213 protein-coding genes, 3 tRNA genes, 1 other RNA gene, 2 pseudogenes and 2 riboswitches (1 of these 221 running past the window's edge) are annotated in these 223,241 nt (G+C 66.2%); of the genes and pseudogenes, 122 read left to right on the top strand and 97 right to left on the bottom strand.

The features are described 5' to 3' along the window. Positions 1-562 carry the 5' portion of an alpha/beta fold hydrolase gene (locus ACSSV8_RS07330; RefSeq protein WP_454281993.1) on the bottom strand. Its footprint begins 272 nt before the window's first position, so only the first 562 of its 834 coding nucleotides appear in the window; its start codon is at positions 560-562; the stop codon falls past the left edge of the window. Beyond that, positions 562-1,248: a haloacid dehalogenase type II gene (locus ACSSV8_RS07325; protein ID WP_454281992.1), complete on the bottom strand. Its 687-nt coding sequence runs from the start codon at positions 1,246-1,248 to the stop codon at positions 562-564. Before ACSSV8_RS07325 ends, ACSSV8_RS07330 begins: the two co-directional genes overlap by 1 nt. Positions 1,249-1,496: 248 nt before the next feature. On the opposite strand from ACSSV8_RS07325, the gene ACSSV8_RS07320 reads away from it, so the two are divergent. Beyond that, positions 1,497-1,925 (top strand): FKBP-type peptidyl-prolyl cis-trans isomerase, encoded by a 429-nt coding sequence (locus tag ACSSV8_RS07320; protein ID WP_454281991.1) that lies wholly within the window; start codon positions 1,497-1,499, stop codon positions 1,923-1,925. Between the two features lie 55 nt (positions 1,926-1,980). Here ACSSV8_RS07320 and ACSSV8_RS07315 read toward each other — a convergent pair whose 3' ends face one another. Then, on the bottom strand, positions 1,981-2,634 hold the full coding sequence (locus ACSSV8_RS07315; protein WP_454281990.1) for a hypothetical protein: 654 nt from the start codon (positions 2,632-2,634) through the stop codon (positions 1,981-1,983). 188 nt (positions 2,635-2,822) lie between these two features. Then, the gene (irrA, locus tag ACSSV8_RS07310) at positions 2,823-3,266 is read right to left on the bottom strand and encodes an iron response transcriptional regulator IrrA (protein WP_454281989.1); all 444 of its coding nucleotides are present in this window, start codon (positions 3,264-3,266) and stop codon (positions 2,823-2,825) included. A 179-nt stretch (positions 3,267-3,445) separates the two neighbouring features. On the opposite strand from irrA, the gene fabA reads away from it, so the two are divergent. The 4 genes from fabA (at position 3,446) to ACSSV8_RS07290 (ending at position 6,378) form a co-directional block, all read left to right on the top strand. Beyond that, the gene (fabA, locus tag ACSSV8_RS07305; protein WP_354539657.1) at positions 3,446-3,955 is read left to right on the top strand and encodes a bifunctional 3-hydroxydecanoyl-ACP dehydratase/trans-2-decenoyl-ACP isomerase; all 510 of its coding nucleotides are present in this window, start codon (positions 3,446-3,448) and stop codon (positions 3,953-3,955) included. Positions 3,956-3,982: 27 nt separating this feature from the next. Then, on the top strand, positions 3,983-5,212 hold the full coding sequence (gene fabB, locus ACSSV8_RS07300; RefSeq protein WP_354539656.1) for a beta-ketoacyl-ACP synthase I: 1,230 nt from the start codon (positions 3,983-3,985) through the stop codon (positions 5,210-5,212). A 7-nt stretch (positions 5,213-5,219) separates the two neighbouring features. Next, positions 5,220-6,011 (top strand): enoyl-ACP reductase FabI, encoded by a 792-nt coding sequence (locus ACSSV8_RS07295; protein ID WP_454281988.1) that lies wholly within the window; start codon positions 5,220-5,222, stop codon positions 6,009-6,011. Positions 6,012-6,078: 67 nt separating this feature from the next. Further along, a complete protein-coding gene (locus ACSSV8_RS07290; RefSeq protein ID WP_454281987.1) occupies positions 6,079-6,378 on the top strand; it encodes a hypothetical protein in 300 nt (99 codons plus the stop codon). Between the two features lie 45 nt (positions 6,379-6,423). Here the strand turns inward: ACSSV8_RS07290 and ACSSV8_RS07285 are convergent, their stop codons facing one another. Both ACSSV8_RS07285 and ACSSV8_RS07280 read right to left on the bottom strand, forming a co-directional pair. Then, the gene (locus ACSSV8_RS07285) at positions 6,424-6,978 is read right to left on the bottom strand and encodes a YceI family protein (RefSeq protein ID WP_354539653.1); all 555 of its coding nucleotides are present in this window, start codon (positions 6,976-6,978) and stop codon (positions 6,424-6,426) included. 37 nt (positions 6,979-7,015) lie between these two features. Next, the gene (locus ACSSV8_RS07280) at positions 7,016-7,603 is read right to left on the bottom strand and encodes an ImuA family protein (protein WP_454281986.1); all 588 of its coding nucleotides are present in this window, start codon (positions 7,601-7,603) and stop codon (positions 7,016-7,018) included. Between the two features lie 116 nt (positions 7,604-7,719). On the opposite strand from ACSSV8_RS07280, the gene ACSSV8_RS07275 reads away from it, so the two are divergent. Beyond that, positions 7,720-8,322 carry a LolA family protein gene (locus ACSSV8_RS07275; protein ID WP_354539651.1) on the top strand — a complete coding sequence of 201 codons (603 nt, stop codon included), beginning with the start codon at positions 7,720-7,722 and terminating at the stop codon, positions 8,320-8,322. Here ACSSV8_RS07275 and ACSSV8_RS07270 read toward each other — a convergent pair whose 3' ends face one another. Continuing rightward, the gene (locus ACSSV8_RS07270) at positions 8,323-8,925 is read right to left on the bottom strand and encodes a transglycosylase SLT domain-containing protein (protein ID WP_354539650.1); all 603 of its coding nucleotides are present in this window, start codon (positions 8,923-8,925) and stop codon (positions 8,323-8,325) included. Between the two features lie 190 nt (positions 8,926-9,115). Between ACSSV8_RS07270 and hspQ the strand changes: the two genes are divergently transcribed. Further along, entirely contained in the window at positions 9,116-9,442 is a 327-nt protein-coding gene (gene hspQ / locus ACSSV8_RS07265; RefSeq protein WP_354539649.1) for a heat shock protein HspQ, read from the top strand. 25 nt (positions 9,443-9,467) lie between these two features. Here hspQ and ACSSV8_RS07260 read toward each other — a convergent pair whose 3' ends face one another. From ACSSV8_RS07260 to ACSSV8_RS07250, 3 genes are all read right to left on the bottom strand, one after another. Further along, the gene (locus ACSSV8_RS07260; RefSeq protein ID WP_354539648.1) at positions 9,468-11,045 is read right to left on the bottom strand and encodes a gamma-glutamyltransferase family protein; all 1,578 of its coding nucleotides are present in this window, start codon (positions 11,043-11,045) and stop codon (positions 9,468-9,470) included. A 252-nt stretch (positions 11,046-11,297) separates the two neighbouring features. Further along, on the bottom strand, positions 11,298-11,741 hold the full coding sequence (locus tag ACSSV8_RS07255) for an ATP-binding protein (RefSeq protein WP_454281985.1): 444 nt from the start codon (positions 11,739-11,741) through the stop codon (positions 11,298-11,300). Between the two features lie 31 nt (positions 11,742-11,772). Further along, positions 11,773-12,111, bottom strand: coding sequence for an STAS domain-containing protein (locus ACSSV8_RS07250; protein ID WP_354539646.1), 339 nt, complete (start codon positions 12,109-12,111; stop codon positions 11,773-11,775). A 93-nt stretch (positions 12,112-12,204) separates the two neighbouring features. Here ACSSV8_RS07250 and ACSSV8_RS07245 point away from each other — a divergent pair, with 93 nt between their 5' ends. The 7 genes from ACSSV8_RS07245 to ACSSV8_RS07215 all read left to right on the top strand — a co-directional run bounded on the left by ACSSV8_RS07245 (position 12,205) and on the right by ACSSV8_RS07215 (position 17,699). Next, the gene (locus ACSSV8_RS07245; protein ID WP_454281984.1) at positions 12,205-13,377 is read left to right on the top strand and encodes a thiolase family protein; all 1,173 of its coding nucleotides are present in this window, start codon (positions 12,205-12,207) and stop codon (positions 13,375-13,377) included. Between the two features lie 222 nt (positions 13,378-13,599). Next, on the top strand, positions 13,600-14,124 hold the full coding sequence (locus ACSSV8_RS07240) for a GAF domain-containing protein (RefSeq protein WP_354539644.1): 525 nt from the start codon (positions 13,600-13,602) through the stop codon (positions 14,122-14,124). 377 nt (positions 14,125-14,501) lie between these two features. Then, positions 14,502-15,689: a TonB family protein gene (locus ACSSV8_RS07235; protein WP_354539643.1), complete on the top strand. Its 1,188-nt coding sequence runs from the start codon at positions 14,502-14,504 to the stop codon at positions 15,687-15,689. A 166-nt stretch (positions 15,690-15,855) separates the two neighbouring features. Continuing rightward, positions 15,856-16,290 carry a hypothetical protein gene (locus tag ACSSV8_RS07230; RefSeq protein WP_354539642.1) on the top strand — a complete coding sequence of 145 codons (435 nt, stop codon included), beginning with the start codon at positions 15,856-15,858 and terminating at the stop codon, positions 16,288-16,290. Beyond that, positions 16,287-16,940 (top strand): MotA/TolQ/ExbB proton channel family protein, encoded by a 654-nt coding sequence (locus ACSSV8_RS07225; RefSeq protein ID WP_454281983.1) that lies wholly within the window; start codon positions 16,287-16,289, stop codon positions 16,938-16,940. The genes ACSSV8_RS07230 and ACSSV8_RS07225 overlap by 4 nt, the downstream gene beginning before the upstream one ends. Next, on the top strand, positions 16,933-17,313 hold the full coding sequence (locus tag ACSSV8_RS07220) for a biopolymer transporter ExbD (protein ID WP_454281982.1): 381 nt from the start codon (positions 16,933-16,935) through the stop codon (positions 17,311-17,313). Before ACSSV8_RS07225 ends, ACSSV8_RS07220 begins: the two co-directional genes overlap by 8 nt. Then, the gene (locus ACSSV8_RS07215; RefSeq protein ID WP_354539639.1) at positions 17,313-17,699 is read left to right on the top strand and encodes an ExbD/TolR family protein; all 387 of its coding nucleotides are present in this window, start codon (positions 17,313-17,315) and stop codon (positions 17,697-17,699) included. Before ACSSV8_RS07220 ends, ACSSV8_RS07215 begins: the two co-directional genes overlap by 1 nt. Positions 17,700-17,749: 50 nt before the next feature. On the opposite strand, the gene ACSSV8_RS07210 is transcribed toward ACSSV8_RS07215, so the two are convergent. Next, on the bottom strand, positions 17,750-18,625 hold the full coding sequence (locus tag ACSSV8_RS07210; protein ID WP_454281981.1) for a glycosyltransferase family 2 protein: 876 nt from the start codon (positions 18,623-18,625) through the stop codon (positions 17,750-17,752). A 112-nt stretch (positions 18,626-18,737) separates the two neighbouring features. Between ACSSV8_RS07210 and miaB the strand changes: the two genes are divergently transcribed. The 9 genes from miaB (at position 18,738) to trmB (ending at position 27,192) form a co-directional block, all read left to right on the top strand. After that, positions 18,738-20,063 (top strand): tRNA (N6-isopentenyl adenosine(37)-C2)-methylthiotransferase MiaB, encoded by a 1,326-nt coding sequence (miaB, locus tag ACSSV8_RS07205; protein WP_454281980.1) that lies wholly within the window; start codon positions 18,738-18,740, stop codon positions 20,061-20,063. Between the two features lie 169 nt (positions 20,064-20,232). Next, entirely contained in the window at positions 20,233-20,814 is a 582-nt protein-coding gene (locus ACSSV8_RS07200) for an OmpA family protein (protein ID WP_454281979.1), read from the top strand. A gap of 12 nt (positions 20,815-20,826) precedes the next feature. After that, entirely contained in the window at positions 20,827-21,138 is a 312-nt protein-coding gene (locus tag ACSSV8_RS07195; RefSeq protein WP_354539636.1) for a hypothetical protein, read from the top strand. Between the two features lie 159 nt (positions 21,139-21,297). Next, positions 21,298-22,269 (top strand): PhoH family protein, encoded by a 972-nt coding sequence (locus ACSSV8_RS07190; RefSeq protein WP_354539635.1) that lies wholly within the window; start codon positions 21,298-21,300, stop codon positions 22,267-22,269. 3 nt (positions 22,270-22,272) lie between these two features. Beyond that, positions 22,273-22,761 carry an rRNA maturation RNase YbeY gene (gene ybeY / locus ACSSV8_RS07185; protein WP_454281978.1) on the top strand — a complete coding sequence of 163 codons (489 nt, stop codon included), beginning with the start codon at positions 22,273-22,275 and terminating at the stop codon, positions 22,759-22,761. Positions 22,762-22,801: 40 nt separating this feature from the next. Then, positions 22,802-23,680: a hemolysin family protein gene (locus ACSSV8_RS07180; RefSeq protein ID WP_354539633.1), complete on the top strand. Its 879-nt coding sequence runs from the start codon at positions 22,802-22,804 to the stop codon at positions 23,678-23,680. Next, the gene (lnt, locus tag ACSSV8_RS07175) at positions 23,673-25,184 is read left to right on the top strand and encodes an apolipoprotein N-acyltransferase (RefSeq protein ID WP_454281977.1); all 1,512 of its coding nucleotides are present in this window, start codon (positions 23,673-23,675) and stop codon (positions 25,182-25,184) included. The genes ACSSV8_RS07180 and lnt overlap by 8 nt, the downstream gene beginning before the upstream one ends. Before the next feature lie 31 nt (positions 25,185-25,215). Further along, positions 25,216-25,263, top strand: a riboswitch (SAM-SAH riboswitch). A gap of 5 nt (positions 25,264-25,268) precedes the next feature. Beyond that, positions 25,269-26,435, top strand: a complete 1,167-nt coding sequence (gene metK / locus ACSSV8_RS07170) for a methionine adenosyltransferase (protein WP_454281976.1) — start codon at positions 25,269-25,271, stop codon at positions 26,433-26,435. A 43-nt stretch (positions 26,436-26,478) separates the two neighbouring features. Beyond that, positions 26,479-27,192, top strand: coding sequence for a tRNA (guanine(46)-N(7))-methyltransferase TrmB (gene trmB, locus ACSSV8_RS07165; RefSeq protein WP_454281975.1), 714 nt, complete (start codon positions 26,479-26,481; stop codon positions 27,190-27,192). Between the two features lie 14 nt (positions 27,193-27,206). Here the strand turns inward: trmB and argE are convergent, their stop codons facing one another. After that, complete coding sequence (gene argE, locus ACSSV8_RS07160; RefSeq protein WP_354539629.1) at positions 27,207-28,370, bottom strand: acetylornithine deacetylase; 1,164 nt, start codon at positions 28,368-28,370, stop codon at positions 27,207-27,209. Between the two features lie 257 nt (positions 28,371-28,627). Here argE and ACSSV8_RS07155 point away from each other — a divergent pair, with 257 nt between their 5' ends. The 7 genes from ACSSV8_RS07155 (at position 28,628) to ssrA (ending at position 40,135) form a co-directional block, all read left to right on the top strand. Further along, positions 28,628-32,404: an Ig-like domain-containing protein gene (locus tag ACSSV8_RS07155; RefSeq protein WP_454281974.1), complete on the top strand. Its 3,777-nt coding sequence runs from the start codon at positions 28,628-28,630 to the stop codon at positions 32,402-32,404. Between the two features lie 75 nt (positions 32,405-32,479). Then, positions 32,480-33,772 carry a TolC family protein gene (locus ACSSV8_RS07150; RefSeq protein ID WP_454281973.1) on the top strand — a complete coding sequence of 431 codons (1,293 nt, stop codon included), beginning with the start codon at positions 32,480-32,482 and terminating at the stop codon, positions 33,770-33,772. Positions 33,773-33,798: 26 nt separating this feature from the next. Continuing rightward, positions 33,799-35,928 (top strand): ATP-binding cassette domain-containing protein, encoded by a 2,130-nt coding sequence (locus ACSSV8_RS07145; RefSeq protein ID WP_454282009.1) that lies wholly within the window; start codon positions 33,799-33,801, stop codon positions 35,926-35,928. Beyond that, positions 35,925-37,130, top strand: a complete 1,206-nt coding sequence (locus ACSSV8_RS07140; RefSeq protein ID WP_454281972.1) for an HlyD family type I secretion periplasmic adaptor subunit — start codon at positions 35,925-35,927, stop codon at positions 37,128-37,130. The genes ACSSV8_RS07145 and ACSSV8_RS07140 overlap by 4 nt, the downstream gene beginning before the upstream one ends. Positions 37,131-37,227: 97 nt before the next feature. Beyond that, positions 37,228-38,421: a hypothetical protein gene (locus ACSSV8_RS07135; protein WP_354539625.1), complete on the top strand. Its 1,194-nt coding sequence runs from the start codon at positions 37,228-37,230 to the stop codon at positions 38,419-38,421. After that, positions 38,418-39,779 carry a cytochrome P450 gene (locus ACSSV8_RS07130; RefSeq protein WP_454281971.1) on the top strand — a complete coding sequence of 454 codons (1,362 nt, stop codon included), beginning with the start codon at positions 38,418-38,420 and terminating at the stop codon, positions 39,777-39,779. The genes ACSSV8_RS07135 and ACSSV8_RS07130 overlap by 4 nt, the downstream gene beginning before the upstream one ends. Next, positions 39,780-40,135, top strand: a transfer-messenger RNA (tmRNA) gene (ssrA, locus tag ACSSV8_RS07125). Between the two features lie 155 nt (positions 40,136-40,290). Here ssrA and ACSSV8_RS07120 read toward each other — a convergent pair. Further along, positions 40,291-40,705, bottom strand: a pseudogene (locus ACSSV8_RS07120) (UDP binding domain-containing protein); the annotation flags it as partial. Here ACSSV8_RS07120 and ACSSV8_RS07115 point away from each other — a divergent pair. Further along, complete coding sequence (locus tag ACSSV8_RS07115) at positions 40,667-40,933, top strand: heparinase II/III domain-containing protein (RefSeq protein WP_354539623.1); 267 nt, start codon at positions 40,667-40,669, stop codon at positions 40,931-40,933. The pseudogene ACSSV8_RS07120 and the gene ACSSV8_RS07115 overlap by 39 nt on opposite strands. 311 nt (positions 40,934-41,244) lie before the next feature. Next, on the top strand, positions 41,245-42,234 hold the full coding sequence (dusA, locus tag ACSSV8_RS07110; protein ID WP_354539622.1) for a tRNA dihydrouridine(20/20a) synthase DusA: 990 nt from the start codon (positions 41,245-41,247) through the stop codon (positions 42,232-42,234). Between the two features lie 2 nt (positions 42,235-42,236). On the opposite strand, the gene mnmH is transcribed toward dusA, so the two are convergent. After that, a complete protein-coding gene (gene mnmH, locus ACSSV8_RS07105) occupies positions 42,237-43,274 on the bottom strand; it encodes a tRNA 2-selenouridine(34) synthase MnmH (RefSeq protein WP_454281970.1) in 1,038 nt (345 codons plus the stop codon). Positions 43,275-43,491: 217 nt separating this feature from the next. Here mnmH and ACSSV8_RS07100 point away from each other — a divergent pair, with 217 nt between their 5' ends. Both ACSSV8_RS07100 and ACSSV8_RS07095 read left to right on the top strand, forming a co-directional pair. Further along, entirely contained in the window at positions 43,492-43,965 is a 474-nt protein-coding gene (locus ACSSV8_RS07100) for a twin-arginine translocation pathway signal (protein ID WP_454282008.1), read from the top strand. A 5-nt stretch (positions 43,966-43,970) separates the two neighbouring features. Then, positions 43,971-44,576, top strand: a complete 606-nt coding sequence (locus ACSSV8_RS07095; RefSeq protein WP_454281969.1) for a ferric reductase-like transmembrane domain-containing protein — start codon at positions 43,971-43,973, stop codon at positions 44,574-44,576. Between the two features lie 30 nt (positions 44,577-44,606). On the opposite strand, the gene ACSSV8_RS07090 is transcribed toward ACSSV8_RS07095, so the two are convergent. Genes ACSSV8_RS07090 through ACSSV8_RS07080 form a run of 3 tightly spaced genes read right to left on the bottom strand, consistent with a single transcriptional unit; the run spans position 44,607 to position 46,922 of the window. Next, a complete protein-coding gene (locus ACSSV8_RS07090) occupies positions 44,607-45,665 on the bottom strand; it encodes a methyltetrahydrofolate cobalamin methyltransferase (RefSeq protein ID WP_354539619.1) in 1,059 nt (352 codons plus the stop codon). A 3-nt stretch (positions 45,666-45,668) separates the two neighbouring features. Beyond that, positions 45,669-46,595, bottom strand: coding sequence for a methylenetetrahydrofolate reductase (locus ACSSV8_RS07085; RefSeq protein ID WP_354539618.1), 927 nt, complete (start codon positions 46,593-46,595; stop codon positions 45,669-45,671). A 30-nt stretch (positions 46,596-46,625) separates the two neighbouring features. Then, positions 46,626-46,922: a virulence factor gene (locus ACSSV8_RS07080; RefSeq protein WP_454281968.1), complete on the bottom strand. Its 297-nt coding sequence runs from the start codon at positions 46,920-46,922 to the stop codon at positions 46,626-46,628. On the opposite strand from ACSSV8_RS07080, the gene ACSSV8_RS07075 reads away from it, so the two are divergent. Further along, the gene (locus ACSSV8_RS07075; RefSeq protein WP_454281967.1) at positions 46,921-47,109 is read left to right on the top strand and encodes a hypothetical protein; all 189 of its coding nucleotides are present in this window, start codon (positions 46,921-46,923) and stop codon (positions 47,107-47,109) included. The genes ACSSV8_RS07080 and ACSSV8_RS07075 overlap by 2 nt on opposite strands. A 54-nt stretch (positions 47,110-47,163) precedes the next feature. On the opposite strand, the gene ACSSV8_RS07070 is transcribed toward ACSSV8_RS07075, so the two are convergent. The 7 genes from ACSSV8_RS07070 to ACSSV8_RS07040 form a co-directional block, all read right to left on the bottom strand. Next, positions 47,164-47,790 (bottom strand): 50S ribosomal protein L25/general stress protein Ctc, encoded by a 627-nt coding sequence (locus ACSSV8_RS07070; protein ID WP_454281966.1) that lies wholly within the window; start codon positions 47,788-47,790, stop codon positions 47,164-47,166. A gap of 155 nt (positions 47,791-47,945) precedes the next feature. Continuing rightward, complete coding sequence (locus tag ACSSV8_RS07065; protein WP_354539615.1) at positions 47,946-49,109, bottom strand: alpha-hydroxy acid oxidase; 1,164 nt, start codon at positions 49,107-49,109, stop codon at positions 47,946-47,948. Positions 49,110-49,199: 90 nt separating this feature from the next. Continuing rightward, positions 49,200-49,859, bottom strand: a complete 660-nt coding sequence (locus ACSSV8_RS07060) for a hypothetical protein (protein ID WP_354539614.1) — start codon at positions 49,857-49,859, stop codon at positions 49,200-49,202. Positions 49,860-49,956: 97 nt separating this feature from the next. Beyond that, the gene (locus ACSSV8_RS07055) at positions 49,957-50,772 is read right to left on the bottom strand and encodes a lytic murein transglycosylase (protein WP_354539613.1); all 816 of its coding nucleotides are present in this window, start codon (positions 50,770-50,772) and stop codon (positions 49,957-49,959) included. A 106-nt stretch (positions 50,773-50,878) separates the two neighbouring features. Beyond that, entirely contained in the window at positions 50,879-51,733 is an 855-nt protein-coding gene (locus ACSSV8_RS07050) for a hypothetical protein (protein WP_454281965.1), read from the bottom strand. 219 nt (positions 51,734-51,952) lie between these two features. Further along, positions 51,953-53,359: a type I glutamate--ammonia ligase gene (gene glnA, locus ACSSV8_RS07045; RefSeq protein WP_454281964.1), complete on the bottom strand. Its 1,407-nt coding sequence runs from the start codon at positions 53,357-53,359 to the stop codon at positions 51,953-51,955. Between the two features lie 30 nt (positions 53,360-53,389). Then, positions 53,390-53,728: a P-II family nitrogen regulator gene (locus ACSSV8_RS07040; RefSeq protein ID WP_354539610.1), complete on the bottom strand. Its 339-nt coding sequence runs from the start codon at positions 53,726-53,728 to the stop codon at positions 53,390-53,392. A gap of 171 nt (positions 53,729-53,899) precedes the next feature. Here ACSSV8_RS07040 and ACSSV8_RS07035 point away from each other — a divergent pair, with 171 nt between their 5' ends. Continuing rightward, on the top strand, positions 53,900-55,453 hold the full coding sequence (locus ACSSV8_RS07035; protein WP_454281963.1) for an NAD(P)H-hydrate dehydratase: 1,554 nt from the start codon (positions 53,900-53,902) through the stop codon (positions 55,451-55,453). Here ACSSV8_RS07035 and bmt read toward each other — a convergent pair. Both bmt and ACSSV8_RS07025 read right to left on the bottom strand, forming a co-directional pair. Beyond that, entirely contained in the window at positions 55,450-56,460 is a 1,011-nt protein-coding gene (gene bmt / locus ACSSV8_RS07030; RefSeq protein ID WP_454281962.1) for a betaine--homocysteine S-methyltransferase, read from the bottom strand. The two genes, ACSSV8_RS07035 and bmt, sit on opposite strands and share 4 nt — an antisense overlap. A 117-nt stretch (positions 56,461-56,577) precedes the next feature. Further along, positions 56,578-56,892 carry a DUF1476 domain-containing protein gene (locus tag ACSSV8_RS07025; protein ID WP_354539607.1) on the bottom strand — a complete coding sequence of 105 codons (315 nt, stop codon included), beginning with the start codon at positions 56,890-56,892 and terminating at the stop codon, positions 56,578-56,580. A 169-nt stretch (positions 56,893-57,061) separates the two neighbouring features. Here ACSSV8_RS07025 and purC point away from each other — a divergent pair, with 169 nt between their 5' ends. Together purC and purS are read left to right on the top strand one after the other, a co-directional pair. Then, positions 57,062-57,823 carry a phosphoribosylaminoimidazolesuccinocarboxamide synthase gene (gene purC, locus ACSSV8_RS07020; protein ID WP_354539606.1) on the top strand — a complete coding sequence of 254 codons (762 nt, stop codon included), beginning with the start codon at positions 57,062-57,064 and terminating at the stop codon, positions 57,821-57,823. Between the two features lie 13 nt (positions 57,824-57,836). Then, positions 57,837-58,076 carry a phosphoribosylformylglycinamidine synthase subunit PurS gene (gene purS, locus ACSSV8_RS07015; RefSeq protein ID WP_454281961.1) on the top strand — a complete coding sequence of 80 codons (240 nt, stop codon included), beginning with the start codon at positions 57,837-57,839 and terminating at the stop codon, positions 58,074-58,076. A 361-nt stretch (positions 58,077-58,437) separates the two neighbouring features. Here purS and recN read toward each other — a convergent pair whose 3' ends face one another. The 8 genes from recN to ACSSV8_RS06975 form a co-directional block, all read right to left on the bottom strand. Then, on the bottom strand, positions 58,438-60,087 hold the full coding sequence (recN, locus tag ACSSV8_RS07010) for a DNA repair protein RecN (RefSeq protein WP_454281960.1): 1,650 nt from the start codon (positions 60,085-60,087) through the stop codon (positions 58,438-58,440). A 39-nt stretch (positions 60,088-60,126) separates the two neighbouring features. After that, on the bottom strand, positions 60,127-60,975 hold the full coding sequence (locus ACSSV8_RS07005) for an outer membrane protein assembly factor BamD (protein WP_354539603.1): 849 nt from the start codon (positions 60,973-60,975) through the stop codon (positions 60,127-60,129). 199 nt (positions 60,976-61,174) lie between these two features. Further along, the gene (gene ftsZ, locus ACSSV8_RS07000; RefSeq protein WP_354539602.1) at positions 61,175-62,758 is read right to left on the bottom strand and encodes a cell division protein FtsZ; all 1,584 of its coding nucleotides are present in this window, start codon (positions 62,756-62,758) and stop codon (positions 61,175-61,177) included. A 174-nt stretch (positions 62,759-62,932) separates the two neighbouring features. After that, entirely contained in the window at positions 62,933-64,267 is a 1,335-nt protein-coding gene (gene ftsA / locus ACSSV8_RS06995; protein WP_354539601.1) for a cell division protein FtsA, read from the bottom strand. Continuing rightward, positions 64,264-65,157, bottom strand: a complete 894-nt coding sequence (locus tag ACSSV8_RS06990) for a cell division protein FtsQ/DivIB (RefSeq protein WP_354539600.1) — start codon at positions 65,155-65,157, stop codon at positions 64,264-64,266. Before ACSSV8_RS06990 ends, ftsA begins: the two co-directional genes overlap by 4 nt. Beyond that, the gene (locus ACSSV8_RS06985) at positions 65,145-66,023 is read right to left on the bottom strand and encodes a D-alanine--D-alanine ligase (RefSeq protein WP_454281959.1); all 879 of its coding nucleotides are present in this window, start codon (positions 66,021-66,023) and stop codon (positions 65,145-65,147) included. Before ACSSV8_RS06985 ends, ACSSV8_RS06990 begins: the two co-directional genes overlap by 13 nt. A gap of 114 nt (positions 66,024-66,137) precedes the next feature. Further along, positions 66,138-67,073 (bottom strand): UDP-N-acetylmuramate dehydrogenase, encoded by a 936-nt coding sequence (gene murB / locus ACSSV8_RS06980; protein ID WP_454281958.1) that lies wholly within the window; start codon positions 67,071-67,073, stop codon positions 66,138-66,140. Positions 67,074-67,114: 41 nt separating this feature from the next. Continuing rightward, on the bottom strand, positions 67,115-68,491 hold the full coding sequence (locus ACSSV8_RS06975) for an FAD-binding oxidoreductase (protein ID WP_454281957.1): 1,377 nt from the start codon (positions 68,489-68,491) through the stop codon (positions 67,115-67,117). 172 nt (positions 68,492-68,663) lie between these two features. Here ACSSV8_RS06975 and ACSSV8_RS06970 point away from each other — a divergent pair, with 172 nt between their 5' ends. Then, the gene (locus ACSSV8_RS06970; RefSeq protein WP_454282007.1) at positions 68,664-70,274 is read left to right on the top strand and encodes a chloride channel protein; all 1,611 of its coding nucleotides are present in this window, start codon (positions 68,664-68,666) and stop codon (positions 70,272-70,274) included. Positions 70,275-70,279: 5 nt separating this feature from the next. Here ACSSV8_RS06970 and ACSSV8_RS06965 read toward each other — a convergent pair. The 3 genes from ACSSV8_RS06965 to ACSSV8_RS06955 form a co-directional block, all read right to left on the bottom strand. Further along, positions 70,280-70,355, bottom strand: a tRNA-Val gene (locus ACSSV8_RS06965). A gap of 56 nt (positions 70,356-70,411) precedes the next feature. Continuing rightward, entirely contained in the window at positions 70,412-70,753 is a 342-nt protein-coding gene (locus ACSSV8_RS06960) for a DUF427 domain-containing protein (RefSeq protein WP_354539597.1), read from the bottom strand. A 63-nt stretch (positions 70,754-70,816) separates the two neighbouring features. Then, complete coding sequence (locus ACSSV8_RS06955) at positions 70,817-72,616, bottom strand: aminopeptidase P family protein (RefSeq protein ID WP_454281956.1); 1,800 nt, start codon at positions 72,614-72,616, stop codon at positions 70,817-70,819. Between the two features lie 79 nt (positions 72,617-72,695). Between ACSSV8_RS06955 and tsaA the strand changes: the two genes are divergently transcribed. From tsaA to ACSSV8_RS06935, 4 genes are all read left to right on the top strand, one after another. Then, positions 72,696-73,166, top strand: a complete 471-nt coding sequence (tsaA, locus tag ACSSV8_RS06950) for a tRNA (N6-threonylcarbamoyladenosine(37)-N6)-methyltransferase TrmO (protein WP_454281954.1) — start codon at positions 72,696-72,698, stop codon at positions 73,164-73,166. Between the two features lie 67 nt (positions 73,167-73,233). Further along, positions 73,234-74,673: a cysteine--tRNA ligase gene (cysS, locus tag ACSSV8_RS06945; RefSeq protein ID WP_454281953.1), complete on the top strand. Its 1,440-nt coding sequence runs from the start codon at positions 73,234-73,236 to the stop codon at positions 74,671-74,673. A 220-nt stretch (positions 74,674-74,893) separates the two neighbouring features. Beyond that, positions 74,894-76,501, top strand: a complete 1,608-nt coding sequence (cimA, locus tag ACSSV8_RS06940) for a citramalate synthase (protein WP_454281952.1) — start codon at positions 74,894-74,896, stop codon at positions 76,499-76,501. Continuing rightward, entirely contained in the window at positions 76,494-77,267 is a 774-nt protein-coding gene (locus ACSSV8_RS06935) for a squalene/phytoene synthase family protein (RefSeq protein ID WP_454281951.1), read from the top strand. The genes cimA and ACSSV8_RS06935 overlap by 8 nt, the downstream gene beginning before the upstream one ends. Positions 77,268-77,475: 208 nt before the next feature. Here the strand turns inward: ACSSV8_RS06935 and ACSSV8_RS06930 are convergent, their stop codons facing one another. The 3 genes from ACSSV8_RS06930 to ACSSV8_RS06920 form a co-directional block, all read right to left on the bottom strand. Continuing rightward, the gene (locus ACSSV8_RS06930; protein ID WP_454281950.1) at positions 77,476-78,390 is read right to left on the bottom strand and encodes a sterol desaturase family protein; all 915 of its coding nucleotides are present in this window, start codon (positions 78,388-78,390) and stop codon (positions 77,476-77,478) included. After that, positions 78,387-78,776 carry a hypothetical protein gene (locus ACSSV8_RS06925; RefSeq protein ID WP_454281949.1) on the bottom strand — a complete coding sequence of 130 codons (390 nt, stop codon included), beginning with the start codon at positions 78,774-78,776 and terminating at the stop codon, positions 78,387-78,389. Before ACSSV8_RS06925 ends, ACSSV8_RS06930 begins: the two co-directional genes overlap by 4 nt. A gap of 81 nt (positions 78,777-78,857) precedes the next feature. Then, positions 78,858-80,072, bottom strand: a complete 1,215-nt coding sequence (locus ACSSV8_RS06920; protein WP_354539589.1) for a cytochrome b/b6 domain-containing protein — start codon at positions 80,070-80,072, stop codon at positions 78,858-78,860. Between the two features lie 157 nt (positions 80,073-80,229). Here ACSSV8_RS06920 and fabD point away from each other — a divergent pair, with 157 nt between their 5' ends. The 15 genes from fabD (at position 80,230) to ACSSV8_RS06845 (ending at position 96,610) form a co-directional block, all read left to right on the top strand. After that, positions 80,230-81,168 carry an ACP S-malonyltransferase gene (fabD, locus tag ACSSV8_RS06915; RefSeq protein WP_354539588.1) on the top strand — a complete coding sequence of 313 codons (939 nt, stop codon included), beginning with the start codon at positions 80,230-80,232 and terminating at the stop codon, positions 81,166-81,168. Between the two features lie 28 nt (positions 81,169-81,196). Beyond that, the gene (fabG, locus tag ACSSV8_RS06910; protein WP_354539587.1) at positions 81,197-81,934 is read left to right on the top strand and encodes a 3-oxoacyl-[acyl-carrier-protein] reductase; all 738 of its coding nucleotides are present in this window, start codon (positions 81,197-81,199) and stop codon (positions 81,932-81,934) included. Between the two features lie 228 nt (positions 81,935-82,162). Next, positions 82,163-82,396 carry an acyl carrier protein gene (locus ACSSV8_RS06905; protein ID WP_104017639.1) on the top strand — a complete coding sequence of 78 codons (234 nt, stop codon included), beginning with the start codon at positions 82,163-82,165 and terminating at the stop codon, positions 82,394-82,396. 254 nt (positions 82,397-82,650) lie between these two features. After that, complete coding sequence (locus ACSSV8_RS06900) at positions 82,651-83,394, top strand: 1-(5-phosphoribosyl)-5-[(5-phosphoribosylamino)methylideneamino]imidazole-4-carboxamide isomerase (protein WP_354539586.1); 744 nt, start codon at positions 82,651-82,653, stop codon at positions 83,392-83,394. Between the two features lie 79 nt (positions 83,395-83,473). After that, positions 83,474-84,733: a beta-ketoacyl-ACP synthase II gene (gene fabF, locus ACSSV8_RS06895; RefSeq protein WP_354539677.1), complete on the top strand. Its 1,260-nt coding sequence runs from the start codon at positions 83,474-83,476 to the stop codon at positions 84,731-84,733. Continuing rightward, positions 84,733-85,890 carry an endolytic transglycosylase MltG gene (gene mltG, locus ACSSV8_RS06890; protein ID WP_454281948.1) on the top strand — a complete coding sequence of 386 codons (1,158 nt, stop codon included), beginning with the start codon at positions 84,733-84,735 and terminating at the stop codon, positions 85,888-85,890. Before fabF ends, mltG begins: the two co-directional genes overlap by 1 nt. 63 nt (positions 85,891-85,953) lie before the next feature. Continuing rightward, entirely contained in the window at positions 85,954-86,214 is a 261-nt protein-coding gene (locus ACSSV8_RS06885) for a sarcosine oxidase subunit delta (protein WP_454281947.1), read from the top strand. Then, positions 86,211-89,135, top strand: a complete 2,925-nt coding sequence (locus ACSSV8_RS06880; RefSeq protein ID WP_454281946.1) for a sarcosine oxidase subunit alpha family protein — start codon at positions 86,211-86,213, stop codon at positions 89,133-89,135. The genes ACSSV8_RS06885 and ACSSV8_RS06880 overlap by 4 nt, the downstream gene beginning before the upstream one ends. Beyond that, positions 89,128-89,691 carry a sarcosine oxidase subunit gamma gene (locus ACSSV8_RS06875; RefSeq protein ID WP_454281945.1) on the top strand — a complete coding sequence of 188 codons (564 nt, stop codon included), beginning with the start codon at positions 89,128-89,130 and terminating at the stop codon, positions 89,689-89,691. Before ACSSV8_RS06880 ends, ACSSV8_RS06875 begins: the two co-directional genes overlap by 8 nt. A gap of 53 nt (positions 89,692-89,744) precedes the next feature. Then, entirely contained in the window at positions 89,745-90,032 is a 288-nt protein-coding gene (locus ACSSV8_RS06870) for a DNA primase (protein ID WP_454281944.1), read from the top strand. 40 nt (positions 90,033-90,072) lie between these two features. After that, a complete protein-coding gene (dnaG, locus tag ACSSV8_RS06865) occupies positions 90,073-92,025 on the top strand; it encodes a DNA primase (protein WP_454281943.1) in 1,953 nt (650 codons plus the stop codon). 117 nt (positions 92,026-92,142) lie between these two features. Continuing rightward, positions 92,143-94,128, top strand: coding sequence for an RNA polymerase sigma factor RpoD (gene rpoD, locus ACSSV8_RS06860; protein WP_354539579.1), 1,986 nt, complete (start codon positions 92,143-92,145; stop codon positions 94,126-94,128). Positions 94,129-94,309: 181 nt separating this feature from the next. Beyond that, complete coding sequence (gene folE2, locus ACSSV8_RS06855) at positions 94,310-95,410, top strand: GTP cyclohydrolase FolE2 (protein ID WP_454281942.1); 1,101 nt, start codon at positions 94,310-94,312, stop codon at positions 95,408-95,410. 178 nt (positions 95,411-95,588) lie between these two features. Next, on the top strand, positions 95,589-96,275 hold the full coding sequence (locus ACSSV8_RS06850) for a hypothetical protein (protein WP_454281941.1): 687 nt from the start codon (positions 95,589-95,591) through the stop codon (positions 96,273-96,275). Between the two features lie 125 nt (positions 96,276-96,400). Further along, positions 96,401-96,610 carry a hypothetical protein gene (locus tag ACSSV8_RS06845; protein ID WP_354539576.1) on the top strand — a complete coding sequence of 70 codons (210 nt, stop codon included), beginning with the start codon at positions 96,401-96,403 and terminating at the stop codon, positions 96,608-96,610. Between the two features lie 36 nt (positions 96,611-96,646). On the opposite strand, the gene ACSSV8_RS06840 is transcribed toward ACSSV8_RS06845, so the two are convergent. The 3 genes from ACSSV8_RS06840 to ACSSV8_RS06830 are packed head-to-tail and all read right to left on the bottom strand — an operon-like array spanning position 96,647 to position 98,726. Continuing rightward, the gene (locus tag ACSSV8_RS06840) at positions 96,647-97,435 is read right to left on the bottom strand and encodes a metal ABC transporter permease (RefSeq protein ID WP_454282006.1); all 789 of its coding nucleotides are present in this window, start codon (positions 97,433-97,435) and stop codon (positions 96,647-96,649) included. Continuing rightward, positions 97,435-98,211, bottom strand: coding sequence for a metal ABC transporter ATP-binding protein (locus ACSSV8_RS06835; RefSeq protein ID WP_354539575.1), 777 nt, complete (start codon positions 98,209-98,211; stop codon positions 97,435-97,437). Before ACSSV8_RS06835 ends, ACSSV8_RS06840 begins: the two co-directional genes overlap by 1 nt. Next, positions 98,208-98,726, bottom strand: a complete 519-nt coding sequence (locus ACSSV8_RS06830) for a transcriptional repressor (protein WP_454281940.1) — start codon at positions 98,724-98,726, stop codon at positions 98,208-98,210. The genes ACSSV8_RS06835 and ACSSV8_RS06830 overlap by 4 nt, the downstream gene beginning before the upstream one ends. A 56-nt stretch (positions 98,727-98,782) precedes the next feature. Here ACSSV8_RS06830 and ACSSV8_RS06825 point away from each other — a divergent pair, with 56 nt between their 5' ends. From ACSSV8_RS06825 to ACSSV8_RS06815, 3 genes are all read left to right on the top strand, one after another. Beyond that, positions 98,783-99,811 (top strand): zinc ABC transporter substrate-binding protein, encoded by a 1,029-nt coding sequence (locus ACSSV8_RS06825; RefSeq protein WP_454281939.1) that lies wholly within the window; start codon positions 98,783-98,785, stop codon positions 99,809-99,811. Positions 99,812-100,010: 199 nt separating this feature from the next. Then, positions 100,011-100,244, top strand: a complete 234-nt coding sequence (locus tag ACSSV8_RS06820) for a DUF1127 domain-containing protein (RefSeq protein WP_354539572.1) — start codon at positions 100,011-100,013, stop codon at positions 100,242-100,244. Positions 100,245-100,299: 55 nt separating this feature from the next. After that, complete coding sequence (locus ACSSV8_RS06815) at positions 100,300-101,748, top strand: TrkH family potassium uptake protein (protein ID WP_354539571.1); 1,449 nt, start codon at positions 100,300-100,302, stop codon at positions 101,746-101,748. A 4-nt stretch (positions 101,749-101,752) separates the two neighbouring features. Here the strand turns inward: ACSSV8_RS06815 and ACSSV8_RS06810 are convergent, their stop codons facing one another. Both ACSSV8_RS06810 and ACSSV8_RS06805 read right to left on the bottom strand, forming a co-directional pair. Next, positions 101,753-102,046 carry a hypothetical protein gene (locus ACSSV8_RS06810; RefSeq protein WP_354539570.1) on the bottom strand — a complete coding sequence of 98 codons (294 nt, stop codon included), beginning with the start codon at positions 102,044-102,046 and terminating at the stop codon, positions 101,753-101,755. A gap of 136 nt (positions 102,047-102,182) precedes the next feature. Beyond that, positions 102,183-103,967, bottom strand: a complete 1,785-nt coding sequence (locus ACSSV8_RS06805; RefSeq protein ID WP_454282005.1) for a serine protease — start codon at positions 103,965-103,967, stop codon at positions 102,183-102,185. Positions 103,968-104,131: 164 nt separating this feature from the next. Here ACSSV8_RS06805 and ACSSV8_RS06800 point away from each other — a divergent pair, with 164 nt between their 5' ends. The 4 genes from ACSSV8_RS06800 (at position 104,132) to glyS (ending at position 108,739) form a co-directional block, all read left to right on the top strand. Beyond that, positions 104,132-105,061: a glycine--tRNA ligase subunit alpha gene (locus tag ACSSV8_RS06800; protein ID WP_454281938.1), complete on the top strand. Its 930-nt coding sequence runs from the start codon at positions 104,132-104,134 to the stop codon at positions 105,059-105,061. A 106-nt stretch (positions 105,062-105,167) separates the two neighbouring features. Beyond that, on the top strand, positions 105,168-105,920 hold the full coding sequence (locus ACSSV8_RS06795; protein ID WP_454281937.1) for a DUF3800 domain-containing protein: 753 nt from the start codon (positions 105,168-105,170) through the stop codon (positions 105,918-105,920). Then, entirely contained in the window at positions 105,920-106,441 is a 522-nt protein-coding gene (locus ACSSV8_RS06790; RefSeq protein WP_354539566.1) for a DUF6446 family protein, read from the top strand. The genes ACSSV8_RS06795 and ACSSV8_RS06790 overlap by 1 nt, the downstream gene beginning before the upstream one ends. 3 nt (positions 106,442-106,444) lie before the next feature. Then, positions 106,445-108,739 (top strand): glycine--tRNA ligase subunit beta, encoded by a 2,295-nt coding sequence (gene glyS, locus ACSSV8_RS06785; protein WP_454281936.1) that lies wholly within the window; start codon positions 106,445-106,447, stop codon positions 108,737-108,739. A 101-nt stretch (positions 108,740-108,840) separates the two neighbouring features. On the opposite strand, the gene ACSSV8_RS06780 is transcribed toward glyS, so the two are convergent. After that, positions 108,841-109,314 carry a Hint domain-containing protein gene (locus ACSSV8_RS06780; protein ID WP_454281935.1) on the bottom strand — a complete coding sequence of 158 codons (474 nt, stop codon included), beginning with the start codon at positions 109,312-109,314 and terminating at the stop codon, positions 108,841-108,843. A gap of 170 nt (positions 109,315-109,484) precedes the next feature. Here ACSSV8_RS06780 and ACSSV8_RS06775 point away from each other — a divergent pair. Next, a tRNA-Leu gene (locus ACSSV8_RS06775) sits at positions 109,485-109,569 on the top strand. Here the strand turns inward: ACSSV8_RS06775 and ACSSV8_RS06770 are convergent. From ACSSV8_RS06770 to ACSSV8_RS06755, 4 genes are all read right to left on the bottom strand, one after another. Then, positions 109,548-109,853: a hypothetical protein gene (locus tag ACSSV8_RS06770; protein ID WP_354539563.1), complete on the bottom strand. Its 306-nt coding sequence runs from the start codon at positions 109,851-109,853 to the stop codon at positions 109,548-109,550. The two genes, ACSSV8_RS06775 and ACSSV8_RS06770, sit on opposite strands and share 22 nt — an antisense overlap. Then, the gene (locus ACSSV8_RS06765) at positions 109,850-112,015 is read right to left on the bottom strand and encodes a hypothetical protein (RefSeq protein ID WP_454281934.1); all 2,166 of its coding nucleotides are present in this window, start codon (positions 112,013-112,015) and stop codon (positions 109,850-109,852) included. The genes ACSSV8_RS06770 and ACSSV8_RS06765 overlap by 4 nt, the downstream gene beginning before the upstream one ends. Positions 112,016-112,190: 175 nt before the next feature. Next, positions 112,191-112,265 (bottom strand) — tRNA-Asn (locus tag ACSSV8_RS06760). A gap of 59 nt (positions 112,266-112,324) precedes the next feature. Next, entirely contained in the window at positions 112,325-113,257 is a 933-nt protein-coding gene (locus ACSSV8_RS06755) for an MBL fold metallo-hydrolase (protein WP_354538456.1), read from the bottom strand. A gap of 39 nt (positions 113,258-113,296) precedes the next feature. Between ACSSV8_RS06755 and ACSSV8_RS06750 the strand changes: the two genes are divergently transcribed. Then, positions 113,297-114,580 (top strand): ATP-binding protein, encoded by a 1,284-nt coding sequence (locus ACSSV8_RS06750; RefSeq protein ID WP_454281933.1) that lies wholly within the window; start codon positions 113,297-113,299, stop codon positions 114,578-114,580. A gap of 6 nt (positions 114,581-114,586) precedes the next feature. On the opposite strand, the gene ACSSV8_RS06745 is transcribed toward ACSSV8_RS06750, so the two are convergent. The 7 genes and pseudogenes from ACSSV8_RS06745 to ACSSV8_RS06715 form a co-directional block, all read right to left on the bottom strand. Beyond that, positions 114,587-116,104: a DEAD/DEAH box helicase gene (locus ACSSV8_RS06745; RefSeq protein ID WP_454281932.1), complete on the bottom strand. Its 1,518-nt coding sequence runs from the start codon at positions 116,102-116,104 to the stop codon at positions 114,587-114,589. Positions 116,105-116,230: 126 nt separating this feature from the next. Continuing rightward, entirely contained in the window at positions 116,231-117,205 is a 975-nt protein-coding gene (locus ACSSV8_RS06740) for a glycosyltransferase family 2 protein (protein WP_454281931.1), read from the bottom strand. A gap of 183 nt (positions 117,206-117,388) precedes the next feature. Further along, positions 117,389-118,357: an NAD(P)H-quinone oxidoreductase gene (locus ACSSV8_RS06735; protein WP_354538480.1), complete on the bottom strand. Its 969-nt coding sequence runs from the start codon at positions 118,355-118,357 to the stop codon at positions 117,389-117,391. 17 nt (positions 118,358-118,374) lie between these two features. After that, positions 118,375-119,274: a succinate--CoA ligase subunit alpha gene (locus tag ACSSV8_RS06730; protein ID WP_454281930.1), complete on the bottom strand. Its 900-nt coding sequence runs from the start codon at positions 119,272-119,274 to the stop codon at positions 118,375-118,377. Continuing rightward, positions 119,274-120,449, bottom strand: coding sequence for a succinate--CoA ligase subunit beta (locus tag ACSSV8_RS06725; protein ID WP_454281929.1), 1,176 nt, complete (start codon positions 120,447-120,449; stop codon positions 119,274-119,276). The genes ACSSV8_RS06730 and ACSSV8_RS06725 overlap by 1 nt, the downstream gene beginning before the upstream one ends. Before the next feature lie 134 nt (positions 120,450-120,583). Beyond that, positions 120,584-120,718: pseudogene (locus ACSSV8_RS06720) on the bottom strand (succinate--CoA ligase subunit alpha); the annotation flags it as partial. 124 nt (positions 120,719-120,842) lie between these two features. After that, on the bottom strand, positions 120,843-121,382 hold the full coding sequence (locus ACSSV8_RS06715) for a hydrolase (protein WP_354538450.1): 540 nt from the start codon (positions 121,380-121,382) through the stop codon (positions 120,843-120,845). Positions 121,383-121,861: 479 nt separating this feature from the next. Here ACSSV8_RS06715 and ACSSV8_RS06710 point away from each other — a divergent pair, with 479 nt between their 5' ends. The 9 genes from ACSSV8_RS06710 (at position 121,862) to ACSSV8_RS06670 (ending at position 132,481) form a co-directional block, all read left to right on the top strand. After that, a complete protein-coding gene (locus tag ACSSV8_RS06710) occupies positions 121,862-122,581 on the top strand; it encodes a GntR family transcriptional regulator (protein ID WP_354538449.1) in 720 nt (239 codons plus the stop codon). A gap of 56 nt (positions 122,582-122,637) precedes the next feature. Further along, positions 122,638-124,398, top strand: a complete 1,761-nt coding sequence (gene oxc / locus ACSSV8_RS06705; protein WP_454281928.1) for an oxalyl-CoA decarboxylase — start codon at positions 122,638-122,640, stop codon at positions 124,396-124,398. Between the two features lie 57 nt (positions 124,399-124,455). Further along, a complete protein-coding gene (gene frc, locus ACSSV8_RS06700; RefSeq protein ID WP_454281927.1) occupies positions 124,456-125,727 on the top strand; it encodes a formyl-CoA transferase in 1,272 nt (423 codons plus the stop codon). Between the two features lie 59 nt (positions 125,728-125,786). Continuing rightward, positions 125,787-126,704: a methionyl-tRNA formyltransferase gene (locus ACSSV8_RS06695; RefSeq protein ID WP_454281926.1), complete on the top strand. Its 918-nt coding sequence runs from the start codon at positions 125,787-125,789 to the stop codon at positions 126,702-126,704. Between the two features lie 29 nt (positions 126,705-126,733). After that, a complete protein-coding gene (locus ACSSV8_RS06690) occupies positions 126,734-128,401 on the top strand; it encodes a formate--tetrahydrofolate ligase (RefSeq protein ID WP_354538445.1) in 1,668 nt (555 codons plus the stop codon). A 2-nt stretch (positions 128,402-128,403) separates the two neighbouring features. Continuing rightward, positions 128,404-129,267 carry a universal stress protein gene (locus tag ACSSV8_RS06685; RefSeq protein ID WP_454281925.1) on the top strand — a complete coding sequence of 288 codons (864 nt, stop codon included), beginning with the start codon at positions 128,404-128,406 and terminating at the stop codon, positions 129,265-129,267. A gap of 161 nt (positions 129,268-129,428) precedes the next feature. Continuing rightward, positions 129,429-130,385: a Bug family tripartite tricarboxylate transporter substrate binding protein gene (locus ACSSV8_RS06680; RefSeq protein ID WP_354538442.1), complete on the top strand. Its 957-nt coding sequence runs from the start codon at positions 129,429-129,431 to the stop codon at positions 130,383-130,385. Positions 130,386-130,424: 39 nt separating this feature from the next. Then, positions 130,425-130,928 carry a tripartite tricarboxylate transporter TctB family protein gene (locus tag ACSSV8_RS06675; RefSeq protein ID WP_354538441.1) on the top strand — a complete coding sequence of 168 codons (504 nt, stop codon included), beginning with the start codon at positions 130,425-130,427 and terminating at the stop codon, positions 130,926-130,928. 41 nt (positions 130,929-130,969) lie between these two features. Next, complete coding sequence (locus tag ACSSV8_RS06670) at positions 130,970-132,481, top strand: tripartite tricarboxylate transporter permease (protein WP_454281924.1); 1,512 nt, start codon at positions 130,970-130,972, stop codon at positions 132,479-132,481. A 38-nt stretch (positions 132,482-132,519) separates the two neighbouring features. Here ACSSV8_RS06670 and ACSSV8_RS06665 read toward each other — a convergent pair whose 3' ends face one another. Continuing rightward, the gene (locus ACSSV8_RS06665) at positions 132,520-133,926 is read right to left on the bottom strand and encodes a helix-turn-helix domain-containing protein (RefSeq protein ID WP_354538439.1); all 1,407 of its coding nucleotides are present in this window, start codon (positions 133,924-133,926) and stop codon (positions 132,520-132,522) included. 144 nt (positions 133,927-134,070) lie between these two features. On the opposite strand from ACSSV8_RS06665, the gene ACSSV8_RS06660 reads away from it, so the two are divergent. Continuing rightward, a complete protein-coding gene (locus tag ACSSV8_RS06660) occupies positions 134,071-135,123 on the top strand; it encodes a ketopantoate reductase family protein (protein WP_454281923.1) in 1,053 nt (350 codons plus the stop codon). A 44-nt stretch (positions 135,124-135,167) separates the two neighbouring features. Here the strand turns inward: ACSSV8_RS06660 and ACSSV8_RS06655 are convergent, their stop codons facing one another. The 6 genes from ACSSV8_RS06655 to ACSSV8_RS06630 form a co-directional block, all read right to left on the bottom strand. Next, complete coding sequence (locus ACSSV8_RS06655; protein WP_454281922.1) at positions 135,168-135,410, bottom strand: DUF1127 domain-containing protein; 243 nt, start codon at positions 135,408-135,410, stop codon at positions 135,168-135,170. 141 nt (positions 135,411-135,551) lie between these two features. Beyond that, the gene (locus ACSSV8_RS06650) at positions 135,552-136,721 is read right to left on the bottom strand and encodes a molybdopterin molybdotransferase MoeA (protein WP_454281921.1); all 1,170 of its coding nucleotides are present in this window, start codon (positions 136,719-136,721) and stop codon (positions 135,552-135,554) included. Then, positions 136,718-137,194, bottom strand: a complete 477-nt coding sequence (moaC, locus tag ACSSV8_RS06645; protein ID WP_454281920.1) for a cyclic pyranopterin monophosphate synthase MoaC — start codon at positions 137,192-137,194, stop codon at positions 136,718-136,720. Before moaC ends, ACSSV8_RS06650 begins: the two co-directional genes overlap by 4 nt. Beyond that, on the bottom strand, positions 137,195-138,010 hold the full coding sequence (gene trpC, locus ACSSV8_RS06640) for an indole-3-glycerol phosphate synthase TrpC (RefSeq protein ID WP_454281919.1): 816 nt from the start codon (positions 138,008-138,010) through the stop codon (positions 137,195-137,197). It lies immediately after the preceding gene. After that, positions 138,007-139,026: an anthranilate phosphoribosyltransferase gene (trpD, locus tag ACSSV8_RS06635; protein ID WP_354538433.1), complete on the bottom strand. Its 1,020-nt coding sequence runs from the start codon at positions 139,024-139,026 to the stop codon at positions 138,007-138,009. Before trpD ends, trpC begins: the two co-directional genes overlap by 4 nt. Beyond that, positions 139,023-139,604 (bottom strand): anthranilate synthase component II, encoded by a 582-nt coding sequence (locus ACSSV8_RS06630; RefSeq protein WP_354538432.1) that lies wholly within the window; start codon positions 139,602-139,604, stop codon positions 139,023-139,025. The genes trpD and ACSSV8_RS06630 overlap by 4 nt, the downstream gene beginning before the upstream one ends. Before the next feature lie 136 nt (positions 139,605-139,740). Between ACSSV8_RS06630 and ACSSV8_RS06625 the strand changes: the two genes are divergently transcribed. Both ACSSV8_RS06625 and ACSSV8_RS06620 read left to right on the top strand, forming a co-directional pair. After that, positions 139,741-141,318, top strand: a complete 1,578-nt coding sequence (locus ACSSV8_RS06625) for a divergent polysaccharide deacetylase family protein (RefSeq protein WP_454281918.1) — start codon at positions 139,741-139,743, stop codon at positions 141,316-141,318. A gap of 56 nt (positions 141,319-141,374) precedes the next feature. Next, entirely contained in the window at positions 141,375-142,733 is a 1,359-nt protein-coding gene (locus ACSSV8_RS06620; RefSeq protein ID WP_354538431.1) for a GntP family permease, read from the top strand. A gap of 1 nt (position 142,734) precedes the next feature. On the opposite strand, the gene ACSSV8_RS06615 is transcribed toward ACSSV8_RS06620, so the two are convergent. Continuing rightward, on the bottom strand, positions 142,735-143,145 hold the full coding sequence (locus ACSSV8_RS06615) for a group III truncated hemoglobin (RefSeq protein ID WP_454281917.1): 411 nt from the start codon (positions 143,143-143,145) through the stop codon (positions 142,735-142,737). A gap of 297 nt (positions 143,146-143,442) precedes the next feature. On the opposite strand from ACSSV8_RS06615, the gene ileS reads away from it, so the two are divergent. After that, entirely contained in the window at positions 143,443-146,493 is a 3,051-nt protein-coding gene (gene ileS, locus ACSSV8_RS06610; protein WP_454281916.1) for an isoleucine--tRNA ligase, read from the top strand. Positions 146,494-146,523: 30 nt separating this feature from the next. Here the strand turns inward: ileS and ACSSV8_RS06605 are convergent, their stop codons facing one another. Then, positions 146,524-147,429, bottom strand: a complete 906-nt coding sequence (locus tag ACSSV8_RS06605) for a pirin family protein (protein WP_454281915.1) — start codon at positions 147,427-147,429, stop codon at positions 146,524-146,526. Between the two features lie 123 nt (positions 147,430-147,552). Between ACSSV8_RS06605 and ACSSV8_RS06600 the strand changes: the two genes are divergently transcribed. After that, entirely contained in the window at positions 147,553-148,029 is a 477-nt protein-coding gene (locus ACSSV8_RS06600; RefSeq protein WP_454281914.1) for a hypothetical protein, read from the top strand. Between the two features lie 5 nt (positions 148,030-148,034). On the opposite strand, the gene ACSSV8_RS06595 is transcribed toward ACSSV8_RS06600, so the two are convergent. From ACSSV8_RS06595 to ACSSV8_RS06585, 3 genes are read right to left on the bottom strand one after another with little or no spacing between them, the layout of a single operon-like run. After that, the gene (locus ACSSV8_RS06595) at positions 148,035-148,640 is read right to left on the bottom strand and encodes a TadE/TadG family type IV pilus assembly protein (protein WP_454281913.1); all 606 of its coding nucleotides are present in this window, start codon (positions 148,638-148,640) and stop codon (positions 148,035-148,037) included. Beyond that, positions 148,640-149,176 carry a TadE/TadG family type IV pilus assembly protein gene (locus ACSSV8_RS06590; RefSeq protein ID WP_354538425.1) on the bottom strand — a complete coding sequence of 179 codons (537 nt, stop codon included), beginning with the start codon at positions 149,174-149,176 and terminating at the stop codon, positions 148,640-148,642. The genes ACSSV8_RS06595 and ACSSV8_RS06590 overlap by 1 nt, the downstream gene beginning before the upstream one ends. After that, on the bottom strand, positions 149,173-150,945 hold the full coding sequence (locus ACSSV8_RS06585; RefSeq protein WP_454281912.1) for a pilus assembly protein TadG-related protein: 1,773 nt from the start codon (positions 150,943-150,945) through the stop codon (positions 149,173-149,175). The genes ACSSV8_RS06590 and ACSSV8_RS06585 overlap by 4 nt, the downstream gene beginning before the upstream one ends. 336 nt (positions 150,946-151,281) lie before the next feature. Between ACSSV8_RS06585 and ACSSV8_RS06580 the strand changes: the two genes are divergently transcribed. Both ACSSV8_RS06580 and ACSSV8_RS06575 read left to right on the top strand, forming a co-directional pair. Then, positions 151,282-152,712 (top strand): Glu/Leu/Phe/Val family dehydrogenase, encoded by a 1,431-nt coding sequence (locus tag ACSSV8_RS06580; RefSeq protein WP_454281911.1) that lies wholly within the window; start codon positions 151,282-151,284, stop codon positions 152,710-152,712. Between the two features lie 105 nt (positions 152,713-152,817). After that, entirely contained in the window at positions 152,818-154,071 is a 1,254-nt protein-coding gene (locus ACSSV8_RS06575; protein ID WP_354538422.1) for a sarcosine oxidase subunit beta family protein, read from the top strand. A gap of 50 nt (positions 154,072-154,121) precedes the next feature. Here the strand turns inward: ACSSV8_RS06575 and ACSSV8_RS06570 are convergent, their stop codons facing one another. The 3 genes from ACSSV8_RS06570 to ACSSV8_RS06560 form a co-directional block, all read right to left on the bottom strand. After that, entirely contained in the window at positions 154,122-156,125 is a 2,004-nt protein-coding gene (locus ACSSV8_RS06570) for a capsular polysaccharide biosynthesis protein (RefSeq protein ID WP_454281910.1), read from the bottom strand. Positions 156,126-156,130: 5 nt separating this feature from the next. Beyond that, positions 156,131-157,234 carry a polysaccharide biosynthesis/export family protein gene (locus ACSSV8_RS06565; RefSeq protein ID WP_354538478.1) on the bottom strand — a complete coding sequence of 368 codons (1,104 nt, stop codon included), beginning with the start codon at positions 157,232-157,234 and terminating at the stop codon, positions 156,131-156,133. Between the two features lie 141 nt (positions 157,235-157,375). Next, positions 157,376-158,659: a capsule biosynthesis protein gene (locus ACSSV8_RS06560; protein WP_354538420.1), complete on the bottom strand. Its 1,284-nt coding sequence runs from the start codon at positions 158,657-158,659 to the stop codon at positions 157,376-157,378. Positions 158,660-158,798: 139 nt separating this feature from the next. Between ACSSV8_RS06560 and ACSSV8_RS06555 the strand changes: the two genes are divergently transcribed. Further along, positions 158,799-159,386 (top strand): riboflavin synthase, encoded by a 588-nt coding sequence (locus ACSSV8_RS06555; protein WP_454281909.1) that lies wholly within the window; start codon positions 158,799-158,801, stop codon positions 159,384-159,386. Positions 159,387-159,401: 15 nt separating this feature from the next. On the opposite strand, the gene ACSSV8_RS06550 is transcribed toward ACSSV8_RS06555, so the two are convergent. Next, a complete protein-coding gene (locus ACSSV8_RS06550) occupies positions 159,402-160,262 on the bottom strand; it encodes a DUF2189 domain-containing protein (RefSeq protein WP_454281908.1) in 861 nt (286 codons plus the stop codon). Positions 160,263-160,398: 136 nt separating this feature from the next. On the opposite strand from ACSSV8_RS06550, the gene ACSSV8_RS06545 reads away from it, so the two are divergent. The 8 genes from ACSSV8_RS06545 to ACSSV8_RS06510 all read left to right on the top strand — a co-directional run bounded on the left by ACSSV8_RS06545 (position 160,399) and on the right by ACSSV8_RS06510 (position 169,602). Beyond that, positions 160,399-161,583: a pyridoxal phosphate-dependent aminotransferase gene (locus tag ACSSV8_RS06545; protein WP_454281907.1), complete on the top strand. Its 1,185-nt coding sequence runs from the start codon at positions 160,399-160,401 to the stop codon at positions 161,581-161,583. Positions 161,584-161,724: 141 nt separating this feature from the next. Next, a complete protein-coding gene (locus ACSSV8_RS06540) occupies positions 161,725-162,921 on the top strand; it encodes a porin (protein ID WP_454281906.1) in 1,197 nt (398 codons plus the stop codon). A gap of 267 nt (positions 162,922-163,188) precedes the next feature. After that, positions 163,189-164,385 carry a porin gene (locus tag ACSSV8_RS06535; protein WP_454281905.1) on the top strand — a complete coding sequence of 399 codons (1,197 nt, stop codon included), beginning with the start codon at positions 163,189-163,191 and terminating at the stop codon, positions 164,383-164,385. 236 nt (positions 164,386-164,621) lie between these two features. Beyond that, positions 164,622-165,806: a porin gene (locus ACSSV8_RS06530; RefSeq protein WP_354538414.1), complete on the top strand. Its 1,185-nt coding sequence runs from the start codon at positions 164,622-164,624 to the stop codon at positions 165,804-165,806. Between the two features lie 284 nt (positions 165,807-166,090). Continuing rightward, entirely contained in the window at positions 166,091-167,236 is a 1,146-nt protein-coding gene (locus ACSSV8_RS06525; RefSeq protein ID WP_454281904.1) for a porin, read from the top strand. A 98-nt stretch (positions 167,237-167,334) separates the two neighbouring features. Continuing rightward, positions 167,335-168,165, top strand: coding sequence for a sulfotransferase domain-containing protein (locus ACSSV8_RS06520; protein ID WP_354538412.1), 831 nt, complete (start codon positions 167,335-167,337; stop codon positions 168,163-168,165). After that, complete coding sequence (locus tag ACSSV8_RS06515; RefSeq protein ID WP_354538411.1) at positions 168,162-169,031, top strand: sulfotransferase domain-containing protein; 870 nt, start codon at positions 168,162-168,164, stop codon at positions 169,029-169,031. Before ACSSV8_RS06520 ends, ACSSV8_RS06515 begins: the two co-directional genes overlap by 4 nt. A gap of 70 nt (positions 169,032-169,101) precedes the next feature. Beyond that, positions 169,102-169,602, top strand: coding sequence for a hypothetical protein (locus ACSSV8_RS06510; RefSeq protein ID WP_454281903.1), 501 nt, complete (start codon positions 169,102-169,104; stop codon positions 169,600-169,602). Positions 169,603-169,664: 62 nt separating this feature from the next. Here ACSSV8_RS06510 and ACSSV8_RS06505 read toward each other — a convergent pair whose 3' ends face one another. From ACSSV8_RS06505 to ACSSV8_RS06495, 3 genes are all read right to left on the bottom strand, one after another. Continuing rightward, a complete protein-coding gene (locus tag ACSSV8_RS06505; protein ID WP_354538409.1) occupies positions 169,665-170,165 on the bottom strand; it encodes a MarR family winged helix-turn-helix transcriptional regulator in 501 nt (166 codons plus the stop codon). Positions 170,166-170,256: 91 nt separating this feature from the next. Further along, complete coding sequence (locus ACSSV8_RS06500) at positions 170,257-170,481, bottom strand: succinate dehydrogenase assembly factor 2 (RefSeq protein ID WP_454282004.1); 225 nt, start codon at positions 170,479-170,481, stop codon at positions 170,257-170,259. A 34-nt stretch (positions 170,482-170,515) separates the two neighbouring features. Beyond that, positions 170,516-170,914 (bottom strand): helix-turn-helix domain-containing protein, encoded by a 399-nt coding sequence (locus ACSSV8_RS06495; RefSeq protein ID WP_354538408.1) that lies wholly within the window; start codon positions 170,912-170,914, stop codon positions 170,516-170,518. An 86-nt stretch (positions 170,915-171,000) separates the two neighbouring features. Here ACSSV8_RS06495 and ACSSV8_RS06490 point away from each other — a divergent pair, with 86 nt between their 5' ends. Next, positions 171,001-172,203, top strand: coding sequence for a pyridoxal phosphate-dependent aminotransferase (locus ACSSV8_RS06490; protein ID WP_454281902.1), 1,203 nt, complete (start codon positions 171,001-171,003; stop codon positions 172,201-172,203). A 9-nt stretch (positions 172,204-172,212) separates the two neighbouring features. Beyond that, the gene (locus tag ACSSV8_RS06485; RefSeq protein WP_354538406.1) at positions 172,213-172,617 is read left to right on the top strand and encodes a hypothetical protein; all 405 of its coding nucleotides are present in this window, start codon (positions 172,213-172,215) and stop codon (positions 172,615-172,617) included. Here ACSSV8_RS06485 and ACSSV8_RS06480 read toward each other — a convergent pair. The 5 genes from ACSSV8_RS06480 to ACSSV8_RS06460 form a co-directional block, all read right to left on the bottom strand. Beyond that, positions 172,604-173,812, bottom strand: coding sequence for a pyridoxal-phosphate-dependent aminotransferase family protein (locus ACSSV8_RS06480; RefSeq protein WP_354538405.1), 1,209 nt, complete (start codon positions 173,810-173,812; stop codon positions 172,604-172,606). The two genes, ACSSV8_RS06485 and ACSSV8_RS06480, sit on opposite strands and share 14 nt — an antisense overlap. Positions 173,813-173,886: 74 nt before the next feature. Next, on the bottom strand, positions 173,887-174,603 hold the full coding sequence (locus ACSSV8_RS06475; RefSeq protein WP_354538404.1) for an RlmE family RNA methyltransferase: 717 nt from the start codon (positions 174,601-174,603) through the stop codon (positions 173,887-173,889). Then, the gene (locus ACSSV8_RS06470) at positions 174,603-175,712 is read right to left on the bottom strand and encodes a Ppx/GppA phosphatase family protein (RefSeq protein WP_354538403.1); all 1,110 of its coding nucleotides are present in this window, start codon (positions 175,710-175,712) and stop codon (positions 174,603-174,605) included. Before ACSSV8_RS06470 ends, ACSSV8_RS06475 begins: the two co-directional genes overlap by 1 nt. A 76-nt stretch (positions 175,713-175,788) precedes the next feature. Continuing rightward, positions 175,789-176,451: a glutathione S-transferase N-terminal domain-containing protein gene (locus ACSSV8_RS06465; RefSeq protein ID WP_354538402.1), complete on the bottom strand. Its 663-nt coding sequence runs from the start codon at positions 176,449-176,451 to the stop codon at positions 175,789-175,791. Positions 176,452-176,478: 27 nt separating this feature from the next. Beyond that, positions 176,479-177,372, bottom strand: a complete 894-nt coding sequence (locus ACSSV8_RS06460) for an alpha/beta hydrolase (RefSeq protein WP_454281901.1) — start codon at positions 177,370-177,372, stop codon at positions 176,479-176,481. A gap of 116 nt (positions 177,373-177,488) precedes the next feature. Next, positions 177,489-177,566: riboswitch (SAM riboswitch) on the top strand. Positions 177,567-177,624: 58 nt separating this feature from the next. Between ACSSV8_RS06460 and metZ the strand changes: the two genes are divergently transcribed. Next, positions 177,625-178,797, top strand: a complete 1,173-nt coding sequence (gene metZ, locus ACSSV8_RS06455) for an O-succinylhomoserine sulfhydrylase (RefSeq protein WP_354538400.1) — start codon at positions 177,625-177,627, stop codon at positions 178,795-178,797. Positions 178,798-178,811: 14 nt separating this feature from the next. On the opposite strand, the gene choV is transcribed toward metZ, so the two are convergent. The 4 genes from choV to ACSSV8_RS06435 all read right to left on the bottom strand — a co-directional run bounded on the left by choV (position 178,812) and on the right by ACSSV8_RS06435 (position 183,310). Further along, the gene (choV, locus tag ACSSV8_RS06450) at positions 178,812-179,852 is read right to left on the bottom strand and encodes a choline ABC transporter ATP-binding protein (protein ID WP_354538399.1); all 1,041 of its coding nucleotides are present in this window, start codon (positions 179,850-179,852) and stop codon (positions 178,812-178,814) included. Continuing rightward, on the bottom strand, positions 179,849-180,685 hold the full coding sequence (gene choW, locus ACSSV8_RS06445; RefSeq protein ID WP_454281900.1) for a choline ABC transporter permease subunit: 837 nt from the start codon (positions 180,683-180,685) through the stop codon (positions 179,849-179,851). Before choW ends, choV begins: the two co-directional genes overlap by 4 nt. Positions 180,686-180,740: 55 nt before the next feature. After that, positions 180,741-181,667, bottom strand: a complete 927-nt coding sequence (choX, locus tag ACSSV8_RS06440; protein WP_354538476.1) for a choline ABC transporter substrate-binding protein — start codon at positions 181,665-181,667, stop codon at positions 180,741-180,743. Between the two features lie 89 nt (positions 181,668-181,756). Then, entirely contained in the window at positions 181,757-183,310 is a 1,554-nt protein-coding gene (locus ACSSV8_RS06435) for an ABC transporter substrate-binding protein (protein ID WP_454281899.1), read from the bottom strand. Positions 183,311-183,513: 203 nt separating this feature from the next. Between ACSSV8_RS06435 and betI the strand changes: the two genes are divergently transcribed. The 5 genes from betI (at position 183,514) to ACSSV8_RS06410 (ending at position 188,412) form a co-directional block, all read left to right on the top strand. Next, a complete protein-coding gene (betI, locus tag ACSSV8_RS06430; protein ID WP_454281898.1) occupies positions 183,514-184,098 on the top strand; it encodes a transcriptional regulator BetI in 585 nt (194 codons plus the stop codon). Beyond that, positions 184,095-185,603: a choline-sulfatase gene (gene betC, locus ACSSV8_RS06425; protein WP_454281897.1), complete on the top strand. Its 1,509-nt coding sequence runs from the start codon at positions 184,095-184,097 to the stop codon at positions 185,601-185,603. The genes betI and betC overlap by 4 nt, the downstream gene beginning before the upstream one ends. Before the next feature lie 58 nt (positions 185,604-185,661). Then, positions 185,662-187,317 (top strand): choline dehydrogenase, encoded by a 1,656-nt coding sequence (gene betA / locus ACSSV8_RS06420; protein ID WP_454281896.1) that lies wholly within the window; start codon positions 185,662-185,664, stop codon positions 187,315-187,317. Between the two features lie 54 nt (positions 187,318-187,371). After that, positions 187,372-188,067 carry a thermonuclease family protein gene (locus tag ACSSV8_RS06415; RefSeq protein WP_454281895.1) on the top strand — a complete coding sequence of 232 codons (696 nt, stop codon included), beginning with the start codon at positions 187,372-187,374 and terminating at the stop codon, positions 188,065-188,067. 108 nt (positions 188,068-188,175) lie between these two features. Beyond that, positions 188,176-188,412, top strand: a complete 237-nt coding sequence (locus ACSSV8_RS06410) for a YdcH family protein (RefSeq protein WP_454281894.1) — start codon at positions 188,176-188,178, stop codon at positions 188,410-188,412. Positions 188,413-188,463: 51 nt separating this feature from the next. Here ACSSV8_RS06410 and bchO read toward each other — a convergent pair whose 3' ends face one another. From bchO to crtA, 4 genes are read right to left on the bottom strand one after another with little or no spacing between them, the layout of a single operon-like run. Then, complete coding sequence (bchO, locus tag ACSSV8_RS06405; RefSeq protein ID WP_454281893.1) at positions 188,464-189,324, bottom strand: alpha/beta fold hydrolase BchO; 861 nt, start codon at positions 189,322-189,324, stop codon at positions 188,464-188,466. A gap of 2 nt (positions 189,325-189,326) precedes the next feature. Beyond that, positions 189,327-190,991 carry a magnesium chelatase subunit D gene (locus tag ACSSV8_RS06400; protein ID WP_454281892.1) on the bottom strand — a complete coding sequence of 555 codons (1,665 nt, stop codon included), beginning with the start codon at positions 190,989-190,991 and terminating at the stop codon, positions 189,327-189,329. Further along, positions 190,988-191,992 (bottom strand): magnesium chelatase ATPase subunit I, encoded by a 1,005-nt coding sequence (bchI, locus tag ACSSV8_RS06395; protein ID WP_454281891.1) that lies wholly within the window; start codon positions 191,990-191,992, stop codon positions 190,988-190,990. Before bchI ends, ACSSV8_RS06400 begins: the two co-directional genes overlap by 4 nt. Beyond that, complete coding sequence (crtA, locus tag ACSSV8_RS06390; protein WP_454281890.1) at positions 191,989-192,738, bottom strand: spheroidene monooxygenase; 750 nt, start codon at positions 192,736-192,738, stop codon at positions 191,989-191,991. Before crtA ends, bchI begins: the two co-directional genes overlap by 4 nt. A 70-nt stretch (positions 192,739-192,808) precedes the next feature. Between crtA and ACSSV8_RS06385 the strand changes: the two genes are divergently transcribed. The 3 genes from ACSSV8_RS06385 to tspO are packed head-to-tail and all read left to right on the top strand — an operon-like array spanning position 192,809 to position 195,860. Beyond that, positions 192,809-194,356 (top strand): phytoene desaturase, encoded by a 1,548-nt coding sequence (locus ACSSV8_RS06385; protein WP_454281889.1) that lies wholly within the window; start codon positions 192,809-192,811, stop codon positions 194,354-194,356. Continuing rightward, positions 194,353-195,402 carry a 15-cis-phytoene synthase gene (crtB, locus tag ACSSV8_RS06380; RefSeq protein WP_454281888.1) on the top strand — a complete coding sequence of 350 codons (1,050 nt, stop codon included), beginning with the start codon at positions 194,353-194,355 and terminating at the stop codon, positions 195,400-195,402. The genes ACSSV8_RS06385 and crtB overlap by 4 nt, the downstream gene beginning before the upstream one ends. Further along, positions 195,399-195,860: a tryptophan-rich sensory protein TspO gene (gene tspO, locus ACSSV8_RS06375; protein ID WP_454281887.1), complete on the top strand. Its 462-nt coding sequence runs from the start codon at positions 195,399-195,401 to the stop codon at positions 195,858-195,860. Before crtB ends, tspO begins: the two co-directional genes overlap by 4 nt. 9 nt (positions 195,861-195,869) lie before the next feature. On the opposite strand, the gene ACSSV8_RS06370 is transcribed toward tspO, so the two are convergent. From ACSSV8_RS06370 to ACSSV8_RS06355, 4 genes are read right to left on the bottom strand one after another with little or no spacing between them, the layout of a single operon-like run. After that, positions 195,870-196,349, bottom strand: a complete 480-nt coding sequence (locus ACSSV8_RS06370) for a DUF6505 family protein (RefSeq protein ID WP_454281886.1) — start codon at positions 196,347-196,349, stop codon at positions 195,870-195,872. Next, a complete protein-coding gene (locus ACSSV8_RS06365) occupies positions 196,346-197,065 on the bottom strand; it encodes a DUF4444 domain-containing protein (RefSeq protein ID WP_454281885.1) in 720 nt (239 codons plus the stop codon). The genes ACSSV8_RS06370 and ACSSV8_RS06365 overlap by 4 nt, the downstream gene beginning before the upstream one ends. Continuing rightward, positions 197,062-198,123: an iron-sulfur cluster carrier protein ApbC gene (gene apbC / locus ACSSV8_RS06360; protein WP_454281884.1), complete on the bottom strand. Its 1,062-nt coding sequence runs from the start codon at positions 198,121-198,123 to the stop codon at positions 197,062-197,064. Before apbC ends, ACSSV8_RS06365 begins: the two co-directional genes overlap by 4 nt. A 1-nt stretch (position 198,124) precedes the next feature. Then, positions 198,125-198,319 (bottom strand): DUF6494 family protein, encoded by a 195-nt coding sequence (locus tag ACSSV8_RS06355; RefSeq protein WP_354538381.1) that lies wholly within the window; start codon positions 198,317-198,319, stop codon positions 198,125-198,127. 63 nt (positions 198,320-198,382) lie between these two features. Here ACSSV8_RS06355 and ACSSV8_RS06350 point away from each other — a divergent pair, with 63 nt between their 5' ends. After that, a complete protein-coding gene (locus ACSSV8_RS06350; protein ID WP_454281883.1) occupies positions 198,383-199,150 on the top strand; it encodes a c-type cytochrome in 768 nt (255 codons plus the stop codon). Here the strand turns inward: ACSSV8_RS06350 and ACSSV8_RS06345 are convergent. Further along, on the bottom strand, positions 199,144-201,099 hold the full coding sequence (locus ACSSV8_RS06345; protein ID WP_454281882.1) for a 4Fe-4S binding protein: 1,956 nt from the start codon (positions 201,097-201,099) through the stop codon (positions 199,144-199,146). The two genes, ACSSV8_RS06350 and ACSSV8_RS06345, sit on opposite strands and share 7 nt — an antisense overlap. A 372-nt stretch (positions 201,100-201,471) precedes the next feature. Here ACSSV8_RS06345 and ACSSV8_RS06340 point away from each other — a divergent pair, with 372 nt between their 5' ends. The 10 genes from ACSSV8_RS06340 to ACSSV8_RS06295 all read left to right on the top strand — a co-directional run bounded on the left by ACSSV8_RS06340 (position 201,472) and on the right by ACSSV8_RS06295 (position 211,331). Then, a complete protein-coding gene (locus ACSSV8_RS06340; RefSeq protein WP_454282003.1) occupies positions 201,472-202,053 on the top strand; it encodes a DUF3305 domain-containing protein in 582 nt (193 codons plus the stop codon). After that, entirely contained in the window at positions 202,050-202,706 is a 657-nt protein-coding gene (locus tag ACSSV8_RS06335; protein WP_454281881.1) for a DUF3306 domain-containing protein, read from the top strand. The genes ACSSV8_RS06340 and ACSSV8_RS06335 overlap by 4 nt, the downstream gene beginning before the upstream one ends. After that, positions 202,703-203,392 (top strand): TorD/DmsD family molecular chaperone, encoded by a 690-nt coding sequence (locus ACSSV8_RS06330; protein ID WP_454281880.1) that lies wholly within the window; start codon positions 202,703-202,705, stop codon positions 203,390-203,392. The genes ACSSV8_RS06335 and ACSSV8_RS06330 overlap by 4 nt, the downstream gene beginning before the upstream one ends. After that, positions 203,389-203,580, top strand: a complete 192-nt coding sequence (locus tag ACSSV8_RS06325; protein WP_354538375.1) for a twin-arginine translocation signal domain-containing protein — start codon at positions 203,389-203,391, stop codon at positions 203,578-203,580. The genes ACSSV8_RS06330 and ACSSV8_RS06325 overlap by 4 nt, the downstream gene beginning before the upstream one ends. 105 nt (positions 203,581-203,685) lie before the next feature. Beyond that, positions 203,686-206,571 carry a formate dehydrogenase subunit alpha gene (locus tag ACSSV8_RS06320; protein ID WP_454281879.1) on the top strand — a complete coding sequence of 962 codons (2,886 nt, stop codon included), beginning with the start codon at positions 203,686-203,688 and terminating at the stop codon, positions 206,569-206,571. 12 nt (positions 206,572-206,583) lie between these two features. Then, complete coding sequence (gene fdh3B, locus ACSSV8_RS06315) at positions 206,584-207,180, top strand: formate dehydrogenase FDH3 subunit beta (RefSeq protein WP_210878764.1); 597 nt, start codon at positions 206,584-206,586, stop codon at positions 207,178-207,180. Positions 207,181-207,311: 131 nt separating this feature from the next. Further along, positions 207,312-208,520, top strand: coding sequence for a formate dehydrogenase subunit gamma (locus ACSSV8_RS06310; RefSeq protein WP_354538373.1), 1,209 nt, complete (start codon positions 207,312-207,314; stop codon positions 208,518-208,520). 4 nt (positions 208,521-208,524) lie between these two features. Further along, on the top strand, positions 208,525-209,811 hold the full coding sequence (locus tag ACSSV8_RS06305; RefSeq protein ID WP_454281878.1) for a c-type cytochrome: 1,287 nt from the start codon (positions 208,525-208,527) through the stop codon (positions 209,809-209,811). An 18-nt stretch (positions 209,812-209,829) separates the two neighbouring features. Beyond that, positions 209,830-209,964: a hypothetical protein gene (locus tag ACSSV8_RS06300; protein WP_354538371.1), complete on the top strand. Its 135-nt coding sequence runs from the start codon at positions 209,830-209,832 to the stop codon at positions 209,962-209,964. Next, a complete protein-coding gene (locus ACSSV8_RS06295; protein ID WP_454281877.1) occupies positions 209,964-211,331 on the top strand; it encodes a sigma-54-dependent transcriptional regulator in 1,368 nt (455 codons plus the stop codon). Before ACSSV8_RS06300 ends, ACSSV8_RS06295 begins: the two co-directional genes overlap by 1 nt. A gap of 63 nt (positions 211,332-211,394) precedes the next feature. On the opposite strand, the gene ACSSV8_RS06290 is transcribed toward ACSSV8_RS06295, so the two are convergent. Then, positions 211,395-212,000 carry a TIGR04282 family arsenosugar biosynthesis glycosyltransferase gene (locus ACSSV8_RS06290; protein ID WP_454281876.1) on the bottom strand — a complete coding sequence of 202 codons (606 nt, stop codon included), beginning with the start codon at positions 211,998-212,000 and terminating at the stop codon, positions 211,395-211,397. Then, positions 211,997-213,148, bottom strand: a complete 1,152-nt coding sequence (dapE, locus tag ACSSV8_RS06285) for a succinyl-diaminopimelate desuccinylase (protein ID WP_454282002.1) — start codon at positions 213,146-213,148, stop codon at positions 211,997-211,999. The genes ACSSV8_RS06290 and dapE overlap by 4 nt, the downstream gene beginning before the upstream one ends. 296 nt (positions 213,149-213,444) lie before the next feature. Here dapE and ACSSV8_RS06280 point away from each other — a divergent pair, with 296 nt between their 5' ends. The 8 genes from ACSSV8_RS06280 (at position 213,445) to ACSSV8_RS06245 (ending at position 222,177) form a co-directional block, all read left to right on the top strand. Next, positions 213,445-215,019: a Hint domain-containing protein gene (locus ACSSV8_RS06280; protein WP_454281875.1), complete on the top strand. Its 1,575-nt coding sequence runs from the start codon at positions 213,445-213,447 to the stop codon at positions 215,017-215,019. Then, positions 215,020-216,105, top strand: coding sequence for a Hint domain-containing protein (locus tag ACSSV8_RS06275; protein ID WP_454281874.1), 1,086 nt, complete (start codon positions 215,020-215,022; stop codon positions 216,103-216,105). A gap of 145 nt (positions 216,106-216,250) precedes the next feature. After that, a complete protein-coding gene (locus tag ACSSV8_RS06270; protein WP_454282001.1) occupies positions 216,251-219,115 on the top strand; it encodes a monovalent cation/H+ antiporter subunit A in 2,865 nt (954 codons plus the stop codon). 1 nt (position 219,116) lies between these two features. Beyond that, the gene (locus ACSSV8_RS06265) at positions 219,117-219,470 is read left to right on the top strand and encodes a Na+/H+ antiporter subunit C (protein ID WP_454281873.1); all 354 of its coding nucleotides are present in this window, start codon (positions 219,117-219,119) and stop codon (positions 219,468-219,470) included. Next, positions 219,467-220,987, top strand: coding sequence for a monovalent cation/H+ antiporter subunit D (locus tag ACSSV8_RS06260; RefSeq protein ID WP_454281872.1), 1,521 nt, complete (start codon positions 219,467-219,469; stop codon positions 220,985-220,987). Before ACSSV8_RS06265 ends, ACSSV8_RS06260 begins: the two co-directional genes overlap by 4 nt. A 12-nt stretch (positions 220,988-220,999) precedes the next feature. Next, a complete protein-coding gene (locus tag ACSSV8_RS06255) occupies positions 221,000-221,491 on the top strand; it encodes a Na+/H+ antiporter subunit E (RefSeq protein ID WP_454281871.1) in 492 nt (163 codons plus the stop codon). Beyond that, positions 221,488-221,757 (top strand): K+/H+ antiporter subunit F, encoded by a 270-nt coding sequence (locus tag ACSSV8_RS06250; RefSeq protein WP_454281870.1) that lies wholly within the window; start codon positions 221,488-221,490, stop codon positions 221,755-221,757. The genes ACSSV8_RS06255 and ACSSV8_RS06250 overlap by 4 nt, the downstream gene beginning before the upstream one ends. A 9-nt stretch (positions 221,758-221,766) precedes the next feature. Then, a complete protein-coding gene (locus ACSSV8_RS06245) occupies positions 221,767-222,177 on the top strand; it encodes a Na+/H+ antiporter subunit G (RefSeq protein ID WP_354538361.1) in 411 nt (136 codons plus the stop codon). 7 nt (positions 222,178-222,184) lie between these two features. On the opposite strand, the gene pdeM is transcribed toward ACSSV8_RS06245, so the two are convergent. Then, positions 222,185-222,853, bottom strand: coding sequence for a ligase-associated DNA damage response endonuclease PdeM (gene pdeM / locus ACSSV8_RS06240; protein WP_454281869.1), 669 nt, complete (start codon positions 222,851-222,853; stop codon positions 222,185-222,187). Between the last annotated feature and the right edge of the window lie 388 nt (positions 222,854-223,241).

Genomic DNA, 223,241 nt, shown 5'->3' with positions numbered 1-223,241 from the left:
AGCGCAGCGCCAGCCCGCCGCCGGGGGTTTCGGCAAACATCGCCTCGGCCTGCGCGCGCCAGCGGGAAAGCGGCACGCCTGGAAAGCCGGTGGCGTGGACATGGGCCAGCGCGGCGGCGCAGGTGTCGAGATCGGGCAGGTCGGGCGCGCGGCCCACGTAATCCATGATCCGCTCCAGCCCCTCGGCGGCCACTTCGGGGCCGATGTCGTTGAGCACGACGCCCGAGAGCCGATCAGGCGTCAGATAGGCCAGCGCCATCGCGATCAGCCCGCCGCGCGAGGTGCCGATGAGGGTGACGCGGCTCAAACCCAGATGGTCGAGCAATTCCACCGCGTCGCGGGCCTCGGTCAGGATGTTGTAGGTCATGAAATCGGGCGCGTGGTCCGACTGCCCGCGCCCGCGATAATCGAGCCGGATCACGCGGTGTTCGCCGAGATGCGGCAGCAGGAACTGGAAATCGGCGCTGTTGCGGGTGAGGCCCGCAAGGCAGAGGACGGGCGCGCCGGTGCCCTCATCCTCGAAATGCAGCGAGAGGCCATCGGAGGTGGTAAAGCGTGCCATCATGCGTCCGCCAGCGCCGGGATGCCGCTGAGGTCCGCAAGCTGCCGGTCGGGGGTGGCGGGCAGGCGGTCCACCGGGTCGCCCGCGCGGTTGACCCAGGCGGTCTGAAACCCGTAACCGGCGGCGGCGCAGGCGTCCCAGCCGTTTGACGAGACGAAAAGCACCTCGTCGGGCGCGCAGCCGAAACGCTGGCCGACAAGGTCATAGACCACGCGGGCGGGCTTGTAGATGCCGATGCTCTCGACCGAGAGCACATCGTCCAGAAGGTCGCCGATCCCCGCCGAGCGTACTGCACCGTCAAGCATGTCGGGGGCACCGTTCGAGAGGATCGCGGTCTGTTTGCCCGCACCCTTGAGCGCGGCGAGCATGGCGGGCACCTCGGGGTAGGCGGCAAGCTCCCAGTAGAGTTGCAAAAGCCGCGCGCGCAACTCGGTATCGTCCTGCAACCCTTCCGATTCGAGCGCCCAGTCAAGTCCGTCCTGCGTCACCTGCCAAAAGCCGATATGCGCCCCCATCACCGCGCGCAGCCAGGTGTATTGAAGCTGCTTGAGGCGCCACTTCTCGGCGATGGCGGGCCAGTGGCGGGCGAAGCCCTCACGCCCCGGCTCGGTCGCGGCATTGCGCGCGGCGGCGGCCACGTCGAAGAGCGTGCCGTAGGCGTCGAAGATGCAGGTGGTGATCGGCATGGCGTATCCCCTTGTCGCGTTTCGCGCGGAGACTTGCACGGATGCGGGGGAGGGGGAAGGGGGTGGGCGCCGTGGCGCGCCCAAAGACAGTGTCGCGGCGATTGCCCCGCTTGTCGCAGGTTTTTGACAGCGGCGGCGAGGGGTTTGCGAATCCGTTTCGGCTCGGGTAGGCTGCGATATCGCACAAGCACCCGCGCAGCGACGCGCGGCCTTGCAAACCCACCCCCCCTCAAAGCATTGGATAGCACATGACGCAGGTCAAAGCGGGCGATACCGTCCGTATTCACTACACCGGCACGCTCTCGGACGGGGAGACCTTCGATTCCTCCCAAGGGCGTGATCCGCTCGAATTCACTGTCGGCTCGGGGCAGATCATCCCCGGCCTCGACGCCGCCATTCCGGGCATGAGCGTGGGCGAGAAAAAGATCGTGGAGGTGCCCGCCGACGATGCCTATGGTCAGGCCGACCCGAGCGCGCGTCAGGCGGTGCCGCGCGCCGATATTCCCGCCGAGATCCCGCTTGATCTGGGCACGCAGTTGCAGGTGCAGACGCCGCAGGGGCAGGTGATGCCGGTGACGGTGGTCGAGGTGACCGACGAACAGGTGGTGCTTGATGCCAATCACCCGCTGGCGGGGCGCGACCTGACCTTCGCCATCGAACTGGTCGAAATCGGCTGAGCGCCGCGCCCCGCCCGAGGGGGGGTCGCCCTCTCACGGGCGGGGTGCGTGCCTGTCATTTCATCAGGTTCTTGACATCCACGAGACCGAGGCCGGGACTGTAGACATAGCGCAGTTGCGCCGTCTTGGTTCCCGAGGCTTCCCTTTGGGTCCAGATATATTCCATCGAACCGGGGTGCCCCTTGTGGGTAAAGGAGGACCGGGTCACCTGGATCGAGACCGTGTAGCGCCGTGCCTTGCCGCGGGAATGCTCGGTCATGCGGTAGCTTTTCGTCATGCCGCTGCGCCACGGGCCGACGGGCATGAAGGCGTCATCGGTGAAATATCTGTCGGGCTTGCCGGGGCGTTTGTCGAAAACGCGCGCAAGTGCTGTGCCGTCGGCGCGCAGGGTGTAATAGCTGGTCTTGGTGCCTGTGCGCTCCCATTTCGTGCGGACATAGATGGTCAGGCGCTTGCCGGTGATCGGGTGCGTCCATTGACGCGGCCCGCGGATGCGGCGGGGGCCAACGGCGCGGTTGACGGCTTGTCCGAAGCGCGCGCCCGGCACCCCGGCCCAGAGGCCGAATTCGAGATTGGCCGCGCTACCTGGCGAGAGCGACACCGGCATGTCGGGGACGCAGCCGGCAAGGGCCGTGACCGCGCCTGCGGCGGCTGTGGTCAGGACGAAACGCCGTGTGAGATGCGGGGGTGAGAAACGCTCGGTTGTCATGATCGGGTCCTTTTCGCTGCGCGGGAGTGTCGTGGCGTGATCGCTGGCCTGACAACGCACCGGCCCCGGAGAAAATTCCCCGGGTTCAAGGATTTCAAGACAAAGCTATGATAAGTAACGATAATATTTTTTGGGATAAGACCCACGCGCCGCGTGGTCAGGCCGGGGCGATCGGCGGAGCCGCTCTCTCAGCGCTTGCGGCGCAGGCGGATTACAACGTCGACGCTGGCGATTTCGGCGCCTTCGGGGGCGCGGGGCAGGCGGGCGATCTCCAGATCCTCCGCGGGCGCGTCGGTCAGCCGGTTCTCGTCTTCCCAGTAGAAATGCGGGTGGTCGTGGGTGTTGGTGTCGAAATGGCTCTTGGTGCCGTCGACCGTGATCTCCTGCAAGAGACCCGCGTCGCAGAACGCCTTGAGCGTGTTGTAGACCGTGGCGAGCGACACGCTTTCGCCGGACGCGCGGGCGCGGGCGAAAAGGCTCTCTGCGGTGACATGGCGGTGTTGTCCGTCGCCCACCAGAAGCCGCGCCAGCGCCACGCGTTGCCGGGTAGGGCGCAGCCCGACCGAGCCGAGCCAGTCCGAGGCGATCTCAGATGCGATCTTGGTGGAACGCGATGCGCTGTGCACGGTCATGACAGATCCTTCCGTCTCATTGACTGCATATTAAGGCGGCAGGGCACCGGATTTCAAACAAAAACCTCTGTCGCGAAAGATGCGCGCAGATGCGGCGCAGGGTTGCAACGGGGAATTGCCCGGTGTTACAGGGTTTGAAATATTAGCCCTCTGACCTTGACCATGAAAGGGTCGCCCGAATGGCCGAATATCCGAGCAGTTTCGACCGCGATGCCCTGTTGAAATGCGCGCGCGGAGAGCTTTTCGGGCCGGGCAACGCGCAACTGCCCGAACCGCCGATGCTGATGATGGACCGGATCACCGAAATTTCCGGCGATGGTGGCGCGCATGGCAAGGGGCACGTGGTGGCCGAGTTCGACATCCGCCCTGACCTTTGGTTCTTTGGGTGTCATTTTCCCGGCAATCCGATCATGCCGGGCTGTCTGGGCCTTGATGGGCTGTGGCAGCTCACCGGCTTCAACCTTGGCTGGCGCGGCTGGCAGGGGCGGGGCTATGCGCTGGGCGTGGGCGAGGTCAAGCTGACCGGCATGGTGCGCCCCGACCGCACCATGCTGACCTATCACGTGGATTTCACAAAGGCGGTGCAGACAAGGCGTCTGACCATGGGCGTGGCCGATGGCCGCGTCGAAGCCGATGGCGAAGTGATCTATCAGGTCAAGGACATGAAGGTGGCGCTCAGCGAGAACTGAGCCACCATGGCAATGAAGGAGGGGGCGATGCGTCGAGTCGTGGTGACCGGGCTGGGGATCGTGTCCAGCATCGGCAATAATGCCGCTGAGGTTCTGGCCTCGCTCAAGGCGGGCAAATCCGGGATCCGGTTCAACGAGGACATGGCCGAGCACGGGTTTCGCAGCCGTGTCTCGGGGATGATCGACCTCGATATCGCCGAGCATGTGGACAAGCGCGCGCTGCGCTTCATGGGCGGGGGGGCTGCCTATGCCCATATCGCCATGGGTCAGGCCATCGCCGATGCGGGCCTTGAGGAGAGTGACGTGGTCAACCCGCGCACGGGCGTGGTGGCCGGCTCGGGCGGGCCGTCGACCAGCGCGATGCTGGCGGCGCATCAGACGGCCTTGCAGACCGGATCGACCAAGCGGATCGGGCCCTTTGCCGTGCCCAAGACGATGTGTTCCACGATCTCGGCCAATCTGGCCACCGCCTACAAGATCAAGGGACTGAACTATTCGATCACCTCGGCCTGCACCACCTCGCTGCATTGCATCGGCCACGCCGCCGAGCAGATCATGTTCGGCAAGCAGGACGTGATGTTCGCGGGCGGCGGCGAGGAACTGGACTGGTCGCTGTCGTGCCTCTTTGACGCCATGGGCGCGATGTCGTCGAAATACAACGACACGCCCGAGACCGCGAGCCGCGCGTTTGACGCGGGGCGCGACGGGTTCGTGATCTCGGCCGGTGGCGGGATCGTCGTGCTGGAAGAACTGGAGCGCGCGAAGGCGCGGGGCGCGAAGATCTATGCCGAGGTGACGGGTTACGGTGCCACCTCGGACGGGGCGGACATGGTGGCACCTTCGGGCGAGGGCGGCGAGCGGGCGATGCGCCTTGCACTCGAGACCCTGCCGGAGGGGCGAAAGGTCAGCTATATCAATGCGCATGGCACCTCGACGCCCGTCGGCGACGTGGGCGAGGTGGAGGCGGTGCGGCGCATCTTCGGGCGTGGCACCACCCCGCCGATCAGTTCCACCAAGTCTATGGCGGGTCATAGTCAGGGGGCCACCGGCGCGCAGGAGGTGATTTATTGCCTTCTGATGTTGCAGGACGATTTCATCGCGCCCTCCATCAATGTCGGAACGCTCGATCCGGCGCTCGATCCGGCCGAGATTGCCACTGCCCGTGTGGATAATGCGGGGCTTGATGTGGTGATGACCAACAGTTTCGGGTTCGGCGGCACCAACGGCTCGATGCTGCTGAGCAAATATCGGGGATGAAACGCAAATGACACTCTCGATGCAGGGCAAGCGCGGGCTGATCATGGGCGTGGCCAATGACCGCTCGATCGCATGGGGCATTGCCCGCGCGATGCGCGCGGCGGGGGCCGATCTGGCCTTCACCTATCAGGGCGAGGCCTTTGGCAAGCGCGTGGCACCGCTGGCCGAGAGCCTCGGTTCGGATCTTCTGATCGATGCGGATGTGACCGACGATGCCTCGCTCGACGCAGGATTTGCCGCGCTGGCGCAGCGCTGGCCGACGATCGATTTCGTCGTCCATGCCATCGCCTATTCGGACAAGTCCGAACTGACGGGTCGGTTCCTCAACACCAGCCGCGCAAATTTCAAACATTCGCTGGATATATCGGCCTATTCCCTGATCGAGGTGGCGCGCCGCGCCTATCCGATGATGAAGGCGGAGGGCGGCACGCTTCTGACGCTGACCTATCAGGGATCGAACAAGGTGGTGCCGAATTACAACGTGATGGGCGTGGCCAAGGCGGCGCTCGAATCGGTGACCCGCTATCTGGCCAATGACCTTGGTCCCGACGGGATCCGCGTCAACGCGATCAGCCCCGGCCCGATGAAGACGCTGGCGGGCGCGGCCATCGGCGGCGCGCGCAAGACCTTTCGCCACACCGAGTTGAACGCGCCGCTGCGCGCCAACGCGACGCTCGAGGCCATCGGCGGCACCGCCGTCTGGCTGGCCTCGGATGCCGGGGCCTGCACCAGCGGCGAGGTGATCCATGTGGATGGCGGGTATCACATCCTCGGGATGCCGCAGGCCGAAAACCTCTGACGCCGCAACGCGGCCCGGATTGCGCCGCATTTCCGCCATGTGCGGGCAATAGCCTGCCGCAATGTCCATGATCCACGCCCCCCGCACTCCGCGAGAGGAGATTTATGCCGCCCGCGCGCGCAAGGCGCGGGGCTGGGCGTGGAGTGTGCGCCTGATGCTGGTGGCCTGTGTCGCCGTGGCAATCTGGCAAGAGCCGCAAATCTGGCCCGAGGCTCACGCCACCATGCAGCGCGGCGCAGAGACCGTGGCCGGGATGATCGACGAAAATGACAAGCTGCGCGGTGTGATTGCCCGATGGACCGGCGAGCACACGGGCGGCAGCAGGGAAGGCTATGCCGACAAACTTGCGGGTGTGCTGTCGCGCTGAGGACATGCCGCGCTACTCGTCCTCGCAACACCCCGGTTGATGTCCCTACCGCTCGACCCTTGCCACGATTCTCAGCCCTATCATCGGTCCAACCAGATCGGCAAAGCCCGACGCACCGAAATCGTGGCGGTCGATCGCGCCGGTCAGCAGCACCGTCAGGCTGTCGAGCGTGGCCGGATCGGTGTCCGGCGTGCGGTAGAGCGCGGCGGTGAGGGTGACGGGGCGGGTGACGCCACGGGCGCTCAGCAGCCCCTCGATCCGGGCGGCGCGGGGTGTGCCGGTTATCGCGGTGGAGCGGAAGGTGATCGCTGGGTGGTTCGCGGTATCGAGCACCTGCGGCCCCTGCATCGCCTGCGTGGCGAGGAAGAACCCTGCCCGTGCCCCGCGCGCGTCGAGCGTCACCGTGACCGTGCTTGCGGTGATGTCGCGCAGATCGAGGCGGATATCGGCGGCAGCCACGGGCATGGTGCCGCGATTGTCCGCGCTGGCGAGATCATAGGTGAAACCGACGGAAGAGGCCGCGACATCAAGCCGCCAGGCCTCGGGCGCGGCGGTGGCGGGCGGGGCCAGAAGGCACAGGGCGAGGGCAAGGCAGCGCATCATATGTCAGGATACGCACCGCGCGGGCAAACGGATGTCACGTTTGCTTGAGCGCCCAGTCGCCGGGACGGCCCGAGAGGTGCCAGTCGGCGGGGGGCGCGCTGCGGTCGCGGCGGCGCGCGAGATGCCAGCGGTCGGCCTGCGGCGTGTGGTCGGGGGCCATGTGCCAGCGGCTCTCGACCCCCGGCGCGCCGCCCTCACCGGGGGTGAGCAACAGGCCGAGGGGGGGATGAGGCGCGCGCGCCGCACCTTCCCCGGCGGCCAGATGCAGGCGACGCACCGGGGTGAGGCCGGGCGGCGCGGGCAGGTCGGCCACGACAAGCGGCACCGCGCCGCTGCGCAGCGCCTCCTCCATGCACCAAAGCAGGTCCGTGGCCCGATCCGGGGCGGCGAAGAGAAAGCGCTCTGGTCCCGCGAAGGGGCGGATGCCGTCAGGATGGGGCCGGTCGCAAAGCCAGCGCGGCGCAATCCAGAGCACCGGTCCGGCAAGCGCCCCCGCAACGAGCATCGCGAACGTATGGCGCGCGGGCCCGCACCCCTCATGCACCCGCCCGAGCGTGAGCGACACTGCGCCGACAAGCGGCAGCGTGGCGCGTGGCGCGCGGGTGAGAAGCGGGGCGTTCATGGCGGCAAGCATAGAGTGTTCACTAAATGTTCTCAAGTGGCGCAAGATTGCCCTGCCGATGATTTCCACACACTTTCCCCCGTGCAATCCGGCGCGGGGGTGCTTATCTGAGCGGCATGAGACATATGCGATACCTGATGGTTCCCGTCCTGTGGGCGGCGATGGCCCTCCCGGCGGCGGCGGAAAAGCTCTCGCTCGGGGAAATCTCGACCTATCTCAACGGTCTGCGCACCGCTCAGGGGCAGTTCACGCAGGTGAACGAGGATGGGTCGGTCAGCACCGGTCGCATCCTGCTCAAGCGTCCCGGTCGGGTGCGGTTCGAGTATGACCCGCCCGAGTCGGCGCTGGTGGTGGCCGATGGCGACACGGTCGGAATCGTCGATCCGCGCTCGAACGAGCGGCAGGGCTATCCGCTGCACCGCACGCCGCTCAAGATCATCCTGGAGCGCAACGTCAATCTGGGGCGTGCGAAGATGGTGACCGGCCATGTCAGCGACGGCACCACCACGACAGTGCGCGCGCAGGACCCCGACAACCCGGATTACGGCAGCATCGACCTCGTGTTCACCGCCGATCCGGTCGAATTGCGGCAATGGATCATCAACGACGCCAATGGCGGGCGCACCACGGTGATTCTTGGCGATCTGGCCAAGAATGTGAGCCTTGCAGACGAGAACTTTGTCATCCCCGGCAAGGACCGGATGCGGATCGACCGCTGATCACACGAGGCCGCGCCCCGCGCGGCAGGTGCCAAGCTGCGCGCGGTAGCGTTGCGCGCGCGCGTCCACCTCGGCGGAGACGCGCACCAGCCACGGCTTGGCATTGTAGCTGCCGCGGGCAAAGCCGCTGCGCCCCTCGTGATAGGCCAGATACTGGCTGCGCGCATCGTCGGGGGAAATTCCCAACCGTTCGGTGGATTGGGCCATGTACCAGCCGATGAAATCCGCCGCGTCGTGGATATCCGTGCGCTGCGCGCCGAAACGCCCGCTGGCGGCAAGGTATTCCTCCCATGTGCCGTCAAGCGCCTGACTGTAGCCATAGGCCGAACTGATCCGCCCCGTGGGGATCACACCGAGCGACCAGCGATAGGGCGTGCGCGCATCCGAGATGAACTTGCTCTCCTGATAGATCGTCGCCATCTGGACATGCGCGGGCACGCCCCAGCGGCGCTCGGAGGCGCGGAAGGCGCGGGCATATTCGGGCCGCTCGTCCAGAATCGCACAGGCATTGTCAAGATCGCGCGGCGAGGTGCCATAGCCCGAGCCGCCGCCACAGGAGGACAACACGAAAAGCACCAGAACGGTGCGAAAAATCCTGCTCATCTGCCTCTCGCTTTCGCGTTTGTTTTGGTAAAGTCTAACGGATTTGTCGCTTGGGGGAAATCACGAATCCGTCCCGGCGGCTATTTCGGGGCTGTCACGCCCGCGTTCACAGACTGTTTCCGGCGGTGTTGCGAGCGGCATTGGACAAACCCGGCTTGCAGCGGTAAATATCTGTGCTAGGGCAATGCAAATGATCAAGACACACGCAAAATACGGTCTGGGCCAGGTGGTGCGCCATCGGAAACACCCTTTTCGGGGGGTGATCTTCGATGTCGATCCGCAGTTTTCCAACACCGAGGAATGGTATGCCGCCATCCCCGAGGAGAGCCGCCCCGAGCGTGAACAGCCGTTCTATCACCTTCTGGCCGAGAACGAGCAGAGCTATTACGTGGCCTATGTCAGCGAACAGAACCTTGTCGCCGACTATTCAGGAGAGCCGGTTGATCACCCCGATATCCCCGATCTCTTCGGTCCGTTCGAGGACGGGCATTACCCGCTGCATTTCCAGTTGAACTGAGGCGGGGTTTCCCCCGCCCCTCTGGTCAGTAGCCGAGCGCGCAGCCGTCCTTGCGCGCGTCGCTGCCACCCTCGAGCAACCCGTTTTGGTGGATGCGGATCGCCTGTGCGCCGCCAAGCGGTTCGGGCGGGACGATCACCTCATGGCCGAGATCAGCGAGGGCCTGTGCCACCTCGGGGGCAAAGCCGCGCTCGAGCTTGAGCCCCGCCGGATCGGCGAAGGCGCGCGGCGCGTCGATGGCCGTCTGCACATCCATGCCGAAATCGACGATGTTCGAGACAAGCCGCGCGTGCCCCGTGGACTGGTAGGAGCCGCCCATGACACCGAAGGGCAGGATCACGCGGCCATTTTCCGCCAGCATGCCGGGAATGATCGTGTGCATGGGCCGTTTGCCGCCTGCCAGCTCGTTGGGGTGGCCTGCCTCCAGCGTGAAGCCCGCGCCGCGGTTTTGCAGCAGGATGCCGAATTTTTCCGACGCGATGCCCGAGCCGAAGCCGTGGAAGATCGAATAGATGAACGACACCGCCATGCGGTCGCGGTCCACCACGGTGATATAGATCGTGTCGCGATGCACCGCCTCGGTGAGCGGTTGCGCCGCCGCCATGGCGCGTTTCGGGTCGATGAGGGCGGCAAGGCGCGCCGCCGTCTCGGGCGAGAGCATGTGATCCAGCCGCGTCATGTGGTCCGGGTCGGCGATGAAGCGGTTGCGCGCGTCATAGGCAAGCTTGGTGGCCTCGGCCTCGATATGGAGACGTTCAGCCCCGAGCGGATCCATGGCGGCCAGGTCGAAATGCCCCAGGATGTTCAGCAGCAGAATCGCCGTCGCCCCCTGGCCGTTGGGCGGATGCTCGACCAGCGTCGCAGTCTTGTAATCGCCGCTCACCGGGTCGGTGTAATCGCTTTCTGCGGCGGCGAAATCGGCGGCCTCATGCACGCCGCCAAGTGCGCCCAGCGCGGCAAGCATGTCCTCGGCCACCTCGCCCTCGTAAAAGGCGGCGCGCCCGTCTTTGGCAATGCGGCGCAGCACCTCGGCCTGACCGGGGGCGCGGAAAATCTCGCCCGTGGCGATCGGTTTGCCACCCCGGCTGAAATGGCTGAGCCCGTGGCCTTGCAGCGCCTCTCCCGCGCGCGGCCAGTCGAAGGCCACCCGCGGCGCGACCGGCACCCCCTCTTCGGCATAGCGGATCGCAGGGGCCAGCAGCGCGTCGAGGCCAAGCCGCCCGTGATCGGCGGCAAGCCTGCAAAAGGCGTCTATCGCGCACGGAACGGTGACGGCGTGGGCGCTGTGGAGCGGCACGGTCGCGTGCCCCGCCGCGCGCAGCGCTTCGGCGGAGGCGGCGGCGGGCGCGCGGCCCGAGCCGTTGAGCGCGCGGATCGTGTCAGAACCGGGCGTGGTGAAAAGCGCAAAGCAATCGCCGCCGATGCCCGTCATCTGTGGCTCGCAGAGGCCCAGCAGAACGGCCCCCGCGATCGCCGCATCCATGGCATTGCCGCCCCGTTCGAGAATGTCGATGGCGGTCTTCGCGGCGAGCGGGTGCGAGGTGGCGCACATCCCGTTCGTCGCATAGGTGCCCGATCGCCCCGGCCTGTGAAAATCGCGCATGGTCTCGTCTCCCGTAATCCCGTTTCGGAGCGCACGTTAGGACGGCGCTCGGGGAATGCCAATGCGGTGTGGAGAGGTTTTCGGACCGGGGGAAGGACCTCGACGCCGCGCACTGGGTGGGGGCAATGACGCGCGACGCCGAGGGAAGCCATATGCAGCTACAGGCACGCTTATGGCGGTGCTCTGCGGCGGCTCTGCGGTGCCAATATGGTCTTTTCTGGACGGGCACACGCGAGGGTTGAAAGATGCGTCTCAGGGGTTGCGTTCCGCCTTGTTTTCGGGGGCAAACCGGAGCGACAGGTGATTTTCCCCGCCCTCGCGCGCGTAGTGCAGCCCGCACGTCAGCGTGCGAATCAGGAACCAGCCGAATCCCCCCTCGGGCAGGTTTTCGCGGTCCCCGGCGAGGGGCGGCGGATCGCCCCGGGGCGGTGTCAGGCCGGGCAGGGGCGCGCCGCGATCGCGCAGGTCCACCCCGACACCGTCCGGTGCGAGCGTCATGTCGAGTGCGATCTCGTCCTTTGGGTCCAGACTGGCGTGCTCGACCACGTTGTTGAGCGCCTCGGCCAGGACAATCTCGATCTTGCCACATGCGGCATCGTCGAGACCCCGTCCAGAGAGCCAGCCGCGTATCTCGGCCAGCAGGGCGCGCACGGCCATGCCGTCAGCCGCGATCCGCCGGTGAAACGCCTCCGCCATCTGTCTCCCCTCTTGCGTGGATGCGCCGCGCTCAGCCCGTGGCGCGGCGCAGCGGGGCCTCGGCATCCTCGTGGATGACAAAGACCGTGTCCATGCGCGTGAGCCGGAACACCTTGGCCACATCGGGCGTGAGCCCCGCCAGATCGAGCCTGCGCCCGGCCCCCATCTGTTTCATCGCCGCGACAATCGCGCCAAGCCCGCTCGAATCGACAAAGCGCACCTGCCCGAGGTCGAGCACGACATGATCGGGCCCGTCGGTGGTGGCCGCGCGCATCGCCTCCTTGAACCTGAGTGCGCCGACGGCGTCGATGCGCGGCTCCGGCACCGTGATGATGCGCACCTTTTCGTGACTGGTTACCTCGAGTTTCATCCTGCCTCCGCTACGTAGTAATACAAGGAAGGCTAGACCCGATTCCTTTCCATCCGGTAAGCACGGGCCAGGTTTTCACAAGGAGGGGCAAGAATGCGGGAAGTGGTGATCGCGGGGGCGGCGCGCACGCCCATGGGCGGCTTTCAGGGCGATTTCGACGGGGTGCCGGCGGCGGAACTGGGCGGTGCGGCGATCCGGGCGGCGCTGAGGGATGCGCGCGCCGCTACGGTGGATGAGGTCCTGATGGGCTGCGTGCTGCCTGCGGGGCAGGGACAGGCCCCGGCGCGGCAGGCCGGATTTCTGGCCGGATTGGGCGAGGAGGTGCCCGCCACCACGCTCAACAAGATGTGCGGCTCAGGCATGAAGGCGGCGATGATGGCCTTTGATCAGATCGCGCTGGGCCAGGCAGACACGATGATCGCGGGCGGCATGGAATCGATGTCGAACGCGCCATACCTCTTGCCCAAGATGCGCGGCGGGGCGCGGCTGGGCCATGCCGCAGTGATCGACCACATGTTTCTCGACGGGCTGGAGGATGCCTATGACAAGGGCCGCCTGATGGGCACCTTCGCCGAGGATTGCGCCGAGAAATACCAGTTCACGCGTGAGGCGCAGGACGCCTATGCGCTCGGCTCGCTGGAAGGGGCTCTTGCAGCGGAGAGATCGGGCGCGTTCGAGGGAGAGATCGCGCCGGTGACGATTCGCACGCGCAAGGGCGAGGTGACGATCAGCACCGATGAGCAGCCCGCCAAGGCGCGCCCCGAGAAGATCCCGCAGCTCAGACCGGCGTTCCGCGAGGGCGGCACGGTCACGGCGGCCAATTCCAGCTCGATCAGCGACGGCGCGGCGGCGCTGGTCATCGCCGCGCGCGAGACGGCAGAGGCGCGCGGCCTCACTATCCGCGCGCGCATCCTCGGCCATGCCAGCCACGGACAGGCGCCGGGCTGGTTCACCACCGCGCCGGTTCCGGCGGCGCAAAAACTGCTCAAGCGCCTCGGCTGGGGCGTGGGCGATGTCGATCTCTGGGAGGTGAACGAGGCCTTTGCCGTGGTGCCCATGGCCTTCATGCACGAAATGGGGCTGCCGCGCGAGAAGGTGAACGTCAATGGCGGGGCCTGCGCGCTTGGCCATCCCATCGGGGCCTCGGGGGCGCGGATCATGGTGACGCTGCTCAACGCGCTGGAAAAGCGGGGGCTGAAACGCGGCGTTGCCGCCATCTGCATCGGTGGCGGCGAGGGCACGGCGATTGCCATCGAACGGGTCTGAGTTTCTTCTGGCCTGAAATATCCCGGGGGTGTGGGGGCTGGCCCCCACTTGACCCTGCGTGTGGGGGCTGGCCCCCACTTGACCCTGCGTGTGGGGGCTGGCCCCCACTTGACCCTGCGTGTGGGGGCTGGCCCCCACTTTACCCTGCGTGTGGGGGCTGGCCCCCACTTTACCCTGCGTGTGGGGGCTGGCCTCCACGCCCACTTCGAGAGGAGCGCGCCGATGCGTATCGACTACCCCGCCACCACCCGCGCGATCCTGTCGCTGACCGAGGGCGAGAGCGACGAGGTCGCGCTCATGGCCACGGTGGTGTGCGAGTTGCACCATGCCGATGACCGGTTCGACTGGACCGGGTTCTACCGGGTGACCGGGCCGGAAATGCTCAAGATCGGGCCGTATCAGGGCGGGCATGGTTGCCTTGTGATCCCGTTCTCGCGGGGCGTCTGCGGGGCGGCGGCACGCACGGGCGAGGTGCAACTCGTCGATGACGTGGAGGCGTTTGCGGGCCATATCGCCTGTGCTGCGTCCACGCGCTCGGAAATCGTGTTGCCGGTGTGGAACGCGGCGGGGGCGCTGATCGGTGTGCTCGATATCGACAGCGACCAGCCTGCGGCCTTCGACGGGCGGGACGTGGCCGGGCTGTCAGAGATCCTGCGATCGGTGTTCGGGATGCGTCAGGGCAGTGATCCACGCGCGGCCGATGTCCCGGCTGCGGGACGCGGGGGGATGGGCGAGGATACCGGATAGGACCGGCGGCGCGTCACGTCGCGCCTTGGTCCGCGTGACCGGGATCAGGCGCGTGCAGGTGCTGTCGATCCCTGTGCCGGATCATCGGTATCCGTCGCGCCCGTGAAAGGGGCGCAGAGGGCCGAGTTGCCGTCCGGTGTTCTGACCCCATATCACAAACGTGTAGGATGCCCTACCGCAGGGCGGATAGTTGCGGTAACTTCAGACGGCACTGGCCGGTGGACCCTGACGTGCGCTGAATGGTCTCGGCGCGTGGTGTCGGTCGGATAAGGAAACCAACCATGTCGTGTCACCGCCTTGCCCTTGCCAGACCTCACCGGGTCTTTCTGGTGGGTCATGGCCGTGCTCGCCACTCTGTCCAAAGCCCGTCGGCCTGAATGATCAGGGGGTCGATTTATGCTGCGGTCGTGGCCATTGTGCTGTCGTTGCTTCTGCACGGCCTGGGGCTGCGCGTCACCTCCAGCGAGGATCAGGCGGCCCCGGAAGACGGTGCCGGTTCGGAACTGGCCGATGTCGGCAGCGCCTTCGAGGATCTGGCCGAACCCACGGCTGCGTCTCCCGCGCCGGAGCCTGCCCCGGTGCCCGACCCACCCGAGGTGACGCCACCCGAACCGGTGACCGAGGACCCCCCCACGACCCAGGCGCTGGTGGCCTCCGACAATCCCCAGGATGTCCTCGCGCCCGATACCGGGTCGGTCGATGTGGTGGAACCGGACGCTGCCGATCCGTCCGGGAGCGATGAGCCCGTGTCAGAGACCGCACCCGACACCGCAGAGCCAGCGGGCGGCGAGGATGACACCGTCGCGGATGCGCCGGTCCTCACGCCGCCCGAGGCCGAGACGCAGGCAGATGCACCCGAAGGGACAGAGGTGGAAACTCCCGATCCGGCGGAGCCGATGGACAGCGACGCAGCCCCCCTGTCAACCGCCGAAACCGTGCAGCCCGTCGCGCCCGCGCCCGCCCCGTCCGCAAGCCCCGCGCTCATCCCGGAACCCGAGGTGCTACGGCCCGATCAGTCGGAGATTGCGGTCGCCCCCGCGCCCGAGACCCCCGAGACCCTGACCGCCGAGGACAGCGAGGAAGAAACGGGCCCGGTTGTCACAACGTCCTTGCGCCCGCCAAAGGAGCGGCCGTCCATGGCGACCGCAGGTGTGAGGGATGGCGCGCAAAGCGGGCGCCTGAACCGGACGATCGAATCCCCGCTGACCAGCTACAGGCGCACCGGCATTGATCCGTTTGCCGCCGGTCGCGGGGCCGCGCGGTCCGGGGCGACCGGCTTCAGCGGGTCGCGCAACCCCGGCAATGCAATCTCGGGCAATTACGCCGGTCAGATTCTGGTTCAGCTCAACCGCTTTCCGGCCGTCGATCCCTCGGCGCGTGGGTCGGCGCAGGTGTCATTCGGGATCAATCCCGACGGCTCTGTGGCCTGGGTCAATATCCTGAGCAGTTCCGGCCCTCCGAACATCAGGCGTGCCGCTGCCGCTCAGGTCAGGCGCGCCGCCCCGTTCCCGCCAACGCCGGATGGCACCAGCCAGACAATGGTTTTCTCGTATCAAAGAAGGTGATCTCATGGACGGATTCACAAGTCCCGGACGCTCCGGGCACCAAACCGGCGCCGCGCGCAAGGGGCGATTCCGGTCGCGGCGGGTGGCCCGCAGACCCGAGCTTGACATGCCAACCGCCGCGCCTCTCAACTGGTCGGGGCGGTGCGATCACATGAGGAAGATGCAGATGAAGATGATGCGACTGGCGGGCGTGGCGCTTGGTGCCGGCCTTTGCTTTGCCACCGGAGCGGTGGCACAGGACGCGGGGGCGGGCGCGGCTGTCGCGATCGAGTTGAATGCGGTGAAGTCCAATGAGGGCAGTTGCACGCTGAGTTTTCTGGTGACCAACGGACATGCCGGACCGATCGAAAAGGCGGTGTATGAAACCGTGCTGTTCGACAGCGCCGGTCAGGTGGAGCGGCTGACCCTGTTCGATTTCGGCGCGCTGCCGTCCGGTCGCCCCCGGGTGCGTCAGTTCACCATCACGGGTGTCACCTGCGACGGCCTGAGCCGCGTCCTGATCAACGGGGCCAACACCTGTCAGGCCCCGGATCTGGCCGCGAACGCCTGCGAGGCGGGGCTGATCCTCGGGACGCGCACCGGGATCGAGGTGATCGGATGACACAGGTTCTTGAAGGCCTGCGTCGGATCGCCGATCTCGGCGGGCCGGTCGTGATGATCCTGCTGGCGGTCTCGGTCGTGACCCTGGCGACCATCCTCTACAAGCTATGGCAGTTTTTCGCGGTCGGGGTGGGGCGGCACCGGGCCCTGAAAGAGGCCGTCAACGCCTGGGACCGGGGCGACCGGAGCGCCGCCCTGCGCGCGCTCAGGCAATCCAGAAGCTACCTCGCGCCGGTGGTCGAGATGGCCTTTTCCTCGGAACCGCAAGACGCCAAGCGGCTGGAGGCGGAAGCCGAGGTGCGCTTCGCCCGGCTGGAGGGCGGGTTTCGCCTGCTGGACAGCGTGGCACAGCTTGCCCCGCTTCTGGGGCTTTTCGGCACGGTTCTGGGGATGATCGACGCGTTCCAGTCGCTTCAGGAGGCCGGGGCGCAGGTCGATCCGTCGCTTCTGGCGGGCGGTATCTGGGTGGCGCTGCTGACCACGGCGGCGGGCCTTGCGGTGGCAATGCCCACGGCCATGGTGCTCAGTTGGTTCGAGGGGCGCATGGATGCCGAGCGCGTGACTGCCGAACGGGCGATTGCCGCCGTCCTGCACCCGCAGGGTCAGCGTGGGGCCGACCGACAAGCCGCGATGGAGCCCGCCCATGCGTAGGCAGGCCCGGCGGCGGCGCCTGTCCATGACATCGTTGATCGATGTCATTTTCCTCTTGCTGCTGTTTTTCATGCTGTCCTCGACCTTTTCGCGCTTTGCCGAGGTGGAGTTGTCCTCCGCCAATGCGGGCGGTGCCGACAAGGCCGACCTGCGGCGGAGCTTTCTTCAACTGGGGCAGGAGAGCCTGCGCGTGAACGGTCAGGAGGTCGGGCTGGGGGCCCTGAAGGACCAATTCGCCGACATGGCCCCCGATGCGGACGGCTTGCAGGTGATCGTCAGCCTGGCTGTCGATGTGACGGCGCAGAGGCTGACCGATGTTCTTGTCATCCTGCGCGGCATTGACCGGCTCAGCATCAGCGTGTTGGGGTCGTGATGCGCAGACCCAGACATCGCTCGCGGATCGAGCCCACGATTGCCCTGATCAATGTGGTTTTCCTGATGCTGGTCTTTTTCATGGTCGCAAGCACCATTGCGCCGCCGATGGACCGGGATCTGAGGCTCGTGAGCACGTCCGATCTCGATGGCCGTGCGCCGCCCGATACGCTTGTCGTGCACCCCGACGGCCGGCTGACCTATCGGGGCGCGCCCGTCGCCTCGGCGCAGGCCTTCCACGCCGCACGCCCCGAGGAAGAGCGCGACGTGGTGCGGATCGTGCCCGACAAGGCCTTGTCTGCGATCACCCTGGTCGATCTGGCACGCGACCTGCGCGCGTCAGGGGCCTCGCGCGTCATGATCGTGACCGAACGCGGGCTGGACTGATCCCCGTCAGGTGCGGCAGGTTTGCGCGCAACTGACAATAGATGCGGCGTTCAGAACCATTGGCCCGGTTCCATCAGCCCCAGATCGAGCAATTGCCGGGAATGCCACTCGAACGGCACGGAATTGTGCCATTTGAAACTGTGGATATCGAAGGTGGAGCCGGGATTGCGCTTGAGCGCCTTGGCGGTGCGGAACGAGACCAGCGCAGCGGTCAGGTTGTTGTGCCATTGGCAGGCATAGGTGTTGTATTCCTCGTCCGAGAACGTGTCATCGTCGCGCAGGCGCAGCCCCGGTGCGGCCCGGAAAAGGGCGATGCGGTCGATCTTGCGCCGGTGTGCGGGGATATGTTCCTCGTAGCGCCAGCGCAGCCCGCCGAAGAAATCAAGCTGCCGCTCGCGGGGGTGGTTGTGGTTGGCCGGATCGGGACGGCCAAGCGCATAGTAGCCCGAGCGGTCCATATGCGCCTCTTCGAGGCAGACCGCGTTGCGGTGGCGGTCAAGGTCGGGGGCGTAGAGGTCGATCACGTAGGTGAGCATCGCGGCGCGCCGTTCCTCTGTGTGAAAGGCCAGCAATTCGCCCACGGTGCGCGTCTCGCAGAACGGGTAGAACAGGTATTCGGCGTTGTAGCAGTAATAGAGCCAGAGGCCGGGGGCCTTGTCGATCACGGCGTTGACCGCCTCGGTGACCGTGTCGCCCGCCGCAAGATCGTGGCGGATGCGGGTTAGTCTCGGATCCCCGGCCACATCCGGGGCCACGTCGAAAACGTCCGGCGCAAGGAACAGCACCGATTTGAACCCCAGGTCGAGGTGGTGGCGCAGCGTCGAGTCAAGCTCGGTCGTGTCCTCCGCAAAGACCATGGCCACCGGTCCCTTGGCGAGCGCCGTGCCGGGTTGCGCGAGAAACGCGGTGAGCGTCGGTGCCGTCATGTGATCCGTCCTGACCGGTTTGCCGCAGAATCGCCAATCCCGGCGGGCATTGCAAGAGGGGGCGGGCGTGATGTAGGAACGCGACATGAACCCAAGGCCGGGAGGCGGGCGCATGGCGGCTCCGAAGAAGCTTTATATCAAGACCTATGGCTGTCAGATGAACGTCTATGACAGCGAGCGCATGGCCGAGGCCATGGGCGGCGCGGGCTATGTGGAAACAACGGATCCGGCGGATGCCGACATGATCCTGCTGAACACGTGCCATATCCGCGAGAAGGCCGCCGAGAAGGTCTATTCGGAACTGGGCCGGTTCCGCGCGCTGAAGGACGAAAAGCCCGATCTGAAAATCGGCGTCGCGGGGTGCGTGGCGCAGGCGGAGGGGGCGGAAATCATGCGCCGCCAGCCGCTCGTGGATATGGTGGTGGGGCCGCAAAGCTATCACCGCCTGCCGCAGATGGAGGCGCGGCTGCGCGCGGGGGAAAAGGCGCTCGACACCGATTTCCCGCTGGAGGACAAGTTCGACACCCTGCGCCACCGACCAAAGGCCGCGCGCGGCCCGACCGCGTTCCTGACCGTGCAGGAGGGCTGTGACAAGTTCTGCGCCTTCTGCGTGGTGCCCTATACCCGCGGGGCCGAGGTGAGCCGCCCGGCCGCGCGCGTGCTGGAAGAGGCGCGCGATCTGGTGGAACGGGGCGTGCGCGAGATCACCCTGCTGGGGCAGAATGTGAATGCTTATCACGGGGCGGGCGAGGGGGGCGACTGGAGCCTCGCGCGGCTCATCTGGGCCTTGAATGACATCGACGGGCTGGAGCGCATCCGCTTCACCACCAGTCACCCCAATGACATGAGCGATGACCTGATCGAGGCGCATGGCACATGCCCCAAGCTCATGCCCTATCTGCATCTGCCGGTGCAGTCCGGTTCTGATCGCATCCTGAAACGGATGAACCGCAAGCACACCGCCGAGGGCTATCTGCGGCTGATCGAGCGCATCCGCGCGGCGCGGCCCGATATCCTCATTTCGGGCGATTTCATCGTGGGCTTCCCCGAAGAGACCGAGGCCGATTTCCAGGCCACGCTCGATCTGATCGAGGCCGTGGGCTACGGGCAGGCGTTCTCGTTCAAATATTCCACCCGCCCCGGCACCCCGGCGGCGGAGCGCGCGCAGGTGGATGAGGCCGAGAAATCCGAGCGGCTGCACCGGTTGCAGGCGCTGATCACCCGCCAGCAACGCGCCATTCAGGATGCGATGGTGGGGCGTCGCGTGGGGGTCCTTTTCGAAAAGCCGGGTCGGATGCCGGGGCAGATGGTGGGCAAATCCGACCATCTGCACGCAGTGCATGTGACAGGCGGAAACCTGAACGTGGGTGATCTGATGCAGGTGGAAATTGTCGAGAGCGGGCCAAACTCGCTTGGCGGCCGAATCCCCGCCGCCTGAGACGGCCAATTGGGGCAAATTTGCGGCGCGCTAGAGATTGTTTCCTCTCTCGCCACAATATCTGGTGGAATTTGCTTCACTTCGAAGGCAAATTTGTTAAACTTGGCCTGCATTTGATATAACGATGATCCGAAAGGGAATATCGTTCAAGAAGTGGGGGACGGGGATAGTGACTAAGAAACGGTCTGATATTCTGCACAGTCTTGTCGGCGCGGCTGTCATCGGGGCGCTTGCGCTTTCGGCGGTTGCCAGCACGGCGCAGGCGCAGGAGCAGCGGCAACGCACCGTGGTGGGTGAGCGCTATATCCCGACGATCTGGATCGATCCGGACGGCTGTGAACACTGGGTCATGGATGACGGGGCCGAAGGCTACATGAGCCCGCATGTCACCCGTCAGGGCATTCCGGTCTGCCGCGAGGTGAACCTGTGCGGGGTGGTCAATACCGACCAGCTTTTTGCCACCGACAGCGCGCGGATCAGCCCCTCGGGACAACAGCGGTTGCGAGAGTTCTTCCAGTCTGCCGGGGCCGTGTCCTATACCATCGTCGGACATACCGACAGCCGCGCCTCGGATGAATACAACATGGGCCTGTCGCTGCGCCGCGCAAATGCCGTGGCGTCGGTCGCGCGCAGCACCGGTGCCAGCATCTCGGACGTGCGCGGCTACGGTGAGCGGATGCCCAGAGCGACGAACAATACCGCCGCGGGCATGGCGGAAAACCGCCGTGTCGAAATCATGTGCTGGCGCTGAGGGGTCCCTGCTATGAGCATTGTCAAAATCGTTTTTGCCCTGCCCGTTGTCGGGCTTCTGGCGGCCTGCACAGGTGGGCACGGCACCGTCGGTCCCGACAAGAGCCTCGACCGGGGCACCGACCGCAAGCACCTGAGCCAGCTTCGGGCCGGTATCTGGGTCGATCCCAACGGGTGCGATCACTGGATCATCGATGACGGGGTCGAGGGATATCTTTCGGCACGGATGGACCGCTACGGCAAGCCGGTCTGCTCGGGCATCGCCCCGCCCACTGTGGCGACCGGGCCGTTCAAGAAGGGCAGCCGGATCGCCGATACGCTCTGAGAATGGCATGGCGAGGGATGACGAGAACGGGGCGCAGGCGCGCCCCGTTCTTTTTCCGCTCCCACGCTTGCGCCGCGCGGCGCATATTGGCACTGTGGGACAGACATCCGACTCTGGGAGATTTGTTTGGGAACCAGCGCACCGCCCCCCGCCCCCGACATGACCGCGATGCATCAGGCTGCGGTCGAGTTTCCCGATAACAAGCTCCTGATCGACCTGTGCGGCGAATATGACCGCAACCTTGCCGAGATCGAGCGCGTCCTGGCGGTTCAGATCGTGCGGCGTGGCAATCAGCTTGCGGTGCTGGGTGAGGACGGCGCGGTTCAGGCGGCGGTGGCGGTTCTGGAGGCGCTTTATGCGCGGCTCGAGGCCGGCAAATCGGTGGAGCGCGGCGATGTGGACCGTGAATTGCGCATGGGCGGCGGTGAGGACACAGGCACCCTTGACGGTGATCAGCTTGAGATGTTTCGCGGCTCCTCGGTCGAGATCAAGACACGCAAGAAGCTCGTGGAGCCGCGCACCGAGGCGCAGAAAGCCTATGTCAAATCGCTCTTCGCGCATGAACTGGCCTTTGGCATCGGGCCTGCGGGCACCGGCAAGACCTATCTGGCCGTGGCGGTCGGCGTGAACATGTTCATCGAGGGCCATGTCGACCGGATCATCCTCAGCCGTCCGGCGGTGGAGGCGGGCGAGAAACTGGGCTATCTGCCCGGCGACATGAAGGACAAGGTCGATCCCTACATGCAGCCGCTCTATGATGCCCTGAACGATTTCCTGCCCGGCAAGCAGGTGCAGAAGCTGATCGAGGAAAAGCGCATCGAGATCGCGCCCCTGGCCTTCATGCGCGGCCGCACGCTGGCCAATGCCTTTGTCGTGCTCGATGAGGCGCAGAACGCGACATCCATGCAGATGAAGATGTTTCTCACCCGTCTGGGCGAAGGCTCGCGCATGGTCATCACCGGCGACCGCACGCAGATTGATTTGCCGCGCGGGGTGCCCTCGGGGCTGGCGGATGCCGAGCGGCTTTTGACGCATATCCCGCAGATCAGTTTCAATTATTTCACCGCGAAGGACGTTGTGCGCCACCCGCTGGTGGCGGCGATCATCGAGGCATATGAGGCGGATGGCTAGGCCATGCCCGTCGAGGTGATGATCGAGGACGACCGCTGGCGGGCGGCGGGGCTGGAGGCGCTGGCGGCGCGCGCGGCAGAGGCGACACTGGCGCATCTGGGTCTGGTGCCCGGCGACTGGGAAATCAGCCTTCTGGCCTGCGATGACACCCGCATTGCCACGCTCAACGCCGAGTTCCGGGGCAAGCCCGCGCCCACCAATGTATTGAGTTGGCCCGCCGAGGATCTGTCGCCCGCGCGCGCAGGCGACAGACCTGTGCCGCCGGAGCCGGGGGAGGATGGCTTTCTCGGTGATATTGCCATATCCCATGACACCTGCGCGCGTGAAGCGGCGGAGGCGGGATGTCCATTCGCCGATCATGTCACGCATCTGACCGTTCACGCGGTGCTGCATCTGCTGGGCTATGACCACATCCGTGACCCGGATGCCACGCTGATGGAGGCAACCGAGGTGGCGATACTTGGCAAACTGGGTGTTCGTGACCCATATTAGCACATGATGGGGCAGGACCCCGGCACCTGAGAAGAGATGGATGGGCGAGAGTAGCGACGGATCTCCTACTGCGGCGCAACGCGCGCAGCCGGAGGACATGACCGGGACCGAGGAAACGGGCGGGTTTTTCCGCCGGGTTTTCGGCATCTTCAACCCGCAGGATGACAGCGAGGACGGGGCGGGCACGTTTGGCAGCCCCGTGCCCGGCATGGGCAATCTGCGCGACATGGCCGTGGAGGATGTGGCCATCCCCACCGCCGAGATTGTCGCCGTTCCGGTCGATATCGGGATCGACGATCTGGTGCAGGTGTTCCGCGAGAGCGGCATGACGCGCCTGCCGGTCTATGAGGGCACCCTCGACTCGCCGCTTGGCATGATCCACCTCAAGGATTTCGCGCTCAAGCACGGGTTCAACGGCAAGGGGGCGGGTTTTGCGCTGCGCAAGATGTTGCGGCCGCTGCTGTTTGTGCCCCCGTCCATGCCCATCGGGGTGCTGTTGCAGAAAATGCAGGCAGAGCGGCGGCATATGGCTCTGGTGATCGACGAATATGGCGGGGTGGACGGGCTTGTGACCATCGAGGACCTGATCGAACAAGTGGTGGGCCAGATCGAGGACGAGCACGACACCGACGAGGATGCGCTCTGGACCGAGGAGGCGCCGGGCTGTTACGTGGCGCTGGCGCGCACGCCGCTCGATCAGTTCGAGGCCGAGATCGGCCTGTCGCTGACAGAAGCCGACGAGGTGGACGAGGAAGAAATCGACACGCTGGGCGGGCTGGTCTTCATGCTGCTGGGGCGGGTGCCGGTGCGCGGCGAGGTGATCGAGCATCCCGCCGGGCCGACCATCGAGGTGGTCGAGGCCGATCCGCGCCGCATCAAGCGTGTGCGTGTGCGGCTCAAGGCCCCGGCGCATGGCTGAGGCGGTGCTGGCGCGGGCAGCGCGCTGGTCCTGGCCGGGACGCCTGACGCTCTACTGGGGTTTGGGGGCGCTGGCGGCGCTTGGGCAGGCCCCGTGGGGCCTTTGGCCGCTGACGGTGGTCGGGATGGCTGCTTTTTACGGACTTTACCGGCGGGCGCAGGGTTGGCGCGGGGCGGCGGTGCTTGGCTGGATGGTGGGCACGGGGCATTTCCTGCTGGCGCTGCACTGGATCACCGAGCCGTTCATGGTCGATGCCGCGCGCCATGGCTGGATGGCGCCGTTCGCGCTTGTGGGGCTGGCAGCGGGCATGGCGCTTTTCTGGGGGGCGGGGCTGGCCCTCGCCCGCGCCTTGGGTGGAGGAGCGGCAGGTTTCGTGGCCGGACTGGGTCTGGCCGAGATCGCGCGCGGCTGGCTTTTCACAGGCTTTCCCTGGGCGCAGGCGGGTCACGCGCTGATCGACACGCCGCTGTTGCACTGGGCGTCGTATCTGGGCGCGCCGGGGCTGCTCGTGCTCGTTCTGGGGGCGGGGGTTGCGCTCTGGCACGTGGTGGCGGGGCAGCGGGGGCGCGGCGCGCTGGCGCTTGGCGGGCTGGCCGCGCTCTGGCCGTTGGGGGCCGCGCTCACGCCTGAAGCGGGGGCAGGGGCGGGTGCGCGGGTGGTGCGCCTCATCCAGCCCAATGCCGCGCAGCACGAGAAATGGGACCCCGACAAGGTTCAGCTTTTCTTTGACCGCCAACGCGCCTTTACGGCGGCGGGCGCTGTGCCCGATCTGGTGGTCTGGCCGGAAACGGCGGTGCCGGTCTGGCTCGAGAACGCGGGCGAGACGCTTGAGGCGGTGGCGGCCTCTGCGCGGGGCGCGCCGGTGGTGCTGGGGATCCAACGCTCGGAAGGGCGGCGGATTTTCAACTCAATGGCGGTGATCGAGCCCGGTGGCGTGGTCAACGAAGTCTACGACAAGCACCATCTCGTGCCCTTTGGCGAGTTCATGCCTTTCGGGGATTTTCTTGGCAGTCTGGGTATCTACGGTCTCGCGTCGAATGAGGGGCAGGGCTATTCCTCCGGTCCGGGCGCGCGGCTTCTCGATCTCGGGCCGCTTGGGCGGGCACTGCCGCTCATCTGCTACGAAAGCGTGTTCGCACGCGATCTGCGGGCAGCGCCGGGGCGGGCGGATATGATCCTGCTCATAACCAACGATGCCTGGTTCGGGAAGGTTTCCGGGCCGTATCAACACCTTGCCCAGGCGCGTTTGCGCAGCGCCGAAATGGGCCTGCCGATGATCCGTGTCGCCAATACCGGCGTTTCGGCGATGATCGACGCGACCGGCGAGCTTACCGAGTGGATCCCGCTGGGAGAGGCGGGCTGGCGCGACGCAGCCCTGCCGCCGCCTTTGCCCGAGACGGTCTATGCGCGGCTTGGGGATGCTCCGATGCTGGTTTTCCATGTTCTTTTGCTGGCATTGTCACTCTGGCGCAACAGGCGGCGCGCGCGCACAGTTGGCGATTGACGCGCGGGGTGCGTGGGCGTATCGAGCGCCAATCCCGTCACAACGGCTTCCTGGCGTGGCGGATGTATCCAACGGAGCGTTTTCATGGCACGACAGAACTACCTTTTCACCTCCGAATCCGTTTCGGAGGGGCACCCGGACAAGGTTTGCGACCGGATTTCGGACTCGATCCTCGATGCGTTCCTGAGCGAAGAGGCCAACGCGCGCGTGGCGTGCGAGACCTTTGCGACCACAAATTGCGTGGTGGTCGGCGGCGAGGTCGGGCTGACCGACAAGTCGCGCCTTGCGGAATTCATGGGCCGGATCGACGGGATCGTGCGGGAGTGCGTCCGTGACATCGGCTATGAACAGAAAGAGTTTCACTGGAATACCTTGCAGTTGCACAACATGCTTCATCCTCAGTCGGCGCATATCGCCCAAGGGGTTGACCGCGACGGGGCGGGCGATCAGGGGATCATGTTCGGCTATGCGGTCGATGAGACGCCCGAACTCATGCCCGCGCCGATCCTCTATGCCCACGCCATTCTCAAGCGGTTGGCCGAGGTGAGAAAATCGGGTATCGAAAAGACGTTGGGACCCGATGCCAAATCACAGCTGACGCTGCGCTACGAGGGCGGCAAGCCGGTCGAGGTGACGCAACTCGTGCTCTCGACGCAACACTCGGACGAGGCGCAGACGAGCGACGACATCCGCGCCATCGTCGAGCCGTATATTCGGGAAGTGTTGCCGAAAGAATGGCTTACAGAGCATACCGAATGGCATGTGAACCCGACGGGAACTTTCGTCATCGGCGGACCGGACGGCGATGCGGGCCTCACGGGGCGCAAGATCATCGTCGATACCTATGGTGGCGCGGCCCCGCATGGCGGCGGCGCGTTTTCGGGCAAGGATCCGACAAAGGTAGACCGATCAGCGGCTTACGCGGCACGCTATCTCGCCAAGAACGTGGTGGCGGCGGGGCTGGCGCAGCGTTGCACGCTTCAGGTCAGCTATGCGATCGGCGTGGCCAAGCCGCTCTCGATCTATGTGGACACGCACGGGACCGGGCAAGTGGATGAATCCGCGATTGAAAAAGCGGTGGCCGAATGCATGGACCTGACCCCGCGCGGCATTCGCGAGCATCTGGACCTCAACAAACCGATCTACGCGCGCACCGCCGCCTATGGCCATTTCGGGCGCGCGCCGGAGGCCGATGGCGGGTTTTCGTGGGAGCGGACCGATCTTGTCGAAGCTTTGAAAAAAGCCGTCTGATCAAGGTTTTGGCGCGCGAACTTCGCGCGCCACTTTAGGTATCATGAGTGATCGCAAGCACCCCACCGGCGCGCCCTGGCGCAATTTTCACGGGCGGTTCAAGGGCAAGACCCTGAAGCCACGCCAAGCGGCGTGGCTGGACGAGGACCTCTGTGCGCTCTCGCCCGGTGCGGTTGATTGGGACGTCAATCCCGACCGAAATCCCATTGATCTGAAAGAGTATTTCGGAGACCGGGAGATATGGCTCGAGATCGGGTTCGGCGGTGGCGAGCATATGGTGCATCAGGCCGTGACCAACCCCGATGTGGGGATCATCGGCTGCGAACCCTACATCAACGGGGTGGCGATGCTCCTCGGCAAGATCCGGGCCTCGGGGGCGAAAAACATAGCGGTTTATCCCGGCGATGTCCGCAACATGTTCGATGTCCTGCCCGAGGGATCGATCTCGCGCAGCTTTCTGCTCTACCCGGATCCATGGCCGAAAAAGCGCCATCACAAGCGGCGTTTCGTCACCGGGGGTTATTTGACTCCGCTTTCCAGGATCATGAAAAAAAGAGGTATTCTTCGGGTGGCCACGGATATTCCCGACTATGTGCGCCAGACCCTCGAAGAGGTGCCGCGCCACGGGTTCGAATGGCTGGCAGAGGGGCCTGCCGACTGGCGCGCTCCGTGGAATGACTGGATTTCAACGCGCTATGAGCAAAAAGCCCTGCAAGAGGGCCGCGCGCCGCAGTACCTGACCTTCCGCAAAACCTGAGACTGGCGGGCGCGTCACGCTGCCAGCTTGTCTCCAAGCCGTCCCAGCATGTCGAGACAGTGCTGCAACTGGTCGAGCGCCACGTATTCGTCGGGCTTGTGCGCCTGGTCGATGGAGCCGGGGCCGCAGACCACCGCCGACATGCCGTAGCTCTGGAAAAGCCCCGCCTCGGTGCCGAAGGGCACGAGATCGGCCCCGTTCGCGCCGGTGAGTTCCAGCAGGATATCGCGGGCCTCGTTGAGGGTGGTCGGCTCCAGCCCGTCCACTTCGCCGATCACCTCGGTCACAATCTCGGCTTCGGGGCAGATGGCGCGCATCCGCGGCAGCAGCATTTCCTCGCAATAGCGGCGCAGGTCCTCCTTGACGAACGCCGCATCAACAGCCTGCACCGGGCGCATTTCCCATTCCACGGCGGCGTTGGAGGCGATGACGTTATGGGCCACGCCCCCCTTGAGCGAGCCGGTGTTGATCGTGGTCCAGGGCGGATCGAACCGGCTGCTGGCGGGCGCACGGGCGCGCAGCGCCTCGGCCAGTTCCAGCAAGCGGTTGACATAGCGCACCGCGTATTCGACCGCGTTCACGCCCCGGTCGGGGGCAGAGCCGTGGCCCGCCTGACCGTGAAACCGGGTGGTGTATTCATAGCAGCCCTTGTGCCCCTCGATCACGCGCATCATGGTCGGCTCGCCGATGATCGCCACGCCGGGGCGCAGGCCACGGGCGCGCAGGCTCTCGACCAGGGCCTGGGCGCCGAAACAGCCCACTTCCTCGTCATAGGTGAAGGCAAAATGGACGGGGCGCGCGCGCACCTTCTCGGCGAAGAGCGGGGCCATGGCCACGGCGGCGGCGATGAAGCCCTTCATGTCGCAGGTGCCGCGCCCGTAGAGCCGCCCGCCCTCCTCGGCCAGCTCGAACGGGTGGGTGGCCCAGTCCTGTTCGGCCACCGGCACCACGTCGGAATGACCCGAGAGCACGATACCGCCATCCACCTCGGGGCCGATGGTGGCGAAGAGGTTGGCCTTGTGGCCGATCTCGTCGTGAAAGATATCGACCCGCGCGCCGCAGCTTTCGAGCCGGTGCGCAAGATAGGCGATCATGTCGAGATTGCTGACCTCCGAGATGGTCGGGAAGGCGATGAGGTCGCGCAGGAGCGAGACGGTATCGGCAAGATGCGTGCGCATGGACCCTCGGGACATTGATGACTGTCGCAGAGTGGAAAGCCGGGGCGGCCACGTCAAGAGGCGCGCGCGGCACCCTGTTGCAAAATGGACTCAGGTTAGCGGCCCTGGCGGCACCAAACGACAACCAGAGCGCGAAAAACGCGAAAATGGTTCAGACGACGAACAAAACTCTGGCGAGATCGGGCAAATATGGCTATTTTGAGCCCACATAAAAAGCGCGAAATTGCGCGTGTATCTGAGGCAAGAGTGGTGGTGTCATGAAGGCGATTGATTATGTCGTCCGCACAAATGCGGGCATTTCAAGCCATGGTTCGGTTCCGGGGCAGGACGGTGTGACCGTCATTCCCGCCGGGAGCGGCCAGGAAATTTCCCTGAATCTTCGGCAGACGGAAATCGGTGGCTACAGCCGCGATGGCCAGAACCTCGTGATTTCGCTCTCGGACGGGCGGATCGTGGTGCTCGAGGGGTATTATGGTGCAGGCGGGCAGGCGGAGAGCCGCCTTTTCATCAGCGCCGACGGCTATCTCAACGAGGTGACCCTGATCGAGGGGGGCGATGGTGCCGTCTATGCGCAATATGGACCGACGGCGCAATGGGGCAAGTGGAGCCCTGATGACGAGCTTATTTTCCTCGGCGGCAGCGATGTGGCGGCGGTGACATCGGATCAGGACGTGTCGATGCTGGGCGCGGCGCTCCTGGGCGGGGGCGGTCTCTTGGGGGCTGGCGCGGCGGGAGCCGCGGGCCTTGGGGCGGCGGCGTTGGTTGGCGGTGGCGGCGGCGGCGGCGGCGGCGGCGGGCGTGAGCGGATCGAGCCGTCGGTGAATGAGCCGGGGCCGATCGTCATCGGCGGTGACGAGGTTGTTGACCCTTCGGTCACGATCACCGGGCGGGCCGAGCCCGACTCCGAGGTTGTGGTGACGGTCGGCGACCGTGAGGTGACGGTGGCGGCCGATGAGAATGGCGACTGGGTTGCGGAGTTTTCGGGCGGAAATTTCCCGTCCGACGGGCTGCATGATGTCACGGTGATTGTGACCGAGCCGGACGGCCGCGAGACGGTGCTCGATGGCCCGGCGGTGGAGATCGACCTGACCCCGCCTGCGGTCAGCGTGGATGAGGGGACGGCGGCGAGCGGACATGTCGTCAATCTGGTGGATCACGGCGATGGCGTCGAGATCGGCGGCACCGGCGAGGCGGGTGCCGCGATCACCGTGGTCATCGAGGGCGCGCGCGCCGAGACGGTGGTGGGGGCCGATGGCCGCTGGCAGGTGGTGTTCGACCCCGCCGACGTGCCGGGAGGCGAGCGTGACGTCTCGGTCGAGGTCACGGCGCGCGACAGTTTCGGCAACTCCACGGTGGTGACCGAACAAGTGATCATCGACACGGTGCCGCACCCGATCACGATCAACGGTGGCGCGGTCGGTGGCGATGGCGTGGTGAATTTCACCGAGGCCGCAGGCGGGGTGTCGGTCACCGGCACATCGACGCCGGGCGCGGTGGTGACGGTCCGCGTCGAGGGCGTGGCGCGTGAGGTCACGACCGGCGCGGATGGCACCTGGACGGCGATCTACGAGGCGGGCAGCCTGCCTGCGGGCGAGTATCTTGCCACGGTGACGGCGCATACGGTCGATGCCGCCGGAAACGAGAGCAGCACAAGCGGCAGTTTCAACGTCGATACGCTGGTCAACCGCTTCGAGATGGTTGGCAATCCGGGTGGTGCGGATGCCGTGATCAACGCCGCCGAGCAGCCCGAGGGCTTTGTCATGTCGGGCCGGGTGGAGCCGGGATCGAACGTGGTGGTGAGCTTTGCGGGGTCGCAGGTGACTGCCGTGGTGAGCGCCGATGGCACCTGGACGGCGACGTTCGGGGCGGGCCAGATCCCGCTTGGCACCTATGGCGGCGAGGTGGTCGCGGTGGCGACCGACGCGGCCGGCAACGTCAGCGAGTTGCGGCAGGCGGTGTCGGTGGATACCGACCCCAATGCGCTTGGCCTCAACGCGGGCGCGGTCGGCGGCGACGGGGTCGTGAACCTTGCCGAGACGGGCGGCTCTGTGGCCGTGACCGGCACCTCCGAACCGGGGGCGGTGGTCGAGGTGAGCTTTGCAGGGATGACCCGCACGGTGGTCACCGATGACGCGGGCAACTGGACCGCCGGTTTCTTCGGTAGCCGGATCGCGCGGGGCGAATATGATGCGCCGGTTCGGGCCATGACCGTGGACGCGGCAGGCAACCGCAGCGAGGTCAATGGCACGGTGCGGATCGATACCGAGGTGCGCGATTTCACCTTGCAAGGCACGCCGGGTGGCGCGGACGGCGTGATCAACGCCGCCGAACAGGGCGGCGGCTTTACGCTCAACGGGCGGGTCGAGCCGGGATCGAGCGTGGTGGTGAGCTTTGCCGGATCGCAGGTCAATGCCGTGGTGAGTGCCGATGGCACCTGGAGCGCCACGTTCACCGGCGCGCAGATCCCCGGCGGCACCTATGGCCAGGATGCGGTTGCGGTGGCCACGGACGCGGCGGGCAACACGTCCGAGTTGCGCCTGCCGATCCTCGTGGATACCGAAGCCGGGCATCTCATGCTCAACGCCGCCTCGATCGGCGGGGACGGGGTGATCAACGCCGCCGAAGCGGATGCGGGCGTGCGCGTCACCGGCGAGGCCGATCCGGGCGCGCGTGTCATCGTAAGCCTGGACGGGGTGGAGCATACGGTCATCGCCGATGGCGCGGGCCGGTGGCAGAGCACCTATGCCAGCGGCGAGATCACACGCGGCACCCATGATCCGGTCGTGACTGCGCGCACCGTCGATGCGGCGGGCAACGAGGCGCGGGTCGAGGGCACGGCGCACGTCGATACGGTGGTCGAGAACCTGAGCCTGCGTGATCTCAATATCGCCATCGGGGCGGATGGGCGCGACGTGATCAACAACGACATCGCCACCGGCGGTTTCAACGTGACCGGCACCATAGAGCCCGGCAGCCGGGTGTTCATCACCATCGACGGGGTGCGCCATGAGGCCGTTGTCGATGCGGCGGGCAACTGGACCGCGCGGTTCGGGCCGGGTGAAATCGCGTCGGGCGAGCGGGTGGCGGGCCTTCTGGTGGAGGTCACGGACCGCGCGGGCAACACCGCGACGCTGAGCGATACGGTGCAGGTTGATACGCTGGTGAACCGGCTTGACCATGCCGGGCCGGTGACAGCGGATAATGTCGTGAACCTCTCCGAGGCGGCATCGGGTCTGACGCTCACGGGGCGCGTGGAGGCGGGATCGACCGCACAGGTCGCGGTCTTTGGCGGGCTCTATGATGCGGTGGTGGATGGTGTCGGCAACTGGTCATTGGTGGTGCCCGCGGGCGAGGTGCCGGTGACCGAGGGCTCGGTCGGGATGGTCGTGACCGCGACCGACTGGGCCGGGAATACGGCGGTGATCAATGACGGGTTCACGCTCGACATGATCGCGCCGGACACGCCGGGGATCGTTGGTTATTTCCGGCAGGGCAACGGCTATCGCAATGCCACGGTCGAGACCGGCGATGACGCGATTTCCATCCACCGGGTCGATGCGGGCGGGGCGGTGAACGAGCTTGACCTTGGCGTGCAGGACAACCCGTTCACCGGCGAGACGGATTATTTCTTTCTCGACGGTGCCGGGCGGCCGCTGGCCATCCCGGACGGCTCGCAGCTTGTGGTGACGGCGACGGATGCTGGGGGCAACGCCGCCTCGACCTATGTGGTGCTTGATGAGACCGCGACGCAGGTGGTCAATATCGCCAACCCCAATCTGGGCGCGTTCAATATCGAGACCATCGACCTTCGGTTCGGGGATCAGGCGCAATTGACCCTGACCGAGGCGCAGATCCGGGCGCTGTCGGAGAATGGCGATACCGTGCTGGTGCAGGGCGGGGCGGATGACCGCGTGACGATCACCGGCGCGCAGGCGCAGGGCGCGACCACGGTGGATGGCCAGAGCTTTGACATCTACACGCTGGGCAACGATGCCACGGTGGTTGTGGACAGCGACATCCAGGTTGTCACCTGAGACGATACCGGGGCGCGCCGTGCGGATGGGCGGCGCGCCTCCAATGACAGGCCCAAAGCGGTCAGGGGGCAGGGTATGGTGAGGGTTGCAAGAGGTCTGGCGGCGGCGGGCACATGCCTGATGCTGGCGGGCTGTCTTGGGGCAGGCAGCGGCGGTGGCGCGGAGGTCTCGCGCTTTGGCGCGGGTCCGGACAGCGTGCGCGCCCTGCAAGGCGATGCCTCACCGCTCATCAGCGATCTGCGGGCACGGCGCTCGGCCTTGCCCGAGGGCGGCAGTTTCCACGAGGTGGCGCGCGCGGTGCTCGACGGCTACAGCCGCAGCGCCGAATCCGATCTCCTGAGCGCGCGTCTGCGCGCCGAGGCCGCATCCAAGAACTGGCTGCCCAGGATCGGGCCCAATATCAGCCTCACCAGCCTGAGCGACGTGGTGGGCCAGCTCATTATCGAGCAGGTTCTTTTCGACAATGGACGCAAGAAGGCCGAGCGCGCCTTTGCCGCCGCGGATGTGGAGGTGGCGGCGGTGACGCTGTCGCAGGATGTGAACAACCGTGTTCTGTCGGGCCTCACGCTGTATCTCGAGGCCGAGCAGGCACGCGAGCGCCGCGCGCTTGAGGCGCAGACGCTCGAGGATATGGCGCATTTCGAATGGATCATGTCCGAGCGCGTCAAGGGCGGCGTGTCGGATGTCTCGGACCTGACGGTGCTGCGCACGCGGCTGGCCGAGATCCGCGAGGTTATGGCCGCGCAAGCCGAGGCCGAGCGCACGGCGCTGGCCGAACTGGCGGCGATGGCGGCGCGGCCCATGGACGGGGTGCGCGGGCTGAGCGAGGTGCGCGTGGCCGAGGGGCCGGTTGCGCTGTCGGTCCTGCGCGCCGAGGCCGAGGCCGAGCGCGATGTGGCCGAAGCGATGGTGGCGCGGGCGGGGTTCCTGCCCGGCGTGGTCGCGGGCGGCACGGTGGGCGGCGGCAGCACGGATTTCGCGGTGCGGTTGCGCACCGAACAGCTTTGGGGCCTCGGCACCGGCGCGGAGTTGCGCGCGCTCGAGGCCGAAAAGGAGGCCGCCACGCGGCGGAGCGCGCAGGCCGCAGAGGACAGCGACCGGGTGGTGCGGCGTCTGGATGCGCGGCTTGACGCGCTGACGCGGCAGGCCATCGAGGCGGGCGCGTTGCGCGATCAGGCGCGCGCCAACCTGGACCTCTTCCAGCGGCAATATGACGGCGGGCAGCGGCAGGTGATGGATGTGGTCGGCGTTTATGAAACCTTTGCCGAGCGGCAGGCGCGGGCGCTGGCGTTGACATACGAACTGGCGCGCGCGCGGCTGGAACTGGCGGCGCATCTTGGCGTGCTGGCGGAAGGGAGCCGGATTTGACCGACACGCCCGCCAATCTGAGCGTGATGCCGGGGGGCGGCGCGGGCAGGCCCCTCGCCACGCCCGGCGGCGGGCGGCTCGGGGCGCGCGTGCGCCTGGCAAGCGCGCACGTGTCCCTTCTGGGGCAGCGCGCTGTGGAGGTCGATCTGCGCGAGGCCATGGCCGGGATCGACCCCGCGCCCGAGGCGCTGGCGGCGGGGCTGCGCGCGGCGGGGCTGAGCGTGCACGAAACGCGTGTCGCGGCCCCGGCACCGGACCTGTGGCCCGCGCTGGCCGAGATGACCGGCGGGCGGCTGGTTCTGGTGCTGGAACAGGCGCGCGGGATCGTCACGGTCCACGAGCCGGAGGCACCTGATGCCCGCGCGGAGGTGCCCGAGGCCGAATTCAGGCGCCATTTCGCGGGCCGGGTGCTGCGGGCCGAGGCCCCGGCGGCCTCGCTCGATCTGCCTGACGCGCCGAAGCACTGGTTCTGGGGCGAGTTCGGCGCGCTCAGGCGCCATGTCGCGGAAATAGCTCTGGGGTCGTTCGTGGCCAATCTGCTGGCCGTGGCGGTCGCACTCTTTGCGCTTCAGGTCTATGACCGGGTGATCCCGCACCAGTCGGAGGCGACGCTGTGGGTGCTGGCGGGCGGTGCTGCGCTGGCGCTGCTCTTCGAGGGCGCGCTCAAGACCGCGCGCGCGCAGATCCTTGACGGGGCCGGACGGCAGGTGGAATTGAACGTGCAGCGCCTGCTGATGGATCGCATCCTGGGGATGCGTTCGGAGCTGGCGGGCAAGGGGCCGTCGCAGCTCTTCAGCGCGATGCGCGAATTCGGTTCGGTGCGCGAGTTCTTTACCGCCGCCACCATCGGAACGCTGACCGATCTGCCCTTTGTGGTGCTGTTTTTGTTGCTGGTCGCCGGGATCGCGGGACCGGTGGTCTGGGTGTTGATTGCCGGCGCGGTCGTGATGGTGCTGCCGGGTCTGCTGATGCAGCGGCGAATGATGCGCCTGACCGAGGAGATGCAGGGCGCGGGCGTGCGCAGCGCGCGCCTTCTGCACGAGGCGGTGTTCGAGCTTGACACCCTCAAGACGCAGCGCGCCGAAGACCGGTTTCGCAGACTCTGGGCCGAGTTGACGGCGCTTCAGGCGCTGAAATCGAGCGAGCAGCGACGGCTGGGGTCGGCCCTGACGGCCTGGTCGCAGGGGATGCAACAGGCCACCTATATCGCGGCGGTGATCGCCGGGACCTATCTGGTCTTTGCCGGTCAGTTCACGGTCGGCACGCTGATTGCGGTGGGGATCCTGTCGGGGCGCACGCTGGGGCCGTTGACACAGCTTTCGGGCACGCTGGCGCGGTGGTCGAATGTGCGCACGGCGCTGACGGGTCTGGACCGGATCGCGCTGGCCGAGCAGGATCAGGCCGAGGGGCGCAGCTATCTGCGGCGCGCGCGGCTTGACGGGGGCTATCAGCTTCACGAGGTGCAGTTCAGCTATGAGGAGGGCGCGGCCCCGGTGCTCGATATCGCGGGGCTGGCGATCCAGCCCGGTCAGCGGGTGGCCGTGCTGGGCACCAACGGATCGGGCAAATCGACCTTTCTCAAGCTGCTGTCGGGGCTTTATGCGCCGACAAGGGGGCGCATCCTGATCGACGGCACGGATATGGGTCAGATCGCCCCGCGCGACCTGCGTCGCGGTATCGGCTATCTGGGGCAGGATGTGCGGCTGTTCGCGGGCACACTGCGCGACAATCTCAACCTGACATTGATGGAACGTGACGATGACCGGCTGATGGCCGCGCTCGATTTCGCGGGGTTGGGGCTCTTCGTGCGCGGCCATGCCAAGGGGCTTGATCTGGAGATCCTCGATGGCGGGCAGGGCCTGAGCCAGGGACAGAGGCAGTCGATCGGCTGGGCGCGGCTGTGGTTGCAGGATCCGCGCGTGTGCCTGCTCGACGAGCCGACGGCGGCGCTTGACCAGACGCTCGAGCGCACGCTGGTGAGCCGGCTCGAGACATGGCTGGAGGGGCGCACGGCGGTGATCGCCACGCACCGGATGCCGATCCTGAGCCTGACCACGCGGACGCTGATATTGCAGGCGGGGCGCATGGCGGTGGACGGGCCGCGCGATCAGGTTCTGGCGCATCTGGCGCAGGCGGGCGCAGGGGGGGCGAGATGAGCGACGCGGGCGGACAGACGCGCAGCGCCACCGGCATGATCGCCGATCTGAATGCGCGGATGGGGGGGCCGAGCCTGACCATCTGGCTTTGCGCGCTGGCGGTGTGGGCCTTTGTCCTCTGGGCGTCGCTTGCCTGGGTGGACGAGATCGTGCGTGCGCCGGGTGTGTTCATCTCGAACTCGCGGCCGCAGATCATCCAGAACCTCGAAGGCGGGATATTGGCCGAACTCCGGGTGCGCGAGGGCGATGTCGTCGAGCGCGGGCAGGTTCTGGCGCGGCTCCATGACACGCGCTTCATGACCGAGGTGGAGGATCTGCGCGCACAGATTGCGGGGCTGGAGGTGCGCCAGTTGCGGCTCGAGGCCGAGCTTGCGGGGCAATACGATGTGACGGTGCCTGCGGCCCTGGCCACGCGGGTGCCCGAGATGGTGGCCTCGGAGCGCACGCTCCTGAAGGCGCGGCAGGAGGATTTCGTCCAGCGCAGTGAGGGGGCCAAGCGCGTGCTGGAACAGGCGGCGGAGGAAAAGCGCCTGCTGGAACGGCTGCTCGATCAGAAGATCGTGGCGCTGATCGAGGTGACGCGGGCGCGCAAATCCCATGCCGACGCCGCCAAACGCTATGAGGAGATCGTCACGCAGGCCGAGCTTGAGCGCGCCGAGGCCTATGCCGAGACGTTGCGCGAGCTGGCGACGCTGCGGCAGACCCTGCGCGCCAGTCAGGATCAGTTGGACCGCACGGTTCTGCTGAGCCCGATGCGCGGCGTGGTCAACACGGTAAAGATCACCACGATCGGCGGCGTGGTGCGGCCCGGCGAGGAGATATTGGAGATCATCCCGCTTGACGAGGCGCTGCATGTCGAGGCGCGCGTCGCCCCGCGCGACATCGCAAACATAAGGCGCGGTCAGGAGGCGACGATCAAGCTCACTGCCTATGATTACACGATCTGGGGCACGTTGAAGGGGCGGGTGGATTTCATCTCGGCGGACACGTTCAAGGATGAGCGCGCGCGCGACCCCGATGGCGATCCGCATTACAAGGTGACGCTGCGGGTGGACATGGACGCGCTCACCCCCCGGCAGGCGGGGATAGAGATCAGGCCGGGGATGCAGGCGGAGGCGGAATTGCACACCGGCGAAAAGACGGTCCTGCAATACCTGCTCAAGCCGCTTTACAAGAGCCAGCAGGCGCTGCGCGAACCTTGACGCCTTGGGGCCTTAAGCTTGCCGGATTCGCAGGCTAAGGTGCGCGCATGGACGGGTTTGCGACAGACAGCGGCACGAGGCGGCACGGGGGCGGATCATGAGCGTCGTTCGCCGCCGCCGCGTGTTCTATATCCCCGGCTATGACCCGATCCCGCCGCGCCGCTACCGCGAGCTTTACCGCAAGGAGGCCGCCGCGCAGGCACAGGTTTCGGGCCACGAGATCGCGCTTGCGCCCGCGCAGGGCAATGCGCGGTTCGGCTGGGAGGTGCGCGCGCGGATCGAGGGACTGCCGGTCGAGGCCCGCGTCGAGGTGCTGGTCTGGTCCGACATCGTCAAGGGCAGCATGGATCAGGGGATCCTGGCCACCTATCTGCAACTTTTGCGCACGGCGGCGGCCTATATCGGCACCGGCGCGCTCTTTCGGCTGATGCGGCTGCGCAAGGGGCCGGTGATTGCGGCGCTCTATCCGGTGGGATTCCTGCTTGTGCAACTGGGGCTGGCGCTCTTGGCCGCGTGGCTGGCGGGCCGCGCGCTGGCGCTCTGGCATCCGTGGGCGGCTTGGGCTGGTCTCATGGCCGTGCCGCTGGTGCTGGAGGGGTTCCGGCGGCTCGATGGCCGGTTCTTTGCCTGGTATCTCATGCACGACTACGCTTATTCCGCGCGCTATCTGGGGGCCAATCCGCCCGAGCTTGAGGCGCGGCTGGCCGCGTTCGGCGACGCCATCGCCGAGGCGCTCTCGGGCGAGAGCGACGAGGTGCTTCTGGTGGGGCATTCGTCGGGGGCGCATCTGGCGGTCTCGGTGCTGGCCGATCTCATTCGCGCGGGGCGCGTGCCCGACAAAGGCCCCGCGCTCGGCTTCCTGAGTCTCGGGCAGGTGGTGCCGATGGTCTCGTTCCTGCCGCGTGCCTGGCGGCTCCGGGCCGATCTGGAATTTCTGAGCACGCGCGACGAGGTGTTCTGGCTCGATGTGACCGCCCCCGGCGATGGCTGCGCCTTTGCGCTGTGCGATCCGGTGGCGGTGTCGGGCGTGGCCCCTGCGGGCAAACGCTGGCCGCTGGTCATCTCGGCGGCCTTCACCCGGACGCTGAGCGCGGAGCGGTGGCGCGCCTTGCGGTGGCGGTTCTTCCGGCTGCATTTCCAGTATCTGTGCGCCTTCGATCACCCCAACGGTTACGATTATTTCGCGGTCACGGCGGGGCCGCAGACGCTGGCCGCGCGGTTTGCGGGGCGCGCGCCCTCGCCTGCGCGGATCGAGCGGGCAGTGTCGGGCTATCGGAGCGTGGCGCCATGATCCCGCCCAAACCGCCCGCGCGCGCGGCGCGGGTGTCGCTCTGGCGTTACATGCGCCTCTTTCGGGACGATATCCTCTCGGCGCAGCCCGCACGCCTCTACCGGGCCTGGATGGCCGAGTTCCGCACGCCGTTCTTCCGCTCGTATCTCTGCAACGATCCGGCGCTGATTGATCTGGTGCTGAAGGAACGGCCCGGCGATTTCCCCAAGTCGGAACGGGTATCCGAGGGGTTGCGCCCGCTCTTGGGGCGGTCAGTTTTCGTCACCAATGGCGCGGAGTGGCGGCGGCAGCGGCGCATCATCGACCCGGCGTTCGAGGGCGGGCGGCTGCGCGACACCTTCCCGGCGATGGTCGCGGCGGGGCAGGGGGCGGTGGCGCGACTGGCGGGCCGCGCGGATGGCGCGCCGGTAGAGATCGAGGAACATACCAGCCACGCGGCGGCCGATGTGATCTTTCGCACGCTTTTTTCGCTCCCGATCGAGAACGCGACGGCGGCGCAGGTCTTTGCCGAGTTCAAGGCGCATCAGCGCACGCAGCCGGTGCTGAACCTTGCCGCCTTCGTGCCGCTGCCGCGCTGGTTTCCGCGCTTTCACCGGCGCAAGACGGTGGCGACGGCGCGGCGCATCCGCGCGCTGATCGAGGGGCTGGTGGCGCAGCGCATGGCCGAGATCGCGGCAGGGTGCGCGCCCGACGATCTGGCGACCAAGATCATGACCACGCCCGACCCCGAAACCGGCGCGCGGTTCGATACCGCCGAAATGGTCGATCAGGTGGCGATCTTCTTTCTGGCGGGGCATGAAACAAGTGCCTCCGCGCTCGCCTGGGCGCTCTATCTGCTGGCGCTTTTCCCCGATTGGCAGGAACGGGTGGCAGCGGAGGCCGAAGCCGTGTTCGGCCCGCGCGCGCCCGAGTTCGCCGATATGGGGCGGCTCAGGCGCGCGCGGGACGTGTTCCGCGAGACGTTGCGCCTCTATCCGCCGGTGCCGATGATGGTGCGCGAGGCGGCCTGCCGCGAACAGTTTCGCGGGCGCGACGTGGCGCGCGGCGCGCAGGTCGTGCTCAGCCCCTGGCACCTGCACCGGCACGAGCGGCTGTGGGAGCGGCCCGACGAGTTTGATCCGGCGCGCTACGCCACCGAGAACGGGCGGGACTGTCTGCGCCGCGCCTATATGCCGTTCTCGGCGGGGCCGCGCGTCTGCACCGGGGCGGGGTTTGCCATGATCGAGGGGCCGCTTTTGCTGGCGATGCTGGTGCGCGGCTTCAGGTTCGAGGTGGTCAAGGATCGTCCGGCGATGCCGGTGGCGCATCTGACGGTGCGCGGGCGCGACGGGATATGGCTGTCGATTTCGCCGCGCTGACCCCTAGCCAAGCGGGCGGGATGCCCCTATGTTCGAAGTGTTCCCGGCAACGGGGACTATGGACATAAACGCGCTCGTAATACGCGGATCGGACCCGGGGGCGGTACCCGGCGACTCCACCAGACATCCTTCATTTGGGGATCACGGGGTCGAAACAGGATCGACGAACGTCTAAAGGGGTTATGCTTTGTCCCGGTGAGGTACCACCGTTATCGGTCCGAAACGTACAGTTGCAAATGACAACCGTGCTCCGGTGGCCGTTGCTGCGTAAGCAGTAACCAAACCGAAAACTGAAGCCCTTGCCTCTAGCAAGGTAAGGCGGGGTTCGCAGGCACCTGGCAACAGAAGCCTGCACTTTCATTTGCGACCGACAAGTGACTGAATCGCTGTAATTTTTTGCTTTGCATGTTCCCAGATCGCTACCTGCGCTTCGCCGATTTGTTCGCGCAGTCGCTTTCGCGGGTAACGCGGCCTTGGGGCAAGGCGGCGCATTGCATATCGCTGCTTTCCGTCATCTCCCGACACTTGTATAGGCCGGGAACCCGGCCGCTATCGCATCTGCTTCATTGGTATATGTTACGCAAGTCCGCCATTGTTGGCGATACCATTGCGCCTGCGCCGACAAGCGCGGGGACAATTGTCAGGGCAGGCGCTTCTCGCATGTCGTCCGTGTTTGGCTTGAAGGTCACGCGGAGAATGAGAATCCGTTTTCCGTTCACGGTGCCGCCACACAAGTCCATGATTTTATCGAGCATGCGCCGCTTGACGGCGTCATTGACCAGCATGACCGTCTCGGTGATGCGCATCGGCATTCCGTGCTCTTGGCCGATGCGCGCAAGTGCGGACGTGTCTTTTGGAAAGCAGGACCCGCCGTATCCCGGACCTGCATGAAGAAACTTGTTTCCGATGCGTCCGTCCATCCCCATGACCGTCGTCTCGACTATGCGGCAAGACTTGGCTTCCCCGTGCCACCACGCTTGCCCGATCTCCTCCATCTCCCGAACGCGGGCTATATCCGCCTGACGCGTGGCTCCGCCGTGCTGATCGCCGATCTGGCCCGGATCGGGCCGGACTATCTGCCCGGCCATGCCCATGCCGACCCCCTTTGTTTTGAGCTGTCCCTGCATGGGGGGCGGGTGTATGAAGATCGATGAGGTCGCCAAAGGTCTGGAGGCGGGAGACGGACGACTTGTTCGGCGCCAGCCCCTGATCCACCCGGGTCTCCGCTCGGGCAGGGCCCAGCGATGGGCGTCGTCGCGGCTTCGGGCCGTCTCGCTCGCGTGAGCCACCCTTTCGTCTGATCTGGACCAAGGTCAGGCACCGGAGGGGAGCGTGGGTAGATGGAGGCCATTTTCGTGTGCGGCTCATGTGTGCAATGAGTCGTGAGACGGGGCAAATTCGGGGATACTGGGGCGTAGTCCAGCGTAGCAGCATCCGCCGCCAACAGTTTGAAGATACACAAAAAATGCAAATAAATCAACATGCAAGATTGTCTGCGGCGCCGATGATGGACTGGACCGACCGGCATTGCCGGTATCTGCACCGCCTGCTCAGCCGTCACACCCTTCTCTATACCGAGATGGTCACCGCGCCCGCGCTGGTGCGGGGCGGGGCGGTGCATTTGCTCGATCACAGCCCCGAGGAGCATCCCGTCGCGCTGCAACTGGGCGGGTCGGACCCGGAGGAACTGGCGCGGGCGGCGCGGCTGGGGGCGGAGGCGGGCTATGCCGAGATCAACCTCAATTGCGGCTGCCCCAGCGACCGGGTGCAGTCGGGCACCTTCGGCGCCGTGCTCATGCGCACGCCCGATCTGGTGGCCGAGTGCTGTGCCGCGATGATCGCGGCGCAGCCGCGCGAGGTCACGGTCAAGTGCCGCATCGGCGTTGACGAGCAGGACCCGGAGGCGGTCTTGCCGGAGTTTCTCGCACGGATCGTGGCGGCGGGGGTGACGCGGGTGATCATCCATGCGCGCAAGGCCTGGCTGGACGGGCTCAGCCCGAAGGACAACCGCGAAATCCCGCCGCTCGATTACGGGTTGGTGCAGCGGATGAAGATGTTTTTTCCGAACCTGCATATCTCGATCAATGGGGGTATTACCTCGCTTGACGCGGCCGAGGCGCTCTTGGCCTCGGGGCTTGACGGGGTCATGGTGGGGCGCGCGGCCTATCATCAGCCTGCCGATATCCTGTGCGCCGCCGACCGGCGGATATTCGGCGCGCCGGGGCCGGATGCGACGCCCGAGGGCGCGGTGCGCGCGATGCTGCCCTATATCGAGGCGCATCTTGTGGCGGGCGGGCGGCTCCACCAGATCACGCGGCACATGCTGGGCCTCTTCGCGGGCCGTCCCGGGGCGCGGGGCTGGCGGCGGATGCTATCGGAGGGGGCGGTGCGGCCCGGCGCGGGGCCGGAACTCGTTGAGGCAGCGCTGGGGCAGGTGGCGCGCGCGGCGGCGTGAGCCTAGCCGTGCCGGTCGATCATGCGGCGCGCGGTGGCGGCGAGCGCGACATCGCTCAGGTCGGGCAGGGTAAGCGTGGCATCCGCGCCGGTGCGGGACATGCGCGTGTAGCGCGGGTCGTAATGGGTGCGGATCAGGTCCTCCACCAGGGCGGCGAAGGCCCCGTCGGTTGCCAGCGCGCGCCACGCTTCGACCTGCGCATGGCCATGATAACGCACCAGCCGGGTAAGGATGCCATCGAGCCGGTCGGGATCGGCAATCAGATCCGCATATTCGCTGAGAATATGGCCGACGCGGGCGGTCATCGGCGCGGCGATGCGCAGGCTTTGGGCGCATTTCATCGCGGTGGTGAGCGCGGGCGGCAGGGTGATGCGCCCGATGCGCGCGCTTTCGGCCTCGACAAAGACCGGGCGGGCCGGGTCGAGCGCGGCCACACGCGCCGCAAGCGTGCTCTCGAACGCCTTTTGCGAGGGTTGTGCCGCGCCCATGAGACCAAAGAGCGAGCCGCGATGCCCCGCCATCGCCTCGAGATCGAGCACCTGCGCGCCCGCCGCCTCGAGATGCGCCAGAAGCCGTGTCTTGGCGGTGCCTGTGCCGCCGTCGATCAGCACGACCGGGCAGGGCAGGGGGCTGTCGTAGAGGGCTGCGACCACAAGGCGGCGATAGCTGCGATATCCACCCTCGATCACATCCGCCCGCCAGCCGATCTGTTGCAGGATCGAGGTGAACGAGCCGGACCGCTGCCCGCCGCGCCAGCAATAGACCAGCGGACGCCAGCCGCCCGGACGATCCGCAAGCGGGCCTTCAAGATAGGCGGCGGCATTGCGCGCGACCAGCGCGGCACCGATCTTGCGCGCCAGAAAGCGGTCCTGCTGGACATAGATCGTGCCGACGCGGGCGCGCTCGGCATCCGACAGGACCGGCAGGCTGATTGCGCCGGGGATGTGATCCTCGGCATATTCCGACGGCGCGCGCACGTCGATGACCTCGTCAAAGGGCAGGGCGGCGAGCTCTGGAAGGCTGCTGAGACGGACGGGCATGGGCGGGACTTTGCAATGGATATGCGCCTTCCATGCCCGCCGCGCGCACCGGGCGCAAGGGGCCGCGGCGGCCTTGCTGCCGTCACCGCGCTTGTCCCGGCGCGTGGCCCTCCTATCTTGAGGCAAAAGACGTGGGCGGAGCGGCGGGCGCGCCCGACATGGCGCGCCCCTGGCATCGCCCCGATTTCCTTGAACTGAAGGAGACACAGAGATGGTCATGATCACACCCACCCGCCGGACCGTCCTTGCCGGGGCGGCGGCGCTCGCGGCCACCGGCCTCATGGTGCCCGCTCAGGCCAAGGGGCTGGCCCCCACGCGGACGATGCGGGGCGGGGCCAACAACTATCTGCCCGACGCGCCCATTGTCGAGCGGATCGGCGGCGGCGGCTTCTGGATGAGCGGGACCGTGCGGCGTGCGGGCGACGGCGCGCCCTTGCCCGGCCAGCGCATCCAGATCTGGGCGCACACCACCGAGGGGCACGAGCGCGACCCCCACAGCCACGGCGCGACGCTGACCGATGCAAATGGCGTCTTTCGCCTCGAGATGCCGCAGATCGTGCCGGCCTTCGGCCAGCCTCACGCGCATCTCGCCTATGACAGCGGCGCGTTCGAGACGGTGTCCCTGCGCCCGGTCATGGCCAGCGCGCGCGACACGAGCCTGACGGCGGATTTCGTGCTCATGCCTGTCTGAACGGGATGACCGCGCGCAGGGCGATCCTGATCTGGGGCGGTCTTGCGGTTGCCGTGGGTGCCCCGCTTGTCGTGGCCGCGACAAGCCCGCTGCTGGCCTGGCGCGAGCCGGTCTATATCGCGGCGGGCTTTGCCGGGGTGGTGGCCATGGCGCTCATGTTGCTGCAACCGCTCCTGGCGGGGGGCTATCTTCCGGGGCTTGGGCCGGGGCGCGGGCGGCGGGTGCACCGGCTGACCGGCGTGGCGCTGCTGGTCGCGGTGATCGGCCATGTGGTCGGCCTCTGGATCACAAGCCCGCCCGATGCGATCGACGCGCTGCTTCTGCGCTCGCCCGCGCCCTTCGCGCCCTGGGGGGTGATTGCCATGTGGGGGGTGTTTGCCGCCGCGCTGCTGGCGCTGGTGCGCACGCGGTTGCGCCCTCGGGTCTGGCGGCTTGGCCATGGCGGCATCGTGGCGCTTGTCGTGGTCACAAGCGCGGCCCACGCCCTGCTCATCGAGGGGACCATGGGCACCGTGACCAAGGCCGTTCTCTGCGCTCTCACCGTTGTCGCCACCGCCAAGGTGCTGAGCGATCTGCGTATATGGCGGCTGCTGCGGCGCCGGGGCGCATGACCGGGGGGCCTTCGGCCCCCCGTGTCCGCGTCAGGCGCGGCGGCGGCGGCTTCCGGCGCGGCCACCGGTGCGGGCCTCTTCACCCGGCTTGGGGGGGGCCTTGTTGAACTTGATCCAGTTGCCGCCGTGGGGATCGTTGTTCATCAGGAAATTGGCGGCCATGATCGCCTCCATCTCCTTGCCCGGGCGCGCCTTGGTGCTGCCCAGACCGAAAAGCTGGCAGAAGGTCTCGTCATCCATGTCCTCGGGCAGGATCAGACCGGTCGCCGCCACTTCGGCCTTTTTCGCGGCAATCTCGGCCTGTTTCACCGGCAGGGCGATGGGGTTCATGATGGCGCTTGTCATGCCCGCGCCGATTGCCATGGGCAGGAAGGCGTTGTTGATGCCGTGGCGATTGGGCAGCCCGAAAGACACGTTCGACGCCCCGCAGGTGGTGTTGACGCCCAGTTCCTCGCGCAGGCGGCGCACCAGCGTGAACACCTGAAGCCCCGCCGTCGCCATCGCCCCCACCGGCATGACCAATGGGTCGACCACGATATCATGGGCCGGGATGCCGAAATCGGCGGCGCGCTCGACGATCTTTTTTGCCACGGCAAAGCGCACGTCCGGGTCCTCGGAAATGCCGGTGTCGTCGTTGGAAATCGCCACCACCGGCACGTTGTATTTCTTCACCAGCGGCAGCACGTATTCAAGCCGCTCCTCCTCTCCCGTCACCGAGTTGAGCAGTGGACGGCCATGCGCGGCCTTCAGCCCCGCCTCCAGCGCCGCGGGCACGGAACTGTCGATGCAGAGCGGCAGATCGACCAGCCCCTGCACCAGCTCGATCATCCGCGTCATCAAGGGCGGTTCGGTCTCGTTGGGGTTGGGGTTGGAGTTGTAGACCACGCCCGCGTTGATATCGAGCACGGTCGCGCCAGCGGCAGCCTGCGCGATGGCATCCGACTCCACGGTCGAGAAATCCCCCGCCTCCAGTTCGGCCGCGAGCTTCTTGCGCCCCGTGGGGTTGATGCGCTCGCCAATCACGCAGAACGGCTCGTCAAAGCCGATGATCGCGGTCCTGGTCTTGCTCTCGACGATGGTGCGGGTCATGGTCTATCCTTGTTTGCTGGCGGGCACACCGGAGGCGCCGCCGTTGTCGATGGCCCATTGGGCATTGGCCTTGATCCCGCCAAGCGGGAAGAAATGCACGCGCTCGATCAGGCTCTCGGGGTTGTCGGCCTTGTGCGCGGCAAGCGCCGTCAGAACCTCGGTCGGCTCATAGGGTAGAAGCAGCTTGGAGACATCCATGGCGCGCTTCTGGAGCACCTTGAGCGACGGCCCCACACCGCAGGCAATAGCGAATTTGATCAGCGTCTGCAATTTCGCAGGCCCCGCGATGCCGATATGGATGGGCAGGCGGATACCGGCCGCGCGCAGGCCTTCGGCCCATTTGACAATGGGTCCGGCCTCGAACGCGAATTGCGTGGCCAGCGCCATCTCGGCATCGGTCGTTTCCGAGAATTTCTGTTTCCAGTGCAGCGCGTCCTCGACGTTTTTCATGCCGCCATCGGGGTCGATATCGCGGTTGCCCTCGGGGTGGCCCGCGACGTGCAGCCGCTTGAAGCCGGCCTTCCCGAACTCACCCGACTCCAGAAGCTGCATGGAGGAATGGAAATCGCCATGCGGCGTGGCCACGCCACCTGCCAGAAGCAGCGCCTGCTCGACCCCCGCCTCGCCCTGATAGCGCGCGATCCAGTCCCGGAGGGTGGCCGCGTCCTTGATGATGCGCGCCGGGAAATGCGGCATGACAGGATAGCCCTCGCGCGAAAGGCGCTTGGCGGTGGCGACCATGTCCTCGATCGGCGTGCCCTCGATATGGGCGATATAGACACGGGTGCCGCGCGGCAGCAGCTCGCGGAAATCCTCGACCTTCTCGGCGGTGCGCGGCATCACCTCGATGGAATAGCCCTCGAGAAAGGCCTCCACCTGCCCGTTCGCCGGGGTCGTCGTCTCACGCCGTCTGAAATTCAAAAGTGCCATCGCGGCCTCCCATAGCGATCCGGGGCGCATTCATGCCCAGCCATCATTGGCGATCAGCGCCTTGAGGCGGTCCTGATCGTAGTGGGCATCGATCCTTGCGGCCTCGGCACGGGCCACCTCGTCCTGATCCCCTTCGACGGCATAGGGCTCGGCCTTGCGCCACTCCGCAAGATAGGCGTCGGTGCCCGCCGCGCCCGTCTTCATCGCGGCACGGTCGATGGCCTGCTCGAAACGCTCGGGCAGTTGCACCTTGGCGCCACGGCGCCCCTTGCCGACGATGACCTGCGCGGGAATATCCCGCCAGTAGACGATAGTGACATCAACCATGGCCGATTCCTTTTCCGTGCCCCTCAGTAATCCACCACCCGACGCGCGCGGTGTCGGATTTCGACGCAAAGGGATCAAGCAGCGACGCAGGCAATCTAACCGCGCTGCGCGGGCGGGGCCATGGCGCGGGATCGGAAAAATTCTCAAGATCATCATGGGCGGCGCGTTGCTTCGGCGCGCGCAATGAAAAACCGGACAAGGCGGCCTGCCTTGCCCGGTATGTCCTGTCGTTTGGGGGGGCTCAGGCCTCTTCGGCCTCGCCCTCATCCTCGTCCTCGCCCTGCGAGCGCAGCGCCGAGGGGGCGGAAATGTTGCAGATCACGAAATCGCGGTCCTTGATCACCGGCTCGGCCCCTTCGGGCAGATCGATCATGCTGATCGTGACCACATCGCCGACCCGCTCGATCTTGGACAGGTCCACGGTCAGGTGATCGGGGATGTCGCCCGCCAGCACGTTCAGTTCGACCTCTGGGCGCACCACGGTCAGCACGCCGCCCTTGCGCAGGGCCTTGCAGTCCTCCGCGTTGATGAAATCGACATGGATGAACAGGTTGATCCGCGTGGTGCGGCGCAGGCGCATGAAATCGACATGCGTCGGCAGGTCCTTGACCACGTCGCGCTGCACGTCGCGGCAGATCACGCGCACATCCTCGTGGCCATCGACCTTGAGGTTGAAGAGCGTCGATTTGAACCGCCCCTTCTTGAGCCGCTTCAAGAGCACGTTGAACGGCATTTCGATCGGCAGCGGATCGCGATCCCCGCCATAGACGACACCCGGAACCATGTTTGCACGACGTGCTGCCCGAGCGGCGCCCTTGCCCGTCCCCGTGCGTTCCTGGGCGTGAAGATCAGGAATTTCTCCAGCCATGTTTTCTCTCCTTGGCAAAAGCGGGATGCCTCCAAGGCTGTCACCCCGCATGAAGCCGTGCGCATACCCCAAGCCCGCCCGCTTGGAAAGGGGCAAAATACCCGTGGCCCGGCTTCATCGTTCCATAAATACTCACTTTGCGCCGCTTGTGGCACTCACGCCCAGTCGCCGATGAAGCCCTTGGGGATGAGCAGCACATCGCGGTCCAGATCATGCACGTCGCGCCGCCCGCAAAGCCCCATCGTGGTATCGAGTTCCTTCCGGATCACCTCAAGCGCGCGGGTCACACCCGCCTCGCCCATGGCACCGAGGCCATAGACAAAGGAGCGCCCGATATAGGTGGCCTTGGCACCGAGGCTCAGCGCCTTGAGCACGTCCTGGCCCGAGCGGATGCCGCTGTCGAAATGCACCTCGATCCTGTCGCCCACGGCCTCGGCAATCTCGGGCAGGGCGCGGATGGCCGAAAGCGCGCCGTCAAGCTGCCGCCCGCCATGGTTGGAGACGATGATCGCATCCGCGCCGACGTTGAGCGCCTCGCGCGCGTCGCGCACATCCATGATGCCCTTGATGATGAGCGGGCCGTCCCACATCTTGCGAAAGACTCGGATGCGGTCCCAGTCGAGCGCCTGATCGAAGGCCTCCGCCGTCCAGGAGGAGAGCGAGGAGGGATCTGTCACGCCCTTCGCATGACCCACGATATTGCCGAAGCTGCGCCGCTTCGTGCCCAGCATGCCAAGGCCCCAGTGCACCTTGGTCATCATGTTGGCGATGGATTTCACGGTCAGCTTGGGCGGGGCGGAAAGCCCGTTCTTGAGGTCCTTGTGCCGCTGCCCGAGCATTTGAAGATCGACCGTGATCATCGCCGCCGAGCAGTTGGCGGCCTTCGCGCGGTCAAAGAGGCGCTGCATGAAATCGTCGTCCTTGAGCGTGTAGACCTGGAACCAGAACGGCTTTTCGGTGTTCTCCGCCACGTCCTCGATGGAGCAGATCGACATCGTCGAGAGGGTAAACGGCACACCGAATTTTTCCGCCGCGCGCGCCGCCTTGATCTCGCCATCAGCGTGCTGCATGCCCGTGAGGCCCACGGGCGCAAGGCCCACCGGCATCGTCACCTGCTGCCCGATCATCGTGGTTGCCAGATTGCGGCCCGTCATGTCGATGGCCACGCGCTGTTTCAGCCGCAATTGCGCGAAATCACCGGTGTTCTCGCGGAAGGTCTGTTCGGTCCAACTGCCCGATTCCGCGTAGTCGTAGAACATCTTCGGCACGCGGCGGCGATAGATCTTCTTGAGATCGTCGATATTGGTGATGACGGGCATGGACGGCACTCCGGACATTGGCAAGACGGGCTTATCAGCGCCGGGGCGCGCGCGCAATCTCGGGTGCACGGGCGGGGAGCGTGCCTGTTCTCAACTCCCCAGAAGCGGTTGCGCTTCGCGCAGGGCAGTATAGGTCAGAAGCGCCATGCCGATCGGGGGGGCCTGGAGGGTCAGTGTCAGCCCCAGCGTCACGATCGTCAGCCGCATCGGCACGGAGGCGACGGCCGGCAGTTTACCCGCGTCCATGGCCCCTGCCGCCCAGCCGCCGCCCGCGGCGCGCGCGCGACGCTCCCGCGCAGCCGCCATGACCTCTTCCGAGAGGGTCGGCGCGCTTGCCCCGAGCAGGTCGAAACAGCGATCCATGAGGGTGCTGCCCACCGGGCGAGATGCCGGACCGCGCAGGATTGCATCATAGGGCAGATAGGCTTTCACTCGCTCCACGGCGCGGTTCAGCAGCACCGAATAGGCCACGGCATCAAACCCGGGGGTCTTCTTGCGGGCAGGCGGTCCCACGGCGATGACGAGGTAATAAGGATGATCCGCGCGCGCGGGCGGCAACCAGCCAAGTGCGATGCGCACGCGCTCGCGGTCGATGAGCGCGACATCGTTCCCGTCCCAGGTCAGGCGCCGCACCTGTGTGGCCAACTCGCGCGAGGCGATGTCGAATTCCTCGACGATGTCGGGAAAGTCCATGTCCGGGGGGGCGTGGTATTCAAGCGCGGCGATCTCGCCAAATTCCTGCCTGATCATGGTTCTTGGCCTCTTGGCTGATGTGCTCGTTGCTCGATGACATTTTGTTCAACCGTTTACAGACCAGACTTGGTGACACTCTTGCTGTCGGCGCCACTCAGCGCCGGTCGATCTGCGCCGCCATGATGGCGATTGCCTTCTGATAGACACCGGCGGCATTCCATTGCTGGATCGCCGCGAAATTCGGCTCGCCTTCCTGATAGCCCTGACCGGGCTGCCAGCCCTTCTGGCGCAGGAAATTCGCGGTCGAGGCCAAGGCATCGGCGAGGTTGTAGAAATCCACCCGCCCGTCGCCATCGGCATCGACCCCGTAGCGCAGCGCATTGCCGGGCAGGAACTGGGTATGTCCCAACTCGCCGTGGCGCGCGCCCTTGGTCGCCCCGGTGATCGCGCCCTGATCCACCAGTTTCAGCGCGCCGATGGCATGGGGACGGAAGAAATCAGAGCGGCGGCAATCATAGGTCAGCGTCACGATGGCCGAGACCACGGAGGTGTCGCCCATGAATCCCCCGAACGCGGTCTCCATCCCGTGAATGGCGATGAGCACGCCGGCGGGCACGCCGTATTGCCGTTCCAGCGCGTCGTAGAAAGCAGCGTCGCGCGCGCGCCGCTTGCGCCCCTGCGCCACGATGGTCGAGGCCCCGCGCACCTCCATGAACTTGTCGAGGCTGTAGCGAAAGCTCTTCTGATTGCGGTCCGCCGAGATGGTGCGATGCGCGTATTGCGCGGCTTGCAGCGCTGCGAGGCCCTGCGCGCCGACACCCTCGGCTGCCGCCTCGCTTGCGAACACGGCCCGCCAGGCATCGAAGCCCTGCGCCGTGTCCCCGCAGGGCGCGGCCTGCGCCGCCCCTGCCGCGAGCACGAACAAGGCCAGAATGCCGGATCGTCCGCCTCTGCCCAACCCGATGAACATGAAAAATCTCCCCTTACCCCTCAACGCGCGATCAGTGTAACGCCATGGCCCCTGCGGGCAAGCGCCATTGCCCGTCCGCACCGGGAACGCATGGGTGCCTGCGCGGTCATGGCAATATGGTCTGCACAACGCCGGCCGCCTGAGCGATCTGACCCGTGGCGCTCAGCACCATGAACGTCCCGGTGAGCGCCGTCATCTGCGAGGCCAGCCGCAGGTTCTCGCCGCGCAGCAGGTTCACGATGGCCAATCCCACCGCCACGGGCAGCGCAAAGAGCCCCAGCGTGATCGTCATCATCCAGACGGCAAGACGCATGGGCGCGGTTTTTTCCCGAATGGACTCATGCTCGTCGAGGATCGCCGGATCCGGCTCGGGGTCGCGGAACGCCGCGCGCAGCGCGTCGAGGCGCGAGGGGTCCTCGTCCGACGACGAGCCACGGGGCATGGTCTGCCGCAGCGCGGCATAGGCGGTTTCCACATCCGGCAGCCGCTTGGCCCGCCGCCGAACCACGGGTGCCACGCGCGCGGGAACGGGCAGGGCAGCGGTTCCCGCCACCGCCGCACGGAACTCTGCGCGGGTCAGCACCGCGTCCGGGTCGGTCCACTGCACGAAATCGGGTGCAAGAACGCCCTGCATATCCGCCAGAAGATGGGCAATCACCGCCTGCATGCGCTTGGGGTCCGGGGGCGGAAGCCCCTTGTCGCGCAAGAGCGTCACCAAAATCCGTTGCTGGGCCGGCGTGTCGGTGCGCGCCACATGGCACGGGCCTGCGATCTTCAGCCGACAATCGAAATCCCCGGTGCGGATCACCGCAAGCTCTTCGGTGAGACAGCGCCGTTCGAGCACGCGCGCGCCGAGCCGCTCAAGCGTTTCTCCCACGCGGCACACCATCGCCGCCATGTCGAATGTCCTGCTACCCAGGAATACTAGCCCAGCCGTAACCGTGTGAATGGAACTGGTCATGGTGGTATCCGTTTCTGTTGATCGGTCTTCCTCGGGGATCAACCTGACCTGGAAACGGGGAACCAGTTTGTTTCAAATCGGATAACATTGGGGCAATCATCACGATACCGCGATTTTGGTTCCGCCCTGGCGACAACACAACCACCCAAGGAAAAGGCGCCCCGGTGCGGGACGCCTCATGGTTGTGCTCTGTGGCCGAAATGTGACTGTGACCGCGGGTCAGCAGCTATAATACATCCCGAACTCGACCGGGTGCGGCGTGTGCTCGAACTTGTGCACCTCGTCCATCTTGAGCGCGATGTAGCCCTCGATCTGTGCCTTGGTGAACACGTCGCCCGCGAGCAGGAAGTCGTGATCGCGGGCCAGCGAGTCGAGCGCCTCGCGCAGGCTGCCGCAGACCGTCGGGATGTCCTTCAGCTCTTCGGCGGGCAGGTCGTAGAGGTTCTTGTCCATCGCCTCGCCCGGATCGATACGCGACTTGATCCCGTCAAGCCCCGCCATCAGAAGCGCGGCAAAGGCCAGATAGGGGTTGGCCGCCGGATCGGGGAACCGGGCCTCGACGCGCTTGGCCTTGGGGCTCTCGGTCCACGGGATGCGGATGCAGCCCGAGCGGTTGCGCGCCGAATAGGCCCGCAGAACCGGAGCCTCGAACCCCGGCACCAGCCGCTTGTAGCTGTTGGTGGTGGGGTTGGTGAAGGCGTTGAGCGTCTTGGCGTGCTTGAGGATGCCGCCGATGAACCAAAGCGCCTCCTGGCTCAGATCGGCATATTTGTCGCCCGCGAAAAGCGGCTTGCCGTCCTTCCAGATCGACATGTTCACATGCATGCCGCTGCCGTTGTCGCCATAGATGGGCTTGGGCATGAACGTCGCCGACTTGCCATAGGCATGGGCCACGTTGTGGATGACGTATTTGTATTTCTGGATCTCGTCGGCCTGCTTGACCAGCGTCCCGAAGATGAGGCCAAGCTCGTGCTGGCAGGACGCCACCTCGTGATGGTGCTTGTCCACCTTCATGCCCATGCGCTTCATGGTCGAGAGCATCTCGGCGCGCAGGTCCTGGGCGTCATCCACCGGGTTGACCGGGAAATAGCCGCCCTTGAGTCCGGGACGGTGGCCGGTATTGCCGGTCTCGAACTCGGCATCGCTGTTCCAGGAACCGTCAACGGCATCGACCTCGTAGGACACCTTGTTGATGGTGTTCGAGTAGCGCACATTGTCGAAGAGAAAGAATTCCGCCTCGGGGCCGAAATAGGCAGCATCGCCCACGCCCGACGCCTTGAGATAGGCCTCGGCCTTCTCGGCGGTGCCGCGCGGGTCGCGCTCATAGGGCTCACCGGTATCGGGCTCGACCACCGAGCAATGCACGCAGATGGTCTTTTCGGCGTAGAACGGATCGACATAGGCACTTTCGGTGTCGGGCATCAGCTTCATGTCGCTGGCTTCGATGCTTTTCCATCCGGCGATGGAGGAGCCGTCGAACATGAACCCTTCCTCGAGGAAATCCTCATCCACCAGATCGGCCACGACCGTGACATGTTGCAGCTTGCCACGCGGATCGGTGAAGCGGATGTCGACATAGTCGATCTCCTCGTCCTTGATATGCTTGAGGAGCGCGTCTGTGCTCATGGAAAAATCCCTTTCTTCCTTGGGGTGTGTTCAGAGCGCGTCCGAGCCGGTCTCGCCGGTGCGGATGCGAATGGCTTGCTCGACGGGGCTGACGAATATCTTGCCATCCCCGATCTTGTCGGTGCGCGCCGCGTCGATGATCGCCTCGATCGCGCCTTCCACCTGATCGTCGTCAACCACCACGTCGATCTTGACCTTGGGCAGGAAGTCCACGACGTATTCGGCCCCGCGATAAAGCTCGGTATGGCCCTTCTGGCGGCCGAACCCCTTGACCTCGATGACCGAAAGGCCCTGGATGCCGGCCTCCTGAAGGGCCTCCTTCACCTCGTCGAGCTTGAAGGGCTTGATGATCGCCTCGATCTTTTTCATCGTCCGGGCCTCCTGCGCCATGTCTTGACGTGCCTCAGACCACTTCCCGCGCGGGGCGACAATCGGCTAGGCTGATTTTCGGGCAGGGTTTTGGACGGGTGGCGAACATATGCACAATAATTATGCAATATGCCCTTCATTTGGGCAAAATGGAATCGCGGGGACAGGACCATGGCCGAATTGCTGACCGCCGCCCAGATGCGCGCCATCGAGCGCGCCGCCATCGAGTCGGGTGCGGTCACCGGGCTGGAGTTGATGGAACGCGCAGGTCGCGGTGTGCTCGGGGCCATATTCGGGCACTGGCCCACTCTGGCGCAGGCCCCGCACAAGGCGGTGGTGCTCTGCGGTCCGGGCAACAATGGCGGCGACGGCTTCGTCGTGGCGCGATTGCTCAAGGACTGGGGTTGGGAGGTTTCCGTATACCTTTACGGCGTGCCTGCAAAACTGCCGCCCGATGCGAAGGCGAATTACGAGCGGTGGGTGGCAATGGGAACCGTCGAGGACCTTGGGCGCGCTCCGCGATTTGCGCATGAGGCGGATCTGTTTGTTGATGCGCTTTTTGGCACGGGCTTGCGGCGGCCTCTGGAAGGGGCGGCGCTTGCATGGGCCGCCGAGCGGGTTTGCGACGCTGACGCACAGGCCAAAACCGTGGCAGTGGATATGCCCTCGGGCCTGTGCAGTGACAGTGGACGGGACTTGCAAGCGGGCACCGGGACCGTTCTGGCGGCGCTTACCGTGACCTTCCATGCGCCCAGGCTGGGCCATTTTCTCGGCTGGGGGCCGTTCAAATGCGGTCGCATCGCGGTCGTTGACATCGGGTTGGAGAAGAGGGCGGGGGCAGAGGTCGCCCGGCTGGTTGCTGCGCCTTGTCCCGCTCTTCTGGGCAAGCCAGAGGTGGGTCACAAGTACAGTCACGGTCACGCCCTTGTCCTTTCGGGTGGGGCGGGCAAGACCGGCGCGGCGCGGCTTGCGGCGCGCGGGGCGCTTCGGATCGGCACGGGCGCTGTGACGCTCGGCGTGCCGGGGGCGGCGCAAATGGAGGTCGCGGCGCAGATCACGGCGGTGATGTTGACAAGGATCGAGGATGGCGGGGCGCTTGGCGAGGTGCTCGAGGACGCGCGCATCACCGCGCTTTGTCTGGGGCCGGGCTTGGGTGTCGGAGAGCGCGGCCGGGCATTGGTCAGGGCAGCATTGGAACCGCGCGGGTCTCATCCACCCTGCGAGGGCCGGTCGGTCGTGCTTGATGCGGATGCGCTGACGCTCATCAGTCGCGATGCGACCCTCTTCGCGATGCTCCACGAGCGTTGCATCCTGACGCCACATGCCGGAGAGTTCGCGCGCCTTTTCCCCGATATCAGCAAGCGGCTCCGTCAGGAGCCGTCGAGCGGACCGGCCTGTTCCAAGGTGGATGCGACGCGCGAGGCCGCAAAGCGGGCGGGATGTGTCGTGCTGTTCAAGGGGGCCGATACGGTGATTGCGGCACCATCGGGAGCGTGCAGCATGAACTCGGCCCATTATGACCGAGCGGCGCCCTGGCTTGCAACGGCGGGATCAGGGGACGTTTTGGCGGGGTTCATCGCGGGGCTTCTGGCGCGGGGCGTGTCCCCGATGCAGGCGGCGGAGGCTGCCGCCTGGCTCCACGTTGAATGTGCGCGATCCTTCGGGCCGGGTCTCATTGCCGAGGACCTGCCCGAGGCATTGCCGAAGGTGCTGCGCGATCTTTAGGCGCGCCGCCGCCTTGTGCGGCGTGCGGGGGCCGTATCGTCGCCAGTGCCGTCGCCCGCCGAGGAAAACGCGCCGAGCGCCTCGGTGATCTGATCGAGCGTCGGGCGCGGGCCGCGCGGGCGCTCTTCCAGCGCCGCGCGCATTTTCGACAGGTGTTCGGGCATGGTGCCGCAGCAGCCGCCGATGATCGTCGCCCCCGCATCGCGCGCCAGAACGGCATATTCGGCCATGAGGTCCGGCGTGCCGTCATAATGGATATGGCCGTCGTGGTATTTCGGGATACCGGCATTGCCCTTGGCGATCACGGGCCGCTCCGTGCCCTGCGCGGCAAAGCCCAGAACGGTGCGCAAGAGGTCCGACGCCCCCACGCCGCAATTGGCCCCGAAGGCCAGCGGCGGATTGGCCAGCTTTTCCACCAGCTTCGCCAGTTCCTCGGAGGTGACGCCCATCATCGTGCGCCCCGCCGTGTCGAAACTCATCGTGCCGCACCACGGCATTCCGGCCAGCGCAAACGCCTCGGCGGCGGCGCGGTATTCCTCGGGCGCGCTGATCGTCTCGAGCCAGAGCACATCGGCCCCGCCTTCCTTGAGCCCCTCGGCCTGTTCGTGGAAAATCTCCACCGCCAACTCGTGCGTGAGCGCGCCCATGGGTGCCATGATCTCGCCCGTCGGCCCGACGGAGCCCGCCACGATCACCGCCCGCTCGCAGGTATCGGCCACCTCGCGCCCGATCTCGGCGGAGATGCGCGACAATTCGCGCGCGCGCCTTTGCGCGCCGTGCAGTTTCAGCCGCGCGGCATTGCCGCCAAAGGAATTGGTCAGGAACAGGTCGCTGCCTGCGTCCACCGCGCCCTTGTAGAGCGTGCGGATACGGTCGGGGTGTTCGTCATTCCACATTTCCGGCGCATCGCCCGATTGCAGCCCCATGTTGAAGAGGTTCGTTCCCGTCGCGCCGTCGGCGAGAATCCAGTCGCGGGAGGCGAGCATCTTGGTCAGCGCGTTGGTCATATCGGGGGTTCCCTGTCTCAAATAGACCTGACCCTTGCCCGCGCGCGCGGGCAAAGGCAAATGCGAAATCTTCATGTAAATGGTGAGGCGCGTTTGAATGAATCGCGCCGCAGCCCCTCAGACTTCCTTGACCAGTTGCCCCTTGGCCACCAGCAAAAGCTCTTCCATCTTGGCGCGGATCGTGTCGGCATCGGCGATATCGCCCAGATCGCCCGCCACCTTGCGCACCACATCCTCGTGACCCGCTTCCTCGAAATCGGATTTCACGACTTCAAGCGCGTAGGTATTGGCGTCCTCGCCGGTTTTGCCCAGCAATTCCGCAGCCCAGAGCCCCAGAAGCTTGTTGCGGCGGGCCTCGGCGCGGAACTTCATTTCCTCGTCATGGGCGAACTTGTTCTCGAACGCGCTTTCGCGGTCATCAAAGGTGGTCATCGGGCCGGTTCCCTTGCACTGGTTGGCATCGCCCCCGATATGCCGTCTGTGCGCCCCGAGGGCAAGGGGCAGGGCGGTCTTGCGACACCTTGCGACAGGGCGGGGCTTGCACTATGAGAGCGCATCGGCGCGCAGCGAGACGCCCCCCACCCCCAGCGACGGAGTTTCCATGGCACGGCGCAAGAAAATATACGAAGGCAAGGCCAAGGTTCTCTATGAAGGGCCCGAACCGGGCACGATCATCCAGTATTTCAAGGACGACGCCACCGCCTTCAATGCCGAGAAGAAGGCCGTGATCGAGGGCAAGGGCGTGCTCAACAACATGCTCTCGGAATATTTCATGACCGGGCTGAACACCATCGGCGTGCCCACGCATTTCATCCGCCGGATGAACATGCGCGAACAGCTTGTGCGCGCCTGCGAGATCATCCCGCTGGAGGTGATCGTGCGCAACTATGCCGCCGGTTCCATGGCCAAGCGTCTGGGCATGGAGGAAGGCACGCAATTGCCGCGCCCGATCGTCGAATATTGCCTCAAGGACGACAAGCTGGGCGATCCGCTGGTGACCGAGGAACATATCGCCGCCTTCGGCTGGGCCAGCCAGCAGGACATGGACGATGTCCTCAGCCTCGCGCTGCGGGTCAATGACTTCCTGGCCGGTGTTATGTATGGCGTGGGCATCAAGCTTGTCGATTTCAAGATCGAGGTGGGCCGCGTCTACGAAGGCGATTTCCAGCGCCTGATCGTGGCCGATGAAATCAGCCCGGACAGTTGCCGCCTGTGGGACATCAAGACCGGGCAGAAGCTCGACAAGGACGTGTTCCGCCGCGATCTTGGATCGCTGACGGATGCCTATACCGAAGTGGCGACCCGCCTTGGTGTCATGCCAAAGGGTGCCACGCCGATGGCGCGTCCGACGCTGATCAACTGAAAGGAGACCGCCGATGAAAGCCCGCGTGCATGTGATGCTCAAGACCGGCGTTCTCGACCCGCAGGGCGAGGCGGTGCGCCACGCGCTTGGCCAGCTTGGCTTTGACGGCGTGCAGGGCGTGCGTCAGGGCAAGGTGATCGAGCTTGATCTGGCCGAGACCGACGCCGACAAGGCCCGCGCCACGGTCACCGCGATGTGCGAGAAGCTGCTCGCCAATACGGTGATCGAAAGCTATTCGGTGGAGGTGGCGTAAGGGCGGGTGGTCGACATCTGACAGATGTTGGCCAAGGGTGGTCGGTCTGCCATGATGCACAAAGCGGTGCGGCAAGCGTCGCGCATGGCCTCTTGCTGACATTCGCCCCCTGTCCCCCGCGCGGAATCAAGGCGCGCCTTGGCGCGCCGCCGCGCGAGCGCCCGACCGCCCCCCGGGCGGGCGCTTTTTCGACGTTAACCCCCCTGCAATCGTTCCAGTATTTGGCACCATAAAGCGCTCACCAACGCTGTTGCAGCGCCCACCCGCGGTCGGGCCCTCGCGCGGCTCCACCACTGTCCCCTTCAGGCCAACCAACGTTCCCCTCGTGCAGCATCGCACCCCTTCTGTCAGGCGTGAAACACTACCCCGTCAGCAACGCCTCGGCGGCGGCGCGCGCCTCGGGGGTGATCCGCTCGCCCGAGAGCATCCGCGCGATCTCGTCGACGCGCGCAGGGCCGGTGAGGGCGCGCACGGTCGAGAGGGTGACATCCCCCTCCACCCGCTTTTCCACCCGCCAGTGATGCGCGCCGCGCGCCGCGACCTGCGGTGAATGCGTGACCACCAGCACCTGACCGTCTGCCGCCAGACGCCCGAGCCTGCGTCCGACCGCATCCGCCGTGGCACCGCCGACACCCCGGTCGATCTCGTCGAAGATCATGGTCAGGCCCGCATCCGGCCCGGCAAGACAAAGCTTGAGCGCCAAAAGGAAGCGGCTCAACTCGCCGCCCGAGGCGATGCGGCTGATCGGCCCCGAGGGCGCGCCGGGATTGGTGGCGACGGTAAAGCTTACCATGTCGCGCCCCTGCGGCCCCGGCTCGGCCCCCGTGATCTCTGTGGTGAAGATCGCGCGCTCCATCTTCAGCGGGGCAAGCTCTGCCATCACGGCGGCGTCAAGCCGCGCCGCGGCTTCGTGGCGGGCCTCGGTCAGTGTCGTGGCCGCCTCGTCATAGCGCCGCGCCGCCGCGTCACGCGCCGCGTGCAGCCCCGCCAGATCGCCTTCGCCCGCATCGAGCGCCGCAAGCCGCGCGCGCAGGCTGTCGGCAAATCCGGCCAGATCGTCAGGCAGGACGCCATGCTTGCGCGCCAGCCCGCGAATGGCAAAGAGCCGCTCTTCGCAGCGTTCCAGATCGAGCGGGTCGAAGTCGAGCGCGTCGAGTGCCTGCGCCGTCTCGCGGCCGGCCTCGTCAAGCTCCACCAGTGCGCGCGCCAGCGCCGCAAGCGCCCCGTCAAGCCGCCCCTCGGCCTTTTCCGCCGCGCCGTCGAGCCAGCGGAGCGCCTCGCCCGCCGCGCCCTCGGCCCCCTCCGGGCCAAGCGCCTGCGCGGCGCGGACGATGTCCTCGCGGATACGTCCGGCCCCCTGCATCCGGCGGCGGCGCGTGTCGAGGTCGGCCTCCTCTCCGGGCTGCGGATCGAGCCTGTCCAGTTCTCCGACCGCGTGGCGCAGGAAGTCCTCCTCGGCGCGGATCCCGGCCAGCTCCGCCTCCGCCGTGTCGAGCGACTTCTGTGCCGCTGCGCGCGCACGCCAGGCCGCGCGCACCGCCGCGCGCGCTTCCTCCAGAGCGCCGAAGGTATCGAGCATGTCGCGATGCCCGCGCGGATCGAGCAGGCCGCGGTCATCGTGCTGGCCGTGCAGTTCCACCAGCGTCGCCGATAGCTGTCGCAGCACCTCGCCCGAGACGCGGCGATCGTTGACCCACGCGGTCTTGCGCCCGTCCGCACCGTTCACCCGGCGCAGGATCAGGTCATCCTCATCGGGAAGCCCCGCCTCGACCAGAACGGCGCGCGCCGGATGATCGGGGCCCAGCACGAATTCGGCAACCACCTCGCCACGCTCGGCCCCGGTGCGCACCAGATCGGCCCGCCCGCGCCAGCCCAGCACGAAGCCCAGGCAATCGAGCAGGATGGACTTGCCCGCGCCGGTCTCGCCGGTCAGCACATTGAGGCCCGGCCGGAAGCCAAGCTCCAGCCGGTCTATGATGAGCATGTCGCGGATATCGAGCGCGCGCAGCATCCGGTCAATCCATGGGGCAGGGGGATCGCCCGCCCGCCCTCAGAGCCACTGGCCCTGAACGGTCTGGCGATAGATCGCCCGAAGCCAGTTGTCGCCCGTTGCCTCGAGGGTATGGCCCTGCCCGGTCAGGAGTTTGTAACTGTCCTCGTACCACGCCGTGCTGCGGAAATTGTGGCCAAGGATCGCGCCTGCCGTGCGCGCCTCGTCCACCAGCCCGAGCGAGAGATAGGATTCCACCAGCCGGTGCAGCGCCTCGGGTGTCTGGGTCGTGGTCTGGAAATCCTCCACCACCACGCGGAAACGGTTGACGGCGGCGGCGAAATTGTCACGCTTGAGGTAATACCGCCCGACCTCCATTTCCTTGGAGGCCAGATGATCGAAGGCCAGATCGAATTTCAGCATGGCCGGATTGGCATATTCGCTGTCGGGGTAACGCTCGATCACCTCGCGCAGCGATTGCAGCGCCTGAAAGGTCAGGCCCTGATCGCGCCCGACCTCGTCGATCTGGTCATAATAGCTGAGCGCGAGCAGGTATTGCGCATAGGCCGCGTCCTCATCGGCGGGGAAGAAATCGATATAGCGCTGCGCGGCGGCGCGGCTCTGTTCGTATTCCTTGTCCTGATGATGGGCAAAGGCCTGCATGATGATCGCCCGCTTGGCGAAAGCGGAATAGGGATAAAGCCGCTCGACCTCGGCAAAGCTTTGTGCCGCGAGTTTCGGCTTGCGGCGCTCGAGATCGAATTCGCCGCGCTCGAAGATCTGCTGCGCGGTGAACTGCTCATAGTCGATATTGCCGCGCTCGACGCTCACGCCGCCATCGCAGCCCGCCAGCACCAGCACCAAAAACGCCGCTCCCGCGATCCGCCCCGGACCCTTGCCGATTGTCATGCGCATTCTTCCCGTCGTGATTCAAATGAGCGGAACGCCCCGCCGTTGCCACGCTCTAACACATATGTTCGCGGTGCAAAACGTCTTTGGCAAGTGCTGTCATCACCGCGCTTCGGGGTCGTGCCCTGCATGACACGCGGCCCTTGCCCAACGCAAAGGGCCGCCCTTTTGGGCGGCCCTGCGCCTCGTCTCGCGCGGCTCAGTTGGCCTGACGGCGCAGGAAGGCCGGGATTTCGATCTGGTCTTCCTCTTCCTGCGCGCGGGGCGCGGGCTGGGGCGCGTGCGCGGTCTGGATGGTCGGTTGCTGACGCGCCGGACGCGCCGCCTCGGGTGCGGCCTGACCGGTCATCCGGTTGATGAGCGAATTGATGCCGAAGCGCGGCCGCTCTTCCGATGCCGTTGCGTGGTCTGCCGGTGGGACCGGGCGGCGCTGCTGCGGCTGTTGCTGGGTCTTGCCGACAGCGGCATGGAGGCGGCGCATCGCCTCATCCGTGGGGGTGCCGGGTGCGCGCGGACGCGGCGCGAGATAGCTGTCAAGCTCGTCCTCGATATCGGTGTCGACCGGCTCCGGCGCCACCTGCTCTTCGGCGCGGGGCTGATAGGCGGGGCGCGGCAGGCCGTCCTCGTCCTCGTCATCGGTATGGGCGGCAACCGGCGCTTCCTCGACCTGATCGAAGAGCGACGGCTCGGTTTGCGCGGGCGTTGCGGTCTGGGCCACGGCGGCAGGCGCGGCATGGACGGCCTCTTCCACCGCTTCGGGCTGCCTGAGCGGCTGCGCGAGCGAGCGGCGCGGCACCGGCAGGTCGCCGGAGGCGTCGCGCGCGTCGATGCCGGTGGCGACCACGCTCACGCGCATCCGGCCTTCCATGGCGGTATCGAGCGTCGAGCCGACGATGATGTTGGCGTCCGGGTCCACCTCTTCGCGGATACGGTTGGCGGCCTCGTCAAGTTCGAAGAGCGTCAGGTCATGCCCGCCGGTGATGTTGATGAGCACGCCGCGCGCGCCGCGCAGGCTGATCTCGTCCAGAAGCGGGTTGGCGATGGCCTTCTCGGCGGCCTGAACGGCGCGATCCTCGCCATCCGACTCGCCGGTGCCCATCATTGCCTTGCCCATCTCGTCCATCACCGCGCGCACATCGGCGAAATCGAGGTTGATGAGGCCGGGCCGCACCATCAGGTCGGTCACGCCCTTGACGCCCTGATAGAGCACGTCATCCGCCATGCTGAACGCCTCGGTGAAGGTGGTCTTTTCGTTGGCGAGGCGGAACAGGTTCTGGTTGGGGATGATGATGAGCGTATCGACCATCTTTTGCAGCGCCTCGACACCTTCCTCGGCCTGACGCATCCGCTTGGCACCCTCGAACTGGAAGGGCTTGGTGACGACGCCCACGGTCAGCACGCCCAGTTCGCGCGCGGCCTGCGCGATGATCGGGGCAGCACCCGTGCCGGTGCCGCCGCCCATGCCTGCGGTGATGAAGCACATATGCGCGCCCGCGAGGTGATCGACGATCTGCTCGATGCTTTCCTCGGCGGCAGCGGCACCGATGCTGGCCTTGGCACCCGCGCCAAGCCCCTCGGTCACCTTCACGCCAAGCTGGATGCGGTTTTCGGCCTGGCTCTGGCTCAGGGCCTGCGCATCGGTGTTGGCCACGACGAAATCGACGCCGTCGAGCTGCTTCTCGATCATGTTGTTGACCGCGTTGCCGCCGGCACCACCGACACCGAAGACGGTGATCCGGGGCTTCAGTTCGTCATGTCCGGGCATTGAAAGATTGAGTGCCATTGCTCTGTCCGCCTGTCCTGTGGGCCGCGTTCGCGGGCCGTTTTCCGCCTGATTGCCCCCATTCTTACCGATGGTTAGGCCGATCGTCACCAAAAAAACACGTTCTGACCACCAAATATGGCCATATTTTCACCAATTTTCGCGGGATTTCGCCGAAATGCCCACATCTTGCGGTTACCAGTTGTCACGAAACCACTTGACCGCACGCCTGAGCGAGCGCGCCGGGTAGCGGTCCACGGGGATCTCGAAATCCCACCATTCGTCCTGCGGGTTGGCTGCAAAGAGGCACATGCCGACCGCGCTGGCGAAGGCCGGGCCGGTGGCGGCCTGCGGCAGTCCATGCACGCGCAGGGGCCGCCCGAGGCGCACGCGCTGGCCCAGAATGCGGCTGGCCAACCCGTCGAGGCCGGGGATCTGGCTGCCGCCCCCCGTGAGCACGATCTGCTGGCTGGGCAGGTGGTCGAACCCCGCCGCGTCAAGGCGTGCGCGCACCTCTTCCAGGATCTCCTCGACGCGCGGGCGCATGATGCCGATCAGTTCGGCGCGGCTCACCTGTCGGCGGTCGCGCTCGAAATCGCCGGTATTGCCGCCGATCTCGATCATCTCGCGGTCGTCCATGCCGGTGGCGACAAGGCCGCCATAGAAGGTCTTGATCCGCTCGGCGATGGCCTGCGGCACCTGAAGGCCCATGGAAATGTCATTGGTCACATGCTCGCCGCCCATGCGGACCGAATCCGCATAGATCATGTGTTTCTTGATGAAGATCGACACGCCGGACGTGCCGCCCCCAAGGTCGATGCAGGCCGCACCCAGTTCCTGCTCGTCCTCGACCAGCGCGGCGATCCCCGCGACATAGGCCGAGCTTGCCACGCCCGCGAGTTCCAGATCGCAGCGTTTGACGCAATGGGCAAGGTTCTGGATCGCCACCGCATCGACGGTGAGCATGTGCATGTCGGTGGTGAGGGTGTTGCCGATCTGCCCGCGCGGATCGATCAGGCCGGAGCGGTGATCGAGCGCGAAATTCACCGGCTGCGCATGAAGCACCTCGCGCCCCTCGCCGATCTCGGGCACGTCGCAGGCGCTGAGCACCCGGCTGACATCCTGCTCGCTCACGGTGTGATCGGCCACCTCGACCTCGCCCGCCAACCCATAGCTGCGCGGACCTGCCCCCGAGAAACAGGCAATGACATGGTCAACCCTGATCTGCGCCATTTTCTGCGCGGCCTGAAGCGCGGTGCGGATGGCGCGTTCGGTTTCGGCCATGGCCTCGATCTCGCCGAAACGCACCCCGCGCGAGCGTGTCGTCGCGGCCCCGATCACCCGGAACCCGGCTTGCCCCGCCATGCGCCCGACCTCCTCGGCCTCGGCAAAGCGGCCCGTGCCGTCAAAACGCAGCACCAGACAGGAAATCTTGGACGTTCCCACGTCCAGCACGGCGACCACGCCGCGCTGGATCGCCGCCTTGCGCATCGCGCGCATCGCTCTTTGGGATTCGTAAAGCTCGATCATCTGCCCGTTGCCCCCGAGGAGTTGTCTGTCGCGCCGTCGGCGCTTGTGATGCGCCACCATTCCTCGGTGGCCGCCGCGCTCAGCCGCACCGTAGGGCGCGTGCCAAGCCGCATGTCGATGGTGAGCAGATCGCGTTCCAGCATCTCGTTGGACTTGTCGAGCACGATCACCCGTTCAAGGGCGCGCACCGGCTCGGCCTCGGGCAGGAGCACCCGCTTGCCATCGCCAAGGACCAGATCCCAGCGCCGCTCGCCCATCCGCACGAGGCCGCGCACCGGGTCTTTGAGCGCCCGCGCCGCCACGAGAATGTCGAGCGCCTGCGCGACCGCGCGATCCGCCCCCGCGCCGGAGAGCACCGGCAGGTCGGGCCGCTCGGCACGGTCACGGATGCTGGCGATTACCGCGCCGGTCAGGTCGAGCACGTCGATCCCGGTCCCTGTGCGCCACAGCGCCACCGGCACCCGCTCGGTGATCTCGATCACGAGGGTGCCGCCCTGCCTTATGCGCACATTGGCGCGCGCGACGGCGGGCAGCTCCTCGACCATGGCGCGGATCGCTTGCAGGTCCAGATCAAAGGAACTGGCGGGCAGGTCATAGGGGAAAATCTCGTGGATATCCTCCTGCACCCCCGCGCTCGCGCCTTCGAGTGCCATGAGGTGCACCATGAATTCGGGGCGGGTCTCGATCTGGCGACGGAGGTCAGCAAAGCGTTCGGCCAGGTCGTCGCGCCGCTCGGCATCGGCGAGATACCCGCCCGCAAGGCCCGCGATCAGCAGGACCGGTGCCCCCAGCCGGAACAGACGACGATAGACCGGCGTCAGCCGCATCCGCTCCAGCCGGTAGCTGAGGCGCGAGGGCGCGGGATCGGTGCGCGGGATCACCGGTCGCATGACGCATCCTCCACCATCCAGCGGACCAGTTCGGGAAACGAGATTCCCATCGCCTGCGCCTGTTCGGGCACCAGCGAGGTGGGGGTCATGCCCGGCTGCGTGTTGGTCTCCAGGAGGATCAGGCCGTCAAGGCCGCGCGTCTCGTCCCAGCGGAAATCGGTCCGGCTCACCCCGCGACAGCCAAGCGCGTTGTGCGCGCGCAGGGCATAGTCGAGGCAGGCCGCGAAAATCTCGGGCGGCAGATCGGCGGGGATGACATGGCGCGAGCCTCCGGGCTTGTATTTCGCGTCATAGTCATACCAGCCATCGGTCAATATATCGGTAACGGTCAAGGCGCGGTCACCCATCACCGTGGTGGTCAACTCGCGCCCCGGCGCGAAGGTCTCGACCATCACCACCTCGGGCATCGCGTCCGAAAGCTGCGGCGGGGCATTGGCCGCGTCATGCACGAGGTAGACACCCACCGAAGAGCCTTCGTTATTGGGCTTGACCACATAGGGCGGGGGCAGGACGTGGCGCGCGCGCACCGTGTCGCGGGGCGCCAGCACGCTGTCCACCACCGGCAGACCGGCGGCGCGATAGGCGGCCTTGGCGCGGTCCTTGTCCATGGCCAGCGCCGAGGACAGGACGCCCGAATGGGTATAGGGGATGCGCAGCCATTCCAGCAGGCCCTGAACGCAGCCGTCCTCGCCCCAGCGGCCATGAAGCGCGTTGAAGACCACATCGGGGGAAATCTCTTGCAGGCGCGCGCACAGATCGGACCCGGCGTCCACCTCGGCCACCTGATAACCCGCCTCCCGCAACGCCGCGATGCACCCACTTGCCGTGGACAGCGACACCTCGCGTTCTGCCGAGGGACCGCCCATTATCACCGCAACCAACGGGGAAGTTCTGCCCGAACGACCCAAACCTGTGCCTCGATATCCCGAGCCTGACCGTGGCCCGTGTTGTTTTGTTTTTCTGCTCGATCGCGGCTGTTTTTATGTGCCGCTGTCCGGGGCCGGTTCGCCGACCCTCATGATTTCCCACTCTAACGCTATTCCGCTGTTTTGGAAAACCCTTTTTCGCACATCCTCGCCAAGCCCCTCCAGATCGGCGGCGGTGGCCCCGCCGGTGTTGATGAGGAAATTGGGATGTTTCTCGCTCATCTGCGCCCCCCCGCGCCGCGCGCCGCGCAGTCCGGCCGCGTCGATCACCGACCACGCCTTGAGATCGTGGACATCGTCGGTGCGTCCCGTGCTGCTGAAGCCTGCGGGATTGCGAAAGGTGCTGCCCGCGCTGCGCTCTTTCGTGGGCTGGCTTGCGTCGCGGCGGGCGATCTGGTCGGCCATCTTCGCGGCCAGCGCCTCGGGCGCGCCCGGATGGCCCTTGAATGTGGCCTCGGTGATCACCCAGCCTTCGGGCAGGTGGCTGTGGCGATATGCAAACGCCAGATCCTCCGGGGTGAGCGTCACCACCGCGCCCGCGCGCGTCACCGCCTGCGCCCCGATCAGGTGATCGGCGACGTAAGACCCGTAGCATCCCGCGTTCATCCGCACGGCGCCGCCGATGCTGCCCGGAATGGTGCGCAGGAACGCAAGGTCAATGCCCGCCTCCGCCGCGCGCCGCGCCACATGCGCATCGAGCGCCGCCGCCCCGGCGGTGACGTGCCCCCCCGCCACCCGGATCGCGTTGAAGCCGCGCCCGAGCCGGATCACCACGCCGCGAATGCCGCCGTCGCGCACGATGAGGTTGGAGCCGACGCCCATGGGAAAGACCGGGATATTCGCGTCAAGGGCCGAGAGAAAGCCGCACAGATCGTCCATGTCGGCAGGCTGAAACAGCCAGTCGGCAGGCCCGCCGACGCGCAGCCAGGTCAGATCGGAGAGCGCGCGCGCAGGCGTCAGCGCGCCACGGGTCTGGGGCAGGGTGCTCATGCCCCGTCTTTGCCCGCGCGCGCGTCAAAGGGCAAGCCGCCTCAGTTGCGCGGCGGCACCAGCTTGCCGGGGTTCATGATGTTGTCAGGATCGAGCGCGGCCTTGATCGCCCCCATCATCGCCCAGCCGCCCCCGTGCTCGCGCGCCATGTAACCCAGCTTGCCCACGCCGATGCCATGCTCGCCCGTGGAGGTGCCGCCCATGGCCAGCGCGCGCGCGACCATGCGCTCGGCGGCGGCCTTGGCGCGGGACAGCTCTTCGGCGTCCCCCTCGCGCACCAGAAGCGTGGCGTGGAAATTGCCGTCGCCGACATGGCCCAGGATCGGCCCGTGCACGCCCGATTGCGCCAGATCGGCGCGGGTCGCCTCGATCGCCTCGGCCAGACGCGAGATCGGCACGCAGATATCGGTGACGATGGCGCGCGCGCCCGGACGGCTGGCCAGCACGGCGTAATAGGCATTGTGGCGCATGGTCCAGAGCGCCTTGCGCGCCTCGGGTTTCGTTGCCCAGTCGAAGCCCGAGCCGTGGTGATCGGCGGCAATCGCGCCAAAGGCCTCGGCCTGTTCGGTGACGCCCGTCGGGCTGCCGTGGAATTCCAGCAGCAGGTGGGGTTTCTCGGGCAGGCTCATTTTCGCATAGGCATTGACCGCGCGCACGCTGTCCGCGTCCAGAAGCTCGATCCGTGCCATGGGGATGCCGCATTGGATGGTGTCGATCACCGTCTCCACCGCATCGCCGACGCTCTCGAAGGCGCAGACCGCCGCCGAGATCGCCTCGGGCTGGCCGCGCAACCGCAGCGTCAATTCGGTGATGAGGCCAAGTGTGCCCTCGGCACCCACGAAAAGCGCGGTGAGGTCGTAGCCCGCCGAGGATTTGCGCGCCGCCGTGCCGGTGCGGATCACCTCGCCCCTCGCGGTCACGACCTCCAGCCCCAGAACATTGTCGCGCATCGTGCCATAGCGCACCGCGGTGGTGCCGCTGGCGCGGGTCGAGGCCATGCCGCCGAGCGAGGCATTGGCGCCGGGATCGACCGGGAACATCAGCCCTGTCGCGCGCAACTCCTCATTGAGCGCCTCGCGGGTCACACCGGGCTGCACGCGCGCCACCATGTCGGCCTGCGCCACCTCTAGAACCCGGTTCATGCGGCAGAAATCCACCACCACCCCGCCGGAAAACGCCTGCGCCTGCCCCTCGAGCGAGGTGCCCGTGCCCCAGCCCACCACCGGCACGCGCGCCCGCGCACAGGCGGCGACGATGCGCGCCACCTCTTCGGTGGTCTCGGGATAGGCCACGGCATCGGGCGGGCTGAGTGGGAAATAGGACTCGCTCGCGCCGTGCAGGTCCAGATCGGACTTGGAGCGGCTGAGCCGTTGGCCTAGGAAGGAGGAGAGGTCGGCAAGAGCGGTCTGCGTGTCCATGGGGCTACCTTCGGTCGTGCGTGTCGACACACCCTAGGCGAAGACGGCGCGACGCGAAAGCGGGCGCGAGAAGGTCCGGTCGGATGAAGGCGTGACGCAGGCAAGGAACAGATCGTTTGTCGCGCGCCAGCGCCGGGCGGCGATTGTCCGCCTGCGCGAGGGTTGGCGGCTGATGCGCAAGCGCGGCCCCAGCCAGTTCCAGTTCTGGGTGATCGCGCTTCTTGTCGGGATCGCGGCGGGGTTCGCGGCGGTCGCCTTCCGCAAGGGGATCGCGGCGCTGGAGGGTCTGCTCTACCAGACCGGTGACGTGGCGCGGTTGCAGTCTCTGGCCGAGCACATGCCGTGGTATTGGGTGTTGCTGATCCCCGTGGCAGGGGGGCTGGTCGTGGGGCAGATCCTGCACCGCTTCACGCCGGACGGGCGCGTGCGCTCGGTCGCCGATGTGATCGAGGGCGCGGCGCTCACCGAGGGGCGGGTGGAGCGGCGCGAGGGGCTGGCCTCGGCTGCCGCCTCGCTGATCACGCTCGGCGCGGGCGGCTCGTCGGGGCGCGAGGGGCCGGTGGTCCATCTGGCGGGCGTGATCTCGTCCTGGGTGGCCGAGCGCATCCATGCCGATGGCATCACAGGGCGCGACCTTCTGGGATGTGCCGTGGCCGCCGCCGTCTCGGCCTCGTTCAATGCGCCGATCGCGGGCGCGCTTTTCGCGCTCGAGGTGGTTTTGCGGCATTTCGCGGTTCATGCCTTCGCGCCCATCGTGATCGCCTCGGTGGCGGGCACAGTGATCAACCGCATGTTCTTTGGCGATGTGACCGAGTTCAGCCTGCCGGGGACAAGCGCGCTGGAATTCTATGTCGAACTGCCTGCCTTTCTCATCCTCGGGCTGGTCTGCGGGCTGGTGGCGGCGCTGATGATGATGGCGATCTTTCTGGCCGAGGACGCGGCGGGGCATCTGCAACTGCGCCTGCGCGTGCCGCGCTGGCTGCGGCCGGCGGGGGCGGGGCTGCTCCTTGGGGGAATGGCGATCTTTTTCCCGCATATCATCGGCGTGGGATACGAGACCACCTCCGCCGCGCTGACCGGCAAGCTGATCTGGCATGAGGCGATCATATTCGCCGTGCTCAAGGTGGCGGCGGTGGCCATCACCATCGGCGGGCGCATGGGGGGCGGCGTGTTCTCGCCTTCGCTGATGGTGGGGGCGCTGACGGGGCTGGCCTTTGGCCATGTCGCCACCTCGCTCGTGCCCGACTATTCCGGGGCCTACACACTCTATGCGCTGGCGGGGATGGGGGCGGTGGCGGCGGCGGTGCTGGGTGCGCCGATCTCGACCACGCTCATCGTGTTCGAGTTGACCGGCGACTGGCAGACAGGGCTGGCAGTGATGGTCGCGGTCTCGACCTCGACGGCGCTCGGGTCACGGCTGGTCAAGCGGTCGTTTTTCCTTACGCAGCTCATGCGCCGGGGAATCCGGCTGGCCGCAGGACCGCAGGATTACCTGCTGGCGATGTTCCGCGTCACCCGCCTCATGCGTCCGCCCGATCACGAGCGCGCAGCGTCCGACGAGCAATGCTGGTCACTCATCGAACAGGGGCTTTATCTCGACGCCAAGGCCACGCTCGAGACGGCCATGCCCGCCTTTGACCGCGCGGGCGTGCCGTTCCTGCCGGTGGTCACCCTCTCGGGGGGCGAGGCCCCTCCCGAACTGCTCGGGGCGCTGTTCCATGTCGATGCGCTCAAGGCCTATAACCGCGCGCTGGCGGCGGTGTCGAAGGAGGAGCATGGCTGAGCGCGTGGTGGGTGATGAGAGACTCGAACTCCCGACATCTTCGGTGTAAACGAAGCGCTCTACCAACTGAGCTAATCACCCGTGCCGCGCCTCCTAGCGTAAGGTATGCGCCAGTGCAAGCGGGGAGGGCGGTTGTCTCACACCCGCTCCACCGCGACGGTATCGGTGGCGTAGAAGGCGATGTGGTCCTTGATCTCTGCCACCTCCGGTCTGGGCGCTTCATAGCTCCAGGCGGCGTTGGTCAGGGTCTGGCTTTTGGTCACGATCGAGAAATAGCGCGCGTCGCCCTTGAAGGGGCAATGGCTCATCTGCGCGCTCTCGTCGAGAAAGGCCATGGCGATATCCTCGCGCGGGAAATAGATCACGAAGGGATAGTCGCCCTCGGTCAGCTCCAGCGCGTTGCGGCTCTCGGCAAGGACCGCGCCGCCTGCGCGCACGCTCCAGGTGCCGTCTGCCTTGCGAATCGTGATCTTGGCCATCTGTCGTTCCTTCCCTATGCGGTCATGGCCCCCGGTCTGCCGCCGGAAGCTCACAGAATTATGTCAAAGAGGTTGCGTCGCGTGATCCAACCATAGCCGCGCGGGTTTGGAAAGCAGAGGGCCGATCTTGTCGCGGCAGGCGGCGTGGTAGCGATCAAGCCAGTCGCGCTCTGCCGTCGAGAGCATCCCGGCCTCGATCAGGCGGCGGTCGATGGGCGCGAAGGTGAGCGTTTCAAAGTCAAGCTGCGTCGCGCCGTCACCGCCGCTCACGGGGGCGGCCTCGCGCACCACGATCAGGTTCTCGATGCGGATGCCGAAGGCCCCCTCGCGGTAATAGCCCGGCTCGTTCGAGAGGATCATGCCGGGTGCGAGCGGCACATCCGAGACCCGCGACAGGCGCTGCGGTCCTTCATGCACGCAGGCATAGACGCCCACGCCGTGCCCGGTGCCGTGGCCGTAATCCTGATCGGCCAGCCACAGCGGATAGCGCGCCAGCGCATCGAGATCGCGCCCCGCAAGACCCTTGGGAAACCGCAGGCGGGAGATGGCGATCATGCCTTGCAGCACGCGGGTAAAGGCCGCGCGTTCCTCTTGCCCCGGCGCGCCCACGGGCAGGGTGCGGGTGATGTCGGTGGTGCCGTCCAGATATTGCCCGCCGCTGTCCAGCACCAGCAGGTCGCCATCTTCCAGCGTCCGGTTGCTCGCCGCGCTGACCCGGTAATGCGGCAGCGCGCCGTTGGGGCCAGAGCCTGCGATGGTGTCGAAACTGATGTCAAGGAGCTGCTCGGTGGCGGCGCGGCAGGCCTCCAGCCGCGTCACCACGTCGATTTCGGTCAGCGTGCCGGGGGGCTGCGCGTCGAACCACGCCAGGAATTCGCACACCGCCATGCCGTCGCGCAGATGGGCCGCGCGCGTGGCCTTGATCTCGGCCGGGGTTTTCTGCGCCTTGGGCAGGATGCAGGGATCATCGCCCCAGAGAATGGGCACATTCGCGGCCTCTAGCCGGGTGACAACCCGAACCGGCACGCTCTTGCGGTCGAGCAGCACGGGGCCTTTGAGGGCGTCGAGCGCGTGCTCGAACTTGAACGGGGCACCGTGGCTGACATCCTCGCCGAAATGCGCGCGCAGGGGGGCACTGACCTTGGCGTGATCGGTGAAAAGCGCCACCCGCCCGTCATCGTGCAGGATGGCAAAGCCCTGCGGCACCGGGTTGCGGGGGATGTCGCTGCCCCGGATATTCAGCAGCCAGGCAATCGAATCGCTGAGCGTGATCACCGCCGCGCGCGCCCCCGTCTTGCGCAGCCCCTCGCTCAGGCGCGCGCGTTTCTCGGCATGGGTCATCCCGGCAAGATCGTCGGGCCAGGGCGTGATCGCGCCCTTGGGCGGTGCGGGGCGGTCGGGCCAGATGCTGTCGATGAGGTTGGGGCCGGGTTGCAGGCCAATTCCCTCGGGCAGGGCGGCGGTCAGTTCCTCGATCTGCTCGGGCGTAAACAGCCACGGATCGAACCCCACCGCGCCGCCGCCGGGCAGGTGCTGTGCGATCCATGCCCCCGGTTTTGTCTCGGGGACATCCACCGGCGTGAAATGGTCCGTGTCCACCTGCGCGCGCGCCTGCACGCGGTAGCGCCCATCGACGAACACCCCCGCCACGTCACCCAGAACCACGCACAGCCCCGCCGATCCGGTGAACCCCGTCAGCCATGCAAGCCGCGCATCGCAGGCTGCGACATATTCGCCCTGATGTGCGTCGGCGCGCGGTACGAGATAGCCGGCAAGCCCCGCTTCGGCCATTGCGCGGCGCAACTGCGCGAGGCGCGGCGGGCCCTGTTCGGGGCGGGCGGTCTCGGTGAAACTCTGGAACAAGGGGCGCTCTCCTCGTGGTGCCGGGTGTGATCCAGTGCTAGAGAAGGGGCGCGGGATTGGCAATAACGGGGGCAGGGCAATGGAAAGCCGGGTGCGCGCGGGCGAAAGGCTGGTGGAGGCGGGGCCGCCCACGGATGCGGCGCTCTATTTCATCGGGCGTATCAACACGCCATGGACCGAGCGCAAGGACTGCCCCCGGCAGGGGCGCGAGGACGGCCCCGACTGCCGGGTGGAGGTGTTCGCGCCCTGGGCCGAGGCGCTTCTGGGGGTGGGCGAGTATCAGCATCTCGATCTGCTCTACTGGCTCGACCGGGCGCGGCGCGATCTGGTGGTGCAGAACCCCGGCAATGACGGGCTGCGCTATTTCGGCACCTTTGCGCTCCGCTCGCCGCAGCGGCCCAATCCGATCGGGCTCTCGCGGGTGCGGCTGGTGGCGGTGGAGGGGGATACGCTGGTGGTGCGCGGGCTGGATTGTCTCGACGGCACGCCGCTCATCGACATCAAGCCGGTGACCTGCGAATTCACCCCCAAGGCCCCGCCCAAGGGGTGAGCATCGCGGTGGTTCCAAGAGGCGCCTGATGATGCTAAGCCCGCCTCGATTTGTTCGGGAGCCCACCATGACCACGATCAAGCTGCACAACACCCGCACCCGCAAGAAAGAGGTGTTTGCGCCTCTCGATGACAAGAATGTGCGGATGTATGTCTGTGGGCCGACGGTCTATGACCGGGCGCATCTGGGCAATGCGCGGCCCGTGGTGGTGTTCGATGTGCTCTACCGGCTCTTGCGGCATGTCTATGGGCCCGCGCACGTCACCTATGCCCGCAATTTCACCGATGTGGATGACAAGATCAACGCGCGCGCCGCCGAGAGCGGCCGCTCGATTGCCGAGATCACGGCGGAGACGACGCAGTGGTTTCTGGAGGATATGGGCGCCTTGGGGGCGCTGGAGCCCGACCTCATGCCGCGCGCCACGCAGTATATCCCGCAGATGGTGGTGATGATCGAGGGGTTGATTGCCAAGGGCCACGCTTACGCCGCCGAGGGCCATGTGCTTTTCGCCGTCGAGAGCTATGCCGCCTATGGCGCGCTCTCGGGGCGCACGGTCGAGGACATGATCGCGGGCGCGCGGGTGGAGGTGGCGCCCTACAAGCGCAACCCGATGGATTTCGTTTTGTGGAAGCCGTCGGGCGACGATCTGCCGGGGTGGGAAAGCCCGTGGGGGCGTGGGCGGCCCGGCTGGCATATCGAATGCTCGGCGATGAGTTATGAATTGCTGGGCGAGTCGTTTGACATTCACGGTGGCGGCAATGACCTGATCTTTCCCCACCACGAGAACGAGATCGCGCAAAGCTGCTGCGCGCATCCCGAGGGGAGCTTTGCGAATTTCTGGCTACATAACGAGATGCTGCAGGTCGAGGGCAAGAAGATGTCCAAGTCTTTGGGCAATTTCTTTACCGTGCGTGATTTGCTGGATCAGGGCGTGCCGGGGGAGGTGATCCGGTTCGTGTTTTTGAGCACGCATTACAGGAAGCCGATGGATTGGACGGCGGAGAAGGCGGAACAAGCAGAGTCGCGCCTTCTGGAGTATAACAAAATTATATCTGACTACGCTGATGCGGAACTCGCGGACGAAAATAAAGTTAGCATGCAAATTGTCGAAGCTTTAAGCAACGATCTTAACACGCATTTGGCTCTTACACGATTGCATGAATTCGCGCTGCATGCGAAAAGCATTGGTAGATCGGATAATGGAGCGATGGCACTCCAATTGGCGCACGATCTGAAGTTCTTAGGAATTTGGACTGAGCATTTCGGGAAAATTCCTAGATCATTTTGGCTGGATAAGGCATCTGAATTAACGATCGATCAACAGGCGCTCATTGCTACACTTCTAAGCAAAAGAGCTGATGCCAAGGAAGCAAGAAACTTTGACCGTGCTGATGAAATTCGGGATTTGTTAAGAACGGCTGGAGTGGTGGTCACGGATACTCCTCGAGGCCCCGAGTGGGGTCTTGGCCCTGATTTCGATCCCGCTAAGCTGGAACCCTTGAAATGATGCGCCGTTCTGCACACCGCCTGCAAGCCGCGCGAGGGCCCGACCGCGGGGGGGCGCTGCTCGGGCTGTGGGGGGCGCTTTATGGTGCAAAATACTTGAACGGTTGTGCGTGTCGCAGCGTTGCAGAAGCGCCCGCCCGGGGGGCGGTCGGGCGCTCGCGCGGCGGCGTGCAAGCACGCCTTGATTCCGCGCGGGGTGCTGGTGGCGAGGGGCGCGCGTCATGACCAAGGAACGCCTCTACCTCTACGACACCACCCTGCGCGACGGGCAGCAGACGCAGGGCGTGAGCTTCTCCACGCAAGAGAAAATCCAGATCGCCCATGCGCTTGACCGGCTGGGCGTGGATCATATCGAGGGTGGCTGGCCGGGGGCAAACCCCACCGACAGCGCGTTTTTCGACGCCGCTCCCGCGACACGCGCGACCATGACCGCCTTTGGCATGACCAAGCGCGCGGGGCGCTCGGCGGAAAATGATGACGTGCTGGCCGCCGTCCTCAACGCGGGCACGCGCGCCGTCTGCCTTGTCGGCAAGACCCATGATTTCCACGTCACCGCAGCACTCGGGATCGGGCTTGAGGAAAACACCGACAATATCGCCAAATCCATCGCCCATCTGGTGGCCGAGGGGCGCGAGGCGCTGTTCGATGCGGAGCATTTCTTTGACGGCTACACCGCCAATCCCGCCTATGCGCTGACCTGCCTGCGCGCCGCGATGAAGGCGGGCGCGCGGTGGATCGTGCTCTGCGATACCAATGGCGGCACGCTGCCCACGGAAATCGGGCGCATTGTAAGCGAGGTGATCGACGCGGGTATTCCCGGCGACCGGCTTGGCATCCACACCCATGACGATATGGGCCTTGCCGTGGCGGGCAGCCTTGCGGCGGTGGATGCAGGCGTGCGCCAGATACAAGGCACGCTCAATGGCCTTGGCGAGCGCTGCGGCAATGCCAACCTGACCACGCTCATCCCGACGCTTCTGCTCAAGGAACCCTATGCCAGCCGGTATGAAACCGGCGTCACGCGCGACGGTCTGCGCGGCCTGACCGCGATCAGTCGGCAGTTGGATGAGATCCTCAACCGCGTGCCGCTGCGGCAGGCGGCCTATGTGGGGGCCTCGGCCTTTGCCCACAAGGCAGGGCTTCATGCCAGCGCGATCCTCAAGGACCCCTCCACCTATGAGCATATCGCGCCCGAACTGGTCGGCAATCAGCGCATCATCCCGATGTCCAATCAGGCCGGGCAGTCGAACCTGCGCCAGCGGCTGAGCGAGGCGGGGATTGTGGTAGAACCGGGTGATCCGGCCTTGGCGCGTCTGCTCGACACGATCAAGACACGCGAGGACGAGGGCTATACCTATGACAGCGCGCAGGCCAGTTTCGAAATCCTCGCGCGCAAGGAACTGGGGCAGATGCCCGAATTCTTCGAGGTCAAGCGCTACAAGGTCACGGTGGAGCGGCGCAAGAACAAGTATGACCGCATGGTGAGCCTCTCGGAGGCGGTCGTGGTGGTCAAGGTGGGTGGCGAGAAGAAGCTGTCGGTCTCTGAATCGATGGATGCCGAGGGCTGTGACCGGGGGCCGGTCAACGCGCTGGCCAAGGCTCTGGCCAAGGATCTGGGCCCCTATCAGGATCAGATCGAGGATATGCGGCTGGTGGATTTCAAGGTGCGCATCACCCAAGGCGGGACCGAGGCGGCGACCCGCGTCATCATCGACAGCGAGGACGGGCAGGGGCGGCGCTGGTCCACGGTGGGGGTCAGCCCGAACATCGTCGATGCCAGTTTCGAGGCGCTTCTGGATGCGATCAACTGGAAGCTTCTGCGTGTTTGATGCCGATCTGACCGCTTGCGCCGATCTGGTGCGCCGCGCCGATCCGTCCCGGTTTCGCGCTACCATGGCCGGGCCGGTGGCGGCGCGGGCGCGGCTCTTCCCGGTCTATGCGTTCAACATCGAGGTGGCGCGCGCGCCCTGGGTCACGAAAGAACCGATCATCGCCGAGATGCGCCTGCAATGGTGGCGCGACGTGCTGGCCGAGATCGCGGGCGGCGGCGCGGTGCGGCGGCACGAGGTGGCCACGCCGCTGGCGGGGGTGCTCGATGCGACGGGGGCGCGGCTGCTCGATGCGCTGATCGAGGCGCGCCGCGCGGATATAGAGCGCGCGCCCTTCGCGGATGAGGCCGCCCTTTGGACCTATCTCGACGCGACGTCGGGCAATCTCATGCGGGTGGCGGCGCGGGTGCTGGGGCCTGCGGGCGAGGGGGCGTTGCGCCCTGCCGGTCTGGCGCTCGGGTTGGCGAACTGGTTGCGGGCGATCCCGGCGCTCGAGGCGGCGGGCCGTGCGCCGCTGCCGGATGGGCGGGCGCAGGCCGTGCGGCGTTTGGCGCAAGAGGGCTTGGCGCATCTGCGCGCGGCGCGGGCGCACCGCGCCCGGGTGTCGCGCGCCGCGCGCCCCGCGCTGCTGCCGCTCTGGGAGGCGGGAATGGTGCTCTCCCGCGCGGCGCGCGATCCGGCGGCGGTGGCGGCGGGCAGGCTCGATCCCGCGCCGATCACGAGCGGCGCGCTGCTGGCCTTTCGGGCGTTTTCGGGGGGCTGGTAGGGTTCCGGCACCCTGCACAAGGCTTGAGTAATGGGCCTTGCACAGGGCACCGGAGAGACAAGCGGCGCTGGAGAGCCGCTATTCTGCTGACGAGAAGGGACAATATCCGTCAGGGTCCGTGAGTGGTGCGAAACGACGCAAGGTCACTGTTCGACATCTGGAACGATCGGTCAAATAACAACACCGTGCGCCCCCCGTGATCGGCGGCTTACCGCTCGGGCAGGTTGGCCGTCGCCACCTGCGCCGCCTTGATCTGGTCCGAGGTGCGGCGGCTGCCGTCATGGCTCCAGCCCGGCGGCTTCAGGCAGTAATTCAGCCGGTCGCGCAGGGTGATCCCCGGCTGCGTCACGTCGCGGAAAATGCCGACCCATTCGTGAAAGGCAACACGCACCGGGTTGAACGTGCCGAGATTGTGCACGAGGCCGTAATCGACGCGCTCAGCCGGGTCTTCGGGGGTGAAGGTGCCGAAAAGCTTGTCCCAGATGATGAAAACGCCCGCATAATTGCAATCGAGATAGCGCGGATTGCGCCCGTGATGGACGCGGTGATGGCTTGGCGTGTTCATGATCCACTCGAACCAGCGGGGCATCCGGCCAATGGCCTCGGTATGGATCCAGAACTGGTAGATGAGGTTGAGCCCGCCGACGAAGAGAACCATGGCCGGATGAAATCCGAGAAGGATCAGCGGCGCGCGCACGATCATCATGAAGGTGAAGGTGCCGGTCCATGTCTGGCGCAGCGCCGTGGTCAGGTTGTAGTGCTGCGAGGAGTGGTGATTGACATGAGACGCCCAGACCCAGCGGATGCGATGGCCGAAGCGGTGCACCCAGTAATAGCGCAGGTCATCGAGCACGAAGCAGAGCGCGATCACCCAAACCGACTGCCCCAGATCGAGCGGCGTGATCTCCCACAGCAGCATGAAGAAGCCGTAGGCGACAAACCCCAGCACGATCCCCTCGGCCACATTGCCCGCGCCCATGATCAGCGAGGTGAGCGCGTCGCGCGTCTCGTAGCGCCCGCCGCGCCCCCGGAGCACGATCCAGAGCAGTTCCGCGAGGATGGCGGCGATGAAGAGCGGCACCGCGAGGGTCACCACGTCGGGAAAGGTCAGGGTGTCGCTCATGGTGCCTCCAGAATCGCTTGCCACTGTGCCGCCTCCTCGGGCGAGAGCCGCAGGCGGATGCGCGGCGCGGTGTAATCGGGCAGGTCGAGCGTGAGGCCGGACCCCGTAGCGGCAAGCCGGGCACCGGCAAGGGGGCGCGCCGTTGTATCGGCCCCCATTGGCCAGACCACGCCGTGCCCGCGCGCCGTCTCGATCAGCGCGGCGCTGCGCGCGCGGCAGAGCCTCACGCGCTGGGGCGGATCGTCTGGATATTCGCGCAGCCAGGCGCGCCGCGCCGCCGTCTCATCGGCGATGACGGCGGGTTTGGACAACCCCAGCAGGTGCAGCAGAAGCGCGATTCCCGCGATTCCCGCAATCACCATCGGCAACAGGATGCTGAGCGGCATGGTTTCCCCTCTCCCGCCCGATTTAGGCAAGGCCGGTGCGGCCTTGTCAAAGGGGGCGTTGCGTCACATGCACCGCGCCGCTCAGGTGCCGCCGCGTGTGGCCAGCAGATCGAACGAGATGACCACCTCGAAGCCGAGCGATCCGGGGTCCTGCGTGCCCATGCCGATGGCGAAGTCGCGCCGGTCCACGGTCAGGCTGCCCTCGGCGCGGGCCGTGCCGTCCTCGATCGTGAGGGTGAAGGGCATCTCGACCGGCACGCTCTTTCCCTTGATGGTCAAGGTGCCGCGCGCCACATGGCCCTCCTCCGCCATCAGATCGGCGGCAAAGGTGGCGGTGGGGTATTCGTCTGCGTTGAAGAATTCCTTGCCCATGGCCTGCAACGTGACCGAACCAAGCGTGAGCGAGGGGATTGCCACCACCACCTCGACCGCGCCGTGACGCCCCTCTGCATCGGGGGTCTCTGCATAGGTGATGGCGGCGGTCCAGTCGGCGAAACCGCCGGTGACCTCAGATCCCATCTGGCGCACACGGATTTGCAGGCTACCCTCCTGCACGGTCCAGTCCGATTGCACGGCGGCCAGCCTCTCGTCGCTTGCGCCCGCGCGCGTCTCGAACCAGCCCAGCCCCGCCGCGCCAGCCAGCACCGCGCCCCAGAGCGCCAGCGCCGTCACCAGGGAGGCGACATGCCCCGGTTGGCGCGTCGTGGGCTGGCCCGGCGTCAGACCGGGCAGCATCCGGCGCAGGGTTGCGTCGCCATCGAGCACATGATGCTTGAGCGCGCCCGCGACATGCGCGGCCAGCGCGCCCGCGAGGGTGATCACGAACACAAGGTGAAGCGTGGCGGCGGTCTCCGACACCATCTCGGATTTCGGAACGAAAGGCAGGTCCTGCCCGAACGGCCACCAGATCGGCGCAAAGCCGGTGGTGGCGGCGTGGTGCACCCAGCCCGAGAGCGGCACCAGCACCAGCGAGCCGTAAAGCAGCCAATGCACCGTCTCCGCCGCCCAGGCCTCGAGCCTCCGGTCACCGTTCAGCAGCCCCGGCTTGGGTTGCATGAGCGCCCAGAGGATCCGCGCCAGCGCCACGAAGAACACCGCGACGCCGGTCGTCTTGTGGATCGAGAAGAGCAGCGCCGCGCGCGCGATGAGCGCATCGCCGCCGCCCGCCTGCGCCGCTTCCGCCGCCTCTGCCGCGACCCAGCCGAGCGGCAGGTTGGCAAGGATCAGAAGCGCGGTGAGCCAGTGAAAGCTCTTGGTAACAGCGCCGTAGGTGGTGGCGGAATTGGTCAGCGGCATCGCGCGCCCTCCTTGGAGATTTGGGGCGCAATGTAACCGGAACGCGTCGCGCGTCCATCGCCAGATCCGCACAAGCGCCGTGCGCGCACGCGTAAAACCGCGTTGCCTTGGGCCGCGCGGCGATGTATCGGAAGGCGCATTTCGCGGGAGGGACCAGATGAGCCGTGCATTCGTTTTTCCGGGACAGGGCGCGCAGGTGATCGGGATGGGCGCGGATCTCGCCGCCGCCTATCCGGCGGCGCGGGCCGTGTTCGACGAGGTGGACGACGCCCTTGGAGAAAAACTGTCGGCGCTGATCTGGGAGGGCGCGCAGGAGGCGCTGACCCTGACCGAGAACGCGCAGCCCGCGCTCATGGCCACCTCGCTTGCCGCGCTGCGCGCGCTGGAGGCCGAGGGCGCAGGCATCGGTGCCGCCCGCTTTGTCGCCGGTCACTCGCTTGGCGAATATTCGGCGCTGGCCGCTGCGGGGGCGCTCAGCGTGGCCGATTGCGCGCGACTGCTGCGCATCCGCGGTCGCGCCATGCAGGCGGCGGTGCCGGTGGGCGTGGGCGCGATGGCCGCCCTTCTGGGCCTCGATTTCGACACCGTCCGCGCGGTGGCCGAAGAGGCAGCACAAGGCGAGGTCTGTCAGGCGGCCAATGACAACGATCCCGCGCAGGTCGTGGTCTCGGGTCACAAGGCCGCCGTCGAGCGCGCGGTCGAGATCGCCAGGGCACGCGGCGCGAAACGCGCGGTGATCCTGCCCGTGAGCGCGCCCTTTCACTGCGCGCTGATGCAGCCCGCCGCAGAGGTCATGGCGCAGGCGCTCGGCGATGTGGCGATCACGGCCCCCGTCGTGCCGCTTGTCGCCAATGTGCGGGCCAGCGCGGTCAGCGATCCGGCGGAAATCCGCGCGCTGCTGATCGAGCAGGTCACCGGCGCTGTGCGCTGGCGCGAGTCGGTGCAATACATGAGCGGTGAGGGCGTCACCGAGATCTGGGAGATCGGCGCGGGCAAGGCGCTGTCGGGCATGGTCCGGCGCATCGACCGCGCCATCGCCTGCCGGGCCATCGGCACGGCGGCAGAGGTTCAGGAGGCCGCGGCAACGCTCGGCTGAGCGGGGCAGGGCAGAAAACGAGGGTAACATGTTCGATCTGACGGGAAAATCCGCGCTTGTCACCGGCGCGTCGGGCGGTATCGGGGCGGCCATCGCGCGCGCGCTGCACGGGGCCGGGGCCACGGTCGGGCTGTCGGGCACGCGGGTCGCCCCGCTCGAGGAACTGGCGGGCGAGTTGGGCGGTCGCGCCCACGTTCTGCCCTGCAATCTGGGCGAGGCGGCGGCGGTCGAGGCCCTGCCCAAGGAGGCCATGGCCGCCATGGGAAGCCTCGATATCCTTGTGAACAATGCAGGGATCACCCGCGATCAGCTCTTCATGCGGATGTCGGACGAGGACTGGAGCGATGTGCTCAACGTCAATCTCACTTCGGCGATGCGGCTCTGCCGAGCCGCCGTGCGCCCGATGATGAAGGCCCGCTGGGGTCGCATCGTCAATATCGGTTCGGTCGTGGGCTCGACCGGCAATCCCGGACAGGTCAACTATGCCGCCGCCAAGGCGGGGCTGGAGGGCATGACCAAATCCATCGCGCACGAGGTCGCGACTCGCGGCATCACCGCCAATGTGGTCGCCCCCGGCTTTATCGCCACGCCCATGACCGACAAGCTCACCGACGATCAGAAGGCCGCGCTCAGCGCGCGGATTCCCGCCGGACGCATGGGCACGCCCGAAGAAGTGGCCGCCGCCGCGCTCTATCTTGCCAGCCCCGAGGCGGGCTATGTCACCGGGGCCGTGCTGCATGTCAACGGCGGTCTGGCGATGCTCTGAAGGGGCGAAAGCGGCCACGATCCGACCGAGTGAAAGCATTTGCCATTGCCTTTCTCTGTGCTATAGGCCACGGCAGCTTTGACCGGAGGGGGCGCGGTTTCCTTCGGTGGCCTGAACGGATCAGGCAGGCGAAAGCCGCCCGCGACGGGCACCATCCATAGCCGCTTCCCGGCGAGGGCGGAGGCAGACCACAGGGCAGATCGCCCGCGACAATATGAGGAACGAGACATGAGCGATATCGCTGACCGCGTGAAGAAGATCGTGGTGGAACATCTGGGCGTCGAGGAAGACAAGGTCGTGGACAAGGCCTCGTTCATCGACGATCTGGGCGCAGACAGCCTTGACACGGTCGAACTGGTGATGGCGTTCGAGGAAGAGTTCGGGATCGAGATCCCCGATGACGCCGCCGACACCATCCAGACGGTCGGCGACGCGGTGAAATTCATCACCGAAGCCTCCTGATCCTCGTCTCCTGACGATGATGAAAAGGCCCCGCCCCGGCGGGGTCTTTTGCGTTTCGGGCGGGTGGGGGCGCTGCCCCCGCCGCGCCTCTGGCGCGACTCCCCCGGAGTATTTTGCGAACGATGAAGCCGCACGCGCATGACGGCGACGGGAATCGCTGCTATCATGCCGATTTGGGACCAGACCGGGCGGGCGCGGGCGGGCAAGCATGGCCCGTCCGGCGGGAAAGCCGGAAATCTCAAGGGAGCGCCCCCATGATCATCTATCCCACAATGGAAATTCTCGGCGGCAAATGCGTGAGCCTCACGCGCGGGCGGCTTGACGCGCCGGTGATCTGGCATGTCGATCCGGTCGAGACCGCGCGCGGCTTTGCCCGCGCCGGGGCCGAATGGATGCACCTGACCGATATGGACGGGCTGACCGGGGTCAATGGCAACAACGCATTGATCGAAGAGATCATCCGTGCCGCGGGCATTCCGGTGCAGCTTGGTGGCGGGTTCCGCTCGCGTGACGCCATCGCCCGCTGGATCGACAAGGGGGCCGGTCGCATCGTGGTGGGCACGCTCGCGGTGCAGGACCCCGAGACGGTGCGCGCACTGGCGAAATACCATCCCGACCAGATCGTGGTCTCGGTCGATATCTGGCGGGGGCAGCTCATGACCCATGGCTGGCAAAGCCCGAGCGCGATTTCCGCCGGGGATTTCATCGCGGCTTTCGACGGTGTGCCGCTTGCGGGCATCATCATCACCGATATCGACGCCGATATCGAGGAGAGCGACGGCAGTCTCGGGCTCATCTCCGGGCTGGCCGCCAAGACGCGCCATCCGGTGATCGCGCGCGGCACGGTGCGCCATGTCGATGACGTGGCACGCCTGCGCTACATCCCCAATATCGCCGGGGCAATGATCGGTCGCGCGCTCATGGCCCGCGATGTCGATCTGGCCGAGGCGCTCGCGGTGGCGCGCCCCGCCGCCGAGCCGACGGCGGCGTTTCTCTGATGGGCGCCGCGTCGCTCTTGCCCCTTTCCATCAAGAAAGGGTAAGAGCGGCGGAAGCGAAGCAGGGAAAGGGCAGCATGATGCGGCGTGTCGTTGTCACGGGGCTGGGTCTTGTGACCCCTCTGGCCGATGGGGTGGAGTTGAGCTGGAGCCGTCTTCTGGCGGGCAAATCCTGCGGGGGGACCATCACCCGTTTCGATCCGGTGAACGTGGTGACGAAATATGCCTGCGAGATCCCGCTTGGCGATGGCACGGGCGGCACCTTTCTGGCGGATCGCTACATGGAGCCGAAAGAGCGCCGCAAGGTCGATGATTTCATCCTCTACGGTGTGGCCGCGGCACAGCAGGCGGTCGAGGATTCGGGCTGGATGCCCGAGGATGACGCGGCGCGCGAGCGCACCGGCGTGTTCATCGGCTCAGGGATCGGCGGGCTGCGTTCCATCGAGGAGACGGCCAATCTGGTGCGCGACAAGGGTGTGCGCCGCGTCTCGCCCTTCTTCATTCCGGGCGCGCTGATCAACCTCATATCGGGGCAGGTCAGCATCCGGCACGGGTTCAAGGGGCCGAACCATTCGGTGGTGACCGCCTGCGCCACCGGCGCGCATGCCATCGGTGACGCGGCGCGGCTGATCATGTTCGGCGATGCCGATGTGATGGTGGCCGGGGGGGCCGAGGCCTCGATCTGCGAACTGGGCATTGCCGGGTTCAACGCCTGCAAGGCGCTCTCGACCAAGCGCGCCGACACGCCCCATGCCGCGAGCCGTCCCTATGACGCGGATCGCGACGGGTTCGTGATGGGCGAGGGGGCGGGCGTCGTGGTGCTCGAGGAATACGAGCACGCCAAGGCGCGGGGCGCGAAGATCTATGCCGAGATCCTGGGCTATGGTCTTTCGGGCGACGCCTTCCACATCACCGCGCCCGCCGAGGACGGCGACGGCGGCTTGCGCGCCATGCGCGCGGCGCTGCGCAACGCGGGGCTGGAGCCGTCGGCGATCGACTATGTCAACGCGCACGGCACCTCGACCATGGCCGATGTGATCGAATTGCGCGCGGTCGAGCGGCTTCTGGGCGACCACGCGGGAGAGGTCACCATGTCCTCGACCAAATCCTCGACCGGGCACCTGCTTGGGGCCGCGGGCGCGGTCGAGGCGATCTTTTCGATCCTCGCGGTCCGCGATCAGGTGGCCCCGCCGACCATCAACCTCGACAACCCGGCGGTGGAGACGGTGATCGACCTTGCCCCCAACGCCAAGCGGGCGCGCAAGATCGACGTGGCGCTCTCCAACAGCTTTGGCTTCGGCGGGACCAACGCGGCGCTTGTGGTGGGCAAGGTGCGCTGATGTGGCGCCACATCGTCTCCAATGTCCTGACGCTGCTGGTGGTGGTGATGTTCCTGCTGGGCGGCGCGATCCTCTGGGGGCAGTCGCAATATACCGCGCAGGGCCCGCATGACGAGGCAATCTGCCTCCGCGTTGCCCCCGGCAGCACCATGCGCCGCGTGTCGCGGCAGTTGGAAGACGAGGGCGCGGTCTCGAGCGGTGCGATCTTTCGCGTCGGAGCCGATTACGGCGAGCGCCATGACGATCTGAAGGCCGGAAGCTGGCTCATCCCCGAGGGGGCGAGCATGGCCGAGATCACCGATATCATCACCCGCGGCGGCGCGAGCACCTGCGGCACCGAGATCGTCTGGCGCATCGGTGTGACTGCCATGGACGTCACCGTGCGCGAGCTTGACCCGGCCACGGGCCGCTTTGTCGAGCGGGCGCGCTTTGATCCCGCCGGGGATGAGGCTGCACCGGAGGTGTATGCGACCATGCGCGCGCGCGCCGATACGCGCTATCGCGTGGGCTTTGCCGAGGGGCTGACAAGCTGGCAGGCCGTCGAGGGATTGAAGGCCGTCGAGGTGCTGAGCGGCGAGGTGGCCGGGATCCCGCCCGAAGGCAGCCTCGCGCCCGACAGCTACGAGGTGCGCGCAGGCGATGAACGCGCGAGCGTGCTGGCGCGGATGGCGGCGGCGCAGGAGGTCATCCTGGCCGCTGCGTGGGAGGGGCGTGTCGAGGGGCTGCCGCTCGACAGTCCCGAGGAGGCGCTGATCCTTGCCTCGATCATCGAAAAGGAAACCGGCGTGCCCGAGGAGCGGCGTCAGGTGGCGAGCGTCTTCGTCAACCGGCTGCGTCAGGGGATGCGGCTTCAGACCGACCCGACGGTGATCTATGGCGTGACCGAGGGGCGTGGCGTGCTGGGGCGCGGGCTGCGGCAGAGCGAATTGCGCGGTGCCACGCCGTGGAACACCTATGTGATCGACGGGCTGCCGCCCACGCCCATTGCCAATCCGGGCCGCGCGAGCATCGAGGCGGCGCTCAACCCCGATGAGACGGATTATATCTTCTTCGTGGCCGATGGCAGCGGCGGACATGCCTTTGCCGAAACGCTCGACGAACACAACCGCAATGTTGCCCGCTGGCGGCAGATCGAGGCGGAGCGCGCCGGGAACTGAGCGGCGCGCGGATGGACGGGCCGAAAAGGTGAGTATTTCTGGAACGATGAAGGAGCAGGCGCGATGAGGCTACCCTGTCCGCTTTGCGGTGCGCGCGATATCCGGGAATTCAGCTATCTGGGCGCGTCGCTGATGCGGCCTGCGGGCGACGACTGGGGCCCCGGTTGGGACGATTACCTGCACAACCGCGACAACCCGGCAGGCGAGACCGACGAGCTTTGGTATCACGGGCAGGGGTGCGGGGCCTGGCTGCGGGTCACGCGCGACACGGTGAGCCATGTTGTTGTTTCGGCGCGGCTTGCGCGCGGGGAGGCGGGGGCATGAGGATCGAGGGCCGGGGGCGCGGGATCGACCGGGGCCGCGCGTTGCGGTTTTCCTTCGACGGGCAGGGATATGAGGGGTTTGCGGGCGACACGCTGGCGTCGGCGCTGCTGGCCAATGGCGTGCGCATGGTGGCGCGGTCCTTCAAGTATCACCGCCCGCGCGGGGTGATGACGGCAGGCAGCGAGGAACCCAATGCGCTGGTGACCGTGGGTCGCGGCGCGGCGCAGGCCCCCAATCAGCGCGCGACGGTGGTGGAGTTGCATGAGGGGCTGGAGGCGCGGAGCCAGAACCGCTGGCCCTCGCTCGGCTTCGATGTGCTGGCGGTCAACGATCTGCTGGCGCCCTTTCTGGGCGCGGGCTTCTATTACAAGACCTTCATGTGGCCCCGCGCCTTCTGGGAACGGCTTTACGAGCCTGCGATCCGGCGCGCGGCGGGTCTGGGGGCCCTGTCGGGCGTGGCGGCCGAGGACGGCTATGAGCGCGCCTATGCCCATTGTGATCTCCTGGTGATCGGGGCGGGACCTGCGGGGCTGATGGCGGCTTGGGCGGCAGCCGAGGCGGGGGCGGATGTGATCCTCGCCGAGGAGGATACGGCCCCCGGCGGGCGGCTTCTGGCCGAGCGCGAGGAGGTGGACGGGCAGGCGGGCGCGGATTGGGCGGCCGGGCTGGCGGCACGGCTGGCGGCCATGCCCAATGTGCGGATCATGACGCGCACCGCTGTCACCGGGGCCTATGACGGTGGCACGTATGGCGCGTTCGAGCGCAGCGGGCCGGATCTCGCGGCACAGCCCGGCGCGCCACGGGGCTGTTTCTGGCGGATCGTCGCGCGGCGCGCGGTGCTGGCGGCGGGGGCGCTGGAGCGGCCCGTGGCCTTCGCCGACAATGATCGGCCCGGTGTGATGATGGCAGGCGCGGTGCGCGCCTATCTCAACCGCTGGGGCGTGGCACCGGGGCAATCGGCCGTGGTCTTCGGCAATAACGACGGCGCGCATCGCACCGTGGCCGATCTTCAGGGCGCGGGCGTGCATGTGGCGGCGCTCGTTGAGGCGCGCACCGGGGTGGCCTGTGCGCTCGATGTGCCGGTCTACGAGGGCGCGCGGGTTTGCGGCACAGCCGGACGGCGCGGGCTCGAGGCGGTGACGCTCGCCACGGCCAAGGGCGAGGTGCGGCTCGCCGCCGATTGTCTGGCGGTGTCGGGCGGCTGGAACCCGACGGTGCATCTGGCCTGTCATATGGGCGCGCGGCCGGTCTGGGACGAGGGGCGTGCCGCGTTCCTTGCCCCCGAGGGGGCAGTGCCGGGGCTGCGCGTCGCGGGGGCGGCGGCGGGGCATTTCAACACCCGTGCCTGTCTTGAGAGCGGGCTTGCCGAGGGGCGGCGCGCGGCCGAGGCGCTGGGCCTCAGCCCGCCGGTTCCCGATCTGCCCGCCGCAGAGGACGGGCGCTATGACATCCTGCCGCTCTGGCATGTGCCGGGGCGGGGTCGGGCCTGGCTCGATTTTCAGAACGATGTGACGGTCAAGGATGTGGAGCAGGCGGCTGCCGAGAATTTCCGCTCGGTCGAGCATATGAAACGCTACACCACGCAAGGAATGGCCCCCGATCAGGGCAAGAATTCCAACGTGGCGGCACTCGCGGTGCTGGCCGATGCCACGGGGCGCACGATCCCCGAGACCGGCACGACCACCTTTCGCCCGCCTTACGTGCCCGTTCCGATTGCCGCCATGGGGGCGGGCGCGACGGGCAAGAGCTTTGCGCCCGAGCGGCTGACCACCTCGCACGACGCCACCGTCGCGCGTGGTGCGCCGATGATCGAGGCGGGGTTGTGGTATCGCCCAAGCTATTTCCCGCGCAAGGGCGAGAGCCATTGGCGCGAAAGCTGCGACCGCGAGGTGGCGATGGTCCGGCAGGCGGTGGGGGTCTGCGATGTCTCGACCCTTGGCAAGATCGATGTGCAAGGCCCTGATGCGGCACGGTTCCTCGATTTCGTCTATACCAACGCCATGTCGAAGCTGGCCGAGGGGCGGGTGCGCTATGGTCTCATGCTGCGCGAGGACGGGCATGTGATGGATGACGGCACCTGCGCGCGACTGGGTGCGGCGCATTACCTTGTGACCACCACCACGGCGGCGGCGGGGCAGGTGATGAAGCACCTTGATTTCGCGGCTCAGGTGCTGCGGCCCGATCTCGATGCGCGGACGATCTCTGTCACGGAAGCGTGGGCGCAATTCGCCGTCGCGGGACCCAAGGCGCGCGAGATGCTGGCGGGTGTTCTGGAGGCGGTGCCCGACCTGCCGTTCATGGGCTATGCGCCGGTGCGGATCGGGGGCATTGCGGCGCGGCTCTTCCGTATCTCGTTCTCCGGCGAGATGGGCTATGAGATCGCCGTGCCCGCGCGCTTTGGCACCGCGCTTTTCGAGCGGCTGGTGGCGGGGGCCGAGGCGCTGGGCGGCGGGGCCTACGGGATGGAGGCGCTCAACGTGCTCAGGATCGAGAAGGGGTTCATCACCCATGCCGAAATCCATGGCCGGGTCACGGCCTTTGACATCGGGATGCAGGGCATGATGAGCAAGGCCAAGGAGTTCATCGGTCGCGCGGCGGCCTCGCGTCCGGGGCTGGTGGACGAGGGGCGCGAGCAACTGGTGGGGCTGAAACCCGTGGGCGAGGTGCGCGAGATCCTCGCCGGGGCGCATCTTTTCGACGAGGGGGCCGAGGCGGTGAGTGCCAACGATCGGGGCTATGTGACCTCGACCTGCTATTCGCCTACGCTGGGGCATGTGATTGCGCTCGGGTTTCTTGCGCGGGGGCGGGCGCGGATCGGCGAACGGGTGCGCGCGGTCGATCATCTGCGCGGCTCTGCCACGGTCTGCGAGGTCTGCGCGCCCGGCTGGGTCGATCCCGAGGGAGGGCGGATGCGTGGCTGATCTGGTGGAGAAAAGCCCTTGCGCGGGGCTGGTGCCGGTCACGGTCGGCGCTCTGCGCCTCTCGGAGGTTGCCTTGGGGCCGATCACATCCGTCGCGCCCTTCAAGGGGCAGGCGGCTGCGGTTGACGGGATGCTGCGCGCGCAGGGGCTGGGCTGGCCCGCGCCGGGGCAGGTGATCGGTCAAGGGGCGTCGCGGGTGCAGTGGTTCGGCCTCGATCTGGCGCTGCTCATCGGTGTTGCGCCGGGGGCGGGGCTGGCGGAGCACGCGGCGCTCGGCGATCAGTCCGACGGCTGGGCGGTGCTGCGGCTGGACGGGGCCGGGGCGGGCGATGTGCTGGCGCGCCTGACCCCGCTCGATCTGCGCGAGAGCGTTTTCGGCGTGGGGCAGACGGCGCGCAGCGATCTGGGTCACATGGCGGCGGCGATCACGCGGGTCGAGCGGCAGGCGTTTGAAATCATGGGTTTCCGATCCATGGCCGGAACGCTGGTGCATGAGATTTCCATCGCCATGGCACGGGTCGCGGCGCGGCGAAATTCCCCTGTCCCTGGGCGCTGACACGGCCGCTGATCTGGCCTAGACTGCGCCCGGATCAATGCCGGAGACCCATCATGCGCGCCCTCTTCGCCTGCCTTTTCATCGCCTTGCCCCTTGCCGCCACGGCGCAAAACCCGATCTGCGCGCCCACGGGCGAGATCGTCGCCGCCGCCGTCGAGGCGCGCAAGGCGGGGCAGGGCGCAGAGGCGGCCAAGGCCGGGATCACAGATGGCCTGGGCGCGGCGCAAGCGGCCTATGCGCCCGCCGTGCCGCCCATCGTGGACTGGGTCTTTGATCTGCCCGAGGCCGATCTGCAAAAGGATGTGGCCGGGTCCTGGGTCACGCAATGCGAGGCGCAGTGACCCACTGGACAGTCGCGCAGCCGGGGCCGATATATAGGGCATGAGCCTGCCACCGGGATTCCTCGACGAATTGCAATCGCGCCTGTCCATCACGCAGGTCGTGGGCCGCAAGGTCCTGTGGGACAACCGCAAATCCAATCCGGCCAAGGGTGACATGTGGGCACCGTGCCCCTTTCACCAGGAAAAAACCGCGTCTTTTCATGTGGATGACCGAAAGGGGTTTTACTATTGCTTTGGCTGCCACGCCAAGGGCGACGCGATCTCCTTTGTCCGTGAGACCGAGAATGTCGATTTCATCGAAGCGGTGCGCATTCTGGCCTCCGAGGCCGGGATGCCGATGCCCGAGCGCGACCCGCAGGCGCAAGCCAAGGCCGACCGGCGCGGGCAGTTGACCGAGGTGATGGAGCAGGCCGTCAAATATTTCGGCCTGCAATTGCGCAGCGGGGCGGGGGCGGCTGCGCGCGACTATCTCAAGGGCCGCGCGCTGGCGCCGCAGGTGCAGGAGCGGTTCGAGCTTGGCTTTGCCCCGGGTGGCTGGCAGGGGCTCTGGGATCACCTGACGGGCAAGGGCGTGCCCCCTGACCTCATCCTCGCCTGCGGGCTGGCGAAGGAAAGCGACAGGGGCAGCAAACCCTATGACGTGTTTCGCAACCGCATCATGTTTCCGATCCGTGACGCGCGCGGGCGCTGCATCGCCTTTGGCGGGCGCGCGATGGACCCCGGTGACACCGCCAAGTATCTGAATTCCCCCGAGACCGAACTTTTCGACAAATCCCGCACGCTTTATAACCACGGCCCTGCGCGCGAGGCGGCGGGCAAGGGGCAGCCGCTGATCGTGGCCGAGGGCTATATGGACGTGATCGCGCTGGTGGCGGACGGGTTCGAGGCGGCGGTGGCCCCTTTGGGCACTGCCGTGACCGAGCATCAGGTGCAGATGCTGTGGCGTATCGCCGATGAACCGCTCATTGCGCTTGATGGCGACAAGGCCGGGCTGCGCGCCGCGCTTCGCGTGGTCGATCTGGCGCTGCCGCTGCTCGAGGCCGGGAAATCGCTGCGCTTCGTGCTCATGCCCGAGGGCAAGGACCCGGACGATCTCTTGCGCGCGGGCGGCGCGCGGGCGATGCAGACGCTGATCGACGGCGCACAGCCCATGGTGCAGCTTTTGTGGCGGCGCGAGACCGAGGGGCGAAATTTCGACAGCCCCGAGCGCAAGGCGGCGCTGGAACGGGTCTGCCTTGAGGCGACCGGACGGATACGCGATCCCTCCGTTCGGGGCTTTTACGAGCGTGAACTCAAGGATCTGCGCTGGCAGCTCTTCAACCCGCGCCGCGCGCCCCGTTCCCCGCAAAGCGGTGCGCGCAAGGGCCGGTGGCAACCGCCCGAAAACGCCCGTGCCAGCACGATATCTTCGGCTCTGGTCTCTGCCGATGCCACCGAGGCGGTGCGGCTGCGCGAGGCGGTGATTCTTGCCGCGCTGATGTCCTGTCCCGAGATGGCCGAGGAGTTCGAGCCGCAGATCGAACGGATGGACTGCCGCGACCCCGAGCACGCCGCTCTTCGGGCGGCGATCCTGCGCCATGCCCATGCCGGGGCCGAGACCTTGCGCGCGCAGATCACGGCGGAAATCGGGGACGGTCCTCTTGAAAAGCTGATGCGCCTGCCCCACGTCGCCATTTCACCGCCGGTGCGCCATCCCAATGATGCCGAGCGCGCCGCGCTGACGCTGCGCGAGGAATTTGCCAAGCTGAGCGCGGTCAAGGGTGCCGAGGCCGAGTTGCGCGAGGCGGTGGAGGATATCGAGGGGCTGGCCGACGAGACGGTGACGTGGCGGCTCCGGCAGGCGGCGGAGGCGCGCAACCGCGCGATTCGCAGCCAGCATGAGGACAGGACTGAATATGACACGGGTGAGAATGGCGCGCGGCTCAAACGAGAGGAACGGGCGGAATTCGCCGCCCTTCTGGACCGGCTGGGCATGGGCAAACCGCCACGCTGAGAAATTTTCGTGAGGAAGACAAGGGAAATACCGGGTAGACGGGTGTGCGAATCACCTTACCGCGCTATTGATTCGCGTTAACGAATCACCCCGCCCGCAGAAGCCAAGGAGATGCGCATGGCCGCCAAGGATACCGACGACCAGAAGCCCGACGATCAGGACGCCGAAGTTTCGCTCGATATGTCGCAGGCTGCGGTCAAACGGATGATCGCCGAGGCGCGCGAACGGGGTTTCATCACCTACGATCAGCTCAATCAGGTCCTGCCGCCCGATCAGGTGAGCTCGGAGCAGATCGAGGATGTGATGTCGATGCTCTCGGAGATGGGCATCAACATCATCGAGGAAGAGGAGGCCGAGGAAGAAGACGGCAAGACCACTGCCATCGCCGAAATCGGGCGGCGCGGCGAGATCACGCTCGGCTCGGGCAAGGAAGAAAAGCTCGACCGCACGGACGATCCGGTGCGCATGTATCTGCGCGAGATGGGCAGCGTGGAACTGCTCAGCCGCGAAGGCGAGATTGCCATCGCAAAACGCATCGAGGCCGGGCGCAACACGATGATCGCGGGCCTGTGCGAAAGCCCGCTGACCTTTCAGGCGATCACCATCTGGCGTGACGAACTTCTGGGCGAAGACATCCTGCTGCGCGATGTGATCGATCTCGAGGCGACCTTCGGCAACCAGCTTGGCGACGAGGACGGGGCCGAGCCGGTGGTGGCCGCCAACGTGAGCGCCCCGCCGTCGCAAGGCTTGCGGGACGGGGGGCAGGACGAGGTCGATGCCGACGGCAACCCGATCCAGCGCGAGGATGACGAGGAAGACGACGAGCAGGCCAATATGAGCCTTGCCGCGATGGAGGCCGCGCTCAAGCCGCGCGTGCTGGAAACGCTCGACCGCATCGCCGAGGATTTCGCGCAGTTGAGCGACATGCAGGACAGCCGGATTTCGGCCACGCTCAACGAGGACGGGTCGTTCTCCTCCGATCAGGAGGCGATCTATCAGACGCTGCGCTCGGAGATCGTCGAACTGGTCAACTCGATGCATCTGCACAACAACCGCATCGACGCGCTGATCGACCAGCTTTACGGCATCAATCGCCGGATCATGCAGATTGATTCGGCCATGGTGAAGCTGGCCGATCAGGCGCGCATCAACCGCGCCGAGTTCATCGAGGCCTATCGCGGGCGCGAGCTTGACCCGAACTGGCTCGAGGATATGGCCACGCGACCGGGGCGCGGCTGGCAGATGTTCATGGAGCGCAGCGAAGACAAGGTGCAGGAACTGCGCGCCGACATGGCGCAGGTCGGGCAATATGTCGGCCTCGACATCTCCGAGTTCCGCCGCATCGTCAATCAGGTCCAGAAAGGCGAGAAAGAGGCGCGTCAGGCCAAGAAGGAAATGGTCGAGGCCAACCTGCGGCTGGTCATTTCCATCGCCAAGAAATACACCAACCGCGGGCTGCAATTCCTTGATCTCATTCAGGAAGGCAATATCGGCCTGATGAAGGCGGTGGACAAGTTCGAGTATCGCCGGGGCTACAAGTTCTCGACCTATGCGACGTGGTGGATCCGTCAGGCGATCACGCGCAGCATCGCCGATCAGGCGCGCACCATCCGCATCCCCGTCCACATGATCGAGACGATCAACAAGCTGGTGCGCACGGGCCGCCAGATGCTGCACGAGATCGGCCGCGAACCCACCCCCGAGGAACTGGCCGAAAAGCTGCAAATGCCGCTCGAAAAGGTCCGCAAGGTGATGAAGATCGCCAAGGAGCCGATCTCGCTCGAGACGCCCATCGGGGACGAGGAAGACAGCCAGCTTGGCGATTTCATCGAGGACAAGAACGTCATCCTGCCGCTCGATAGCGCCATTCAGGACAACCTGAAGGAGACCACGACGCGGGTTCTGGCCTCGCTCACACCGCGCGAGGAACGCGTGTTGCGGATGCGCTTTGGCATCGGCATGAACACCGATCACACGCTGGAAGAGGTGGGCCAGCAGTTTTCCGTCACCCGCGAACGCATCCGCCAGATCGAGGCAAAGGCGCTGCGGAAGCTGAAACATCCCAGCCGGTCGCGGAAGCTGCGGAGTTTTCTGGATCAGTGAGGTGGATTTTTGTTGGCCTGAGTGAGTTGCTGAGGCTGCGTGAAATGTCGGCCGCGCACGCAAAATACCGCCCCGCAAATGATCCGCCCTGTCGCTTTGAGCGTAACAAACTACGTGAATGGCAATCACGGGGGAAACGGCTTATGTTTCCTTCGTGACGAGCGGACAGGGAAATTTCCGAATGAACATGCACCCCTCTGACATGGTGCCCGCCCCCGACCGGGACGAGGCCAGGGAAGCCCTCGCGCGGCTCAGGGCGTGGGCGGCCTCGGCCACCCCCGAAGAAGTGGCCGATCTGGACCCGGCCATCGCGCGGCTTCTGCCCGGTGGCGAGGTGTCGAACTATCCCACGCTTGCCCGCACCTACCCGCAGGATTTTGCGGTGGACGACGCCTATCGCGCGACACTGCCCGATCTTCAGAACGGTCCCTCCTCGCTGATCCGGGGCACCAGGCAGCAATTGCAGCATGTGGGCATTTCCAATTTCCGCCTGCCCATCCGCTTTCACACCCGCGACAATGGCGATCTGACGCTCGAGACCTCGGTCACCGGCACGGTCAGCCTCGAGGCGGGCAAGAAGGGCATCAACATGTCCCGGATCATGCGCAGTTTCTACAAGCACGCGGAAAAAACCTTCAGCTTCGAGGTGATGGCGGCGGCGCTCGCTGATTACCTGAGCGATCTCGAAACGCTCGACGCGCGGTTGCAGATGCGGCTTTCCTATCCGGCCAGGGTGCGCTCGCTGCGTTCGGGGCTGGAGGGGTATCAGTATTACGATATCGCGCTGGAACTGGTGAGTCAGAACGGCGTTCAGCGCAAGTTCATGCATCTCGATTACGTCTATTCCTCGACCTGCCCCTGTTCGCTGGAACTGAGCGAACATGCGCGCACCGCGCGCGGGCAACTCGCCACCCCGCATTCGCAACGCTCGGTGGCGCGGCTCTCGGTGGAAGTGGTCGAGGGCGATTGCCTGTGGTTCGAGGACCTGATCGAGCTTGCCCGCCGCGCCGTGCCGACCGAGACGCAAGTGATGGTCAAGCGCGAGGATGAGCAGGCCTTCGCCGAGTTGAACGCGGCCAATCCGATCTTTGTCGAGGATGCGGCGCGGCTCTTTTGCGAGCAATTGCTGGCCGACCCGCGGATCGGCGATTTCCGCGTGGTGGCCAGCCATCAGGAGAGCCTGCACAGCCATGACGCGGTGAGCGTGCTGACCGAAGGCGAGACATTCGCCGCAGCTAGCCTTGGGCCGCGGTTGTTTCAGACGCTGGTGCATGGGGCCTGATTGTTGACTGCCCGGTTTCCGGGCAGGCGGCTCCGGCAATAAGCGGCAAGTTGCTGCAAGTGCGAAATGTGAGTTGACCTGACGGCGTTTTGCTGCAACGCAGCGCGTGACATGCGTTACGCATGTGTCATCTGCGTGCCGCATCATGGCGGTCACCTGACAAAGAGGATCACAGAACATGCTTGCACCCGATCTGCCGCTCAAGCTGTCTGCCGCCAGCATCCGGTTGACTGGCTATCTGGTCGAAAGCCAGTTGCGCATTGCCCGCATCGTGACCGAGGCGGGGCTGCGCGCAACGCCGTTCGGCCCGTTCCTGAAGGCAGCCGAGGCACCGGCCAAACGCGCCACGCCCCCGGCCAAGCCGCGCGCCGCACGTCCCGCCGCGACACCCACCGCAAAGACGGACGCCCCGGTAAAACCGGCGGTGAAACTGGTGGAGACGGAGGCCCCGGCGGCTCCGGCACCCACGCCCGTGCCCGAGGCAAAAGTCGCGCCTGCGCCTGCGCCCAAGCCCGCCCCGGAAGCGAAGGCTGCGCCGGTGAGCGCGCCTGCGCCCAAGCCGGTCGAGGTCGAAGCCAAGGCGGCGCCCAAGCCGGAGCCCAAGCCCACCCCCGCGCCGAAGCCCGAGGCCGCACCGGCCGCCAAGGTTGAGAGCACCCCGAAACCGGCACCGAAACCGGCCGCGTCTGCAGCACAACCGACGCCTCCCGCCACAAAGGCGAGCCCGGACGCCGAGTCTGCCAAAGCCGAGGCTGCGAAAGCAGAGGCTGCCAAGACAGAGGCCGCCGCTGCGGCCAGGCGCCCGCGTGCGCCCTCGGTTCCGCCCGCTCTGCCCGAGCGTCCGGCGAAAGCCGAAACGGAATAAGGACCTGTCTGGCCGGGTTGCGTTCCGCGCATCCCGGCCATTCTGATTTGGCGCTCGTCATGGCCGCGCCTGTAACTTATCTCAACGCTCAGGGAGGAAACGGATCACAATCGTGAGGTTTCCAAATGGCATCGACCACCACCAATATTGCCACCGCACCGCGCAAGGGTTTCTGGGCGCGTTTTCTTGATGCGATGGAGCGGAGCGCGCGGGTTCAGTCGCGCCGCGCCCGGATCGAGGCGCTTGAGGCGAAATCCGACGAGGAGCTGGCCCGCATGGGCATCCGTCGCGACGATATCGCCTATCACGTCTTCAAGGACCTGTTTTACGCCTGAAGCGCCAAGCGCCGTTGCCTCGGCCGTGTCCGCGCGTCAGGAGCGCAGGCTTTTCAGAATGCTTGTCGCCAGAAACACGAGCGCCGCGACGCAGACGATGGATGGACCTGCGGGCGTGTCGAACGCATAGGCCGCCTGCAGGCCGATCACGGCAGACCCGCTGCCGATGATCGCGGCGGTCAGCGCCATCTGCTCGGGTGTGCGTGACAGGGGGCGGGCGGCGGCGGCGGGAATGATCAGCATGGCCGCGATCAGCAAGACGCCCACCACCTTGATCGCAACCGCGACCGTAATGGCCAGCGCCAGTGTCAGGATCAGTTGTTCGCGTTTCGGGTCGATCCCGCTGGCATGGGCAAGTTCCGCGCTGATGGTCGAGGTCAGGAGCGCCGACCAGCGCCAGCCGATCAATCCCACGACCAGTGCGGTACCGCCCCAGATCACCGCCAGATCCCCGCGCGACACGGCCAGGATATCGCCGAAGAGATAGGCCATGAGGTCGATGCGGATGCCCGACAGGAACGACACGGCCACCAGCCCGAAGGCCAGCGCGGAATGCGCCAGAACCCCCAGCAGCGTGTCCATGGCATAGCCGCGCCCGGTCAGCACGGTCACGGTCAGCGCCATCGCCAGCGCCACGGCCACGGCCCCGGCAAAAACCGAGATGTGGAGCGCCAGCGCCAGCGCGACCCCCAGAATCGCGGCATGGGCCGTCGCGTCGCCGAAATAGGCCATGCGCCGCCAGACCACGAAGCTGCCCAAAGGCGCCGCGGCAAGGGCCACGCCGACACCTGCAAGGGCGGCGCGGGTCATGAAATCATCCAGCATCATTCGGCGGCCCTCGTGTGTGGATCGGCAGGGGGCTGATCCGGCCCGTCGTCATGGGGGCAGGTTTCGTCGTGGCTGTGGTCATGCTCGTGCCGGTAGAGGGCCAGCGCGCCGCCGGTGCCGGAGCCGAAAAGCGCGCGGTATTCGGGGGCCGCCGACACGATCTCGGGTGTGCCCTCGCAGCAGACATGGCCATTGAGACAGATCACCCGGTCAGAGGCCGCCATGACCACATGCAATTCGTGGCTGATCATCAGGATGGCGCAGCCGGTTTTCTGGCGCACCTCTTCGATCTGGAGATAGAAGGCGGCGGAGCCGGGTTGATCCAGCCCCTGCGTGGCCTCGTCGAGCAACAGCAGATCGGGCTCGTTGATGAGCGCGCGCGCCAGAAGGACGCGCTGGAACTGCCCGCCCGACAGGGCCGACATCTGGCGGGGCGAGAGGTCGGGGACGCCGGCCCGTTCCAGCGCGGTGGCGCAGGCCGCGCGCGGGGTGCCGCCCGGAAGGCGCAGGAATCGCTCCACCGTGATGGGCAGGGTCGGATCGATATGCAGCTTCTGGGGAACATAACCGATGCGCAGCCCCGGCTTTTGCGTGATGCGTCCCGATTTCGGTGTTGCCGCCCCGATGAGCAGGCGCAGTAACGTGGTCTTGCCGGAGCCGTTGGGCCCGACGACGGTCACGATCTCGCCCGGCTCTATGGCAAGCGACACATTGCGCAACACCATGTTGGCTCCATAACCGACGCTGATATTCTGCGCCGCGATCAGGCTCATGTGTCTGCCTTGTCCGCACAGCCCGGACAAATACCCGTCGCCTCGACCACCGTCCGTTCGATCGTGAACCCCGTGGCGCGCGCCGCCTCGCCAAGCGCGCCACGCGCCGGGGATGACTGTGCCTCGGCCACGGACTGACAGATCCGGCAGATCATGAATGCAGGCGAATGACTGGCACCGGGATGGGCGCAGGCGATGAAGGCATTGAGCCGTTCGATCTTGTGCGCAAATCCATTGGCGACGAGAAATTCGAGCGCCCGGTAAGCCACGGGCGGTTGCGAGCCGAACCCGGCATCGCGCAACCTGTCGAGCATTTCATAGGCACCGACCGCGCGATGCGCCTGCAAGAGCAACCCCAACGCCTTGCGTCGCACAGGCGTGAATCGCAGGCCATGCGCCCGGCAATGCGCCTCGGCCGTTGCCATTGCCTCGGTGATGCAGGCACCATGATCGTGTTTTTCAAATCCGACGGGATCGTTCGGCATGGTGTTTCCCGCACTGACAGCACTTGTCATGTTATTTCATTTCCTGTAGCCAAGCGACAATGTTATATAATCACATGGAGCCGGACATGTCCAGAAACCTCATTCCCCTCTCGGTTGCGGCAACCCTGCTTGGCGGAACGGCCTTCGCGGAGGTGCCGCGCGTGGCCGTCGACATCGCGCCCGTTCATTCGCTGGTGGCGCGCGTCATGCAGGGGCTGGGCGCGCCCTCGCTGATCGTGGCACCGGGGGCAAGCCCGCATGAATACAGCCTGCGCCCGTCCGAGGCCGCCGCCTTGCAGGAGGCCGATCTGGTCTTCTGGATCGGCCCGGACCTGACGCCCTGGCTGGAAAGTGCGATCGAAACACTGGCTGGAGGTGCTGCCATCACGGAAATGCTCGAGGTCGATGGCACCATGGAATTGCCTTTCCGCGAAGGCGCACTGTTCGAGGCGCATTCCGATGCGGGCGAGGACCATGCAGGTGGCGAAGACCATGCTGGGCATGGGCATGATGATCACGGTCACGATGATCATGCCGATAAGGGGGGGCACGATGATCATGCCGATGAGGGGGGCCACGATGGCCACGACCATGGCGCCCATGACCCCCACGCCTGGCTGTCGCCGGAAAACGGGGCGATCTGGCTGAACGCCATCGCCGCGCAACTCTCCGCGGCCGATCCGGACAATGCCGGGGCCTATTTTGCCAACGCGGCGGCCGGACGCGAAGAACTGGCCACGCTGAGCGCCGAGATCAACGGCATTCTGGAGCCGGTGCGGGGCCGCAATTTCATCGTCTTCCACGACGCCTATCAGTATTTCGAGACGGCGTTCGCATTTCCGGCATCGGGTGCCATATCCCTGTCCGATGCCGCCCGGCCCAGCCCGGCCCGCATCGCCGAGATCCAGGCACGCGTTGCAGAACAGGCGATCAGTTGCGTGCTGTCAGAACCTCAGTTCGCCCCCGGCATCGTGGCGACGGTCATGGACGGGTCCGACGCGCGCAGCGGCATACTCGATCCGCTGGGCTCTGATCAGGAACCCGGCCCGGCGCTCTACGGCAACGTCCTGCGCAACCTTGCCACGGCGCTGGCGGACTGCCTCGAGACCCCATGACCGCCACATGCGCCGCCGGGTCGGCGGCCTGTCCTGCGTCACCGCCCGGCCAGGGACCGGACGGTGACATCGACGGTGCGCGAAAAGCCCGGGATGCGAAAATCTGTCCCCGTGAACAGAAAATTGCGGCACCGCGACCGATCCGGGCTAGAATGGGGATCAGGGAGGGGACCCTTGCAAACGACGAGAAGGGCACCCGATGACCATATCCTGCGTTACCCCCCGTTTTCTGCCCGCCGGATGGCGGCGCGATCTTGACCTGTTCCTGGCCGAACGCGCGGCGGGCATGAATGGCTACATGCTCTCGCAAAGGCGCGTTGAAAGCGTCATGCGCCTGCAATCGCTGAGCGATCGCGATCTGGCCGCCATGGGGCTGCAACGCCGTGACATCCCGGCTTTCGTATTCGAGGACGTGCTGCCGGAGCCGCACTGAGGTGCCGGCGCAAGCGTCTTGACAGGCGCGAAGGCGCGCGCCAAGGCTGCGCCTTATGTTTGATATGCGCCCCGTGGGATATCTGGTCGGGCTCATGGTGATGGCGATGGGCCTGACCATGGGGCTGCCGCTTTTGGTCGATATCGCCGAGGGGCGCGACCATTGGCCGGTCTTTGCGGAAAGCATGATCGTGACCTGCCTCGCCGGGGGTTTGGTGGCGCTGTCGTGCCGCAATTCGGTGGGGCGTGGCCTGAATATCCAGCAGGCCTTTCTGCTCACGACCACCGTCTGGGTGGCGTTGCCGCTCTTCGGTGCCATGCCCTTCATGCTGGGCGAAACGCAGCTTGGCTTTATCGATGCGTTCTTCGAGTCGATGTCGGGCATGACAACCACGGGAACCACCGTCATCACGGGGCTGGACGATCTGCCCAAGGGGCTGCTGTTGTGGCGCGGCATCCTGCAATGGCTGGGCGGGCTGGGGATTGTCATCGTGGCCCTTGTCTTTCTGCCTGAAATGCGGGTGGGCGGGATGCAGTTCTTTCGCTCCGAGGGGTTTGACACGCTGGGCAAGGCGCTGCCGCGCACGATCGACATTTCCAAGGGCGTGCTCAACATCTATCTGGGTCTCACGGCAGTCTTCACGCTGACCTATCTCGCGCTCGGGATGGAGGCGTTCGAGGCGACCGTGCACGCGCTCACCACTGTGTCCACCGGCGGGTTTTCCACCACGGACGCCTCTTTCGGGGCATTTCCCGGCGCGCCACAATATGCCTGCGCGCTCTTCATGGTGTTGGCCAGCCTGCCGTTCGTGCGCATGATGCAGGGGGTGCAGGGCAATCTGCGCCCGCTTCTCCAGGATACCCAGGTGCGCACCTATATCCGCTGGCTGATCTACGCCTTCGCGTTGCTGGCTGCCTATGACATCCTTGCGCTCGGCCATTTCGAGGAAGAGCGGTTGCGCGAGCGCTTGTTCAATATGGTCTCGATCTTTTCCGGCACGGGCTTTGGTGATGGCGATGTGACGGCCTATGGCAATTTTCCCTTCGCCATCCTGATTATCGTGGGCGCGATCGGCGGCTGTACCAGTTCCACCGGTTGTTCGATCAAGATTTTCCGCTATCAGATCATGCTGCGCGCGCTCGGCCAGCAGGCGCGGCGCATCTTCCATCCCTCCTCGGTGCTGGTGCTGCGCCATGAGGGGCGGCGGGTCGAGGATGAGGTGCTGCAATCGGTGATGCTGCTTTTCACCATGTATATCCTGTCGCTCGGGTTTTTCTCGGTCGCGCTGGAACTGACCGGGCTGACGCTGATGGAATCGATCACCGGGGCGTGGACCGCGATATTCAACATCGGTCCGGCCTTCGGCCCCAGCGTGGGGCCGACCGGTTCGGTGCAGGCATTCCCCGAGACGGCGAAGGCCCTGATGATCGCGGCGATGCTGATGGGACGGCTGGAGATCCTTGCCGTCATCGTTCTGCTTCTGCCGCGGTTCTGGCGTCCCTGAGCCGTCAATAGACGTCGCGCCCGCCACGGATGGCGATATAGGTGGGGCACTCGGGGCGCGCGGTGTTGATGATGAGATACCACACCACCTCGCCGGGGCGGCCCGTGCGCGAATACTCGCAACCCGAGGGATGCGTCCACCACTGGCCCGCGTGCGTTGCGGGCGGCATCACCTTGCTGGTGCCGCCCTTGATGGCGGTGGTGTAGCCGCCGTAATTCGGCTGTTGCTGGGCCTGCGCCACGGGTGCGACGGCGAGGGAGACAAGGGCGAGTGCGGCGATGTTCCGGGATTTGGTCATGGATCTCTCTCCGTTTTCCTGACTGCTGCCACGCGTGACGCCCCATGCGCCAGGCTGTGACCTGAACCCGATTACGCCACCCTTGGCAGGCCGGTGCGCGTCGCGTTCATGTCAGGAAAACGGCGTTTAGAGAGAATTATTCCCAACAACTCACAAGCACGGTGATCGCCGAGGCGCGGTCGCTGAGCGCTTCGGCCGAGAGAACGCCGGTCTCGCGGGTGGTCTGCGCGGTGACGCCGCCCCGCGCCAGCACCTCTTGCAGCGCGCCGTTGCCGGCGGCAAAGCTCACGCCCTCGGGCAGGCTGCGGCCTTCCGGCGCGCCGGGCACAAGCATTCCCAGCACCGCGCCGCCCGCATCGACCACCGGCCCGCCGAGATCGCCGGGCATGGCGGCAAGTGCCAGGCGCTTGAGATGGCTCTCGCCCGCCAGCCCGCCAAGCTCTGATATCTGCCCGAAGGTCACGCTTGGCGCGCCGAGAATCCCCTCATAGGAATAACCCGCGACAGCGATCGGCGACAAAAGCCGCGGTGCGGCCTCCTGAAAGCGGGCGAACGCCATGGGCGCGAGCGTCTCGCGCGGGCGCAGGATGGCGATGCCGAGATCCGCGTCGAGATGGGCGACCGTCGCGTCATGGATCTCGTCAAGCGTGATCCGTCCGCAGCCCGCGACGGCCTCCGCCGCCGTCAGGACCGCCCCGCGCGCATCCACGTAAAAGCCCGAGCGCGAGAGTTTGGGGCGGCGCACCTCAAGCCCCGCCACGAGATCCATGCGCTGCGCGCTCACCGGGGCGGCCAGAGGGGCAAGCGTGCCGGGCAGGCGGGCAAAGCTCTGCTCCATTTCCGCCAGCAGCCGCGTGCGCCGTTCCTCGTCACCCGCGGGCCAGACCAGGGTAAAGCCCTTGATCTCGCCATTCTCGAGCCAGACCCGGGTCTGCGAGACGATCCGGCTGCCCTCGCCGGTGAGGGTGAACCCGTCGCGGTCAAGCTGACGCGCGCCCGTCTCCGGGACGATGGCAAGGGTTTGCAGGATGTCGTAAAGCGCGCTCATGGTCGCGCGGTCGCCCGGCTGGCTGATCAGCAGCACCTGCGCGGGCAGATCGCCCGAGGCAGGGTAATGGGCAAAGGGTGCCTCGTGCCGGTCGAAGGCGACAACGCCAAGCGGCAGGCGCATCTCGATACCCGCCTGCGCGTCGCGCACCGTCTCGAGGCCGAGCCCCTCCAGAACGGCGTTATACTGGCGCAGGAGCATCGCGCGCTGGCGCGTGGTCAGAACGCCCGTTGCCTCCACCCCGTTCTGGCGCTGCCAGACCGCCATCGCATTGCGGGTGCCCGGCCCGAAGGCCGCGTCGATGGCCCCCTGATAGACCCCGGCCCATTCCAGCGCGACCTGAAGTGCGGCACGCTCCTCGCGGCTCAGTTGCGCCTCGCTGGCGCGGGCCTCGCGCAGGGTCTCGTCGGGTTCGGGTTCGGGTTCGGGGACGGGGGCAGGGATGGGGGCCGGGGCAGGCGCGGCCACGTCGGGGGCGGTGTCGGGTTCGGGCATCGGGGCGGGCGCAGGCGTGACGCGCTCGAGCAGATTGGCCCCCACCGGCCAGAACTGCTGACCGAAATCGGAGGGCTGCGCGATGTAGCTGTCGCGCGCGATCACACCCTCGCTGCGATAGACCTGAAGCACGCGCGCGGCCTCTTCCTCGCGGTATGGTCCGAGGGCGATGGCATACCAGCCCCGCCCAAGCGAAAACCCGTTCACATCCGGCAGGCTGCGCGCGTAATCGCGCGCCCGCGCCTGTGCCTCGGCAAGGCTGGGCTGCGCCTCGATCTGGACAAAGACCAACGGTTCGGCCTCCGGGCCGGTCTGGGCAAGCGCCGCAATGGGGGTAAGCAACAACAGAACAAAAGCCGCAACAAAACGCATGATCATCATTCCCAAGTGGTCTTCGGACGGCCGGAATGGCCGGGTCTTGCCGGTTCTAGCAAAATCCCCGCCCGATGCATCCCAAATATGCGCGCCCGCGCGCCACAAGCCGCGTTGACCATGCCCGGCACCCGGCCTAGGTAAGGGCGTCAATTTCGGGGGGCCCGCGCATGACGGACAACACGGCCAAGCCGCGCAGCTTTCAGGAGATCATCCTGCGGCTTCAGACCTATTGGGCGGGGCAGGGCTGTGCGATGTTGCAGCCCTATGACATGGAGGTGGGCGCGGGCACGTTCCATCCAGCCACCACGCTGCGGTCCTTGGGGTCGCGGCACTGGGCGGCGGCCTATGTGCAGCCCTCGCGGCGGCCGACCGACGGACGCTATGGCGAGAATCCCAACCGGCTCCAGCATTATTACCAGTATCAGGTGCTGATCAAACCCTCGCCGCCCGATCTGCAAGAGCTCTATCTCGGCTCGCTCAAGGCCATCGGCATCGACCTTGCGCTGCACGACGTGCGCTTTGTCGAGGATGACTGGGAAAGCCCGACGCTGGGCGCCTGGGGGCTGGGCTGGGAGGTCTGGTGCGACGGCATGGAGGTGAGCCAGTTCACCTATTTCCAGCAGGTGGGCGGGCATGATTGCCACCCCGTGCCGGGAGAGCTGACCTATGGGCTGGAACGGCTGGCGATGTATGTGCTGGGCGTCGATCATGTGATGGACATGCCGTTCAACGACCCGGACGCGCCCATTCCGCTCCGCTATGGCGACGTGTTCCGCCAGACCGAGGAGGAATATTCACGCTTCAACTTCGATGTGGCCGATACCGAGGTTCTGCTGCGGCATTTCACCGAGGCCGAGGCCGAATGCGCGGCCATCCTCGCCGCCCCTGCGCAGGACCCCAAGACGGGCAAGTGCATCGTCATGGCGCATCCCGCCTATGACCAGTGCATCAAGGCCAGCCACATCTTCAACCTGCTCGACGCGCGCGGCGTCATCTCCGTGACCGAGCGGCAGGCCTATATCGGCCGCGTGCGCGCACTGGCCAAACAATGCGCCGATGCGTTCGTGATGACCGAAGCGGGGGGGTATGCGGCGTGATCAGTGTTGACAAACAGCAACAAATCATCACATAGGAGGGTAGCGGTCGGGAGGATTGCCTAGAGCGATCCGTTGGGACAAGGTTCTCACTCGGCTGCCTTTTTTCATGTATCTTCTTTACCTTGATGACGCAGGCTCAGTTAATTCGGCTCAGGAAAGGCATTTCGTCCTTTCTGGTATATGCCTATTCGAGCGTCAGGTTCATTACCTGAGCGCAGGTCTCGACCGACTTGCCAAGGAGATTTGTCCGCAGGATCACGAGCGTCTCGAATTCCACGGAAGCCACATGCTCGCCGGGAAAGGGTTCTGGCGGTCGGTGAGGCCGCGTGAGCAGCGTCACACCCATATCCGACATGCACTTGCAGAGTGCAGAAAACTCATGGGAACCTGGGCGCTTTTCGGTGTGGTTGTCGATAAGCAGGCAATTTCGCCCGAAGATCCAATCGAGTTCGCGTTCGAACAGATTTGCAGCCGTTTCGACGCCTTTCTTAAACGCGAGTTTCACAAGGGAAACAAGCAACGCGGGCTTATCATCCTCGACAAATCGACCCGCGAAACCCGATTGCAGGCCTTGGCGACGGAATTTGGCAAATCTGGGCATCGCTACGGCATTCTGCACAGTCTCGCCGATGTGCCGATGTTCGTGGACTCCGCCGCAACACGCGCGATCCAGTTTGCCGATCTTGTATCATACGCGCTTTGGCAGAAATTCGAGCGTGGGGACGACCAGTTTTTCAACGTGATCGACGATACGTTTGACGCCGAGGGCGGCGTCGTGCATGGGCTTTTGCACCGCAAGGAGGCGGGCACGTTTTGCGACTGTCCGTATTGCGTCACCAGAGGGGGACGATTGATCTGATGGGCAAGATCCTGAGCATTGCCATTCTCCTCGCGGCGGCGCTTGCCGGGGGGGCGCTTTATTATCTCCAGGTCTATCACTTCTACGACGAGGTGCTGCTGACCCGGGATGGCGGCGTGGTGGAGATGAAGATCACGCTGGCGAGCGGCGATGTCATCGACCTTCCCGTGTCCGATTTCCGCGCCATCGACGCAGATAGCTCCCCCATCCGGTTCCGCGCCTGCTTTACCGCGCACCTGCCGCAGGACGTGGGCCTTGTCCCCTATCCGGGGGCGGAACCGCTCAACGCGCCCGGCTGGTTTGACTGTTTCGACGCCAAGGCGCTCGGGGCCGCCCTCGGCGAGGGACGCGCGCGCGCCTACATGGGCGAGGAAAACATCCAATACGGCATCGACCGCATCATCGCCATCGCAGAGGACGGGCGCGGCCATGCCTGGCACCAGATCAACCGCTGCGGCGAGATCGTCTTTGACGGCCAGCCCGCGCCCGCGGATTGCCCCAAGCCCCCGCAAGGAAACTGAGCCATGCCCGATCTTCTGATCGAACTCTTCTCCGAGGAAATCCCCGCCCGGATGCAGGCCCGCGCCGCCGAGGACCTGCGCGCGCGCCTGACCGAGGCGCTGGTCGAGGCCGGGCTGACCTATGCCGGTGCCGCGGCCTTTGCCACGCCCCGACGGCTCACGCTGACGGTGCAGGGGTTGCTTGCGACCAGCCCGACGATCCGAGAGGAGCGCAAGGGCCCGCGCTTGGGTGCGCCCGAGACGGCAATCGAGGGGTTTCTGCGCGGGGCCGGTGTCACCCGCGACGATCTCGAAATCCGCGACGAGAAAAAGGGCCAGTTCTATGTCGCCACCCTCACCAGGCCCGGACGCCCCGCCGCCGAGATCGTGGCCGAAGAGCTGGAAAAGCTGATCCGCAATTTCCCGTGGCCCAAGTCGATGCGCTGGGGCAGCGGTTCGCTTCGCTGGGTGCGCCCGCTGCACGGGGTCCTGTGCATCCTGACCGGCGAGGATGGCGCGGCACAGCTGGTGGAGATGGAGGTGGACGGCATCCGCGCGGGCAATACCACACGCGGGCATCGCTTCATGGCACCTGACGCGTTTTCTGTAACGTCCTTCGAGGATTACACCGCAAAGCTCAAGCGCGCGCATGTGGTGCTTGATGCCGCTGAGCGGGCCGAGGCGATCTGGCAGGAGGCCACCAATCAGGCCTTTGCCGCCGGGCTTGAGGTGGTCGAGGACCGCGCGCTTCTGGCGGAGGTGGCGGGTCTGGTGGAATGGCCCGTGGTGCTGATGGGGCGGATCGGGGACGATTTTCTCGATCTGCCGCCCGAGGTGTTGCAGACCAGTATGCGCGAGCATCAGAAGTTCTTTTCGGTGAGGAACCCCGGGACCGGCCGGATCGAACGCTTTGTCACCGTCGCCAATGTCGAGACGGCGGATCATGGCGCGACCATCCTCGCGGGCAATCAGAAGGTACTGGCGGCGCGGCTCAGTGATGCGAAATTCTTCTGGGAAAATGACCTGCGCACGGTTCGCGAGCGGGGCCTTGAAGGCATGGCCGAGGGGCTGCGCGACGTGACATTCCACAACAAGCTTGGATCACAGGCCGACCGGGTGGCGCGCATCGCCGCGCTGGCGCGCGAGATCGCACCGCTGGTCGGGGCCAAGCCCGATCTGGCCGCCGAGGCCGCGCGGGTGTGCAAGGCCGATCTGCAATCCGAGATGGTGGGTGAGTTCCCCGAATTGCAGGGGCTGATGGGGCGCTATTACGCGCAGGCCGCAGGCCATGACGACGGCGTGCCCGAAGCCTGCGAAGAGCATTACAAGCCCTTGGGGCCGGGTGACGCCGTGCCCTCCGCCCCGGTCTCGGTCGCCGTGGCGCTCGCCGACAAGATCGACACGCTGACCGGCTTCTGGGCGATTGACGAGAAGCCCACCGGCTCCAAAGACCCCTACGCCCTGCGCCGGGCGGCCTTGGGGGTGATCCGGTTGGTGTTGGGGAATGGGGTAAGAGCTGAGTTGTTACCAATCCTTCGCAAAATGCACCAAGAATTGTTGATTTCGTGGAATACTATGCAACGCCTCTATGACGAAACCGTGAGTCATGGAAACTTGGCATTCAGTGTTACTGGCCTGCCGACGGACTATTTTGTTGAAGGCATTTTGGTTGATCCAAGCCGCGAGGCAGCAGAGTTGTTCTTGGGCTTTCCCAGCGAGGGTCCGGATTATGACTATGATGCTCAAAGTCATATGGGTGAGTTTATTTCAGTTGTTCCGACAACAAAGCTTGTCGCCAACCTCCTCACGTTCCTCCACGACCGCCTCAAGGTCCATCTCAAGGACGAGGGTCTCCGCCATGACGTGATCGACGCCTGCCTCGCGATGGAGGGCAATGACGATCTCACCCTGCTCGTTCACCGCGCCCGCGCGCTCGGGGCGTTCCTGAGCACGGAGGATGGCGAAAACCTGTTGCAGGGCTTCAAGCGGGCCAACAACATCCTGAGCCAAGCCGAGGACAAGGACGGGGTCGAATATTCCTACGGCGCGGATGTGAAATTTGCCGAAACGGATGAGGAAAAGGCGCTTTTCGCCGCCCTCGATACTGCCGAACCGCAGATCGGGCAGGCGCTGACGGCAGAGGATTTCGCGCGCGCCATGGCCGCCATGGCCGCCCTGCGCGCGCCAATTGATGCGTTTTTCGACGCGGTGCAGGTCAATGTCGACAGTCCGGTGATCCGCCGCAACCGCCTCAACCTCCTGAGCCGTATCCGCAGCATCTGCCTGCAGGCCGCTGACCTCACGCGGCTGGAGGGGTAGGGGCCTCGCCGTCATCCGGCCCGACAGCGGAGCCCAGCCCAGGCCCATCCTTGCGGTCCGGGCGGCCCCCTCGTGGTCATGCCGCTATCGGCTGAGCGCCGTCAGCGCGCGGCGCTCGCCACTTCCAGCCCGTCGAGGTAAAGGATGTGCGGGCTGTCGAAATCAAGCTGCCAGAGATCGACCTCCGCCGCGCCGACATGGGTGACAAACGCGCCATCCACAAGACGCGCGGCGGGGACCATGGCCTGATCGGTCCCGAAAAGCGCCTGCGCCCGCCAGTCGCGCACCAGGATCGGCTGGCCCGCGGGCAGGATCACGTCGCGCTCGGGCCGCGTGTGGCCGAGCGACCCGGCGCGGATACGCACCATTGCCGCGCGCGCCCGCCGCCGCGTGATCCCGCGCAGCACGGACATGCCCGCGTCGCGCGTCACGATCCGGTCACCGCAACGAAGATCGTCGATCCGACGCTCGCCCTGAAGGGTGAGAAGAATGCCGCCGGTCCACAGACCGGCCTCCTGCAAAGGGTCAAGAACGGCAACTGTGCCGCCCGGACGCCCGACCGTATCCGGTTTCATGGCGTATCTCGCTCTGTTACTGCCTCAGTTTTGACCCAGAATATGGCAATATCCGGTTAATGTCGTGCCTTTTTTTCGACCCTGTCCGGCATCGCGCCGACAGTTTTTCCTCGCCACTGGCGTGACGCTTTGCTAGAGACCGGATTGCCTGCGCCAAGTGTGCGGGCACTGCGGGTGTGGCGAAACTGGTAGACGCACCAGATTTAGGTTCTGGCGCCGCAAGGCGTGGGGGTTCAAGTCCCTCCACCCGCACCAAATCTCTTTTCTGGTTGAAGAGTCCCGCCAACATCTTGAATGGAAAGGCGGTTTTTATAGGTCGATAACCGTTTTCCCGTGAGTGTCGCAGGGCTCGGGAAAAGCCTGGCCATGGGTGCAAGCGCTTCGTCACAACGATTCCAGGCGGCGGCCTTGCCCTCGATCATGAGATTCATCAGCGTCATGACTTCCATGGCGGAAAGATCTTCGCGTCCCGTCAATTCCCGGAAATCCCGTGCCACGATCCGCGCGCGGACGTCGCCAGTAAGATCGGCGCGGATCATCTCAAGGTTCGTCTTGCGGATGTCGTGGTCGGGAATGTCATCGGGAAGTTTCGCGTCTTTGAGAAATTCTCGGAGAACTTGCCCTTGGTCCTGCCGCGCGTCATGTGCGGGAAGAGACGGCTCTGGCCCTGCCGACGGCGCATCTCGACAAGCTCGAGCAGCCCGAGCTCGAGCAGCTGCGGGTGGATCGGAATACGGCGCTGGGATTCCTCGGTCTTGATGTGGTTGGCATCGGTGCACTTGATGTCAAGGAATTGGATCCCGCGATCACTTCCGAAATCGCCCGGCGAAAGTTGCGCCCCCTCCTCTTCGCGCAACCCCATGAGCCGCCCGAAAAGCGGCAGCCAGAACAGCGGCTCGCCGGGTTCGTCGATCTCGCCCTGGAACACCGGCGAGGAGAACAGGGTATAGATCCGATCGTCCCAGACGGTCCGTGCGCGTTTTTCCTCGGAGGCCGCCATGCGCTTCTTGTCATCGTTCGAAACCGAGAGGATCTCGAACGGGTTCTTGTCCGCGAGTTGCAGCTCCATGCACATCGTGCCCACGGAGAGCAGGAACCGGCGATGCTTGATCTGCGTTTCGGAGCGCAGCCGCTTCTGCAGCGCCTTGCGCCGCGCATCTTCGCGATCCGCCTCGGTCACAGTCGTGCGCGCCGCGAGCGCCTCGAGATTGGCAACGGTATCGGATTCCTCTTCCGAGTCGATGCGTTCGACGAGCTCCTGGTAGCCGTGATCGGCCAGATATTTCGCCTGGCCCTTGCCGTGCTTGGCGGGGATGCGCGGAAGGAGGGCCAACGCGTCGCGAAGATCATTCTTTGCGATCTGCTCCACCGCGCCCGTCCCGAGGAACTCGGGCCAGAATGAGCGCGCGAACTTCGGCTTGCTGCCATTGTCACGTTCCCATTTCTTTCCGGCTGCCGGGTCCGCCACCTGTTCCCTGGTGAAATCAGAGCCATAGCCCACGCATTTGAGTTCGCAGAAGAGGTCGATGGCTTCCTCGAGCGCGATCCCGCGCGGCTTCTCGAGGGCCTTCCGGCTCTTCTCGCTCAGAACCCGCAAGTCGATGTTCTCGAGGCGCGGCGGGCGCATTTCGACGCGGCGCGCCGTGTCTGCGTCGAGACCGGTCCATCCGGCAGCCTCGTAGACCTGCGCGCCGTACGGATCGGATGCCGGGACCGAGGTCGAGGCTTTCTGCATGTCGGTCGTGGCATCGGATCGCATCGCCGCAACCGGGGCCGGCTGGAGCGGCATCGCGGGCGCGTCTGCCGCACAGTGATGATGCGCGGCGCAGGGGTTGCCGGACGTCGAACCATCGGTGCGGCGTGCGTGCGTATCTGTGGTGAATTCCACCGTCTCGTCCTTTCCTGATGGGGTGACTGCAGATGCTGGCGCAGACGGCGCACCGCGCATGATCTCCGCCAGGGGCACCGCAGCCTGTGTGGCTGCCGCGGCAACCATCGCGCTCATGAGCGGGACAGGGGCGGTCGGCGCGAACGCGGTCCCGTAAGGGGTATTCCTGCCTTGCGAGTGGGCCGCGTTTCTGCGCGCCGAGATGAAGATGGGGCTTGGCGTCTCGAACTGTCCCAGTTCCTGGCGTTCGCGCTCCCGGCTCACATCGAGCAGGATCCGCGTGGCCTCGAGCGCGAGGACGCGCCAGCTGTCACAGGAGTCGTCGAGCGTGACACCCAGTTGCGCGGCCATGGCCTGCAGCGGGGCCCGTGCGATCTCGCAATCGCCGGTGGCCAGTGCGCGGCGCACGAGATCCTGTGTGGCCTGCTGGCTTGCGGCGGCCTGCCGGGCCGCCTGCTCCGACCGTGGGGCCGCGAGGGCCCGCGCGGCAGCGTGCGCCTCGACCTCGAACCGGGCCAGGTGTTCCAGCAGGCGGATCTCGGTGTCGCCCAGGTGCTGCATGTCCGTCTCCATCGCCAGGGCGAAGGCGAAATCGCAAAGCGCCGTCAGGCGGGTTGCGAGGGCCTTCGCGTCGGCTGGGACATGCGTTCGCAAGGAGACACACAGGCAGGATCCGGGACTGGTGTTGCGTGACGATGGAAAAGTGCCGGATTTTCGGGCATTTGGGCGCAACAGGCGCGCGGGGATGCGGCGTCGGTAGAGAAACCCGGGCTTGCGGTTCTCGAGATAGGGGACATGTGCGATTCCGGTCATGGGCGGACGGCCTCCGATGCGATTGCAGGGCATCGTGGAGTCGGGCATGAACCGGGTCGTGCACGGGTCTGTGCACCGATTTGTGCACCATTTCGTGCACTAACCGGGCACCAGAGGCGGAATCTGCGACTCCGCTTCGGGATTTCCCAATGAAATCAAGGGTGATTTGAGATTTTGGCTCCGGCGGTAGGGATCGAACCTACGACCAATTGATTAACAGTCAACTGCTCTACCGCTGAGCTACGCCGGAACACGTGGGCCGTATAGCAATGCGTTTGCGAGAGGTCCAGAGGATTTGTGACAAAAACTTCAACTGGCCCCCCGGGGGCGGGCGGGTAGGGCAAAGCGGGCGCCGGGGCCGAGCGGATCGAGGCAGTCGATGTGCAAGTTCTGTTTCAGATCAATGAGATGCGCCAGAACATTGCGCGCGGCGGCGGACATCAGAGGGGTGGGTGTGTCGGTATAGATGCGTGCCGCCAGAGCGCGTGCGCAGGCGGGGCCCTCCTGTAGGGCGTCAAGGATCGCGGCCTCGCGGGCGTCGCGATGTTCCAGCAGCCAGGCGATGCGCGCGGCGGGGTCGTCAACGGGCGCGCCGTGACCGGGCAGGAGGCGCGCGGCTCGCAGGCCCGAGAGCCGCGCGCAGGCGCTGCGGAACTGCGTCAGGTCGCCATCGGGCGGGGAGATCAGCGTACTCGCCCAGCCCATCACCAGATCGCCGCTGAAGACATCCCCGCCCGCCTGAAAGCTCATGTGATTGCCGAAATGTCCGGGCGTCCAATGGGCGGTGATCTGCCAGCCGTCGCCCGCCACCCGCTCGCCGTCGCACAGCACGAGATCGGGGGCGAAACCGGCATCCACCCCCTCGCCGCCGCCGATCCCGCCCGCCTCGGCCAGCCGTGCCATGACCGCGCTTCGGCCCGCCACTGCGTCCCCATAGGCCAGCACCGGCGCGCCGGTGACCACCGACAGCCGCGCGGCAAGCGGTGAATGGTCGAGATGGGCATGGGTCACGAAGATGTGGCTGACGCTCTGCCCCGGCCCGAGCGCGCCGAGGATCGCCGCGAGATGGGCCGGGTCGTCGGGGCCGGGGTCGATCACGGCAAGCGCCCGCGTGCCCAGGAGATAGGTATTCGTGCCCCAATGCGTCATCGGCGAGGGGTTCGGCGCGAGGATCGCGCGCACATCACCGCCCATCTCCCGCGCCACGCCCGCCGGGGGCGCGTTCTCACCGCTGGCCTGCATCGCTCTTCCTTCCGCGCCGTGCCCGGCGTAGGTTTAGCCATGATGCTTCGATGGCTCAAACCCTATCTGCCGCGCGGTCTGTTCGGGCGCACCGTGCTGAGCCTGCTCGTGCCGGTGGTGACGCTGTTGGTGGTGGTCTCGGTGGTGTTCGTGCAGCGCCATTTCGAGGGCGTGACCGAGCAGATGGTCGAGACGGTGGCGCGCGAGGTGCGGCTTGTGCGTGAGGCGGATGCGCCCGACGTCGCCACGACGCTCGGCATCACGATCCGGCCTGTGGCGGAGGCGGAGATCCCCGCGCGCGATTTCCGCCGGTGGTATGATTTCTCGGGTATCGTGGTGGTGCGCGAGATGCGGCGGCATTTCCCCGATCTGGCGGCGATCATATTGCCCGATGACCGCGATGTGCGGCTCTATTTTCCGGACAGCGCGGGCTTTATGGAGGTGGTGGTCAATCGCGGCCATGTCTCGGCGCGCCGTCCGCATCTGCTGTTCGTGAACCTGATGGCGGCGGGCGGGCTGATGACGCTGGTGGCTTTTCTTTACCTGCGGGCGCAGTTGCGCCCCATGACGCGGCTGGCCGAGGCGGCGGAGGCATTCGGACGCGGCAACCATGTGCCGTTCCGCCCCGGAGGTGCTACCGAGGTGCGCGCGGCGGGGCGTGCCTTTGTCGAGATGCGCGCGCGGATCGAGCGGCAGATCGAACAGCGCACGCTGATGCTCTCGGGCGTCAGCCATGACATGCGCACGCCGCTGACGCGGCTGCGGCTGGGACTGGCAATGATCGACGAGGACGAGGCCGCGCCGATGCTGCGCGATGTGGATGACATGCAGCGCCTTCTGGACGGCTTTCTCGACTTCGCGCGTGGCGCGCAGGAGAGCGCACCGGAGCCGGTCGATCCCGTTGCGCTGGTGCGGCAGGTGGTGGCCGACATGCAGCGCGCGGCGGTCGATGTGACCCTGCACGAGGTGGAGGGCGCGGGCGAGGTGGCCTTGCGGCCCCATGCGGTGCGGCGCGCGGTCGAGAACCTGATCACCAACGCCGTGCGCTACGGCACGCGCGCCGAGGTCTCGGTCTGGCTCGGTCCCAAGACGCTGCGCATCCGGGTCGAGGATGACGGGCCGGGCATCCCGCCCGAGCGGCGCGAGGAGGCGCTGCGCCCGTTCACGCGGCTCGAGCCCGCGCGCAACCAGAATCGCGGCACGGGCGTGGGGCTTGGCCTGTCGATCGTGATCGACGTGGCGCGTGCCCATGGCGGCACCTTGCGTCTGGGCGAGAGCGCGCGGATGGGCGGGCTCTGCGCGGATATCGTGATCGCGCGTTGAGCAGGTTCAGCCGGCGCGCCGCTCGTCGAAGCTGAGCGCGATGAAGCCGGGCAGGTGATCGCCCATGCCGACGACCCTCGGGCCGCTGTCGTCGCGGCGCTGGCCGCGGTTCTCCCGGCGCTCCTCGCCCCGGCTTTCGCCACGCTCCTTCGGGCGCGTCTCGCTGCGATTGGTCGGGCGCGTCTCGGTTTGCGCCGGCGGGCGCGCCTCCTCGGCCCGCTCTTGCGGGACAACCTCGGCGGGCATGGCCTCTGGCGTCTCGGCGGGGGCTGCGTCCTTGCGCGAGACAGAGCGGCTGCGCGAGCGGCTTCGGCTGGGGCGCGGGGCGCGCTCAGGGGCCTCTTCGGGTGTGCCCTCGGGTGCCGGGGCGCTGCCGCCGGTCGGGTCGGGCAGGCGCGCGATCTCTCGCTGGATCAGTGCCTCGACGGCGGCAAGCGCCTTTTCGTCGCGCGGATTGCAGATGGTCAGCGCCTTGCCCGAGCGGCCCGCGCGACCGGTGCGGCCGATGCGGTGGACGTAATCCTCGGGGTGGCCCGGCACGTCGAAATTGTAGACATGGCTGACCGCAGGCACGTCGAGCCCGCGCGCGGCCACGTCCGAGGCGATGAGGATCTTCAACTCGCCGGCGCGGAACGCATCGAGCGTCCGCGTGCGCTGGCTTTGTTCAAGGTCGCCATGGATGGGCGCTGCGTCATAGCCGTATTTCTTGAGCGATTTGGCCACGATATCCACATCGACCTTGCGGTTGCAAAACACGATGGCATTGGTGCAGGCGTCGCCTTCGTTGTCGATGAGCGCGCGCAGCACGGCGCGTTTCTCGGCGTCGGCCTTGTCCCGGCGCGATGGCTTGATCATCACCACATGCTGGTCGATCGTCTCGCTGGCCGTGGCCTGCCGCGCCACCTCGACCCGCGCGGGCGCGGTCAGGAAGGTGTTGGTGATGCGCTCGATCTCGGGGGCCATGGTGGCCGAGAAAAACAGCGTCTGCCGGGTAAAGGGCGTCAGGCTGAAGATGCGTTCGATATCGGGGATGAACCCCATGTCGAGCATCCGGTCGGCCTCGTCCACCACCATGATCTGAACGCCGGTCAGCAAGAGCTTGCCGCGCTCGAAATGGTCGAGCAGGCGGCCCGGCGTGGCGATGAGAACGTCAACGCCCTTGTCGATGAGCTTGTCCTGTTCCTTGAAGCTGACGCCGCCGATGAGCAGCGCCTTGGTCAGCTTGAGATACTTGGAATAGGTGTCGAAATTCTCGGCCACCTGCGCGGCCAACTCGCGCGTGGGGCAGAGCACAAGGCTGCGCGGCATCCGCGCGCGCGCGCGCCCGCGCGCCAGAAGCGACAGCATCGGCAGCGTGAAACCGGCGGTCTTGCCGGTGCCGGTCTGGGCGATCCCGAGCACGTCGCGCCCTGCAAGTGCGGGCGGGATGGCATCGGCCTGAATCGGCGTGGGCGTGATGTAGCCGGCTTCTTCGACGGCCTTGAGAACTTTGGGGTTGAGGTTCAGATCGCTGAATGTGGTCATGTGTATCCGCTTTTTGCGGACACTGGTCTTGGCCCGCGCATCAGTCATGGGCGTGCGCAACCATTGCGCAACCAGCCCCAATCGGGCCGCCCGCTGCGCCCGCCTTACAGCAAGCAGCGCGAGGGGTCAATGCGGGCGGACCCGGCGCGCATCGGTGAAGTGACGCGCGCGCTTGGCGTCAAGCTCAAGCGCGATGGCATGGAGGTGGCCGTGGGCCTCGAGCCGCGCGCGCAGGACGGGCGTGGCGGTGCAGACCTCGGCGAAGAAAGCGCGCAAGCCGACCTCGCCGCCCTCGGCCTCGACATGCGCCAGCAGGTCATGGATCGGCAGCGCGCCCACGCTCGGCGGCTTTATGTCGGGCCGGTAAGCCCCTGCCGCGTGGCGATAGCGCAGGCGCGCGCGCCAGTCCTGCCAGTCATGGGCGTGCAGGTGACACAGGCGCGTCTCGGTCAGTTCTGCCGGGGTGTCATCCATCGCCTTGCCGCGAAAGGCGTTGTGGATGCGCAGGCTTGTGTCGGGCAGGCCGGTGCGGACAAAGACCTTGCCCGCCACATGGCTGAGAAACCCGCCGTTGAGATGCGCGCCGAAGGTCGGGTAAATCGCCGCCGTCTCTTCGGCGCGCGCCCCCTTCAGCCGTGCGCAGGACTTGAACCACTGCACGCCCTCGGGCGGTGGATCGTCCGGGTCGGGGGCGAATGCCTCGATGGGGCGGACGCGCGCGCTGAGGCAGTCCTCGGGCAGGGCGGCAAGCTGCGCGGGCAGGGGGGTGGCGGGCCAGAGGAATTCGTCCACGTCGATATGCGCGAGCCACGCCACCTCCGGGCGGCGATTGAGGCAATGCGTGGCGTTGAGGCTCTGACGCGGCTGATGCGCCTCGGGTCGGCCCTTGTTGCGGCGGCGCTGCCAATAGGCGTCATCGCACAGGATCACCCGGCATTTGGGATGGGCGCGCAACGCTGCCTCGGCCTCCGGGTTCGGGGCGTCGAGATAGACATGCACGCGATGCGCGCCCAGATCGAGATGATGGGCGGCAAAGCTCAGGATGTCGCGGGCCGGGGCCTTGATCGTGGCCACCACGCCCCATGTGGGCAGATCTGTCATGGCGCGAGGATGCGCGCGACCGGGCGCGGCGACAAGGGGGCTGTTGCGGTGAATGACCGGGTCCGGCCTGAAGCGGTCGTTGGAAGCCCCCGTGCGATCACGACCAGAGGCCGCGCGGGCGAAACGCCCGAATGGCACCAACAGGCCAAACTGTCCCCCGCGCCCGTCAGGTATCCGCCTGCGTCAGGGCCGCAGCAGGATCTTGCCGCGATGCCCGCCATCCTCCATCAGCCGATGCGCCTCGGCGGCCTCGGTCATCGGCAGGACGCGATGCGTCACCGGGCGCACCGCGCCGGTCCCGAAAAGCGGCCAGACGTCACGGCGCAGCGCCTGCGCCACGCGCGTCTTGAAGGCCTCGGGCCGGGAGCGCAGCGTCGATCCGGTGTAGCTGATCCGCTTGAGCATCACCGGCATGAGGTCGATCTCGACCTTCGAGCCGTGGTTGAAGGCCAGTTGAATGATCCGCGCATCATGGCGCGCCGCCTTGATGTTGCGCGCGACATAGTCGCCGCCGATGATGTCGAGGATGATATCCGCGCCGCCTGCCTCGCGGGTGACGGCGACGAAATCCTCGGTCCGGAAGTCGATCGCGCGGTCGGCCCCGAGGGAGGTCACGAAATCCGCTGCCGCCTCATCGCCGACCGTGGTCAGCACGCTTAGCCCCATCGCCTTGCCCAACTGGATCGCCGTCGATCCGATCCCGCCCGCGCCGCCATGGACAAGGAAGACGCCGCCCTCCGGCAGGCTGTGATCGAGAAACACGTTGCTCCAGACAGTAAAGAAGGTCTCGGGCAGGCCTGCCGCCTCGACCTCGTCCACGCCCTCGGGGATCGGCAGGCAATGGCTGCCATTCACCGCCACGAACTCGGCATAGCCGCCGCCATTCGTCAGCGCGCAGACGCGGTCGCCGGGGTGCCATTGGTCGATACCCTCGCCACAGGCGACCACCTCGCCCGCGACTTCGAGACCAAGCAGATCCGAGGCCCCCTTGGGTGCGGGGTAATGGCCCCGCCGCTGCACAAGGTCCGGGCCGTTCACGCCGGCGGCGGTGACGCGGATCAGGACCTCGCCCGCGCCGCAGGCGGGCAGGGGCCGGGTGCCGGGGATCAGGACCTGCGGCCCGCCGGGGGCGGTCATTTCAATGACGCGCATGGTGTCGGGCAGGTCGCTCACCTTGTGGCCGCCGTGTCAGTGGTCCTGGCGGTGGCGCGCGTCACGGCGGCGACCACGTCATCGGCATGGGCCGCGATCTCTGCCCCGGCGGCGCGCAGGCGCGCGATCTTGTCCGCCGCCGTGCCGCCCCCCAGAACCGAGAGCGTGCCCGCATGGCCCATCCGCCGCCCGCGCGGCGCGTGCCGCCCGACCACGAGGGCGACCACCGGCTTGCCGTAATCGACCGTTTCGAGATAGGCGGCGGCCTCTTCCTCGCCGCGCCCGCCGATCTCGCCGATGAGCACGACCGCCTCGGTTTCGGGATCGTCGCGGAACGCCTTGAGACACTCGACAAAGCCCACGCCATGCAGCGTGTCGCCGCCGATGCCCACGGTGGTGGACTGGCCCAGCCCGGCCTTGCTGCATTGCGCCAGGATCTCGGAGGTGAGCGAGGCCGAGCGCGAGGCGATGCCGATATGGCCGGGCACGGCATTGACCGTGGGCATGACGCCGATCTTGCACTGTCCGGCGGTCAGGATGCCTTGGGAATTGGGGCCGATCAGAACCGTGTCGGTGCCGGCAAGCGCCTGTTTGACGCGGCTCATGTCATGCTGCGGCACGCGCTCGGTCACGCAGACAACCACGCCGATCCCGGCCTCGATGGCCTCGATCATCGCAGGCCCGGCTTGCGGGGCAGGCACGATCACGAGGCTGGCATTGGCCTGTGTCGCCGCCACGGCCTCCGCCACCGTATCAAAAAGCGGCAGGCCGATATGGCTGCTGCCGCCCTTGCCGGGACGCACACCGCCCAGACAGGTCGTGCCATAGCGGATCGCCTCATCGGTGTAGAACGTGCCCGACCGCCCGGTCATGCCCTGCACGATGAGCCGCGTTTCGGAATTGACAAAGATCGCCATCAGCGTGTCCTCCCCTGACCTGCCAGCGCAACCACCCGGCCGATGGCGGCGGTGATCGTGTCGCAGCTTTCGACCGGCACCTTGCGGTCTCGCAGGATGCGGTGGCCCCAATCTGCATGTTTGCCGGACATGTAGGCAATCACCGGCAGTTTCCGCGCGGCCTTGGCATAGGCAAAGTTCACCCCCTCCGCGACCGTATCGGCCGTGGTCATGCCGCCGCCATGGATCGTGAGCAGGATCGCCGTCACCCGGCCGTCGTCCAGCAGGATCTCGATCCCGCGCGCCACGTCCATGCTGCTTGCGGTGGTGCGGATGTCCATGAAGTTCGCAGGCTTGCCGCCCGCATCCACGATCATGTCATTGGTGGCAAGCCCCAGCCCTGCGCCATTGGCGACCACGCCGATATTGCCCTCGAGCCGCACGAGGTTGATGTTGTGGCGCGCCGCCGCCAGTTCATCGGCCGGGGCGGGGCGCTCGGCCACCATCGAGGCGAATTCGGGGCGGCGAAAGCCCGCGTTGGGGTCGATCGCCACCTTGGCGTCAACCGCGATCCATCGACCGTCACGGGTGCGGGCAAAGGGGTTGATCTCCACCAGCGTCATGTCGTTGTCCATGAAGGCGCGGCGCGCGGCGAAGATCGCGTCAAGCGCGCCGTCCTGCGCCTCGGTGAGGCCGATGCCAGAGAGAAATTCCGCGATGCGCGCGCGCGCCCCGGCGCTGTCCTCGGGCAAGGCGCAGCCTTGCGCGATGCTCTCGTCCATCCGGGCGCGTTGCTCGAATTCCACCCCGCCCGCGCCCGAAGCCAAGAGCATGGGACCCCCGCTTGACGGATCGATCGCGATGGCCACAAAGCAGCTTTGGGCGATGTCGATGGCCGCCTCGACAAGGATCAGATCCACGACCTCGCCCGCCGGTCCGGTCTGGTCGGTGACCAGAACCCCTCCGAGAAGACGCCCCGCTTCGTGCGCCACGGCAGAGGGGGTGGCGGCAAATCTTATGCCGCCCGCAAGACCGCGCCCGCCCGCGCCGATCTGGGCCTTGACCACGTATTTAGGGGCCTTGATCTCCTTGCAGAGGCGCTGCGCCTCCTCCGGGCTGCGGGCCTGATGTCCATCCGGGACCGAGACGCCATATTGTGCAAGCAATTCCTTGGACTGGTATTCCGCAAGAAACATGGGTCGTCTCCTCCTCTGGCCCGCTTTTTGTGGTATACCAGAAACCACAAGAAGTCAACGCCGCCGCGCGGGACAAGGTCCACGGGCGCGTCGGTCGTGTCCCTGGTCTCAGCCGATGGCCTTGAGCACGGCCTTGCCAAGCTCATGCGGCGGCCCGCAGGGGCGGTGCGTCCGGCGATGAAGCCTGCGGTCGGTTTCCAGCGGCCACGCTTTTTCTCGTCTTTCAGGAACTGCGCGGCCTCTTCTTCGGCCGAGCCGCCGTCTTCGCCTCGTCCGCGCGCAGAACAACGCGCCCATCCGAAACCGGATCCCCGTAAGCCCGCAAAAGCGCCTTCGCCTGATACGCGTGGATGATCATATGGGCTCCGTTCCGGGGTGAGGCGGCCGTGGCCGTTATTTTATCAGCGGCAACAATCGCTTGAAGGCCGGGGTTCCGGCGCGGCCCAGCCATTCGAAGACCACCATTTCGGTCGTGACGATGCCCGCGCCGCTGGCGCTCAGCCGCGCGATGCAGGCCTGTTCGCTTTCAATCGTGCGCGAGGCGGTCGCGTCCGAGACGACGAACACCTCGAACCCCGCCTCGATCAGGCTGGCGGCGGTCTGGACAACGCAGATATGCGCCTCCATCCCGGCGATGACCGCCTGCTTGCGCCCGAGCCCGTGAAAATGCGCCGCAAAGCCCGCATCTTCCATGCAGGAAAAATGCATCTTGGCAAGCACGGTGGTCCCCGGCCCCGGCGCGAGTTCGGGGACGGTATGGCCCAGCCCGGCGGGATACTGTTCGGTCATGATGACAGGCACGCCCATTTCCTCGGCGCTGGCCTTGAGGGTGCGGGTGTTGCGGATGGTCCGGGCCGGGGCCTGCATGGCGGGCACGAGACGTTCCTGCATGTCGATGATGACCAGCGCGCTGTCGGCGGCGCGAATGAGCATGACCTGTCTCCCCGGATACTGAAAAGCGGCTTGGCGTTGTGGCTGTGGTATGCCAGATACCACGAATATGACGGGCCATCAACCGCGATATGTCCGGGGGTGAAAACGGCGCGGGCGGTCCGGCCCGGCGGGGGGGGGGGCGGATCGGAGGAGGGGGGGCGCTGCAACGCGGCAATCCGGCCCCCCCAGGGCGGCGGTCGACACCGGGCGACGATGATCCGGCAAATGCAATTATATTGATTTGTATCAAAGGCATAAGGCGCGCTGCTGACGTCCCCTCCACGTGCCACCCTGTCGGGCTGCACAAAGGGGGTTTTCCTTTCGGAACAACGCTATCGCTGGTGCGCCGCGCCGCCCAGGATGCACCTGCGGCGACGATTTTTCAAAAAACGAATTGCCCGGTCGGGCCTGCTGGCTTATGGTATACCACGGGGCCACCGCATGTGCCCGGGGGCACGGGCGATGTTGGGGATGATAACATGAAGCTACGGCCGATTGCGTCGAATTTCACGCTCAAGGATCATGTCTACGAGAGGTTGCGCGAGGCGATCCTCGAGATGAACATCTATGAGGACGACGCCGATCTGCGCCTTGATGAGCGCACGCTGGCCGAGCAGTTGCAGATCTCCCGCACGCCGCTGCGCGATGCCATAGCGCGGCTCGAGGCGGACGGGCTGTTGACGGTTGTGCCCCGCAAGGGCGTGTTCCTGCAACGCAAGAGCCTTGAGGAAATCCTCGAGATGATCATCGCCTGGGCGGCGCTCGAGAGCATGGCCGCCCGTCTTGCCGCCGAACGTGCGAGCGACACCGAAATCGCAACGCTGCGCAAGATCGCCGAGAAATACCATGACGCCACATCGGCCACGCGGATCGCGGAATATTCCGACGACAACCTGACATTCCACCTGCACATCCTCGAAATCTCGCATTGCGCCCTGCTCAAGACCATGGCCGAGGGGGTGTTTTTGCATATCAAGGCCGTGCGCCTGCGCTCCATGTGGGAGGGCGACCGCGTCAAGCGGTCTGTCGTCGATCATGCCGAGATCATCGAGGCGCTCGAGCGTCGCGACGCCGAGGATGCCGCCAACAAGGTGCGCGAGCACACGATGCAACTGCATGACCACATCCGCAAGACCTGGGGCCGCCTGAACCTGACCCGCAACGCGACCCTGGAAACCCAAAACGCTGCCAATAGCTGATTGCCCGACCCCGTCCGCGACCGATGCCGCGGACCACTGGAAACCGGAGGACCGACATGGCCGTAGCCCACGCACCCGCAGCGCCGACTGAGCAGACAGATGACGTCACGGACGGCTTTCACCTGCTGATCGACGCGCTCAAGCTCAACGGGATCAAGACCATCTACAACGTGCCGGGCATCCCGATCACCGATCTGGGCCGCTATGCGCAGGCGCAGGGGATGCGGGTGATCTCGTTCCGTCACGAACAGCATGCGGGCTACGCCGCCTCCGTCGCGGGGTTCCTGACCAAGATGCCGGGCGTCTGCATGACCGTCTCGGCGCCGGGCTTCATGAACGGGCTCACGGCGCTGGCCAATGCCACCACGAATTGCTGGCCGATGATCCTGATTTCCGGCTCGTCGGAGCGCGAGATCGTCGATCTGGCGCAGGGCGATTACGAGGAGATGGACCAACTGGCCATGGCCAAGCCCTTCTGCAAGGCGGCTTACCGGCTGACCTATGCGCAGGATATCGGGATTGCCGTGGCGCGGGCGATCCGCTCGGCGGTGTCGGGGCGGCCCGGCGGCGTGTATCTCGATATTCCCGGCGCGATGCTGGGGCAGGTGGTGGATGCCGCCGAGGGGGCGCGCTCGCTCGTCAAGGTGATCGAGCCCGCGCAACGCCAGATCCCGGCGAAATCGGCCATCGACCGCGCCATCGCGGTGATGAAGGACGCGAAACGTCCGCTGATCGTGATCGGCAAGGGCGCGGCCTATGATCAATGTGACGATCTGATCCGCGAATTGGTGGAAAAATCGGGCTATCCGTTCCTGCCGATGTCCATGGCCAAGGGCCTGCTGCCCGACACCCATCCGCAATGCGCCGCCGCTGCGCGGTCGATGGTGCTCAAGGATTCGGACGTGGTCATCATGATGGGCGCGCGGATCAACTGGCTGCTCAGCCACGGCAAGGGCAAGCAATGGGGCGAGCCGGGGGCGAAACGCTTTGTCCAGATGGATATCGAGGCCGAGGAGATGGACTCGAACGTCGAGATTGCGGCCCCGATCGTAGGCGATATCGGGTCGTGCTGCGAGGCCCTGCTCAAGGCCATGGACGGGGCCGGGATCGCCCCGCCCAGGGACTGGCTCGATGCGGTCAACGCCAAGGCCACGGCCAACATGGAGAAAATGGCCGCGCGGCTGCGCAACAACAACGATCCGATGGATTATCACGGCGCGCTCGGCGTCATCAAGGACGCGATCAACGATCATCCCGACACGATCCTCGTCAACGAGGGGGCCAACACGCTCGATCAGTGCCGCTCGATCGTCAACATCCACAAGCCGCGCCACCGCATCGACGTGGGCACCTGGGGGGTGATGGGGATCGGCATGGGATCGGCCATCGCGGCGGCCATCGAGACCGGCAAGCGCGTGCTGGCGGTCGAGGGCGACAGCGCCTTCGGCTTCTGCGGCATGGAGATCGAGACCGTGTGCCGCTACAACCTGCCGATCTGCACGGTGGTGTTCAACAATGACGGCATCTATCGCGGCGATGGCGAGAACTGGGGCGGCGGCGACGATCCGGCGACCACGGTTTTCGTGAAAGGCGCGCGCTATGACATGATGATCGAGGCCTTTGGCGGCGTGGGTGTGATCGCCCGTTCGCCGGACGAACTGCGCAAGGCGGTCTATGAGGCGCTCGACAATGGCAAGCCCACCCTGATCAACGCGATGATTGACCCGGCGGCGGGCAGGGAAAGCGGCAATATCGGCAACCTCAACCCGCAATCGGTGGTGGCGCAACGCCTCTATCCGCAGGCGCGCAAAGACTGATTTCAACCAACCGGGGCACGGTGAACGCGCCCACTTGGCCAAGAGACGGAGAGACACATGAAAGCCCTTGAAGGCGTCAAGATCCTCGACTTCACCCATGTGCAATCGGGTCCGACCTGCACGCAGTTGCTGGCGTGGTTTGGCGCCGACGTGATCAAGGTGGAGCGTCCCGGCGTGGGCGACGCCACCCGCAAGCAGCTGGTGGATGTGCCGGGGGCCGACAGCCTTTATTTCACCATGCTCAACCACAACAAGCGCTCGATCGAGCTCAACCCCAAGAACGAGGCGGGCAAGGCGGTGCTGACCCGTCTGGTCGAGACCTGCGATGTGCTGGTCGAGAATTTCGCGCCCGGCGCGCTTGACCGGATGGGGTTTTCCTGGGAGCGGATTCAGGAAATCAACCCGCGCATCATCATGGCCTCGGTCAAGGGCTTCGGCCCCGGCAAATACGAGGATTGCAAGGTCTATGAGAACGTCGCGCAATGTGCGGGCGGCGCCGCCTCGACCACCGGCTTTCTCGATGGCCCGCCCTTGGTGACCGGCGCGCAGATCGGCGATAGTGGCACCGGGCTGCATCTGGCGCTTGGCATCGTCACCGCCCTTTATCAGCGCGAGCATTCGGGGCGGGGGCAAAAGGTGCTGGCCCCGATGCAGGACGGGGTGATCAACCTCTGCCGCGTCAAGCTGCGCGATCAACAGCGCCTCGCCGCCGGGCCGCTCACCGAATATTCGCAACATGGCAAGGGCATTCCCTTCGGCGATGCCACGCCGCGCGCGGGCAACGATTCGGGCGGTGGTCAGCCGGGGCGCATCCTCAAGTGCAAGGGCTGGGAGACCGACCCCAACGCCTATACCTATTTCATCACGCAGGCCGCCGTCTGGGAAAAGGTCTGCGACGTGATCGGCGCACCCGAGTGGAAGGACGCGCCCGGTTATGCCACCCCGCCCGAGCGGCTGGACAAGCTTGACGAGATCTTCGGGCGCATCGAAGAATGGACCATGACCAAGACCAAGTTCGAGGTGATGGATATCTGCAATCCGCTCGATATCCCGGTGGGGCCGATCCTGTCCACCAAGGAGATCATGGAGGACGATGGCCTGCGCGCGACCGGCACGATCGTCGATGTCGATCACCCGACGCGCGGGCGCTACACCTCGGTCGGCTGCCCCATCAAGCTCAGCGACAGCCCCGTCGAGGTGACGCGCTCGCCGCTTCTGGGTGAGCATACCGAGGAAATCCTGCGCGACGTGCTCGGCTATGACGGGGAGGAACTGGCCGGCATCCTGGAGTCGGGCGCGGTCGGGAGTGCGAGGAAGGCAGCCGAATAATCAAGCCGTGAGGGCAGGGCGCGGCGCAGGCCGCCCCGCCGCACGGACGGGAGGACGACATGAGACTTATCGTGATGGGGCAGCAGGCCTTTGGCAAGGATGTGCTGGCCAGGCTTCTCGGGACCGGGACGGACGAGGTGGTTGCCGTCTACTGCGAGCCTGACCGGGACGGCAAGCCGGTCGATCCGGTCAAGGAACTGGCGCTTGAGACGGGTCTGCCGGTCCATCAGCCGGCCAATTTCGACGATCCCGCCACGCTGGAGCAACTGGCCGCGCACAAGGCCGACCTGATGATCATGGCCTTTGTCAACGTCTTCGTGCCGGAGGCCGCGCGCGACACGCCCACCCATGGCTCGATCTGCTTTCACCCCTCGCTTCTGCCGCTGCATCGCGGGCCGTCGGCGGTCAACTGGCCGATCATCATGGGGGCCACCAGATCGGGCTATTCGTGGTTCTACCCCTCGGACGGGCTGGACGAGGGCGACAGCCTTCTGCAATGGGAATGCGAGATCGGCCCCGACGACACCGTGATCGACCTCTATTTCAAGAAGATATACCCGCACGCGGTCGATAGCGTGCTGACGGTCTGCGACCTCTACCGCTCGGGCAATCCGCCGCGCATCGTGCCGGATGAGAGCCGCGCGACCTATGAGCGCCGGTGCACCCGCACTCACGCGCGCATCGAATGGCACCGCCCGGTCAAACAGGTCTATGACCTCATTCGCGGCACCAATCCCGCGCCGGGGGCCTGGACCACGCTCGACGGGGCCGAGGTGGATATCTTCGACTGCGCCCTTGTGCCGGGTGACGGCATATCGGGCCGCGTGCGCGAGATAACTGACGACGGCGTTGCGGTGCAATGCGTGGGCGGTCGCATCCTGATCAAGCGGGTGCGGCCCAAGGGCGGGGCCAAGATGCCCGCGTCCGAATGGGCGGGCGCCGCCGGGCTGGCCACCGGGGCCACCCTTGGAACCTGAAAACCGTAGAAACCTGATGGGAACACGATATGTCTGACATCGAAATTGCACGCGCCGCGACCAAGAAGCCCATTCAGGAGATCGGTGCCAAGCTGGGCATCCCGAGCGAGCACCTGCTGCCCTTCGGCCACGACAAGGCCAAGGTCTCGGAAGACTTCATCAAGTCGCTTTCCGGGCGCAAGAACGGCCACCTTGTCCTTGTCACGGCGATCAACCCCACCCCGGCGGGCGAGGGCAAGACCACGACCACCGTGGGTCTGGGCGACGGTCTCAATGCCATCGGCAAGAAGGCGGCCGTGTGCATCCGCGAGGCCAGCCTCGGGCCGTGCTTCGGCATGAAGGGCGGGGCCGCGGGCGGCGGTTATGCCCAAGTGGTGCCGATGGAGGAGATGAACCTTCATTTCACCGGCGATTTCCACGCCATCACCAGCGCCCACAACCTGCTGGCGGCGATGCTGGACAATCATATCTACTGGGGCAACGAGCAGGAAATCGACATCCGCCGCGTGGTCTATCGCCGCGTCATGGACATGAACGACCGCGCCCTGCGCGAGATCGTGTGCAACCTCGGCGGCGTGGCCAACGGCTTCCCGCGCGAGAGCGGGTTTGACATCACCGTGGCCTCCGAGGTCATGGCAATCCTGTGTCTGGCCACCGATCTGGCGGACCTCGAAAAACGTCTGGGCGATATCATCGTGGCCTATCGCCGCGACAAGACGCCGGTCTATTGCCGGGACATCAAGGCCGACGGCGCGATGACCGTGCTCTTGCAGCAGGCGATGCAGCCCAATCTTGTGCAGACGCTGGAGAACAATCCGGCCTTCGTGCATGGCGGGCCCTTCGCCAATATCGCGCATGGCTGCAACTCTGTCGTGGCGACAACGACGGCGCTCAAGCTGGCGGATTACGTGGTCACGGAGGCGGGCTTTGGTGCCGATCTCGGGGCCGAGAAGTTCATGAACATCAAGTGCCGCAAGGCGGGGCTTGCCCCCGAGGCGGTGGTGATCGTGGCCACGGTGCGCGCGATGAAGATGAACGGCGGCGTGGCCAAGGCCGATCTGGGTGCCGAGAACGTGGCGGCGGTCAAGGCGGGCTGTCCGAACCTTGGGCGCCATATCGAGAACCTGGCGAAATTCGGCGTGCCGGTGGTGGTGGCCATCAACCATTTCGTCACCGATACCGAGGCCGAGGTTCAGGCTGTCAAGGAGTTCGTGGCAAGCCAGGGGGCCGAGGCGGTGCTGTGCAAGCACTGGGCCCAAGGCTCCAAGGGCACAGAGGAACTGGCGCGCAAGGTGGTCGCGCTGGTCGAGGGCGGATCGGCCAAATATGCGCCGCTCTATCCCGACGAGATGCCGCTCTTTCAGAAGATCGAGACCATCGCCCGGGAAATCTACCGCGCCGACGAGGTAGTGGCGGATGCGAAAATCCGCAACCAGCTCAAGGAGTGGGAGGATCAGGGCTACGGCAACCTGCCCGTGTGCATGGCCAAGACGCAATACAGCTTTACCACCGATCCGAACCGGCGCGGCGCGCCCGACGGGCACAGCCTGCCGGTGCGCGAGGTGCGGCTGTCGGCGGGGGCGGGCTTCGTCGTGGTGATCTGCGGCGAGATCATGACCATGCCGGGCCTGCCCAAGGTGCCCTCGGCGGAGGCCATCCGCATCAATGAAGACGGCCTAATCGACGGGTTGTTCTGATCATGGACCGGTCATCGCTTCATACCATTCTGATGCCGATGCGCGATGACGGGCGGGGGGCGGTCATCTTTGCCCATGCCGCCGCGCTGGCCAAGCGGTTCAACGCCCATGTCCGGGTGGTCCATTCCCACCCGAGGCCAGAGGACATGATGCCGTATGGTGTGGTGATCCCCACCTTCCTGCGCAAGCAACTGGCAGAGGCCAGCCGCAAGCGCGCGGATTACGAAGAAGGCCATCGCCGCACCGCGTTTCTCAAGGAGGCCGAGCGCCACGGCATCAGCGTGGAGCCGCGTGCCCCCGGCAAGCCCACAGCGGCGTTCCGCGAATATGAGGGCAAGCAGGCCGAGGTGGTGCGCCATTACGGCCGTCTGGCGGATCTCATCTGCGTGGCCAAGCCCAGCAAGGAGGAGAACCTGGGCTACAACACGTTGAAATCGGCGCTCTTCACCTCCGGGCGGCCGGTTCTGGTCTGCGCCGAGACCGAAGAGGTATCCGCCGATATCGGCCGCCATGTGGCGATCGGCTGGAACGGGTCGCTCGAGGCGTCGCGCGCGGTGGCGCTGGCCATGCCGCTGATCGAGCGCGCCGACCGGGTGACGATCCTGACGGCCGGGACGATCGAGCACACGGCCACGCCCGAGGAGTTCCAGATATATCTCGCACAGCGCGGCATTACCGCTCAGATCCATGCCTTCGAGCGCAGCGGCAATGTCGGGCGCATGTTGTTGCAGAAATGCTCGGAGACGGGTGCGAACATGCTGATCACGGGGGCCTATCACGACAGTTACGAGCGGGAGACCCTTCTTGGCGGAAATTCCGCTACCATCGTGGCCGAGGCCGCGATTCCCGTGGTCATGGTGCATTGAGGGGAAGAGCAGGACGACGGAGTTTTCCGAACACAGGCACAGAAGGATCAAAGGAAGACTCACCACAGGCTTCGTTGCGCGCCGGACGGCCGAGGAGGGCCAAAGCGCGCCGGATCCATACCAAACCTGACCGGCTATCGGTCATCAACGGGAGGAAGACAATGAATATGCTGAAAACTTTGGCAATCGGTATCGCCGCCTTGGGGCTTTCCGCGCCGGCGGCCATGGCGGAATGGCAGCCGCGCAAGCCGGTCGATTTCGTCATCATGGCGGGACCGGGCGGCGGCGCGGACCAGATCGCCCGCTTCATTCAGTCGGTGGTCGAGAAGAAGGACATGACCAGCCGTCCGCTGATCCCCAACAACAAGGGCGGCGGCTCCGGTGCCGAATCCCTGATCTGGCTCAACAGCGCGAGCGACCCCGATCACACCCTTCTCGTGACGCTCAACTCGTTCTTCGCCACGCCGATCCGGCAGCCTGACCTCGGCATCGACATCCAGACCTTTACCCCGGTTGCGATGATGGGTGTCGATCCGTTCGCGCTCTGGGTTCACAAGGATAGCGGCATCGAAACGTTCGAGCAGTGGCTCGAGACGGTCAAGGCGGCGGATGGCGAGTATGTCGTCGGCGGGACCGGCACCGGGCAGGAAGACAGCATCGTCTTTGCCTATCTGAGCAATGCCTACGGTCTCAAGCTCAAGTATATCCCCTTCGACGGCGGCGGCGCGGTCGCGGCGGCGCTTGCCGGTCAGCAGATCATGGCAACGGTGAACAACCCGGCAGAGGCGCGCGGTTTCTTCCAGTCGGGCGATGTGCGGCCGCTGCTGGTCTTCTCCGACGAACAGATGGACGCCTATCCCGGCATCCCGACGCTCAAGGAAAAGGGCCATGACTTCAGCTACTACAACCAGCGGGCCGTTGTCGGCGCGCCGGGCATGTCGGATGAGGCCGCCGCCTACTATCAGGCGCTGTTCGCCGACATCTACAACACCGAGGAATGGCAGGGCTATCTCGAAAAAGAGTCGCTCTCGCCGCTCTGGATGGATGCCGACCAACAGCGTGGCTACTGGAAGGTGCAGGTCGAGAACCACACCGAACTTCTGTCCGGCATGAAGTGATCCGCCGCAAGGTATGATGAAACGAGGGAGGGCTGACAAATGCGTGTTGGCGAAATAGTCACGGCGGGCGTGCTGGCCCTCCTTTCCATCTACCTGATGTACAAGGCATCCGCGAACGGGATCGGGTATACGCGGGGAAGCGGCCCCCAGGGCGGTTTCTGGCCATTCTGGCTGTCGGTCGGGATGCTGATCTCCACGGGATTTGTCGCGCTCAACTGGGTGCGGCAGGTGTCGCCGCAATCGCGCTCGCAAGAGCCGGTGCTCGACAGCTTCGGCGTCAAGACGCTGCTGCTTGTCGGGGGCGGGATCGTGGGCTTTGTCGCGCTCATCGACATCGTGTCGATGTATGGGGCCATCGCGGTTTTCCTGCTCTATTATCTCAAACTGCTTGGTCAGCACAGTTGGCGGCTGACCTTGCCGATGGTGCTGCTGTTCCCGCTCGGGCTGTTCTTCTTCTTCGAGGGGCTCATGCAGATCAGCATGCCCACGGGGCTGAGCTTTACCGACCCGGTCTTCAACGTCCTCTACGATATCATTTACTGAGCCATCCAAGGCGCAGCTGACACAAGGGCGATAACCAAGCCATGGAAATTCTATCCCTACTGGGCGACGGTATGCTGGTCGCCATCCAGCCCCTGAACCTCTTGCTGATCCTGATCGGTGTGACGCTCGGTCTCTTCATCGGGGCGATGCCCGGTCTGGGATCGGTCAACGGGGTTGCGATCCTCTTGCCGGTGACGTTTCTGGTGCCGCCCGGCTCGGCGATCATATTCCTCGCGGCGATCTACTATGGCGCGATGTATGGCGGGGCGATCTCGTCGATCACGCTGGGCATTCCCGGTGCATCCACGGCGGTGGCCACCACCTTCGACGGTCGGCCGCTGGCGATGATGGGCAAGGCGCGCCTTGCGCTGGTTGCGGCCGCCTTCGGCTCCTTCATCGGCGGCACGGTATCGAACCTGCTCTTTACCGGGTTCGCGCCCCTGCTGGCGACGGTTGCGCTCAGTTTCGGCCCGCCCGAGATTTTCGCGCTCATGCTGCTGGCCTTCGCGACCTTCGTGGGGCTTGGCGGCGACGACATCGCCAAGACGGTCTTTTCGATCTGCTTCGGTCTGGTGCTGGCCACGGTCGGCTTTGACCAGGTCTCGGGCGCGCCCCGGCTTCTGCTCTTCGACCTCAAGGGGTTCCTCGGCGGGATCAGCTTTCTGGTGCTGGCCATCGGCGTCTACGGCATCGGCGAGATGCTCTGGACGCTGGAGAGCACGCGCGGCAAGATCACCACGACGAATGCGGACATGTCGGTCAAGGGGATTGTCGAGGATATCGGCGAGACAGCCCGCAAAGGCTGGAAAGGCACGGCGATCGGATCGTTTCTCGGTTTCTTCGTAGGGGTGCTTCCGGCGGCTGGCGCGACGCCCGCCTCGCTCATGTCCTATGCGATCACCAAGATGGTGTCGAAGAACAAGCATGAATTCGGCAAGGGCCATGTCGGTGGCGTGACCGCCCCCGAGGCGGGGAACAACTCGGCCTCGACCGGCTCCATGCTGCCGATGCTGACGCTTGGCATTCCCGGCTCTCCGACCACGGCCATTCTTCTGGGCGGCATGGTGATCTGGGGCCTGACACCGGGTCCGCGCCTCTTTGTCGAGGAGGCGGATTTCGTCTGGGGGCTGATCGGGTCTTTCTATGTGTCGAACGTCTTTGCCCTCTTGGTGAACATATCCGCCATTCCGCTCTTCATCTGGATGCTGCGGATGCCGTTCACCGTGCTGGCACCGGTGATATTCGTGCTGTCGATCGTGGGCGGCTATGCCGCCATGCAGGACATGTTCGATATCTGGCTGATCCTGGTCTTCGGCTTCGGGGCGTTCTTCCTGCGGAAGTTCGATTATCCGCTGGCACCGGCGGTTCTGGCCATCGTGCTCGGGCCGATTGCCGAGCCGACCCTGCGCCAGTCGTTGCTGCTGTCCTCGGGCGATCCGTCGATCTTCTTTACCCGCCCGATCTCGATGCCGATCATGGTGACCGCGATCATCCTGATCCTGTTGCCGGCGCTGAAATATCTGCGCCCCCGCCGATCCCGCGCGTCGGAGTAGGGTGCGAAAGACGCGAAAGGGGGCCAACCGGCCCCCTTTCAGCTTTCATAGCGGGTGCTGCCGCGCCGGTTCTCGTCCATCGGCAATTCCATCAGCAGCGGCTGATGCGCGCGCTGCGAGCAGGCCTGACGCGGGCAGAGATTGCAATTCAGACCGATGGGCGCATAGAGCTTGGGATCGTCGAAATTGTAGCTCGACGCGTAGCGCAGGCGCGGCGCGAATTTCGCCTCGCAGCCAAGCGCAAGCGTCAGGCGGCGGTCCTGCGTCTCTTCGCTGAATACCGGGCGATGCACGGTGCGGCTGACGGTGAAATAACGCGCGCCATCGGGCATTTCCACGAATTGCGGCATGATCACACCCGGCGTGTAGAAGGCGGTATGGATGTTCCAGACCGGGCAGGAGCCGCCATATTCCGCAAGATGAAACGAGGTCGAGTTGAACCGTTTGGTGACATTGCCCGCCTTGTCGATGCGCAGGAAGAAGAACGGCACCCCGCGCGCGCCGTCGCGTTGCAGGGTGGTCAGGCGCTGACACACCTGCTCGAAGGAGGTGCTGAACACCGCCGCGATCCGGTCGATGTCATAGCGCGCGTCTTCGGCCTCGCGCAGAAAGGCGTCATAGGGCATCAGGAGCGCGGCGGCGAAGTAATTGGCCAGTTCCACCCGCAGCCGTGCCAGCGCAGGGAGCGACGCGAGGCCGCTGCGCCGGACGATTCCGGACAGGACATCGGGATATTCGACCAGACACAGCACATGGGCGAGTTGAAAGACGCGATTGGCGGTGTTGAGCGCCTGGGACAGATAAACGACCCGCGCGTCTTCGTCGTAATAGCGCAGCGCATCGCCAAGATGCCCGATCTTGCGAATGTGCGTGGTGACACCGTGGCGCTGTTCCAGCCGTTGCCGCAAGGCAAAGAAGCGGTCCTCGGGTGCTGCGAAATCGGCGGGCGCGGCCGCCTCCGCCGCCTGTTCCAGATCGGGAAAGTGATTGCCGTGATCACGAAAGAAATTGTGGATCACGGTTTCGGGCGACATGCGCAAAAGCTCGTCCGAGCCGCTTTCCCCCGCCAGGCTCAGAATTTTTTCCAGGGCCGTGCGATGGGCCGCGTGCAGGTCCAGAAAACGATCAACCAGCCGGGGCGCATGATCGACCGCCCCGCGCAATTCCTGAATATCGGGCTGATCACCGGCAAAGACCGGGTCGCGCAGCGCATTGCGCAGATCGGCCACGCGGCGCGCGCTCTCGTCGCGCGACAGTTCGCGCCAATCGACGGCATAGACCTCGGCGATGCGCATGAGAAGCTGCACCGAGAGGCTGCGCTGATTGTTTTCCAGGAGGTTGATATAGGATGCGCTCACGCCCAGTTTCCCGGCCATTTCGGCCTGTGTCTGTCCCCGGTCACGCCGCAACTGGCGCAGTTGCGGGCCGATCAGTGTCTTTGCCACGTCATGCCTCTCACAACATTACAAAAAGAACCATAGTAATGTTTACCTCATACACATTGACATAAATTTCGTGGAGGAATCAAGCCGTCCGGGTATAGTGTTGCAAATCTTCAGACCCCACAGCATTCTCCGGAAAGGCCGAACATGACCTATCGCATCGTAATCCTCGGCGCCTCCTATGGCTCGCTTCTTGGCACCAAGCTCTTGATGGCGGGACAGGATGTGACGCTGGTCTGCCGTCAGGCGACGGCGGACCTGATCAATGCCGAGGGCACGGATGTGCGCATCAAGCTGCGCGACGAGGAGGAGCATCGGTCGTTTCGCTCGGATGACCTGCCCGGCACATTGAACGCGCTGGCACCCGAGGACGTGAACCCGGCCGATTACGACATGGTGGCGCTGGCCATGTCGGAACCGCAATATTGCGCCGACACCATCGTCGATCTCTTGGGCCGGATCGCCGCTGCGGGCACCCCGTGCCTGTCGATCATGAACATGCCGCCGCTGCCCTATCTGCGCCGGATCGAGGCGCTCGACACATCGCGCCTCGAGGCCGCCTATACCTGCCCCAAGGCCTGGGCCGGGTTCCGTCCCGGCACCGTCACCCTGTGCAGCCCCGATCCGCAGGCTTACCGCGTGCCCGACGAGGGGCCGAACACGCTGCATGTCGGCCTGCCCACCAATTTCAAGGCCGCCCCCTTCGAGGATGAGGCCCACACCCGCATCCTGCGCGATCTGGAGAGCGCGATCGACGCGGTCACGGTGGACGGCAAGGATGTGCCGGTCAAGCTGCGCGTCTTCGACTCGCTGTTCGTTCCCTTTGCCAAATGGAGCATGTTGCTGACCGGGAATTACCGCTGCGTGCTTCCCGAGGGCGCGCGCGCCATCAAGGAGGCCGTGCATGGCGATCCGGCCCTGTCAGAGCGGATTTACAGCACCGTGGATGAGGTGGTGCGCCGCCTTGGAGCCGATGCGGCCGATGCGGTGCCGTTCGAGAAATACGCGGCTGCCGCCAACGGGCTGCTCAAGCCATCCTCTGCCGCCCGCGCCATCGAGGGCGGGGCTGACCGCATCGAGCGGGTTGATATGCTGGTCAAGCTCATCGCGGAACAGCAGGGGGTGGATACGGTCGAATTTGCGGGCATCGTGGAGACCGTCAATGCGCGACTGCACGCGAACGCCCGTTCCGCCGCGTGATCCGGGGCAGGGGTCAGGGCCCTTTGCGGCCCTGACAGCATGGCTCAGATCGTGTCGCGCAGGCCGTATTTGCGCGCGACACCGGGGATGATCTCGTCGCGCGTGAGGCCGATATCGAGGAGCGTCTCATCGCTGAGGCGCATCATCGTCTCGACTTCGCGCGCCATGCGGTTGGCCTCGATGATCGACCGGAAAAAGAATCCGATGGCCCGGAGCGGCGCAGTTGCGATTTGCGCCACGCCGACAGAGGTCGCGGCACTGTGGCCGGTATGGGATGAGTATGTCATGATCTGGCGTTCCCTGGATCGCTGCGCTTGCATCATATGTATACTGCGTCGCAGCATTCTGCCATGTGGGCAGGTGCAAATCGGCGTTGCGTCCGTCACATGGCTGGTGTCGTTCCCCGGACGGGGCAGACCGGTGCCGAGTCAGATCGGCAGATAGTCCACCGCCTCGCCCGTCTCGCGCGCCGGATCGTGGGGCGGGCGCACAAGAAGCGCGTCGGCATGGGCAAGGATGCTCAGGAGCGAACTGTCCTGCCGGTCCTCGGCGGTGATCCCCTCGGGGCCAAGCCGCGCGCGCATGTAATGCTCGCGCGGGCCATTGGCGGGCAGGGGGCTGGCGAGACGCGCCGTCAGGCGCGGCGCGCGCGCCGCCCCAAGCCCCTGCATCGCGGCGAGCATCGGCGCGATGAATACCTGCCCGCAGACCATGGCCGAGACCGGATTGCCCGGCAGTCCGATCATCGCCGCAGCCCCCATCCGGCCCGCCATCAGCGGCTTGCCGGGGCGCATGGCCACCTTGTAGAAATCCCGCTCCAGCCCCAGTTCCGGCCCCAGCCGCGCCACCAGATCGTGATCGCCCACCGAGGCCCCGCCAATCGTCACGATCAGGTCATTGCCCGCCGCCAGCCCGAGCACGGTCTCGAGCGAGGCGCGCGTGTCGCGCGCAATCGGCAAGAGCCGCACCACGGCCCCATGGCTGTCAAGGAGCGCCTTGAGGCCGAAACCGTTGGAGGCCACGATCTGATCGGGGCCGGGGGCCTCTCCGGGCATCACCAATTCGTCGCCCGTGGCGACAAGCGCCACCTCGGGGCGGCGATGCACCGGCACGCGGGCGATATTCATCGACGCCAGCAGCGCCAGATCGGCGGGGCGCAGGCGGCGCGGCGCGGGAATCGTCTCTCCTTTGCGAAAATCACCGCCCAAGGGGCGGATATTGTCGCCAGAGCCGACATTCTCGCCAAGCGTGATCCGGTCGCCCGCACGCGTCACATCCTCTTGCATGATCACGCGGGTGGCACCTTCGGGCACCGGCGCACCGGTGAATATCCGCACCGCCTCGCCCGCACCAACGCGGCCGCCGAAGCCATGCCCCGCCGCCGCCTCGCCGATAACGGTCAGCACCGCGCCGGGGGCAGGGTCATCGGCAATCGCATAGCCATCCATCGCCGAGGCCGCAAAGGGTGGCTGATCGCGCCCCGCCGCCACGTCGCGCGCCAGCACCCGGCCCGCCGCCTGCGCGAGCGGTACCTCCTCCACCTCCGTCGGGCTGACAAGGGCGAAGAGCGCGGCGAGAGCCTCGTCAACCGATATCATGACGCCTCATACCGCCCCGACTTGCCGCCGTCCTTCAGCAGCAGCCGGATGCCGCCCATCTCCATCGCCTTGTCCACTGCCTTGGCCATGTCATAGACCGTGAGCGCCGCGACCGAGACCGCCGTCAGCGCCTCCATTTCCACCCCCGTTTGGCCCGAGGTCTTGACCGTCGCCTCGATCCGCACGCCGGGCAGGTCCGGGTCAAGGGTCAGATCCACCGCCACCTTGGTGACGGGCAGCGGATGGCAGAGCGGGATGAGATCGGGCGTCTTCTTCGCGCCCATGATTCCGGCCAGCCGCGCGACCGAGAGCACGTCGCCCTTTCTGGCGCGCCCCTCGGCGATGATGTCATAGGTGGCGCGCGCCATGCGCACATGGCCCTCGGCCACGGCCATGCGATCGGTCACGGGCTTGTCCGAGACATCGACCATATGGGCATGACCCTGCGTGTCGAAATGGCTGAGCCCCGCCATTCAGAACCCCCCGGCAGTCAGCGGATTGGCGAGCAGGGCGCGCGTTGCCGCTGCCACGTCCTCGGCGCGCATCAGCGTCTCGCCGATGAGAAAGGCCCGCGCGCCATAACGGGCCATCTCGGCCAGATCGTCGGGCGTGGCCAGCCCGCTCTCGGAGACGATCATGCGCTCGGGGGGGACGAATTTCGACAGGCTGCGGGTGGTGTCGAGCGAGGTCTCGAACGTGTTGAGATCACGGTTGTTGATGCCGATCATCATGGATTTGAGCGCGCCCGCGCGGTCAAGCTCCGCGCGGTCATGCACCTCGATGAGCGCGTCCATGCCCCACGCCGTCGCCGCCTCTTCAAGCTCGGCGGCCTGCGCGTCCGAGACGCTCGCCATGATGATGAGGATGCAATCGGCCCCCCAGGCGCGCGCCTCGGCGACCTGATAGGGATCATACATGAAATCCTTGCGCAGCACGGGCAGGTTACAGGCGGCGCGGGCCTGTCTGAGATAGTCGGGCGCGCCCTGAAAGCTCGGGGTATCGGTCAGAACGGACAGGCACGCGGCCCCGCCCTCGGCATAGGCTTGCGCCAGTGCGGCGGGGTCGAAATCGGCCCGGATGAGACCCTTTGACGGACTTGCCTTCTTGATCTCGGCAATGAGGCCATAGCCGTTTTTCGACGCCTTCAGCAGCGCGTCGGCGAAGGGGCGCACGGCCGGGGCCTCGCGCGCCAGCGCCTCCACCTCGTCAAGCGGGCGCTCGGCGCGGGCGGCTTCGATTTCTTCCAGCTTGTAGGCCTTGATCTTTTCCAGAATGGTCGGGGTGCTCATGTGGCCTCCGATGTCAGTTTCGCCAAAGCGGTCAGCCGCGCGCGCGCGGCACCTGAGTCGATGCTTTCGGCGGCCATGGCCACGCCCTCGCGCAGATTGCCCGCGCGCCCCGCCACGGTCAACGCGGCGGCGGCATTGAGAAGCACCGCATCACGGTAGGCCCCCGGCGCACCATCGAGCAACCCCGAGAGGGCGACGGCATTCTGCTCGGGCGATCCGCCAAGAATGGCCTCGAACGGATGGACCGGCAGGCCGAAATCCTCCGGGTGCAGTTCCGCCTCGCGGATGGAGCCATCTTCCTCCAGCGCGGCCAGCCATGTCATCCCGGTGATGGTCATCTCGTCGGTGCCGTCAGAGCCATGCACCAGCCAGGCGCGCTCTGACCCCAACTGCCCCAGCGTCTCGGCCATGGGCCGGATCAGATCGCGCGAGAACGCCCCGGTGAGTTGCCGCTTGACCCCCGCCGGATTGGTCAGCGGCCCGAGGATGTTGAAGATCGTGCGCGTGCCAAGCTCGGCGCGCACCGGGCCGACATGGGCCATCGCCGGATGGTGCATGGGCGCCATCATGAAGGCGATGCCGACCTCGGCCAGCACCTTTTCCACCGCCTCGGGCCCCAGCATCACTTTGACGCCAAGCGCCGTGAGCGCATCGGCCGCACCGGATTTGGACGAGAGGTTGCGGTTGCCGTGCTTGGCCACCACCACGCCCGCCCCCGCCACTACCAGCGCCGTCGCGGTCGAGATGTTGAGCGTGCCCTTGCCGTCGCCGCCCGTTCCCACGATGTCCATCGCCCCTTCGGGCGCGCGCACGCGGTGGCATTTGGCGCGCATCACGGTGGCGGCGGCGGCGTATTCGTCCACCGTCTCGCCGCGCGTCCGCAGCGCCATGAGAAAGCCCCCCGTCTGTGCGGGCGTGGCCTCTCCGGCAAAGAGGATTTCAAACGCGGCCTCCGCCTCGGGGCGGGTCAGAGCGCGGTCGGCTGCGGTGCCGATGAGGGCGCGGATATCGCTCATGCGGGCACCGTCATGCGATCGAGGAAATTCTTCAACAGCGCATGACCGTGCTGCGAGGCGATGGATTCAGGATGAAACTGAACGCCGTGGATCTCGTGCTCGCGGTGGCGCAGCCCCATGATCGTGCCGTCGCCGAGTTCGGCGGTGATCTCCAGACACGCGGGCAGGCTCTCGCGCTCCACCACCAGCGAGTGATAGCGCGTTGCCTCGAAGGGTGAGGGCAGGCCCGCGAACACGCTTTTGCCGGTATGGTGGATCACGCCCATCTTGCCATGCACGATCTCGGAATGGCGCACCACCCGCCCGCCGAAGGCCTGCCCGATGGTCTGATGCCCGAGGCACACGCCCAGAAGCGGGATCCCCGCCTCGGCGGCGGCCAGCGTCAGCGGCAGGCAAATCCCGGCCTGATCGGGGTCGCACGGCCCCGGAGAGAGGAGAATACCGGCAGGCCGCAGCGCCATCGCCGCCTGCACATCGAGCGCATCGTTGCGGATGACGAGGGTCTCGGCCCCCAATTCGCCCACGTAATGCACGAGATTGTAGGTGAAACTGTCGTAATTGTCGATCAAGAGCAACATCTGTGCCTGTCCTTCGGTCAAGGGGGCTGTTGGCCTCGGGGCCGGTCGGAGTATACTTGTTCAGGCTTGCGCGGCACCGTCAAGGGGCGCTAGGCCGGAATGACGGCAAACGGGCAGAGACCACGGGGGCAAGGCAGTGATACGCGGGGCATTGGCAGGAATGGTGACGGGGCTGGCCTTGTCGGGTCTGGTTCTGGGCACGGTATCGGTGGTCAGCGATCTGGCCGACATGGCGGCGGTGCGCGAAACGGCACCCGAGGCGCGTGCGGTCGAGGTGCCGCCCGGCTCGGGCTTCGATGCGGTGCGCGAAGACCGCGAAGCGGCGTTGCCGGGTGTGACCGAAGGCCCGGCGCAAGGGGGCGCGCCGCGTGTCGAGGACCCCGGCCGCGACGATCTCGGCCCGCTCGCCGGGGCCGACACCGCGCCCGTGGCCGTGCCTGATACGGGGACAGTGGGCACGCTTGGCGCGCCGCCAGAGGGCGCGCCGGCAGAGGGCCGTGTCGCGGTGGGCAGTGACAGCCCGGTTCTGCCCGCGCCACAGGCCGCGGCCCCCGCCCGGCCAGAGGGTGAGGCGCGGCTTGTCATCTCGACCGATCCCGCACAGCCCCCCGCGCCCGATCCGGGAGAGCTGGATGCGGGGCTAGCCGCGCCCCAGCCGCCAACCCCGCAGGACGCCCCCCGGCAGGAGGCGGCAACGGCCCCCGACGTGCAGACCGAGATCACCGAACCCGTGGCTCCCGCCGACGAGGCGGATGACGGGCGAGACAGCGTCGCCGCGCAGGTGCCGCCCGCCGAAGACGCCCCTGACACGCGGCAAGCGGTGATCGAACCGGTCGCCCCCGATGAGGGCGCGCCCGCGCCCGAGGCGGTGCCCGCGTCGCCGCGCCTTGCGCCATCGGACACGCTTGGCAATCGCGCGGAGGGCGTGACCGTGGGCCGCCTGCCGCGCATCGGTGACGCCCCCGAAGCGCCCGAGACAGCCGCCGGGACCGCCGAGGCCGAGACCGCCGAGACTGGCCCCGACGGGCCCGAAGCGCCCGAGGGTGCGCTGCGCCGCAACGCCGTGGCCTTCGATCCGCCTGCGGACAGGCCGCTCATGGCCATCGTCCTGCTCGACGAGGGGCAGGGCACGCTGGGGCTGGAGGCGTTGCAGGCGTTTCCCTATCCGCTGAGCTTTGCCATCCCCGCCAGCCGCCCGGATGCGGCGGAAGCCGCTGCGCGCTATCGCGATGCGGGTTTCGAGGTGCTCATCGCCGCGGACCTGCCCGAGAGCGCCACCGCCGCCGACGCCGAGACCGCCATGCAGGCATGGCTTGCCGCGCTGCCGCAGGCGGTGGCGGTGATCGAGGGCACGGGCACCGGGCTTCAGGGTAGCCGCGAGGCGAGCGCGCAGCTTGCCCCGATCCTGAGCGAGACGGGGCATGGCATCGTCATGCTGCCCAATGGCCTCAACACCGCGCAGAAACTCATCGCGCGCGAGGGGGTGCCCTCGGCGACGCTCTTCCGCGATATCGACGGGCAGGGGCAGAATGCGGGCGCGGTTCGGCGGTTCCTCGATCAGGGGGCGATGCGCGCGGGCCAGCAGGACGAAGGCGTGATCATGCTGGGCCGCGTGCGCCCCGACACCATCAGCGCCCTGTTGCTCTGGGGCTTGCAGGACCGCGCGGCCAGCGTGGCGCTCGCGCCGGTCTCGGCGGTTCTGGCCACGCCATAGCTGGTTAACCGCGCCGTGCCGCGCTATGCTGCGCCGCAGAAATGGCGGGGTGCGGCATGGCGGTTCTTCTCATCCTTGTGGCGCTTGGCCTCCTGATCGCGGGGGCCTGGGCGGGGATCTCGGTGCTGGTGCTGGCACCGGTTCTGGCGGCGCTGGCGGCGGCGCTGTCGGGCGCGCCGGTGCTGGCGGGCTATACGCAAATTTTCATGCAGGCAGCGGGGGGCTTTGTGGTGGCCTTCTTTCCGCTCTTCCTGCTGGGTGCGCTCTTTGGCCGGGTGATGGAGGTGTCGGGCGCGGCGGACCGCATCGCCACGGCCATCGCGGGCGCGCTTGGCGCGGGCAATGCCATTCTGGCGCTGGTGCTGGCCTGCGCGGTGCTGACCTATGGCGGCGTGTCGCTTTTCGTGGTGGCCTTTGCCGCCTGGCCGCTGGCGCGCGCGCTCTTCGCCGAGACGGGGGTGCCCGCGCGGCTCATTCCGGCGACCATCGCGCTGGGCGCGTTCACCTTTACCATGACGGCGCTGCCCGGCACGCCTTCGATCCAGAACGCGATCCCGATGGCCACTTTCGGCACCACGCCTTTTGCGGCCCCGGTTCTGGGGATCGTCGCGGCGCTCGTCATGCTGGGGTTCGGCATGGTCTGGCTGCGGTTGCGCGCGCACTGGCTGGCGGGCGAAGAGGCCCCCACGCGGCCCGGGGATGACGGGGTTCGGGACAGGCTGCCGCTCTGGCGCGCGGCGCTGCCGATCCTGTCCGTAGCGGTGGTGACGCTCGCCATGGGCGCGGCCGTCCTGCCCGCGCTCGACACCGGCTATCTGGCGCGCCCGCTTTATGGCGCGACCGACCTGGCGCGGGTCAAGGGCCTGTGGTCGGTGATCGCGGCGCTCACGGTGGCGCTGGTGCTGGCGCTTCTCTTCACGCGCCCGCCCAAGGTGATGCAGGCGCTCAACAAGGGCGCCGAGTCCGCGCTCCTGCCGCTTTTCAATACCGCGAGCCTGGTGGGCTTTGGCGCGGTGATCGCCACCCTGCCGGGGTTCGAGGTCTTGCGGGCAAGCCTTGACGGGCTCTCGGGTGGCAATGTGCTGGTCGCGGCCGCGCTGTCGTCAAGCGCGCTGGCCGGGATCACCGGCTCGGCCTCGGGCGGCATGTCGATCGCGCTCGATGCGCTTGGGCTCTCGATGCTGGCCGAGGCGGCGGCGCAGGGGGTCGATCCGGCGCTTCTGCACCGGGTGGTGGCGGTGGCGACCGGGGGGCTGGATACCCTGCCGCATAACGGCGCGGTGATCACGCTGCTGGGGATTTGCGGGATGACGCACCGGCAGGCCTATGGCGATATCTTCATGGTCGCAGTGATCGGCCCGGTGCTGGCCTGTGGGATGATCATCGCTCTGGGCACCGTGCTGGGCGCGGTGTGAGTCAGCGCAGCTTGGGCACGCCGCCGGGATGCGTGCTGCGATCCACCACGCCCGCGCGCAAGCTGCGCCCGATGCGATGCGCCAGTGCCGACCAGGCGGCGGCCTGATCGGGCGAAAGCTCACGCGCCAGAACGCTGTCGAAGAGTGCCAGCCAGGTCGAGAACATGCCCGGCTGCACATTGCGCGCGTTGACATGGGCGGCCATCGGAGAGCCGTCATAACAGCGTTCATGCAGGATCGAATTGGCCCAGAAATCGGTGATCTTCGCCTCATGCGCGGGCCAGTCGGTGACGTGGACGGCAAAAACCGGCCCGAGGCCGGGATGATCCCGCACGGCGGCGTAGAAGGCCGCGACCACGCGAGCGATCTCTGCGCGGGTGACGGGGAAACGCGGGGGCAGGGCGATGCTCATGGCCCTGAGATGCGACAGCGCCCGCGCACATGCAAGAGGGCGTCCCGCCGCATGGCGGCCACGCCCGAAATCTTCAAAAGATTTCGGACCGCTTTCTTTTCAAGAAAGCGGGGGCCCGCGGCCTCTGGACGGCTGCCGGGTGCGCGCCTATAAGGCGGGCCATGACGCTTGATGCCGCGATCATCATTCGAATTACATGCCCGGCGCTCTGACCAGATCGAGCCGCCGGGACAAGGCGTTTGAGCCATCGCGCCGCCTCTCATCGCAAAATCCCCGGACCTGACGAAGGACGCCCCCATGTGCGCCGACCTGCCCGACTACAAGGACACGCTGAACCTGCCCGAAACCGATTTCCCGATGCGTGCGGGCCTTCCCGCGCGCGAGCCTGACTGGCTGGCGCGCTGGGCGCGGATCGGGGTGTATGAAAAGCTGCGGGAGAACGCGTCGGGGCGGATTCCCTTTACCCTGCACGATGGCCCGCCCTACGCCAACGGCCATTTGCATATCGGTCACGCGCTGAACAAGATCCTCAAGGACATGGTGGTGCGCTCGCAGCAGATGATGGGCCGCGACGCGCGCTATATCCCCGGCTGGGATTGCCACGGGTTGCCCATCGAGTGGAAGATCGAAGAGCAATACCGCGCCAAGGGGCGCAACAAGGACGAGGTGGATATCGTCGATTTCCGTCAGGAATGCCGGAAATTTGCCGAGGGCTGGATCGACATCCAGCGCGAGGAATTCAAGCGGCTGGGCATCACCGGCGCATGGGACCGCCCGTATCTCACGATGGATTTCCGCGCCGAGCGGATCATCGCGGAGGAATTCCAGAAATTCCTGATGAATGGCACTTTGTATCAGGGCTCCAAACCGGTGATGTGGTCGCCGGTGGAAAAAACCGCGCTCGCCGAGGCGGAGGTGGAATATCACGACAAGGAGAGTTTCACGGTCTGGGTGAAGTTTCGGGTGGCGGGAGTGGATAATGATAAAATCCAACCGCCGGGGGGGGCTGCAAGGCGCCGTGAGGAGGCTGGACCAATTACACAGGAGGTCGTCTCAGACCTTCTGGAACAGGCTGGTGCTCAGATCGCCAAACGAAAAGAAGCCGCAGAAAAAGCCGCTTCTGAGCTTGTCGGTTCGTCCGTAGTGATCTGGACCACAACGCCCTGGACCATTCCGAGCAACAAAGCGGTCGTGTATGGCGAGGGAATTTCCTATGGCCTCTATGAGGTCATCGCGACGCCGGAGGAATGCTGGGCCGAGATGGGCGAGCGGCTCATCCTCGCCGACAATCGTGCCGAGGATACGCTGACCCGCGCGCGGCTGGAGCCGGGAATGTGGCGGCGAGTTCGCGACGTGATGGCGGATGAGCTTGCCGGTCTCACCCTTCTGCACCCCCTCGCCAATTCCGAAGGCTCAAACGGCGCATGGGACGCCCCGCGCGATTTCCGCGCCGCCGATTTCGTCACCGACGAGGAGGGCACCGGCTTTGTCCATTGCGCGCCCAGCCACGGGATGGAGGAATACGAGCTTTACCGCGATCTCGGGATGCTCGATCAGGTCATCACCTATAACGTGCTCGACGATGGATCGTTCCGGCCCGATCTGCCGTTTTTCGGTGGCAAGTTCATCCTTGATCGCAAGGGCAAGGAAGGCAACGCCAACAAGGCCGTGATCGACAAGCTGATCGAGGTCGGCGGATTGCTGGCGCGCGGCAAGATCAAGCACAGCTATCCGCATAGCTGGCGCTCCAAGGCGCCGGTGATCTATCGCAACACGCCGCAATGGTTCGCCGCGATTGATCGCGCCGTTGGCGACGGGCAGGACCAATACGGCACCACGATCCGCGAGCGCGCGCTGCGCTCCATCGACGAGCTGGTGACATGGACGCCCAAGACCGGGCGCAACCGGCTCTATTCGATGATCGAGGCGCGGCCTGACTGGGTGCTCTCGCGCCAGCGGGCCTGGGGCGTGCCGCTCACCTGTTTTGTCAAGAACGGCGCGCAACCCACGGATCCGGATTATCTTTTGCGCAACGCTGAGGTGAATGCGCGCATCCTCGCCGCGTTCGAGGCCGAGGGCGCGGATGCGTGGTATAAGGACGGCGCGAAAGAGCGGTTCCTTGCGGGCATCGTCAACCCCGAGGACTGGACCAAGGTCGATGACATTCTCGATGTGTGGTTCGATAGCGGCTCCACCCATGCCTTCGTGCTGCGCGACCGCGCGGATGGCTCCGAGGATGGCATGGCCGATCTTTACCTTGAAGGTACCGATCAGCATCGCGGCTGGTTCCATTCCTCGATGCTGCAAGCCTGCGGCACGATGGGGCATGCGCCCTATCGCGGGGTGCTGACCCATGGATTTACCCTCGATGAGAAGGGCAACAAGATGTCCAAATCATTGGGCAATACCGTGGCCCCCGAGGCGGTGATCAAGCAATACGGCGCCGATATCCTGCGGCTCTGGGTGGCGCAGGCGGATTACACCGCCGATCTGCGCATCGGGCCGGAAATTCTCAAGGGCGTGGCCGACAGCTATCGCCGCTTGCGCAACACGATGCGCTTCATGCTGGGGGCGCTCACGCATTTTTCCGAGGCGGATCGTGTGGCCCCTTCGGAGATGCCGGAGCTGGAACGATGGGTCCTGCACCGGCTGGCAGAGCTTGATCACAAGGTGAGAAAAGGCTTTGAGACCTATGATTTCCAAGGGGTTTTCCAGCAGGTCTTCAACTTCTGCACCCTCGATCTGAGCGCCTTCTACTTCGATATCCGCAAGGATGTGCTCTATTGCGACGGCGATACGGCGCGCAGGCGGGCGGCGCGCACGGTGATGGACCTGCTCTTTCATCGCCTCACCACATGGCTCGCGCCGGTGCTGGTCTTCACGATGGAGGATGTGTGGCTCTCGCGCTTTCCCAGCGACGACGACAGCGTGCATCTGCACGATATGCCCGCGACGCCCGCCGACTGGCTGGATGAGACGCTGGCGGCGAAATGGGCAGCGGTGCGCGCGGCCCGGCGCGTGGTGACGGCAGCACTCGAGGTGCAGCGCAGCGACAAGGTGATCGGCGCGAGCCTCGAGGCAGCCCCCATCGTGCATGTGCGCGATGAAGAGATGCTGAAGGCGCTGAAATCGGTGGATTTTGCCGATATCTGCATCACCTCGGACCTGATCCTGAGCGCCGATCCGCGCCCCGCCGAGGCGTTCCGCCTGCCCGAGGTGGAGACGGTCGGCGTGGTCTTCGAGCGGGCCGAGGGGGCGAAATGCCAGCGCTGCTGGAAGATCCTGCGCGATGTGGGCACGCACAAGCATCCCGGCACCTGCAAGCGGTGCTCCGACGCACTGGGCTGACGGGGGACGGGCGCATCCCGTCCCCCTGCCTTAACCGCGAATGAAGGTGCCGTTGCGCAGATCGCGCATGGCCTCGCGCAACTCGTCTTGCGTGTTCATCACGATGGGGCCGTGCCAGGCCACAGGTTCGGCAAGCGGCGCGCCGGAGACGAGCAGAAAGCGGATGCCGTCGGGCCCGGCCTGCACCGTGATCTCGTCGCCGGTGCCGAAGCGCACCAGCGTGCGGTCGCCCGAGGCGTCGCGGATATGCACCTCGCGGCCCGCCACCTCCTTTTCCAGGAGCACGCCGGTCGGGTCGGAGGCATCGGCAAAGCGCCCGCTGCCCGCGAAGATATAGGCAAAGCTGCGCCGGTAGGTGTCCACCCTGAACACCTTGCGCCGCCCCGGCGGCACCGAGATGTCGAGGTATTGCGGATCAGCGGCGATGCCGTCGACCGGGCCGCGCTTGCCCCAGAAACTGCCGGTGATGACGCGCGCGCGCGTGCCGTCATCGTCGGTCACCTCGGGGATGTCGGCGGCCTGCACGTCCTGATAGCGTGGCGCACACATCTTCTGCGCCGCGGGCAGGTTGGCCCAGAGCTGAAACCCGTGCATCCGACCCTGCGCGTCGCCGCGCGGCATTTCCTGATGCAGGATGCCCGACCCGGCGGTCATCCACTGCACATCACCCGCGCCGAGCACGCCGGTATTGCCAAGGCTGTCGCCATGATCGACCTCACCGGCCAGCACATAGGTGATGGTCTCGATCCCGCGATGGGGATGCCACGGAAAGCCCTTGGCATAGCGTGCGGGGTCGTCGTTGCGGAAATCGTCGAAGAGCAGGAAGGGGTCAAGCTCTGTGGGCTCGTGAAAGCCGAAGGCGCGGTGCAGGTGCACGCCTGCCCCCTCCATCGTGGGGCTGGCGGCGCGGGTCTCGAGAACGGGTCTTATGGACATGGTCACTCTCCTTTCCCCGAGATATAGGGAGAGGCGCGCGGCGCGGGCAGGGGCGGCTTTGTTCGCCCGTGCAAGAGGCGCTGTGCGCCGGTGTGCAAGCCGGTGCAGAAGAGGGAGAGAGCGGTGACGCAAGGGCGGATCGAGGCGGTGCTGGGCGCATCGCCGGGGCGACGGATGATCGGGGTCGGCTCGCTGGCCGGTCTTGGCGCGATCATGCTCTACATGGCGGCGGCGCTTTCGCCCGGTCTCGGCTGGCAGGCGTTTCAGGTGGCGCTCGGGTCTGTCGCGCTGTGGTGCGCACACCGTATGTGGCGCGCGACGGCCGAGCGGTTGGAACTGACCGCCGACGGACTGCGCTCGACCGACGGGCGCATCCTTGCGCCGATGGACGAGATCCTTTCGGTGGATCGCGGCGTCTTTGCCTTCAAGCCCTCGAACGGGTTCATGATCACGCTGCGCAGCAAGGGCCCCTTTGTCTGGGAGCCGGGTCTCTGGTGGCGGATCGGGCGCAGGGTGGGTGTGGGTGGTGTAACACCTGGCACCCCGGCCAAATACATGGCCGAGGTCATTCAGGCCCGGATCGACGCGCGCAACGGCTGAACCGCTCAGCTGCTTGTGGGGACGCAGACCCCGGTGAAACAAAGCTGTGAGGCAAAGCGCGGCGTCATGAACATGCGCGTGTTGAGTTCGAGAGTGTCGATGAACTCGCTGGCGAAAATCGGAACGTGCCGCCCGCTCGTCTCGACAAGGATCAGGTCCTGGCCACCAACCATGAGCGGCAGACGTGCCACCTCTTCTGCCTTGTCAATATCAGCCTGCGTGAGGGCGGACAGGCCACCGTTGCCGCGCACCTCGCTCCAGCGCAGTTCGTACCAGTCGTTATTGTTCGACGTCTTGTGAAAGCGAATCACCGAAACCCGCATCTGCGAGGGGCTACGGGAGCCCGCGATCATGTCGAACGTGGTCTTGAGGTTGTCGATATAGGTCTCGTCGATCACGGAGGTTTCGCGCGACAGCACGTCGGTCATGGTATAGGTCGCCTTGTCGCGCACGTTTTTCTGAAGATAGAAATCGTAGAACCCGAGCGCGAAGAGAAGGCCCGTTACCAGAAACGGCATGATGATCACGGTTTCCATGGCCACGACGCCGCGCTCGTCACGATGAAAGCGGCGCAGAAGGCTCGCGAGGCGCTTGTGAAGATCAATCAGCATCAGATCGGCTCCTGCACGAAGGCGGACATTGCGACGAAGGCAGCCTCGCCGTTTGTATCCCTGATCAAGGCGCGTCCCAGGATGGCGTCGGGGAAGATGGGCTCGTATTTCAGGCAGGCGCGCAACAGCATGAGCTGGTTCTGCCCGCCCGGAATGAAGGCACGCAGGGGTTTTGCGGGCTCCTCCACGTCGGTGCAGTCGGGGGTCGGGTCCAGCACGGCGAGGTTGCGCAGATCGGTCGGAACCATCTCCAGCCGAAGCTTTTCGCGGCAGTTCGCGATCACGAAGGAGTTATCGCAGATGCTGTCCTTGATGTCATCGTGCTGCGGGGCCGAGCCGGTGCCAAGGCGAATGTCGCGCACGGTGATGTCCAGCCCGCGTTCCAGCATCGCCGATTGCATGGTCACGATACCCAGTTCCACCGAGAAGATGATGAAGCTGACAAGGAGCGGGGCCACCAGGACGAATTCGAGCGTCGCTGTCCCGTCCTCATTTCGCGCGACCTTGCGCAAGCTCTTGGGAATGAAGCGCATCATTGGGTCAACCTCAGCGTTTTGACGTTGGCGGCGATGGAGCTGAACGCCGAGGAAATGCTCGTTCCGCTGGCGCGATAGTAATGGCCGTCGGTGGTGGCGCATTTGATCAGCTCACGCTCGGCGGTGCCACCTGTCGGCACCTCGAAGCCGATGGAATAGACAACCACACCCTCGCGTTTGGTGGCACCACACACGCTTTGCATCAGGACATTCTTCTTGTTGCCGTCGATATATTCCGAGCCGACAAAATCATCCCAGGCATCGTCCATGCCGGTGATGCGCTTGTGAAAGTCCGGCGAGATCAGGCCCCAGGCGATTTCCCAGTCGAGTTGGGTGGTGCTGACATAGCCCTCAAGCGTGTCGGGAAGGTCGGCAAACGCGCTCGCCGAGAGAAACTTGTCGTCCTCGATGGCATAGTAGTCATTGTAGCGCGGGCTGTGGAGGTAATAGACCGACTTTTCGGGGCCGTTTGCCTCGTAGATGCAGACCCAATTTTTTCTACCGCATTTCGACAGGCCGTCGCTGCCATAACGAAGGTCATGGATGTTCTTCTTGTTGTAGGCGTAGCTGAACACACGTTCCTGGTGCTTGACCTCGAACAGGTCGGAATTCGGCCCACGGTATCTCGGCGGCGACTTGTCGAAGAAGTTGGACGTGGTATTTGCCCCGTCACCCATGAACACGATGACCTTGAGGGTTTCGCCGTCATTGTAATCGGCGGGCACGGTGATGCGCGCGGCATCGAGATCGTTGGCCGCGATCATGGCGCTTGTCACCTGACGGAAGGTCGGATCGAGCAGAGCGGCACCCCAGTTCATTCCTTCGTTGCCAGACGTGTTGCCATCGGGCTGGAGCGCGTCGATCTTGGCGTGCAGCGCGGTCTCGCTTGTCGAGTAGGGCAGGATGCGCATGTAGTCGTCATTGTAGCACGTCCGCCAGCTCTGGTTGAGATCGTCGAAGCTGCCGTAGCGCGAGGTATAGATCATCTGGTTCACGGGAATGCCGCTGCTGAGCGAGGATGAGCCGCTTGTCAGAGTAGCATGCGTGTAGTCGTTGTCGCTGAATTCGAGGCACGTCGAATAATCGTGTGTCTCGTTAACGGCGAGCGCGTTGTAGATCGACAGCGGCGGGCTGACCGAGAAGCTGAAGGGCACGATGGAGATGACGGTGTTGCCCGGCGTGGACTGATCGAGCACGGTCGTCACGAATTCCTTGGCCGCGTCTCGCAGGTTGCCGATCTTGTTGTTCGAGGCCATCGACCCGGAGACGTCGAGCACAAGCACGACCTCGAGTTTGGGGATGTGCACCTCGGCGGTTGAAATCCCGGCGACATCGAGCGTCTCGACACCGTTGAGGCGCATCAGGAAGGTCTCGATCGTGCCGCCGGCGCGGGCGGTGATGCTCGCGCTGTTCAGGGTCACGGTGATGTCGTCATCCAGCTCCGCCATAAGGAAGTCCGACTGACCGGCCTTGGCGAAATAATCCTCGATGATGTCGCGCGCCTCGGCCTCGGTGCGCGCCGTTGCCGCGGCCAGCACCGCGCGGTCAAGCGTGGTCTGCAATTCGGCGCGGGTGGATTCGTGGCGCATCGTGTCAAGCGCGATCCCCCCCATCATCAGCATGATGACGAAGATGAACAGCCCGAAGAGGGTGGCAGAGCCATCCTCTTGCCGCAGGAGGCGGTGACGGTTCCGGCGTCGGAACGCGGGTGTCACATCATGAAGCGTGGTCGCAACGACCGCCGGTCGGATTTCTTCAGGCAAACGCATCTCGATACCTTCTCACCATATAAGCCCGCATGCCGCCCCAAGCATGCCCGCTTTTCCATCGCGTTTCTTCGCCTTCAAATGTGGTCAAATTGTGGCCGCCATGAGTCGCATGGTCAAAGTTAACCATTTGGAAATACAATCTAATAACACGCTCTGGATTGTTTCTGCTTCGTGGACGAACTCAGGGGATCATAACCGGGGGAGCGCCCGACCGACCGCGTTATCGGCCAAGGATTCCGGATTTTCGACTCGACATGCGCCCTGCATCCCTTAACCATCGCATGGGCGGGGAATGGTCGATTTCACATCGGCCCGCCACAGCAGGGAGGGGCAACCATGACCACCAGACAAGAGCCGACATTCCGCGAAAGCGTCGATCTGATGTTCAACCGCGCCGTGGCGCTGATGGACCTGCCGCCGGGGCTGGAGGAAAAGATCCGCGTCTGCAACGCCACCTACACGGTGCGTTTCGGCGTGCGGCTGCGCGGCCAGATCCACACCTTCACCGGCTATCGCAGCGTCCATTCCGAGCATATGGAGCCGGTCAAGGGCGGTATCCGCTACGCCATGGCCGTGCATCAGGACGAGGTCGAGGCGCTGGCCGCGCTGATGACCTACAAATGCGCGCTGGTCGAGGTGCCGTTCGGCGGCTCCAAGGGGGGCTTGCGCATCGACCCGCGCGAGTGGGAAGAGCACGAGCTGGAGCAGATCACCCGCCGCTTTGCCTATGAGCTGATCAAGCGCGACCTGATCCATCCGGCGCAGAACGTGCCCGCCCCCGACATGGGCACGGGAGAGCGTGAAATGGCCTGGATCGCGGATCAATACAAGCGCATGGCGACGACCGACATCAACTACCGCGCCTGCGTGACCGGCAAGCCGGTCAATGGCGGCGGCATCCAGGGCCGGACCGAGGCGACCGGGCGCGGCGTGCAATACGCGCTTCAGGAATTCTTTCGCCACCCCGAGGATATCGCCAAGGCGGGGCTCTCGGGCACGCTCGACGGCAAGCGGGTGATCGTGCAGGGTCTTGGCAATGTGGGCTATCACGCGGCCAAGTTCCTGTCGGAAGAGGACGGCTGCAAGATCACCGCGATCATCGAGCGCGACGGCGCGCTTCTTTCCGATAACGGGCTCGACGTGGAAGCCGTGCGCAACTGGATCGCGCGCCATGGTGGCGTCGACGGCTACCCGGACGGCAAATACATCAGGGACGGTGCCAAGGCGCTGGAGCATGAGTGCGATATCCTCGTGCCCGCCGCGCTCGAAGGGGTGATCCACCTCGGGAATGCGGAGCGGATCAAGGCCCCGCTGATCATCGAGGCGGCCAATGGCCCGGTCACGGCGGGCGCGGACGAGATCCTGCGCCAGAAGGGCACGGTGATCATTCCCGACATGTATGCCAACGCGGGCGGTGTGACGGTGTCCTATTTCGAATGGGTCAAGAACCTCAGCCATATCCGCTTTGGCCGGATCGGGCGGCGACAGGAAGAGTCTCGCCACCAGCTTATCGTGAACGAGCTTGAGCGGCTCAATCGCGGTATCGGCGACGCCTGGGAGATCTCGCCCGATTTCAAGCAGAAATATCTCCGTGGCGCGGGCGAGCTGGAACTGGTGCGCTCGGGGCTCGATGACACGATGCGCACGGCCTATCAGGCGATGCGCGAGATCTGGCACGGGCGCGAGGATGTGACCGATCTGCGCACGGCGGCCTATCTGGTGTCGATCGCGCGCGTGGCGTCGAGCTATCGCGCGATGGGGCTCTGACGGGGCTGCGTCGCGCATTGGCCTGAAAAGGGCGGGAACGGGGGCGGGGCCGTGGCCCTGCCCTTGCTATGACAGGGGCAAGGCCCGCTTTGGCACGGAGGCATCATGCGGTTCTCGGCGCTGCGTATCTTGAAGGAAGGGCTGACCGGCAATCGCGGCTGGCAGGCGCATTGGCGCGATGCGACGCCAAAGGACAGCTATGACGTGGTGATCATCGGCGGCGGCGGGCACGGGCTGGCGACGGCCTATTACCTGGCCGCGCGGCACGGGATCACCAATGTGGCGGTGCTCGAAAAGGGCTGGCTGGGCGGCGGCAATGTCGGGCGCAACACCACCATTGTGCGCGCCAATTACGGCCTGCCGGGCAATTCGGAATTTTACAGCCATTCGCTGCGGCTCTGGGAGGGGCTGGAGCAGGAGTTGAATTACAACGCGATGATGAGTCAGCGCGGCGTGCTCAACCTGTGCCATTCCGACGGTCAGCGCGACGCTTTCGCCCGGCGCGGCAACGCCATGCGCAACCAGGGCGACGATGCCGAACTTCTGGATCGCGAGGCTGTGCGCCGGATGGTGCCGTTCCTCGATTTCGACAGTGCCCGCTTTCCGATTTATGGCGGGTTGTTGCAACGCCGCGCGGGCACGGCGCGCCACGATGCGGTGGCCTGGGGCTTTGCGCGGGGGGCGAGCGCGCGCGGTGTCGACCTCATCCAGAATTGCGAGGTGACGGGAATCGACATCGAGGGCGGCCGCGTCACCGGCGTGCAGACCACGCGCGGGGCCATCCGCGCGGGCAAGGTGGCGATGATCGTCGCGGGCCGTTCAAGCCAGGTGGCGGCCATGGCCGGAATGCGCCTGCCGATCGAGAGCCATGTGCTTCAGGCCTTCGTCACCGAGGGGTTGAAGCCCTGCCTCGATCATGTCGTGACCTTCGGCATGGGGCATTTCTACATCAGCCAGTCCGACAAGGGCGGGCTGGTCTTTGGCGGCGATCTGGATTTCTACGCGTCTTATGCGGCGCGCGGCAATCTGCCCATGGCCGAACATGTGATGGAGGCGGGTCTTGCGCTCATGCCGATGATCGGCAACGCGCAGCTTTTGCGCAGTTGGGGCGGGATCATGGACATGTCGCCCGACGGCTCGCCGATCATCGACCGGACGCATGTCGCGGGGCTCTATCTCAATTGCGGTTGGTGCTATGGCGGGTTCAAGGCGGTGCCGGGTTCGGGCGACGTGACCGCGCATCTCATTGCCACCGACCGCCCGCACCCGGTCGCCACACGCTTTCGTCTCGACCGTTTCGCCACCGGGCGTGGGTTGATGGATGAAGAGGGCACCGGCGCGCAGCACAACCTGCACTAAGCCTGCGTGGCAAGCGTTGAAATGAGTATTTAAGGAACGATGAAACCCGGTCAGCGCCAGAGCCGGGCGTGGGTGGCGAGCGCGCCTTGAAGCTTGGCCAGCATCCGGTTGGCGGGGCCCGGACGGGGCAGGGGACCATGGGCGAGACGCTCGGCCACCACCTCGACCGGGCAGGGCAGACCCGAGACGGGATCGCGGTAGCGCGGATAGTCGATGAGCGTGGCGTGAACGAGGCCTGCGAGGCCGGGGCGCGCGGTGCGGCGCGCAGGCACCGCGCCCAGATCGCGCGTGAGGCCCCAGCCCGCATAGAAGGGCGCGCCGGTTGTGGTCACACGCACGCCGCGCAACAGCGCCTCGAACCCCATCAGAGAGGTCATGGTCCAGACCTCGTCGACCAGCGGCAGAAGCGTCGCGGGATCGGTGCCGTCAAGGACCGCATCCACCAGACCGGCAAGCAGTTCGGGGGCAATTGCGCCGGGGCGCAGCCCGGCCTCCACATCCGGGTGAGGCTTGTAGAGGATCCGGGCCCCGGGATTGGCCGCGCGCACCTTGTGGATCAGCCCGAGATTGGTGGTGATCTCTCCTGCGCCCAGACGGATCGAGGCATCGTCCTCGACCTGACCGGGCACAAGGATCCGGTGGCCTTGGGGCAGATCGGGGGCGGGCGCGCCGAGGTTGTATTTGCTCAAGGCGTGGCGGGTGAGCGTGGTGATCAGCGCCTCGGCGCGCGCCGCCTGATCGGGGCGCAGCCGTGCGCGCGCGGCGATCAGGCGTTCCAGTCGGCTCTCGCGGGTCGGATCGTAATAGATGCCCAGATCGTCGAGCACGAGCGACAGGGGCGGCACGAGATCCGCCCCGAGGCCCCTCGAGCGCAGGAAGCCGTCCTCGACGCGCACCGCGCCCTCGGGGAGCGGCGCGCGCGCGGAGGCCCAGACCATCGCAGGACGCTCTGGCGCGGCCCGATCAAAGATCACGCCGTGGTAGCGCCCGAAAAACCCCTGCATCGGCGCGCGTTTCCACAGCCGCATGCCGCCGGCGTTCCAGCCTCGTCGATCCTCGCGCCAGGCGCGGGTTTCGGCCTCGAACGCGCCGAGCGCGGTTTCCAGATCGCACAGACGATCCCGGCAGGGGTCATACCATTTGGGGTAAAGGATCATCGCCCCGGCAAAAAGCTGTGCCCGGGTGAGATCGCGGCCGCGCCGCGGCAGGGGGGCGGGGTGGCGATCCGTCGTGAGGCCCCAGCCGGCATAGAAGGGCTGGCCGAAGACATGCGGGCGGTGGCCTGCGAGGATCGCCTCGAACCCCATTTGCGAGCTGACGGTATAGACCGCGATGGCCCCCTCCAGCAGGTGCCAGGGGCTGACCGGATCGGCGAGGAGGCGCACGCGGTCCGAGGCGTCAGAGGCGTTGAAATGGCCCGCGCGGTGGCCCTGCGCGGTCTCGGGGTGGGTCTTGATCACGATGGGGGCGCGCGGATGCTCAAGCTGCGCGCAGACCAGCATGTCGCGGAACGTGGCCGCATCCGCGCCGCCATGGCGCACCGAGGCGTCGCCGCGCGTCTGGTCGATCACCAGCACATAGCCCGGTGCCGGGCAGGGCAGGTCGGGATCGGTGCCGGAATATTTGGAAAGATGCGCCTCGCGCAGCCGCGCCATGGCACCGCGCGCGCGGTTCAGAAGCGGGGTCTCGTCAAGCGGATGGCGGGCAAGGATCGCTTCGAGGTCGGAGGGGTGGGAGGCGTCGAAATGCACGCCCGTGCGGTCGATCAGCAGGCCAAGCGGCGGCGCGCCGCTACGCCCCGGCAGGACCGAGCGCAGAAAGGCATCCTCGATCCGCAGGAGACCCGCGCCGGTCCGTGCCGCGACCGTCTCGCCGCGCAGCGCATAGGGCGAGCGGCCCCAGACCGCCACAAGGTCGTCCTTTCCGGGCCAGCCGAGGCGCAGATCATATCCCGCAAGCGCGAGGATGCGCCGCAAGCGCCGCTGCCGGAGAAACCCGCCGTTGAAATGGAAAACCCGCCGGGAGATGGCCCCGGCGGGTTCAGGCACTGGCATTGCCGTCAAAAGTCCCCGGAGAGGGTCGCCGAGGCGGTCGAGACCGAGCCGACCGCGCCAAGCGTGCCGGTCAGCGCCGCGATCACCTTGCCCCATTGCGCAAACGGTGCTTCCGTGACGTAGATCGTGTCATTGTCGCGCAGCGCGAAATCGCGGGCAAGGAACATGCCGTTGGGCTTGGTCAGGTCGAGCACATAAACCATGCGCTGCGCGCCGATCAGGTCATCGCGCCCAAGCACCATGTTGGCGATATCGGCAGGTTCGTTGCGCAGCACGAAAACGCCGGTGGGATCGGCCGCCGCGACACTGAGCCCGCCCACCTGCGCGATCCCCTCGAGCGCCGAGAGGGTCTGCGTCTCGAAGGTCACGCGTGCCTGTGTGCCGGTTGCGCCGAGCGCGGTGTAGGAGCGGGTATCGGCCTCGACAAGGACACGGTCGCCGCCGCGCAACGGAATGTCGAACTGCGGATATCTGAACATGTCCTGAAACCAGACCTTGGCCTGCTTGTCGCCGCGAATGACCGTGATCTGCGCCACTTCCGGGGCAATCGCAATGCCGCCTGCCGCAGCGATCATCGCCGACAGGCGGCGCGTCGGGGCCTCGATCGGATAGACGCCCTGACCGCCGACCGCGCCGCTGATCGACACGGTCGAGCCATTGCCCGCCACGCGGCGCACCTCGACCTGTGGATCGGGGGTTTGCTGTTCGAGACGTTCGGTGATCACACGGCGCACGCCCTCGGGCGTGTTGCCCGCCGCCTTGATGCGCCCGGCATAGGGCACGAAGATGAAGCCCGATCCGTCAACCTGCACTTCCTCCAGAAGGGTCTGGTTCGACGTGGCCCCGGCCAGAAGCCCGTCATCGACGTTTTCCCAGATCGTGAGACCCAGCGTGTCGCCGGGGCTGATCTGATCCGAGCCGAGCAGGCCCGCGTTGAGGAAATCATCGGTAAAGCCGAGCGCGGGCTGCACGGCGGTGGCGCGCGTCACCCGGTCATTGACGGTGACGACAAAGGCATCGCCCTGTTGCTGCACCGATCCGGCATAAAGCTCGCGCTTGTTGGGTCCCATGCGTGGCAGGCCGCAGCCCGCGACGATTGTCAGAATCATCAGCGCGGCGACGGGTTTGACCCATCGGGTTCTGGAGGTTGTCACTGCCCGGTCTCCTCGACCTGTTATTGTCTGCCTCGGTCTTTTTTTGTCAAATTAGCCGAGTTGCCTTTGAAAATCCAGCGTTTCGTGGCGACTGGGTCAGGGAACGAGGCGCAACTGTTGCCGTGGTGCCGCGGTGCCGGTGCGCAGCGCGTCATAGGGATCGTCGGGGGCGAGCATCATGTCCACCACCTGCCGCAGCACCTGACGGCGGCCGCGGGCGGAATAGAACCCGCCGGGCAACTGGCTGGTCTCCAACAGAAAGCGCCGGTAGTCGGCATAGGCGCGGCGGTCCGGGCGCTCGGCGCGGGCGAAGAATTCCGGCAGCGGCAGGGTCGAGACAAACTCGGGCTTGGCATAGACCGCCGCGCCGAAGGTGCGCAGCGGGATGCCGCGCCAGAGCACCTGTTGCGCGGCGGTGGAATTGACGGTGACGGCGCTGCGCGCCTCATCGAGGAGCGGTGCCAGCTTGCCGCCGCGCAGGTAATGGACGCGGCCCCGCAGGCCATGCGCGGCGGTCAGGCGGCGCAATGTGGCGCGGATGGGCGCGCGCCCGTCCTCGAGCGGATGCGCCTTGATGACAAGGTGATGATGCCCCGGTGCGCCACGCGCGAACCCGTCGAGCACCACTTCGAGAAACTCGGTCATCGACGAGAACGGCGAATGCGCCTGAAACGAGGCGTCATGTTCGAGTTGCAACAGCACGACATGATAGGGAAATCCGCCCGTGCGGATGCGCCATGTGGCAACGCGCCGCTCAAGCGCCTGAACCGGCATGAAAAAGAGCCGCTTGAGATAGAGCGCGAATTCCTGCCCGACGCCAAGTGCGCGATGGGGTTTGAAGCGGCGGTAGCGCTGGTTCAGAAAGAGAACAAAGCCGTGATAGAGCGCGCCGTAAAAGATGTGCTGGCGCATGTCGCCCCAGCTTGCGGGGGGCAGGGCCGTGTCCATGTCGGATTGCGCGAGCGCCGCGCGCATCTCGTCCACGCTGGTCTCCATCAGGCGCGAATGGCCGTTGCTGCCGCCGCGTTCATAGGTGATCCAGTAGGGGCGCATATAGCCCTCTTCGAAGACATGCACGGTGATGTTTGCCGCGCGTGCGATGGCCACCGCCTCGGCATGGATCGGGCGGGTATCGCCGTAAAGGACGATATCGGTGATGCTGTGCCCGGCGATGAGGCGGCGCAGGGTTGCGGGCCAGTGCTCGGGCGCGTCGCGGTAGGGCGTGTAGCTTGCACGCTCGGGCCAGAATACCCGGTCACCGGCATTGAAGCCGACGCGGTGGACGCGCGCCCCCGCCCGCCGCAGCATCTGCCCCAGCCGCCAGAAGAACGGCCCGTGCGGTCCCTGAAGGAACAGAAAGGCGCGGGGGGCTTGGGGCATGGTTGGATGGACCGTTTGACTGCTCTTGACGACGTGTCATAGCGCGGAAATCCGGCGAAAATAAGCCTTTTGCGGCACTGCCGCTTGTCTTGGTCCGCGCGCGGGGCTAGGCCATGGGGCAAAGAGCGGAGGGCAGGCCATGTTCACGGGCATCATCACCGATATCGGGCGCATCGCAAGGATCGAGCGGCGCGGCGACATGCGGGCGCGATTGGGCACGGGGTATGACACGGGACGCATCGACATCGGGGCGTCGATTGCCTGTGACGGCGTGTGCCTGACGGTCGTGGCGCTCGGGGCGGACTGGTTCGAGGTCGATATCTCTGCCGAAACCCTGTCGAAAACCAATCTGGGCGATTGGGCCGAAGGGGGCCGGGTCAATCTGGAGCGCGCGCTGCGCGTGGGCGACGAGTTGGGCGGGCATATCGTCTCGGGGCATGTGGACGGGCTGGCCGAGGTGATCGGGCGGCGCGAGGAGGGCGACAGCACGCGCCTCACCTTCCGCGCGCCAGCCTCGCTTGCGCGGTTCATCGCGCCCAAGGGGTCGGTCGCGCTCAACGGCACCTCGCTGACGGTGAACGAGGTTTCGGGCGATACGTTCGGCGTCAACCTCATCCCGCACACGCAGACGGTGACGACATGGGGAGAGGTCGCCGAGGGCGACCGCGTCAACCTCGAGATCGACACGCTGGCGCGCTACGTGGCGCGACTGGCCGAGGCGGGTTGAGCGCCTTTTGCCGCCTCAGTCTTGCGGCACGGCGGCGCGGTAGAGATGCCATGTCGCGTGTCCCAGCACTGGCAGCACGAGCGCCAGCCCCAGAAAGGCGGGCAGCGCGCCCAGAAACATCGCCACGCCCACGATCAGCCCCCAACGGGCCACCACGGCGGGGCTGGCGCGGGCCACGGCAATCGAGGTGACCACAGCCTGCATGACGCCCGCGCGCCGGTCGATCAGCATGGGAAAGGCCACGAGGCTTGTCGCCAGCACAAGCGCGGCGAAGGCGAGCCCCACGCCCATGCCGAGCACGACCATCAGCCAGCCTGCGCCGGTGGTCAGAACCTCGCGAAGGAAGGCCCCGACCGTGTCGGGCATGGCCGCGCCGAGGGTCAGCGCATGGATGACATGCGCGGCGTAAAGCCATGTCAGAAAGAGCGCCACAAGCCCCGCGCCCAACACGACCACCGGCACGATCACGCGGGTGCGCATCACGTCAAAGGCCGCGCCCCAGCCTACGGCCGTGCCGCTCTCGCGCTGGCGGCTCATCTCGTAGAGCCCCGTTGCCACCACCGGCCCCAGCAGGATGAACCCGCCCGCCAGCGGAAACACCATCTCGAGCCGCGCGCCGTGAAACGCCACCAGCGTCAGCACGAGGCCGATCACCGGATAGATCGCGACCAGAAAGATCACGTCGCTGCGCAGGGCGGTGAAATCGGCCAGCCCCTTGCGCAGGGCCTCGCGCAGGTCGGCCTCGGTCAGGGCGCGCACGGCGGGAGGGGCGGTCTGTGTGCCGCTCAGCCCGTCATGCGCCTCGGCGGCTTCGCGGCCCGCGCCGATGGCCGCCTCTGCCAGCCAGCTCAGCGGGTTTCCGATTGTCCGTGCCATCGCGCCCTCCCTTGGTGGTTCTCCGGCATGAGCCTATCACAAAGCCGCCCTTCGCGCCGCATCACGATCCGGCGACGGGGCGGCTTGCGCCCGGACGCGACCCGCGCCATGGTCCGGCGCAAATCTGGAGGGCGAGATGCGATTTGCGGCGGTGACGGAGCGGTTGGCGGGGCTTGGTGGCGCGAAATGGGCGGTGCACACGCGCGCTGCCGAAATGGCCGCCGAGGGGCGCGACGTGATCCGACTGACCATCGGCGAGCCGGACGTGCCCGCGCCCGAGGCGCTCATCGAAGCGGCGGCGCGGGCGATGCGCGCGGGGCGCACGGGCTATTCCAACGGGCGCGGCGAGCCAGGGCTGCGCGCGGCGCTGGCCGCGCAGTATTCCGCGCGGCGCGGGCGCGCCTTCAGCGCCGATCACGTGATCTGCTTTCCCGGCACGCAGACCGCGCTTTACGCGGTGATGGCGGCGCTGGCCGGGCCGGGCGACACGGTGCTTGTGGGCGATCCGATGTATGCCACCTATGAGGGGGTGATCCGCGCCACCGGGGCCGGGATGGTGCCGGTGCCGCTTGACCCTGCGCGCGGGTTTCGCATGGCGGCGGGGGACGTGGCGGCGCGGGTGGACGGGCGGGTGGAGGGGCGCGCGCGGGTGCTTTTGCTCAACACGCCGCACAACCCGACGGGCGCGCTGCTGCGACCCGAGGATATCGCCGCGCTTGGCGCTGTGGCACGGGCGCACGACCTCTGGATCGTGGTGGACGAGGTCTACGAGGAGCTTGTGTTCGAGGGCGCGCGCTTTGCCTCGCCTCTCGCGATGCCGGATCTGGCCGACCGGGTGATCGCCGTGTCGTCGATCTCCAAAAGCCACGCCGCGCCGGGGATGCGCAGCGGCTGGTGCGTCGGCCCGCAGCCTTTCATCGAGGCGCTCCTGCCGCTGGCGGAGGTGATGCTGTTCGGCAATCAGCCCTTCCTTGCCGACATGACCGAGGCGGCGATTCGTGACGGTTCGGAGGTCGCGGGCGGAATGCGCGCGCGCTATGCGGCGCGGGCCGCGCGACTGGCTGCGGCGCTCCAGGACGCAGGTCGGCTGCGGGTGCACCGCCCCGAGGCGGGCATGTTCGCCATGATCGACGTGAGCGCGACCGGCATGGACGGAGAGGCATACGCCTTTGATCTGCTGGCGCGGGAGGGCGTCGCCCTCATGCCCGGCACCTCCTTCGGCGACACGCTGCGCACCTGGGTGCGTGTGGCGCTCACGGTCGATGACGCGGCGTTCGACACGGCGGTGGCGCGGATCCTGCGCCATGCGGGGGGTCTGTGATTTTCGCGCCACAGGCGTGAGTTGCATGAGGCCCGCCATTCGAGAGGCGTTGACACCTCCATGCCGAAGCACACAGTAGCGCATCGCCCAAGGGCAGAAACAGTGCGGTCGACAAGAGCCGCATACCAGGAGGGACATCCTTTGAAAAAGCAGCTTCTGAGCACAACTGCCATTGCCGCAGGTCTGGCCATGGCCGCGCCGGCCGGTGCGCAGGAATGGGACATGACATGGGGCGGCTATTATACCGCCCATGTGGCTTTTGCTTCGGTCGATTCGGACACGGCCGCACTCGCGGGCACCGATTTCGACGGCGTGGACACCTATGGCGAGGCGCAGATCAGCTTTACGCCGTCGGTGACGCTCGATAACGGCCTGACCTTCGGTATCAACGTCGAATACGAGACCAAGAACAATGCCGCCGCCTTTGTCGACACGTCCTTCATGACGATCGAGAGCGAGCGCATGGGGCGGTTCGAACTCGGCAATACGGATTCGGTCGGCTACAAGATGATCGTGTCGGCCCCGCAGGTCGATGGCTCGCTCTGGATCAACTCGCCCTCGCTGTCGGGCTTCATCCCGCTTTCGGCTGGGGTGGGCGGCAACCTGCCGTGGAATTTCCAGCAGTCGGCGCTGTCCTCCTTCACCGAGGTTCTGGGCAACGAACAGGTGCCGCGCATCAGCTATTACTCGCCCTCCTTCTCGGGGCTGACGCTGGGCATTTCCTACGCCGCGACCGCGACGGACACGGCGTTTTCGGCGGCCAACAGCCCCGGCAAGGCCGGCAATAACGGCGGCGTGGACCGCAATATCGGGGTTACGGACATCATCGACATTGCGGCGGCCTATGAGCGGTCGTTCAATGGCATCGACCTCAATCTCGCCGCGCGCTACGGCATGGCGGAGAACAACACCGGCATTGCCGGCACCAGCGATCCCGAAGTGTGGGGCGTCGGCGGCACGATCGGCTTTGCCGGGTTCGTGGTCGGCGGCTCTTACGGCGAGAACGACAACGGCAATCTCACCCCTGACGAGGAAGGCTGGAGCCTTGGTGTCACCTACGACTTTCCCGGTCCCTGGCTGATCGGCGTCGACACCTATCAGGGGGAATGGTCCGGCACCGGCGCGGGTTCGGGCGACAAGGCCGAATACGAGGCCTACCAGATCATCGGAAGCCGCGATCTGGGGCCGGGTGTGAACTGGACGATCTACGCGATCTATGCCGAGGGCACGGTCAATGGCGATGCGGGCGGCACGTTTGCGGCCATCGCCGGGGCGCCGGTGGCGAATACCTCGGTCGAGGGGACGCTGATCGGCACCTCGATCAACCTCTCGTTCTGATCCCTCGGCACCGGGCCTCAGGGCGCGGGACATCGGGGTGCAGGACAGCGGGCGCGCGGGGCAACCTGCGCGCCCTTGTTTTGTATCGCATGGCATCGGTTCTGCCCTGTGCGAGGCGTCCACGTGCCCTGCGCGTCACAGTTTTATGTCTCTTCGGGCCGCTCACGGGGAGTTGCTTTGCCCGTGAGGTCTCTGTCCCTCACCCTGATGTGAGCCAAAGCGCCACTCGCGCGCAACGGCCTGACCCACTCAGCGAGGACATTACTCATGAACAAACACCTGCTTGGAACAAGCGCGATTGCCCTTGGCGTCGCCATGGGCGCGCCAGCGGCGGCCCAGGAATGGAACATGAAATGGGGCGGTTTTCACAGCACGCATGTCGGCTATGTCAGCGTCGATACGAACACCGCCGCGCAGACTGCGGCGGATTTCGACGGCGTCGACACCTTCACCGATGCGGAAATCCACTTCACCCCGTCGGTCACGCTCGATAACGGTCTGACCTTCGGCATCAATGTCCAGTATGAGGCGAAGAACAACGGCGGCGCAATCGTTGACGAATCGTTCATGTCGATCTCGTCGGACCGCCTTGGCCGCATCGACCTCGGCAACGAGAACTCCGCAGGCTACAAGCTGATGCTCGAGGCGCCGCAGGTCGGCGGCACGATCCTCGTCAACTCGCCCTCGCTGTCGGGCTTCATCCCGATCTCGATCGGTGTGGGCGGCAACCTGCCGTGGAACTTCCGTCAATCGGCGATCTCGTCCTTTACCGAGGTGATGGGCAACAACGACGTGCCGCGCATCACCTATTACACGCCTTCGTTCAACGGCCTGACCATCGGCGTGTCCTATGCCGCGTCGGTCAATGGCGGCTTCTCGGCGGCCAACAGCAATGGCAACGCCGGGAACAACGGCGGCGTGAACCGCAACATCGGCGTCTCCGATATCTGGGATATCGGCGCGGCCTATTCGCAGTCGTTCAACGGCGTAGATATCAACCTCGCCGCGCGTTACGGCACCGCCGAGAACAACACCGGTATCGCGGGCACCGACGATCCCGATGTCTGGGGCGTGGGCGCGACCATCGGCTTTGCCGGCTGGGCCTTTGGCGGCCATTACGGCGAGAACGACAATGGTGGCCTCATGCCCGACGAAGAGGGCTGGAGCCTTGGCTTGACCTATGACATCCCAGGCCCCTGGGATATCGGCTTTGATACGTTCCAGGGTGAATGGGACGACAATCAGGGCGGCAAGGCCGAATACGAGGGCTATCAGCTTGCCGCCAGCCGTTCGCTCGGCAAGGGCGTGCGCTGGACGATCTATGCGCTTTATGCCGAGGGCAGCGTGAACGGCAATGGCTTCAACAACGATCCCGCCAACATCGCGGTTCCCGTTGGCCCGCAGAACGCCAATACCGAAGTCGAAGGCACCTTGATTGCCACCTCGATCAACCTGACCTTCTGAGTGACGATAAAAAAAGGGCGCGCGCGGGGCAACCTGTGCGCGTCTGGTTTTCCATGGCATGGCCTCGGCTCAGCCTCGCGCGTGACCGTTTTGTAACCCAAGCGCCACAGTCGCAAGGGTCCAGGGGCTGCTCACGCGGAGTTGCTTTGTTCGTGAGGTCCGCGTCGCTCACCCTCATGTGAGCCAAAGCGCCGATTCCGCGCAGCGGCCTTATCCACTCACCTAGGACATCACTCATGAACAAACACCTGCTTGGAACAAGCGCGATTGCCCTCGGCGTCGCGTTGGGCGCGCCCGCGGCGGCCCAGGAATGGAACATGAAATGGGGCGGTTTTTATAACTTCCATGTCGCCTATTCTTCCTTTGACTCGGATACCGCCGCCCATGTGGGATCCGATTTCGACGGTGTCGGCACCTTCACCAACGCGGAAATCCACTTCAAGCCGTCGATCACGCTCGACAACGGCCTGACCTTCGGTATCGACGTGCAATACGAGGCGTTGAATACGGGGGGCGCGACGGTTGACGAATCGTTCCTGTCGATCTCGTCGGAAACGCTCGGCCGCATTGACCTCGGCAACGAGAACTCGGCCGGCTACAAGATGATGGTCTCTGCACCGCAGGTCAAAGGCGTGCTCGGCATCAACACCGGCACGCTCTCGGGGTTCATCCCGCTCAACACCGGCTCGGGCGGCAACCTGCCGTGGAACTTCCGTCAGGCGGCGATCTCGTCGGGGATCGAGGTGCTGGGCAACAACGACGTGCCGCGGATCACCTATTACACGCCCTCGTTCAACGGCCTGACCCTCGGGGTGTCCTACGCGGCCACGATCAACGGCAACCTCGGTGCCGGGAACAGCAACGCCAACGCCGGCAACAACGGTGGTGTGGATCGCAATATCGGCGTGACCGACATCTGGGATATCGGTCTGGTCTACAAGCAGTCCTTCAACGGCGTCGATGTGAACCTTGCCGCGCGCTATGGCACCGCCGAGAACAACACCGGTCTGCCGGGCACGGATGATCCCGATGTCTGGGCCCTCGGCGCGACTTTCGGTGTCGCCGGGTGGACCTTTGGTGGCCACTACGGCGAGAACGACAACGGCGGGCTGATGCCGGATCAGGAGGGTTGGAGCCTCGGCGTGACCTATGACCTTCCCGGCCCGTGGGACATCGGGTTCGACACGTTCCAGGGCGAATGGGACGACAATATCGGCGGCGAGGCCGAATACGAAGCCTATCAGCTGGGGGCAAGCCGGTCGCTGGGCAAAGGTGTCCGTTGGGCGGTCTATGCGATCTACACCGAAGGCACGGTCAATGCGAACGGGCTTGCGGCGGGTCCCGGCGGCGGCGGCTCGGCCAATCCCAACACCGAGGTCGAGGGCACGATCATCGCCACCTCGATCAATCTGAGCTTCTGAAACGACGCCAGACGACGGGGGCGCGGCGAACGCGCGCCCCCGTTTCAGCGGGCCAGGATCACGGCATCGGCCCCATGATGTAACTTCCTTTCAATTCCGGCATTTTCTGCCCTTGGCCGCCTGTCCGAAAGGTGTGTGGTTTCTGAGCCACATTCCCGACAGGAAGCACGCGGGCAGGGGGGGCTGCGTTGACTCGCATGGCGGGTTTGGCGCATTTCATGTCCCAAGCCGTGTCAATGACTGGTGCGGCGGATATGAAATCTTGCTTCTGAGGAGGGACACCCTTGAAAAAGCATCTTCTGAGCACCAGCGCGATCGCACTCGGCGTCGCCATGGCTGCACCGGCTTCGGCCCAGGAATGGAACATGAAGTGGGGCGGTTTCCACAACACCCACGTCGGTTACGTCGACGTCGACAATGACGTGACCCCCGGTGACTGGGACGGCGTTGATACCTTCACCAACGCGGAAATCCACTTCAAGCCGTCGGTCACCCTCGACAACGGCCTGACCTTCGGCATCGACGTCCAGTACGAATCGAAAAACACCGGTGGCGCGATCGTCGACGAATCGTTCATGTCGATCTCGTCCGACACGCTCGGCCGCATCGATATCGGCAACGAGAACTCGGCCGGCTACAAGATGATGGTCGCAGCACCGCAGGTCGGCGGCGTGATCGGCATCAACTCGCCGTCGCTGTCGGGCTTCATCCCGATCTCGACCGGCAACGGTGGTAACCTGCCCTGGAACTTCCGTCAGGCGGCAATCTCGTCCTACACCGAGGTTCTCGGCAACAACGACGTTCCGCGCATCACCTACTACACCCCGTCGTTCAACGGCCTGACCCTCGGTGTTTCCTACGCCGCCACGGTCAACGGTGGTTTCACTGCTGCCAATAGCGGCAACAACGCCGGTAACAACGGTGGTGTGAACCGCAACATCGGTGTGACCGACATCTGGGATATCGGTCTCGGCTACTCGCAGTCGTTCAACGGCGTCGACATCAACTTTGGCGCGCGTTACGGCACTGCCGAAAACAACACCGGGATCCCGGGCACCGACGATCCCGATACCTGGGGCGTGGGCGCGACCATCGGCGTTGCTGGCTGGACCTTCGGTGGTTCCTATGCCGAGAACGACAACGGCGGCCTGGCAAACGACCAGGAAGGCTGGAGCCTTGGTGTGACCTATGACATCCCTGGCCCGTGGTCGATCGGTTTCGACACCTATCAGGGTGAGTGGGACAACAATGCCGGCGGTGAAGCCGAGTATGAAGCCTACCAGCTCGCCGCCAGCCGCACGCTGGGCAAAGGCGTCCGTTGGACGATCTACGCCCTCTATGCAGAAGGCTCGACCGACGCGGCGTTCGCCAACCCGAACACCGAAGTCGAAGGCACGCTCATCGCGACCTCGATCAACCTGTCGTTCTGATCGACCGGTTCAAAATCTGAAGGGGCGGGGGGTGACATTTCCCCCCGCCTTTTCTATTCCGGGCCTGACATGACATGATACCGGGGATGACCCAAAGCATGAAACGCAGCATCGTCTGGCTGGCCTCCTACCCGAAATCCGGCAACACCTGGACGCGGGTGTTTCTGGCCAATTACCTGCTGAACACCCAAAAGCCGCTTGATATCAACGAAGTTCGCCGCGTCGGCAGCGGCGATTCCATGGCCGCCGCCTATCACGCGGTGGCGGGCCGCAAGCTTGACCTCAACCGCGTGGCGCTCACCCTGCAATACCGCCACAAGGTGTTGCGCGGCATCGTGAACAACAATGCCGACATCAACCTCGTCAAGACCCACAATGCCCGCGTCACCGCCTACGAGGTGGAGCTTATCCCCGAGAAATTCACCCGCGCGTCGATCTACATCATGCGCAATCCGCTCGACATGGTGCTGTCTTACGCGCGCCATTACCGGATGACCCACGAGGTTGCGGTCGAACGCATCACCCATCCCGAGAACGCCAACCTCCCGGTTGAAACCTCGGTCGCCGACTTTCTCGGGACATGGGAAGGTCATGTGCGCAGTTGGGTGAAATACGCGCCCTGGCCGCAGCTTGTGCTGCGCTACGAAGACCTTCTTGAAGACCCCGAGACGCACTTTTCCAAGGCTCTGGAGCTGATCGGCGTGCCGGTGGACCCCGAGCGCCTGCAACGGGCGATCCGGTTTTCAAGCTTCGACGAATTGTCCAGGCAGGAAGAGCAGTCCGGCTTCATCGAAAAGCCGAAGGAAAGCGAAAAGTTCTTCGGCAAGGGCCAGAAGGATCAGTGGAAAACCGATCTCGATCCGGCGCTGGCGGACATCATCCGCGACAAGCTGGGCACGACGATGAAGCGTTACGGATATCTGGAATGAGCGATCTGAGGCGGATCATCTGGCTGGCGAGCTATCCCAAATCCGGCAACACCTGGATGCGGTCGCTTCTGGCGCATTACTTCATGCCGCCGGGAAAGGCGCCCGATATCAACAACCTGCGGCAGTTCACCACCGGTGATACGCGCGCGGATTTCTTTGATGCCGCCGCCGGGGGCAAATATCACGGCACCAATCTGGAAGAATGGATGGCGGTGCGCGGCAAGGCGCTGCGCCTCATCGCGGCCTCGAAACCCGACCATCATTTCGTCAAGACCCATTGCCAGCCGGTCCGCCTTTTCGATCAGGATGTGATCCCCCCCGAGGTGACGGCGGCGGCGATCTACATCCTGCGCAACCCGTTCGATCTGGCCCCGTCCTTCGCGCGACATCAGAATTGCGATCTGGACACTGCGATTACCCAGATGCTCAACCCCGATACGGTCACCGGCACGCCGTCGGGGATCGTCGATCTTCTGGGCCGCTGGGACGACCATATCCACACCTGGACCCATGCCGGTGGCCTGCCGCTGCATGTGGTGCGCTACGAGGATCTGCTTGCCAGCCCCGGCAAGGCGATGCGCGCCCTGCTGGAGAAATTCCTGCGCGTCAAGGTGGACGGGCCGAAGCTGGCGCGCGCGATCAAGGCCACGAGTTTCGAGGCGATGAAGCGACAGGAAGAGACGCTCGGCTTTATCGAACGGCCTCAGGGGATGCAGAAATTCTTTGCGCGCGGACAGGCGGGTGTCTGGCGCGAGGATCTGACGCCCGCGCAGGCGGCGCGGCTGCGCGCGGGGTTCCTGCCCGCGCTCGAACGCTGGTATCCCGAAATGTTGAAGGAAACCGAGGCGTTCGCCACCTCTGGCTAGGCGGTGGCGCTGGCATATCCCGCGCGATTGCCTATGTTCTGGTCAGACACGGATGATCACGGAGGCCAGCATGACGCGTATCGCCCTTACCCTTGTCGCCGGTCTCGGACTGGCCGCCTGCTCTGCCGCGACCGGCCCGCAGGTGGTGGCACGGCTCGGACCCAACCCGGTTGTGGACGGTGGCAGTTATGACAGCGGTGGTGGTGTGACCGTCGCGGTCGATCTGCGCGAGGCGCAGGGCCGCACCCTTGTTTGCGGGGTCTGGGCGCAGAGCGAGCGGCAATCGGTCCTGACGCAGGGGGTCGAGCATCGTCTGCTTGGGTCGGGCGCCGTGTTTCTCGATGGCGAGGCGCTGGTGCGGGGCCTCACGTTCATGCGCGAGGTGCGTCCGACGGCCGATTACGGCGGACATGAGGCGCGCTGCATGACCACCTCGCGCCCGTGGCGCGCGGGCGATGAGGCGCGCCGCCCGGTGGTGCGCATTCCCGGCCAGACCGTCTATGTGGATAGCGACGAGGGCGGGGTGATGATCGTGCGATTCAGGCAGGACGGCCCCGGCGCGCATCTCTGATATTGCCCGCCCGCGCCGGACGTGTGAATGGCACTGTCGCGTCCGTTCCAATCGACCCGGCGCTAATAGATATACCGGATCTGATCGCTCCAGTAGCGTTCTACCCGGCGCAGCGCGGTGGTGACCTGATCGAGCCCGTCGGGGCCGAGCACGCCGCGCCCTTCAAGCCCCTCGGCGTGGCGCTCGAAGAGGGCGGCCACCACATCACGGATGCCGCGGCCCTTCTCGGTCAGGCGCACACGCACGGCGCGGCGATCCACCTCGCAGCGCTGATGGTGCATATAGCCCGTCTCGACCAGTTTCTTGAGGTTGTAGCTCACGTTGCTGCCCTGATAGTAGCCGCGCGATTTCAACTCCCCCGCCGTCACCTCGTTTTCGCCGATGTTGAACAGCAAGAGTGCCTGCACGGCGTTGATCTCGATGACGCCGACGCGCTCGAACTCGTCCTTGATCACGTCAAGAAGCAGCCGGTGCAGCCGTTCGACCAGCGCGAGGGCTTCAAGATAGCCGGTGACATAGGCGGCGCGCGAGGGGGGCGCGCCGAGGGGCTTTTGAAAGCTCATCCAATTCTCCCTTGCGATGGGTTCGCGAGGGACGTTGCGGTAAAACCGCCAATAATCGGTTAAACTGGATGCCTTATGCCTAAAATGCGCGCTATTTCCGCGAAAAGGCGTGGCGCGCAATGTCGTCGATGAGTGGCGCAAAGCGATCGGGCACCGCCCCCTGACCGGTCACCCATTGGTAAAGGTCCTGATCGTTCTCGGACAGGAACGCGTCGAAAAGATCAAGCGCGGGGGCGTCCATCGCGCCAAGCCGCGCCTCGGCGTAGTGGCCGAGGATGATATCCATCTCCTTGATTCCACGCCGGTTCGCGCGCATCGTCAGGCGGCGAATGCGGTGCTCCGGGCTTTCCTCACTCACCGGCTTCCTCCATCAGCTTGGCGCGCAGGATTTTTTCCAGACGCGCCAGACGGTCGGTGGAATAGACAAGCTGCGTGCGGATGTCGCGGATCTCGGTCAGCAGGCCCGAGATGTCAGGGGAGAGCTCGCCCATGGCGGGCGAATCGGGGCCTTCGCCCTCGCCCGACAAGAGCCAGAGCAGGGAGACGTTGAGAAGCCCGGCCATCATCGACAGCTTGTTGGCGCGTGGCTCCGAGAGGTCGTCCTCCCAACCCTTGAGCGTCTTGAGCTTGACGCCGAGGCGCTTGGCCAGATCGCTCTGGCTCATGCCCGAACGCTCGCGCGCGCCGGCGATGCGGTCACCAAAGGTGGTGGCGTCGGGGTCGAACCAGTGCTCTGTGGTCTCGGTCATTGCTTTTCCTTTCCGGCGATCGTCCTTGATCGTGGTTCTGGCGCACCCTAAGAGGTTTGGGAGACAAATTCAAACCGGAGCCGACCATGATCCGCCTTTCCGCGACGCTTGACCGCGTCAAGCCGTCGCCCACCATAGCCGTCACCACCAAGGCACAGGAGTTGAAGGCCGCGGGCCGCGACGTGATCGGGCTTGGCGCGGGAGAGCCGGATTTCCCGACCCCGCCGCATATCAGCGCCGCCGGTATCCGCGCGATTGAAGAGGGGCGCACCAAATACACCGCCGTCGATGGTATCCCCGAACTCAAGGCGGCAATCTGCGCGAAATTCAAGCGCGACAACGGGTTGGACTATGAACCTTCTCAGGTCAGCGTGGCCTCGGGCGGCAAGCAGATCCTTTACAACGCGCTGATGGCGACGCTCAATCCCGGTGACGAGGTGATCATTCCGGCACCCTATTGGGTGAGTTACCCGGACATGGTGCTGCTCGCGGGCGGCGAGCCGGTGATCGTGCCCGCAGGGATCGAGACGGCGTTCAAGCTGAGCGCGCAGGCGCTCGAGGCGGCGATCACGCCGAAAACGCGGTGGTTCATCTTCAACTCGCCGTCGAACCCGACGGGCGCGGGCTATTCGCGCGCCGAGTTGAGGGCGCTCACGGATGTGCTCATGCGTCATCCGCATGTCATGGTGATGACCGACGACATGTATGAGCATCTGGCCTATGACGATTTCGCGTTTTGCACGCCCGCAGAGGTCGAGCCGGGTCTTTATGACCGAACCTTGACCTGCAACGGGGTGAGCAAAGCCTATTGCATGACCGGCTGGCGGATCGGCTATGCGGCGGGGCCGAAACCCCTCATCGCAGCCATGCGCAAGATCCAGAGCCAAAGCACCTCCAACCCCTGCACCATCAGCCAATGGGCGGCGGTCGAGGCGCTCAACGGCAGCCATGACTTCATCGCCGCGAACAACGCGGCCTTCGTGCGGCGGCGCAATCTGGTGGTGGAGCGGCTCAATGCCATTCCCGGCATCGACTGTCCGCGTCCCGAGGGCGCCTTTTATGTCTATCCCTCCATTGCGGGGCTGATCGGCAAGGTGAGTGCCGGCGGCGCACGGATCGAAACGGATGAGGATTTCGCCACCGCGCTTCTGGAAGAGACTGGCGTCGCGGTGGTCTTTGGCGCGGCCTTCGGGCTTTCGCCGCATTTCCGCATCAGCTACGCTACATCCGACGAGGCATTGACCGAGGCCTGCGCGCGGATCGAGAGGTTCTGCGCGGGGTTGCGGTAAGAGGGGCATATGGCGGGCGATCTGCCGGACTATTATTTCCGCGTCCGCGAGAACGGCGCTTTCGTGTTCCGGGTCGATACCGAGAACCGCCAGCGACGCATCGACATGGAGCAGATTGCCAGCGTCAACATCCGCAAGCTCGAAGTCAAGCCGCATGGCGAGCGGGAGCTGACGCCCGAGGATATGGCCGCGATCGAAAGCTGGATGGCCGAGCGGCTCAGGCTCCTCGAACACCGCGATATCGACGATATCCTGCGGGCGGTCGATTACCTCAACACCACGACGCATTGGGTGCAATCGAAAGCGACCGACGCCCAGCTTGAGCAGGTGACCGACGCGCTCTTGCTGGCCATGCACGATCTGCGCACGGTTCTGGTGCGCAAGAAGGCTGACCGCCTGCTCAAGGACGGCTGACGCCGCGCGCGATCACCTCGGCGGCGCGCGTGAGGCCCCCCTCACCATGCGGAATATCAAGCGCCACCAGCCCCGCCTCGATGGCCCCGAGCGCGCCCAGGACCATATGCGCGTTCACGTGCCCCATATGGCCGATGCGGAAAAACCCGTGCCAGGCCGGATCGCCCGGCTCGGCCATTCCCAGCCCGATCCCAAGGGTCACGCCCGTCTGGTCCTGCACCCATTGCCGCAGGTTTGATCCATGCGGCGCGCCGATCCTCAGTGCCGTGACGGCGTGACTGCGCAAGGCCCGGTCGGCCACGTTCATCTCCAGCGGGCCGGTGGTCCCCCATGCCTCGCAGGCCGCCCAGATGGCGCGGGCGAGGGTTTCGTGGCGGTCCCAGATTGCCTCGATCCCCTCGGCGTTGATCAGGTCGAGTGCGGCGCGCAGCCCGTAGAGGTGATGAGTGGGGGCCGTGCCGCCGAAATACTGATAGAACATTTCCGGGTCGGCGCGATGCGTCCAGTCCCAGTAGCGCGTCACGGAACCGATGCGCCTGCGCGCCTCCGCCGCCTTGTCGGAGAACCACACGAAGCCAAGGCCGGGGGGCACCATCAGGCCCTTCTGGCTGGCCGCGATCATCACATCGACGCCCCAGGCGTCCATCTCGAACCGGTCGCAGGCCAGCGAGGCGATGCAATCGGCCATCAAGAGTGCCGGGTGGCCCGTTGCGTCAAGAACGTCTCGCAACGCCTTGATATCGTTTCGAACCGAGGTGGAGGTATCCACATGGGTGGCCAGCACGGCGCGGATTGTGTGGCCCTTATCGGCGCGCAGCGCCGCCTCGACGCGGCCAAGGTCCATGGCGGCGCGCTTGCCGAAATCGAGCATCTCCACCTCGATCCCCTGACCGCGCGCCACATCGGCCCAGCCATGGCCGAAACGGCCCGTGGCAGGCACCAGAACCCGCTCGCCGGGGGCGACCGTGTTGGCCAGCGCCGCCTCCCATGTGCCGTGGCCATTGCAGATATAGATGGCCACGCGGCCCGCCGTGCGCGCCACGGCGCGCAGGTCGGGGATGAGGCCCGCCGTCATCTCGATCAGGGCACCCTCGTAGATATTCGGCGACGAGCGGTGCATGGCGCGCAGCACCTCCTCGGGCATGACCGAGGGGCCGGGGATGGCAAGATAGGCGCGACCGTTGGCAAGGCTCATGGGGACGTCTCCGGAGGGGGTGTTCGGGCGCGACCTTACGCCGGTTTCGGGCGGCGTCAACGGGGGCGCGCCGCTCAGCCGCGAAAGCCTGTGGCGACCACGAATTTCTCGGAACTGTCGGCGCGCGAGGCGGGGGGTTTGACGTTGGCGACCTTGTCAAAGCGCTGTTTCAGCAGCTTCTGCAACTCGCCCTCGGCCCCGCCCGCGAGCACCTTGGAGACGAATGTGCCCCCCTCGGCCAGCACGTCGAAGGCGAAATAGGCCGCCGCCTCGCAGAGCGCGATGATGCGCAAATGGTCGGTCTGCTTGTGCCCGGAAGAGGCGGCGGCCATGTCGGACATGACCACATCGGCGCGGCCCCCGAGCCATGCCTTCACCGTCGCGTCGGCATCGTCTGCCATGAAATCGAGCTGATGGATCTCGGCCCCTGCCACCGGCTCGACCTCTTGCAGGTCGATGCCGAGCACCAAGCCCTGCCGCTTGCCGGACTGGTCCCCGAGCGCGTTGACGCGCGGCACCGCCACCTGCAACCAGCCGCCGGGCGCGCAGCCCAGATCGACCACCCGCGCGCCGGGCACAAGAAAGCCGTATTTGTCGTCCAGTTCCATGATCTTGTAGGCCGCCCGCCCGCGATAGCCCTCGGCCTGCGCGCGTTGCACGTAAGGGTCGTTCAACTGCCGTTGCAGCCAGCGTGTCGAGGAGGCGCGCCGCCCGCGCGCCGTCTTGACCTTGACCGTCAGGTCGCGCAGCCCGCGCCCCGAGGTGTTCTTGCCATCCGGTCCCTTGGCCATCACGTCTCTCCTTCGTCGAGCACACCATCGGCGGCCATCTGCGCATAGAGCATCCCCTCGCGCAGCCCGCGATCGGCAACCGAGAGCCGGTCCGTGGGCCAGCACCGCAAGAGCGCCTGAAGGATCGCCGCGCCCGACATGATCAGGGTCTGCCGGTCCTGTCCGATGCGCGGGTCGCGCCTGCGCCCCGCCGGTCCAAGGGTCAGATAGCCCCGGATCACGCGGTCGATCTCGTCGCTGGTCATGGTCATCCCGTCAACCTTGTTGCGGTCATAGCGCCGCAGGCCGAGATGGCTGGCCGCGACGGTTGTGACCGTGCCCGAGGTGCCGACGATCTGAAAGCCGTCGCGCGACGGCTCGTCCTTGTAGGGGGCAAACTCGGCAAGGTTTTCCTCGAAATACCAGCTCATCAGGGCAAAGCGCGCGGCGTCGTCCTCGACATCGCGGAACTGTTCGCGCAGCGTGGCCACCCCAAGCGGCACGCTGATCCAGTCCACCACCCGCGCGGCGGGGCCGGGGGCGGGATTGTGAAAGCCGAGATGCATTTGCATGATGGCGCGGCGGCGCTCGGACGGGGGCAATTCGCGCAGGTCGATCCAGACAAGCTCGGTCGAGCCGCCGCCGATATCCACCACCAGAAGCTGTTCGGTGGTGGGGCTGACCAGCGGCGCGCAGGACACGACGGCAAGCCGCGCCTCTTCCTCGGGCGCGATGATGTCGAGCCTGAGCCCGGTCTCGCGCTCGACCCGGCTCATGAATTCGCGCCCGTTGGTGGCACGACGACAGGCCTCGGTGGCGACAAGGCGCATCCGCGTCACGCGGTGGCGGCGCAGTTTCTGATGACACACGCGCAGCGCCTGAATGGTGCGGTAGATGGCGGCACGCGACAAACGTCCCGAGCTTTCCAGCCCGTTGCCAAGCTGAACCGACTTCGAGAAACTGTCCACGACATGAAACTGACTGCCCTCGGGACGGGCAATCAACATGCGGCAGCTATTTGTTCCAAGATCGAGCGCCGCGTAAAGCGGCGGGCGATCCGGGAGGCTCGGCGCGGGGCTCTCGACCGGCTTCGGGGAAGCGCCCGCACCAATCGGACGCTTGGGCGTCATGACGTCACGCCCTCCATTACAAGTTACCGCTAGCGTAGAGCGAACCGGCCTCCCGCGCAAGGGCCGAGCGCGCGCCTCAGGCGGGCTTGGCGGTGGGGTCGCGGCGCCGGTCCGCATGCAGCGCGCGCCCGCGACGCACGCCGTCGCGCGAGGCCACCTCAGCCAGCCAGCGGGCGAAATGCGGCTTGTCCTCCAGCGTCTGCTGTTGCCCCTCCCAGAGCGAGCACCAGCCCCAGAGCGCCATGTCGGCGATGGAATAGAAATCGCCCGCGACATAATGATTATCCGCCAGTTGTCGGTCGAGCACGCCGTAAAGGCGCGCGACCTCGCTGCGGTAACGGTCCTTGGCGTAGGGGATGTCCTCGGCCGCGAACTTGAGGAAGTGATGCGCCTGACCGGCCATCGGCCCGACGCCACCCATCTGCCACATGAGCCATTGCTCGACCGCGATGCGCTCGCGCTCGGTCTCGCCCAGAAAGCGCCCGGTCTTGCGCGCGAGATAGAGCAGGATCGCGCCCGATTCGAAGATATGGATCGGCGCGCCATCGGGCCCCTCGGGATCGGTGATCGCGGGGATGCGGTTATTGGGCGAGACGGCGAGGAAGGCAGGCGCATGCTGATCGCCTGCGCCGATGTCGATCAGGTGACAGCGATAGGGCAGGCCCATTTCCTCGAGCGCGATGGAGACCTTCCAGCCGTTCGGTGTGGGCCAGTAATAGAGGTCAATCGGATCTTGCATGGCGTCTCTCCGTCCGGCGGTGCCCGGTCAGAATGACGCTTTGCGGCCCATTGGCAAGGGAATTTCGGCCATGATCCGCGACCAGCGCGGTGCCGCGCGCTCGGGCAGCGCGGCGCGAAGTTGCGCCAGCGACAAACGTTCCGGTGCCCGCAGAAGCGCGCCGTAGAACGGCAGCGCCCCGGGGCGGGTATAGGGCGACCAGTGGCAGATGCGCGCGGCGGGGGGCGCGACGTCGAACCCCGCGCGCGCCAGAAGCTCAAGCGTGGCGGGATCATCGAGTTGCAGCGTCACGACATTGGTGCCCGTGGGCAACGAGAGGCCAAGGCTGCGGTCGCCGCGCGCGGGCGCCGAAATCAGGCATTCCAGCAGGAAATCGTAAAGATCGTTCTCGCGCGTGGTGACGTTGATCACCTCCGCCGACCGGCCCGCAGGCGAGGCGAGCGCCTGCGCGGCGTTATGGCCGAACTCGGCCCCCGCGAGCAGGATCACGCGGTCGAGCGCGCCCGGCTCAAGATGGGTCAGCGCCGAGAGCACCACCCGCGCGCCAAAGGAATGCGCGATGGCGTGGATGGGGCGGTGCGGCGCGCGGGCGCGCAGGGTCTTGATCGTCGTGGCGAGTGCGGCGCCCGCGCGCGCCGCCTCTCGGTAGGCCTGCCAGAGCGAGCCGCGCGCGTGCCAGCCAAAGCCCACGGCCAGCCCCTCGCCGGGGCGGATGCCGTCGAAACCAAGGCCACGCGGCCAACTGACAACCTTGAAACACTCCCGCTCGGGCGAAAGCGAGAAGATGTGGCGATGCGGGCATTCGGTGGCATGGCCGGGGGCGTATTTGAACCCGTGAACCATCACGATGACAGGGCCGGAGCCGGTATCGGGGATCGTTTCGGGCAGGTCGTCCCCGGCGTTCAGGTGAATGAGCGGCATGGTCCCCAACCCCCACAACATCTTGTGGCAAGGCATTAGGCGCGCCATATGTCGGTGCCGCGACGCTTTGGTTAAATTCCGGTGACAGAGTTGACGCAGGCTGAACCTGCGGCTAAAGCGCAACGCGTGGCGATTTGTTACCGGATTGCGGGCCACGTTAAACATCCCGCTAAAGAGGTCAGGATGAAAGCCCCCTTTCGCTTGACCGCGTCGGGGGCTTTTTCAGTTGGGCCATGCGCCCGGAGGACGGACATGAAGACACGCACCAAACTGGTCCATGGCGGCACGCGGCGCAGCCAGTATAACGAGGTGAGCGAGGCGATTTTCCTCACCCAGGGCTTTGTCTACGAGAGCGCCGAGGCGGCCGAGGCGCGGTTCATTCAGGCGGGCCCGGACGAGTTCATCTATGCCCGTTACGGCAATCCCACCGTGGCCATGTTCGAGGAGCGTATTGCGGCGCTCGAGGGGGCCGAGGACGCCTTTGCCACGGCAAGCGGCATGGCGGCGGTGTCGGGCGCGCTGACCTCGATGCTGCGGGCGGGCGATCACGTGGTGTCGGCGCGGGCGCTGTTCGGGTCGTGCCTTTACGTGCTGGAAGAGGTGCTGACGCGCTTTGGCGTCGAGGTGACCTTCGTCGATGGCACTGACCTTGACCAATGGCGCGCCGCGATCAGGCCGGGCACCAGGGCCGTGTTTTTCGAGACCGTCGCCAACCCGACGCTCGAGGTGATCGACATCGCGGCGGTGGCCGCTCTGGCCCATGCCGCCGGGGCGCTGGTGGTGGTGGACAATGTCTTTGCCACGCCGGTTTATTCGGATGCCATCGCGCAGGGGGCCGATGTGGTGGTCTATTCGGCGACCAAACATATCGACGGGCAGGGGCGATGCCTTGGCGGGGTGGTTCTGGGACGGCGCGAGTATATCCGCAAGACCCTTGAGCCCTACATGAAGCATACCGGCGGCGCGCTCTCGCCCTTCAACGCGTGGGTGATGCTCAAGGGGCTGGAGACGATCGACCTGCGCGTTCGCGCGCAGTCCGCAAGTGCCCAGACCATCGCCGAGGCGCTGTCGGGGGATGCACGGCTGCGGGTGATCTATCCGGGGCTGGCCGATCATCCGCAGCACGCGCTGGCGCTGCGGCAGATGGGGCAGGGCGGCACGGTGATCGCGCTCGACATCAAGGGCGGGCAGGCGGCGGCGTTCCGGTTTCTCAACGCGCTGGAAATCGTGCTGATTTCCAACAACCTGGGCGACGCGAAATCCATCGTGACGCACCCGGCCACGACCACGCATCAGCGCCTGCCCGCCGAGCAAAAGGCAGCCCTTGGAATCACGCCGGGGCTGGTGCGGCTCAGCGTCGGGCTGGAGGACCCGCAGGACCTGCTCGAGGACCTGCAGCGCGCGCTGGCGGCGGCAGCGGGGTAGCGCCCGCCCACGGCTCAGGTGCGCGGGTCGAGCAGCTTGGACAGGATGCGGTTGCGGGTGATCTGGCCGAGAAGCCGGCCATTCTCGACCACCCCCACCGGGGCGTCATGGTCCTGGGCGGCCGCCATCACCTGCCGGATCGTGGCCTCGGGCGGGACGGTGCGGTCTGGGGCGGCGGCGGGCGGGCCGCTCACCGGCTCCATCATGTCGCGCGCGACCAGGACGCCCAAAGGGTTCATGTGGGCCACGAAATCAGCGACGTATCCGGTGGCGGGATTGGTGAAAATCTCCTGCGGGGTGCCGCATTGCACGATGCGCCCGCCCTCCATGATGGCGATGCGCTGGCCCAGCTTGAACGCCTCGTCAAGGTCGTGGCTGACAAAGATGATGGTGCGCCCGAGTTTCTTTTGCAGGTCGATGAGTTCGTCCTGAAGATGGGTGCGGATCAGCGGATCGAGCGCGGAAAACGGCTCGTCCATCAGCAGGATCGGCGCCTCGGTGGCGAAGGCGCGGGCAAGGCCGACGCGCTGCTGCATGCCGCCCGACAACTCGCCCACCTTGCGCGTGGCCCAGTCCGAAAGGTTCACGAGCGCCAACTGGCGCGTGACCCGATCAGCCCGCTCCGCCTGCGGCACGCCCGCCAGCTCAAGGCCAAGCCCCACGTTCTCGGCCACCGTCCGCCAGGGCAGCAGGCCGAATTGCTGAAACACCATCGCCACATGGTGCTGACGCAACCGGCGCAGGGTGGCGGCATCGGCATGGGTGACATCGACCATGCCGTTGCCGTCGTTGATCTCGACCTTGCCGCGCACCACCGGGTTGAGGCCGTTGACCGCGCGCAGGAGCGTGGACTTGCCAGAGCCGGAAAGCCCCATGAGCACGAGGATTTCGCCGGGGGCCACGCTCAGGTCGCAGTCATGCACGCCGAGGACCTGGCCGGTGGCCTGCTGGATCTCCGTGCGTGATTGCCCGTCGTCCATCAGCGGCAGGGCGCGCGCGGGCGTATCGCCAAAGACGATGGACACGCGGTCGAAACGGACGGCCGGGGCGCTCATTTCCGCCCCTCCATCCGCAGCATCCGGTCAAGCACGATGGCCACCACCACGATCATCAGCCCCGCCTCGAAGCCGAGCGAGATATTCACCGTGTTGATCGCGCGCAGCACCGGCACGCCAAGCCCGTCCGCGCCGACAAGTGCCCCGATCACCACCATGGAGAGCGACAGCATGATGGTCTGATTGAGCCCCGCCATGATCTGCGGCAGCGCATAGGGCAGTTCCACCTTCCAGAGCGTCTGTCGGCCCGTCGCCCCGAACGCCTGCGCGGCCTCCAGAAGCGGCTGAGGCGTCGAGGCCACGCCAAGATGTGTGAGGCGAATGGGGGCAGGGACCACGAAGATCACCGTGGCAATGAGGCCCGGCACCATGCCGATGCCGAAAAACACTATCGCCGGAATGAGATAGACAAATGCGGGCAGGGTCTGCATGAGATCGAGCACGGGGCGCATCCCGTCATAAAGGCGCGGGCGGTGTGCCGCCGCGATGCCGATGGGCACGCCGATGGCCATGCACACAAGGCAGGAGGTCAGCACCAGTGTCAGGCTCTCGGTGGTCTCGATCCAGTAGCCCTGGTTGAGGATGAAGAGAAAGCCAAGGAAGACGAAAAGGCAGGTCTTCCAGTTGCGTTGCAAGGCCCAGGTCAGCCCCACGAAAACCGCAATGATCACAATGGGGTGGGGCGTCTGGAGCAGCCAGAGAAGGGCGTCGATCAGCCCCTCCATCACCGCTGCCATCCCGTCGAAGAAGGCCGCGCCATGGTCCTGAAGCCAGAGGAAGAAATCCTCGGCCCACCGGCCCACGGGGATCTTGTGCTCGGTCAGCCAGTCCATGGGGCACTCCTTTCACGCGGGGCGAAAGGGGCGGCGCGGGCCGCCCCGTCCGCTCTCAAAGCCCGAGCGCGGATGTGACCGCCGCCATCGCGTCGCCGCCGTCCTGCGTGGTCACGCCGTCGAGCCAGCCGTCCAGAACGCCGGGATTTTCCTTGAGCCAGGCGCTTGCCGCGACTTCGGGCTTGGCTCCATCGTCAAGGATCGCGCCCATGATCTCGTTTTCCATGGCGAGGGTAAATTCGAGGTTTTGCAATAGCTTACCTACGTTCGGACACTCCGCCACAAAACCCGCGCGGGTGTTGGTGGCAACCACCGCGCCGCCCAGATCGGGGCCGAACCAGTCGTCGCCGCCCTCCAGATAGGTCAGCTCGAAATTGGCGTTCATCGGGTGCGGCTCCCAGCCGAGGAACACGACCGGCTCATCCCGGCGGTCGGCGCGCGCGACCTGCGCGAGCATCCCCTGTTCGGAGCTTTCGCGCAGCTTGAACCCGCCAAGGCCGAACGCATCGGCCTCGATCATGTCGAGGATCAGACGGTTGCCGTCATTGCCCGGCTCGATGCCGTAGATGGTCGCCTCCAGCGCCTCGGCCTGCCCTGCGATGGCCTCGAACGAGGTGATCCCGAGCGCGGCCCCGGCGGCGTTCGTGGCCAGCGTATACTTGGCCCCGACAAGGTTGGTGCGCACGGTGTCCACGGTCCCGGCCTCGCGGTAGGGGGCGATATCGGCCTCCATCGTTGGCATCCAGTTGCCCAGGAAAACGTCGATATCGCCCTTGGCGAGCGAGGTGTAGGTCACGGGCACCGAAAGCACCTTGATGTCGGTCTCGTATCCCAAAGCCTCCAGCACCACGGTGGTGGCGGCGGTGGTGGCGGTGATGTCGGTCCAGCCCACATCGGAGAAGGTCACGCGCTCGCAATTGGCCAGCGCAGGGCCGGCGGCGAGCGTGAGCGCAAGGGCGGAAAGGGTCAGCTTGGGGGTCATGGTCATGTCTCTCCCGATGTCGGATTTTCGTTGGCGTCGGGCCCGGCGGCGAAACGCCACCGGGCCCCGTGCAATCGCGCGGGCTGGCTTCAGGCCATCCACCAACGCTCGATGAAGCGCATCCCGTCCACGTCCCAGTTGGAGCCGAGCGTGTCGGAATGGGCGACCTTGGTGGAATTGCCGAAGACATAGTTGGCGAACATCGGGATCACCACGCCGCCATCGTTCGACACGATGGCCTGCATCTCGTGATACATCGCGCGGCGCTTGTCCTCGTCAAGCTCCGAGCGCGCCTTGATCAACAGTTCCTCGAAACGGTCATTGCACCAGAAGCTGTCATTCCACGCAGCCCCGCACTGATAGGCGGTCGAGAACATCTGATCCTCGACCGAGCGGCCCGACCAGTAGACGGCAGCGAAGGGCTTCTTCATCCAGACATCCGACCAGTAGCCGTCATTGGGCTCGCGCACCGGGGTGAGCGAAATACCGGCCTGGGCGGCGGAATCCTGTGAGAGCACGGCTGCATCCACGGCCCCGACAAAGGCTGCATCCGCCGCCGAAAGCTTGACCTCGAGCTTGTCGATCCCGGCCTGCTGAAGGTGCCATTTCGCCTTGTCGGGATCGAAACTGCGCTGTTCCAGATCGCTGTTGAAAAAGCGCTGGCCAGGCCCGATGGGGTGGTCATTGCCGACCGAGCCATAGCCGAACAGGATCTTGTCCACCAATTGCTGCCGGTCCACCGCGTATTTGAGGGCAAGGCGCACGTGGTTGTTGCTGAACGGATCGGCGCGGGTGTCCATGGCGAAGGTGTAGTGCTGCGTCCCCGCGACCGAGTTGATCTGGATATTGGGGTTGCGTGCCAGAAGGCCCACGGTCTTGAGGTCGAGCCGGTCGGCCACATCCACATCGCCGGACACCAGCGCCGTGGTGCGCGCGTTCTGATCGACGATGGCGATGATCTCGGCGCTGTCGAACCAGGCCACGTCATCGCGCCAGTGGTTCGGGTTGCGCTCCATCTCGCAAGAGACGCCGGGGTTGAAGTTCCTGAGCACATAGCTGCCGCAGCCGTCGCCCGACTGCCAGTCGATGCTGTCGCCATTGGCGGGGCAGATCGTCAGGTGATAATCCGACAGGATGAAGGGAAAGTCGGCATTGCCGCCATCGAGGGTAAAGATCACCATGTCGTCGCCCTCGGTGGCGATATCGGTGATCGGCGCGACCAGCGGGCCGGCGGCGGAGGTGGAGTTTTCGCCCCGGTGAAAGTTGATCGAATTGGCCACGTCCGTGGCGGTCACCGCCTTGCCGGAATGAAAGGTCACGCCCGAGCGGACCTTGAAGCGCCAGACCGAGGCATCGGCCGAGGCCTCCCAGCTTTCGGCCACTTCGGGGATGAGCGCGCCCTCGGCTGTCACTTCGGTCAGGCGCCCATGCACCGGAAAGCTGACCGAGGTCATGAAGCTGTTGGAATAGGTGCCGGGGTTGAGCGTGTCGGTGGTCTGGCCATGGCCGATGGCCACGCGCAGATGGCCGCCACGCTTGGGCGCGGCCTGGGCCGCGCGGGGCATGGACGCGGCGAGCGCCACACCGGCGGTTCCGGCCATGAATCCGCGACGGTTCATCCCGCCGTTGAAAATCCGTGTCATGTTCATTTCTCCCGTGGTTTCATCCGGCCTGCCTCTGCTTGCGGCGGGCGGCCGGTTCTTATCTGCTAAGGCTAATATGACGTTGGCGTGAAACACAACGCCGTTTTGGTGATGACGGTGCCCGGTATCGTCCTCCCGGTTTATTGATTGACGAGTCAATTAAACACGCTTACCCCCGTCTGGCAAGAATTTGGAGAGCGGTCATGCCCAAGCTGGGAATGGAGCCCATCCGGCGCGGCGCGCTGGTCGAGGCGACGATCCATGAGATCGGCGCGCATGGCGCGCTTGATGTGACGGTGGCGCAGATCGCGCGGCGCGCGGGCATGTCAAGCGCGCTCGCGCACCATTATTTCGGCTCCAAGGAGGCGATGTTCGCCGCCGCCATGCGCCATGTGCTCACGCTTTACGGCGCCGAGGTGCGTGGCGCGCTTCTCATGGCAAAGACACCGCGCGCGCGGCTCGAGGCGATCATCCGCGCCAGTTTCACGTCCGCGCAGTTCCGCCCCGAGATGGTCGCGGCCTGGCTCAATTTCTACGTGCAGGCGCAGCGCTCGGCCGAGGCGCGCAGGCTCTTGCATGTCTATCAGCGGCGGCTGCGCTCGAACCTGCACCATGCCTTTCGCCAGATCGCGCCCGGTCACGCGCGCACGCTGACGCGCGGGCTCGCGGCCATGATCGACGGGCTTTACCTGCGTCAGGCGCTCGGCGAGGGCGGCATCGCGCCCGAGACCGCGATTGCCGTGCTGCTGCATTACCTTGACACATCCCTCCCGGAGGCAACGCGATGACCAAACCCAACATCCTCATTTTCATGGTCGATCAGCTCAACGGCACGCTCTTTCCCGATGGCCCCGCCGATTGGCTTCACGCGCCCAATCTCAAGCGGCTGGCGGCGCGCTCCACACGCTTTGCCAATGCCTATACCGCCTCGCCGTTGTGCGCGCCGGGGCGGGCAAGCTTCATGTCGGGGCTTCTGCCCTCGCGCTCCCGCGTCTACGACAACGCCGCCGAGTTCGCCGCCGACATTCCCACCTATGCCCATCACCTGCGCCGCGCGGGCTATCAGACCTGTCTTTCGGGCAAGATGCATTTCGTCGGCCCCGATCAGCTGCACGGGTTCGAGGAACGCCTGACCACCGATATCTACCCCGCCGATTTCGGCTGGACGCCCGATTACCGCAAACCGGGCGAGCGGATCGACTGGTGGTATCACAACATGGGCTCGGTCACGGGCGCGGGCGTGGCCGAGATTTCCAACCAGATGGAATATGACGACGAGGTCGCCTACAATGCCACCCGCAAGGTCTATGACCTCGCGCGCGGGCATGATGCGCGGCCCTGGTGCCTGACGGTCAGCTTCACCCATCCGCACGATCCTTACGTGGCGCGGCGCAAATACTGGGACCTCTACGAGGGATGCGAGCACCTGCTGCCGCAGGTTCCGGCGATGGCCTACGAGGATCACGACGCGCATTCCAAACGTATTTTCGACGCCAACGACTGGCGCAGCTACACCATCACCGAGGATCAGGTCGCCCGCGCCCGCCGCGCCTATTTTGCCAATATCTCCTATCTCGATGACAAGATCGGCGAGGTGATGGCCGCCCTGGAGACGACGCGGCAGGAGGCGATCATCCTTTTCGTCTCGGACCATGGTGACATGCTGGGCGAGCGGGGCCTGTGGTACAAGATGTCCTTTTACGAGGGGTCCGCCCGCGTGCCGATGATGATCTCGGCCCCCGGCATGGCCCCCGGCCTTGTGAGCGATCCGGTCAGCACCATCGACGTCTGCCCGACGCTGTGTGATCTGGCAGGCGCGGACATGTCCGAAATCATGCCCTGGACCGAGGGGCAATCGCTGGTCTATCTCGGGCAGGGCGGCAGGCGCGAGGCCCCCGTGGCGATGGAATACGCCGCCGAGGCGTCTTATGCCCCGCTCGTGTCGCTGCGCTATGGCAAGTGGAAATACAACCGCTGCACGCTCGATCCCGATCAGTTGTTCGATCTTCACGCCGACCCCCATGAGCTGACCAACCTCGCGGATGACCCCGCCCATGCGGGCACGCTGGCACAATTGCGCGCCAAGGCGGCCGCGCGATGGGATCTCGATGCCTTTGACGCGCAGGTCCGCGAAAGCCAGGCGCGGCGTTGGGTGGTCTACGAGGCGCTTCGTCAGGGCGGCTATTACCCCTGGGATTACCAGCCGCTGCAAAAGGCCTCCGAGCGCTACATGCGCAACCACATGGACCTCAACGTGCTGGAGGAAAACCAGCGCTTCCCGAGGGGCGAATGATGGCTTCATCTTGCCGTAAATATCCAATTCACGACATCGGCCACGGGCGGGGCCACTGATGGAGGCCGATTACGTCATCGTGGGTGCCGGAAGCGCGGGCTGCGCCATGGCCTATCGCCTTTCGGAGGCGGGCAAATCCGTGCTGGTGATCGAACATGGCGGCACCGATGCGGGCCCCTTCATCCAGATGCCCGGTGCGCTGAGCTATCCGATGAACATGCGCCGCTATGACTGGGGCTACCGCACCGAGCCCGAGCCGCATCTGGGCGGGCGCCGTCTGGCCTGTCCGCGCGGCAAGGTGATCGGCGGGTCGTCGTCGATCAACGGCATGGTCTATGTGCGCGGCCACGCGCGCGACTATGACCACTGGCGCGATCAGGGCTGCGACGGCTGGGGCTATGCGGATGTGCTGCCGTATTTCAAGCGCATGGAGGCCTGGGACGACGGCGGCCATGGCGGCGATGCCGACTGGCGCGGCAAGGATGGCCCGCTCCATGTCACGCGGGGCGCGATGGCCAATCCGCTCACGCGGGCGTTCATCGCGGCGGGGGTGCAGGCGGGCTATCACCGCACAGATGATTACAACGGCGAAAAGCAGGAGGGGTTCAGCCCGTTCGAGATGACGGTCCACAAGGGCCGGCGCTGGTCGGCGGCCAATGCCTATCTGCGCCCCGCACTCAAACGCCCGAATTGCGAGCTGCTGCGCGGGCTGGTGCAACGGGTGGTCATCGAGGAGGGCCGCGCGACCGGCGTCGAGGTGCTGCGCGGCGGGCAGACCGAGGTCGTGCGCGCCCGCGCCGAGGTGATCCTTGCCGCGTCGTCGATCAACTCTCCCAAGCTTCTGATGCTGTCCGGGATTGGCCCGGCGGCGCATCTGGCCGAACATGGCATCGAGGTGCGGGCCGACCGCCCCGGCGTGGGGCAGAACCTTCAGGATCATCTGGAGCTTTATATCCAGATGGCCGCCAGCCAGCCAGTCAGCCTCTACAAATACTGGAACCTCTTCGGCAAGGGCTGGGTGGGCTTGCGCTGGCTCCTGGGCAAGCGCGGGCCGGGGGCCAGCAACCAGTTTGAAAGCTGCGGTTTCATCCGGTCAAACGCGGGCGTCGATTACCCCGATATCCAGTTCCATTTCCTGCCCATTGCCGTGCGCTATGACGGCCGCGCCGCCGCCGAAGGGCACGGCTTTCAGGCCCATGTCGGGCCGATGCGCAGCTTGTCGCGGGGCGCGGTGACCTTGCGCAGCAAGGATCCCGCCGCCGATCCGGTGATCCGCTTCAACTACATGAGCGAAGAGAGCGACTGGGTCGATTTCCGCCGCTCTATCCGGCTGACGCGCGAGATTTTCGCGCAGGACGCCTTTGCGCCCTACGCCAAGCATGAGATCCAGCCCGGCGCGGCGGTGCAGAGCGACGACGCGCTCGATGAGTTCATCCGCGACCATGCCGAGAGCGCCTATCACCCCTGTGGCACCTGCAAGATGGGGCGCGCGGATGATCCCTTGGCGGTGGTCGACCCCAAAGGCCGGGTGATCGGGGTGGACGGCTTGCGCGTGGCTGATTCGAGCATTTTTCCCCGCATCACCAACGGCAATCTCAACGCGCCTTCGATCATGGCGGGCGAAAAGATCGCCGATGCGGTGCTGGGCCGGTCCCTGCCGCCGGAAAATGCCGAACCGTGGCTGCATCCCGACTGGCAAACCCGGCAGCGTTAACCTTCTGTTAACGTTTTGATTGCGTTGAGCGGCTTGTCCCCGGCATAAGGGGGCATGTTAAGGATTTGTTCACTTATCGTTCTTATGGTGATGCCTGTCGCAGGGATCGCGCAGGGCTTTGGCGGGGTCGTGCGCGTGATCGACGGCGACACGTTCGATGTCGGCACGGATCTGGGCACGGTGCGCGTGCGGCTGCACGGGGTCGACGCGCCCGAGATCGGGCAGACCTGCACCAATGGCGACGGGGTGCAGTGGGATTGTGGCACCTGGGCCGCCGATCAGGTGCGCGCCCGGATCGGACAGCGCGAGGTGACATGTGAGACGGTGACGCAGGATCGGTATGGCCGGACCGTCGCGCGTTGTGCGCTGGCGGGGCAGGATGTGGGACAGATGCTTGTGAGCGAAGGGCTGGCGCTCGCCTTTCGCCGGTATTCGATGGCCTATGACCTTGACGAAAAGGGCGCGGTTGTCGCAGGGCGTGGCCTCCATGCGCATCGCTTTGCCCGCCCCGAGGATCATCGCCGCGCCGTGCGTGCCGAGCAGGCGGGCGGCGCATCGGGCCGGTCGCAAGCCGCTGACCCCGGCTGCACCATCAAGGGCAATATCAGCCGGTCGGGCGGTGCCCGCATCTATCACATGCCGGGTCAGGCCGATTACGCCCGCACCACCATCCGCCCCGATCAGGGCGAACGCTGGTTCTGCTCCGAGGTCGAGGCGCGCGCGGCGGGCTGGCGGCGGGCGCGGCGCTGATCTTGCCCGGCACCGGTCCCTGCCAGGATCGCCTGGTTTGATCCGCGTCAAGGCGCTGCGGCGCACGGGCGCATAGGCTTGCCGGGAAGCCATCAAAGGAGACGCTCGATGTCGCACACGCCGCATGAACTGCACGAGGAATTCCCGCAATTCGCAGAGAAAATCAGCGAATTGAAACAGACGGACAGCCATTTTGCCCGTATTGCGGAGGAGTATCACGAGGTCAATCGCCAGGTGCATCGTGCCGAATCGCTGGTCGAGCCGATGGATGACCTTGCCGAGATGGAGTTGCGCAAGACGCGCGCGCGTCTCAAGGACGAACTTTATCACCTGCTGAGCGCCTGACCTGGTCCTTGGGCAGGCTGGTCGTTCACGTCTGCCGCTCCGCGCGGCTCTTCAGCGCTCGGCGCAGAACGGGCGGATAAGCTCCAGGATCGCTGCGGGGGATTCTTCATGGGCGAGGTGCCCGAGACCCGCAAGCGTCCGGTGACGAGCATCGGGAAGGCGCGCGGAGGCGCGGTCAGATACGTCGGGGGGCACGGCGCGGTCGTTCTCTCCGGTGATCAGCAGGCAGGGCGTGGCGATCCCCGGTAGCGCCGCGTCAAGCCCCGCCACATCCCATTGCGCCATCATCTGCAAGGCCCCCTCGACATGGGTGCGGTCGCCGATCAGGCGAGCGTAAAGTGCAAGGCCCGCCTCGTCGAGATGCGAGCCGGTGCTCTCAATGAGCCGCCGCGCGCGGGCCATGCGGTTGCCACCCGCCGAAAAAGCCAGTGATGTCAGGGGATTGAGTGCAAGGAATTTGGCCAGAACCGGAAAGAGCCAGCCCGCCACCCCCTCGAACCGGTTGAGAGCCGCGTTCAGCCCGATGATGCGGGGCGGGGGGGGCTGAGACACCCGCGCCATTTGCAGCGCGATGGCCGCCCCGGCGGAATGGCCGATGATGGCATGGGGCTGCCAGCCCTCCGAGCGGCAGAGCACGGCGATATCCTCGGCCATGGCGGGCAGGCCCGAGCGTGCGCGCGTGCCGAGCGTGGTAAAGCCGTGGCCGGGCAGGTCGAGCGCGACAACGTGGTGATCCTCGGCCAGCACCGGAATGAGGGCGCGAAAGCTGTGGGTCGAGGCCCCGGCCCCGTGCAGCATCAGCAGCGTCGGACCGGTCCCTGCCTCCTGCACATGCCAGCGATGCGGGCGCGACGCCACGCGGCGCGACAGGTGGCTGAGCGGCCAGCCGGGCAGATCGCGCGACCAGTCCATGCTCAGGTTGCCAGATCGTCGCGCGCGGTGCCGATGGCGGCGCTGAGGCGGCGGGCATCGGCGCGCGGCAGCGCAAGGTAGCGCGCGCCGAGGCTTTGCGCCACCTCGACCGCCTCGGGGCCGGGGCGGGCGGAGGTGTCGATCACCAGCGCGGGCAGGGCGGTGGCGGCGAGGCTGCGGGCGACGCGGCGGGCATCCTCCATCGCCGTGGCGCGCCCCGCCGTGCCATCAAGCGCGAGATTGGCGCGCCCGTCGGTGAGCAGCGCCAGAAGCGGGCTCAGCCCGTGGCGGCGCGCCTGCGCGGCCATCTCTCCGGCTGCGAGAAGCCCCCCCGCCAGCGGCGTGCCGCCGCCGCCGGGCAGCGCCGCGAGCCGCCGCTTGGCCTGAACCAGCGCGCGGGTGGGCGGCAAGAGCGCCTCGGCCCCCGCCCCGCGAAAGGCGATGAGCGCGACCTGGTCGCGGCGGGCATAGGCCTCCGCCAGAAGCAGTTCGACCGCGCCCTTGGCCTCGGCCAGCCGCGCCACGGCCGCCGAGCCGGAGGCGTCCACGACAAAGATCAGGAGCCGGTCGCGGCGCGACTCAAAGCGGCGAAAGCGCAGGTCGTCGGGGCGCAGGTGAAGGTTCCTGGCCGGGTCAGGCGCATGGGCGCGGCGCAACGCCTGCCAGGGGGCGGCGGCGCGCAGCGTGGCCACCGCGTCGATGCGCGCGCGCCCGTCGGGGCGGCCTGCGCGGGCGGGCAGGGGACGGCCGCGCCGCGCGCCCTTCTGGCGGGCCCCCGCGCCGCTGCCGGGGCTGGGGGCGCGGCGGGGGCCGGTGCCGCGGTTGGGGTCAAGGAGGCCCGCGGGCAGGCGCGCGGCGATGGCCGCGACGAGGATTTCCTCGGGCAGGGCGGTGCTCTCCTCTCCGCCCGCCTCGGGTTGCTCAGGTTCGGGCGTGTCGCTCTCATCGGGCGGGGCCTCGGGCGCGGGGACCTGCGTCGCGCGAGAGGGGTAAACGAATTCCGCCGCCTCGCGGATATGGTCGTCGGTGGCGATTTTCGCGCCGTCGAGCGCGGCCAGCGCGCGCGCGGCCCGCAGCGCGAGATGCGGCGCGCGCAGGCTGTCGATGCCGAAACGCGCGGCGAGCACGGTGAGGGTGGCGATGGCCCCCTCGGGCAGGGTGATGTGCGCAAGGCGCGTGCGCGCGGCGTCGAGATCGACAGGCGCGGGCAGGGCCACCGCCTCGGCGCGGGCCTCGGTGAGGTCGATGTGAAAGGCGAGCCGGTCGGCCAGCGCGGGTGGGGCGGCCTCTTCCGGCTCGGCCCCCTCGTCGAACGCGATGAGGCAATGGCCAAGCCCCAGATCGAGGATCTGCGCGAGCCGTGCGGCAAGGCCGGGGGGCGTGCGCTCGGCCATGGGCAGGATCAGGCGCTGCGGCGTCGTGGCGAGGCCCGTCGTGCGGATCGCGCGGCCCGCACCGAGCGACGCGGTGAGGTCGAGACCGCCGAAAAGCGCCTCGTCCGGCGTGGCGGGATGCAGTCGGCGCGACGGCCCCGGCAGGCGCGCAAGCGCGGCCTCGACCGCGTCGCGGGCGGGGCCGGGGCGCGCACGCAGCACCAGACCGCCAAGCCCTGCGGGATCGACGGCCAGCGCGGCAAGCGCGCGGCCCGGATCCGCGCCGCGCGTCACCCCAGAACCTCGGCCACGGCGCGCGCGACGCGGGCCGCCGAGCCGGCCTCGTCGAGCGGGTCGCGGCGCAGGCGGTGGCTGAGCGCGAGCGGTGCCACGGCGCGCAGATGCGCAGGCCCGGTTTCGGGCGCGCCCTCAAAGGCCGCCTGCGCGCGGGCCGCGCGCAGAAGGGTCAACTCGCCGCGCAGCCCGTCGGTGCCAAGCGCCACGCTGAGCCGCGCGCAATCGGTGAGCGTGGCGTCGGGCGTGGCGGTCTGCGGCAGGCGGGCGCGGGCGGCGAGGATGGCCGCGCGCAGGCTGGCATCCTCGGCGTCCCAATGGGTCATGAAGGCATCCGTGTCGGTCTCGAAAGCGTTGCGACGGCGGATCACCTCGACCCGCTCCTCGATATCCGACGGCGAGCGCACCTCGACCGACAGGCCAAAGCGGTCCAGAAGCTGCGGCCGCAACTCGCCCTCTTCTGGATTGCCCGAGCCCACCAGCACGAAGCGCGCCGCATGGCGGATCGAGAGGCCCTCGCGCTCGACGATATTGACGCCGCTTTGCGCCACATCGAGCAGCAGATCGACGATGTGATCCTCCAGCAGGTTGACCTCGTCCACGTAGAGATAGCCACGATTGGCCCGCGCGAGCAGCCCCGGCTCGAACGCCTTTTCGCCGCGCGTCAGCGCCCGCTCGATGTCGAGCGCACCGGTGACGCGGTCCTCGGTCACGCCCAAGGGAAGGTCGATCACCGGGGTGGGGCGTTCGGCCAGCGTGGGGTCGGTGACACCCGCCCAGTCGGGGCACTCCTCGGGGCGTTCGGAATTGACCGGGCAGGCCGCGACCTGACGGATGGGCGGCAGGAGGGCGGCGAGCGCGCGCACGGCGGTGGATTTGCCCGTGCCCCGGTCGCCGAAGACAAGCACGCCGCCAAGGCCGGGGTCGATCGCGGTCAGGATCATGGCGCGTTTCATGTCGTTCTGACCGACGATGGCGGAGAAGGGAAAGGCAGGGGTCATGCAGTTTCTTTCAGATAGTCGAGTGGGTTGGTGCCGAGCCAGGTGCCGCGCGTGCCGGTGAGGGCGAAGCGGGCGTAAAGCTCTTCGGAAAACCAGTTGCCGTCGCGCACGGCGCGGATGGCGCGGGCATGTGGGCCGTCGGCGCGGGCGAATTGCGCCATGGCGGCGGTGGAGGGCCAGATGGAAAAGGTCACCTGATGCAAGAGCGGCACCTCGCCGATGCCGATCTTGAAGGTCACATTCGGGTCGGAACCGATGGCGGCGCTGATCCCCGGCACCCGGTCCCAGAAGCGCAGCGCCGCGCGCGGGCGCAACGTGGCGCGGGTGAGGGCGGCGATGGGGCCGGTCAGGGGGGCCGGCGAGGCCGTGAAAGGCTCCTGCCCGGACCAGGTGCCGCGCGCCGAGACCGGGGAGAGGAACACCGTCCAGCATTCGGCGGCGCGGGCGTGGTAGCGCGCGAAGGCGGGGCTGTCCTGCGTCTGTGTCTCGGCGGTGTCGCGTCGGTCCCATGTGGCGAGAATGGCGTAGACGCCCAGATTGGGCCGGGGCGTGAACCCCTCGCCGGTGCCCGAGCCGCACAGCTTCCAGAAGCCGATGCCGGGGGTGGCGGCAAGGCTGCGCCTCGCCAGCCCCATCATGGAAAAGGCCCAGAGCCGCGCCGCGCCGGGAGCGAATCGAAAGAAGCTGAGGCTGACGGTCTGAATGGCGCGGCTCCTCGCGTGTTGGGCCTTGGTGTAACCTGCCATGGATCACGGGGCAATGAAACGCCGGTAATGACAGATTGTCAACTTGAGTTGACAGGTGTAGGCTCGGGTCATGTTGACACGCCTTGATCCCGCCCTCACCCCCGATACGGCCCAACCGGTCGCGCCCCATGCGGCAGTCATAGGCGCGGGGCTGGGCGGTCTGGCGGCGGCGATGCGGCTGGGGGCCAAGGGTTACCGCGTGACGGTCTTTGACCGCCTGGACAGCCCCGGCGGGCGCGGATCGAGCCTGATGCGCGACGGGCACCGTTTTGACCTTGGCCCGACCATCGTCACCGTGCCGCAGGGGCTGCGCGATCTCTGGGCCGCTTGCGGGCGCGATTTCGACGCCGATGTGGACCTGCGCGCGCTGGATCCGTTCTACGAGATTCGCTGGCCCGATGGCAGCCGCTTTGCCGCGCGCCGCGACCCGGCAGGAACGCGCGCCGAGGTGGCGCGGCTCTCGCCCGGCGATCTGGCGGGCTATGACAAGTTCGTCCGCGACAGCGAGGCGCGTTACTGGTTCGGGTTCGAGGATCTGGGGCGGCGGTCGATGCACCGGCTGGTGGACCTGATCAAGGTGCTGCCGAAATTCGCCTGGCTGCGTGCCGATCGCTCGGTCGCGGCCCATGCCGCGCGGCGGGTAAAGGATGAGCGGCTGCGCATGGCGCTGTCGTTTCATCCGCTCTTTATCGGGGGCGATCCGTTTCATGTCACCTCGATGTATGCGCTGGTCAGCCACCTGGAAAAGGAATTCGGCGTGCATTACGCCATGGGGGGTGTGGCGGCGATAGCAGAGGCGATGGCGCGGGTCGTGGCCGGGCAGGGCGGGCTTGTGCGGCAAGGCGCCGAGGTCGATGAGATCGTGATGCGCGACGGCCGCGCGGTCGGGCTGCGGCTGACGGGTGGCGAGGTGGTCCATGCCGATATCGTGGTGTCCAATGCCGATGCGGGCCATACCTATGACCATCTGATGCGCAACCATCCGAGGCGGCGCTGGACGCCCGCGCGGCTGCGGCGCTCGCGCTGGTCGATGGGGCTTTTCGTGTGGTATTTCGGGACCAAGGGAACGGCGGGCATGTGGCCCGATGCGGGCCATCACACGATCCTCAACGGGCCGCGCTACAAGGGCCTAGTGCGCGACATTTTCCTCAAGGGGCGACTGGCGGAGGACATGAGCCTTTATGTGCATCGCCCCTCGGTGACCGATCCTTCGGTCGCGCCCGAGGGGGATGACACATTCTATGCGCTGAGCCCGGTGCCGCACCTTGGCCATGCTGACCTGGTCGACTGGCAGGCCATGGCCGAGCCTTACCGCGCGAAGGTGCAGGCGGTGCTGGAGGATCAGTTACTGCCGGGTCTTGGCGCGCATCTTGGCCCGTCCGAGGTGTTCACGCCCGAGACCTTCCGCGACCGCTATCTCAGCCCGCACGGGTCGGGCTTCTCGATCGAGCCGCGCATCCTGCAAAGCGCCTGGTTCCGGCCCCATAACGTGAGCGAGGAGGCGCGCGGCCTCTTTCTTGTCGGCGCGGGCACGCATCCCGGCGCGGGGCTGCCGGGGGTGATTGCAAGCGCGGAGGTGCTGGCGCAACTGGTGCCCGATCCGGTGGGGGTGCGATGATCCATCCAGACGACATGGCGCATTGCGTGGCGGCGATCAAACACGGCTCGCGCTCGTTTCATGCGGCGTCAAAGCTTTTGCCCCGGCGGCTGCGCGATCCGGCGCTGGCGCTTTATGCCTTCTGCCGGCTGGCCGACGACGCGGTGGATTTGCAGCAGGAGAAGGCGGCGGCGGTGCTGCGCCTGCATGAGCGGCTTGACCTGGCCTACCTTGGTCGGCCGCGCAATGCGCCCGCCGACCGGGCCTTTGCCGCCGTGATCGAGGAATTCGACATGCCGCGCGCCCTGCCCGAGGCGCTGCTTGAAGGGCTGGCCTGGGATGCCGAAGGGCGGCGCTACGAGGATCTGTCGGGCCTTCGGGCCTATTCGGCGCGGGTGGCGGCGGCGGTTGGCGCGATGATGTGCGTGCTCATGCGCGAACGGCGGCGCGAGGCGCTGGCGCGGGCCTGCGATCTGGGCGTGGCGATGCAACTGACCAACATTGCGCGCGATGTGGGCGAGGATGCGCGCGAGGGGCGGCTTTACCTGCCGCTCGACTGGATGAGCGAGGCGCGGCTCGATCCCGCGCGGTTCCTTCATGCGCCTGCGATGTCGCCGGAACTGGGCAGGCTGGTGGCGCGGCTCCTGCGCGAGGCGGACGGGCTATACCTGCGCGCCGAGGCGGGGATTGCCGCACTTCCCCTCGATTGCCGCCCCGGCATTTATGCCGCGCGGCTGATCTATGCCGGGATCGGCGGCGCGCTGCGGCGGGGCGGACATGATCCGATTCGGGCGCGCGCGCATACCAGCGGGCGGCAGAAACTGGGCTGGCTGATGCTGGCGGGGCTGCGGGCCGGCGGCAGTCTGGTGATGCCGCAATCGGCGCTCTATTATGCGCGGCCCTTGCCGGAAATCACCTTTCTGGTCGAGGCGGCGGCGGCGGATGCGGTGCCCTCGCGCGACTGGTCCGATACGCTCCATGCCACGCTGGCGGGGCTGAAGGCGCGCGATGCTGCGCGTCGTGACGCGTTGCTTCGCGACGCGTCACCCGCTATGGCAGCGGAATGATATATGTCCTCTTCGCCATTTTCCTGACCGCCTGCTTCGCCGCCGGATCGACCGGAGGGCTGTTTCCGCCCGGCGACTGGTATGCGCGCCTGAACAAGCCCCGCTGGACGCCGCCCGACTGGCTCTTTCCGGTGGCCTGGACCACGCTTTACGTCTGTATCGCGGCGGCCGGGGCGCGGGCGGCGGTGAGCGAGGGCAACAGCCTTGCCATGGCGCTCTGGGCCTTGCAGATCGCGTTCAACGGGTTGTGGACACCGGTGTTTTTCGGGCTGCGGCGGATGCGGCTCGGTCTCGTGGTGCTGGGGGCGCTGTGGCTCTCGGTGGCGGCGACGCTGGTGGCGCTGTGGCAGGTGGATATGTGGGCCGGGCTTTTGTTCGTGCCCTACCTCGTCTGGGTCAGCGTGGCGGGCGCGCTCAATCTCGCGGTGATCCGGCTCAACCCGCAGGACGCGGGCTGAGCCTGCGGCTTACTCGTCAAGCGCGCCGTGCACGGCCACAAGATCAAGCTCGGCGTCCTGCGGCTCGATGGCGCTGAAGCTTTCGCGCACGCCGGCATCTGTCAGCTCGCGCAGCACGGTCAGCAACGTGTTGGGCGCGTGATCCTCGCATAGCTCGGCCATCTGCGCGATCTCGTCGCGCGCAACGGGCAGGGCCGCGGCCAGATCGGGCGCACCGTAAAAATCCACGAAATGCGCGGCCAGCGCCTGCGTCAGCGCCTCTGCCTCGCCCGGCTCCACCTGCGTGACGGCGACAAAAGTGACGCGGCCGAAGGTCTCCAGCCCCAGCCATCCGTTGGCGAAGGCCTGCCGGGATTTGCCGGTCAGGTCCGCCTCGGTCCAGTTGGAGAATTCGAACCCGCCCGAGAGGCACCATTCCCCGGTGCGCGCCGGGCTGTGAAAAACGCGCATGTCGCTTTCGTCGAAGTGGATCGCACGGGCGAGTTTCATCGGCTGGTCTCCAGAACGGTGGTAAGGGGGATGAGATGGGTGGTGTCAGCATCGCGCAGAAGCATCCCGAAATCCTCGTCCACGCCGAGCCATGTGCCGGTCAGATCGCCCTGGGCGACCTGCTTGCCCATGCCCCAGGCCAGACCTTTCCACTCGGAATGGAGCGCGCGCGTGCCCTCGTCCTCCCAGCGGTTGATCCAGACAAGGCTGTGGCGCGCCCAGGCCTCCAGCAGCGCGTCCGCCCCCACCTCGGCGCACCCTTCCTCGTAAAGGGCGGTCCGTTCGGGGGTTGCGCCGGGTTGCTCGCTGAGCAGCAAAAGCGGCACCTCGAGCCCGATCACCATCCAGTCGGGGATCGCGGCGGGATCGGTCGTGTCCGCCGCCACGCGCAGGCGTCCGCACTGCGCGCCGTTGACGCGGATGCCCCCCGCCCAGTCGAGATGCACCGCCACTTCGGGCGGGGCGAGGGCCCCGAGCGCGTTCTGGAACCCCACGCCACAGGTGGGCAGCATGGCGATGGCGCGGGCAAGCGGCACCTCGGGCGCAAGGACAAGCGCGGCGGCAAGGCGGTCGGCGTTTATGTTGTGCACCACCACCCCCGCATCGCAGCCAAGTTCTGCCAAGGCGCGCGCCTCGTCGAAGGGCTCGACCGGACCGGTCAGCGCCCGCCCCGAGAGGAGCGGCGGAAAACTGGGTCCGGTCGCGGTGCCGGTCATGCCAGCCCTTTTTCGATGAGGCCGCGCGCGATGTGCCGGAACGCCTGCGCCTGCGCGCTCTCGGGCTTGCTCACCACGATGGGCGCGCCGCCGTCCGAGGCGAGGCGGATATCGAGATGCAGCGGGATTTCCGCCAAGAGCGGCACCCCCAGCTTCTCGGCCTCGGCCTTGACGCCGCCATGGCCGAAGATGTGTTCCTCATGCCCGCAATTGGAACAGATATGCGTGCTCATGTTTTCGATCAGCCCCAGCACCGGCACCTTGAGTTGCTGGAACATGTCGATCCCCTTGCGCGCATCCAGAAGGGCCACGTCCTGCGGGGTGGAGACCACGATCGCGCCATCGACATGGGCCTTTTGCGCCAATGTCATCTGCACATCGCCGGTGCCCGGCGGCAGGTCCACGATCAACACGTCAAGCGCGCCCCATTGCACCTGCATCAGCATCTGTTGCAACGCCCCCATCAGCATCGGGCCGCGCCAGACCACGGCCTGACCCTCGTTCACCATGAGGCCGATGGACATCATCGTGACGCCGTGATTGCGCAGGGGCAGGATGGTCTTGCCGTCGGGGCTGGCAGGCCGGCCCGAGACGCCCAGCATCCGGGGCTGTGACGGCCCGTAGACATCTGCATCCAGAAGCCCCACGCGGCGGCCTTCGGCGGCCAGCGCACAGGCAAGGTTCGACGAAACCGTTGACTTGCCCACGCCGCCCTTGCCGCTTGCGATGGCGATGATCCGGTCCACGCCGGGCACCTGTTGCGGCCCCTTGGGCTCGGCCTTGCGGGCGGGCTTTAGGTCGGGCGGGGCCTTGGCCGAATGCGCCGTCAGCACCGCCGAGACGGTGCTTGCCCCCGCCGCCCGTGCCGCCGCCTCGGCCGCGTCGCGCACCGGGCCATAGGTTTCGGCCTTTGCCGGGTCGATCTCGAGCACGAAGCGCACACTCTCGCCCTCGACATTGAGCGCGCGCACGATCCCCGCCGAGACGATATCGCTGCCGCTGACCGGGTCGGTGATGGATTTCAGCGCCTCGAGGACGCTTTCGCGTGTCGTGGCCACGTCAGTCCTGCCCCTTGATCGTGCCGGTCACGGTGTGTTCGATGTCGAGCCCCTCGACGGTCAGCACCACCCTGGCCTTGAATTCCTGGCCCGCGCTCGCCCCCTTGGCGCGCAACCCCTCTTCGATGGCCTGCTGCGAGGTGACGCCCACCTGCTTGAGGAACTTGCGCATCGACATGTTGAAATCGTCGCTCATCACTTTCTCCCTTTCGTGTAACCCGTGCTTGACGCAGCGGCGGGGCTGTTTCTAACCTTGGGCATGGATCGCCTTATCCCAACTCCTGCCCGGATATGCCAGTGGCTTGCGCTTGTCCTTCTGGCGCTCTGGCCGGGGGGGGCGCAGGCCGAAGACAAACGCTTTCGTCTGGCCGCCCCCGAGGCACTGCAATACAGCGGGCTTATGGGATATATCCTGCCGCGCTTCTCGCTCAAGACCGGGGTGCGCATCGAGATCGTGCCCGAGAAGGACGAGGCCGAGGCGGCGCTCGGGCCGGAACGGGGCCGCGCGGTTTTTGTCGGGAAGGGCGCGACGTGGCGGTTGCGCCTGATGGGCGATCATCCCGGCGCCGCGCGCTTTGCCGACTGGCTCGGTTCCGAGATCGGGCAGCGCACGGTCATCGGCTTTGAGGTCGCGGGCGTGGCCCCCTTCACCCTGCCCGAGACCGAAGACACCCCGGAGACCGGCCCGGTCCACGACGGCGATGCGGCCGAGGGTCAGCGCGTGGCGCAGGCGCAGTGCGGGCGCTGTCATGTCATCGCACCCGAGGGGCGCGGTGGCATCGGCTCCACCCCGTCCTTTCCGGTGCTGCGGACGCTCAGCGATTGGGAGGCGCGGTTCCAGAGCTTTTATGCCCTCAAGCCGCACCCGGCCTTTACCCAGATCACCGGCGTCACCGCCCCCTTCGCCACACATCTGCCGCCCGCCATCGTGCCCATAGAGGTCACTCCCGACGAGATCGAGGCGATCCTTGCCTATGTCGCGGGACTTGCCCCCGCCGATCTGGGCGCGCCGATTCAAGTTCAGTGATCCTTGCGCTTGCTCAGGTAATCCTCGGTCGTGCGCACGCGCGGACGCTCGCCCATGGCAAAGGGGTTGTCGGCGGCATTGAACTGCGCGTTGATGCGGCAGTTTTCGCACATCTGGATCATGCGCGCGGCCTCTGACGTGGCGAAAAGCGCGTGTTTGCCGGCGAGTTTCTCGGTGATCTTTTCAATCGTCGATTTCGACCCGAAGAGCACGCCGCATTCGACGCAGGCAAAGGGCTCTTCCTCGTTGAGCACGACCTGTGTCAGTGCGCTGTCGCCAAGGTTCATGCGCGGCACGAGCGTGATCGCCTTTTCGGGGCAGATCGTGGCGCAGATCCCGCATTGCAGGCAGGCATCCTCCTGAAAGCGCAATTGCGGCTTGTCCTCGTTATCCATCAGCGCGCCCGAGGGGCAGAGCGAGACGCAGGAGAGGCAGAGCGTGCAGGCATCGGTATTGACCAGCACCGCGCCATAGGGGGCGGTGGCGGGCAGGTCGAGCACCTCGGTCCCCGGATTGAGCGCGCGCGCGGCCAGCCGCGCGACCTGACGGCGGCTGCCCATGGGCAGCACCGGCTCGGAGAGGGGCGGCGGCGGGCTCTGGTTGTAAAGCGCATCGCAGAGCGCATCCGGGTCGTCGAGGTCCAGAAGGCGCACCGGGTGCCCGCCCGCCAGCGCCCCTGCCAGCGGAAGTTCCTGATCGGGCGCGTCGCGTTCCGTGGTGGGCGACAGGAGCACCGAGACATCCGCAAAGCCCGAGGCAAGCGCGGCGAGGATTTCCGCATGGCCGAAACCCGCCAGCGCCGACACCTCCAGCGGGATCACATCGGCGGGCAGGCCGCGCCCGTGGCGCGCCGCCAGCCGGATCATCTCGGCCCCGAAGCCTGCATCGTGCACCAGAAGGCGCGGCGCGGCCCCGCCCGCGCGGCGATAGGCCGAGGCCAGCGTCTGGATGCGGCGAAAGATCATGTCGGGCGGCGGCGCGTCATAGCTGATCGCGCCGGAGGGGCAGCGCGCGGCACAAGCGCCGCAGCCCGCGCAGATCATCGGGTCGATGCTGACATGATCGCCCGCAGGCGTGATCGCGCCCGTGGGGCAGATATCAAGGCATTTGCTGCACCCGGTCTGCCCGGCGCGGGAGTGCGCGCACAGCAGCGGCTCGAGCGCCACGTAAAGCGGTTTCTCGAAGGTGCCGACGAGGTGCGAGGCCGCAAGCACGGCATCCGCCACCGCCCCGATACTGCCCGGGTCGGCGCGCAGATAGCCCTCGCGCTTTTCGGGCGCGGGAAAGAGCGGCGTGCGGCCCGACAGATCAAGGATGATATCGCACCCCGTCTGTCCGCCGTCGCGCGGCGCCGTCCATGACAGCGCGCCGCGCCCGCCCGGATTGACCTCCTGCAGCGCGTCGATTTCCAGCGCAAAGCCGCCGAGCGCGCCCGTCGCCTGCACGATGCGGCCGCGGATCGTGTCGAAATCACGGGTGTCGGGCGGGACTGTCTCATCGGTCAGAAGGACAGTAACGCCGAGAATGGGGCTGAGTTTCTCTGCCGCCGGAAGGGCCGTGTCGGCTGTTCCGATAATGAGGCAAAGCCCCTCGGAGATCACGTCGAGGGTCTTGTCGGGGCGCGAGGCCAGCGTCGCCTCGGCCACGAGCGCGGACAGTTTGGGCAGTTTGGGGGCCGGGTCGTCCGACCATCCGGCCCGGTCGCGCAGGTCGAGAAAGGCGGGGGCATCCACCCCCAGATCGGCCGCGATTTCCTCGAATGTCCGTTGCTCCTGCGCGCAGCATATAATTGCCTCGCCCGCTTCGATCGCCTTGGCCGCAGACCCAGCCTCGGTGGTGCAGAGCGCCGAATGCATCCGCGAGCACGTCAGGCCGGTGGCTTCCGAGAGGGCCTTGGCGTCAAGGCTCTGTGAGCCGGAACAATCACATAAAATCAGCTGCTTGGGCATGGTTCCCTCGGGTTGTTTCGGTATCGGGAAGGGCGCGGCTCGGGTTGCTTGCGCCGAACCTTAGACACAATTGTCAGCGCCCGTAAACCGGATTTCGAAACGCGGTTGCGCGGGATCGGGGGCGGGGCGGCGTCCCGCAAGAGCCTGATTGATTCTGTTTGTTTTCAGGTATTTGGAGTGCTGCGGCGCAGCATCCCGAGGCGTTCGCGGTCAATTTGTCCGGAAGGGGCCGGCGCGTCGGGTGAGATGGTTCAAAATGTCCGTCAATCGGGCCGTGTCGACCATTGCACACAGAAATGACTTTGCGTGGTCAGGAATCTGAACCAATCTCTGCCCAAGGCCAGCAAGGGGAAAAAGCCAGCCGTGAAAGACATGCCGAGTGACAAGCAACCCGACAAGCAGGTTCTGCTGCCCATCGGGGTTGTCGTGCGCAAGACGCCCGGCGTGACGCGCTGGCAGGCCTGGTGCTGGCGTCCGGTTGCGGTTCTGCCCGGCGCGGGGCCGGCGGCGTGGCGCGAACTGCGCCGCGAGGGCGAGGTGGTGGAGTATCACGCCGCGACCGTCATGCTCGATCTGCATCACACCCAGACCGAGGCCTATATTGAGGGGCTGAATGCGCAGGTGCCTTCGGTCTATGTCCTCATGCGGCCCGCGCCCCGTGGCGCGGACGAAATGCCCTACGAGATCACGCTTGTGACCGCCTCGCCCTTCGAGGCGCAGGAATATTGCGACGCGAGCGAGGAAATCATGGAGAAGGTGCCCATGCCCGAGGGGTTGGCGGCGTTGATCCGCGATTTCGTCGCCGCGCATCATTCCGCAGAAGTGTTCAAGAAGCGTCAGCGCGACCGCGTGGACCTCGGCGAGTCGCAGGACGGCATTGGCGATGCGCGCATCCCGCAGGTGGCGGATGTCTACCGCGCCCCGGCGCGCGCCCGCAAGGTGCGCCTCCAATGAGCCGGCAGGGCGATTTCTGGTCGCGCCGCAAGGCGCGCGTCGAGGCGGAGACGCAGGCCGAACAGCGCGCCGCAGAGGCGGCGGAACTGGTCGCGCGCGACGCGGCGCTGGCCGAGAAAACCGACGAGGACCTGTGCGAGGAACTGGGCCTGCCCGATCCCGACACGCTCGGCCTTGGCGATGATTTCCGCGCCTTCATGGCCAAGACGGTCCCCGATCGGTTGCGCCGCCGCGCGCTGCGGCGGCTCTGGACCAGCAATCCGACGCTGGCCAATCTCGACGGGCTGGTCGATTACGCCGACGATTACACCGACAGCGCGATGGTGGTGGCGGACATGAAAACCACCTATCAGGTGGGCAAGGGGATGCTTGCCCATGTCGAGGAGATGGCGCGGCAGGCCGAGGCCGAAGTGACAGACGCCGCGCGCGAAGAGGCAGGCGAAGCGCCTGTGGAAGAGGCAGGCGAAGCGCCTGTGCCGGTGGCCATGACCGAGACCGAGACCGATCTGGAAGCCGTCGATGCGCCGCCCTCCGGGGAAACGCCCGCAGACGAGGCCCCTGACGAGGCCCCCGAAATGGCTGAGGAGCCCCCCCTGTCGGCACGCCGCCGGATGCGGTTTGCCTTTGACCACAGCGCCGGAGCCACGGCATGACCAATCAGGAGAGCCTCATGGACCAGCAGACCGCCGCGCCCGCGATTGCCGAGGAGGACCGTCTGCGCGCCGATCTCTACGATTTTCTGGCCGCCCTTCTGGCGCGGCCCGCCGATGCCGGGCTCTTGGGCAAGAGCGCCGCCCTCACCGGCGACGAGACCGATATGGGGCAGGCCATCAGCGCGCTTGCGCGCGTCGCCTCGGTGAGCACGCCGCGCGCCGTGGAGCGCGAGTTCAACGCGCTCTTCATCGGCCTCGGGCGGGGCGAGCTTTTGCCCTATGCGAGTTATTATCTGACCGGTTTTCTCAACGAAAAGCCTCTGGCGGCGCTGCGCCGAGACATGGCCGCGCGCGGGATGCGGAGGGCAGACAATGTCTATGAGCCGGAGGACAATATCGCCTCTCTGCTGGAGATGATGGCGGGCCTGATCCGGGGCCGTTTCGGCACTCCGGCCAGCCTCGACGATCAGAAAACCTTTTTCGGCAAGCATATTGCCCCATGGGCGGGGCATTTTTTCACGGATTTGGAGGCGGCTCAGTCGTCGGTTCTCTATGCCTCGGTCGGCGCGGTCGGCCGGGTATTCATGGAAATCGAGACCGAGGGCTTTCGGATGAGCGGGGCCTCCGGCCACGCAACAACCGGCGGTGCGAGGCCGCCACAACCAGAGGAGGGGAGGACCCCATGACCAGGAAACCCGAGGACGGCAGCAGCCGCCGCGATTTCCTTCGGCTCGCCGCGACCGGTGCGCCCATGGCCGCCGTGGCCGTGGCCGTCTCCGGCCAGAGTGCCGAGGCCGCCGAGCCTGACCTTGCATCCGACCGGATGCAGGACACCGCGCACACGCGCGCCTATTTCGACAGCGCCCGGTTCTGAACCCGGACGAGGTCATACCCGCTGGCGACCGGTTGCGTGATGCCCGACCGTCTGTGGTTCGTCATAATGCCCGGCCTTTGAGCGGCCAAGGGAGGAGAGAGAAACATGCTTAGGAAAAAGACCAACGGGGTTGCGCGACGCCCCCAGCGGACAAGTATCCTGTCCGACATCGGTGGCCGGTCCGTTGACCGTCGTGCGTTCCTGCGCGGCAGTGGTCTGGCGATCGGTGGCCTTGCCGCGATGGGGGCCATGGGGGGCACCGTCACCCGTGCGAACGCGCAGAGCGCGGCAAACGAGGCGGTCAAGACCGTGAAATCCGTCTGCACGCATTGCTCGGTCGGCTGCACCGTCATCGCCGAGGTGCAGAACGGCGTCTGGACGGGGCAGGAACCCGGCTGGGACAGCCCGTTCAACCTCGGCTCGCATTGCGCCAAGGGCGCCGCGGTCCGCGAGCACGCCCATGGCGAGCGCCGCCTCAAGTATCCGATGAAGAAAGAGGGCGGCGAGTGGAAGCGCATCAGCTGGGAACAGGCGATCAACGAGATCGGCGACGGCATGATGAAGATCCGCGAGGAAAGCGGCCCGGATTCCGTCTACTGGCTCGGCTCGGCCAAGCACAATAACGAACAGTCCTACCTTTTCCGAAAGTTCGCGGCCTATTGGGGCACGAACAACGTGGACCATCAGGCGCGGATCTGTCACTCCACCACCGTGGCGGGCGTGGCCAACACATGGGGCTACGGCGCCATGACCAACAGCTACAACGACATCCATAATTCCAAGGCGATCTTCATCATCGGTGGCAACCCCGCCGAGGCGCATCCCGTCAGCTTGCTGCACGTCCTGAAGGCCAAGGAAGAGAACAACGCGCCGCTCATCGTGTGCGATCCGCGCTTCACCCGCACGGCGGCCCATGCCGATGAATTTGTCCGCTTCCGTCCGGGCTCGGACGTGGCGCTGATCTGGGGCATCCTGTGGCACATCTTCGAGAACGGCTGGGAGGACAAGGAGTTCATCCGCACCCGTGTCTGGGGGATGGATCAGATCAAGGACGAAGTGAAGAAGTGGACGCCCGAAGAGGTCGAGCGCGTGACCGGTGCGCCCGGATCGCAGCTTCGCCGGGTGGCGCGGACGCTGGCCAACAACCGGCCCGGCACCCTGATCTGGTGCATGGGCGGAACCCAGCACACCAACGGCAACAACAACACCCGCGCCTATTGCATCCTGCAATTGGCCCTTGGCAACATGGGTGTGGAAGGCGGCGGCACCAACATCTTCCGCGGCCATGACAACGTGCAGGGGGCGACCGATCTTGGCGTTCTGGCCGACACGCTGCCGGGCTATTACGGTCTGTCGGCAGGGGCCTGGGCCCATTGGGCGCGCGTCTGGGAAGAGGATCTGGACTGGCTCACGGCCCGGTTCGACGACGCGGCCTATGGCGACACGAAGATGATGAACCTCACGGGTATCCCCGTGTCGCGCTGGATCGACGGCGTGCTTGAGGACAAGGAGAACATGGACCAGCCCAACAATGTGCGGGCCATGGTGCTCTGGGGTCATGCGCCCAACAGCCAGACACGCGGCAAGGAAATGAAGACCGCGATGGAAAAGCTGGACATGCTGGTCGTGGTCGATCCGTTCCCGACGGTGTCCGCCGTCATGAACGACCGCACCGATGGCGTTTATCTGCTGCCTGCGACGACGCAATTCGAGACGCGCGGTTCCGTCACCGCCTCGAACCGGTCGCTGCAATGGCGCGACAAGGTGATGGAACCCTTGTTCGAGTCCAAGGTGGATCACGAGATCATCGCGCTCTTTGCCGAGAAATTCGGCTTCCATGACCGGATGTTCCGCAACATTGCCATCGAGGAGAACGGCGAGCCGAACATCGAGGACGTGACCCGCGAGTTCAACCGCGGCATGTGGACCATCGGCTATACCGGCCAGAGCCCCGAACGGCTCAAGCTTCACATGGCCAACCAGCACACGTTCGACAAGACCACGTTGCGCGCGGTGGGTGGCCCGGCCGATGGCGACACCTACGGTCTGCCATGGCCCTGCTGGGGCACGCCGGAGATGAACCATCCCGGCACGCATGTGCTTTATGACATGTCCAAACCGGTCTCCGAGGGCGGTCTTACCTTCCGCGCCCGCTTTGGCGTGGAGCGTGACGGCGACAACCTGCTGGCCGAAGGTGTCTACTCGGCGAATTCCGATATCCAGGACGGATACCCGGAATTCACCATGCAGATGCTGATGGATCTGGGCTGGGATGCCGAGCTGACCGAGGCGGAACGCGCGGCAATAGACGCCGTGGGCGGCCCGGCAGCCAACTGGAAGACCGACCTTTCGGGCGGGATCCAGCGGGTGGCGATCAAGCACGAATGCGCCCCCTTCGGCAATGCCAAGGCGCGCACGGTGGTCTGGAACTTCCCCGACCCGGTGCCGCTGCATCGCGAACCGCTCTATACGAACCGTCGTGACCTGGTGGCGGATTACCCGACCTACGAGGACCGCAAGTTCTGGCGCCTGCCGACCATGTATGCCTCGATCCAGCAGAACGACTTCTCGAAAGAGTATCCGATCATCCTCACCTCCGGCCGTCTGGTCGAATACGAGGGCGGCGGCGACGAGACGCGGTCCAACCCGTGGCTCGCCGAGCTGCAGCAGGACATGTTCGTCGAAGTCAACCCGCGCGACGCCAACAACCTTGGTGTGCGGGATGGCGCACAGGTCTGGGTCGAGGGTGCCGAAGGTGCCAAGGTCAAGGTCATGGCGATGGTCACGGAACGGGTCGCGCCGGGTGTGGTTTTCATGCCCTTCCACTTTGGCGGCCATTTCGAGGGCAAGGACCTGCGCGACAAATATCCCGCCGGGGCCGATCCCTATGTGCTGGGCGAATCGACCAACACCGCCCAGACCTATGGCTATGACAGCGTGACCCAGATGCAGGAGACCAAGGCCACTCTCTGCAAGATCATGCCAGCGTAAGGAGAAAGAGACATGGCAAGAGCAAAGTTTCTATGCGACGCCGAACGCTGCATCGAATGCAACGCCTGCGTCACCGCCTGCAAGAACGAGCACGAGGTGCCGTGGGGGATCAACCGCCGCAAGGTGGTGACGATCAACGACGGCAAGCCGGGTGAACGCTCGATCTCGGTGGCCTGCATGCACTGCTCGGATGCGCCCTGCATGGCCGTCTGTCCGGTGGATTGCTTCTACCAGGACGAGGAAGGCGTGGTGCTCCACTCCAAGGACCTGTGCATCGGCTGCGGCTATTGCTTCTACGCGTGCCCGTTCGGCGCGCCGCAATTCCCGCAGGCGGGCAATTTCGGGTCGCGCGGCAAGATGGACAAATGCACCTTCTGCAAGGGCGGCCCCGAGGAGAATCACAGCCAGGCCGAGTTCCAGAAGTATGGGCGCAACCGGATCGCCGAGGGCAAGCTGCCCATCTGCGCCGAGATGTGCTCGACCAAGGCGCTTCTGGCCGGTGACGGCGATGTGGTCTCGGCCATCTACCGCGAGCGCGTCGTGGCCCGTGGCTTCGGCTCGGGCGCCTGGGGCTGGGGTTCTGCCTACGGACAGCAAAGCGGCGGCTGATCGCCCCCTAGCCGATGCCGGAGGTCGCCAAGACCGTCGGCATCGGCGCGATGGAAATCGGAAACTTCAAATGTTTCCGATCCGATTTCTTTTGAAGAAATCGGGTCTACCTGATCTGGATCGAGGACATCATGCGCGCAATTCTCAGCCTGGCCTTGTGTTTCCTGCTCGCGCTTCCTGCCATGGCGCAGGACCGACCGGAGGCGTCCGGGCCTGATCGCTCGGCCACCGGTGGTGCCCAGACGCTCGACGACATCCTTGCCCGTCAGCGCGGCGAAAAGATCGACGATTCGTTTCGTCGCAACGCCACCGGCGGCGACGATGCGGCCGGTATGGCCGGGCAGTTGGGCACGCTTGGCGGCGCGTCCGATGCAGAGGTCTGGCGCGCGCTGCGCTATGGGCTCGAGGATGTGAAAGTGTCGGCAGGCGGCCCGGAGGCGCGCGTGCTGATCCAGGATGGCGGCATGAAATGGCTCGAATTCCGCAAGGGGCCGCTTGCCACCTATGGCGCCTATCTGCTCGGTGGGACGCTGGCACTGCTGGCGCTTTTCTACCTCGTTCGAGGCAAGATCCGCATCGATGGCGAAAAGACCGGGCGCACCGTCACCCGCTTTCAGGCGGTGGAGCGGTTTGCCCATTGGCTGATGGCGGGCTCTTTCGTGGTGCTGGCGATCACCGGGCTTCTGGTGCTGTTCGGGCGCATGGCGATCATCCCGCTCTTGGGACACGAAGCCTTCTCGACCATCGCGGTCGGCTCCAAATGGGTCCACAACAATATATCCTGGGCCTTCATGCTCGGCCTCGTGATGGTGTTCTTCTTGTGGGTGATGCACAACATCCCCAACCGGACCGACCTCAAATGGCTGGCCGTGGGCGGAGGGATATTCACCAAGGGCGTGCATCCGCCGGCGAGGAAATTCAACGCGGGTCAAAAGATGATCTTCTGGTCGGTGATCCTTTTCGGCGCGTCGATTTCGGCCTCGGGCCTGTCGCTGCTCTTCCCGTTCGAGTTGCCGATGTTCGCCAAGACCTTCGTCATCCTCAACAACATGGGCCTGCCGCAGATCGTGGGCCTTGGACCCCTGCCAGAGATGCTTGCGCCGCATGAGGAAATGCAACTTGCGACGCTCTGGCATACGATCGTGGCCTTCATCCTTATCGCCATCATCCTCGCCCATATCTATATCGGCTCGGTCGGCATGGAGGGGGCCTATGACGCCATGGGTTCGGGCGAGGTCGAGGAACAATGGGCGCGCGAGCATCACGGGCTCTGGCTCGAGGAATTGCAGCAAAAGGGCCATGCGCCGGATCACGGCAAGGCCGCGCATCCCGCCGAGTGAAATCATGCGCGGATGGATTGCGGTGCTCTGGTGTCTGGCCGCGGTCCCGGCCGCGGCGCAGGACTTCACCACGCTCAAGGGGCATGGCGGGCCTGTGATGGGGCTGGCCATGCTGCCGGGCGGGGCGGTGATCTCGGCCAGCTTCGACAATTCCGTGGGTCTTTGGCAGGGGCGCGTGCCGCGCTGGTTCGAGGGGCACGCGGCGGCGGCGGTCGCGGTGGCACCTCTGGACGAGGGCCGGTTCGTCTCGGGCGGCGACGATTTCGACGTGCTCCTCTGGGACCGCGAAAGCGGCGCGGCAACGCGGCTCGAGGGGCATCAGGGCAAGGTGGCCTCGGTTGCCGTCTCGCCTGACGGGGCGTGGATCGCCTCGGCAAGCTGGGATGGCTCGATCGGTCTGTGGCCCGCGCAGGGCGGTGCGCCGCGCTTTCTCAAGGGCCATGACGCCCCGGTGACAGATGTGGGGTTTGCCCGCGACGGGACGCGGCTCTTTTCCACCTCCGCCGATGGCACGTTGCGGGTGTGGCCCTGGCAAGAGGACGAGGCGGTTTCCCGCGTGCTTGTCGATCAGGGCTTTGGCATCAACGAACTGGTCGTGGGGCCGGGGGATGCGTGGATCGCTTTCGGCGCGGTCGATGGCGCAACGCGGGTGGTCAACCCCGAGACCGGGGCCGAGATCGCCGATTTCACGCTCGACCGGCGGCCCGTGCTGGCGCTGGTGCATCACGAGGGGTCGGGCCAACTCGCCGCCGGGGACGGGCATGGCTATATCATGGTGATCGACACGCGCGCATGGACCATCACCCGTGATTTCAAGGCCATGGAGCGGGGGCCGGTCTGGGCGCTGGCGTTCTCGCCCGACGGGGCGATGCTCTATGCCGGCGGGCTGCCGGAGGTGGTCTATGGCTGGCCCGTGGCGCTGCTCGACGGTTTCGACCCGGCGGGCGAGGCCGAGCACAGCTTCCTGCGTCCGCCCGAGGAGATGGAGAATGGCGAGCGGCAATTCATGCGCAAATGCTCGATCTGCCACGCGCTCACGCCGCCGCCCTCGCGCAAGGCGGGGCCGAGCCTTCACGGCCTTTTCGGGCGCGCGGCGGGGACGGTGCCGGATTATCCCTACTCGCCCATCCTTGCCAATTCCGATATTGTCTGGAACGATCAGAGCATCGACGCGCTCTTCGATCTGGGTCCGGACCACTACATCCCCGGCTCCAAGATGCCGATGCAACGCATTACCGGGGCGCAGGACCGTGAGGACCTCATCGCCTATCTGCGCCGCGCCACCCGATGAAACAGGAGAGACACGACAATGAAAGCCATGCTTGCCGCCTTCGTGGCCTGTGCCGTGATCGCCGCCGCCGCTCCTTGGGCGTTGCGCGAACTGGGCTATACGGTCGAGGCAACCCGCGCGAGCGACGCCGTGCGCCTTGGTGACGGACGGTAATGACGCCCCGCGCCATCGCCAGGGCCGATACGCCGCGCGACGATTACGGTGAAAACCTTGCGCGCGCCGCCGTGCTCATCATCGACGACGAGCCGGGGATGCGCAATTTCCTGATCAAGACGCTGGGGCCGCGCTGTCGCCATGTGGAACAGGCGCGATCGTGCCGCGAGGCGGGCGAAATCCTCGATCAGGCGCATTTCGATCTGCTCATTCTCGACAACATCATGCCCGACAGGACCGGACTTGACTGGCTGGAGGACCAGCGCCGGGTGGGGCTGTTCGCCGAGACGATCCTGATGACCGCCTATGCCGATCTGGAAACGGCGATCAAGGCGTTGAGGGCGGGGGTCACGGATTTCGTGCTCAAGCCGTTTCGCGCCAACCAGATCCTGAACGCGGTGGCGCGCGCGCTCGACCGCAAATATCTGGCGCGCGACAATTACCTGCTGCGCCACGAGTTATCGGGCGGCGGTGGCACGGCGCGCGGGCGGCTGCTGGGGCATTCCCCGGCGCTCCGGCAGGTGCGCGAGATACTGGCGCGCCTCGCGCCGATGCCGACCTCGGTGCTGTTCACGGGCGCAAGCGGCACCGGCAAGGAAGTGGCCGCGCGCACGCTGCACGCGCTTTCCAAGCGGGCGGACAAGCCCTTTGTGGCGGTGAACTGCGCGGCGATCTCGGGCGACCATATTGCCGAAGAGTTGTTCGGCGTGATCGAGGACGGGCGGCGGCGCAAGGATGGGTTGCTGTTCCATGCCGAGGGGGGCACGCTTTTGCTCGACGAGGTGGCGCAACTGCCCGAGACGGTGCAGGCGGCACTTCTGCGCGTGTTGGAGGACCGGCGCATCCGTCCGCTGGGCTCAGAGCGCGAGATGCCGCTCGACCTGCGTTTTCTCTTCGCCACCAACGCCGATCTGGAGGCGGCGGTGCAGGCGGGCCGGTTCCGCGCCGATCTCTATCACCGCATCAACGTGGTCAATGTGGCGATGCCCGCCCTCAAGGATCGCAAGGAGGATATCGGGGAACTGGCCGCGTTCTTCATGAGCGAATTCGCCAAGGTTCTGGGGATGCCCGCGCTGGAGCTCAACGAGCAGGTCCTGTTGAAGCTGAGCCGCTACGACTGGCCCGGCAATGTGCGCGAATTGCGCAATCTGATCGAGCGCTCGGTCATCCTTGGGGGTTTTCCACCGGATTTCGCGGGCGAGGGGCGCGTGACCGGCGTTGAAGCCATCGAGACGCTGGAACTGGTGGAGCAGCGCCACATCATGGCCGTGCTCGATGCCTGCGGCGGCAACCGGGCCGAGGCCGCACGCCGCCTTGGGGTCGCGCGCAAGACGGTGGATCGCAAATGCGCCGCCTGGGGGATCTGAACCGGAGGGCGTGACCCTTGCCCGGGCCATCGGGCCGGTCATGCCGTCACGGAAGCGGCCCGTTCATCCCGCCGGTTGCGGGTCTCGCATCATTGGTTGCAGGTCGCGCGCCTCATCCACATCGCGGAGCGTATCGGTCAGCGCAACGCGGGCCGAGCCGAGACTGCGCAGGGTGTCGGTGCGGGCATGTGGCCCCGACCAGCGCACCCCCTCGAAGAGGCGGGCGGGCACGGCGGCGGTTCGCCTCAGCCCGATGAGCCAGTAGCCGCCATCAGGTGCGGGGCCGATCACCGCATCATGGCCCCCGAGGGAGGCGAAGGCGCGGGCGACATGATGGCGCTCGATGCCCGGAATATCGGCCCCGATGATGCAGACCGGCCCCGGCGGCAGGCTGCGGAACAGGCGCCCCATCCGGTCGCCCAGATCGCCCGCGCCCTGCGGCACGCGGGGCAGATGGGCGGGCCAGACACGGCTTGTCAGCCCGGCGCGGTCGGGGCTGACGGCAAGGATCAGCCGCCAGCGCGGATCCTCGATCCGGCGCAAGAGGCGCGCGACCTGGTGACGGAACCACCACGCCGCGGCGGTCATGCCCAGATCACGCCCCAGCCGCGTCTTGACGCGGCCCGGTCGCGGCTCTTTCACCATCACGACAAGGGTGGCGTGCCTCATGCAAAGAAGTCGCGCAGGATGCGGGCATAAATGGCCTTCAACTGGTGTATCTGCGCCACCTCCACGCGCTCATCCACCTGGTGCATCGTCTGGCCGACAAGGCCGAACTCCACCACCGGGCAGTGATCCTTGACAAAGCGCGCGTCCGACGTGCCCCCCGTGGTCGAGAGCACCGGCGCAATGCCGGTCTCGGCCTCGACCGCGCGGGCGACGAGATCCGAGAGCGCGCCGGGGGGGGTGAGGAAGCTCTCGCCCGAGACCTTGACCGTCAATTCGCCGGTGGTGCCGAAGTCGGTGTTCACGCGGTCTAGCTCGCCCTGCATCCAGGCGATGAGCGACCCGCTGTCATGGGCGTCGTTGAAGCGGATATTGACGGTGGCGCGGGTCTGCGCCGGGATCACGTTGGTGGCGGGGTTGCCGGTGTCGATGGTGACGATGGCAAGCGTCGAAGGGTCGAAATGCGCGGTGCCCTCATCAAGGGGATGCGAGGCCAGCCGGTCCATCAGCCGCGCCATGGCGGGCAGCGGGTTGCAGGCGCGATGCGGATAGGCGGAATGGCCTTGCACCCCGGTCAGCGTGAAAAAGGCCGAGAGCGAGCCGCGCCGCCCGATCTTGATCATCTCGCCCATGCGTGCGGGGCAGGTGGGCTCTCCCACAAGGCAGGCGGTCATGCGCTCGCCTTGCGCGTCCATCCAGTCGAGCAGGGCGGTGGTGCCGTCGGTGGCGTCGCCCTCCTCATCGCCGGTGATGGCGAGGATCACCGCGCCGTCGGGGGGCGTCTGCCGGACGAAATCCACCGCTGCGGCGGCAAAGGCGGCAACGCCGGATTTCATGTCGGTGGCCCCGCGCCCGTAGAGCACGCCGTCACGCTCGACCCCGCCGAAAGGGGGCACGGACCAGGCGCCCGCATCCCCCACCGGGACCACATCGGTATGACCGTTGAAGCCGAAGCTGCGCGCCGCGCCCTTGTCGCCCCAGCGGGCAAAGAGATTGGCGATGCCGCCCCGGTCCACGCGGGTGCAGGCAAAGCCCGCCTCCGACAGAACCCCCTCCAGCAGCCGCAGCGCGCCGCCCTCCTCGGGCGTGACCGAGGGGCAACGGATGAGATCGGCGGTGAGGCGCACAGGGTCGAGCGGGGCGGCGGGCATGGGGCAACCTTTCATCTGATGCGCCTTGGCTAGCGCGGATCGCGGGCGGGTGCAAATGCGGCGGGGCTGCGAATAAACCTTAACGGCGCTGGAAGGGTTTGCTATCATGGCAGGAATAACAAACCCGAGGCAGGGCAAAAGCAATCGCAGGCGGGCCGACGTGATCCGGAAAACCGGACGCGATGGCCCAAGGAACAGAGCGGCAGGCACGCGGGACAACCCGTGCGCGCGGCCCCTTTCCGACAAGGCCCGAGGGCCGACTGTGGCGCTGCCTCACGTAGACGAGGTGGGCAGGCATGGTTGCAGGCGTAGAGATTCCGATCAGCCGAAACGCATCGGCCATGCAGATGGCCGAGACGATATTCGGCGACGGTGTGCAGGTCATCGACGCCTCCTACACGGGTGACCGCGACTCTTCGGGGATTTATACGAACGGCAATGCGATTTCACCCGGCGTGGTGCCGGGCGACACGGGCGTGATGTTCTCGACCGGCGATCTTCGGGGCTTTACCAACAACAACTTCTTCCAGTCGAACCTGAGCACCAGCACCACGACCGATTCCAACGGCCCGAACGGCGTGGCCGATTTCAACGCCGCCGCCGGGGCACCCACCTTCGACGCGGCCTTCCTTGACGTGGATTTCATCCCCACGGGCGATGTCATGACGATGCAGTTCGTCTTTGCCTCGGAGGAGTTTCCCGAATTCGCCGTCGGCGCGTTCCAGGATTTCTTCGGCGTCTGGATCAACGGCACGCAGGTGCCGCTCTCGATCGGCGACGGCGATATCGATCCCAACAATCTGAACGCCGGATCGGCCCCCAACCTCTTTCAGGACAATACCGGCGATCAGTTCAACACCGAGATGGATGGCTTTACCCTGACGCTGACGCTGACCATTCCGGTCAATTCCGGCGAGGTGAATTCCATCCGTATCGGCATCGCCGACGTGACCGATGCGAATTACGATTCGACCGTGCTCATTGCCGCCGACAGCGTGCAGACCACGCTGGTGGCGACGGATGACAGCACGACGCTGTTTCCCGATGGCTCGCGCGTGCTGGACCTGCTGGGCAATGACATCAACAACACTGCGGGCACGCTGACCATCACCCATCTCAACGGGCAGGCGGTGGCGGCGGGCGATATCGTCACGCTCAACTCGGGTCAACAGCTTCAGCTCAATGCCGATGGCACGGTGACGGTGGTCGGTGATGGTGATACCGAAGTGTTCAGCTTCACCTACGGGGTCGCAAGCAGCACGGGCGTGAGCGATGTCGGCTTTGTCACCGTGGATTCGGTGCCCTGTTTCGTGGCCGGAACGCGCATCCGCACGCCCCATGGCGAGGTGGCGGTAGAGGCGCTTCGTCCCGGCGATCTGGTGCTGACCAAGGACGAGGGCGCGCAACCGCTGCGCTGGATCGGCACGCGGCGGGTGGCGGCGACGGGGGCCTTTGCCCCCATCGCCATAGCGCCCGATACATTCGGGCGGCACGGTGCGCTGCGGCTCTCGCCGCTGCACCGGGTTCTGATCCGCGACAGCCTTGCCGAACTTCTGTTCGGTGAGGGCGAGGTTCTGGTCGCGGCGCGCGATCTGGTGAATGACCGCTCGGTGCGACGGATCGAGGGGGGCGAGGTCGACTATGTGCATCTGCTCTTCGACCGGCATCAACTGATCTGGTCCGAGGGTCTTCTGACCGAAAGCTTTCTGCCGGGGCCACAGACCGCGCGCAGCTTCGAGGCCGGGATCGTGGCCGAGATCTGCGCGCTGTTCCCCGAGATCGACCCCGCGACCGGCGCAGGCTACAGCCCCGCCGCGCGGCGCATGTTGCGCCCCTTCGAGGCACGGCTTCTGGCGGGACGGGCGGCCTGAATGGGCTGGATCGCGCTCAGCACGCGAGAGGGGGGGCAGTTCAACGCCGCCGGGCTCGGGTCGGTCGACCCCGGTCCGCTGCCCGGACCCGACGCGCTCCTGCCGCGCGGCACGCTGATGATCGAGACGCGCCCTGCGATCGAGCGGCAACCGCTAACGCTTCTGGCCTTCGGGCGCACGCATCCCTGGGCGGGCAGTTTCTCGCTTCAGCTTTTGCCGTCTGGGGGGATCGTGCTGGTGGAAAATCAGGCGGGCGATCTGCGCCATGCCACCTTGCCGTTTCGCCCCGATGACCGCAGCGAGAGCCTGCGCATCACCTATAGCTGGGACGCGCCCGCGCGCTGGGGGCGGCTCACGCTGGAGCGGCCCGATGTGCTGGGGATGACCTCGGTCACGCTGGCGCCGCCGCACCCGATGCCGCTGGCCGATCTGCGCACCGTGTTCACCGATCCGCGCCAACGGCAGATGGACGGGCAGGTGATCTTTGCCGCGCTTTCCGACGCGGTCGAGCCGGTCGGGCCGATGCCGGGGCTGGGCGGGCTGGTGCCGGTGGGTGTGCCACACGGCTATGTCCATGTCGGAAAACTGCGGCGCGGGGATCTTGTGCGCGGGGCGGGCAGCGCGGCGGTGCCGGTGCTCCAATCCCTGGCCTGCACCGTGCCCGCGCTGGGCAGCTTTGCCCCGGTGCGGCTGCGCGCGCCCTATTTCGGGTTGCGCGCGGATATCATCGTGGCCCCGCATCAGCGACTGGTGATCCGGGGGTCTGACGTGGAATATCTGTTCGGTCAGGAGGCGGTTCTGGTGCCCGCGCGGCATCTGGTCAACGGCTTTTCGGCGGTGCGCGCCGAGGGCGGGCCGCTGGTGTGCTATCACGGGTTGATCCTGCCCGAACATGACGAGATCGAGGTTGCGGGCACGATCACCGAAAGCCTCTATCTGGGACGGATGCGGCGCAAGCCGGAGGTGGTGGCGCGGACGCTTCTCGCGGGCTTCGACCGCGCGCGCCTGCCCGAACATTCCCGGCCTGTCTGGCCGGTGCTGCGGCATTTCGAGGCGATCACGCTGGCGATGGCGCGGGCGGCCTGAGCGCAGGCCACGCGGAATACCCGGAAAAACGGTCGGAATCGGCTTGTTGCCCCGGCACCTGTCCATATATTACCGACAACAAGAGGAAAGGGCCGCCACGCGATGCGCGAGCGGACCCGGAGAACACGACAGGGGGCAGGGCGTGATGGAGACCGTCGCAGGGTTGTTGCCGATCATCGCGGCATTGCCGTTTCTGGGCGCGCTCCTGCCAGGGCTGATGATTCAGGCGGGGCGCAATACCTGTGCCGCCTTTACCGCCTTGCCGACGATCCTTGCGCTGATCTTCCTGCTCATCTGTGCGCCCTCGGTGATGCGCGGCGAGGTGCTGACCTTTGGCATCGAGTGGCTGCCCTCGCTGGGGCTCAACGTCAATTTCATGCTCGACGGGCTGGGGCTTCTGTTTGCGGGCATGATCCTTGGCATCGGCCTGCTGATCATTCTCTATGCGCGGTTTTATCTGTCGCGCGAGGATCCGATGGGTCAGTTCTATACCTATCTGCTCTTGTTCCAGGGGGCGATGGTGGGGATTGTCCTTTCGGACAACATCCTGCTTTTGCTGGTGTTCTGGGAGCTGACATCGCTCTCGTCCTTCCTGCTCATCGGCTACTGGAAACATCTGCCCGAGGGCCGTCAGGGCGCGCGGATGGCGTTGACGGTCACGGGCATGGGCGGCCTTGCGATGATCGCGGGGATGCTGATCCTGGGCAACATCGCCGGAAGCTATGACCTGAGCGTGATCCTGACGCAGAAGGACGCCATTCAGGCCAGCCCGATGTATCTGCCCGCGCTTATCCTGATCCTTCTGGGCTGTTTCACCAAATCGGCGCAGTTCCCGTTCCACTTCTGGCTTCCGCACGCCATGGCCGCGCCCACGCCGGTCTCGGCTTATCTCCATTCGGCCACGATGGTGAAGGCGGGGCTGTTCCTGATGGCGCGGATGTGGCCGGTGCTGGCGGGGACGCCGGAATGGTTCTGGATCGTGGCGACGACGGGCCTGATTACAATGGTGATCGGGGCCAAGATCGCGCTCTTCAAGGACGATCTCAAGGCGCTTCTGGCGTTTTCGACGGTCTCGCATCTGGGCCTTATCACCATGCTTCTGGGCCTTGGCACCAAGGCGGCGGCGATGGTGGCGGTGTTTCACATCATCAACCATGCCACGTTCAAGGCGGCGCTCTTCATGACCGCCGGTATTGTGGATCACGAAGCGCATACCCGTGATATCAAGCGGTTGGGGGGGCTGCGGCACCTGATGCCGATCACCTTTACCATCGCCACGGTGGCGGCGCTGTCGATGGCGGGGATCCCGCCGCTCAACGGGTTCCTGTCCAAGGAAATGATGCTGGAGGAGGTGGCGCATACGCAGTGGTTCGGGCCGCATTGGCTGATGGGGGCGGTGGCCACGCTCGGCGCGCTTTTCTCGGTGGCCTATTCGCTGCGCTATATCGCGCATGTGTTCCTTGGCCCGAAGCGGACCGATTACCCCGCCAAGCCGCATGATCCGGGTTTCGGCATGTGGGCCGCGCCTGCGTTTTTGACCGTGCTGGTGGTGCTGATCGGGCTGATGCCGATGACCTTCGCCGGTGATCTGGTGCGGGTGGCGGCTGCGGCGGTGACCGGGGCGGAGCCTTACGTGAAAATATATCACTGGCACGGGCTGGTGCCCGCCTTCTGGATGTCGGTGGTCGCGGTTCTGGGCGGGCTTTTGCTGCTGGCGCTGCATGGCCCCTCGATGCGGATGTGGAACGCCGTGCCGCGCCCCGAGGCCAAGGTGATGTTCGACGCGGTGACGCGGGGGGCGACCGCGCTCTCGACCGCGCTGACGGACGGGCTGCACAACGGCGCGCTGATGCGCAACGCGGCGGTGTTCAGCGTGGCGGTGCTGGCGGCGGGCTGGCTGGCGTGGCAGGGCGGTGGATTGCGGCCGCCGACGCGCGAGATGATCCCGATCACGCCGGTCCCGGCGATCGGCTGGCTGCTGCTGGTCGTGGCGACCGGGTTGCTGGTGATCTATCACCGCGCGCGCTTCACCGCGCTGGTGCTGATTGGCGTCGTGGGGCTGATGGTGTCGCTGGCATTCGTCTATTTCTCGGCGCCGGATCTGGCGATGACGCAGATCTCGGTGGAGGTGGTGACGATCATCCTGCTGCTTCTGGCGCTCAACTTCCTGCCGCGCGAGACGCCGGTGGAGAGCACGCCGGGGCGGCGCGCGCGCGATGCGGTGATCGCGCTCGCTGGGGGGGCCGCCGTGACGGGGCTGACCTATGCCATTCTGGTGCGCGATTTCGCCGCCGAGAGCATTTCGGCCTTTCACCTCGCCAATTCCTACAAGGGCGGCGGCGGCACCAATGTGGTCAACGTGATCCTTGTGGATTTCCGGGGCTTTGATACCTATGGCGAGATCATCGTGCTGGGCATTGCCGCGCTGGTGATCTTCGCGCTGACCGAGGCGGTGCTGCGCGGTGCCGGCGGGCGGTGGCTTGCGAACTGGGATCAACCGGCGCTGCCCGAGGCGGGTGACCGCCACCCGCTGATGATGGTGGTGGCGACGCGGGTGATGATGCCGATTTCGCTGATGGTGGGGGCCTATATCTTTCTGCGCGGGCATAACGAGCCGGGGGGCGGGTTCATCGCCGGCCTGGTCGTGGCGATTGCGTTCCTCATGCAATACATGGCCTCGGGCTTTGCCTGGGCCGAAGCGCGGCAACGCGTGACCTATCACGCCACCATCGGCATCGGCGTGCTGATCGCCACGGTGACGGGGATCGGTGCCTGGCTTGCCGGGCGGCCGTTCCTCACGTCGGATTACGGTTATCTGCATTTCCCGCCCATCGAGGAGTTTGAATGGGCCACGGCGATGGCGTTCGACGTGGGTGTGTTCCTGACCGTGCTGGGCGCGGTGATGCTGGCGCTTCAGAGCCTGTCGAGCATGGCGCGGCGCGCGGGCGAGACCGTGAACGTGGAACCGATGGATATCGACCCCACGCGCGACGCGGAGGAGGGCAGGTGACATGGAACTCCTGATGGCAAGCGCAATCGGGGTAATGACGGCGGCGGGGCTTTACCTTGTGCTGCGGCTGCGGACATTCCCGGTCATTCTCGGGCTGGCGCTGCTGACCTATGCGGTCAACTATTTCCTCTTTGCCACCGGGCGGCTGGTGGTGAACGCGCCGCCGGTGCTGCGCGACGGGGTCGAGACCTATACCGATCCGTTGCCACAGGCGCTTGTGCTGACGGCGATCGTGATTTCCTTCGGCATGACGGCGGTGGTGGTGATGATGGCGCTTGGGGCCTATCTGACCGCGCGCGACGACGATGTGACCCTGCCGCCCGAGGACAGCACCGAGCGGGAGAGCGGCGCATGAACCACTGGATCGTTGTTCCCGTGCTGTTGCCCGCGATCCTCGCGGCGGTGCTGACGCTGGCGATGCGCTACCATATCGGGTTGCAGCGCGTCTTTTCGGTGGCGGGGTGCGTTGCGTTGCTGGCCGTGGCGCTTGGCCTGCTGATCCATGCCGGGACCGGCGCGGTCGAGGTTTACGAGCTTGGCAACTGGCCCGCGCCCTTCGGCATCGTGCTGGTGCTCGACCGGCTGTCGGCGGTGATGGTGGCGCTGACGGCGGCGCTGGCGCTTGTCGTGCTGCTTTACGCCATCGGCACCGGCTGGGATGCGCGCGGGCGCAATTTTCACCCGCTCTGGCAGTTTCAGCTCATGGGCATTTGCGGTGCGTTTCTCACCGGCGACGCCTTCAACCTCTTCGTGTTCTTCGAGGTGCTGCTGATTGCCTCCTACGGGCTGATGATCCATGCGGGCGGGGCGCGCAGGCTCAAGGCGGGCGTGCAATACGTGATCTACAACCTGCTCGGCTCGACCCTGTTCCTGTTCGCGCTCGGCACGATATATGCGGTCACGGGCACGCTCAACATGGCCGACCTGGCCGAGCGTGCGGCGGAAATACCCACCGATGACAGCGCGCTCTTGCGCGTGGGCGCGATGCTGCTGTTTCTGGTCTTTGCGATCAAGGCCGCGCTGTTGCCGCTGCATTTCTGGCTGCCCAACACCTATGCCGAGGCCCCGGCACCGGTGGCGGCCCTCTTTGCCATCATGACCAAGGTGGGGGCCTATGCGATCCTGCGCTTCTACACGCTGATCTTCGGCCCTGACCTCGACGCGACGGCGGCGCTGATCGACAAGATCCTGCTTTACGGCGCGCTCATGACGCTGGCCGTGGGGATGATCGGGGTCTTGGGCGCGCGGCGGCTGGGGCGGCTGGCGGCCTTTGCCGCCATCGGCTCCATGGGGACGCTCCTCATCGCCATCTCGGGCTTTACCGAGGCATCGACGGCGGCGGCGCTCTATTACGCCATCCATTCGACGCTGGCGGGCGCGCTTCTCTTTCTCGTGGTCGATCTGGTGCGCGAGCGGCGCGGGGCCACGGCGGGTGCGCTGGTGCCGGGGCCGCGTCTGGCGCAGCATGGCATTGTCACCGCGCTCTGGTTCGGGGCGGCCATCGCCACCGCCGGGATGCCGCCGCTCTCGGGCTTCATCGGCAAGCTTCTGGTGCTTGACGCCACGCGCGACATGGCCGAGGTCTGGCTGATCTGGGCGATGATCCTTGGCACCTCGCTGGTGGCGATCCTCGGGATGGCGCAGGCGGGCAGCGTGGTGTTCTGGAAAACCACCGAGAGCACCGAGAGCGTCGAGGGTGCCGAGGCCCCCGCACCGCAGCCCGCCCTGCCGCTGGTGGCCTGTTTCACGCTTCTGGGCGGGATCGTGGCGCTGTCGGCGCTCGCGGGGCCGGTGATGCGCTATCTGGACGCGACGGCGGCGCAGCTCCATGCGCCCGCCGTCTATATTGCCGCCGTTCTGGGTCAGGGCTAGGGAGGAACCGAGATGATGCACAAGATCCTGCCCCATCCCTATCTCACGCTCTTGCTGATCGTGGTCTGGCAGATGCTGGTCAACAAGGTGACACCCGGCAACCTGCTGCTCGGGACGATCCTGGGCGTGCTCATCCCGCTGGTTACGGCACCTTACTGGCCCAACACGCCGCGCCTGCGCTCGGCCCCGCGGATCGTGGAATACGTCCTGCTGGTGCTGTGGGATATCTGCGTGGCCAATGTACAGGTGGCCATGATCATCCTCTTCAAGGCCAATGCAAACACGCGGCCGGCATGGGTGACGATCCCGCTGGACCTGAAAACGCCCGAGGCGATCACCGTGCTTGCGGGCACGATCACAATGACGCCCGGCACGGTGTCGAGCGATCTGTCGGCGGACGGGCGCAGCCTTCTGGTGCATTGCCTCGATGCGCCGGACCCCGAGGCGGTGCGCGACGAGATCAAGGCGCGCTACGAGCGTCGGCTGATGGAGATTTTCGAATGATCGGATATGCCCTCACCTTCGCCTTCGGCTGTTTCGGTCTGGCGCTTTTGCTCAATATCTACCGGATCGTAACCGCGCCCACCGTGGGCGACCGTATCCTCGCGCTCGATACGATGGTGATCAACGCCATCGCACTTCTGGCTCTGTTCGGCATCCTTGAGGGGACGGCGGTCTATTTCGAGGCGTCGATGCTCATTGCCATGACCGGTTTCATCTCCACTGTCTCCTACACGCGCTATCTGCTGCGCGGCGACATCATCGAATAGGGGCGTGCCATGATCGTTGATATCCTCATCTCGGCCAGCCTCGTGATCAGCGGCATCTTCGGTCTCGTGGGTTCCATCGGGATCATCAAGCTGCCCGATCCGATGATGCGCCTGCATGCGCCGACCAAGGCGACGACGCTGGGGGTGGGGGGCGCGCTCATCGCCTCGATGCTCTATTTCGAATTCGTGCTGGGGCGGTTTTCGTTTCACGAGTTGATGATCACGCTGTTTCTGTTCCTGACCGCGCCGATCACCGGGCATTTCATTGCAAAGGTGCATCTGCATCTGGGGCACAAGCCCGAAGACCTGCCGCCCACCGGCTCTGACCGGCCCTGGGCCAGCTATGAGAGTGACGCCGCGCGCGCCGCTGTCGAAACGCCCGAATCGGCGGTGAACGAGGTCGCCCGCAAGGGCGAATGACCCACGCTCAACGGCGCGCGCGCATCGGCAGGACGTGGGTCTTGTGGCCGGTGAGCACGGCAAGCGCCTCTGCGCGCATGAGGCCGGTCAGGGCAGCATCCTCGCAACTCAGCCCGCCGGTATAGGTGCCATAGGCGGGCAGGATCACCCGGTCGCTGTCGATCAGAAAGGCCGGGCGGCTGATCGACTGGCCGCGCAGCGCAAGCCGCATCTTGGGGTGGTAATGCCCGGATATCTCTCCCGATTGCCCCGGCCTTGCGATGTGGCGAAACGTCAGCGGCGGTTCGGGCAGTTCGGCCAGATGCGCGCCGCCAAGGGCCACCGGGCCGGGATCGTGATTGCCCTCGATCCAGACCCAGCGGCGGCCCGCCTGCAATTTCGCGATCCAGAGCCGTTCGGCCTCGGGCAGGGCGCGGGCGGCTAGCGTGTCGTCGAAACTGTCGCCGAGGCAGATCACCGTGGCCGCGCCCGTGCGGCGCAGGTCCGATTCGAACCGGGTCAGCGTGTCGCGCGTCTCGTAGGGGGGCAGGGGCGGCTCTCCGGCGCGCGCGCGGCGCAGCGCCTTGCCGAGATGCAGGTCCGAGACGCATAGAAGATTGCGCGCCTCCCAATAGAGCGCGCCCGAGGGCAGGGCCGTGAGCGTGGCGCCCGCAAGGGTGAATGCATGGCCGTCCATGGCCCTTTCGTGGCCCGTCACGGGGCGATTGGCAAGAGGCGGCTCATGATGCCGGGGTTATGGGGGGGCGGATCGCAACTGGCCTGAAGGGGACGTTGACGGCAAAGCCCCCTTGCGCGGAATCGAGGCGCGCCTTGGCGCGCCGCCGCGCATCGCCGGGCCGCCCCCCGGCACGGCGATTTGGCTGCAACCAGCGCCATGCCATGAGGTTTTTCGGATTTGGCACGATAAAGTGCTGCCAAACGAACGTTGGATCGCCGCACCGCGGCCCGCCGATGCGCGGCTCCCCCAACGTCCCCTTCAGGCCGATTGTGTGGAAAAACTAACGTTTGCGAGCGCAGAAATGGCTGTTCCAAATGCGGCGCGAGCGCCTTTCCTGTCAGGCTTT

Source organism: Roseovarius sp. MBR-79, assembly GCF_053628555.1.
The sequence above is the reverse complement of the archived record's forward strand: the minus strand, read 5'-3'. Positions and strand labels throughout refer to the sequence as shown.

Excerpts from the sequence above, each read along its gene's own strand:
- ACSSV8_RS06660 (WP_454281923.1), top strand. The coding sequence starts at position 134,071 with ATGACCTATCGCATCGTAATCCTCGGCGCCTCCTATGGCTCGCTTCTT.
- hspQ (WP_354539649.1), top strand. The coding sequence starts at position 9,116 with ATGATCAAGACACACGCAAAATACGGTCTGGGCCAGGTGGTGCGCCAT.
- ACSSV8_RS06520 (WP_354538412.1), top strand. The coding sequence starts at position 167,335 with ATGAAACGCAGCATCGTCTGGCTGGCCTCCTACCCGAAATCCGGCAAC.
- argE (WP_354539629.1), bottom strand. The coding sequence starts at position 28,370 with ATGCGCACGCATCTTGCCGATACCGTCTCGCTCCTGCGCGACCTCATC.
- tspO (WP_454281887.1), top strand. The coding sequence starts at position 195,399 with ATGATATATGTCCTCTTCGCCATTTTCCTGACCGCCTGCTTCGCCGCC.
- ACSSV8_RS06495 (WP_354538408.1), bottom strand. The coding sequence starts at position 170,914 with ATGACCGAGACCACAGAGCACTGGTTCGACCCCGACGCCACCACCTTT.
- ACSSV8_RS06505 (WP_354538409.1), bottom strand. The coding sequence starts at position 170,165 with ATGAGCTTTCAAAAGCCCCTCGGCGCGCCCCCCTCGCGCGCCGCCTAT.
- ACSSV8_RS07275 (WP_354539651.1), top strand. The coding sequence starts at position 7,720 with ATGAGACATATGCGATACCTGATGGTTCCCGTCCTGTGGGCGGCGATG.
- ACSSV8_RS07190 (WP_354539635.1), top strand. The coding sequence starts at position 21,298 with ATGACCGCGATGCATCAGGCTGCGGTCGAGTTTCCCGATAACAAGCTC.
- choW (WP_454281900.1), bottom strand. The coding sequence starts at position 180,685 with ATGGACTGGCTGACCGAGCACAAGATCCCCGTGGGCCGGTGGGCCGAG.
- ACSSV8_RS06780 (WP_454281935.1), bottom strand. The coding sequence starts at position 109,314 with ATGAAACCGGATACGGTCGGGCGTCCGGGCGGCACAGTTGCCGTTCTT.
- ACSSV8_RS06740 (WP_454281931.1), bottom strand. The coding sequence starts at position 117,205 with ATGACAGATCTGCCCACATGGGGCGTGGTGGCCACGATCAAGGCCCCG.
- ACSSV8_RS06970 (WP_454282007.1), top strand. The coding sequence starts at position 68,664 with ATGCGCAAGCGCGGCCCCAGCCAGTTCCAGTTCTGGGTGATCGCGCTT.
- betA (WP_454281896.1), top strand. The coding sequence starts at position 185,662 with ATGGAGGCCGATTACGTCATCGTGGGTGCCGGAAGCGCGGGCTGCGCC.
- ACSSV8_RS06795 (WP_454281937.1), top strand. The coding sequence starts at position 105,168 with ATGTATCTTCTTTACCTTGATGACGCAGGCTCAGTTAATTCGGCTCAG.
- ACSSV8_RS06925 (WP_454281949.1), bottom strand. The coding sequence starts at position 78,776 with ATGCCGCTCAGCATCCTGTTGCCGATGGTGATTGCGGGAATCGCGGGA.
- ACSSV8_RS07250 (WP_354539646.1), bottom strand. The coding sequence starts at position 12,111 with ATGAAACTCGAGGTAACCAGTCACGAAAAGGTGCGCATCATCACGGTG.
- ACSSV8_RS06470 (WP_354538403.1), bottom strand. The coding sequence starts at position 175,712 with ATGACGCCCAAGCGTCCGATTGGTGCGGGCGCTTCCCCGAAGCCGGTC.
- mnmH (WP_454281970.1), bottom strand. The coding sequence starts at position 43,274 with ATGCCCGTCCGTCTCAGCAGCCTTCCAGAGCTCGCCGCCCTGCCCTTT.
- ACSSV8_RS07315 (WP_454281990.1), bottom strand. The coding sequence starts at position 2,634 with ATGACAACCGAGCGTTTCTCACCCCCGCATCTCACACGGCGTTTCGTC.
- fdh3B (WP_210878764.1), top strand. The coding sequence starts at position 206,584 with ATGGCAAGAGCAAAGTTTCTATGCGACGCCGAACGCTGCATCGAATGC.
- ACSSV8_RS06570 (WP_454281910.1), bottom strand. The coding sequence starts at position 156,125 with ATGCCAGTGCCTGAACCCGCCGGGGCCATCTCCCGGCGGGTTTTCCAT.
- ACSSV8_RS06535 (WP_454281905.1), top strand. The coding sequence starts at position 163,189 with ATGAACAAACACCTGCTTGGAACAAGCGCGATTGCCCTTGGCGTCGCC.
- ACSSV8_RS06815 (WP_354539571.1), top strand. The coding sequence starts at position 100,300 with ATGTTTGATATGCGCCCCGTGGGATATCTGGTCGGGCTCATGGTGATG.
- ACSSV8_RS06580 (WP_454281911.1), top strand. The coding sequence starts at position 151,282 with ATGACCACCAGACAAGAGCCGACATTCCGCGAAAGCGTCGATCTGATG.
- cysS (WP_454281953.1), top strand. The coding sequence starts at position 73,234 with ATGACCACGATCAAGCTGCACAACACCCGCACCCGCAAGAAAGAGGTG.
- miaB (WP_454281980.1), top strand. The coding sequence starts at position 18,738 with ATGGCGGCTCCGAAGAAGCTTTATATCAAGACCTATGGCTGTCAGATG.
- ACSSV8_RS07035 (WP_454281963.1), top strand. The coding sequence starts at position 53,900 with ATGGCCGAATTGCTGACCGCCGCCCAGATGCGCGCCATCGAGCGCGCC.
- ftsZ (WP_354539602.1), bottom strand. The coding sequence starts at position 62,758 with ATGGCACTCAATCTTTCAATGCCCGGACATGACGAACTGAAGCCCCGG.
- ACSSV8_RS06345 (WP_454281882.1), bottom strand. The coding sequence starts at position 201,099 with ATGCCCAAGCAGCTGATTTTATGTGATTGTTCCGGCTCACAGAGCCTT.
- ACSSV8_RS07290 (WP_454281987.1), top strand. The coding sequence starts at position 6,079 with ATGATCCACGCCCCCCGCACTCCGCGAGAGGAGATTTATGCCGCCCGC.
- ACSSV8_RS06880 (WP_454281946.1), top strand. The coding sequence starts at position 86,211 with ATGAGGATCGAGGGCCGGGGGCGCGGGATCGACCGGGGCCGCGCGTTG.
- ACSSV8_RS06485 (WP_354538406.1), top strand. The coding sequence starts at position 172,213 with ATGGCGGGCGATCTGCCGGACTATTATTTCCGCGTCCGCGAGAACGGC.
- ACSSV8_RS07235 (WP_354539643.1), top strand. The coding sequence starts at position 14,502 with ATGATCAGGGGGTCGATTTATGCTGCGGTCGTGGCCATTGTGCTGTCG.
- ACSSV8_RS06605 (WP_454281915.1), bottom strand. The coding sequence starts at position 147,429 with ATGTCCATAAGACCCGTTCTCGAGACCCGCGCCGCCAGCCCCACGATG.
- ACSSV8_RS07325 (WP_454281992.1), bottom strand. The coding sequence starts at position 1,248 with ATGCCGATCACCACCTGCATCTTCGACGCCTACGGCACGCTCTTCGAC.
- ACSSV8_RS07150 (WP_454281973.1), top strand. The coding sequence starts at position 32,480 with ATGGTGAGGGTTGCAAGAGGTCTGGCGGCGGCGGGCACATGCCTGATG.
- fabG (WP_354539587.1), top strand. The coding sequence starts at position 81,197 with ATGTTCGATCTGACGGGAAAATCCGCGCTTGTCACCGGCGCGTCGGGC.
- folE2 (WP_454281942.1), top strand. The coding sequence starts at position 94,310 with ATGAACATGCACCCCTCTGACATGGTGCCCGCCCCCGACCGGGACGAG.
- ACSSV8_RS06920 (WP_354539589.1), bottom strand. The coding sequence starts at position 80,072 with ATGCCGCTGACCAATTCCGCCACCACCTACGGCGCTGTTACCAAGAGC.
- fabA (WP_354539657.1), top strand. The coding sequence starts at position 3,446 with ATGGCCGAATATCCGAGCAGTTTCGACCGCGATGCCCTGTTGAAATGC.
- tsaA (WP_454281954.1), top strand. The coding sequence starts at position 72,696 with ATGGAAAGCCGGGTGCGCGCGGGCGAAAGGCTGGTGGAGGCGGGGCCG.
- ACSSV8_RS06960 (WP_354539597.1), bottom strand. The coding sequence starts at position 70,753 with ATGGCCAAGATCACGATTCGCAAGGCAGACGGCACCTGGAGCGTGCGC.
- ACSSV8_RS06260 (WP_454281872.1), top strand. The coding sequence starts at position 219,467 with ATGAACCACTGGATCGTTGTTCCCGTGCTGTTGCCCGCGATCCTCGCG.
- ACSSV8_RS06280 (WP_454281875.1), top strand. The coding sequence starts at position 213,445 with ATGGTTGCAGGCGTAGAGATTCCGATCAGCCGAAACGCATCGGCCATG.
- ACSSV8_RS07255 (WP_454281985.1), bottom strand. The coding sequence starts at position 11,741 with ATGGCGGAGGCGTTTCACCGGCGGATCGCGGCTGACGGCATGGCCGTG.
- ACSSV8_RS07075 (WP_454281967.1), top strand. The coding sequence starts at position 46,921 with ATGGCCGATTCCTTTTCCGTGCCCCTCAGTAATCCACCACCCGACGCG.
- ACSSV8_RS06500 (WP_454282004.1), bottom strand. The coding sequence starts at position 170,481 with ATGCGCGCGAACCGGCGTGGAATCAAGGAGATGGATATCATCCTCGGC.
- moaC (WP_454281920.1), bottom strand. The coding sequence starts at position 137,194 with ATGGCGGGGCTCAGCCATTTCGACACGCAGGGTCATGCCCATATGGTC.
- ACSSV8_RS06930 (WP_454281950.1), bottom strand. The coding sequence starts at position 78,390 with ATGAGCGACACCCTGACCTTTCCCGACGTGGTGACCCTCGCGGTGCCG.
- bmt (WP_454281962.1), bottom strand. The coding sequence starts at position 56,460 with ATGACCAACGCGCTGACCAAGATGCTCGCCTCCCGCGACTGGATTCTC.
- ACSSV8_RS06620 (WP_354538431.1), top strand. The coding sequence starts at position 141,375 with ATGGCGGTTCTTCTCATCCTTGTGGCGCTTGGCCTCCTGATCGCGGGG.
- ACSSV8_RS06655 (WP_454281922.1), bottom strand. The coding sequence starts at position 135,410 with ATGACATACTCATCCCATACCGGCCACAGTGCCGCGACCTCTGTCGGC.
- purC (WP_354539606.1), top strand. The coding sequence starts at position 57,062 with ATGGCACGGCGCAAGAAAATATACGAAGGCAAGGCCAAGGTTCTCTAT.
- dnaG (WP_454281943.1), top strand. The coding sequence starts at position 90,073 with ATGAGCCTGCCACCGGGATTCCTCGACGAATTGCAATCGCGCCTGTCC.
- ACSSV8_RS07090 (WP_354539619.1), bottom strand. The coding sequence starts at position 45,665 with ATGACCCGCACCATCGTCGAGAGCAAGACCAGGACCGCGATCATCGGC.
- ACSSV8_RS07220 (WP_454281982.1), top strand. The coding sequence starts at position 16,933 with ATGCGTAGGCAGGCCCGGCGGCGGCGCCTGTCCATGACATCGTTGATC.
- ACSSV8_RS06835 (WP_354539575.1), bottom strand. The coding sequence starts at position 98,211 with ATGAGCCTGATCGCGGCGCAGAATATCAGCGTCGGTTATGGAGCCAAC.
- ACSSV8_RS07135 (WP_354539625.1), top strand. The coding sequence starts at position 37,228 with ATGAGCGTCGTTCGCCGCCGCCGCGTGTTCTATATCCCCGGCTATGAC.
- ACSSV8_RS06575 (WP_354538422.1), top strand. The coding sequence starts at position 152,818 with ATGCGGTTCTCGGCGCTGCGTATCTTGAAGGAAGGGCTGACCGGCAAT.
- ACSSV8_RS06845 (WP_354539576.1), top strand. The coding sequence starts at position 96,401 with ATGGCATCGACCACCACCAATATTGCCACCGCACCGCGCAAGGGTTTC.
- ACSSV8_RS06335 (WP_454281881.1), top strand. The coding sequence starts at position 202,050 with ATGAGCCGGCAGGGCGATTTCTGGTCGCGCCGCAAGGCGCGCGTCGAG.
- ACSSV8_RS06805 (WP_454282005.1), bottom strand. The coding sequence starts at position 103,967 with ATGATCATGCGTTTTGTTGCGGCTTTTGTTCTGTTGTTGCTTACCCCC.
- ACSSV8_RS07295 (WP_454281988.1), top strand. The coding sequence starts at position 5,220 with ATGACACTCTCGATGCAGGGCAAGCGCGGGCTGATCATGGGCGTGGCC.
- ACSSV8_RS06990 (WP_354539600.1), bottom strand. The coding sequence starts at position 65,157 with ATGCGACCGGTGATCCCGCGCACCGATCCCGCGCCCTCGCGCCTCAGC.
- bchO (WP_454281893.1), bottom strand. The coding sequence starts at position 189,324 with ATGGACTGGTCGCGCGATCTGCCCGGCTGGCCGCTCAGCCACCTGTCG.
- ACSSV8_RS06410 (WP_454281894.1), top strand. The coding sequence starts at position 188,176 with ATGTCGCACACGCCGCATGAACTGCACGAGGAATTCCCGCAATTCGCA.
- cimA (WP_454281952.1), top strand. The coding sequence starts at position 74,894 with ATGACCAAGGAACGCCTCTACCTCTACGACACCACCCTGCGCGACGGG.
- ACSSV8_RS06255 (WP_454281871.1), top strand. The coding sequence starts at position 221,000 with ATGATGCACAAGATCCTGCCCCATCCCTATCTCACGCTCTTGCTGATC.
- ACSSV8_RS06840 (WP_454282006.1), bottom strand. The coding sequence starts at position 97,435 with ATGCTGGATGATTTCATGACCCGCGCCGCCCTTGCAGGTGTCGGCGTG.
- ACSSV8_RS06675 (WP_354538441.1), top strand. The coding sequence starts at position 130,425 with ATGCGTGTTGGCGAAATAGTCACGGCGGGCGTGCTGGCCCTCCTTTCC.
- ACSSV8_RS06460 (WP_454281901.1), bottom strand. The coding sequence starts at position 177,372 with ATGCCGCTCATTCACCTGAACGCCGGGGACGACCTGCCCGAAACGATC.
- crtA (WP_454281890.1), bottom strand. The coding sequence starts at position 192,738 with ATGGCAGGTTACACCAAGGCCCAACACGCGAGGAGCCGCGCCATTCAG.
- ACSSV8_RS06320 (WP_454281879.1), top strand. The coding sequence starts at position 203,686 with ATGCTTAGGAAAAAGACCAACGGGGTTGCGCGACGCCCCCAGCGGACA.
- ACSSV8_RS06750 (WP_454281933.1), top strand. The coding sequence starts at position 113,297 with ATGATGCTTCGATGGCTCAAACCCTATCTGCCGCGCGGTCTGTTCGGG.
- ACSSV8_RS07155 (WP_454281974.1), top strand. The coding sequence starts at position 28,628 with ATGAAGGCGATTGATTATGTCGTCCGCACAAATGCGGGCATTTCAAGC.
- ACSSV8_RS07040 (WP_354539610.1), bottom strand. The coding sequence starts at position 53,728 with ATGAAAAAGATCGAGGCGATCATCAAGCCCTTCAAGCTCGACGAGGTG.
- lnt (WP_454281977.1), top strand. The coding sequence starts at position 23,673 with ATGGCTGAGGCGGTGCTGGCGCGGGCAGCGCGCTGGTCCTGGCCGGGA.
- dusA (WP_354539622.1), top strand. The coding sequence starts at position 41,245 with ATGCAAATAAATCAACATGCAAGATTGTCTGCGGCGCCGATGATGGAC.
- betI (WP_454281898.1), top strand. The coding sequence starts at position 183,514 with ATGCCCAAGCTGGGAATGGAGCCCATCCGGCGCGGCGCGCTGGTCGAG.
- ACSSV8_RS06270 (WP_454282001.1), top strand. The coding sequence starts at position 216,251 with ATGGAGACCGTCGCAGGGTTGTTGCCGATCATCGCGGCATTGCCGTTT.
- ACSSV8_RS06370 (WP_454281886.1), bottom strand. The coding sequence starts at position 196,349 with ATGAAACTCGCCCGTGCGATCCACTTCGACGAAAGCGACATGCGCGTT.
- ACSSV8_RS06490 (WP_454281902.1), top strand. The coding sequence starts at position 171,001 with ATGATCCGCCTTTCCGCGACGCTTGACCGCGTCAAGCCGTCGCCCACC.
- metK (WP_454281976.1), top strand. The coding sequence starts at position 25,269 with ATGGCACGACAGAACTACCTTTTCACCTCCGAATCCGTTTCGGAGGGG.
- ybeY (WP_454281978.1), top strand. The coding sequence starts at position 22,273 with ATGCCCGTCGAGGTGATGATCGAGGACGACCGCTGGCGGGCGGCGGGG.
- ACSSV8_RS07095 (WP_454281969.1), top strand. The coding sequence starts at position 43,971 with ATGACCGCGCGCAGGGCGATCCTGATCTGGGGCGGTCTTGCGGTTGCC.
- ACSSV8_RS06975 (WP_454281957.1), bottom strand. The coding sequence starts at position 68,491 with ATGGACACGCAGACCGCTCTTGCCGACCTCTCCTCCTTCCTAGGCCAA.
- ftsA (WP_354539601.1), bottom strand. The coding sequence starts at position 64,267 with ATGATCGAGCTTTACGAATCCCAAAGAGCGATGCGCGCGATGCGCAAG.
- ACSSV8_RS07215 (WP_354539639.1), top strand. The coding sequence starts at position 17,313 with ATGCGCAGACCCAGACATCGCTCGCGGATCGAGCCCACGATTGCCCTG.
- ACSSV8_RS06695 (WP_454281926.1), top strand. The coding sequence starts at position 125,787 with ATGAGACTTATCGTGATGGGGCAGCAGGCCTTTGGCAAGGATGTGCTG.
- glyS (WP_454281936.1), top strand. The coding sequence starts at position 106,445 with ATGCCCGATCTTCTGATCGAACTCTTCTCCGAGGAAATCCCCGCCCGG.
- ACSSV8_RS06250 (WP_454281870.1), top strand. The coding sequence starts at position 221,488 with ATGATCGGATATGCCCTCACCTTCGCCTTCGGCTGTTTCGGTCTGGCG.
- ileS (WP_454281916.1), top strand. The coding sequence starts at position 143,443 with ATGTGCGCCGACCTGCCCGACTACAAGGACACGCTGAACCTGCCCGAA.
- ACSSV8_RS06545 (WP_454281907.1), top strand. The coding sequence starts at position 160,399 with ATGCGATTTGCGGCGGTGACGGAGCGGTTGGCGGGGCTTGGTGGCGCG.
- trpD (WP_354538433.1), bottom strand. The coding sequence starts at position 139,026 with ATGAGCGATATCCGCGCCCTCATCGGCACCGCAGCCGACCGCGCTCTG.
- ACSSV8_RS06480 (WP_354538405.1), bottom strand. The coding sequence starts at position 173,812 with ATGAGCCTTGCCAACGGTCGCGCCTATCTTGCCATCCCCGGCCCCTCG.
- ACSSV8_RS06560 (WP_354538420.1), bottom strand. The coding sequence starts at position 158,659 with ATGCCCCAAGCCCCCCGCGCCTTTCTGTTCCTTCAGGGACCGCACGGG.
- ACSSV8_RS07280 (WP_454281986.1), bottom strand. The coding sequence starts at position 7,603 with ATGAACGCCCCGCTTCTCACCCGCGCGCCACGCGCCACGCTGCCGCTT.
- ACSSV8_RS07055 (WP_354539613.1), bottom strand. The coding sequence starts at position 50,772 with ATGTTCATCGGGTTGGGCAGAGGCGGACGATCCGGCATTCTGGCCTTG.
- fabF (WP_354539677.1), top strand. The coding sequence starts at position 83,474 with ATGCGGCGTGTCGTTGTCACGGGGCTGGGTCTTGTGACCCCTCTGGCC.
- ACSSV8_RS06680 (WP_354538442.1), top strand. The coding sequence starts at position 129,429 with ATGAATATGCTGAAAACTTTGGCAATCGGTATCGCCGCCTTGGGGCTT.
- ACSSV8_RS06340 (WP_454282003.1), top strand. The coding sequence starts at position 201,472 with ATGCCGAGTGACAAGCAACCCGACAAGCAGGTTCTGCTGCCCATCGGG.
- ACSSV8_RS06755 (WP_354538456.1), bottom strand. The coding sequence starts at position 113,257 with ATGCAGGCCAGCGGTGAGAACGCGCCCCCGGCGGGCGTGGCGCGGGAG.
- ACSSV8_RS07130 (WP_454281971.1), top strand. The coding sequence starts at position 38,418 with ATGATCCCGCCCAAACCGCCCGCGCGCGCGGCGCGGGTGTCGCTCTGG.
- ACSSV8_RS06850 (WP_454281941.1), top strand. The coding sequence starts at position 95,589 with ATGCTTGCACCCGATCTGCCGCTCAAGCTGTCTGCCGCCAGCATCCGG.
- ACSSV8_RS06515 (WP_354538411.1), top strand. The coding sequence starts at position 168,162 with ATGAGCGATCTGAGGCGGATCATCTGGCTGGCGAGCTATCCCAAATCC.
- ACSSV8_RS07050 (WP_454281965.1), bottom strand. The coding sequence starts at position 51,733 with ATGACCAGTTCCATTCACACGGTTACGGCTGGGCTAGTATTCCTGGGT.
- ACSSV8_RS06590 (WP_354538425.1), bottom strand. The coding sequence starts at position 149,176 with ATGATGCGCTTCATTCCCAAGAGCTTGCGCAAGGTCGCGCGAAATGAG.
- ACSSV8_RS06770 (WP_354539563.1), bottom strand. The coding sequence starts at position 109,853 with ATGATCCGCGCCGATCTTACTGGCGACGTCCGCGCGCGGATCGTGGCA.
- frc (WP_454281927.1), top strand. The coding sequence starts at position 124,456 with ATGAAAGCCCTTGAAGGCGTCAAGATCCTCGACTTCACCCATGTGCAA.
- ACSSV8_RS07260 (WP_354539648.1), bottom strand. The coding sequence starts at position 11,045 with ATGCGCGATTTTCACAGGCCGGGGCGATCGGGCACCTATGCGACGAAC.
- dapE (WP_454282002.1), bottom strand. The coding sequence starts at position 213,148 with ATGCCCGCCGCCCCGCTCGACCCTGTGCGCCTCACCGCCGATCTCATC.
- ACSSV8_RS06510 (WP_454281903.1), top strand. The coding sequence starts at position 169,102 with ATGACGCGTATCGCCCTTACCCTTGTCGCCGGTCTCGGACTGGCCGCC.
- ACSSV8_RS06885 (WP_454281947.1), top strand. The coding sequence starts at position 85,954 with ATGAGGCTACCCTGTCCGCTTTGCGGTGCGCGCGATATCCGGGAATTC.
- ACSSV8_RS06305 (WP_454281878.1), top strand. The coding sequence starts at position 208,525 with ATGCGCGGATGGATTGCGGTGCTCTGGTGTCTGGCCGCGGTCCCGGCC.
- ACSSV8_RS07210 (WP_454281981.1), bottom strand. The coding sequence starts at position 18,625 with ATGACGGCACCGACGCTCACCGCGTTTCTCGCGCAACCCGGCACGGCG.
- ACSSV8_RS06870 (WP_454281944.1), top strand. The coding sequence starts at position 89,745 with ATGCGCGCCCTCTTCGCCTGCCTTTTCATCGCCTTGCCCCTTGCCGCC.
- trpC (WP_454281919.1), bottom strand. The coding sequence starts at position 138,010 with ATGAGCACCCCGACCATTCTGGAAAAGATCAAGGCCTACAAGCTGGAA.
- ACSSV8_RS06275 (WP_454281874.1), top strand. The coding sequence starts at position 215,020 with ATGGGCTGGATCGCGCTCAGCACGCGAGAGGGGGGGCAGTTCAACGCC.
- ACSSV8_RS06765 (WP_454281934.1), bottom strand. The coding sequence starts at position 112,015 with ATGACCGGAATCGCACATGTCCCCTATCTCGAGAACCGCAAGCCCGGG.
- ACSSV8_RS06415 (WP_454281895.1), top strand. The coding sequence starts at position 187,372 with ATGTTAAGGATTTGTTCACTTATCGTTCTTATGGTGATGCCTGTCGCA.
- ACSSV8_RS07240 (WP_354539644.1), top strand. The coding sequence starts at position 13,600 with ATGCGTATCGACTACCCCGCCACCACCCGCGCGATCCTGTCGCTGACC.
- ACSSV8_RS06905 (WP_104017639.1), top strand. The coding sequence starts at position 82,163 with ATGAGCGATATCGCTGACCGCGTGAAGAAGATCGTGGTGGAACATCTG.
- ACSSV8_RS06685 (WP_454281925.1), top strand. The coding sequence starts at position 128,404 with ATGGACCGGTCATCGCTTCATACCATTCTGATGCCGATGCGCGATGAC.
- rpoD (WP_354539579.1), top strand. The coding sequence starts at position 92,143 with ATGGCCGCCAAGGATACCGACGACCAGAAGCCCGACGATCAGGACGCC.
- ACSSV8_RS07085 (WP_354539618.1), bottom strand. The coding sequence starts at position 46,595 with ATGGCACTTTTGAATTTCAGACGGCGTGAGACGACGACCCCGGCGAAC.
- ACSSV8_RS06300 (WP_354538371.1), top strand. The coding sequence starts at position 209,830 with ATGAAAGCCATGCTTGCCGCCTTCGTGGCCTGTGCCGTGATCGCCGCC.
- irrA (WP_454281989.1), bottom strand. The coding sequence starts at position 3,266 with ATGACCGTGCACAGCGCATCGCGTTCCACCAAGATCGCATCTGAGATC.
- fabB (WP_354539656.1), top strand. The coding sequence starts at position 3,983 with ATGCGTCGAGTCGTGGTGACCGGGCTGGGGATCGTGTCCAGCATCGGC.
- ACSSV8_RS06310 (WP_354538373.1), top strand. The coding sequence starts at position 207,312 with ATGCGCGCAATTCTCAGCCTGGCCTTGTGTTTCCTGCTCGCGCTTCCT.
- ACSSV8_RS06295 (WP_454281877.1), top strand. The coding sequence starts at position 209,964 with ATGACGCCCCGCGCCATCGCCAGGGCCGATACGCCGCGCGACGATTAC.
- ACSSV8_RS06710 (WP_354538449.1), top strand. The coding sequence starts at position 121,862 with ATGAAGCTACGGCCGATTGCGTCGAATTTCACGCTCAAGGATCATGTC.
- ACSSV8_RS07320 (WP_454281991.1), top strand. The coding sequence starts at position 1,497 with ATGACGCAGGTCAAAGCGGGCGATACCGTCCGTATTCACTACACCGGC.
- fabD (WP_354539588.1), top strand. The coding sequence starts at position 80,230 with ATGAGCCGTGCATTCGTTTTTCCGGGACAGGGCGCGCAGGTGATCGGG.
- oxc (WP_454281928.1), top strand. The coding sequence starts at position 122,638 with ATGGCCGTAGCCCACGCACCCGCAGCGCCGACTGAGCAGACAGATGAC.
- metZ (WP_354538400.1), top strand. The coding sequence starts at position 177,625 with ATGAAGACACGCACCAAACTGGTCCATGGCGGCACGCGGCGCAGCCAG.
- ACSSV8_RS06725 (WP_454281929.1), bottom strand. The coding sequence starts at position 120,449 with ATGTTTCTTGCGGAATACCAGTCCAAGGAATTGCTTGCACAATATGGC.
- ACSSV8_RS06830 (WP_454281940.1), bottom strand. The coding sequence starts at position 98,726 with ATGACAAGTGCTGTCAGTGCGGGAAACACCATGCCGAACGATCCCGTC.
- recN (WP_454281960.1), bottom strand. The coding sequence starts at position 60,087 with ATGCTGCGCGCGCTCGATATCCGCGACATGCTCATCATAGACCGGCTG.
- ACSSV8_RS06670 (WP_454281924.1), top strand. The coding sequence starts at position 130,970 with ATGGAAATTCTATCCCTACTGGGCGACGGTATGCTGGTCGCCATCCAG.
- ACSSV8_RS06810 (WP_354539570.1), bottom strand. The coding sequence starts at position 102,046 with ATGACCAAATCCCGGAACATCGCCGCACTCGCCCTTGTCTCCCTCGCC.
- ACSSV8_RS06730 (WP_454281930.1), bottom strand. The coding sequence starts at position 119,274 with ATGGCGATCTTTGTCAATTCCGAAACGCGGCTCATCGTGCAGGGCATG.
- ACSSV8_RS07180 (WP_354539633.1), top strand. The coding sequence starts at position 22,802 with ATGGGCGAGAGTAGCGACGGATCTCCTACTGCGGCGCAACGCGCGCAG.
- ACSSV8_RS07270 (WP_354539650.1), bottom strand. The coding sequence starts at position 8,925 with ATGAGCAGGATTTTTCGCACCGTTCTGGTGCTTTTCGTGTTGTCCTCC.
- betC (WP_454281897.1), top strand. The coding sequence starts at position 184,095 with ATGACCAAACCCAACATCCTCATTTTCATGGTCGATCAGCTCAACGGC.
- trmB (WP_454281975.1), top strand. The coding sequence starts at position 26,479 with ATGAGTGATCGCAAGCACCCCACCGGCGCGCCCTGGCGCAATTTTCAC.
- ACSSV8_RS07060 (WP_354539614.1), bottom strand. The coding sequence starts at position 49,859 with ATGATCAGGCAGGAATTTGGCGAGATCGCCGCGCTTGAATACCACGCC.
- glnA (WP_454281964.1), bottom strand. The coding sequence starts at position 53,359 with ATGAGCACAGACGCGCTCCTCAAGCATATCAAGGACGAGGAGATCGAC.
- ACSSV8_RS06435 (WP_454281899.1), bottom strand. The coding sequence starts at position 183,310 with ATGACACGGATTTTCAACGGCGGGATGAACCGTCGCGGATTCATGGCC.
- ACSSV8_RS06820 (WP_354539572.1), top strand. The coding sequence starts at position 100,011 with ATGACCATATCCTGCGTTACCCCCCGTTTTCTGCCCGCCGGATGGCGG.
- ACSSV8_RS07225 (WP_454281983.1), top strand. The coding sequence starts at position 16,287 with ATGACACAGGTTCTTGAAGGCCTGCGTCGGATCGCCGATCTCGGCGGG.
- pdeM (WP_454281869.1), bottom strand. The coding sequence starts at position 222,853 with ATGGACGGCCATGCATTCACCCTTGCGGGCGCCACGCTCACGGCCCTG.
- purS (WP_454281961.1), top strand. The coding sequence starts at position 57,837 with ATGAAAGCCCGCGTGCATGTGATGCTCAAGACCGGCGTTCTCGACCCG.
- ACSSV8_RS07145 (WP_454282009.1), top strand. The coding sequence starts at position 33,799 with ATGCCGGGGGGCGGCGCGGGCAGGCCCCTCGCCACGCCCGGCGGCGGG.
- ACSSV8_RS06735 (WP_354538480.1), bottom strand. The coding sequence starts at position 118,357 with ATGCGCGTCATTGAAATGACCGCCCCCGGCGGGCCGCAGGTCCTGATC.
- ACSSV8_RS07140 (WP_454281972.1), top strand. The coding sequence starts at position 35,925 with ATGAGCGACGCGGGCGGACAGACGCGCAGCGCCACCGGCATGATCGCC.
- ACSSV8_RS07285 (WP_354539653.1), bottom strand. The coding sequence starts at position 6,978 with ATGCGCTGCCTTGCCCTCGCCCTGTGCCTTCTGGCCCCGCCCGCCACC.
- ACSSV8_RS07005 (WP_354539603.1), bottom strand. The coding sequence starts at position 60,975 with ATGACAATCGGCAAGGGTCCGGGGCGGATCGCGGGAGCGGCGTTTTTG.
- ACSSV8_RS06325 (WP_354538375.1), top strand. The coding sequence starts at position 203,389 with ATGACCAGGAAACCCGAGGACGGCAGCAGCCGCCGCGATTTCCTTCGG.
- ACSSV8_RS06790 (WP_354539566.1), top strand. The coding sequence starts at position 105,920 with ATGGGCAAGATCCTGAGCATTGCCATTCTCCTCGCGGCGGCGCTTGCC.
- ACSSV8_RS06800 (WP_454281938.1), top strand. The coding sequence starts at position 104,132 with ATGACGGACAACACGGCCAAGCCGCGCAGCTTTCAGGAGATCATCCTG.
- ACSSV8_RS06630 (WP_354538432.1), bottom strand. The coding sequence starts at position 139,604 with ATGTTGCTCTTGATCGACAATTACGACAGTTTCACCTACAATCTCGTG.
- ACSSV8_RS07115 (WP_354539623.1), top strand. The coding sequence starts at position 40,667 with ATGAAGAAACTTGTTTCCGATGCGTCCGTCCATCCCCATGACCGTCGT.
- mltG (WP_454281948.1), top strand. The coding sequence starts at position 84,733 with ATGTGGCGCCACATCGTCTCCAATGTCCTGACGCTGCTGGTGGTGGTG.
- ACSSV8_RS06550 (WP_454281908.1), bottom strand. The coding sequence starts at position 160,262 with ATGGCACGGACAATCGGAAACCCGCTGAGCTGGCTGGCAGAGGCGGCC.
- ACSSV8_RS06290 (WP_454281876.1), bottom strand. The coding sequence starts at position 212,000 with ATGAGGCACGCCACCCTTGTCGTGATGGTGAAAGAGCCGCGACCGGGC.
- ACSSV8_RS06585 (WP_454281912.1), bottom strand. The coding sequence starts at position 150,945 with ATGCGTTTGCCTGAAGAAATCCGACCGGCGGTCGTTGCGACCACGCTT.
- ACSSV8_RS07070 (WP_454281966.1), bottom strand. The coding sequence starts at position 47,790 with ATGGCTGGAGAAATTCCTGATCTTCACGCCCAGGAACGCACGGGGACG.
- crtB (WP_454281888.1), top strand. The coding sequence starts at position 194,353 with ATGATCCATCCAGACGACATGGCGCATTGCGTGGCGGCGATCAAACAC.
- ACSSV8_RS07245 (WP_454281984.1), top strand. The coding sequence starts at position 12,205 with ATGCGGGAAGTGGTGATCGCGGGGGCGGCGCGCACGCCCATGGGCGGC.
- ACSSV8_RS06385 (WP_454281889.1), top strand. The coding sequence starts at position 192,809 with ATGTTGACACGCCTTGATCCCGCCCTCACCCCCGATACGGCCCAACCG.
- ACSSV8_RS06715 (WP_354538450.1), bottom strand. The coding sequence starts at position 121,382 with ATGCTCATTCGCGCCGCCGACAGCGCGCTGGTCATCATCGACATGCAG.
- ACSSV8_RS06350 (WP_454281883.1), top strand. The coding sequence starts at position 198,383 with ATGGATCGCCTTATCCCAACTCCTGCCCGGATATGCCAGTGGCTTGCG.
- ACSSV8_RS06825 (WP_454281939.1), top strand. The coding sequence starts at position 98,783 with ATGTCCAGAAACCTCATTCCCCTCTCGGTTGCGGCAACCCTGCTTGGC.
- ACSSV8_RS07230 (WP_354539642.1), top strand. The coding sequence starts at position 15,856 with ATGAAGATGATGCGACTGGCGGGCGTGGCGCTTGGTGCCGGCCTTTGC.
- choX (WP_354538476.1), bottom strand. The coding sequence starts at position 181,667 with ATGACCCCCAAGCTGACCCTTTCCGCCCTTGCGCTCACGCTCGCCGCC.
- ACSSV8_RS06530 (WP_354538414.1), top strand. The coding sequence starts at position 164,622 with ATGAACAAACACCTGCTTGGAACAAGCGCGATTGCCCTCGGCGTCGCG.
- ACSSV8_RS06565 (WP_354538478.1), bottom strand. The coding sequence starts at position 157,234 with ATGATTCTGACAATCGTCGCGGGCTGCGGCCTGCCACGCATGGGACCC.
- ACSSV8_RS07100 (WP_454282008.1), top strand. The coding sequence starts at position 43,492 with ATGATCACACCCACCCGCCGGACCGTCCTTGCCGGGGCGGCGGCGCTC.
- ACSSV8_RS06650 (WP_454281921.1), bottom strand. The coding sequence starts at position 136,721 with ATGATATCGGTTGACGAGGCTCTCGCCGCGCTCTTCGCCCTTGTCAGC.
- ACSSV8_RS06330 (WP_454281880.1), top strand. The coding sequence starts at position 202,703 with ATGACCAATCAGGAGAGCCTCATGGACCAGCAGACCGCCGCGCCCGCG.
- ACSSV8_RS07025 (WP_354539607.1), bottom strand. The coding sequence starts at position 56,892 with ATGACCACCTTTGATGACCGCGAAAGCGCGTTCGAGAACAAGTTCGCC.
- ACSSV8_RS06595 (WP_454281913.1), bottom strand. The coding sequence starts at position 148,640 with ATGCTGATTGATCTTCACAAGCGCCTCGCGAGCCTTCTGCGCCGCTTT.
- ACSSV8_RS07195 (WP_354539636.1), top strand. The coding sequence starts at position 20,827 with ATGAGCATTGTCAAAATCGTTTTTGCCCTGCCCGTTGTCGGGCTTCTG.
- bchI (WP_454281891.1), bottom strand. The coding sequence starts at position 191,992 with ATGACCCCTGCCTTTCCCTTCTCCGCCATCGTCGGTCAGAACGACATG.
- ACSSV8_RS06355 (WP_354538381.1), bottom strand. The coding sequence starts at position 198,319 with ATGAGCGACGATTTCAACATGTCGATGCGCAAGTTCCTCAAGCAGGTG.
- ACSSV8_RS07080 (WP_454281968.1), bottom strand. The coding sequence starts at position 46,922 with ATGGTTGATGTCACTATCGTCTACTGGCGGGATATTCCCGCGCAGGTC.
- ACSSV8_RS06265 (WP_454281873.1), top strand. The coding sequence starts at position 219,117 with ATGGAACTCCTGATGGCAAGCGCAATCGGGGTAATGACGGCGGCGGGG.
- ACSSV8_RS07065 (WP_354539615.1), bottom strand. The coding sequence starts at position 49,109 with ATGCCCGTCATCACCAATATCGACGATCTCAAGAAGATCTATCGCCGC.
- ACSSV8_RS06985 (WP_454281959.1), bottom strand. The coding sequence starts at position 66,023 with ATGGGCGGTCCCTCGGCAGAACGCGAGGTGTCGCTGTCCACGGCAAGT.
- ACSSV8_RS06365 (WP_454281885.1), bottom strand. The coding sequence starts at position 197,065 with ATGACCGGCACCGCGACCGGACCCAGTTTTCCGCCGCTCCTCTCGGGG.
- ACSSV8_RS06745 (WP_454281932.1), bottom strand. The coding sequence starts at position 116,104 with ATGACCACATTCAGCGATCTGAACCTCAACCCCAAAGTTCTCAAGGCC.
- ACSSV8_RS06615 (WP_454281917.1), bottom strand. The coding sequence starts at position 143,145 with ATGAGCATCGCCCTGCCCCCGCGTTTCCCCGTCACCCGCGCAGAGATC.
- ACSSV8_RS06245 (WP_354538361.1), top strand. The coding sequence starts at position 221,767 with ATGATCGTTGATATCCTCATCTCGGCCAGCCTCGTGATCAGCGGCATC.
- ACSSV8_RS06475 (WP_354538404.1), bottom strand. The coding sequence starts at position 174,603 with ATGGCCAAGGGACCGGATGGCAAGAACACCTCGGGGCGCGGGCTGCGC.
- ACSSV8_RS06900 (WP_354539586.1), top strand. The coding sequence starts at position 82,651 with ATGATCATCTATCCCACAATGGAAATTCTCGGCGGCAAATGCGTGAGC.
- murB (WP_454281958.1), bottom strand. The coding sequence starts at position 67,073 with ATGAGCACCCTGCCCCAGACCCGTGGCGCGCTGACGCCTGCGCGCGCG.
- choV (WP_354538399.1), bottom strand. The coding sequence starts at position 179,852 with ATGAGCGCCCCGGCCGTCCGTTTCGACCGCGTGTCCATCGTCTTTGGC.
- ACSSV8_RS06690 (WP_354538445.1), top strand. The coding sequence starts at position 126,734 with ATGTCTGACATCGAAATTGCACGCGCCGCGACCAAGAAGCCCATTCAG.
- ACSSV8_RS06555 (WP_454281909.1), top strand. The coding sequence starts at position 158,799 with ATGTTCACGGGCATCATCACCGATATCGGGCGCATCGCAAGGATCGAG.
- ACSSV8_RS06465 (WP_354538402.1), bottom strand. The coding sequence starts at position 176,451 with ATGCAAGATCCGATTGACCTCTATTACTGGCCCACACCGAACGGCTGG.